The organism is Pseudomonas sp. 22189 (assembly GCF_052045635.1).
GTDB classification, from domain to species: domain Bacteria; phylum Pseudomonadota; class Gammaproteobacteria; order Pseudomonadales; family Pseudomonadaceae; genus Aquipseudomonas; species Aquipseudomonas parakoreensis.
In genome coordinates this window covers 7,955-237,694 of sequence record NZ_JBQEPG010000005.1, presented here as the reverse complement: position 1 = coordinate 237,694, position 229,740 = coordinate 7,955, and the positions used below count along the sequence as shown (strand labels likewise).

Below are 229,740 nucleotides of genomic sequence, written 5' to 3'. Positions count from 1 at the left end.
AGGGCTTCGACCCGTCGAACACTTCGGTCAAACAACTGGGCAATCTGAGCGTTTTCCTGCGCAGCCGCGGGCTGATCTCCGAGATCACCTCGTTCACCTTGCTCAATGCTGGCGACAAGTTCGACCGGTTCGGCGTGACCAAAGACGTCGATGCCAAATTCAACGCACTGGAATATTTCGCGACCCAGCTCGACGCGATCCAGAGCAATGGCCTCAATGGCAACGCTTACGGCAAGAACCTGATCCCCGAATTCAAAAAGGCGATCTACGTGCTGCAGAACCTGAAAACCTACGGTGAAGGCAACGCGCCGAAACCGGTGGATCAAGGCGTCAAAGCCAAGGCCTGAATCTTGAAAACGGCCCGCCCATTTTGTGGGCGGGCCGTTTTTTCAGCCTCGGTACATTTGCCCGACCTGTCGGGCTTGGTCGTGCAAGCGTTGCATGTGCGGACAGTGCAATATCAGCGTAGATGGCTGGTAGCCGCGATGAAACAGCGCCAGCCAGCCTTCGCTACGCTCATCGGGGACGATCCCGGTGAAAGCCAAACCTACATCGGCAAGTTGGCCCATTGCGGCGGGAAAACCCTGGGCGAGCCTGAGCCTGAGCGAAACCAGCCATTGCACCGGCAGTCGCTCAAGTTGCCTGAGCAGGTTGTCATCGAGTTCCTTTAGCGCGATGTCATAGCGCCCCGAGGCGTGTTCGACATGAACCTTCGGGCCTCTCCAGGGCGCGGCTTTGTCGGTGGTACCAAACGCCCCCTCCAGATGCGACACCAATCCGCCGCAATCCGTTGGCCAAGCCAGCGCGGGCAGTGGGCGTCGAAAACCCTCGATGTCGTAGTGGCCGACAACGATCGTCTCTCGGTCCTGTCCTTCGAAGGGCGAAGCGGCGTAATCCGGCAACAGACCGCAGCTGTGAAAGCCGAGACTGGCGGCCATACGCTGAGTGTACGGATGGTGCGTGACCTGCTTGATGGTGACGCCCCGGCAATCCAGGGCCTGGGCATGAATGAGCAATTGCCGGCCCAACCGTGTGGCGATGTTTTGCCCGCGGGTATCCGGGTGTACCACCGTCAGTGCCAGTTCTGCCAGTGAGGATCTGCCAGACCAGCGAAACAGGGTGGCATGCCCGCGAATCTGCCCGTTCACCTCCGCCACCAGCGAGTGCCAGCGTCCGTCACTGTGATTCTGATTGATCATGCACGGCAGATACACATGCGGTTGAGGATAACGAGTGCTGTAAATGGCTTCGAACAGGCCATTGACTGCCGGTGCGTCGGTGATGCGATAACGCCGCAGGATGGTCTTGGCCATCAAGCTTGCTGCTCGCACGGAGTCTGATAGTCGCGCCGGTCCACAACCCGCTGATGCTTGCCGGAACGTGGGTGACACGTCAGTTCATCGCTGGCGCAGGCGATCACATGCAGATCGAGCAATTGCTCGCCGTGCAGCTTCTCGATCAACGGATATTGCTCGATCAGCGTGCTGCGCAGGTTTGCGCTGGCCTGGGCGATATCAGTCATGTGCCTGTCGGGTACCCATCTGAGACTCAGCAGGTCTTTTTTTCCCTGCTGCTCGATGATCAATTGCCAGTCGGCGCTTTTCCCGAGGCTTTGCACCAGGTCGCCAGTGTCACGCATGTCCAGACTCAAAACGCCCACCCGCACTCGCTGGCTGCTCATACTGCGTCCCATCAGCGCGAATTTGCGCATGGGCGTGCCGGGCGGTTCACGCCAGCACGCCAGATCGCCGACGGGATAGCGGATGACGGGCATCAGGCGACGGGTCAGATTGGTCATGACCAGTTTGCCGTTACGGTCGCATTCTTCGATGACTGCGCCGCTCACCTCATCGATGATCTCCAGCACGCTGTGGTGCTCCAGCATCCGGTGTTCGCCCAGGGCGCAATCGCGGGTGCTGACGCCGATCAGTCCGGCATCGACGCTGGCGTAACCGATGGAGGCAATACGCGCGTTCGGAAGCACCCGACGCAGCATTTGCAGTTGTGCGCCGAACAGGCTCTCGCCACCGTAGAGAAGGGTTTCGACGCCCTCCAGAACCTGCGACCGGCGTTCGAGCCAGGCGGCAAATTTCAGCAACTGCGCCGGCACCCCGGCCAGCACGTTGATCCGGTTCGCCACGATCGACTTGGCCAGTACGGCGCTATCGACGGCCCCGGTGAACGGAAACTCGCTGACGGGCGTCTCGACATGTGCCAGGGCATCGTGGACAAAGATGAAGCTGGCATACAGGTCACCGACGAAAAACAGATTGGCGACTCGGTCGCCGGGGTTCAGGTGTGCCGTGAGCTGGCTGCCGAAGTCGCGCGTCAGGGTTTGCCATTCGCCGCGGGTGAACAGCGACAGTTTGCCTGAGCCGGTGGTCCCCCCGGTCTGGAATACCAGCGCATCCGCGGTCGGGCCGGTCAACGGCGACCACTGCTGCAGGGGCTGGCTGCCGTGCCAGTACTGCCCGGGATCGACCAAGGGCAAGTCGTTCAAGCTGCTGACGGGATCTGCAACGTCCTTGAAGTGTTCGCGGTAATAAGGCGAATGTTGGCGGGCAAAATCGAGCAAGGCATTCAAATCTGTGGTGGTGTTCATGGTGGTTTCATATGCAAAGGAGCGGTGGGGCGCCAGCAGGCGCCCGTCTTCAGCGGCGTGAATCAATCACTGAGGGTGTCTTGCCGCTGTGTCTGTTGCGGACGAATTGCGCAACGGCGCATTGCTCGACGTCCACGGTGAGCAGTCCGGTCTGCACCAGTGTGCTCAGCGTCTGATAGCCCTGCAGTTGAAGATGGGCCTGAGCCGGCTCCAGAGGGCTGCGCAGTCGCATGCGTTCCCGGCCGTCTGGGCCGTGGTCGAGGATCAGTTGAAACGGTGCTTGCAGGCGCTGCGCCAGCGTTGCCAGCGAGATGAAGTCAGTGGCGATGCGCAGCAATTTGCCGTGCCGTTGCAGCAGCTCGAAGCGCGGTGAGGTCAGACCGCAGGGACATGGGCCGGATAGCCAGCGTCCGCTGTCACCGATGTCATAGCGCTGCACGGACTGGCCCTGACGCGCCCGGGAGGTCACCAGCAGACGCCCCGACTCACCGTGATCGACCGGCGCGTCCTGATCGAAACGGACGATTTCCAGGTGCTGGATGTCGCTCATCAGGTGGAACACACCGTCTGCCGTGGCCTGGCAGGCATGGCCGAGCGGACCGGCATCGACACTGCCGTAAATCGCCGACCGGATCAGCCTGACTCCGCAGTTTTGCAACAACTCGCGGGTGGGCGCGCTTACGTGCTCGCCACCGAGAAAGACCTTGTCGATGGCGCCATAGCGCTGCAGCGTCTGCTGTTCATTGAGAAACAACCGGTGCACGGTGCTGGGCATGCCGATCAGCACCGTAATCCGTTGTTGCACGATCAGTTGCGCGATCTCTCGGTAATCGTCATCCGCTGGAGCGCCCATCGGCCAGTGTCGGGCCTCCAGTTGTTCCAGCGCCTTGGCAAAACTTGAAAACCCGCCGTACAGCCCGCCGCTGAAGAACAGGTTCATGACGTTGTCTTGCGCCGGATCGAGGCCGGCCGCGAACAGGCCGTCGGCGGTGGCACGCATCTGAAGCTGGAAATCGTGGTAACTGAAAGCGGAAAGTGTGGGCGTACCGCTGCTGCCGCCGGACCGAAAGTACAGTTGTGCCTTGGCATTCGGTGGCTGACTTGCAAATGTCGCCTTGTCCATGATCGAAACCCCCGATAGCGCTGGCTCAGGAGGCTGACGGTCAAGCGTGGCACACCCCGCCAGCGCGTCCGGCGGCAGGCTGACCGACACGCGACGGCTCAGGCGCTGCAGGGCGTAAACACCGTCATGGGGTTCGCCGTCGTAGCCGTCGTGGATGGCTTCAATCGGGGCGATGCGGGTCACACCGGCGGCGATCAGCGTCTGCGCCAGTTCAGCGATTTGTGCCTCAGGACACAGCAAGGCACAGCTCTGCAGTACGTTGCGCCACGGCAACAACGTAGCGCCGAGCAGTTCGCGGGGCAGGGGTTTGAGCAGCAGGCTGCGAAATAGCGCAGAAGGTTCGAGCTGACGGTCATGGCTCCAGATCACCCGCCAGTGCGGCGTACTCCAGACCCGGCCGGTCTGCCCGGCAAAACTCTGCGCCAGCCGCGCCATCGCCGTACTGGTGGTGATTTGTGAGGCTTCTTCGAGCGTCGGGGTGAGCGCCGGCCAGTGCCCGGTGCGACGCTCGAACGCGGCAGCCAGTTGCGCCCCGATATCGTTCAATACGCTCGCATCGTCGCTGTCCACCAGCAACCATTGCGGGCTGGAGCAGGCTTGCTGATCGAGGCGGCAGACTTCATCGGCAATGGCATCGAGGACGGCGGGCGATACCGCATCCGGGGTCAGGTAGGCGAAGCTGATGCGGTGACCCCAGTCGATCCAGCGACAGCCCGGTGGGATCTGCTGGCGGATGGCTTGCAGCGCGGTTTCGCCGCCCCAGGCGGAGACCCCGTTGGCGTGTCTGCACAGCTGACCGATTTGTCCGGTCGTTGTCGGCAACACCGCGACGTAACCAGCGAGTTGCCCGCTCGGGTCACATTCCAGCAATTTCTGGAGCAGGCGCGCAGTGAGTCCGCCGTCGCTGCTGCTGGGCCGCAGCCAGTTGACGTTGCCGCTCAACAGACCTTCCAGGACTGCACAGAACGCCAACAGCGGCGCGTTGGCCGGCGTGATGTGAACCACCAGTCCCAGAGGGCTCCAGCGCTCGAAACGCGACTGCCGATAGTCGACGCGGCGCAGGGAATCGGGTCGCAGGCCCAGCTCATGATCAAGCTTGGCCTGCAGCGTCGCAGGCTGGCAAAAGTCGATCAGGGCCTGGCGCTGGCTGGTGTCGAGTGACAGCTCCAGAGGTTGATGCTGCAGGCGTTCGGCGAACGCCCGCGCAGCGGTCAGTAAAGTGGAGGTCTCAAGGGGAGTCTGCAGCCGATTTGGCAGTTGCGGGTAAAGTTGTTGCAGCGCACTGTCGAGATCGCAGTCGCAGCGCAGTTTTCCGTTGATCAAGTACATATCAGTGTTTCCCCAGGAATTCGGAAGCGGCCATGGCGCAGCTCCTCGCGGCCGTCGTGCCGGCGCGGCCATGCAACTGGAACCAGTCGCTCGCCAGACCACAACCGCAACTTGCAGCGGGATACAGCGTGGCGAGGTCGCTCATGACCACCGCGTGGGCGGGACTTGACGAGATGTAAGGCGAGACCAGACTGAGCAGACCGCACTGCCCATAGGGCAGGACCGAAAAGTCCACGGGGCTGCGTACGTACACTTTCGAATAGACCGGCACATGAAAATGGTGGTGGGCACACTCGATGTAAGGCACCGCGTGCTCGACGGCGCCGTAGCCATCGCGACAGTCTTTGGCATCCATGCCCAATTGCTGCTGGATCCGTGCGTACAACTGTTGCTTGGGGACCTCTTCAGCGGCACGGGTTTTCCAGCCGCCGCCAAAGAACGCCAGCGACCCGGCCGGCATTTGCAGATCCGTCGTGCCGGTGGCGCGCATGCGTTGCAGGGTTTCCCATAGAAAAGCCGGGAAACCGAAGATGCGCACCGGCAAACCTTCTTCAGCAAACGCTTGCAGGGCCGTGATCACGCCGAACAGATCGAACCGATGACCGTCACCGTCGGCCCGTAGCGCATACACCACCCGATTGACGGGGGCGAAGCCACACAGAAACTGATCGGTGAACGATGTGCCCAAGGTAATTCGCGCCTGGGGTTCGTAGCTCAGCAACAGGTAATTGCAGGGCGTATGCGGTGTAATCCAGCCGTACTGCGCAAAGATCCGCTCGACCATGTACTGCGCCGCACCCAGGCTGCGCGCGTCATAACGCATGCGGCTCTTCTGCCCGCTGGTGCCGGAGGACGTCAGTTCCAGTGCGTCCGCGCCAGTGGGGCTGAGCAGCAAATGCTGTTTGAAGAAATTGGCAAAAATCGGTGGCAGGTGCGACCAGTCCTCCAGGGTCTCGAGGTCTTTGGCTGCAATGCCATTGGCGTTCAACCAGTGCTCATAACCTGGGGTCTGTTCGATGTGAAAACGGGTGATTTCGAGCATGGCCCGATCAAACAGACCGGGCGCCAACGAGTCCGCACAGTAGGCGGCCGTGGATGCACAGAGTGCGTCACTGTGAGGGAAAAGGTGCATTAGCGGGCCTCCTCAGGTGTAGCCGGTGCAAGGTTGAGTGGCTTCGACAGGTGCACAAAACGCTGGATCAGCGGCAGGCACAGCAAACCAGCGAGTGCCGCGCACAGGGCGAAACCCTCGAGACTGTCGGCACCGCCAACAGCGGCTATCAGCGAACCGCCCGTGCCCATTACGACAATCGAGAGCATGCCGATGGTCGCGGAAACCAGGCCCTTGCTGTCATCGCTGGCGAAAAGTGCCAACCGGTACAGCGCCGCATTGCTCATGCCCAGGCCAATGGCATACAACGACAGACTGGCAATCAACAGCGGTAGCGCAGCGCTGGACAGGGCTGTGCCGATCAATGCGGTCAGGCCCAGGCACAGTGGCCATAGCGCAATGCGAATGACCCGGGGCAACGAGTGGCTGGCGAGCAAACGATCAAGGATCAGATTGCCGACAATCACGGCGCCGAAGATCGGGATTTGCCACAGCCCGTATTCGCGCGAGGACAGGTCAAGCAACTGCATCAGCAGCAGCGGCGACAGCCCGATCCAGGCAATCATCGGCAGGCTCATCAAGCCTAGTGCGAGGCTGGCGTACAGGAAGTGGCGGTTGCCGAGCAACGTCAGATAGCGCTGCCCAATTTGCCGTGCATTGAACGCCACGGGTGCCTGTTGTTGGCCGTCGTTGCGCATGACGCCGATGGTCTCGGGCATGCAGACATACAGCCCCAGCCAGGCAACAGCCGCCGCCAGGCCCAGGCCGAGAAACAGCGTCCGCCAGCTCAGCCATTCGAGCAGCAGGCTGCCAAGCAATGGCCCGAGCAGCGGCGACAGCAATGCCACATTGCCCAACAGTGCCATCAGGCGCACGGCATCCGCTTCACGGAAAACTTCCTGCAGGGCCGGATAACTGACGGCCACGACGAAGCCCAGGCCCATCCCTTGTATCAGCCGCAGCAGGTTGAACGCCTCAATGCTGCTGGCGCCAAAGGTCGCGGCACAGGCCACGCCGAACAACAGGCACCCGCTCAACAGCAGCCGCCGCCGGCCAAAACGGTCGGAGAGTGGCCCCATCAGCCATTGCAGGCAGACGCCACCGATCAGGTACAGATTGAATGCGTAGGGAACATGCTGCGCGTCTGCTTCGAATTCCAGGGTAACGGCCAGCATTGCCGGCATGATCAGGTCGCTGGCCATGTAGGTCAGCAGTTCAAACAGGGAGACGGCCAGACAGAAGCCGAGGGCCTGTCCGGGGCTGATATCGATAAGTGTTCGTTGCATGCGCGGGTGTGCTCGTGGTTGGGCATCAGGAGCGCAGAGGGTAGGGTGGTGGGGAGGGGGATTTACACCCGGCAGGTGTGTCCAGAAATATCAAAAATGCGCAAATCGTTGCAGCTCGAAGAGTCCTACAAAAGCTTGATCAGCGTCTTACACGCGCAGGTCACATTAGAGACAGAAAACGCCTGCTATTCAGCAGGCGCGGTCGTTCCGGGAACACAGTTTTTAACGTTTATGCGGGGAGTCATCGCCTATCGATGTTGGTAATAACCGGGACCTTCCTGGTACCGATGGTGGTCGTCATGCCAGCCGCCGTGGGGGAAAATGATGCAGCCGCTCAAGGTCAGTACGGCAAGGACGGGAATCAGCCAGGTGATTCGACGGAACATTTCAAAAATCCTCATGGTTACGCCGTCATGAAGCCAAAACTCTTCATCGGCTGTAACATGAGACCGCGTTTATCAAAGCCCATCCCCGCAACACGGTATGTGCATGGCATGCAACCGGATACAAACCGGATACATTTGAAAGGTTCAGGAACCCGCAATGACCCAGAAGCAACGTTTGAAATATTCGATACTGATCGCGCTGTCGGTGCTGGCGATCATGCTCGGCCTGTCGTGGCTGCAAAATGCCGGGATGATCAGCGAGAAGACGTTCCAGTACATCGCCATCGGTGTGGCGGTGGTCGTGGTGGTGATCAACGGGGTGATGCGCCGCAAGGTCAAACCCTGACGGCGATCGCGGGACGCTTCAATCGTGATTGAGCACGGCAGCAGCCTGTGGATGCAGGCTGTAACTCTTGTCCGGGTTGAAGGTGACCACACCTTCGGCACACAGACGCTTCAACACTTCGCGCACGCTGAGAAAGGACAACGGAATATCCAGGTCCAGCAATTGGCTGTGCACACCGCGCACGCCCAGGCGTCGATCGTTTTGCGCGGCGACCAACAGCGCGTCGATGACCTTCAGGCGAATCAGGCTGGTACGCAGACCGAAGCTTTTGAGCAGCAGGCGAATGCGCTCATTGCCCTGGCGTTCCGGGCTGGGTGCGAAACTGCTCGCGCGGGGACTCATGGAAGCTCCTTGTGACGCCTGGCTACCGTCCGTTGGTAGTTGCGAGTTGTACATGGGTTACTCCTTTGCAGAGCCTGTTCAGGAAACGTTTTGGCTGCTCTCAGTAAACAAGACGTTTCAGCACGACAAATCATGAAAGGAAATATGTAGAAATTTTGTCGGTTATTCGTTGTTTTCCCGTCATCGGCGGTTTGTCCCTTGGGCAAACGGGCTAAATATTTTTTTGCTGCATTCGTTTTCTGAACAGCCACCTTGCGCCCAGGCGCAGGCGTCAACTTCAGACCGAGTTCGGACCTTGCGCAAAGCACGCGTCGAACCGCGTCCTATCGATCAGGAGCGAGTGTGATTATTTCCAGGCAGTTAACCGGGCTGGCCCTCGCCAGCGCGTTTCTCGGGCTCAGTCTGTCGGCCCATGCATTCAGTCCCGCCACGCCAGCCAGTGCCGATATCCGCCGCACCGCGTTTGGCGTACCGCACATCCGCGCCGAGACCGAGCGCGGGCTGGGTTTCGGCATCGGTTACGCCTACGCGCAGGACAACCTGTGCTTGCTGGCCAACGAAATTGTCACGGTCAACGGTCAGCGCTCGCGCTATTTCGGGCCGGAGCAGTTCACTGTCGAACAACGCGAGAATCGCGTCAGCGACCTGTTCTTCACTTGGCTCAACACCCCCGAAGCGGTGAAAGCCTTCTGGGACGCGCAACCGGCGCAGGTGCACGATCTGGTGGAAGGTTATGCCGCCGGCTACAACCGCTATTTGGCCGAACGCCGCGAGCAAGGTCTGCCGCAACAGTGCCAGGGCGAGTGGGTGCGCGATATCGCTGCCGAAGATCTGGTGAAGCTCACTCGGCGCTTGTTGGTCGAGGGCGGTGTCGGGCAGTTCGCCGAAGCCCTGGCGGGCGCGACCCCGCCGCAGGCCACGGCGCAGTTCGATAGCAAGGCGCAGGCCTATCAGTTGGCGGACGCGCGCTTGCAGCGCTTCGCACTGGATCGCGGCAGCAACGCCGTGGCGGTCGGCAGTGAACGCTCATTCAACGGACGCGGCATGTTGCTGGCCAACCCGCATTTCCCGTGGGTCGGCGGCATGCGCTTTTACCAGATGCACCTGACCATCCCCGGCAAACTCGACGTCATGGGCGCCGCCTTGCCGGGACTGCCGATGATCAACATCGGTTTCAACCAGCATCTGGCCTGGACCCACACGGTCGATTCATCCAAACACTTCACTTTGTATCGCCTGCAACTCGACCCGAAAGACCCGACCCGCTACCTGCTCGACGGCCAATCGTTGCCGCTGAACAAGCAGACCGTCACCGTGAAGGTCAAACAGGCGGATGGCCAAGTGGTGCCGGTTTCGCGCGATGTCTACAGCTCGCAGTTCGGCCCGATCGTACAGTGGCCGGGCAAACTCGACTGGGATCATCAGTACGCTTACAGCCTGCGCGACGCCAATCTGGACAATGATCGCGTGCTGACGCAGTGGTACGCGATGAACCAGGCATCAAGCCTCAAAGCCCTGCAGGATTCGGTGCACAAGATCCAGGGCATCCCGTGGGTCAACACGCTGGCCGTGGATGACAAGGGGCAAACGCTGTACATGAACCTGTCGGTGGTGCCGAACGTCAGTGCCGACAAACTGGCCAAGTGCAGCGACCCGCGCATCGGCTTGCAGATGATTGTGCTCGACGGTTCCAACAGCGCTTGCGCCTGGGATATCGATCCGCAAGCGGCGCAGAAGGGCATCTATGCCGCCAGCCAGCTGCCGCAACTGTTGCGCAAGGACTTCGTTCAGCACTCCAACGATTCCGCGTGGCTGGCCAACCCGGCACAACCGCTGACCGGGTTCTCGCCACTGATCAGTCAGGACGGCCAACCACTGGGGCTGCGATCACGATTTGCGTTGGAGCGTCTGAGTGCACTGGGCAAAAAGGGGCCGCTGGCGGTCAAGGATCTGCAGCAGATGGTGATGGACGACAACGTCTATCTGGCAACCCAGGTGCTGCCCGATCTGTTGAAGTTCTGCGCTGCGGATCTGGGGGCGGACGCGGCCGCGTTGAAGCCGGTTTGCGTCAGCCTCAAGGGCTGGGATGGCCGGGCGAATCTGGATTCGGGCATTGGTCTGGTGCACTTCCAGAACATCATGCAGGCGTTGCAAGCGTCGCCGGATGTCTGGCGGGTGCCGTTCGATCCAAAAGACCCGCAACATACGCCACGCGGGTTGGCGATCGAGCAACCGACCGTGAGCAAGGCCCTGCGTGAAGCGCTGCTGGCGTCGGCCGCCACCGCGCAGAAAATGGGGCTCAAACCTGAAACCCGCTGGGGCGATATTCAAGTGGTGAGCAGCGGCGCTCGACAAACTGCGATCCACGGCGGGCCCGGGACGCTGGGAATCTACAACGCGATCCAGAGCGTTCCGCGTGAAGACGGCAAACTCGAAGTGATCAGCGGTACCAGTTATCTGCAAGTGGTGAGCTTTGACGACAACGGTCCGCATGCTCAGGGGCTGCTGGCGTTCTCGCTGTCGAGTGACCCCGAGTCGAAATATTCCCGGGACCAGACCGAGGCGTTTTCGAAAAAGCAGTGGAGCGTGTTGCCGTTCACTGAGCAGCAGATTGCTGCCGATCCGCAGTATCAACTGCAGACTGTTCGCGAAGTGGCGGGCAAGAGCGCTGAGGTGGTTGCGCGGTAAGTCAGCCTGAACGAAAAAGCCGCTGCCCCCTGAATGGGGACAGCGGCTTTTTATTGCTCTGGGTTCACCCTGGCAGGTGGTGTCGGGTTTCAGGTTTTCGGCGGCTGCCGCGGCATCGAATTGATTACCGGATCACCCTCGGTATTACGGGTCAGGTAGACCGGCAACACTTTGGGCAGGGTGTTGACGAGGCCGCCGAGTTCTTTGACGTTGTAGACACCGCCGACACGGATGGCACCGGTATTGGCGTCAGCCAGTTTCAACGGTTTGCTCAGATAGCGATTGATCAGCGGCAAGGCCTCATTCAGTGCCAGGTTGTCGAGCACCAGTTTGCCACTGCGCCAGGCCAGAGCGTTGTCGTTGGCGTAGGTCTGACTGATCTGTGGCATGTAATCGCCATGCCGGTACTGCGCCTGCATGGCGGGCCCAAGGCGCAGACCGTCGCCGGGCAGTGCGGCGTTGCTGGTTACCAGCACCGAGCCTTCGATCAGATTGACCCGCACCTGATCTTCGTAGAGCCAGACATTGAAGCGGGTGCCAGTCACGCGGATCTTGCCTTCGCCGGCCCTGACCACGAACGGGTGGGAGAGGTCATAACTGACTTCGAAAAACGCCTCGCCTTTTTTCAGGGTGACTCGGCGTTCGTCCTTGTAATTGCTGAACGTCAGCTCGGTGTTGAGGTTGAGTTCGACTTGACTGCCATCGTTCAAGGTAACTTGACGGACATTGTCGGTGGCTTCGAAGTGCTGATAGCTGTTGGGCAACCAGCCCAGATTCCAGCCACCGTACGCCGCCAGTGGCAAGGCCAGTGCGCAGACGCTCGCCGCAATTGCATAGCGACGCCAGGCGGGAACCGCTTTATTCAGCGGTACATTTGGCAGCGCCTGCGGACGGGGCAAGTGCTCGGCAACGTCCCAGATTTCCAGCATGGCGTCATATTCGAACGCATGCAGCGGATGCGCATCGCGCCATTGCTCGAAAGCCAGACGCTCTTCGGCGGAGCAGTCTACGGCGTGCAGACGCATGCACCAGTGCGCGGCGGCATCGGTGATTGCATCGTATTCGGCTTCCGAGAGGGATTCTTGGGTCATTGACTCGTCCTGATTTGCTGCATTCTAACCTTGCGGGTCGGGTGCCGAGAACATCCGTCATGGCAATTGCCCATCAAAGTGGAACTTATTTTTCCGTGTGGCGCCCAAAAACAGGACGTTAGACGAACATCATCCACAAATGGAGTGAAAAAATGATCAAAAAAACCTTGGCCGCTGCAATCGCCACCGCCGCCTTGTTCAGTGCCGGTGCTGCCATGGCTGACCGTCCCGGTGCGGGCTGGGTCACCATCGAAAAGGCTATCGAGATCGTGAAAACCAAGGCCGGTTACGTCGAAGTCTATGAAATCGAGGCCGACAATGACGGCTACTGGAAAGGTGAGGGACGCAAGGCCGATGGTTCGGTGTATGAATTCCGTATCGATGGTGCCTCGGGCAATGTATTGCGCGACCAGAAAGACTGACCTTGCCTCGCGATAAACAATGCGCAGGCCAACCGCCTGCGCATTTTTTTTGCTTCAGTTGAGCCCTTCTTGAGCTTGGGGCACCGGATCGAGCTGGCGGCCCATTTCACAGATCAAAAAGGCGATCGAATCGGCATTGCGCAATATCGTGTCGATTCGTGGAGTCGGGTTGGAAGGGTTGAGAAAAGCCGTCCGCGCGTCATCCAGATTCGCGCTACGCGTGGTCTTGAGAATTTCCTTGCGTACATGATTCATGCCTTCAATCATGTCGATATCCAGCCACTCCTGAAGTTCATGGCTCCAGCGCGAGAACAGCTCTTCACGGGGGGTAGACAGTGACAGAGCTTCGCGTTGAAAACGTGTCTGCAACTGTTTGCGGGAAGCTCCGTAACCGGTCACCGTAGCAATCAGATCAGCAAACGGGCGCCGCGCTTCCAGCGAAGCAATGTCTACGGTCTTGCTGAACTGATGGGAAAACTCGTGGATGAGCGTCGCGGCCCGTGCATGCCCTTCGACATTGAAGGGCTCGGTCAGCCCGGTGTTGTACCACTCCAGTTCTTGATTGAAGAATTTTTCGGTGAAATGGACCTTCTTGAGTAAATCGCCATCCAGTACAAAGGCGATTACACCCGAGTCGGGCTGTCTGTTCGAGCCGACCACAAAGCGACGAGTATTCAACAGGTCTTCTGTTGGATCGACCAATGCATTACAGATCGGCACGATGGACAGCTTCAACTTGTGGAGCATGTCGGCATCAATCCGTTGCACGTCAAAAAACGACTTGAGAAAAGTATCGAGGCGCGTGCCCGGCACATCGTTTCTTAGCTGAACAAGATTGTGCAGGCTGTTGAACGCGTAATGCCGGGCCAGATCAATTGCCTCGATCAACATGAGTGCTTTTTCCGGATGGCGGGCGCGGATTTCTTCCATGCCTTGCGCTTCGATATTCAGCATGTACCGGGCCTGGCGATGGGTGGTGTAATGGTTGACCATCTTCGACAAGGCCTTGCCGTAATGCACGGTATGGCGATCCGGATCCAGCACCAGCTGCCGCGAAGCGGTGTGCTGCAACACCGAACCTGGCTGGCCGGCGCCCTTGATTTGCCAGACGACTCCCGGCCGCTCCACGGGATAGACTTTGCCGGCAATGGGGGCGTAGGTCGCTCTGGTGTTCAGGTCCTGATACGTGCCCTCGGCAGCATTATGGGTCAGATCCTTGAGGGCGATCTTCGAGGTTTCGAATGCCTGCAACGCGGTGCGCTGCGGATCGGTCGGCTTGGTCTGCGCAAGGACAGGGGCGCTCGGCGCGGTTGGCTGCGGCGGCACCGCCTCTTGAGATTCCAGACGTGACTCCAGAGCCAGCCGCCCGAGAGTGATCATTTCCGCTGCGCCGGCGGTAAAGGTTTCCAGTGCACGTTTCCAGTGGTGATCCTGCAACGCTTCGGCCGAGCCCTTGAAATCCTTGTAGCTTTGCCAGAGAAACTGCGCACAGGCGAGTTTGCCCGGCAGCACGCCCCGGACCAACTGGATGCCTGAACTGAACAGGTGCTTCGCGGCGTCCCAGTCCGTTTGCGCCGACGGCATTGAATGGCCGCTCAGCAAACGTGGCAACAAGGCCAGGTTGTCGTCGAACAACTGCAGCAACCAGTTACCCTTGACCGGAGTGGTGGCCAGGGTCATCTCGCTCGCCTGGCCGCTGCTTGCGTTGAACAACGCGCTGAAGATCGAACGTTGAGTTTCCGGCAAGCGGCGCAGCAACAAGTCCTGCAGTGAGCCCGGCGTATTCAGCGCGGCGATGACTGACGCCTCATCCTCGAATTCACTGAATGCGTATTCACCATGGTAGGGCGCATACAACACTTGGGGACCGGGTTTTCCTGCAGGTCCGATCAAGTACAGGCCCAACGCCTTGACCGCTGCAGCCCCGGCGGTCTTGATCAGCGCCAGCGGCCGGGCAATGGCATCGGCGCCTTGCACGGTCGCGCGGGCCACGGCGTCGGGCATGTCGAGCACCTGAGCAATCAAGCCGAAGGCCTTCGGCGACAAGCGTTGTTGCAGTTGTAACTGATGGGCATGCTGCAGCAACTGCCACGGCAGCTGGCGGAGGAAACGCTGCTTGCGTTGTTCAGCAGCGACGTTACTGGCGGACAACGCCGAGGTGATTTTATCGGCAAACGTCGTTGCAACGTTCAGGGACAGCAGCAGGCTCCTGACGGCTTGCGGGTCAAGCCCTGTCGGCAGCGCCCGGTCGGTACCCGAGCTGAGGGTGAATGCCGTGCTCTGTGCGAGATGCGCATGGTTCAAGGCGAAATCGGTCAGGCTCATCGCAGGCCCGATCAGCGTCTGTGCCGGGGTGATGGTGATCTGTTCGGGGTCGAGATCCTGCCTCTGCAAGCGGGTCCTCAACAGCGTTTGAAGGGTCTGCCTGATGTAGTCACGCACGGTTGGCAGCGCGTGGAGATAATCCTGATCGTCAATGACGTTGTGGCGCCACTGTTCCAGCAGCTCCAGATGCAACTGCTGCGCTTCAAGCGTGGCCATGCCCAGCCAGGCAGGCAACGAATGCTGTTTGCCGATCGCCCGCGCCAGAGCGGTGGCGCGCTGCAGGTTGGTCTCTACGACGTGCTCACGCAGCGTCCTGAGGATTTGAGTTTCCCGCGGCTTTGGCCATTGACGGCCCCGTACCTGTTCACAGCGCTGGAGAAAATGTTCGATCGCCGACTCGGTCCGATCCTGCAAGACACTGCGGCTGATCAGCTGCCACTGTCCCAGCGTGAAGTGTTGATGGAGCCCTTGGTGCCGGGGGGAAAGGTTTTCGAACAGCGTCAGGCGTTTTTGCGGATCCGCCAGTCGCTGGTCCAAAACCTGTCTGGCATGCTCGATTGAGCGGAAGACTTCCAGGCCCAGGGCTGGTGTCCACACCATCGCGCGTCCTGAGTGCTGCGTATCGCGGCCACCGCGTTCCGTGAGCAGGACGCAGTTGGCCAGCGGCAGCATTTCGCTTTGCCCGGCGACCTGCAATGTCAATGACCAGGCATCCGGCTGAAACCCGTTGAGTGCCCTGCGGCGGCTGCGATCCGGTTGATCCGGATTGAATACGGTGTCGACCAGCGCTTGCTCATGGCGACTCAGCGTCCCGTTCAGGACTCTCAACCGTGCTTCACCTGTGATGCCGACAGACAGGGCGTGCGCCAGCTTCGCGGCGATTCCTTGCAGGTAGGTGCGCTGCAGCGCCGTGACGGTCAGCGGTTGGGCGGCGAAGTCGGCGGCGAGGGTAGGCATGATGCTGCCGAACTTGCGCACTTCGCCCGCGGCGGTGTCCGCCAGCACCCTTGAAGGTAATTGGTTGCCAGTGAGCATCGGCCGGGTGCTCCAGCGCCCGTGGGCATCCAGGGTCTCAAGCCGCTCGTGGAGCATCGAACGGATGTCCAGGGCCTTGTCGAACAGTGCGCGAATATCCAAGGCGCCGTCGCTGTGCCGATACCACTGCAGGGCATAGTCGATGTTCTGTCGCTGCTTGGTGATGATCAACTCGAGCAGCACGCTGAAAACATCTCCGGCAATCGATTGGCCGGAAACCTGCGGCTTGTCGAAACCGAGGAAGCGTTGCCGCTCATCGAGATTCAACAGGCCGTAGAGTTCGTCTTCGTGCCCGGGGCTGGCAAATTTGCTGAGCAGCATGGCTTTGAGATCTTCGTAATCCCTGAGCACCTGCAAGCCGTGGGTCGGGGTATACAGGCAACTGTCGGAATGGCTGATCATCAGCGCGCCGGCCAGCTCCACGAAGTTTGCCTGATGCTCCCACAAGCGCACGGTTTCCAGCGTCGCGCGGCGTGCCGGACCGTCGCTGAAACCCAACGAGGTCAGCAGGCTGTCGAAGGTGTGCTGCTCGATAATGCCAGCCTCGCGTTTGAGCAAAAAGTCAGCCAGCGCCTGCTGTCGAATGCTTTGTGTAAATACGCTGCGCCGCGGGCCCCCGGCAGCGCTGGGCCCATTCCAATAGCGCTCCATTTGCTGATACAGCAATACCAGCAGTTTGCCCGAAGCCGTGGTGATGGCTGTTTCCCAGTGTTGCTGATCACTGGCCTGGACTGTCCGGTCCGGGTGCGAAAACTCATGGGTCTGGCCAATCGGCCATCCGGTGTGGCGATAGTGCAACAGCAGCGCATCGCCAAGTGACAGCGCTTCAAACCCGCTCCGTGATGGGCGGTCGGTCGATGCCGGACCGCTTGCTGCGGCGGCTGTGTAATGGTTCGCGCGTGTGCGGGTCTGGTCGACGCCACGCATGGTCGGCGTCAGGAGCGCGTCGAGTATGCTTTGGAGCAGGCTGTCTAGTTCGGGCAATTGCATCAATTCATCGAGCATTGCCTGAGCGTTGAGTCGCAGGCAGTGTTCGATGGCAGCGCGTTGATCTTCGAAGATATCGCCTTCGACAAGCTGGTAGGTCACGCTGACAGCGCGTCGCTCAACCAGCCGTTTGCGTTGTGACAGGGCGAGCAAGGCCAGCAGCCGATCATCTTCGGTGACACGCTTCAGGCGCTCTTCCAGGTGTGCGGTCAGGCTGGCGAGGCTGGCATGTTTTTTCAGCCCGTCGAAGGGGGTGTACAACATGACGCCGCGATCCTCGGGGGTGGCACTGAGTATGAAGCTGCCGGCCAGAGGCACTGCAGGCGTATCGTCGGTGTTGAGCAGGATTCGATGGGCAAGCATGGGCGGGGTTTGCTGACTGCGCAGTGCATGGGTGGCCAGTTGCACGTGGTTCAGCCACTGGAAGTCAGCGATGGACAAGTGATGGACATTGCCGAGTTCACGCCACAATCCGGGGGAATCGAGAAAGGACAGGAACAGCAGGGGAGGCAGGTGAGCAGGCATCATCGGGTCTCGTTCAGGGCACCGTCTGGTGCACCGGTAAATTGAGACTCGAGACTAATGACCGGCCAGATGACGCGGGTGGTACATAGTTACCGCACCAGCGGCAGCGCCGTGTGCTTGCTGCGACACGCCTTCACCGCAACGGTTGACAGCACCCGTGTCTGACGTGGTTAATCGGTGGGCTGGATATTCGTACGCTGTTGTTCCCTCCAATAATTAGTCTGGAGCTTCAGATGTCTGCGCCACACGAACCCCTGTCTTCCCTCGCTGCGTCCACACTTTCGCTCGAAGCGTTGACGCAATTGCTTGAAAAGGTTTTTCTGCGCCATGGTACGTCGGCGTCCGTCGCCCGCACCCTGGCTGCCAACTGCGCCGGTGCCGAGCGTGACGGGGCGCACAGTCATGGCGTGTTCCGTATTCCCGGTTATGTCTCGACCCTCAACAGTGGCTGGGTCAATGGTCAGGCGGTGCCGGTGGTCGAGGACGTGGCCTCCGGTTTTGTACGAGTCGATGCCGGCAATGGTTTTGCCCAGCCGGCGCTGGCCGCTGCCCGGTCGCTGCTGGTGGAAAAGGCGCGCAACGCCGGGATCGCCGTATTGGCGATTCGCAATTCCCATCACTTTGCGGCGCTCTGGCCGGACGTCGAACCGTTCGCCGAGGAAGGCCTGGTGGCGCTCAGCGTGGTCAACAGCATGACCTGCGTGGTGCCCCATGGCGCCGACAGACCGCTGTTCGGCACCAACCCGATTGCCTTTGCCGCGCCCCGGGCCGGCGGAGCACCGATCGTGTTTGATCTGGCGACCAGTGCCATTGCTCACGGCGACGTGCAGATTGCCGCACGCAAGGGCGAACGGCTGCCCGCCGGAATGGGTGTGGACGGTTTGGGTCAGGCGACGCAGGATCCGAAGGCCATTCTTGAGGGCGGCGCACTGTTGCCGTTTGGCGGCCACAAAGGTTCGGCGCTGTCGATGATGGTCGAGCTGCTGGCCGCGGCGTTGACAGGCGGGAACTTTTCTTTCGAATTCGACTGGTCGAACCATCCCGGGGCCAAAACGCCGTGGACCGGGCAGTTGCTGATCGTCATCGATCCAAGCAAAGCTGCCGGGCAACCGTTTGCCGAGCGCAGCGAAGAGCTGGTGCGGCAGATGCACGGTGTGGGGTTGAAACGTTTGCCGGGCGATCGTCGGCATTTGCAGCGCGCGCGATCAATGGCCGAAGGGATCGTGCTGGATGAGCAGACGCTGGCGCAGTTGCGAGCGCTGGCGGGGGAATAATGGTCAGATAAGCAATGTGGCGAGGGAGCTCGCTCCCGTTGGGTTGCGAAGCGGCCCCTTTGTCTGCTTGAGAATAGGGGACTGCCGCGCAGTCCAGCGGGAGCAAGCTCCCTCGCCACAGATTTATTGTCAGGCCTTGAACAATGCGCTCTGGCGAACGTCGCTTAGCGACGACCGAGCAACAAGCCCACCACCAGGCCAAAACCGGCGGAAATCGCCACGGTCTGCCACGGATGGCCGCCAATGTAGCTCTCGGTGGCCTCGACCGCCGGTTTGGTGCGCTCACGCACGCTGGAGACCGAGTCCAGCGCCTGTTGCAATTTCAGAGCGATTTGTCCGCGCAGGGTCTCGGCTTCTTCGCCTACCAGTGAGGCGCTGCTCTTGAGCAGTTTGTCGGACTCTTCGATCAAAGCCTGAAGTTCGCTAAACGCCTGATCCTTGATTTGGTCTTCGACGGCTTGCACGCGGGATTTGCGGGCCATTGGGTGACTCCTTGCAGATGGATGAACAGTGATCAATGGAGTGTGGCGCTGACGGAAAAGTTGCACTGATTTTAGGTGCGAAAGAAAAACCTGCGCGGGAGATTTCCGCCGAGCGTGTAAGATGTCGCCATTTTACGCAGCAGGTATTTCCCCATGAGTTTCAATCTGGCCGACAAATCCCTCGCCGAGCGCGCTGCGCTGGAAGACGAGAAATCCCGTCTGTTCGAACTCTGGCAGAACAATCTGGGCAAAGCCAAAGGCGAAGCCGCGCGGTTGTTCGGCGAACGCTCCAAGCGCAAGGGCAAATGGGCCGAGTGGGTGCGCGCCGAGCTGGATGGCATGTCCCCGCCGGAATTCGCCAACATGGTGCGCAGTGAAGTCAATCGCCTGATGGCAGCCAACAAGTAACATGCGCCTCAGTCCGCGTTGAAACACCCGACAATCGCCTCACGCACCTTGATCACCACCGGGTCGATCTGCGTGCTGGTGCGCCAGCCCAGTTCGATCGGGTAACGCGGCAGCGCCAGCGGGCAGGGCAGCAGCATCAGTCCGCTGAGCTGGGCAATGGCCCGGGCGGCATGGGTCGGGATGGTTGCCACGGCGTCGCTGCCCTTGAGCAGATGCGGCAGCGCGGCAAAGTGGGTGGTCGAGGCGCAGACCCGCCGGCTCAGCCCCAGCGCCGCCAGCCCCTCATCGGTGATGCCGATAAAACCGCCCGAGGACACCAGAATGTGCTCGCGAGCGACGAACTCCGGCAAATCGATGCCCTGTTGACCGGGCGCCAGACTGCCCGGATCGACCAGGCAGGCATAATCCCCTTCACCCAATACCAGACGACTGAGCAAGCGCTCGGCAAACCCGCCGGCGGTGATCGCCAGGTCGATGCTGCGCTCCATCAGGGCGCGAGCGACGATCTGGCTGTGGGTCTGGCGGAAGATCAGCCGCAGCTTGGGTGCACAGCGGGCGATTTCTTCGATCAGGCGCCGGCCATAGGCTATTTCGAAATCATCCGACAGGCCCACCGTCACCGAACGGCCGTCATAGTGATGGGCCGCCGGGTCGACCATCGCCAGGCTTTGCCGGCATTTGTTCAGCGCCTCGCTGACGACCGGCTTCAGTTGATTGGCCTTGAGCGTCGGTGCCAGACCGCGTCCGGTGCGCACGAACAATTGATCACCATACACGTCGCGCAACCGGCGCAATGCCGCGCTGACCGCCGATTGGGTCACGCCCAGACGCAGCGCCGCACGGCTGGCGCTGGACTCCTCATGCAGCGCTTCGAAGACTTTCAGCAGGTTGAGGTCGATGGTTGCGATATTCATTTGGCTCATATCATTCAGCAGTGAATCGGTCTTTATTCATGATCCCGCGCCGCCGCAGAATCGGCAACACTTGAACCTGATGGAGTGACTGCAATGCCCAAATCAATCGTCGCCGCCCTGCAGATTGGCGCCTTGCCCGGTGGCAAGGGTGAAACCCTGGAACAGATCCTCAGCTGGGAAGATGCGATCAGCGAGTCCGGCGCGGCGTTGGTGGTCATGCCGGAAGCGTTGCTCGGTGGCTATCCGAAAGGCGAGGGCTTTGGCACTCAGTTGGGCTATCGCCTGCCCGAGGGGCGCGAGGCCTTTGCACGCTATTTCGCGAACGCCATTGACGTGCCGGGGGCAGAAACTGAAGCACTGGCCGGTTTGTCGGCACGCACCGGGGCCAATCTGGTGATCGGCGTGATCGAGCGTGCCGGCAGCACGTTGTATTGCACGGCGCTGTATTTCGACCCGCAGGCAGGGCTGGTGGCCAAGCATCGCAAACTGATGCCGACTGGCACCGAGCGACTGATCTGGGGCAAGGGCGACGGCTCGACGCTGCCGGTACTCGACACGCAGGTCGGCAAACTCGGTGCGGTGGTGTGCTGGGAAAACATGATGCCGCTGCTGCGCACGGCGATGTACGCCAAAGGCATTGAGGTCTGGTGCGCGCCGACCGTGGACGAGCGCGAGATGTGGCAGGTCAGCATGCGCCACATCGCCCATGAGGGCCGTTGCTTTGTGGTCAGTGCCTGTCAAGTGCAGGCTTCGCCAAATGCGCTGGGCGTGGAGATTGCCAACTGGCCGGCGGATCGGCCGTTGATTGCCGGCGGCAGTGTGATTGTCGGGCCGATGGGCGATGTGCTGGCAGGTCCGCTACGTGGCGAGACGGGGTTGCTGACGGCTGAGATCGATACTGATGAGCTGGTTCGGGCGCGCTATGACTACGACGTGGTTGGCCACTATGCGCGGCCGGATGTGTTTGAGCTGTCGGTTGATGAACGCGCCAAACCCGGCGTGCGGTTCACCGCATAACGTCGGGCTGATTGAAAAAACTGTGGGAGCTGGCTTGCCAGCGATGGCGGACTGTCAGCAACGACGATGTTGGCTGACGCGACCCTATCGCTGGCAAGCCAGCTCTCACAGGTATTTATGAGCGGTTTCAAAATTGTGCATTTACCACGTCGCAGCAGTGGCCTTTGGCAAACTCAGCTTGCCACTGTCGACAAAACGCAGGGTGCCGAACACCCCGCCCGCGAGTTTGCCGCGCAGTACGTAGGGCAGGTTGTCGAGGGTTTGTGTCTGGCTCAGGCCGAGGGTCTGGCGCAGTACCGAGAACGCGGAAACGCTGACCGGCACGCTGACCGCGGTTTCCGAGAAGCGCGGGATCGAGCCGGTCTGATCACTGACGCCCGAGGCCAGGGGACGGCCATTGACCTCCAGATCCAGGGCGATACCGTTGTAATCGATGGCCGTTTCATTGGGGTTCTGCACCCGTAACTTGATCGCGAAGCGCACTTCCAGATCCTGGCTCGGCAACGGTTCGAGGCCGACCACGTTGATGTTCACCGGGTCTCGGTTGGGAAACAGCGCGCACGCGCTCAGGGACAACAGCAGCAGGGACAGGATGACGGCGTGGACGCGGCGCATAAACAGTCTCTCAACGAAAAGGGCTGAACCGTTGCCGGTTCAGCCCTTTTTTCATGGCGTCGCGTCAGCGGTTCAACTGTGCGACCGCCGCTGCGCTTGCAGGTTCAGCTTTGGCCGGCAGATCGGGGTTTTCCATGACCTGCAGAATCGACGCTTCCGGATCGAAATCGTCTTCTTCCAGCTCAATGAATTCTTCCGGCAGGAAGATATTCAGCACGATAGCGCACAACGCACCGACGGTGATCGGCGATTCGAAGATGTTACGCAGCGCTTGCGGCAACTCGCGCAGCACTTCCGGCACGGCGGCGATGCCCAGGCCCATGCCCACGGAGATCGCCACGATCAGCATGTTGCGCCGATGCAGGCCGGCCTCGGCGAGGATCTTGATCCCGGCCACGGCCACAGTGCCGAACATCACCAGTTCGGCGCCACCGAGCACCGGTTTGGGCATCAGTTGCAGCACCGCGCCGATCATCGGGAACAGCCCCAGCAGCACCAACAGGCCGGCGATGAAGAACGCCACGTAGCGGCTGGCGACGCCGGTCAACTGGATCACGCCGTTGTTCTGCGCGAAGGTCACCATCGGCATGCTGTTGAACACTGCAGCCATCGCCGAATTGAGGCCATCGGCGAGCAGGCCGGACTTGATCCGGCGAATGTACAGCGGGCCTTTGACCGGTTGCCGCGAAATCATCGAGTTGGCGGTCAGGTCGCCAGCGGCTTCCAGTGGCGAAACCAGGAAGATCACCGCCACCGGCACGAACGCCACCCAATCGAAATTGAAGCCGTACTTGAACGGCACCGGCACGCTGACCAGCGGCACTTCGGGCATTGAGGCGAAATCCACGGTGCCCATCAGCCACGCGACCACGTAGCCGAGGGTCAGGCCGATGACGATGGCGCCTAGGCGCAGAAACGGCACGTCGACGCGGTTCAGCACAACGATGGTGCCGATCACCAAAGCGGCCAGGAACACATGGCTGGCCGCGCCCAGATCAGGCGCGCCGAAACCGCCGGCGATGTCGGTCATCGCCACTTTGATCAGCGACAGGCCCATTAACGTGATGATGGTGCCGGTGACCACCGGAGTGATCAGCATCCTGAGCTTGCCGATGAACTGACTGAGCACCACTTCGATGAATGCCGCGAAGAAGCACACACCGAAAATGGTCGAGAGAATTTCATCGGTACCGCCGCCACGTGCCTTGACCATGAAACCGGCGCTGAGAATCACACTGATAAAGGAAAAACTGGTGCCTTGCAGGCACAGCAGACCGGAACCCACTGGGCCGAAACGCTTGGCTTGAACGAACGTGCCGAGGCCCGAGACGAACAGCGCCATGCTGATCAGGTAAGGAATTTCACTTTGCAGGCCCAGGGCGCCGCCCATGATCAGGGTCGGGGTAATGATGCCGACGAAGCTCGCGAGCACGTGTTGCAGTGCGGCGAACACCGTGGCGGTCAAGTGCGGTCGGTCGTTGAGGCCGTAGATCAGATCGTTGTTGCGCGGGACTTTTTCAGAGGCGGTCATGGTGTTTTGCGCGCCGTGAGGCGGGGCCGGGTCAGAAAATGGAGGCGCAGGATGCCGGAAGCGGGCGGCGAGGGCAACGAGCAAAAATTGCCTGAAAGGTCAGGTTTTATTGGGTTTGAGGAGGATTTTCCCTTAAATCAAAAGATCGCAGCCTTCGGCAGCTCCTACAGGAATGCAAAATGTAGGAGCTGCCGAAGGCTGCGATCTTTTGATCTTCAAACAAAGGCGGCGAGCAAATCCTCCTCAAACGCCTTCTGCGCATCCCCCGGTACCTGTGCGCGGTGCCGGGCCAGATGAAACGCCACTTCGAAACTCAGTTCCCCAGGCCGCAGCGCGCGCAGCAGTCCCTTGTCCTCCCAGACCCGCGCATAGTGATCGGGCAAATAATCGATGTGCTTGCCGGAAAGAATGAACGCGAGGGTACCTTCGACCTGCTCCGAACGCGCGGAACAGCGCTGGTCCGCAAACGGCTCGCCACGGCGCATGAACCGATACGGATGATCGACCCGGTCGCAGGCTTGCAACGCCTCGTCATCCGGCGCATCGATGCTGAACAGTGGATGCCCCTGCGCGCAATACAAATGCTGGGTTTCCTGGAACAGTTCGCGGTAATCGAAAGCGCTCTGCACCTGTGAGAAATAACCGATGGCCAGGTCCAGCCGCTGTTGCAGCAGCAGGCGCTCCATCTCCCCGGGCATCGCGCTGATCAACTCGATGCGCACCGACTCGTCGCGTTCGCGAAAGCGCCGGATTGCATCCGCCACCCGCAGCAGCACCGACTGATCGACGGCTTCGGAAAGGCCCAGCCGCACCTCACCGATCAACCGTCCAGCGACGCCGTTGGATTGATGGCGGAAGGTCTCGATGGATGCAAACAGCGTGCGAATCGCGATCAGCATTTGCTCGCCCTTGGGCGTCACGCTGAACCCACCCTTGCCCCGGCTGCACAGACGATAACCGAGGCGGGTTTCCAGCTTGGCCATTTGCTGGCTGATGCTCGACTGGCTCAGGCCCAGCTCACCTTGCGCCGCGCTGAAGCCGCCACATTCCACGACCCGCACAAACAGGCGCAGCAACTGCAGGTCGACGTCGTGAAGCTGACCGAGCATCACATTACTCCCGGATAAAGTCAGGTTAACAAACTTGGTATTTCTGCAATGTATCCGACGGCGCATCCTGCCACCACTTCCTCCGGTCAGGTGTTCGTCATGGCTCCCGTATTCAAGCTATGTTTTCCCGCGCTGTTGTTGTCCGTGGTCATCCAGGCACAGGCCGAGGACAAGGCCCTCAATCTCTACAGCTGGGCCGATTACGTGCCGGCGCAGACGCTGCAGCGTTTCGAGCAGGAGACCGGCATTCATGTGCGCTACGACACCTTCGATACGTCCGAGGTGTTGGAAACCAAACTGCTGACCGGTGGCAGCGGTTATGACGTGGTGGTGCCGTCGTCCAGCGTGCTGGCCCGTGGCTTGGCGGCGGGCGCGCTGAAGGAAATTCCCCATGAGGGCCTCAAGGGTTACGCCAACCTTGATCCCGATCTGCTGGAAAAACTTGCCGCCGTCGATCCCGGTAATCGCTACGCCGTGCCTTATACCTGGGGCACACTCGGGTTGGGGCTGAACGTCGAGGCGGTGAAAAAGCGCTTGCCGGACGTGCCGCTGAACAGCCTCGACCTGCTGTTCAAACCCGAGTACGCGAGCAAACTCAAGGACTGCGGAATTGCTGTGCTCGATTCGCCGCAGGAGGTCATTGGTCTGGCGCTGCATTACCTCGGGAAGGATCCCTACAGCACCGACAAAAATGATCTGGCCGCCGCCGAAGCCTTGTTGCAGAAACTCCAGCCGTCAGTGCTGTACGTCGCCACCGGCCGGCAGATCAACGATTTGGCCAATGGCAGCGTATGCCTGGCGCTGACCTACAACGGCGATGTGAGCATGGCAGCCGATCAGGCGCACAAGGCCAGCAAACCGTACGAGGTCGCTTACCGGATTCCGCGCGAAGGCACGTTGATCTGGCAGGACAACCTGGCGATTCCCAAGGACGCGCCGAACCCGCAGGCGGCGCGGGCGTTCATCGAATTCATGCTGCGCCCCGAATCGGTCGCCGAGCTGACCAACACGCTGTTTTTCGCCACCGCCAATCAGGCTGCAACGCCGCTGGTGGACGAGGCGGTGCGCAATGATCCGGACATCTATCCACCCGCCGAAATGCGCGAGCGCTTGTACGCCGACCGCAGCATGAGCCTCAAGGACATGCGTCAGCGCACGCGTCTGTGGACCACTTTCCGTAGCCATCAATAATCAAAGGAGCACACCGATGGACGTGCCGATGCTCAACGACCAAGCCATGACCCGTGACAGCCTGTACGGGACTGCCGCCGAAAGCACTTACGCCGGGATCACCAGTTTCATGCGTCGCCGCTACAGCCGTGATTTGCGCGGCGTCGACGTGGCGGTCAGCGGGGTGCCGTTCGACACCGCCACCAGCAATCGCCCGGGTGCACGCTTCGGGCCACGGGGGATTCGCGCCGCGTCCACCGGGATCGCCTGGGAACGCCACTGGCCGTGGGCGTTCGATCCGTTCGATCATCTGGCGGTGATCGACTACGGCGATTGCGACTTCGATTACGGCTCGCCGCACACCATTCCGGAAAGCATCGAGGCGCATGCCGAGCGCATTCTTGATTCCGGCAGTGCGATGCTGACCTTTGGTGGCGACCACTTCATTACCTATCCGCTGCTCAAGGCCCATGCCCGCAAACACGGCGCGCTGTCGCTGATCCACTTCGATGCGCACAGCGACACCTGGCCGGACGAGGGCGGCAAACGTGTCGATCACGGCACCATGTTCTGGCATGCGGCCAAGGAGGGCTTGGTCGATCCGGCGCGCTCGGTGCAGATCGGTTTGCGCACCACCAATGACGATCATCAGGGCTTTGCCGTGCTTGATGCACGTCAGGTACATCGGCGGGGCTGCGAGGCGATTGTCGAGGCAATTCGCGCACGGGTTGGCGACCACCCGGTGTATCTGACGTTCGATATCGACTGCCTCGATCCGGCCTTTGCCCCGGGCACCGGCACTCCGGTGTGTGGCGGGTTGAGCACGGTGCAGGCGCTGGAAATCCTCGGCGGCTTGCGCGGAATCAATCTGGTGGGCATGGACGTGGTGGAAGTGGCACCGGCCTATGATCATGCGGACGTGACGTCACTGGCAGCGGCAACCCTGGCCATGGAAATGCTCTGCCTCTACGCCGCCCGACATAAAGTCGACCGCTGACACCCACAACCCCTGTGTAGGAGCTGCCGAAGGCTGCGATCTTTTGATCTTTAAAACAAAATCAAAAGATCGCAGCCTCATTACACTCGACAGCTCCTGCAGGGATATATACTGCCGCGCATGACTTTCGACTCTCCTTTAAGCGCCTGGCAACACGCGATCGAGCACAAGGGTTTCATCCAGGATGAAGCCCAGGAGCATGCGGTCTGGGCGCTGCAAAAATGCCATGAAGCCTTGCATGCCGGTGCCCGTTCGGTCGCCGGCGTGTATTTGTGGGGCCCGGTCGGGCGTGGCAAGACCTGGTTGATGGATCAGTTCTATCAGAGCCTGCGGGTGCCGGCCCGACGGCAGCACTTTCATCATTTCATGGGCTGGGTGCACCAGCGCTCATTCCAGTTGACCGGGATCGCCGATCCGCTGCGAGCGCTGGCAAAAGAGCTGGCGGCGCAAGTGCGGGTGCTGTGTTTCGATGAGCTGTTCGTCAACGACATCGGCGACGCGATCATCCTCGGACGCCTGTTTCAGGTGATGTTCGACGAAGGCGTGGTGGTGGTCTGCACCTCCAACTTGCCGCCGGATGAGCTGTATGCCGACGGCTTCAACCGTGACCGGTTTGTCCCGGCGATTGCCGCGATCAAGGCGCACATGCAAGTGGTGGCGGTGAACGGTGCCGAGGATCATCGCCTGCATCCGGGTGCAGGTCTGCAGCGGTATTTTGTCGTTGCGCCGGGGCAGGACAGCGCGCTGCAGCAGGTCTTCCAGTCGCTCAACGCCGGGCAGCCCGCCAGCAACAAGCCAGTGCCCGTCGGCCATCGCCTGTTGAACGTGGTGCAGGCCAGCGAATCGGTGCTCTGGTGCCGCTATACCGATCTCTGCGAGCAACCGTTCGCCGCGATGGACTTCATCGCGCTGTGTGATCGCTATCGGGCTATTCTGTTGAGCGATGTGCCGAACCTCAGCGCACAGAAACGCGAAGGGCGCATCGCTCGCGGCACCGAGGACGGCTCGGCGCAGGTGGTGGCCGGTGACCGTGAGTTGCCGCAACTGTCGGTGCACGACGACGGCGTGCGTCGCTTCATTGCCTTGGTCGACGAGTGTTACGACCGTAAAGTCCCGCTGTACATCGAGGCGCAGGTGCCGATGGAGGCGCTGTACACCGAGGGTTATCTGGAATTCCCGTTCCGGCGCACCCTCAGCCGATTGCAGGAGATGCAGCTGCTGCGTTTTGCCGAATCCTGAGCGAAGAGGGCGCGAACATGAGCCAACCGCTGTCGCATCATTTACTGACCATGGCCTACCAGAACGCGTGGGCCAATCACCGCCTCGGCAAAGCCTGGAATCAGCTCGACGCCACTGAGCTGGCGGCGCCGCGAACGAGCTTCTTTCCGAGTATCCGCCTCACCCTCAATCACATCCTGACGTGCGACTGGTTCTACGTCGACGCGCTGGAACGCGAGTTGCGCGGTGACGAGCCGCATCCCGACTGCTATGTGTTTTTCAACCGTGACGAGCCGTTTACCGAGGCCTCTGCGCTGCGTGAAGAGCAGGCGCACGTGGACCGTCGGTTGATCGCTTATTGTGAGCAACTGCGCGATGCCGATCTGGGGCGGATCGTCACCATCGCCCGGGAAACGCCGCAGCATGACAGTCGCTTGCGTATGCTGTCGCACCTGTTCGAGCACCAGATTCATCATCGTGGGCAGGTGCACGCGATGCTCAGCGCGACCACGGTGAAACCGCCGCAGCTGGATGAGTTTTTCTGTGCTGGCGAGAGCGGCCTGCGTGCTCAGGATTTTGCCGAACTGGGTTGGACCGAGGAGCTGATCTGGGGGCGCTGACGCTGGAAAATCAAAAGATCGCAGCCTGCGGCAGCTCCTGCAGGCGTTTGCTATCAGCGTTTCTCCGGTTGTGACCCAGGCAGCCTCGCGTTAAGGTCGAGGTGCCTTTCAGGTGCGCACCTTGCACGCCGGGGCTTTGATCGGGGATGGAAATGGATTCCGCAGAAATACTTGTGCTGCAAGCCAGCTACACCAATCCACTGCACGCCGAAGCCATCGGCATTGTGCTCAATCACTACGCAGAAGATCCGATGGGCGGCGGTCAGCCGATTGCCCCCGAGCTGCTGCGTCGTCTACCTGAAGAGCTGGCCCGCCGGCCCCACGCGTTCAGCGTGCTGGCGTTCGTCGGTGGTGAGCCGGCAGGGCTGGTGAACTGCTTCGAAGGGTTCTCGACGTTTGCCTGCAAACCGCTGGTCAATGTTCACGATGTGTCAGTGCTGGCGAAATTTCGCGGCCTCGGGCTGAGCCAGAAAATGCTGCGCAAGGTCGAGGAGATTTCCCGCCAGCGCGGCTGCTGCAAGATCACCCTGGAAGTGCTCGAAGGCAATGCGGTGGCGCAGAACGCCTATCAAAAGTTCGGCTTCGCCCCCGGCATGTTCGACCCGGAACATGGCCGCATGCTGTTCTGGATCAAGGATCTGCAGGCATAAAAAAAGGCGCCCCGCACAGGGCGCCCAACTGTCGTCTCCGAGGCCAGAGCGGAGCCATCGGAGGTCCATCGGTTGCTCGGTGAATCAGTCGCGATAAGACTCGGTGACTTGCGCGGTCTGATCGTTCGGAACCTGCAGTTCCGCTGTTTTGCTATCGGTCGGCTGTTCGCTTGGCGCGTGGTGGACCGGGAAGTTGTCGTAGTAATGCCGCATGCGTTCGGCGCCGCCCTCGGCAAAGGCGCTGGCGGAACCGAGGGCGAGTAGCCCGGCAAGAATGGCGGTGGTGGTTTTCATGGTGTCTCCTACTGAAAAACGTGGGAGCCGTTCGTCCATGAAGCAGATCTCGGGGCACAGTGTCCCGGCACGGCATTAACTCGGGGTTAACGGCGGTGGTGAGGGGATTGGGTGACGCATTGTGCGTCACCTCGAGCGTGGGGCCGCTTCGCGACCCATCGGGGATGAATCCCCTCACCACAGGGTTTGGTTTGATTGGATTGGATTGGATTGGTCAGAGCTTCCAGTCCAGGCTCAGCGTTACCGTGCGCGGGTCGCCCCAGTACACGCCGTTGTAGAAGCCGACGTTGTCGTAATACTTCTTGTCGAACAGGTTATCGACGTTCAGCGATGCCGACAGGTGCTTGTCGAATTCATAACGCGACATCAGCTTGACCACGCTGTAGGCCTGCTGATTGATCCGCGCCGGTTCGGTGATGATTCGGCCGTTGGCGCCGCGCCCAATCGGGCGGTTGGCCGCGCCATAGACGTCGCTCTGCCAGTTCACCGCGCCACCGACAGTCAGTGCGTGCCAGTTGCCCGGCAAGCGATAGGCCGTGGACAGCCGCAGCATGTTCAGCGGTTGAGCAGTGTTGCTGCGCTGTTTTTCACCGTCGACGGAATGGGTGTAGGTGTACCCGGCGGTCATGTTCCAGCCGCTGAGAATTTCCCCGGACACTTCGGCCTCGAAGCCATTGACCTTGTTGCCCTTGCCGCCGGACTTGAAAAACTCCTCGCCGCTCACCGGGTCTGGGGGCACCGAGTTGTCGCGCTCGGCGACGTTGTCCTGTTTGCTCCAGAACACTGCCGTTGCCAGGTTCAGGCGTTCGTCGAGCAGGCTGCCCTTGAGCCCGACTTCGTAGTTGCTGCCAACCACGGGGTCGAGGTAATTGCGGTTGCTGTCGCGTTTACTCTGCGGTTTGAAAATGTCGGTGTAGCTCACGTAAGCCGTGTACTCCGGCGTCAGGTCATAAAGAAGGCCGGCGTAGGGCGTCCAGATATCGTTCTGACGCTGATGGGTGGCATCGGTGCTGCTCAGTTTTTGCTGCGCGTCATAGTAGTAATCGGTGCTGGATTCGTCCCAACTGCCATAGCGGCTGCCGATGACGGCATGCAGCTCATCGGTCAGGCTCAGGCGGGTCGCGAGGTAACCGGCCTTTTGCCGAGTGATGCCTCGCGCGCCCGGCAGGCCGGTAACGGTGTCGGCGAATTTGCCGATGTCACCCATGTATTTCCAGTCGCGGATCTTGCCGTAGTCGGCGGCTTGGGGGCTGTTGAAGGCGTAGGGCGAAGTCGAGCGGTTTTCCGCCTCGCCGTAGCCGAACATCATCTCGTGTTCGCGGCCGAACAGCTGGTACGGCCCTGACAGGTTGAAGTCGTACACGCTCATTTTCTGCGTGCCGAGCATGTGCCCCATGTAGGCCGTCATGCCGCTGCGGTCGGCCTCGGGAAAACCGGAGCCGCCGTAATAGACCTTGCCGTCGGTATCACTTTCGCGGTGGGTGTAGGCGGCCTTCAGCTTCCAGCCATTACCCAATTGCTGGTCCAGGGTAACGAACGCGGTCTTGTCCTTCAGCGGCCAGGAACTCCAGGAGGTCGCCATGTTCGTTGACCGGCCAAGACCCGCCTTGCTGCCGTCGGCGTTCCAGTACGGCACGGTGCCCCAGGAGGTGCCTTGTACCTGCTTGTCCTGATAGTCGTAACCGACGGCAAGCACCGTGGAGTCGGTCAGATCAGCCTCGAGAATGCCGTAGCCGACCTCGCGTTGCAGCGCGTATTTGTCACGGAACGACTGGCTGTCACGATAGGCCAGCACCGTGCGCCCGCGCAGCCGGCCGTCGAAAGCCAGCGGCCCACCAACATCGACATAGCTGTAATAGTTGTCATAGCTGCCACCGCTGACCCCGGCCAGTGCCTGCCACTGGGCAGTCGGGCGTTTGCGCACCATGTTGATGGTGGCGGAGGGATCACCGGCGCCGGTGGTAAGGCCGGTCGCGCCGCGGACCACTTCGATGCGGTCGTAGATGATGGTGTCCGAATCCGACTTCATGCGCCCGAAGGTGTTGAGCATGCCGTCGATCTGGAAATTGTTGATCGGGTAACCCCGCGCCGAATAGCTGACTCGGTCCGAGTCGTTGTGTTGCACGACGATGCCGGTGGTCTGGCGCATGGCTTCGGACAAGGTACCGAGCTTGAAATCATCCATCTGCTGGCGCGTGACCACGGACACCGATTGCGGGGTTTCCTTGATCGACAGGTTCAGCCGCGTCGCGGTGCTCATCGCGCCAGTGGTGTAGGAATCAGTGTTTTCAGTGTTAACGCCGAGGCCTTCGGCGCTGACGCTGGTGGCGTCCAGTTCCAGCGCCTGGGCGGCGGATTGTGGCGCTGTTTCAGGGTCGGTTTCAGCCAGCAGATCGGGACTCAACGCCATGCTGAACAAGCCGACAGTCAGGGTCATGGAACGGGTAATGGGCGCGAACATCGCAGCAGACTCCTTGTCTTCGAGGGAAAAAATCCGTTGGTTCAAAGACGAGGTGCAGCCCGACGATTTAGTATCAAACAAGAAATATTATTATTTGGAGATATTTCCCGACTTCGCCGAGACGGGCGAAAAGCTGCTCACGGCGCTTGCCCAATGGACGGCGGCGGGTATGCTGTTGGCCTGCCGAGGAGATAGCAATGGCCTACGATTTTGACCTTTATGTGATTGGTGCCGGTTCCGGCGGTGTACGTGCAGCGCGCTTCGCGGCCGGTTTCGGCGCGAAAGTGGCGGTGGCCGAGAGTCGTTATCTGGGCGGTACCTGCGTCAACGTCGGCTGCGTGCCGAAGAAACTGCTGGTGTACGGCGCGCATTTCGCCGAAGACTTCGAACAGTCGTCCGGTTTCGGCTGGAGTCTGGGTGAAGCCAATTTCGACTGGGCGACCCTGATCGCCAACAAAGACCGCGAGATCAATCGCCTCAACGGCATTTATCGCAACTTGCTGGTCAACAGCGGCGTGACCCTGCACGAAGCCCACGCGAAAATCGTCGGTCCGCATGAGGTCGAGGTCAACGGTGAGCGCTTTACCGCGAAGAACATCCTGATCGCTACGGGTGGCTGGCCGCAGATTCCGGAGATTCCGGGGCACGAACACGCGATCAGCTCCAATCAGGCGTTCTTCCTCAAAGAGCTGCCGAAGCGGGTACTGGTGGTCGGTGGTGGTTACATCGCGGTCGAGTTTGCCGGGATTTTCCATGGCCTGGGCGCCAACACCACGCTGCTGTATCGCGGTGATCTGTTCCTGCGTGGTTTCGATGGCTCGGTGCGCAAGCATTTGCAGGAGGAGCTGACCAAGCGCGGTATGGATCTGCAATTCAACGCCGACATCGCGCGTATCGACAAACAGCCTGACGGTAGCCTCAAGGCGACCCTCAAGGATGGCCGCGTACTGGAAGCCGACTGCGTGTTCTACGCCACGGGCCGCCGTCCGATGCTGGACAACCTGGGCCTGGAAAACACTGATGTGCAGCTCACCGACAAGGGCTTTATCAAGGTCGACGAGCAGTATCAGACCAGTGAGCCATCGATTCTGGCGTTGGGTGATGTCATCGGTCGCGTGCAGTTGACGCCTGTGGCACTGGCCGAAGGCATGGCGGTGGCGCGGCGCTTGTTCAAGCCGGAGCAATACCGCCCGGTGGATTACAAGATGATCCCGACGGCGGTGTTCAGTCTGCCGAACATCGGCACTGTCGGCCTGACCGAAGAGGAAGCGCGGGAAGCGGGCCACGAAGTGGTGATTTTCGAGAGCCGCTTCCGTCCGATGAAGCTGACGCTGACCGAATGTCAGGAGAAAACCCTGATGAAACTGGTGGTCGACGGCAAGACCGACAAAGTGCTCGGCTGCCACATGGTCGGCCCGGATGCGGGTGAAATCGTGCAAGGTCTGGCGATTGCTCTGAAGGCTGGCGCGACCAAGCGTGACTTCGACGACACAATCGGGGTGCACCCGACGGCCGCCGAAGAGTTCGTCACTATGCGTACGCCGGTCGGCGCTTAAGCGTCTTTCGCCTTGGCTGTGTCTGGCGCTGCCGCAACGGTAGCCGCCAGACGCAAGCTGTCTTCCAGACTCGCTTGAGTCTTGGTCAATTCCTTCTTCAGTGACTGATTGAGCTGCCGCTGTTCGTCGGCATCCTGTTTCAGCGTCTGACTCTCCAGCAGGGCCACGCGCAAGCGTTCCTGGAGGAGGGTGCGTTCGTTGTCGACGCGAGTGGCTTGCTCCAGCAACTGATCCTGACGCTGGTTGCTGTGCTTGAGCTGATCCTGCATCAGGCTCAGTTCGCGCTGGGTACCACGGTTTTCCGTGAGCAGACGTTCGTTGTCGCGGTGTAGCTGGGTGATCTCGTCCTGACGCACCAGCGCACTTTGTTGCGCCTGACGTAGCTCCATCTGCAATTGCTGAAGCTGGCCTTCGTGACGTGCCTGTTCCTGCTCGCGCTGTTCTTTTGTGGCATTGCGATAATGTTCGAGAGCATCGCGGGCGTGCAGATGTTTTTCTTCCAGCGAGCGGATCTGCTCGTCCTTGTCCTGCAGGCGCAATTCGAAGTCGGCCAGTGCCTGATTGAGTCCGGCGTTGCGGGTTTGCTCGGTCTGCAGCATCGAGCGGGTTTCTTTTAGCGCTTCGGATTCCTTGGCCAGCGCCGCGCCTTGAATGTCGTGCTGTTGTTCCAGTTGCTCAAGTGCCTGGCGCACCTGCTTGAGTTCCGCTTCCAGGGTTTCGCGCTGCTCTTCGAACTGCTCGCGCGCTAGTTCGATCGGCTCTTGCGCCTGTTCTTTCAGGCGCTGGGCGAGACGCGATACCAGTGCGGTCAGTTCGTCATTGATCGGTTCCGCGGACGCTTCGACCGGTTGGCTGCCGTCATCCAGCTCTTTCAGATAGCGATGGATCGTGGTTTTCGAACCGGTGTTGCCCAGTTCGATGCGTACTGCATCGATGCTGGGGTGTTCGCCTCGGGCCAGAATCGCTGTGCGCGCGATCTGAACCACTGCTTTATTTACGCCGCCACGGGCCATGTCAACTCCTACCGTTTCGTACTGTGGTACATGCCACCAAAGTACGCAGTGTACCACGCTGGAAATAAAGTTAAATGTTTGATTAATAACAGACGGGATATACTGGTATTACCCAATGTCAGGTGATTAAATTGCTTTTTTGCGCCCTGAATCAGTACGCCAGCGAGAACACTGTCCATGAGCGAGATTGATCGCTATCTGCAAGCCGCCACCCGTGACAACACCCGCCGCAGCTATCGTTCGGCGATTGAACACTTTGAAGTGAAGTGGGGCGGGTTCCTGCCGGCGACGGCCGATAGCGTTGCGCGGTATCTGGTCGAGCATGCCGGCGTGCTGTCGATCAATACGCTGAAGCTGCGTTTGTCAGCGCTGGCGCAGTGGCACAACAGTCAGGGTTTTGCCGACCCAACCAAGGCGCCAGTGGTGCGCAAGGTCTTCAAAGGCATTCGCGCACTGCATCCGGCGCAGGAAAAACAGGCCGAGCCGCTGCAGCTGCACGATCTGCAGCAAGTGGTCGACTGGCTTGAACAGGAAGTCCGCAGTGCGCGGCAGCAGCAAGATCGCCCGCAGTTGCTCAAGGCCTGTCGCGACCGGGCGCTGATCCTGCTGGGTTTCTGGCGCGGCTTTCGCAGCGATGAGCTGTGCCGTTTGCAGATTGAGCATGTGCAGGCGCACGCCGGTAGCGGCATCACCTTGTATCTGCCACGCAGCAAGGGCGACCGCGAGAACCTCGGGCAGACGTATCAGGCGCCGGCGTTGCTCAAGCTGTGTCCGGTGCAGGCTTATATCGACTGGATCACCGAGGCGGCGCTGGTGCGCGGTCCGGTGTTTCGCGGCATCGACCGCTGGGGACATCTGAGCGAGGAGGGCTTGCACGCCAACAGTGTCATTCCATTACTGCGTCAGGCGCTGGAGCGCGCCGGCATCCCGTCCGAGCGCTACACCAGCCATTCCCTGCGTCGCGGCTTTGCCACCTGGGCGCATCAAAGTGGCTGGGATTTGAAATCCTTGATGAGCTATGTCGGCTGGAAGGATATGAAGTCAGCTATGCGCTATGTTGAAGCGAGTCCCTTTCACGGGATGGCTCGGATTACGGACAAGCCGGCTTCGTCGTAGATATGGTTTTCTTCTATTAATACAGTCAGCTAATAGCGAAAACAAATCAGCAGCATCAGGTTTGCCAATGAGCCATCCGTCGAGTGAGTGGGTAGGATTCACCCATCGAATTCACAACCCTGACGGAGAGTCATCAATGCCTATCATCAACAGCCAAGTAAAACCGTTCAAAGCTACCGCATTCAAAAACGGCGACTTCGTACAAGTCTCGGACGCTGACCTGAAAGGCAAATGGTCCGTAGTGTTCTTCTACCCAGCCGACTTCACCTTCGTGTGCCCAACCGAGCTGGAAGACCTGGCCGACAACTACGCTGCGTTCCAGAAACTGGGCGTGGAAATCTACAGCGTTTCGACCGACACCCACTTTGCCCACGCTGCTTGGCACAACACTTCGCCAGCCATCGGCAAAATCGAATACACCATGATCGGCGACCCGACCCACGTCATCTCCCGCAACTTCGACGTGCTGATCGAAGAAGCTGGTCTGGCTGACCGTGGCACCTTCGTGATCAACCCTGAAGGCCAGATCAAAATCGTTGAGCTGAACGATGGCGGCGTTGGCCGTGACGCTTCCGAGCTGCTGCGCAAGATCAAGGCTGCTCAGTACGTTGCTGCTCACCCAGGCGAAGTTTGCCCGGCCAAGTGGAAAGAAGGCGAGGCCACTCTGGCTCCGTCCCTGGATCTGGTCGGCAAGATCTGAGTCTGTGAGACACGCAACACAGGGCGGGACTCCGCACCTACTTCAGTAAGCTGCACCGCCCATTGAAAAAGCCCGGGCGAGATTCGCTCGGGCTTTTTTTCGCCTTGAATAAAGACACAGGAGATCGCCCGTATGTTGGACGCCAATCTTAAAGCCCAGTTGAAATCGTACCTGGAACGGGTCACCCAGCCGATCGAGATCGTTGCTTCCCTCGACGACGGTGCGAAATCCCGGGAAATGCTTGACCTGCTCAAAGACGTTGCCAGTCTTTCGAGCCAAATTACTCTGATCGACAGCGGCACCGATGCCCGCAAGCCGTCGTTCTCGATCAACCGCCCAGGTGCCGACATCAGCCTGCGTTTCGCCGGCATCCCGATGGGCCATGAATTCACGTCGCTGGTGCTGGCCCTGTTGCAGGTCGGTGGCCACCCATCGAAAGCCAGTGCTGAAGTGATCGAACAGATCCGCTCGCTCAAGGGTGAGTTCAGTTTCGAAACCTACTTCTCGCTGTCGTGCCAGAACTGCCCGGACGTGGTCCAGGCGCTGAACCTGATGGCCGTGCTGAATCCGAACATCCGTCACGTCGCCATCGACGGCGCGTTGTTCCAGGACGAAGTCAACGATCGCAAGATCATGGCCGTGCCAAGCATTTACCTCAACGGTGAAAACTTCGGTCAGGGCCGCATGGGCCTGGAAGAAATCCTCGCCAAACTCGATAGCGGCGCCATCGAGCGTCAGGCCGAGAAAATCAGCGCCAAACAAGCCTTTGATGTCCTCGTAGTTGGCGGTGGCCCAGCCGGTGCTTCGGCTGCTATCTATGCCGCCCGTAAAGGCATCCGCACTGGTGTGGCGGCCGAGCGCTTCGGCGGTCAGGTGCTGGACACCATGGCCATCGAGAACTTCATTTCCGTGCAGGAAACCGAAGGCCCGAAACTGGCGACGGCGCTGGAAGAACACGTCAAGCAGTACGACGTCGATATCATGAACCTGCAGCGCGCCGACAAGCTGATTCCCGGCAAGAACGGCGAGTTGCACGAAGTCCATTTCGCCAGCGGTGCGACCCTGAAAGCCAAGAGTGTGATCCTGGCGACCGGCGCACGCTGGCGTGAAATGAACGTGCCGGGTGAGCAGGAATACCGCAACAAGGGCGTGGCGTACTGCCCGCACTGCGACGGTCCGCTGTTCAAAGGCAAGCGTGTGGCGGTGATCGGCGGCGGTAACTCCGGCGTCGAAGCGGCCATCGACCTGGCCGGTATCGTTTCCCACGTGACGCTACTGGAGTTCGACGTGCAACTGCGTGCCGACGCGGTGCTGCAACGCAAACTGCACAGCCTGCCAAATGTCACCGTGATCACCAGTGCGCAAACCACTGAAGTCACCGGCAATGGCGAGAAGGTCAACGGCCTGCGTTACAAGGATCGCAAGACTGACGAACTGCGCAACGTCGAGCTGGAAGGGATCTTCGTACAGATCGGTCTGCTGCCGAATACTGACTGGCTCAAAGGCATCATCGAGCTGTCACCACGTGGCGAGATCATCGTCGACAACCGCGGCGAGACGTCGATCCCGGGGATCTTCGCGGCGGGTGACGTGACCACCGTGCCGTACAAGCAGATCGTGATTGCAGTGGGCGAGGGCGCCAAGGCTTCCCTCAGCGCCTTCGATCACTTGATCCGCACTTCTGCGCCGGCGTAAGCATCAGTCGCTGAAACGCAAAAACCCATGAGCGATCATGGGTTTTTTTATGGGTGAAGCAAAAGATCGCAGGCTGCGGTAGCTCCTACAGAGGATGTGTAGGAGCTGGCGAGGCCTGCGATCTTTTTACAGCGGCGCAGGCTGAATGATTTCAACCCAGTAGCCATCCGGGTCCTTGATGAACGCCAGGCTTTTCATGCGGCCATCGGTCAGGCGCTTCTGGAAGTCACAGCCCAGCTCTTCAAAGCGCGCGCAAGCCGCAACGATGTCCGGCACCGAAATGCAAATGTGACCGAAACCGCGCGGGTCGGTGTTGCCATTGTGATAAGCGAAGTCGGCGTCGTTTTCGGTGCCGTGGTTGTGAGTCAGTTCGAGGATGCCGGGAATCGACTTCATCCACTCGGTGCGGGCCGCGGCGTCGGCCGGGATCTGCGCCTTGTCGACGAGGGCGAGGAAGTACAGGCTGAATTCGGCCTCCGGGAAGTCACGCTTTTCAACCAGCGAGAAGCCCAGTACGCGGGTGTAGAAGTCCAGGGACTTGGTGATGTCCTTCACACGCAGCATGGTGTGGTTGAAGACGAAGTTGCGGGTTGCGCTGTCTGGCGTGGCAGTGACGCCGGGGAAAGTGTTCAGTTCGTGCAGGCTCATAGGCCCTCCGTAACAATGGGGCGAGTGAATGGGCGCAATGATACGCATGCGGGGCGGCATCGCCAAACCGAATGCGCGGCTTGCTCTGGGGGCGACCGGGCCTCAGACTTTGCTGCTCAATCTGCGAGTGCCTCTGGTAATGATCCGACCGTTCAACGTGCTATTCGTTTGCCTTTTCTCGTCGCTGCTGGCCGCTCCGGCATGGGCCGATCAGCCGAGTATCACCTGGCCTGCGGGGTGGGAAATCCAGACATTGCCCGACACACCGCCGCAGGTGTCGCGCCAGCGTGCGGTGAAAAACGACGCCGATGGCAATCAGGTCATGGTGATGGAGTTGACCATGACTCAGGTTGAAGCTGGTCATCAGGTCAATGTGCCGGGCGTGCTGCTGGAGATGCGCAAGTCGATTCAGAAAGACTTTTTCCAGGGTGGTTATCAGAGTGTGTGCAATAAGGTGCACCCGGCGAAACTCGGCGCTCTGGACGCACTGGAAACCACCTGTACGATCACTGAAAATGGCCGACATGTGTTGTCGCAAACATTGGTTGCGGCGGTCGGGGCGGATAAGGCTTATGTACTTTCTTACGCGGGTCAGGCTGAGATTTATAAGGCCAGTGCTGACGAAATAGTCGCCGTGAGAAACAGCTTGAAACTTTAAGCCTCTGTATCACCTCGGCCAGGTTAGATACCTCGAAGGCATTAAGCACAAAGTTTAGCAGCGGTGACCGTCGCAACATCCCGGCATGAATTTTTAGCCTCACGTCTTGTGGGTGTTAAAGCGGATTGATAACTAGCGCGGGGGAAATCGTTGCTTTTGTTAGATATTGTCGAAAAAAAAGCCCTGCATACAGCAGGGCTTGTTTGTTGGCGCAAGATTAACCGCGCAACCAGGAATCAACGGTGGCTGCACCGTATTGTTCCTTCCAGGCTTTCAAGCCACGGTGGTTGCCGCCCTTGGTTTCGATCAGTTCACCGGTGTGCGGGTTCTGATACACCTTGACCACGCGAGCGCGGCGGGTTTTTGGTGCGGCGGACACTTGCAAGCCGGACTTGGACGGGTTCGGATCGAGAATGGCGATGATGTCTTTCAGGCCTTTGCCGTAGGTTTTCATCAGCCCCTGGAGCTTTTCTTCGAATTCGATTTCTTTCTTGAGCCCGGCATCGTTCTTCAGCGATTCCAGCTGCTTGAGCTGTTCCTGAAGGGCCTTTTCAGCTGCACGAAATTCAGCGAGTCTGGACAATATCTTTACTCCAATAGTGTGTTTGGCTGATACCAACCGCAAACAAAGCTATAAGCCAAGAGCCTTGAAGCGACTCGGTGATAATGGCTCACCTGTCAATCTTGCACAGGCTGAAAAAATTGTAGTAGTTAATGCGCCAAGAGTAAATCCTGATCTTGTCGTCATGTAACAACAGTGGTGTTTTGTATCAATTTGGTGCGTCGGGTCGAAGCGTCGGGCTTAATTTATTTTAGTTAACGATCACTTAATGCAGCGATGAAGTCGGCGCCGGGCATGGGTTTTCCGAACAGATAGCCTTGCAGGAAGTTGACGTGGTGTGCGGTCAGGTAGTCAGCCTGTGCCGGAGTTTCTACACCTTCGGCAACAATACCCAGATCAAGCTTGGCCGAGAGTTCGATAATCGTGTCCAGAATATGCCGCGACAGCGCATCAATGCCGATCATCGCGACAAAACTCTGGTCGATCTTGAGAAAGTCGACATTGAATTTTCGCAGGTAGCCCAGGCTTGAATGCCCGGTGCCGAAGTCGTCGATGGCGATCATCACGCCGAGCGTGTGCAACTGCTCGAACAACTGGTGCGTGACGTCGGTCGGCTCGATCAGTTGGCGCTCGGTCAGCTCCAGCACCAGGTTGATACTGCCGGGGGCAAACCCGGCGAGAAATTCGCGACAGTCCTCCACTAGCTCCAGGTCCTGGCAGTGACTGGCGGTGATGTTGATGCCGATATGGAACGGTTGGTCGAAGTCCACAGAAAGCGGGCCAAGCAGGGCGGCAGTCTGTTGCATCAGCGAACGGGTCATGGGCACGATCAGCCCCGAATGTTCAGCGAACGGGATGAACAGGTCCGGGCGCACCAGACCTTCCTTGGGGTGTTTCCAGCGCATCAGCACTTCAGTGCCGGACCATTGCCTGCTGTCACCATGCACCACTGGCTGAAAGTAAGGGATGAACTCGCCGGCCTCCAGAGCGCGGAGCATTTCATGGCTGGGCGAGGTGGCGCGTCGTTGCAGGACGTGAGCGATCGCGCCCGAGATCACCCCGAAAAAGATCAGCAGGCTGAACAGCGGTGGGTATTCGGCGGCCATGTAGCGCCACGTTTGCCCTTGCGCGAACCCTGCGCTGACACTGAAGGCATAACGTGAAGACACCAATGTACTTTGCGCTATCGGCAGCGGCGGGAGGGCGCCCTGATGCACTTTGCCATCAGCCGACAGCCAGTTGTCGCCGACCTGCAGCACCAACTGCGTCTGCCGACCGATCAAGCGCAGTATGTTGCTCAAGTGATAGCCATCGAGCGTAGTCAGCGCGCCACCACGACCTTCGCTGAGCCGATACACCAGCAGCGCGGTGTCGGGCGTGACGGGGTTGCCATTCATCAACCACAGTTTGCCTTGCGCATAGTCGCCCGGATTCACGGCTTCCTTGAAATCACCGAACAGCGAGCTGCAATAGAGGTTGTTGTCCCACACCAGGTTGGTCGAGCGCACGAAAGGCCGGCGGGTCACCTGTTCGCGCAAAGCCAGTTTTACGCTTTCGCAGGGCTGGCCAGCCAGGGGCAATAACTCGCTGGCAGCCTGGGCGGTGTTGTCGAGCATCAGCTCGAATTGGCGCAACGCCTCATCGGCGGTGTTTTGCGTGCTCTGCTGCAAGGCCCGTTCGGCTTGCATATACAGAATCCCGCCGCCCAGCAGGACGGGCAATACTCCGCAAAGCAGGGTCACCAAAATGCGTATGCTACGTTTGCGGCGGGGTCTGACGGTCAAGGGCATAGGCGCATCCTGTTGCGATGAGGTGGAACGCTCGAATGCAGGCCTGGCAACGGCGCACCGGTGAGGAACAGCGGAGTCAGAAGGGATGATAGATGGCCGCTGGCGCTTGTGCCGCTCACGGCTGATTGATCTGCTTGGCGAGTTCGATAAATGCCCGCGTGGCGGGCGAAGCCTGACGCTGATCGAGAACAGCGAGGCCGATCAGACGTTGCACCGCCGGCGACAGCGGCTTCTTCACGTAGCGCGGCGCTGGATCGTCTGGCAATGAGCCTTCGGCGACGACCGTGACTGCATCGCCCCGGCTGACGACGTCAAGGGTGCTGAGCAATTGCGAGCAGCGGTAGCGAATGTTCGGTTGCAGGCGCGCGGCTGTGAACAGGCGTGAAACCAGTTCCGCTGAACCGGCCTCGGTCAGCACAAAGGGGTCGGCACATAAATCCTGAAGGCTCAGCGCCGCGCTTGCGGCCAGTGGATGACCGAGCGGGAGCAGGGCAACCATCTGGTCTTCGACCAGCGCAAAAGTGTCGAAGCGCTCCTCGGGCAACACCACGAAACCGACGTCGATTCGCCGCTCTTCCAGCCACTGCAGTACCTGCCGGTCCGGCCCCTCATCGATGTGCACTTCTATGCCGGGATGGACTTGGCGATAGCGCTGCAGAATTCTCGGCAGCAACTTGATCGACGCCGTCGGGCCGAACGAGCCAATGCGCAGCGTACCGCTTTTCATACCCCGCGCATCGGCCGCCTCCTGGCGCAGAGTGTTGGCCAGGCCGAGCATGGCGCGTGCGCGCTGGAGCAACTGCTCGCCGATATCGGTGAGCTCCACCTGCGACGGGTGTCGGCGCAACAACTCGACGCCCAACTCCTGCTCCAGGGATTTCATGGCGTGGGATACCGCTGACTGCGAAATCTCCAGACGATGGGCGGCGAGGGTGAAGCCGCGCAGTTCGGCGACCAGTGAGAAGATCTCCAGTTGCGTGAGGGTCATGAGTGTTTGCTCATTTTACGATGAGAGGGAATGAAGTAAATGATACGCCATCCTTTGGCTTCTCTGGTTTGGAGCGTCATGCGCAACGTGGAGCAAACTCGCAATAACGTTTCTGATCGGTCGGTTTATCTGACGCTGGCAGCCGTGACCATGATTTGGGGCGGGACCTTTGTCGCCGGGCGTTTTCTGGCGGGCAGCCTCAGCCCGCTGTTCGCCGCCAGCCTGCGCTTCCTGCTCGCCAGCGTGGCGTTGCTTGGGTTTGTATGGGTTGCGCGCATCCCGCTGGCACGACCGACGCCTCGGCAATGGTTGCAATTGACGCTGCTGGGGTTCTTCGGGATCTTTTTCTACAACCTCTGTTTCTTTTATGGCCTGCAGTACATCAATGCCTCGCGCGCTTCGTTGATCGTCGCGTTGAATCCGGCCGTGATCGGCCTGGCTTCCTGGCTGTTGTTCAAGGAGCGCCTGGGCCGGGTGAAAGTCGCCGGCATCGCCCTGTGCATTGGCGGCGCGAGTCTGGTGATCGTCAGCCGCAACCCGCAATTGCTCGCCGTGACACCGAATGCCTGGATCGGCGATTTGTTGATTCTCGGTTGCGTAGCGGGCTGGGGTATTTACTCGCTGTTTTCCCGCGAGTTGAATCAGGCACTCGGCCCGCTGCAGACGGTGACGTTTTCGGTATTGATCGGCTGCGTGATGCTGTGGGCACTGGCAATGCTGCGTGGCGAGGTCAGCGCGGCAGCCTTGCTCAACCTCGACACGCCGCAATGGCTGAGCCTGATCTACCTCGGTGTGTTCGGCTCGGCATTGGCTTACATCGGCTACTACGACGGCATCCGCAAAATCGGTGCGACCCGTTCCGGCGTGTTCATTGCCCTCAATCCACTGACCGCAGTGCTGCTCGGCGCGCTGTTGCTTGGCGAGCAACTGACCTTGACTCTGTGCTTTGGCGGCGCGCTGGTGCTGGCGGGAATTTACCTGTGCAACAAACCCCTTGCACTGATGCGAAAAAGGCGGATTTTATAGAGAGGGCAGACAACCCTATTTACGCTGTGTAGAATCCGGTTACGCATACAATAATAAACGTCTTCTGGCAGCAGAAGCCTCGCCCGCAAGAGCCTTGGGTCGACAATGAAGATATTCGGGTTTCAACTGATCTACGGTGACTTCCTCGCCCGCAGTGTGCGAGGCATCTCCTGCGCACCACCCGCCGGTCTCAGCATTACTGACAACTAACTCTGGTTAATTGATAAGAATGATGAGGCGTCACCATGGCAGATTTATACGAAAACCCAATGGGCCTGATGGGCTTTGAGTTCATCGAGTTCGCATCGCCGACTCCTGGCACCCTGGAGCCGATCTTCGAGATCATGGGCTTCACCAAAGTCGCGACCCACCGTTCCAAGAATGTGCACCTGTATCGCCAGGGCGCGATCAACCTGATCCTCAACAATGAACCACACAGCGTAGCGTCGTACTTCGCTGCCGAGCATGGTCCGTCGGTGTGCGGCATGGCGTTCCGGGTCAAGGATTCGCAGAAAGCCTACAACCGCGCCCTGGAATTGGGTGCTCAGCCGATTCATATCGAAACCGGGCCGATGGAGCTGAACCTGCCGGCGATCAAAGGCATTGGCGGCGCGCCGCTGTACCTGATCGACCGTTTCGGCGAAGGCAGCTCGATCTATGACATCGATTTCGTGTTCATCGAAGGCGTTGACCGCAACCCGGTCGGTGCCGGCCTGAAGATCATCGATCACCTGACCCACAACGTGTACCGCGGCCGCATGGCCTACTGGGCCAACTTCTACGAGAAGCTGTTCAACTTCCGTGAGATCCGCTACTTCGACATCAAAGGCGAATACACCGGCCTGACTTCGAAAGCGATGACCGCACCGGACGGCATGATCCGCATCCCGCTGAACGAAGAGTCGTCCAAGGGCGCCGGGCAGATCGAAGAGTTCCTGATGCAGTTCAACGGCGAGGGCATCCAGCACGTGGCGTTCCTCACCGACGATCTGGTCAAGACCTGGGATCAGTTGAAGAAGATCGGCATGCGCTTCATGACCGCGCCGCCGGACACCTATTACGAAATGCTCGAAGGCCGTCTGCCGAACCACGGCGAGCCGGTGGATCAACTGCAATCGCGTGGCATCCTGCTCGACGGCTCGTCGAACCCGGACGACAAGCGTCTGCTGCTGCAGATCTTCTCGGAAACCCTGATGGGGCCGGTGTTCTTCGAATTCATCCAGCGCAAGGGCGACGATGGTTTCGGCGAGGGCAACTTCAAGGCGCTGTTCGAATCGATCGAGCGTGACCAGGTGCGCCGTGGTGTACTCGCGACCGAGTAAGCCATAAAAAAGCCTGGCTTATGCCAGGTTTTTTCAAGATCAAAAGATCGCAGCCTCCGGCAGCTCCTGCATTGGAATACATTCTCTGTAGGAGCTGCCGAAGGCTGCGATCTTTTGCTTTTAAGAGCGGCGTTGCCGCATCAAGTGCTTGAAGCCTTCAAACACCAGCACCACCACCGCCAGCCAGATCGGGATGTAAGTCAGCCATTCACCGGCCTTGATACTTTCACCGAGCAACAGCGCGACACCGAGCAGCAATACCGGCTCGACGTAACTGAGCAGACCAAACAGGCTGAATGGCAACAAGCGGCTGGCAATGATGTACACCACCAGCGCCGAGGCACTGATCAAACCGAGCAGCGGGATCAGCCAGAGCAAGCCCGGATACTGATCGAACACGGCAAAGCCTTGCTCGCCACCGCGTACAAACCAGTATGCCACTGGCAGCATCAGCGTCATGTCGACCCACAGACCGCCGAGGTTGTCGGTCTTCAGGCGTTTGCGCAGCACGAAGTACAGCGGGTAACCGACCACGACCACCAGGGTCGCCCAGGAAAACCCGCCGACCCGATACAGCTCGTTCGCCACACCCAGCGTGGCAAAGAACACCGCGATTTTCTGCAGGTACGACAGACTGTCGCCGTAGACGATGCGCCCGGTCAGCACCATCGCCAGCGGCAGCAGGAAATAGCCCAGCGACACGTCGAGGCTATAACCGTTGAGCGGCGCCCACATGAACAGCCACAACTGCACGCCGAGCAACGCTGCCGAAACGATCAGGCCACCTGTCAGCTTCGGAGAACCGGCCACGCGACGCAGCAATTCCAGCACCCGCCGCCATTCACCGGAGACCAGCATGAACACGGTCATGCACGGCACAGTCAGCAGCATCCGCCAGCCGAAGATTTCCACGCCGCTCAACGGAGTGAGCAGCGAGGTGTAGTAATACATGACGGCAAACAGCACCGAAGCTGAAACCGATAGAGCGATACCTTTAGACAAACTGTCCTCGCGGATGGGTGATCAAACAGGGCGCGCAGGATACGTGGTTTTTGTTCTGAATATTGGCCGAGTGCTCAATATTTCCCACATTCTGAACCGGCAGCTCCTACAGGGCAGCGGTGTCAGATAGGGCGCGGTTTACGGCCGGACACAAAATGGCTCACATCATTGAACCCCGGTGTCGACGCGTGCCCCGGGGTCACCAGCGAGTCGATAAACGCTTCGTCCTCCGCCGTGATCTGCACCGCCTGCGCCTTCGTGTAAGCATCCCACTGCTGCTCGGTGCGCGGCCCGACGATCGTCGAAGTTACCGCACTGTTGTTCAGCACCCAGGCAATTGCGAATTCGACCATGCCCACGCCACGGCCTTGGGTGTATTGCTGGATCTGCTGAGCAATGCGCAGCGATTCAACCCGCCATTCGGTTTCCAGAATGCGTTTGTCCTGACGTCCGGCGCGGCTGTTGGCATCCGGAGTGACATCGGGTGCGTATTTGCCGCTGAGCACGCCACGGGCCAGCGGGCTGTAAGGCACCACGCCGAGGCCATAGGTCTGCGCGGCGGTGATCTGTTCGGTCTCGGCCTGGCGGTTGACGATGTTGTACAGCGGCTGGCTGATCACCGGGCGGTCGATACCGAGCTTGTCAGCGATACGAATCACCTCGGCAATGCGCCAGCCGCGATAGTTCGACAGGCCCCAATAGCGAATTTTACCCTGACGAATCAGATCGCCAATCGCCGAGACTGTTACTTCCAGAGGGGTGTTGTGGTCCTCGCGGTGCAGGTAATAGATGTCGAGATAGTCGGTACCGAGGCGCGTGAGGCTGGCTTCCAGACCGTTGAAGATGTGCTTGCGGCTCAAACCGCTGCGGTTTGGCACGCCGTCCGCCGGGCCGAAACCGACCTTGGTTGCCAACACCCAGTCGTGCCGATGGCGGGCGATCGCCTCGCCGACAATTTCTTCCGAGCGGCCGTTGGTGTAGACGTCCGCGGTGTCGATGAAATTGATGCCCTGATCCCAGGCCTTGTCGATGATGCGCAGCGAATCCTCGGCGCTGGTCTGTTCGCCAAACATCATCGTGCCGAGGGTGAGGGTGGACACCTGCAACCCCGAGTGCCCCAGTGTGCGATAGCTCATGCCGAAATCCTTTTATCGGTGGGAAAGCTTCCATCAAATACCAGAAGCATCCGACGGGGCAAAGTGAATTATCGGCTCAGTGCTGCGCAACGCGTCTGTAAAAACGCCTGCAACACCCGAACGCGTTCGGACACTTGGACCCGATGCGGGCAGAGCAGATTGAACGGCACGCTCTCGCCATGCCAGTCATCGAACAGCGTCAGCAGGCGTCCGCCGCGCACATCCTCGGCGACGTCCAGCCAGGCCTTGTAGGCAATGCCATGCCCGGCCAGCGCCCAGCGCCGCGCGACTTCGCCGTCATCGCTGAGATAGTCACCGTGGACTTCAACTTCCAGCGTTTCGTCCTCGCGACTGAAGCGCCAGGTGTTGTAAGGCCGGCCGTTGCGCAAATAGAGCAGGGCGCTGTGCTCGTTCAGTTCGCCGGGATGTTGCGGGGTACCATGGCGAGCCAGATAGTCCGGGCTGGCGCAGGCTACTCGTCGATGCGCCGGCAGAATCGGCAGCGCCACCAGCGTCGAGTCGCTGGGCACGCCGAAGCGCAGCGCGACATCCACGGTTTCGCGAAACAGATCGGCGTGCCGATCGTTTAGCAGCAGTTGCAATTGAATATTCGGGTGTTCGCGTTTGAATTCATCCAGCCATGCCAACAATACGTTGCGCCCGAAATCCGACGGCGCCGCCAGTTGCAGCACCCCACTGAGGCCTTCGTCGTGTTGCTTGAGCGCTTGTTCGCCTTCGGCCAAGGCGGACAAGGCGATGCGTACACTGTCGAGATAGCGCCGACCTTCTTCGGTCAGGCGCATGCTGCGGGTGGAGCGCGCGAGCAGGCGAATGCCGAGACGGGTTTCCAGGCGCTTCAACGCAATGCTGGCGGCGGCCGGCGTCAGTTCCAGGGCGCGGGCGGCGGCGGAGATGCTGCCGGAGTCGGCCACGCGGACGAAGATCTCCAGATCGAGAATCGAGCTCATTGGTAAAAATCCTTTAAAGATCTGTGCGTTTTTGCGGGATTTTTCCGTGATTGGCAAGCATCGGCGCAGCAATCAATGAGCAAAAAAAGATCGCAGCCTGCGGCAGCTCCTACATGGAAATNAAATACGCGTTTTCCTGTAGGAGCTGCCGCAGGCTGCGATCTTTTGATCTTAAAGCGTGATGATTAAGCCCGCAGAGTCCGCGTCATGCGCAACGCCAGCAAACTCCCGCCAACAATCACACCCGCCAACAGATACAACGCCGCATCGGTCGACCCGGTGCTGTCCTTGACCCAACCTACCAGGTACGGGCTGAGGAAGCCGGCCATCTGCCCCATCGAGTTGATCAACGCCAGTCCGCCGGCCGCTGCGCCTGCGCTCAACAGCGCAGTCGGCACTGGCCAGAACATCGGCAGACCGGTCAGCGCGCCCATGGTCGCAAGGGTCAGGCCGAGGATCGCGATGGCCGGGTTGGCGGCGAAGTTCACCGCGATCAGCAGGCCGAGGGCGCCCATCAGCATGGGCACCACCAAGTGCCAGCGACGTTCTTTGCGCAAGTCCGCCGAACGCCCGACCAGCAGCATGAACACCGCCGCCAGCAGATACGGAATCGCGCTCAACCAGCCGATCACCAGGTTGTCGCTGAAGCCGAGGTTCTTGATGATCGACGGCAGCCAGAAGTTGATCGCGTACACGCCGCTCTGGATGCAGAAGTAGATCAGGCCAAACGCCCAGATCGCCGGGTTCTTGAACACCGCGAGCAACGAGTCCGAGGTGGTTTTCGGTTTGTTCGCCAGGTCTTCGGCCTGATCGGCTTCAAGCACCGCACGCTCGTGCGGGCTCAGCCACTTGGCGTTGGCAAAGCTGTCGCTCAGCAGGAAATAGGCGAGGGCGCCGAGGATCACCGTCGGAATGCCTTGCAGCAGGAACATCCACTGCCAGCCCGCCAGGCCGCCCTGGCCGGCGGCGAAGTGGTTGAGGATCCAACCGGAAAACGGGCTGCCGAGTAGGCCCGAGACCGGAATTGCCGACATGAACAGCGCCATGATCCGCCCACGGCGGAACGTCGGAAACCACTGCGAGAGATACAGCACCACACCGGGGAAGAACCCCGCTTCGGCCGCACCGGTAAACAGGCGCAGGGTGTAGAACTGGGTCGGGGTGGTGACGAACAACAGGCAGGTCGATAGCGTGCCCCACGTGATCATCATCAGCGCGATCCAGCGCCGTGGACCGAACTTGGTCAGCGCGAGGTTGCTCGGTACGCCGCACAGCACGTAGCCGATGAAGAAGATCCCGGCGCCGAGGCCGTACACGGTTTCACTGAATTTCAACGCGTCGAGCATCTGCAGCTTGGCAAAGCCGACGTTGACCCGGTCGAGGTAGTTGAACAGGTAGCAGATGAAAATGAAGGGAATCAAACGCAGGGTGATGCGTTTGTAGACGGCGTTTTTACCGTCGTCGATGGTCTGGGTAGCTGCGGCGCTCTGCGACATAGCGGCTCTCTCTTTATTATGATTTTTTGCGATGCACAGGTTAACGTTGATCGCCCTGAGAGTCTCGGCCACCTGTGGCCGGATTGTCTTTGTGCCTGAGCACAGGGTTTGCCGCCAGACCCTGTGCGGGTGAACAACCGTCCGCCGCCGTTGCTTAAGGATTTTGCCGATCATGTTCGAACTCGATCACGACCTCGCTCAGGATATCGTCGACCGGGCCATGGCCATTTTGCCCTATAACGTCAATGTCATGGACAGCCAGGGCCTGATCCTCGGCAGTGGCGAACCGGAGCGCATCAACACCCGTCACGAAGGCGCGCAACTGGTGCTGGCCAACGGCCGCGTGGTGGAAATCGATGCGCAAACGGCGATGCATCTCAAAGGTGTGCAGCCGGGGATCAACCTGCCGCTGTTACTCGATCAGCGCCTGATTGGCGTGCTCGGCATTACCGGCGAGCCGGAGCAACTGCGCACCTACGCCGAACTGGTGCGCATGACTGCCGAAATGCTCGTTGGTCAGCGCAATCAGCAGGCCGAGCAGCAATGGCGGCGCCAGCGTTGCGATGACCTGCTGGCGTTGCTGTTGAGCGATGCCGGCGACTCGCCGCGGCTGGTCGATGAGGCGCAGCAACTGGGGCTCAAGCCGCAGTTGACCCGGGTGCCGTACCTGTTCGAGCTGGGCCTGGAACAAGGGCCGGGACAAACCGTCGAGGCGCTGAGTGCGTGGTTGACCTCGCGCTACCCGGACAGTTGGTGCGTCAGTTCGGCCAAGTCATCGCTGCTGTGGTGCCGACCGGCAAGTCAAACGGTTGAGCATGATCGTTTACTGGAAAAACTCGATGGCCTGGGCTGGAACATTCTGCGCATCGCCGTGGGCGGGCAGGCGGATGGGCTGGCCGGTTTGCGTCGCTGTTATCGTCGGGTCGGCGATCTGCTGGCGTATGGGCGGGAGGTGCTGCCGCAGTCGCGACTGCTGACGCTCAATCGCTATCGTTTGCCGGTGATGCTCTGGCGCCATCGCAATGACGACGCGCTGGATGAACTGCTCAAACCGTTGCGCAAAGTGATTGCCAAGGACGGTAACGGCCAGTTGCTCGCGACCCTGCGCAGTTGGTGCGAACACGACGGCCAGAGCCAGGCCTGTGCCGATGCGCTGGGCATTCATCGCAACAGCTTGCGTTACCGAATGGAGCGGATTGCCGAGATCAGCGGAGTTGATCCGTTGCGGCTGGACGGGATGTTGGCGTTGTACCTTGGGGTGCAATTACTGCCGCAGACTGATCCGGCGGTATGAGTTGTTCTTAAGGCCGCCATCGCTGGCAAGCCAGCTCCCACAGGTTTACAAGGTGATTACAAGTTATGTAGCCACTGAAGATCCCTGTGGGAGCTGGCTTGCCAGCGATGAGGCCAGAGCATTCGGCATCAAGTCCAAGGCTTTTGTAGAAATGAACAATAAACGCCAACCGCCCTTGTGCAGCGGACAGGCGTCAATGCGCGTGCCGACTGGCAGCATGAAGCGCATTGGAACTGGAGAATTCGCATGAAGATCGTCATTGCCCCCGATTCGTTCAAGGACAGCCTGAGTGCCCAAGGCGTTGCCGAGGCCATTGAGCTGGGCCTGGCGCAAGTCTGGCCGCACGCCACGCTGGTCAAATGTCCGATGGCCGACGGCGGCGAGGGCACGGTGGAGTCGATTCTTGCTGCCTGCGAAGGCGAACTGCGCCGGACTCGGGTACGCGGGCCGCTGGGCACTCCGGTCGATGCGGCGTGGGGCTGGCTGCCGCACAACCACACCGCGATCATTGAAATGGCCGAGGCCAGTGGTTTGCAGTTGGTGCCTACGGGGCAGCGCGATGCCTGCATCACCAGCACCTTCGGCACCGGTGAACTGATTCGCGCCGCACTGGATGCCGGCGCGCAACGGGTGATTCTGGCCATTGGCGGCAGCGCCACCAACGATGGCGGCGCCGGCGCGATGCAGGCGCTGGGGGTGAAATTGCTCGATGCACAAGGTCAGGTGCTGGTACCGGGCGGCCTGGCCTTGGCGCAACTGGCGCGGCTGGACTTGAGCGAGCTTGATCCGCGTCTGGCCCAAGTGCGCTTCGACATCGCCGCCGACGTCAACAATCCACTGTGCGGGCCGCACGGTGCCTCGGCGATTTTCGGCCCGCAAAAGGGCGCGTCACCGGTACAGGTGCAACAACTGGATCAGGCCCTCGGTCACTTCGCCGACTTCTGCGCGCAAGCGTTGGGCAAAGATGTTCGCGATGAGCCGGGCAGCGGTGCGGCGGGGGGATTGGGCTTTGCGGCCAAGGCGTTTCTCGGTGCGCAATTTCAGGCTGGCGTTGAAGTGGTGGCCGAGTTGGTGGGGCTGGCCGAAGCGGTCAACGGCGCCGATCTGGTGATCACCGGAGAAGGGCGGTTCGACGCGCAAACCCTGCGCGGCAAAACGCCGTTTGGTGTGGCGCGGATCGCCAAAAAACACGATGTCCCGGTAATTGTCATCGCCGGCACGCTCGGCGAGGGTTATCAGGAGCTCTACGAGCACGGCATCGACGCCGCATTCGCAGTCACCAGCGGCCCGATGACCCTGGAGCAGGCCTGCGCCGAAGCCCCACGCTTGTTGCGAGAACGGGCGACGGACATTGCCCGCGTCTGGCGGATGGCAGCGAAATCCTGAGCAAACCCTGTAAGAGCTGCCGAAGCCTGCGATCTTTTGATTTTGTTTTTAAAGATCAAGATCCAAAGATCGCAGCCTTCGGCAGCGCCTGCAGGGGGGGCGTATGAGTGTTTCAGTGCTGAAACACCTTGAAAAATATTTTCGCTTTACACGAAATCTTCCTAAAGCCCAGCCGATACAGAGGTCAGGCGCACACAGATTCCCTCGAACAGTGCCGCCGGACTGACCCCGCTCAAGGGCCAGTGATGACGGCAAGGACGCTCGCAGTTACCTCTATCCGAGAGTCCAACCATGTCCTTGCGTAACCTGAATATCGCGCCCCGTGCTTTCCTCGGTTTTGCCTTTATCGCCTTGTTGGTGATTGTCCTTGGTGTGTTCGCCGTCAACCGCATGTCGACCATCCGCCAAGCCTCCATCGACATGGAGACCAATCAACTGCCCAGCGTCACGTACCTTGGCGTGGTAACGGAAAACGTTCTGCGCCTGCGGATTCTGTCGTTCCGGATTCTGGTCAACCGCGACCCGGCAGGCCTGCAAGAAGCGCAAACGCGCATCGGCGTGCTGGTGGACAAGGTGCGCAGTGCTCAGGCCAGTTACGCCGCGTTGCCGGCAGAGGGCGAAGAGCGTGCGTTATATCAGACGTTCGCGACCACACTCGACAACTACCTGCAAGCGCAAAACCAGATGATGGAGCTGTCGCGCCAGGACAAAGTCGACGAGATGCGCACCCTGATCAACACGCGGATCAAGGACGGCACCGACCAGATGGGCGAACAGCTCAACAAGCTGATCGCAATCAACGCTGCAGGCGCGAAAGTCGCCTCCACGCAGGCCGGTGAGCATTACGACAGCGCCATTACCGGCATCGTCATTGTGGCTGTTGTCGCGGCGCTTGCCACCGTCCTGCTGGCCCTGCTGCTGACCCGCAGCATCGTCACCCCATTGAACCGTGCCGTACAGGCGGCGCAAACCATCGCTGGCGGCAACCTGACCCAGTCGATTGAAGTGGATGGCAAAGACGAAGCCACACAATTGCTGCAAGCCTTGTCGACGATGCAGACCAATCTGCGCAAAACCATCGAACAGATCGCCGGCTCCGCCACCCAGTTGGGCGCCGCGGCCGAAGAGCTGAGCGCAGTCACCGAAGAAGCCTCCCGTGGCCTGCAACAGCAGAACAACGAGATCGAACAGGCCGCCACCGCGGTCAACGAAATGACCGCCGCGGTGGAAGAAGTCGCACGCAACGCGGTGTCGACCTCCGAAGCGTCGAACCAGTCGACCCAGGCCGCCCGCGAAGGGCGCGATCAGGTGGTGAAAACCGTCGACGCGATCCAGACCATGACCCATGACGTGCAGAGCACTGCACAAATGATCGAAGGCCTCGCCGCGCAAGGGCGTGACATCGGCAAGGTGCTGGACGTGATCCGCGCCATCGCCGAACAGACCAACCTGCTGGCCCTTAACGCGGCGATCGAAGCGGCGCGCGCCGGTGAGGCCGGGCGTGGTTTTGCGGTGGTGGCGGACGAAGTGCGTGCCTTGGCCCATCGCACCGCGCAGTCGACTCAAGAAATCGAAAAAATGGTCGCCGGTATTCAGAACGGCACCGGTGAAGCCGTGTCGTCGATGCAGCAAAGCAACCAGCGCACCCAGACCACCCTGGAAATGGCTCGTGCCGCTGGCGTGGCACTGGAGCAGATTACCCAGTCGATCCATCAGATCAACGAACGCAACCTGGTGATCGCCAGCGCCTCGGAAGAACAGGCGCAGGTCTCGCGTGAGGTCGACCGCAACCTCGTCAACATCCGTGATCTGGCCACGCAATCGGCCGCCGGGGCCAACCAGACCAGCGCCGCGACCCATGAACTGTCGCGTCTGGCGGTGGATTTGAATGCGATGGTGGCGCGGTTTGTGATTTGACCTAGGGTGAAGGCTGGAGACCGCGCCATCAGGAGACGTACATGCGCTATTCAGCCTTGACCCAACGCATCGCCGGGGAGGGCGCAGCGGCCTGGCAGATTCATGACCGCGCGCTGGCGTTGCGCGCCGAGGGAGTCGACATTCTGCTGCTGAGCGTGGGTGATCCGGATTTCGACACGCCGCTGCCGATCATCCACGGCGCCATCGACAGCCTGTTGGCTGGCGATACCCATTATTCCGAAGTACGTGGCCGACTGGCGCTGCGCAAGCTGATCGCCGCTCGCCACCAGCGACGCAGCGGTCAAGTGGTGGATGCCGAGCACGTGATCGTGCTGCCCGGCGCGCAATGCGCGGTGTATTCGGTCGCTCAATGCCTGCTGGATCCGGGTGACGAGGTGATCGTCGCCGAGCCGATGTACGTGACCTACGAGGGCGTGTTCGGCGCGTGCGGCGCGACGGTGGTGCCGGTGCCAGTGCGGCCGGAAAATGGCTTTCGCGTTGACCCCGCCGATGTCGCCGCGCGGATCACGCCGAAGACCCGCGCGATGTTGCTCAACAGTCCCAATAATCCTTCCGGCGCGAGCCTTTCCCTGCTGATCTGGCAAGAACTGGCGGCGCTCTGCGTGCGTCACGATTTGTGGTTGATCAGCGACGAGGTCTACAGCGATCTGCTTTATGAGGGCGAGCACATCAGCCCGGCGAGTCTGCCGGGCATGGCCGAACGTACGGCGACCATCAACAGTTTGTCGAAATCCCACGCCATGACCGGTTGGCGCATCGGCTGGTCGATCGGGCCGAAAGCGCTGGCCGAGCATCTGGTGAACCTGTCGTTGAGCATGCTTTTTGGCCTACCGGATTTTGTGCAGAAAGCGGCGGAGATTGCGCTGCACAGCGATCTGCCGGAGGTGACGCAGATGCGCGAGGAATATCGTTTGCGCCGCGATCTGGTCTGCGAGCATTTGCGCGGCTGCCCGGGGTTGCAACCGATTCGCCCGGATGGCGGGATGTTCGTGATGGTCGATGTGCGCCAGACCGGGTTTGGTGCGCAGGCATTTGCCGAGCGGCTGCTGGAAGGTTACGGGGTGTCGGTGCTGGCCGGTGAAGCGTTCGGGCCGAGTGCGGCGGGGCATATTCGCATCGGGCTGGTGCTGGACAGGGTGAAGTTGGCGGATGCCTGTGCGCGGATTGCGTTGTGTGCGGTGCAGTTGTTGCAGGCGCGTAGTGCCTGACAGTTTTGTGTTGCCTGTCCCGGCCTCATCGCTGGCAAGCCAGCTCCCACAGGTTCTTCAGTGTTCATTACAGTTCAGAACGACACAAAACCCTGTGGGAGCTGGCTTGCCAGCGATTTGGCCAAAACAGGCACTGAAGATCTCAGCCCTGCCAAGCCACCGGATTCACCAGATTCACCGGCTTCCCCCCAGCCAAAGCCGTCAGCAGATTGTCCACAGCACACCTGGCCATCGCCTCCCGCGTCTCATGCGTCGCCGAACCCATGTGCGGCGTTGCCACCACATTATTCAGCTGCAACAACGGCGAGTCATGATTCAGCGGTTCACGCTCGAACACATCCAGCCCCGCCGCGCGAATCCGCTGGTGGCGCAACGCGTCGATCAGCGCCGCTTCATCCACCACTTTGCCGCGCGAGATATTGATGAAGATGCTCTCGGGTCGCATCAGCGCAAATTGCTCGGCGCCGATCAAACCTTCGGTCTGCGCGGTCAGCGGCAAGGTAAGACAGATGAAATCCGCCTCTTGCAGCAGCGCTTCAAGGCTACGGTACTGCGCGTCAAAACGCGCCTCGACTGCCGGTTTGCGCGACTGGCTGTGATAAAGCACCGGCATGCCAAAACCGAAATGCCCGCGCTGCGCCAGCGCCTCGCCGATGCGACCCATGCCGATGATGCCCAGGGTCTTGCCGTGCACATCGGTGCCGAAATGCGCCGGGCCGATGTTGCGGTGCCACTGGCCGCTGCGCACCATGTTCGCCAGTTCCACCACGCGCCGGGCCGTGGCGAGGATCAGGGCGAAGCCAGTGTCGGCGGTGGTCTCGGTGAGCACATCCGGGGTGTTGCTGAGAAGGATCTTGCGTCGGCTCAGGTAGTCGATGTTGTAGTTGTCGACGCCCACCGAAACGCTGGCAATCGCCTGCAGTTGCGGCGCCAGATCGAGTAGCGCGGCGTCGAGTTTCAAGCTGGCACCGAGCAAACCGTGGGCGCTCGGCAAGGCGTCGCGCAGCTTCATCAGGCCGTCGGCGTCGAGGCTTTCGATCAGCGTCACGTCACAGTGTTGCTGCAGGCGCGTCATCAGCGCTGGCGACAGTTTTTTGTACAGCACGACTTGCTTTTTCATGGGCAAAAATCTCTTCAGGAATGCGCCGGCACGGGACGCGTGGCAACGGCTTTGGCCACGACACGATCACTGGCGCCGGGCTTGAGAAAAATCGTCAGCACCACCGACAGCAGCAACGCGCCGCTCATCAGCAGGTACGAAGCACCGGGAGAACCGGTGGAACTGTTCAGATAGCCGACCAGATACGAGCCGCCGAACGAACCCAGCGCGCCCATGCTGTTGATCAGCGCCATGGCACCGCCGGCGACGTTGGCCGGCAGGATCTCCGGAACGATGGCGAAGAACGGCCCGTAAGGTGCGTACATGCAGGCACCGGCGATCACCAGCAGTGTGTACGACCACCAGAAATGTTCCGCGCCCAAGGCGTAGGAACCGTAGAACGCAATGGAGGCGATCAGCAGCGGCGGCCAGACGAAGCGTTTGCGCTTCTGCAGTTTGTCCGAGCCCCACGACACCGCGAGCATGCCGATCACCGCCGCCAGATACGGCAACGCCGACAGCCAGCCGGCTTCGATCATGTCCATTTGCGCGCCGGCCTTGAGGATCGACGGCAGCCACAGCACGAAGCCGTAGACGCCGATGCTCCAGCAAAAAAACTGCAGCGCCAGAATGATCACCTTCGGCGAACGGAAGGCTTCGGCGTAGTTCTTCACCGCTTTGATCCCGACCTGTTCGGCGGCGAGAGCGCTTTCCAGATCGTGCTTTTCCTGATCGCTCAGCCACTTGGCCTGAGCCGGACGATCATCGGCCAGTTTCCACCAGATAAACGCCCAGAGCACCGCCGGCAAGCCTTCGATGATGAACATCCAGCGCCAGCTGAAGTGCTGCACCAGATAGCCCGAGACCACCGACATCCACAACATCGTGACCGGGTTGCCGAGGATCAGAAAAGTGTTGGCCCGCGAGCGCTCGGCACGGGTGAACCAGTGGCACAGGTAGACCAGCATCGCCGGCATCACCGCGGCTTCGACCACGCCGAGCATGAAGCGGATGACGATCAGCCAATAGGCGTTGGACACGACGCCGGTCAGCGTGGCGAGCCCGCCCCAGAAGATCAGGCTGAAGAAAATCAGTTTTTTCACGCTGTGCTTTTGCGCGTAGATCGCCCCTGGCACCTGGAAGAAAAAGTAGCCGAGGAAGAACAGCGCCCCGAGCAATGAAGACAGGCCCGGGGTGATCATCAGGTCGGCGGCCATGCCGGACGCGGCAGCGAAGCCGTAGTTGGCGCGATCGAGGTACGCCAGGCTGTAGGTGATGAACACGATCGGCATGATGTACCACCAGCGGCGGGCGGCGAGGGTTGCGGTTTTCATGGTGTTGCTCCTGAGCTTGTTGTTTTTGTCGCAGCAGGTTCAATTAATGGGTTGTCTGAGCGGGCCTCATCGCTGGCAAGCCAGCTCCCACAGGTATCTCGGGTAAGTCGACTATTGCATTCCCACCGCCGAACCCTGTGGGAGCTGGCTTGCCAGCGATGGCGGACTGGAATTCAGCGATGAGCTCGGACCGGGTCGGCAACCCCTCCATATCCCCGCGACTCTGCACCGCCCGACTGCCAACCCAGTTGGCGCGTTGCACCGCCTCGGCAAAACTCTGATGCTCAAGCAGGGCACTGATCATGCCGACGGCAAATCCGTCGCCCGCACCCACGGTGTCGACCACGTTGGCCACCGGCACTCCGGCGACAAACCCCTGATCCAGTTGCGTGCGGTAATAGGCGCCTTGCGGCCCAAGCTTGATCGCCACGGCTTCAGCGCCCTGATCGAGATAGAACGCGGCGATGTCCGCCGGGTCTTCGAAGCCGGTCAGCAAGCGACCTTCGCTCAAACCCGGCAGTACCCAGTGGGCGAGGGCGGCGAGGCGATTGATTTCGCGGATCATCTCCCGTTCGCTGGCCCACAGGCTCGGGCGCAGATTGGGGTCGAACGACACGCTGCGCCCGGCATGGCGCATGCGTGTCATCAGCTCGAACGACATTTCCCGAGCGCTGGCTGACAGTGCCGGTGGAATCCCGGTGGCGTGCAGGTGATGGGCGCTGAGCAAGGTATCGGTGATCGACTGGACGGACAGACGACTGGCCGCGGAGCCACGGCGGAAATACTCGACCTGTGGGTCGCTGCCATCGTCGTTACGGGATTTGAACTGGAAACCGGTCGGGTGCTGGTCATCGACCGCGACGTGACTGCAATCCAGACCCTCCTTGATCAAGGTATTAACCACAAACCGCCCAAGTGAATCGTTGCCGACCCGGCTCAGCCACGCCACATTGAAACCCAGGCGCGACAAGCCGATCGCCACATTGCTGTCGGCGCCGGCAATGCGTTTGTGAAAATGTTCGACCGCCGCCAGATCACCGGTCTGCTCGGCGACCAGCATCGCCATGGTTTCACCGAACGACAGAATATCGATCTCAGACATGGGCAGGCTCCAGACGCGATTGGCCAAGGCGGGCGAGGGCGGCGACATGTTCGGTGGTCAGTGCCACCAGGTCATCGCCCTGCAATGGGTATTCGGCGGCGCGCATAACGCCTTGGGCCATGTGCCGCAGCAGTTGTTCCCACAAATGCAGGTCGCTGACGGCGGGCGGCACGGCGATCAGTTTGCCGTCGGCGCGCCGGGCCACGGCTTTGCAGTGCACGTAGCCGACATGCCGTCCGAGCAGACGTGCGGCGTTGGCGGCGGACTGGTCCTGCCACTGCCAGTTGCCGATGTCGAAGGTCATCTTGATCGGCAAATCATGCTGCTCGACCGCCGCGAAAAAGCGCTGGAACGGCTCGATGCGGCCGCCCTGCAAGGTCTGGTCGTTTTCCACCAGCAGCTGCACCGGACTGTTGCCCAGCAGTTGCTGCAGCGCCTGCAGATCACAGTTGTCGGTGAAGTAGCCGAGTGAGACTTTCAGCCATTTCGAGCCAAACGCCTGGGCGTGTTGCAGGGCGTTGATCAATTCGGGATTGGGCCGCGCCTGACCGGCGAGCCACAGTTCGGTCGGCGACGAATAGATGCTTTGCAGACCCTGCGCCTGGGTGGCGGCCTGCAGTTGTGCAGGCACTTCGCGGGTCAGCAACTCTTCGCGCCATTCGATGCGATCGGCACCGGCGGCGGCCAGCACGTCGATGAAGAAATCTTGCCCGCGTTGGCGCACAAGCTCGGCGCCGTAGCTGGACAGGCTGATGGAAACGGCGGGTTTATTCATTGTTATCTGCCTCTGAAACCGGTTTCATTTTTGTTCAAAAAAATATCAGGTGGTTCTGTGATGGCCTTTCGGGCTTCGTCGCTGGCAAGCCAGCTCCCACAATGTTCTGGGGTATTGGATGGATTGCATTAACACCACAAAACCCTGTGGGAGCTGGCTTGCCAGCGAAGGCGTCAGCTCACACACCACCATTCCCTCGGGTAGAACCGCGCTCAATCAGCACGGGGGCAAAATCGAGCCTGCGTGGGATCTCGACATCCCCCCGCAAACGCTTCAACAGACACTCAAACGCCCGCGCGCCAATCTCGGCCGTTGGCTGGGCGAGGGCGGTAATCCCGCTGCCCACCAACGGGTACCAATCCAGGTCATCCAGGGCAATCAGGCCGACATCCGCGAATAGCCCGCAGCCGATTTCACGCAAGGCGAGGGTGCAGGCCAGCGCCGCCACGCCGTTGGCGCAGAACAGTGCTTTAGGCCCGGTAGCCGGTGTGTTCAAAAAGGTTTGAAGATCAGTGGCGAGTGTGTCGCCGGTTTCCAGCACGGCCCCGGTCAATTCGGTACGCTGGGCAATGTGCGCCTGAAAACTGCTGACCCGCTCGATCCGCGAACTGGTGCCGTCATAAGGTTCAGTCACCATCAACACATCGCGATAGCCGCGCTGCTCAAGGTGCGTCAGGGCCATCTCGACAGCCTGCGCGTTGTTCAGCCCGAGCATGTCGCTATTGAGGCCATCGACCTTGCGATCCACCAGCACCAGCGGCATTTCCCGGTGCAGTTCGTGGAGTTCGTCACGGTGATGACCGAGGGTGTTCACGATCAGCCCTTCGATGTTGTACGAGCGCAACAACGCCAGGTGTTGGCGTTCCTGCTCGTCATCGCGGTCGGTGTTGCACACCACCAGGCTGTAGCCATGCGCACGGCAGGCGGTTTCCACCCCGTGCATCACGGCAATCGAATAAGGGTTGCGGATATCGGCCACCAGCATGCCGATCAGGCGCGTGCGCCCGCGTTTCAGACCACGGGCCATCTGGTTCGGGCGGTAACCCAGTTCGCTGATCGCCTGCTCGATACGCAGGGCGATGGCGTCGGAGAGCAGGGCGCGGTCATCGCCGATGAAGCGCGAGACGCTGGCCTTGGACACGCCGGCGCGTTCGGCAACATCGAGCATGGTCACGCGGCTGCGCTGGGCGGCGGAAAAGTCGTTCACGGTGTGAAACCTTATTATTGGATTTATTCGTTTCGCGCGCCGCGATGGCGCTGAAACCGGTTTCAGGAAACACCAGAAGCCGACGCTCCGTCAAGTGAATGCGCGTGGTACTTCAACGTGGCGCCGACGGGCGGTGCTTAGCGTTATTGAGGTATCTGCGCAATGCTCAGCCAAACAGGCCGGCAGCAATGTTGATCGAAAAGCCCAGAATCGCGGTGTTGAACACAAACCCGATCAACGACTGCGCCAGGACGATCTTGCGAATGTCCCGGGTAGCCACGCCGACATCGGCCGTCTGCACCGCGACGCCGATGGTGAAGGAAAAATACAGGAAGTCCCAGTAATTGGGCGTGGTCAGGCCTTCGGCAAAACGCAGGGCCGGTTCCTTGCCGTCCCAGGTGTAAAACAGGCGTGCGTAGTGCACACAGAAGATCACCCCGATCACCAGCCATGAACCTACCACGGTGACGGCGGTGAAGGCGTAATGCAGAAGTTTGCGATGGGGATCCAGATCCTTGGTGCCGGCCAGTTCCAGGGTGATGGCGGCGAGACTCGCCAGGGCTGCGATACACACCACGAAGAGCACCAGCCCGGCGTTTTCGTCTTCGATGACGGCAATACGTTTGACGTCCGGCGCCTTCGCCCGGACGGTCAGCCAGAACATCAGGATCAGGTAGGTCCAGACGCCCGCATTCCAGCCGATGAGGATTTTGCTGACGATGGCGTCGGCAGGAACCAGCAGGCCGGTGGCAAGGCCAACCAGAGCGGCGGCGGACAGGCGAGGGTGGGTGCGGGCGAGAAAGCGCATGGGGATTCACAGTGATGATCGATCCCTGCACCTTAGCGCACGCTATCGTGCTTTTGTAGGCGCTGCTGGCTGCGATTCTTTTGATTCTGTTCTATCAAGATCAAAAGATCGCAGCCTGCAGCTCCTGCAGTGGGATCAAGGGTGTTTGCTGAAGCGTTGGACGAGCTTCATGACCACCACGAAAAACAACGGCACAAAAATCACCGCCAGGGTCGCCGTGATCATCCCGCCGATCACCCCGGTACCGATCGCCTGCTGACTCGCCGAACTGGCACCGGTGGCGATGGCCAAAGGCACCACGCCAAGGATGAACGCCAGCGAAGTCATGACAATCGGTCGCAGACGCAGGCGCGCTGCCTGCAACGTTGCATCGATCAGGTCGTGGCCTTCGTCATACAGGCTCTTGGCGAATTCGATGATCAGGATCGCGTTCTTCGCCGACAGACCAATGATCGTGATCAGCCCGACCTTGAAGAACACGTCGTTGGGCATGCCGCGCAAGGTCACCGCCAGCACCGCACCGAGTACGCCCAGCGGTACCACCAGCAGCACCGAGGTCGGAATCGACCAGCTCTCGTACAGCGCCGCCAGACACAGGAACACGATCAGCAGCGACAGGCCGAGCAGGATCGGTGCCTGACTGCCGGACAACCGTTCCTGCAGCGACAGCCCGGTCCATTCCTGACCCAGGCCTTTCGGCCCTTGGGCGACCAGTCGTTCAATCTCTGCCATCGCTTCACCGGTACTGTGCCCCGGCGACGGTTCGCCAGAAATCGCAATCGCCGGGTAACCGTTGTAACGGGTCAGTTGCGCCGGGCCTTGGGTCCATTTCGCCTGGACGAACGCCGACAGCGGCACCATGTGCCCGGCGTTATTGCGCACGTGCATTTTCAGCAGATCATCGACCTGACTGCGCTGATCGCCTTCGGCCTGGACCACCACCCGCTGCATGCGCCCCTGATTGGGGAAGTCATTGATGTAGGAAGACCCCACGGCGGTGGACAGCACGTTGCCGATGTCGGCGAACGACACACCCAGCGCGTTGGCCTGCTTGCGGTCCACTTCCAGTTGCACCTGCGGCGCTTCGGCCAGCGCGCTTTCGCGCACGTTCATCAGGATCGGGCTTTTCTCGGCGGCGGCGAGCAATTCGGTACGCGCCTGCATCAACGTCGCGTGACCGAGACCGCCGCGATCCTGCAGACGGAATTCGAAGCCGCTGGAAGTACCGAGACCGTCAACCGGTGGCGGCAATACCGCAAACGCGATGGCGTCCTTGATCTGGCTCAGGGCGATGTTGGCGCGGTCGGCAATCGAAGTGGCCGAATCGTCGCTGCCGCGTTCCGACCAGTCTTTCAGGGTGGTGAACGCCAGTGCCGCATTCTGCCCGCTACCGGAGAAACTGAAGCCGAGAATCACCGTGCTGTCGCCCACCCCCGGTTCACTGGCGTTGTGCGCCTCGATCTGCTCGACCACCTGCACCGTACGGTTCTTGCTCGCGCCCGGCGGCAGCTGGATATCGGTGATGGTGTAACCCTGATCCTCGACCGGCAGAAACGAGGAGGGCAGCCGCGCGAAGCACAACCCCATGCCGATCAGCAGCACGCCATAGATCAACAGATAACGTCCGCTGCGCTTCAGCGCGTAACCGACCCAGCCTTGATAGCGATCGGTCAGTTGCTCGAAGCGGCGATTGAACCAACCGAAGAAGCCGCTCTTTTCATGATGCTCGCCCTTGGCAATCGGCTTGAGCAGCGTGGCGCACAAGGCAGGCGTCAGCGTCAGGGCCAGGAACGCCGAGAACAGGATCGACGTCGCCATCGACAGCGAGAACTGCCGGTAAATCACGCCCACCGAACCCTGCATGAATGCCATCGGGATGAACACCGCCACCAGCACAAGGGTAATGCCGATGATCGCCCCGGTGATCTGCTTCATCGCTTTGCGTGTGGCGTCTTTTGGCGACAAGCCTTCGGTGGCCATGATCCGCTCGACGTTTTCCACCACAACGATGGCGTCGTCCACCAGAATGCCGATCGCCAGCACCATGCCGAACATGGTCAACACGTTGATCGAGAAACCCAGCGCGAGCATGGTGGCGAAGGTGCCCATCAGCGCCACCGGCACCACCAGTGTGGGAATCAGGGTGTAGCGAATGTTCTGCAGGAACAGGAACATCACCGCAAACACCAGCAGCATCGCTTCGCCGAGGGTGTAGACGACTTTGGTGATCGAGACTTTGACGAATGGCGAGGTGTCGTAGGGAATCTTGTATTCGACGCCGGCCGGGAAGTAGCGCGACAGCTCGTCCATCTTCGCCCGGATCAACGTGGCGGTCGCCAGCGCATTGGCCCCCGGGGCCAATTGCACGCCAACAGCGGTGGACGGCTTGCCGTTCAGACGCGTGCCGAACTGGTATTCCTGACTGCCGATCTCGACCCGCGCCACATCGCCGATGCGTACGGTAGAACCATCGGGGTTGGCCTTGAGCACGATGTCGGCGAATTCTTCCGGCGTCGACAACTGACCCTTGACCAGAATGGTCGCGGTGATTTCCTGCGTAGACGGATTGGGTAAATCGCCAATACTGCCTGCCGATACCTGGGCGTTCTGCGCGACGATGGCGGCGTTGACGTCGGCCGGGGTCAGGTTGAAACCGATCAGCTTCTGCGGATCGATCCAGATCCGCATCGCGCGTTCAGCGCCGTACAGTTGGGCCTTGCCGACGCCGTCGATGCGTTTGATTTCGTTCATCACATTGCGCGCCAGGTAATCGCTGAGCGCTACGTCATCGAGTTTGCCGTCGCTGGAGGTCAGGGTGATCAGCAGCAGGAAGCCGGCGGAGACTTTCTCCACCTGCAGGCCTTGCTGATTGACCGCTTGCGGCAGGCGCGACTCGACCACTTTGAGGCGGTTCTGCACATCAACCTGGGCCAGTTCCGGGTTGGTGCCCGGCTGGAAGGTGGCCTTGATCGTCGCGCTGCCGAGGCTGCTCTGCGATTCGAAGTACAGCAGGTGATCGGCGCCGTTGAGCTCTTCTTCGATCAGGCTGACCACGCTTTCATCGACGGTTTGCGCCGAGGCACCGGGGTACACCGCATAGATTTCGATTTGTGGCGGCGCGACGTCGGGGTACTGCGCCACCGGCAATTGCGGGATGGCCAGCGCACCGGCCAACAGGATGAACAGGGCGACAACCCAGGCGAACACCGGGCGGTCGATAAAGAACTGCGGCATAGAAGAGCGTCCTGCTTACTGACCAGAAGTCTGGGCAAGGGGAAGAGGGGTGTCGTCGATCTGCACTTTTTCGCCGGGACGGGCGTGTTGCAGGCCTTCGATGACAATACGGTCGCCGGGCTTGAGGCCGCCGTTGACGATCCAGCGGTCGTTTTGCACTGCGCCCAGTTGCACCGGTTGCTGCGCCACGCGCATCTGCTCGTCGACAGTCAGCACCTGAGCGATACCTGCGCTGTCACGCTGCACCGCACGTTGCGGCACGGTGATGCCGTTCTGCACGGTCGCTTGTTGCAGGCGTACGCGGATGAAACTGCCCGGCAACAGGTCGAGATCGGGATTGGGGAACTCGCTGCGCAGGATGATCTGGCCAGTGCCTGGATCGACCGTGATGTCGCTGAACAGCAACTTGCCCGGTAACGGGTAGAGACTGCCGTCATCCTGAATCAGCGTGGCCTTGACCTGATCCTGACCGACTGCCTGCAACTGCCCGGAACGGAACGCGCGACGCAGTTCGTTGAGTTCACGGGTCGACTGGGTAAGGTCGGCGTAGATCGGATTGAGTTGCTGGATCAGCGCCAGTGGCGTGGTTTCGTTCTGCCCGACCAGCGCGCCTTCGGTAACCAGGGCACGGCCGACACGGCCGGAAATCGGCGCGGTGACGGTGGCGTAGCCGAGGTTCAGCTTCGCGCGTTCCACTGCAGCTTTATTGGCGGCCACATCGGCGGCGGTTTGCCGGGCATTGGCGCGGGCGTTGTCGTAGTCCTGAGCGCTGATGGCCTTGTCGTCGATCAACTGCGCGTAGCGCTGCTCTTGCAACTTCGCCTGAAAGGCGTTGGCCTCGGCCTTGCGCAGCGCGGCTTCGGCGCTATCAAGATCAGCCTTGAACGGTGCCGGATCGATGCGAAACAGCACGTCGCCCTTTTTCACGTCGCTGCCTTCACGAAAGGTTCGTTGCAGCACCACACCGGCGACCCGGGCGCGTACTTCGGCGATGCGCGGTGCAGCGATGCGCCCGCTCAGTTCACTGCTGATCGACAGGGGGCGGGCCTCGATGGTTTCGATACGCACGGTGGCCGGCGGCGCTTCTTCTTCGGCCTTCGAAGACGAATCACAGGCGCTCAGCAACGACGCAACAGCGATCAGGCCGAGCCCGGCCAGAAGTTTTTTCGACATGTACCACCCCCAATATTGAAGCCCGCATCCTAAGGCCAGACGCCGAGGGTAGCGGTGAAGCTTTGTAGGCGCTGTGTGAAATTGTGTAAGGGTTTTACTCAGGGACGCGTGAGGGCGTATATCCTTTACGCCTTGAATTCTTTTGTGACGGTTGGACCGCTTTCGCCAGCAGGCTCGCGCCCACACAGGTTTTGTGAACGAGGCAAAATCGATGTGGGCGCGAGCCTGCTCGCGAAGAGGGTCTGACATCCACCACAGCAATATCTGGAACACCCTCATGCCCAACATCCTCCTGGTCGAAGACGACACCGCCCTCGCCGAACTGATTTCCAGCTACCTGGAGCGCAACGGCTATTCCGTCAGCGTGATCGGTCGTGGTGACCATGTGCGTGAACGGGCACGGATCAATCCGCCGGACCTGGTCATTCTCGACCTGATGCTGCCGGGGCTCGACGGCCTGCAAGTCTGCCGTCTGCTGCGGGCCGATTCGGCGACGCTGCCGATCCTGATGCTGACCGCCCGCGACGACAGTCACGATCAGGTGCTGGGCCTGGAAATGGGCGCCGACGATTACGTCACCAAGCCCTGCGAGCCACGGGTCCTGCTGGCCCGGGTGCGCACCTTGCTGCGACGCAGCAGCCTCGGTGAACCGATGACGGTCAATGACCGCATCGTCATGGGCAATCTGTGCATCGATTTGTCCGAGCGCACCGTGACCTGGCGCGGGCAGCCGGTAGAGCTGTCCAGTGGCGAATACAATTTGCTGGTGGTGCTGGCCCGGCATGCCGGTGAAGTGCTGAGCCGCGATCAGATTCTGCAGCGCCTGCGCGGCATCGAGTTCAACGGCACCGATCGTTCGGTGGACGTGGCGATTTCCAAGCTGCGGCGCAAATTCGACGACCACGCCGGCGAGGCGCGCAAGATCAAGACCGTGTGGGGCAAGGGTTACCTGTTCAGCCGTTCCGAATGGGAATGCTGAGCTGATGTTCAGAATCCTGTTTCGCCTGTATCTGGTGACGATCGTCTCCTACAGCGCGGCAATCTATCTGGTGCCGGATCTGGTGATCATGGCGTTCCGCGAGCGCTTCATCACCTACAACCTCGACTACTCGCGCGGCTTGCAATCGCTGATCACCCGTCAGTTTCACGCGGTGCCACAGGACCAGTGGCCAGCCTTGGCGCAGTCGATGGACAAAGACTTCCAGCCGCTGCACATCGTTCTGGCGCGCATCGACGACGCCGGTTTCACCGCCCCCGAGCAGGCACGTCTGCGCGCTGGGGAAAACGTGGTGCGCATTGGTGATTGGGGATGGCGCACCTTGGCGGTCACGCCGCTGAACGACGATGTCGCGGTGCAAATGGTGGTGCCGCCGGATCCGTTGGACGTCAATCTGTTGTACTGGAGCATCAACGTGCTGATCGGCGCGACCATGCTCGCCTGCCTGCTGTTGTGGATTCGCCCGCACTGGCGTGATCTGGAGCGCCTCAAGGGGGCCGCCGAACGCTTCGGTAAAGGCCACTTGAGCGAGCGTACGCAGATTCCCGCCAGCTCCAACATCGGCAGCCTGGCCAACGTGTTCGACACCATGGCCGGCGATATCGAAAATCTGCTCAACCAGCAGCGCGACCTGCTCAATGCGGTGTCCCACGAATTGCGCACGCCGCTGACCCGTCTGGATTTCGGTCTGGCCCTGGCACTGTCCGATGATTTGCCGGCGACCAGTCGCGAGCGCCTGCAAGGGCTGGTGGCGCACATTCGTGAACTGGATGAACTGGTGCTGGAATTGTTGTCTTACAGCCGCCTGCAGAATCCGGCGCAATTACCGGAACAGGTTGAGGTTTCGCTGGATGAGTTCATCGACAGCATTCTGGGCAGCGTCGATGAAGAGCTGGAATCACCGGATATCGTCATTGATGTGCTGCTGCACGGTCAGCTCGAACGCTTTTCGCTCGACCCGCGCCTGACCGCGCGGGCGATCCAGAACCTGCTGCGCAATGCCATGCGCTATTGCGAGAAGCGTATCCAGATTGGCGTGCAGGTCAGCCCTGATGGTTGCGGGATCTGGGTCGACGACGATGGTATTGGTATCCCGGATGATGAACGGGAGCGAATTTTCGAGCCGTTTTATCGCCTGGATCGCAGCCGCGACCGTGCTACCGGTGGTTTTGGTCTGGGCCTGGCCATCAGCCGCCGGGCGCTGGAGGCGCAGGGCGGGACACTGACGGTGGAAAGCTCGCCGTTGGGTGGGGCGCGGTTCAGGTTGTGGTTGCCCACTGCAAGCTGAGCATCAACCCACTGTAGGAGCTGTCGAGTGAAACGAGGCTGCGATCTTTTATCTTGTTCTTGAAATCAGAATCAAAAGATCGCAGCGTGCCGCAGCTCCTACAGGGTCAGATGAGTTGGTTCGACTGAATCAAGCCAACCCCGGCCGTCTGCATCCGCTCCATGGCCGTCGCCAGTGAGCCCTCCATATCAATCGCGCGACAGGCATCCAGCACCACAAACGTATTGAACCCCGCCGCCCGCGCGTCCAGCGCCGAGAACATCACACAGAAATCCAGCGCCAGACCAACCATGTACACCGTGTCGATACCGCGTTCTTTGAGGTATCCGGCCAGCCCGGTGGTGGTGCGCCGGTCCGCCTCGAGAAACGCCGAATAGCTGTCGATGTCCGGGTTGCAGCCCTTGCGGATGATCAGTTGCGCATGAGGCAGTTTCAGGTCGGGGTGAAACTCGGCACCGGCGCTGCCTTGCACGCAATGATCCGGCCAGAGGGTCTGCTCGCCGTAGGGCAACTGAATCACCTCATACGGTTGGCGCCCGGGGTGACTGGAGGCGAATGACGCGTGGCCGCTCGGGTGCCAGTCCTGGGCAATGATCACTTGTTTGAACAGGCCGCTGAGGCGATTGATCAGCGGGACGATCAGATCGCCCTCGGGTACGGCCAACTGGCCGCCCGGGGTGAAGTCGTTCTGCACGTCAATGACCAGCAGGGCGCTGCGGGGTGAAATCTGCATCGGGGGTTCCTCCTTGGATAATCACTCGCTCAGCATAGTGGCAGCGACTCTCATGCGCTCAACCGTTCGATCAAGCGCCTGGCCAGATCTTCCAGTTCCGGCGCCGGGTTGTGCCCGATCAACATCCACGCATGTTCGCCTTCGGCCCAGTACACCACGTTCATTTCATGGCGCCGTTCGTGCGCCAGTGGTCGGCTGCCGCTATTGGAGCGGGTCACGCACAAGGCCATCGGCCCATGTCTGGCGTCCAGATAGGTCAGTTGCGCAATCGGTACGCCGTCGTACTCGAGCATCTGTGCACGTTTGAGTTCCGCGCCCGGCAACTTCAGCAGCGCCGGTGACAGCTTTAGACCGAGCCGCGCGTCAACCGCACGCAATTGCGCGCGTTGGCTGGCTTCGTCGCCCGGCAAATGATCAAGCGTCTGCGGCACATACAGCGCCATATAGTCGCCCACCAAGGCGCGCCAGTTATGCGCCTGCTGTGACTGCCAGGCGAGAAACAGGCGATCGGCCAATACGCCGCCCGCCAACAGACTCGCGGCAGCCGCACCGATAAACCAGCGTCGACTCAAGCCCGGCCGCTGGGGGGCGGGGATGGCATCGAGGCGCGCCTGCAAACGCTCCAGCGGCGCCTGTTGCGCCAGTTCGTCATAGGCATCCTTGTACGGCAGGCTGCTGCGTTCAAACCATTGCACGCGCAGGCTGAGCAACGGGTCGTCGGCAATCGCGCTGTCGAGCTGATTGCGATACGCCGGATCCAGCTCATCATCAAGGTAGGCCACCAGTTGTTCGTCGGAGGGCTTGTTCATGGGCGGTCACCTCCGGTGGTTTTCGGCACGGCTTGCAGCGGCGGGTATTCGGCCAGTTTCAGCCGCGCGGTGGCCAGACGACTCATCACCGTACCGATCGGCACTTGCAGGATCTCGGCGACTTCGCGGTAGGACAGGCCTTCGACGTAAGCCAGGTATACGGTTACACGCTGGGTTTCAGGCAACGCATCGACCCGGCGAATCACCTGCGCTGCCATCACATGAGTCTGCGCGGCGTATTCGCCGTCGAAGGCCAGTTGCCCGTCGGCATCGACCTGGCCCGCACCCTGACGCACCCGGCGGGCGCGCACTTCATTGAGCCAGATCGAATGCAGGATGCTCAGCAACCAGCGATCCATGCGCGTGCCGGCGACATATTGCCCGGCACGTTCCAGCGCCCGCACGCATGTGGCCTGCACCAGATCCTCGGCCACGTGCCGATTGCGCGACAGCAGCAGGCCGTAGCGCCACAGTCGCGCCAGATGCTGTCCGAGTTCCGCTCTGAATGCCTGATCGCTGACGATGATGGCGTTCCTTTATCTGTTTCAGGTTTTCGATGAATCGTTGATGGCTTCAGCCAGGTCCTGGTATTCCTCGCAAGAGGTTCCGCAAATCGATTTGATCTGCTGCAACTGTTCCTGCGCCAGGTCGACGCGGCCTTTGATTACATAGGCTTCGCCGAGGTATTCACGCACTTGCGCGTACTGCGGATCGAGTTTCACCGATTGCAGGTAATAGCCGATGCCTTCATCGGTACGCCCCAGTTTTCGCGTGGCGTAACCGCGATAGTTGAGGGCTTTGGCGGTGTTCGGTTGTTTGAGGGTGTCGAGCAGGGCCAGGGCTTCTTCGTATCGACCGTCCTTGGCGAGCCTGTAGGCGTAATCGGTACGGTCGGCATCCGGCACGGCACGGCTGGTCTGCATCACGCATTTCTGCGATTTGCTGTCCCAGACCTGGCCTTTGGGGCAATTGGGTTTCTGCACCGGCGCACTTTCATCACCGTTGGCAAACGCCATCGATGCAGACAGCGCGGTCACCAGCAGCAACGGGGCGGCGAACATAACGGAACGGATAGTCATGGGCAAGGCTCCACAGAGGGTTATGTTTCACTTTGAACACCACAGCACGGCATTTTATTCATTGCTTTGTCAGGCTCTGTTCAAGGTAAGCGCAAATTGTGGCGTTATGCTCGGGAACGCCTGCCGTCCATCCAGCGCTTTGTCATGACCCGGCGCTGACACATGAGGAACTGCCATGAAAGATCAGGTCCATCACTCCGCTGCTGCCGGCTACAAGACTGCCGCCGACACCTACATAAGGGGCCGCCCGGACTATCCGCCGCAGGTCAGTCAGTGGCTGACGCAGACGTTGGGTCTGGACAGTCACAAGACTGTCATCGATCTGGGCGCCGGCACTGGCAAGTTCACCGGACGGCTGGCGGCCACTGACGCGCAGGTGATCGCCGTGGAGCCGGTGGCGCAGATGCTGGAAAAACTTTCCGCTGCCTGGCCGCAGGTGCTGGCGGTGAGCGGTACGGCGACCGATCTGCCACTGCCGGATGCGTCGGTGGATGCAGTGGTCTGCGCGCAGGCGTTTCACTGGTTCGCCACGCCCGAGGCCTTGAGCGAAATCGCTCGGGTGCTCAAGCCCGGCGGCAAGCTTGGCCTGATCTGGAACCTGCGCGACACGCAAGTCAGTTGGGTGCCGAAACTCGATGCCATCGTTAACGCGCTGGAAGGCGACACGCCGCGTTACTACACCGGCCAATGGCGTCAGGTGTTTCCGCATCCGGCGTTCGGGCCGCTGCAATTGCAGCAGTTCCACCATGGACATACCGGCTCGCCGGAGGACGTGATTTTCAATCGGGTGCGCTCCACCAGTTTCATTGCCGCGTTGCCGCAGGCGCAGCGGGACAAGGTCGATGAGCAGATCCGCGCGCTGATTGCCTCGGAGCCGGCGTTGCGTGGGCGGCATGTGTTGACGGTGCCTTATGAGACGGCGGCGTATGTGGCGGTGAAGGTCAGTTAGATTTTTTGCTGCACATACAAAACCCTGTAGGAGCTGCCGCAGGCTGCGATCTTTTGATCTTGAAAGTCAAAAGATCGCAGCCTTCGGCAGCTCCTACAGGGATGAAGGCGCGCCAGCATTTTTTGTGGAAGTCAGTCCCGCATTTGGCCGAACCGCCCTCGTGATGCCTTGTTATAGTTCGGGCCTCATTTTCTGCCCGGTAAAGGATCACTGCCATGACTCAATACACCGCCTTCAGCGTCGAACTGGCCGACAACATCGCGCACGTGCAGATCAATCGTCCGGAAAAGATCAACTCCATGAACGCCGCGTTCTGGAGCGAGATCGTCGAGATTTTCCAGTGGATCGATGACACCGACGAAGTGCGAGTGGTGGTGCTCAGCGGCAACGGCAAACACTTTTCCTCCGGCATCGACTTGATGATGCTCGCCGGCGTCGCCAATGAGCTGGGCAAGGACGTCGGTCGTAACGCGCGTCTGCTGCGGCGCAAGATCCTTACTCTGCAAGCCTCGTTCAACGCCGTCGATAATTGCCGCAAACCGGTGCTGGCGGCGATTCAAGGCTATTGCCTCGGTGGTGCCATCGACCTGATCGCCGCCTGCGACATGCGTTACGCTGCCGAGGACGCGCAATTCTCGATCAAGGAAATCGATATCGGCATGGCCGCCGATGTTGGCACTTTGCAACGGTTGCCACGGATCATCGGTGACGGCATGCTGCGTGAACTGGCTTACACCGGTCGTACGTTCGGTGCCGACGAAGCGCGCAGCCTCGGTCTGGTCAATCGCGTTTATGCTGACAAGGACCTGCTGCTCGAAGGCGTGATGGACATTGCTCGCGACATCGCCCGCAAATCGCCCATCGCGGTCACCGGTACCAAGGAAATGATCAGCTACATGCGTGACCACCGCATTGACGACGGCCTCGAATACGTTGCCACCTGGAACGCCGCCATGTTGCAATCCACCGACTTGCGCGTGGCCATGGCCGCCCATATGAGTAAACAGAAACCCGAATTTCTGGATTGAGAAACCATGACAGCTCGCTGGACCACTGCAGTACTGGACACCGATCAACCCGGCGGCTGGGCCGTGGCGCGCAGCCCCGAAGGCTTTCTGTTCGATGACAACGGCGCGCTGTTCCCCCGGGAATGGCTCAAGCGTCAGGACTTGTCGATCCTCGCCGAGCATGGCATTGGCCATCTCGATGGCGAGCCGGTGTATCTGCTGGAACTGCACAGCCACAGCGAAGTGCCGGGCTGCAACTGGAAGGGGCTGCGGGCGTTCATGCTCGATGGCGATCACACCGTCTACAAGGTGTTGGGTTATGCCGCGCAGATCGGCACCTGGGCGCGCGAACATCGCTTCTGCGGCAACTGTGGGCAGGCGATGATGCAGGTGCCGAGGGAGCGGGCGATGTATTGCCAGCCGTGTGAGCTGCGCAGTTATCCGCGGATCTCGCCGAGCATGATCGTGCTGGTCACCCGTGGTGACGAGATCCTGCTGGCGCGCTCACCGCGTTTCGTCACCGGGGTCTACAGCACGCTGGCCGGGTTTGCCGAGCCGGGCGAGTCGGCCGAGGATTGTCTGATTCGCGAGGTACGCGAGGAAGTCAGCATCGAGGTGAAGAACATCCAGTACATGGGCAGTCAGTGCTGGCCGTTCCCGCACTCGATGATGCTGGGCTTCCATGCCGAATATGCCGGTGGCGAGATCGTCTGCCAGGAAGACGAGATCGAAGACGCCCAGTGGTTCAACGTGCACGATCTGCCGCCGTTGCCGGCGTCAAAATCGATTGCCCGTTACCTGATCGACGTCTACGTGGCGCGCCGTTTAGGCCACGCTGAACCAGTGTTGCCAGGCTAGGCGCACGGTCAGGCCCAGCACCACGGTAATGAACACCGGACGAATGAACTTGGCGCCGCCGCTGATCGCGGTGCGCGCCCCGAAGAATGCGCCGACCATCACCGACAGGCCCATGCTCAGGCCGATGATCCAGTCCACTTGCCCGGAAAACATGAACACCGACAGCGCCGCAATGTTGCTGACGAAGTTCATGCTGCGCGCCACACCGCTGGCCTTGACCAGGTCGATGGGGTAGAGCAGCAGGCTGCTGACGGTCCAGAACGCACCCGTGCCGGGGCCGGCCACGCCATCGTAGAAACCGAGGCTGAAGCCTTGGCTCGATTGCCATTTCTTCTTGATTGGCGCGTCGCTGTCCAGCGGCGCTTTTGGCGTACCGCCGAACAACAGATAGAGGCCGCAGGCGAAGACGATCACCGGCAGCATCTTGTTCAGCCATTCCGCCGGCAGGTAGTGCGCGACGACAGCACCGGTCAACGCACCGACCAGAGTGCCGACGATCGCGTGCATCCATTGCCGAGGGTGGAACAGTTTGCGCCGGTAGAAGGTGAAGCTGGCGGTGGCCGAGCCGAACGTCGAACTGAGTTTGTTGGTGCCCAGCACCAGATGCGGCGGCAGCCCGGCAGTCAGCAGCGCGGGCGTGGTCAGCAGACCACCGCCGCCGGCGATGGCGTCGATGAAGCCGGCAATGAAAGCGACAAGGGCCAGAACGGCCAGGGTAGTGAGGTCAACGCTGAGTTCGAAAGGCATGGAATCGGCTTGTGTGGCAGGAAGGAACGGGGCGTCATCATAGCCCGTAACACAGGCCTCCTGCGACACGGATCAGTGCTCGTCATGGGCGTCGGGATTTCACTTTAGTCGAGGGTTAAAAACTGAAAATTGTCGAGAAAATAACAGCCCTTGTTGCCGAACGGATCACTGGGTATGGCGACCTGAATATCCACCCGGCCGTAACCCTCTGGCGTAATGCCTTCCACCGTAATTGTCTGTGATTGCCGATCGACGTATCGCCAGCTGGTCCAGATAGTTGATTCGCCCTGAGCATTGGTCATCCAGATGGTATAAACGACGAATGCATTAATCAGCGGGTTGTCTGCCGTCTCGCGGCCCTGGATGTGAAAGGTTCTATGCTGGGTGTCTTCAAGAGGCACGGCATCGGGTGCCTCGATGTCGAAATCGAACTTGAAAGCTCCGGGCTTGACGCTGAAAATTTCAGCAGCCAGATTTTGTCCTTGATTTCTGCCGCCGACCATTCGAGCGGCAAAGTTGCCTTCGCGAAGTTCTACGGTTATTGGCGTGTCATATCCCTTGGGACGCCAGTAGTCGAAGTTGCCGCTGCTGAAATCACCATTTTTGATGCGATTGGTCTGTTTCATAGAGAGTCCTCAACGATCATGAAGTTGGCGGTACGCTCCGATCATTCAGTCAATCAAGACTTGTGACTACTGTCATAAATGACAGTCAGTTAGACATTTTCGCGATAAATCGATGGCGATCATCTTGAAACGGGAAGAAGGCTGCGATCGATTGACCTTGTTGTTTTCGAACAGGCCAATATCTCGCAGCCTCCGCATACTGCGACAGGGATTGTCGTGAGCTTATAGACCCAGGTCCGACAGCCCAGGATGATCATCCGGACGCCGACCCAGTGGCCAATGGAACTTGCGTTCGCTTTCCTTGATCGGCATGTCGTTGATGCAGGCATAGCGCTGGAACATCAGGCCGTGCTCATCGAACTCCCAGTTTTCATTGCCGTAGGAACGGAACCAGTTGCCCGAATCGTCGCGCCATTCATAGGCGTAGCGCACGGCAATCCGCGTATCCGAATAGGCCCAAAGTTCCTTGATCAGGCGGTAATCGAGTTCCTTGGCCCATTTACGGGTCAGGAACGCCTTGGCTTCTTCGCGGTTGTTGGCGAACTCGGCGCGGTTGCGCCATTTCGTGTCGAGTGTGTAGGCCAGCGACACCTTCTCGGGGTCGCGGGAGTTCCAGCCATCTTCGGCCAGTCGAACTTTTTCGATAGCCGATTCACGATTGAACGGCGGTAGCGGTGGACGCACTTGGGCAGCAGTCGACATTGTCAGTCTCCCGATCTAATAAACGATTAAACAACGGTTCAGGCTTATTTAAGGCGTTACAGGTCCAATAACTTACGCGCCATGCATTGCGCATTATCAGCGGCACTGTGATCACCCATCACAAGCGCTACGGTAATGGCGCCGTCAATCAGGATCAGCAACTGCCTGGCCAGACGTTGCGGATCTTCGACGCCATGTTCGGTGCACAGCTCGCACAGGTAGTCGAGCAGCTTCTGTTTGTGGTCTTTGGCGACCTGGCGCACCGGGTCCTCGGGGTCACCGGTCTCGCCACTGGTATTGATGAAGGCGCAGCCGCGGAAGCCTTCCGAGGCGAACCAGCTCTTGAGTACGGTAAACAGGTTGAGCAGGCGGTCGGCCGGGGTTTCGGCCTGATCGACAGCGCTGCGGTACCAGTGCATCCAGCGCACGTCGCGGCGTTGCAGGGCAGCGACGGTCAGCTCCTCCTTGTTGGCGAAGTAGCGGTAAATGCTTTTTCTGGAGACGCCGGCGGTTTTCACCAGAAGATCCATGCCGGTGGCCGCAATGCCACTTTTGTAGATCAACTTTTCGGTGACATCCAGAATGATGTCGCGGGTCGAGGTGTCATTGATTTCGTTCATGTGGCGAACAGTAGAACGATCGTTCTCCTTTCGCAAGCTATTTTTAAGATCAAAAGATCGCAGCCTTCGGCAGCTCCTACAATGATCCCTGTTGGAGCTGCCGAAGGCTGCGATCTTTTGATCTCTTTACAGACACTCACAAGACCCGAACCGGTTGATGGTGTAAGCTCTCGGGTTCTTCGGATTCGACCCATTGCGAGCCCTATGCCGTTGCTTTTCAAACGCTCTTTGCTGCCCAAACTGCGCAGCTTTCCCCTGACTGCCGAGGCCGTGACCATTCTGTCCGGCGCCGCCGAGTTCCGTCGTTGCCTGCTGGAGAAAATCGCCGAGGCGACCCGGCGCATCTACATCGTTGCGCTGTATTTGCAGCACGACGAGGCCGGTCAGGAAATCCTCGATGCCTTGCACGCCGCCAAGCTCAAGCGCCCGGAGCTGGAGATCGTCGTGGTGGTCGACTGGCTGCGCGCCCAGCGCGGGTTGATCGGTGCCGGCAAGCAGCCGGGCAACTCGGCGTGGTATCAGGAAATGACCCGCACGCATCAGAGTGAAGTGCCGGTCTACGGTGTCCCGGTGCAGACCCGCGAACTGTTCGGCGTCCTGCATCTGAAAGGCTTCGTGATCGACGATTGCGTGGTTTACAGCGGTGCAAGCCTGAACAACGTCTACCTGCACAAGTTCGACAAGTACCGTTTCGACCGCTACCACGTGCTGCACAGCCGCGAACTGGCGGATTCAATGCATCACCTGGTCAAGCACGGCCTGATCGAATCCAAGGCTGTGCATCGCCTCGACCTGCCGAACCTGCCGACCACCCGCAGCCTGCGCAACGACATCGGCGACCTGCGCAGCCGTCTCAAATACGCGGCGTACGACACCAGCGCCGGCAGTACCGCGCATAGCGGCCTGTCGGTGAGTCCGCTGCTGGGCGTGGGCAAGAACAACCCGTTGAACCGGGTGATTGTCGAACTGATCGCCAGTGCGCAACAGCAGCTGACGATTTGCACCCCGTATTTCAATCTGCCGCTGCCGATCATCCGCGAGATCAACCGCGCGCTGGCCCGTGGGGTGACGATCGACATCGTGGTCGGCGACAAAACCGCCAACGATTTCTACATTCCGCCGAGCGAGCCGTTCAAGGTGATTGCGGCGCTGCCGTACCTGTACGAAATCAGCCTGCGCCGCTTCGCCAAGCGTCATCAGCGCAACATCGACAGCGGCCAGTTGAACCTGCACCTGTGGCGTGACGGCGACAACAGCTATCACCTCAAAGGCATGTGGGTGGATCAGCGCTATACGCTGCTGACCGGCAACAACCTCAACCCGCGGGCGTTTCGTCTCGACCTGGAAAACGCGCTGCTGATCGATGATCCGCAAGGCGAGTGGCTTGAGCCACGGGCGAAGGAGCAGGCAGAGATTTTCCGCAACACCACACGGATTGCCAGCTTCCAGAACCTTGAGACTCTGCCGGAGTATCCGGCGGGAGTGGCGAAGTTTCTCAAGCGGGTGAGCCGGGTGCGGATTGAGCGGTTGCTTTACCGGATTTTGTAACCGTTAAAAGCAAAAGATCGCAGCCTCCGGCAGCTCCTACATTGGGTACGTGAACACCCTGTAGGAGCTGCCGAAGGCTGCGATCTTTTTTACTGGCGACTCAAATCCGTCAGTTCAGCCCCAACTTGCCACGCAACGTGGACAGGTCTTCCGCCAACGTATTGACCGGGCCAACCAGCGCCTTGCGATCGTTGTCCTTCACCTTGTCATACGTCTCGAAACCACCGTCCTTGGTCTTGTACTTGGCGAGGATCTTGTCGACGGTGGCGAAGTTCTTGTCGACTTTGGCAACGAACGCCTTGTCCTGCTTTTCGATCTGCGGACGGAACAGGTCGACGATCTTCTTAGCGCCGTCGATATTGCCCTGGAAGTCATACAGGTCGGTGTGGCTGTAGCGATCTTCTTCACCGGAGATCTTGGTCGCGGCAACTTCTTCTAACAGCGCGGCCGCACCGCCGACGACTTTCTCCGGCGGGAAGGTCAGGCCGGCGACGCGGGTCTGCAGGTCTTTGACGTCGCTGTCCAGCTTGTCAGCCAGCGCCGTCAGGCCTTCGGTGCTCTTCTCCGAGAACAGCGAATATTCAAGGCGATGGAATCCGGTGAAATCTTCAGCCTTCACGCCTTTTTCGTGGTCGTCGACGCGCGAGTCGATGGATGCATCAAGGTCACTGAACAGCTCGGCAATCGGCTCGATCGACTCGTAGTAGACGCGAGTCGGCGCGTAGAGCTTTTGCGCGGTGGCCAGATCGCCTTTCTTCACCGCATCGGTGAACTGCTTGGTGTGGCTGCCCAGTTCATCCAGTTGCTCGGTGACGTAGATCTTGTAGTCCGACACCGGGCCGACCAGATCCAGCGGTGCTGTTGCGGCGAACGCCGACAGCGGGGTGTTGAGCAAACCGAGGGTCAGCAATAACGCGAGTGGCGACTTTTTCATGGAGCGGCTCCGAGGTTTTTTTGTGGTTAGGCAGCTGTTTTGGGTTGGGTGGCGTCAAGCAGCGAGCGACCGATGAAATCCTTGTCGCCGGTGACACCCGGGAGGGTGAAGAAGTAACCGCCGCCGACCGGTTTGAGGTATTCCTCAAGCGGCTCGCCGTTGAGGCGGGTCTGCACGGTGATGAAGCCTTTTTCCAGATCGGCCTGGTAGCAGATGAACAGCAGGCCCATGTCGAGCTGGCCGTTCTTATTCACGCCGTTGGAGTAGTTGAACGGCCGGCGCAGGATCAGGTTGGCCTGGCTCGCGGCGGTGCGCGGGTTGGCCAGGCGGATGTGCGCGTCGAGCTTGGTCAGCTTGCCTTGCGGGTCTTTGCTGTAATCCGGGACCTCGGTTTCATGGTGGGCGCCCATCGGCGCGCCCGTGGTCTTGACCCGACCGATGATGCTTTCCTGTTCCTGCAACGGCGTACGGTCCCAGCGCTCGACGAAATTGCGGATGATCCGCACCGCTTGATAGCTGCCGTGCGCCGCCCAGGCCGGCTCATCGCTGCCCGGTTGCACCCAGACAATCTTGTCCATGGCCTTGGCGTCGTTGGAGTCGGGGTTGGCCGAGCCGTCGCGGAAACCGAGGAAGTTACGCGCCGATTGCGCCGGCACACCCGGTTTGGCCGGGGCTTGCGGCGGCACGCTGCCTTCCTGTTTCCAGCGCACCAGCAGCAGGTCCGGCAGGTTCTTGACGATGTCGCGCAGGGCGTGAATGTTGGTGTCGGCGGTGTTCGAGCAGAACTGCAGGCTCAAGTCGCCGTGGCAGCAATCGGCTTCCAGCGCATCGTTGGGGAAGCCGACCATGCGTTGCAGGCGCTTCGGTTTGGCGGCGGCCAGACCGAAGCGTTCGTCGAACAGCGATTCGCCGACCGAGACGGTGATGGTCAGGTTGTCCGGGGTCACCACCGGGCCGAGGATGCCGGAATCCGGCGGTGGCAGTTTCGGGTCGATCTGCGCCACCGGGCCGCCCTTCATCAGGAACGCGATGCGCTCGTTGAGGGTACGGAACAGCCGCTCAAGGTCTTCGCGATCGCTGGCCAGTACGTCGAACGAAACCAGCATGCCGGACGCCGGGCGCGGGGTGACGATGCCGGTCTGGTGCACGCCGTGGAAGTCGTGGCGGTCTTCGGTCTTGTCGCTGCTCGGCGCTTCGGTGACTTGCGCCGGGGCTGCAGCCATGGCTGGACAGCTCAGGGCCGACCCGGCCAGGGCGACACCGGCGACACCCATGCCCATCAGCAGGCGGCGACGTTGCACATCGAGGTTTTGCAATTCTTTCATCGGTATTCGTCTTCTGCTTACAGGCCGGAGAGGCCGAGGGCGGGGTCGATGCCATCCAGAGCGTCGGCAAGTGCCTTGGCCTTGTCGGCGATCTGTTTGCGTTGTACGCCACTGACCGTGTCGTATGTGGCGTAGCCGTCCTTGACCTTGAAGCTGTTCAGTACGCTGTCGAAATCACTCAGCGCCGCGTCAATTTTCGACAGCAGCTCCGGCGCCGACTTGCTCAGCATCGGCCGCAGCAGCTCGACCACTTTGTGCGCGGTTTCCAGATTGCTGGCGAAGCCACTGAGGTCGGCGTGGCTGTAGCGTTCCTCTTCACCGCTGGCGGCGCGCACGTCGGCCAGGGTGTTGAGGTTGCGCACCACGATGCTCACCAGCTGTTCCGGCGGCAGCGATTGGGCCAGCAGTTGCTGTTTGAGCGTGGTGACGTCGACCAGCAGACGCTCGGCGACCGGGTTCAAGCCGTCGAGGCTGCGTTGCTGGAACAGTGCATATTCGACGCGGTGGAAGCCGACGAAGGCCGGATCCTGTTCGCGTTTTTCGAAGTAATCGGCGCGGGCATTGATGCTGTTGTCCAGTTCCGCCAGCCGTTGCGCGGCAGGTGCCAGACGCTGGTAAGCGGCACGGGCCGGCAGGTACAGCGCTTGCGCCTGCGCCAGGTCGCCGCTGGCAACTGCCTGATTCAGCGCGGTCACGGCTTTGATCAGCGCGCTGCCCTGAGTGGCCAGATACACGCGGAACTCCGATAAAGGCCCGACGAAAGCGACCATCGACGGCTTGGCCTTGGCGGCAGCATCGGAGGCCGCTGTCGGCGTCACGTGCAGCACGCCGCGAGGGTTGCTCAGCAGACCGCAAGTGATCGCGTAGTCGCCGGGTTGCAGGTTGGCGTTGATTACCTGACTGAGGCCCGGGGCAATGTTCTCGCGCTCTTCGATCACCAGCACGCCGTCGAGGATTTCCCATTCCACCGCGCGGTCGGAGCGGTTGACGATGCGGAAACTGGCGCGACCGGCGGGAACCGTCAACTCGTTCGGATCACAGCTGTGCGCATTGATGTTGACCACGACTTCATCATGGTTGTGCTGACGCTTGGCCGCGGCCATTTTCGAGGCGTAGTAGAACAAGCCGCCGGCGGCGATCATCACGACCACCGAACCGGCCACCGCCCAGCGCAAGGCGCGGGGAGGCGAGGCCTGAGGAGTATTAGGCGTTGACATGGGTGCCCTTATTGGCTGGAAACGGAAGACGATTTGCCGGCTGTGTCTGCGCTTGAGGCCGGCGCGGCGGGGTAGAAAAACATCACCAGCGCCAGCACCAGATAGATCAGGTACGCACCGAGGGTGCTGACGGTCGGCGCATCCTGATACCCGAACATGCCGGCCAGCACCGAACCCAGCGGGCCGTCCATCGGCAGCGTCGCGCTGAAATCGAACAGCACGCTTTGCAGGTGATTCCACACACCGGCTTCATGCAGGGCTTGCACCGAGTTGGCGAGGATTCCGGCGGCGACCACCAGAATGAACAACCCGGTCCACTTGAAGAACGCCGACAGGTTCAGGCGCATGCTGCCGCTGTAGATCAGGAAACCGACGACGATTGCCAGCACCAGGCCGAGCAGGGCACCGATCGGCGCGCCTGGGCCCTCGCTCTGCTGGAATACCGCGAGCAGAAAGAACACGGTTTCCAGTCCTTCGCGAGCCACGGCGAAAAACACCATGGCGATCAGTGCGATTACTTGATGCTTTGACGAGGTCAAGGCGTGATCCAGCGAGGCCTGTAATGAATGCTTGATCGAACGCGCGACCTTGCGCATCCAGAACACCATTGAACTGAGGATGCCCACCGCGACCAGTCCGACAATGCCTTCGAACAATTCCTGCTGTTTCTGCGGGAATTCGGCACTGACCAGTTCCAGGCCACCACCGACCAGCAGCGCCAGCGCAGCGGCGAGGAAGACACCGATCCACACCGCCGGCATCCATTGGCCACGACCGGTCTGTTGCAGGTAGCTGGCGATGATGCCAACGATCAGCGCGGCTTCAATGCCTTCGCGCAGCATGATCAGAAAGGGAACGAGCATTCAGGCAACCACGAGTAATTTAGATAGGTGGCTAAGTTGTAACATAATGACACTCATTCCCAAATGGGGATGGTTGACATTTACCTGAACATTCGCTGAACGGCATGTTTTTCGTCCCCCGCACAGCCCCCCCCTGTAGGAGCTGCCGAAGGCTGCGATCTTTTGATCTTTTTTTTAAAAATCAAAGTCAAAAGATCGCAGCCTGCGGCAGCTCCTACAGGGGATTCGTGCTGAATTCGCATCCTGCGTTAAGATGCCCGTCACTCGAAAACCACAAGGTCTGCCTCGCTCCATGTCGGAAAAAGACACCATCGCCGTGCAGCTGGTGCGTGAAGCGCTGCTGCAAAGTTGTGCCCCGGGCGTGGCCACGGATGAGGTCTTGAACAAGGTCGGGATTGCGCCGACCCTGCTGCACAGCGAACAGGGCAGGGTGCCCGCCTCGCAATACGCCAGACTCTGGCGTCTGCTGGCCCGGCGCGGCGATGACGAGTTCTTTGGCATGGATCCGCGCCGGCTCAGGTCCGGCAGCCTCGAATTCCTCTGCCGCAGCGCCATGGCGCAATCGACGCTGGCCGCCGGCCTGAACATGGGCCTGAGTTTTCTCTCGCTGATGCTTGAAAAAATGCCCGCGCAACTGGTGCATCAGCAGAGCCTGGCGGAAATCGTCCTGCTCGAAGACGACCCGGAGCCGCGCCGCGCGTTCACCTATTTCACCTATTGGATGATCGTCCACGGCGTGGCCTGCTGGCTGGCGGGGCGGCGAATTCCGATTCTGGCGATCGAATTGCGCTGCGCCGAGCCGGATTTCTGCGACGACTATCGGGTGATGTTCTCGGAAAACCTGCGCTTCGAGCGTCCGCGTACGCGGATGATTTTCGCCGCTGACTGCCTTGATCTGCCGATCAAGCGCACGGCCGAAGAATTGAAACGCTTTCTGGCCCATGCGCCAGCGAACATTCTGGTGAAGTACCGCGATCCTGAGAGCCTTGCCAGCCGGATCAAGCAGGATCTGCGGCAGTTGCCCGCCGAACATTGGCCGGAGACCGAGGCGCTGGCGCAGCAACTGTGCATGTCCGCTTCGACTCTGCGCCGGCGTTTGTCCGAGGAAGGGCAGACCTATCAGGGTCTCAAGGACAGCGTGCGCAAGGAATTGGCGATCAGTTGGCTGGCGGAACCGTCGATCAGCTTCGTCGAGATCGCCACGCGGCTGGGGTTTGCCGATGCGAGTTCGTTCTACAAGGCGTTTCGCAAGTGGTCGGGGTCCAATCCGGGGCATTACCGTACGTTGATCCTTAACGAAGCGGTCTGATCCGACGCACATTTGGAATGCGCTTCCCCTGTAGGAGCTGCCGCAGGCTGCGATCTTTTGCCTTTGATGTTCTAAAAAACAAGATCAANTCAAAAGATCGCAGCCTGCGGCAGCTCCTACAGGGGGTTGTTTGTCATTCTGCAAGCATGGCCAAACCAGTCAGCCACTTTGATGGCTTTGACCATTGCCGCCTCCGCGCCGCAGCGCGACTATCCCTGTGTTGTTTACGGTTCCCAGCCTAATAAAAACACCGAGGGATTCTGGCAATGCGCGATTACTTGTCTGCCACCAAACAGTTCAACTATCAGCACACCGTGGACGCTGCGCTCAGCGGCACGCTGGAGGCGCTCAACGCCTGCGTCGAATGTTGCGACCGCCATGCCTTGCCGGGGCGCATCGCGCTGTTCTGGGAAGGCCGCGACGGTGCCAGTGCCACGTACACCTTCAGCGAACTGCAAGACAAAGCCGCGCGCTTCGCCAATTTCCTTCTCGAACAAGGCGTGCAGAAGGGCGACAAGGTCGCCGGCCTGCTGCCACGCAACATCGAATTGCTCATCACCGTGTTCGCCACCTGGCGCATCGGCGCGGTGTATCAGCCGCTGTTCACCGCGTTCGGCCCCAAGGCCATCGAGCATCGCCTGAACAGTTCCGGCGCCAAAGTGGTGGTCACCGACGCGGTCAACCGGCCGAAACTCGCTGAAGTCAGCGAATGCCCGACCATCGTCAGCGTCGGCGGCGCCAAAGGTCAGGGCATCGTCCGTGGCGATTTCAGTTTCTGGGCCGAGCTGGCCAACTATTCCAATGTCTGCGAGCCGGTGCTGCTGAGCGGCGAAGATCCGTTCCTGCTGATGTTCACCTCGGGCACCACCGGCCCGTCGAAAGCGCTGTCGGTGCCGCTCAAGGCCATCGTCGCGTTCCAGAGCTACACCCGCGACGCGGTGGATCTGCGCCCTGAAGATTCGTTCTGGAACGTCGCCGATCCGGGCTGGGCCTACGGCATCTATTTCGGCGTCACCGGCCCGCTGTCGATGGGGCATCCGATCACCTTTTACGATGGCCCGTTCACCCTCGAAAGCACCTGCCGGGTAATCAACAAATACGCCATCACCAACCTTACCGGTTCGCCGACCGCGTACCGCTTGCTGATTGCCGGTGGCAACGAATTCGCCAAGTCGATCAAGGGCAAGCTGCGCATTGTCAGCAGCGCCGGCGAACCGCTCAATCCGGAAGTGATTCGCTGGTTCGCCGACAACCTCGGCGTAGTGATTCACGACCATTACGGCCAGACCGAACTGGGCATGGTCCTGTGCAACCACCACGGTCTGCAGCATCCGATCCACCTCGGCGCCGCCGGTTTCGCCTCACCGGGCCACCGCATCGTGGTGCTCGACGAGCACCACAACGAACTCGGCGTCGGCCAGCCGGGCATCCTCGCGATCGACCGCACCCAGTCGCCGATGTGCTGGTTCGGCGGCTACGAGGGCGTGCCGACCAAAGCCTTCGTCGGCGATTACTACCTCAGCGGCGACACCGTGGAATGGAACCCGGACGGCAGCATCAGCTTCGTCGGGCGCAGTGATGATGTGATCACCACCTCCGGCTACCGCGTCGGCCCGTTCGACGTCGAGAGCGCGCTGATCGAGCACCCGGCAGTGGTCGAAGCGGCCGTGGTCGGCAAGCCCGATCCGGAGCGCACCGAACTGGTCAAGGCGTTCGTCGTGCTCAACCCGCAATACCGCGCCGAACCGGCGCTGGCCGAAGAGTTGCGCCAACACGTGCGCAAGCGTCTGGCCGCGCATTCGTACCCCCGTGAAATCGAATTTGTCAGCGAATTGCCGAAAACCCCAAGCGGCAAATTGCAGCGCTTTATCTTGCGCAACCAGGAAATCGCCAAGGCTCAAGAGGCCGCGGCGCACAACGTTTCAGCTTGAATCAGGAAGTCCGTCATGCAGATCGAGAACAAGGTTTTTATCGTCACCGGCGGCGCGTCCGGCCTGGGTGCCGCCACCGCCGAATTGCTGGTCAACGCCGGCGCCAAAGTGATGTTGGTGGACATGAATGCCGAAGCCGTCGCCGCGCAGGCCCAGCGCCTTGGCGCGCAAATTGTGGTGGCCGATATCAGCAATGAAGCCGCTGCCGAAGCTGCGGTGCAGGCCACGGTGAAAGCCTTTGGCAGCCTCAACGGTCTGGTCAACTGCGCCGGTATCGTCCGTGGCGAAAAGATCCTCGGCAAGAACGGCCCGCATGCGCTGTCGAGTTTTGCCCAAGTGATCAACGTCAATCTGATCGGCAGCTTCAACATGCTGCGACTGGCCGCAGCGGCCATTGCCGAGAGCGAAGCCAATGCTGATGGCGAGCGTGGGGTGATCATCAATACCGCCTCGGTCGCAGCGTTCGACGGCCAGATCGGCCAGGCGGCGTATTCTGCTTCCAAAGGCGCGATTGCCAGCCTGACCCTGCCGGCCGCGCGTGAACTGGCGCGTTTCGGCATCCGCGTGATGACCATCGCTCCGGGCATTTTCGAAACGCCGATGATGGCCGGCATGACCCCGGAAGTGCGCGAGTCGCTGGCCGCTGGCGTACCTTTTCCGCCGCGCCTCGGGAAACCTGCCGAGTACGCCGCGCTGGTTCGGCATATCATCGAAAACAGCATGCTCAACGGTGAGGTGATCCGTCTCGACGGCGCCTTGCGCATGGCCGCCAAGTAAGGAGGATTTGTCATGACTCTTGCCAACGATCCGATTGTTATCGTCAGTGCCGTCCGTACCCCGATGGGCGGTTTTCAGGGCGAACTGAAAAGCCTCACCGCACCGCAACTCGGTGCCGCCGCGATCAAGGCCGCAGTGGAACGCGCCGGCGTCGCCAACGACGCGGTCGACGAAGTGTTGTTCGGTTGCGTATTGCCCGCCGGCCTCGGTCAGGCACCGGCCCGTCAGGCGGCTCTGGGTGCCGGGCTGGATAAATCCACCCGTTGCACCACGGTCAACAAGATGTGCGGTTCGGGCATGGAAACCACCATCCTCGCCCATGACATGCTGCTGGCCGGCAGCGCCGACGTGGTGATCGCCGGCGGCATGGAAAGCATGTCCAACTCGCCGTACCTGCTGGACCGCGCCCGTGCCGGTTACCGCATGGGCCATGGCCGCGTGCTCGATTCGATGTTCCTCGACGGCCTTGAAGACGCCTACGACAAGGGCCGTCTGATGGGCACCTTCGCCGAAGACTGCGCCGAAACCAACGAATTCAGCCGCGAAGCCCAGGATGCCTTTGCCATCGCCTCGACCACCCGCGCCCAGCAGGCGATCAAGGACGGCAGCTTCAAAGCCGAGATCGTTCCGCTCACAGTGACCGTCGGCAAAGAACAACTGCTGATCAGCAACGACGAGCAGCCGCCGAAAGCCAAACTGGACAAGGTCGCCTCACTGAAACCGGCGTTCCGCGAGGGCGGCACGGTGACGGCGGCCAACTCCAGCTCGATCTCCGACGGCGCAGCGGCCCTGGTGCTGATGCGTCAGTCGCAAGCGCAGAAACTCGGGTTGAAACCGCTGGCGGTGATTCACGGTCACGCGGCGTTTGCCGACACGCCGGGCCTGTTCCCGGTGGCACCGATTGGCGCGATCAAGAAGCTGGTGAAGAAGACCGGTTGGGCGTTGAACGAGGTCGATCTGTTCGAAATCAACGAAGCGTTCGCCGTGGTAGCGATGGCGGCGATGACTCACCTGGAAATCCCCCACGACAAGCTCAACGTGCACGGCGGCGCCTGCGCGCTGGGCCATCCGATCGGTGCCTCGGGCGCGCGGATTCTGGTGACCTTGCTCTCGGCCCTGCGCCAGAAAAACCTGAAACGCGGGATTGCGGCGATCTGCATCGGCGGCGGTGAAGCCACGGCGATGGCCGTGGAATGCGTCTACTGAGCACCCTCTCTCTGTAGGAGCTGTCGAGTGCAACGAGGCTGCGATCTTTTGATCTTGTTTTTAAAATCAAAATCAAAAAATCGCAGCCTGCGGCAGCTCCTACAGGGGGCGGTGTGTAACCCGGATTTAAGTTAAGGATTCACCATGATTCCCAACGAAGACCAAACCCAGATCCGCGACATGGCCCGGCAGTTCGCCGAGGAACGGCTGAAACCGTTCGCCGCCGAGTGGGATCGCGAACATCGTTTCCCCAAGGAAGCCATCGGCGAAATGGCCGAACTGGGCTTCTTTGGCATGCTCGTGCCGGAACAGTGGGGCGGTTGTGACACCGGTTACCTGGCTTACGCCATGGCCCTGGAAGAAATCGCCGCCGGCGACGGCGCCTGCTCGACCATCATGAGCGTGCACAACTCGGTCGGCTGCGTGCCGATCCTCAAGTTCGGCAACGACGACCAGCGCGAGCGCTTCCTCAAACCGCTGGCCAGCGGCGCCATGCTCGGAGCCTTCGCCTTGACTGAGCCGCAGGCCGGCTCCGATGCCAGCAGCCTGAAAACCCGCGCCCGTCTGGAGGGCGATCACTACGTGCTCAACGGCTGCAAACAATTCATCACTTCCGGGCAGAACGCCGGGATCGTGATCGTGTTTGCGGTGACCGATCCGAGTGCCGGCAAGCGCGGCATCACGGCGTTCATCGTGCCCACCGATTCGCCGGGTTACAAAGTCGCCCGGGTCGAAGACAAGCTCGGCCAGCACGCGTCAGACACCTGCCAGATTCTGTTTGAAGACGTGAAGGTGCCGGTGGCCAATCGCTTGGGTGAGGAGGGCGAAGGCTACAAAATCGCCCTGGCCAACCTTGAAGGCGGACGTGTCGGTATCGCTTCGCAAGCGGTGGGCATGGCCCGTGCCGCGTTCGAAGCGGCCCGCGACTACGCCCGCGAGCGCGACACCTTTGGCAAACCGATCATCGAACACCAGGCCGTCGCATTCCGCCTCGCCGATATGGCCACGCAGATCGCCGTCGCCCGGCAGATGGTGCATTACGCCGCGGCCCTGCGCGATAGCGGTCAGCCGGCGCTGGTCGAGGCTTCGATGGCGAAACTGTTCGCCTCGGAAATGGCCGAGAAAGTCTGCTCGATGGCGTTGCAGACGCTGGGCGGTTACGGTTACCTCAACGACTTCCCGCTGGAACGCATTTACCGCGACGTGCGCGTCTGCCAGATCTACGAAGGCACCAGCGACATTCAGCGCATGGTTATTTCGCGCAACCTTTAACCCCAACCCTTTGCAGGAGCTGCCGCAGGCTGCGATCTTTTGCTTTTGATTGTTAAAAACAAGATCANATCAAAAGATCGCAGCCTGCGGCAGCTCCTACAGGGTACAAATTCAGGAGTCATGTATGAGCTACGAAACGATTCTGCTGGAAAACCATGGCCGCGTCGGCCTGATCACCCTGAACCGTCCGCAGGCGCTGAATGCGTTGAATGCGCAACTGGTCAGCGAAGTGAACCACGCCCTTGATGCTCTGGAAGCGGATGCGAACATCGGTTGCATCGTCATCACCGGATCGAAGAAAGCCTTCGCCGCCGGCGCGGATATCAAGGAAATGGCCGAGCTGACCTACCCGCAAATCTACATGGACGACCTGTTCAGCGACAGCGACCGCGTGGCCAACCGCCGCAAGCCGATCATCGCTGCGGTCAACGGTTTCGCCCTTGGTGGCGGCTGTGAACTGGCGTTGATGTGCGACTTCATTCTGGCAGGCGACAACGCCAAATTCGGTCAACCGGAAATCAACCTCGGCGTGCTCCCGGGCATGGGCGGCACCCAGCGCCTGACCCGCGCCGTGGGCAAAGCCAAGGCCATGGAAATGTGCCTCAGCGGGCGGATGATCGATGCGGTGGAGGCCGAACGTTGCGGCATTGTTGCGCGGATCGTACCGAGCGATGAGTTGCTCGACGAGGCATTGAAAGTCGCCGCCGTGATCGCCAGCAAGTCGCTGCCGATTGCGATGATGGTCAAAGAAAGCGTCAACCGTGCGTTTGAGGTCAACCTGACTGAAGGCGTGCGCTTCGAGCGCCGGGTGTTCCACGCGGCGTTTGCGACGCAGGATCAGAAGGAAGGGATGGCGGCGTTTGTGGCGAAGCGTGCGCCGGAGTTTACCGGTAAGTAATGTTGCGTCCTCACTGACGCTATTGCGGGCAAGCCCGCTCCCACACTGGATTTGTGTACGACACAGATCCAGTGTGGGAGCCAGCCTGCTCGCGAAGCTTTTGAGGCAACATCAAAAGATCGCAGCCTTCGGCAGCTCCTACACCGGTTTCCTGTAGGAGCTGCCGAAGGCTGCGATCTTTTGGCTTTTACAGTGGATAGTTCTTCAGCTCACGCGCAATTACCATCCGCTGAATCTCGCTCGACCCCTCATAGATCTGGGTGATCCGCGCATCGCGGTAGTACTTCTCGACCGGATAATCCTCCAGATACCCGTACCCGCCATGAATCTGAATCGCCGACGAGCAGACCTTTTCGGCCATTTCCGAGGCGAACAGTTTGGCCTGCGACGCCTCTGACAGACACGGTTTGCCCGCCGAGCGCAGGCGCGCCGCGTGCAGGATCATCAAGCGCGCCGCGTTGATTTGCATGTGCATGTCGGCCAACAGGTTGGCGATGCTCTGGTGTTCGTTGATCGGCTTGCCGAACTGGATGCGATCACGGGAGTACACAAGCGCCGCTTCAAACGCCGCCCGGGCGATGCCCAAGGCTTGCGCAGCAATGCCGATGCGCCCGCCTTCGAGGTTGGACAGGGCAATCGCCAGGCCTTTGCCGCGCTCGCCGAGCAGATTGGCCTCGGGAATGCTGCAGTTGTTCAGGGTCACTGCGCAGGTGTCGGAGGCGCGGATGCCCATCTTGTGTTCGGTGCGATCAACGATGAAACCCGGCGTATCGGTGGGCACCAGGAACGCAGAAATGCCTTTCTTGCCCAGATCCGGGTCGGTCACCGCAAACACGATCGCCAGTTTCGCCCGTTTGCCGTTGCTGACGAATTGTTTGGCGCCGTTGATCACCCACTGGCCGTCGCGCAGTTCGGCGCGGGTGCGCAGGTTGTGCGCTTCGGAGCCGGCCTGCGGTTCAGTGAGGCAGAAGCAGCCAATCGTCTGACCACTGGCGAGATCCGCCAGCCAGGTCTTTTTCTGTTCTTCGCTGCCGTAATTCATGACCGGCCCACAACCCACCGAGTTGTGGATGCTCATGAACGCGCCAGTCGCGCCGTCACCGGCTGAAATTTCTTCGACGGCCAGCGCATAGGCGACGTAATCTACGTAAGTGCCACCCCATTCCTCGGGCACCACCATACCGAGCAAACCGAGTTCGCCCATCTTCGCCACCAGCGCGTCGTCGATCCAGCCAGCTTTTTCCCAGGCTTGTGCGTGAGGTGCGATTTCGCCACGGGCAAAATCCCGGGCCATGTCGCGGATCATTACTTGTTCTTCAGTCAGTTCGAGATCGTGCATGGCTCAGCTCCCGCTCTCATCAAAACCGTTAAAGAAACTCGCGACATGCCCGGCGTCCAGCGCAGTGAGGGTCGGCGGGTTCCAGCGTGGTGTCTTGTCTTTGTCGATCAGCAGGGCGCGCACGCCCTCGATCAGGTCGCCGCGTTCGAACCACTGACGATCCAGATGCAGTTCGAGGACGAAGCAGTGTTCCAGGCTCAGTTGCCGACCGCGACGGAGCATCTCCAGGGTCACGGCCATCGCCAGTGGCGAGCGGGTCTCCAGCAGGTCAGCGGTGGTCGTCGCCCACTCATGGCTGTCGGCGACGGTGACGGCGCGCAGTTGCTCGACAATGCTCGGCACGTCCGGCAGGGCGAAGAAATGGTCGATGGCCGGGCGCAACTTCTCCAGCGGTGCATCGCTCAGGGTTTGCACGCCGTTTTTCGCCAGCAGGCCCTGCAGATCCTTGAGCGGCGTGTCGCGCCATTCCAGATGATCGAGTTGTTCGTCGAGGCTCGGCAATTTGCTGCTGTCGACAAACCAGTCGGCCAGCCCGCAATACAGCGCATCCGCCGCACGAATCTGCACACCGCTGACGCCCAGATAGATCCCCAGTTCACCGGGAATGCGCGAGAGGAAATAGCTGCCGCCGACATCGGGGAAATAACCAATGGCCACTTCCGGCATCGCCAGACGGCTCTTCTCGGTGACCACCCGCAGGTCCGCACCTTGCACCAGGCCCATGCCGCCGCCGAGGACGAAGCCGTCCATCAACGCTAGTACCGGTTTGCGGTAGTGATGAATCGTCAGGTCGAGGGCGTATTCCTCGACGAAGAAATCTTCGTGCAGCGTGGCGCCGCTTTTGAAACTGTCGTACAGGGAACGAATATCGCCACCGGCGCAGAAAGCTTTTTCACCGGCACCGCGCAGCACCACCGCGTGCACATTGGCATCAGCGGCCCAGGCATCGAGTTGCTGCTGCAACTGCCGAACCATGTCGAGGGTGATGGCGTTGAGACCGGCGGGGCGGTTGAGGGTCAGGTGACCGATGTGGTTGCGAACCTCGGCCAGCACGTCGTTTTGCGTGGCATCCATGGACGGCGTCCGCGGGGATGAAGCCTGAGCAGTCATCACTAACTCCCTGCTTTTATTGTCTTTATTCGAGAAGCTCGCGCGCGAGCGTTGACGGATCGTAACAGTGCAAATTTGCCGTGTACAACGGGGATATGTGCAGGGGGAGTTTGCGTTTTTGCCTTAGGTAAAAATCGGATGTGCTTGTGCAGGAGCTGCCGAAGGCTGCGATCTTTTGATCTTGAAAAGATCGCAGCCTCGTTGCACTCGACAGCTCCTACAGGGAGAGTGAGGTGTCAGGTGAAGACTTCGCCGATGCTGCGGCGTTTGGCGTGCAGTTCGCTGGCGTGGATCAGTTGTTCGAGGTCTTCGGGAGTGACGTCGATAAAGGCTTCCATCTCAGCCAGTGCCCGTTTCAAATCCTCGGCGGTAATTGACTGACTGTCGACGGGAGTCTGCAGCGGCGCGGGTTCGGCCGGGCGTTTCGGGTAGCGGATGCGCGTCAGGTTGTTGTAGGCCAGCGCACTGAGCAGCATGCAGGCGGCGGCGAGCATCACCGGTTCCATGGCTTTCCAGTCCAGGGCGATGGTGGCGGGATCGGCCAGCACCAGTGTCAGCGCCAGTGCGCCGGCCGGTGGGTGCAGACAACGCAACCAGCACATCAGAATCAGCGCCATGCCTGCCGCCAGACAAGCACTGCCCAGGGTTCGCCCCAGGACATGAGCCACCAGCAACGCAATCACACTGGCGCACAGATAGCCGCCGATGATCGACCAAGGCTGCGCCAGCGCACCGGAGGACACGGCGAACAACAGCACCGCCGAAGCGCCCAATGGCCCGATCAGGTGATACGCCACTTCATGGCCGAATACCTGACTGCACGCCCAGACACTGAACAAGGTGCCCAGCGCCATACCGATGGCGGCGCGGCTCCATTCGGTGGGGCGGGTGTTGATGGCGGCGGGGAACCAGCGAGCGAGCATGTGAATCGGGTCCTTGGCAGTAAAATCGAGGCAAAAAAAAGGACTTGTCCGTTTCGGAAAGTCCTCTAAGCGTTCCAACTATTGGGGGAGGAACGCGCACAGTGTGCCGTGCAAATTCGATGCTGACAAATTCATATAAATGCTGCTTCAGTGCATTATTTTTGAATTGTGGCCACGCGACGTCCACTGACAAAACACCAATAACCCCCCAGCGCGGCCAAAGCGCTCAGGGCGTAGAACATGCTCGGCGCTGGCGTGTGCATCAGCAGGAACCCGCACATCACCGGACTCAGCGCACCGCCCAGTGCCGCGAGGTTTTGCGCGCCGTAATAACTGCCGCGCAGCTCCTCGGGAGCGAGGGTGTCGACGAAGAGGAAATCCGCCGGGTAAATGATCATCTCGCCGAGGGTGAAGATGAACATCGCCACGCACCAGCCGACGAGGCTGTCCGCCAGGCTGAAACCGATCAGACCGACGATGAACAACGCCGTGCCGCCGGCAATCCAGAACCGCAGGTGCTCGCGCTTGAGAAAGCGCCCGATCTGGTATTGCAGCAGGATCACCGTGATCGCGTTGCAGGCCAGCAGGGCGGCCATGGTGTCGAGTGTCTGTTCTTGGGTATGGGTCACCAGCAGGTATTGCGACAGGTACAGGGTAAAGCGCCCGTGAACCAGGGTGCTGAGCAGACAACCGAGGGTGAACAGGATCATCGTGCGGTCGTTTTTCAGGATGATCAGGGTGTTCAGGAAACTCTGTGGTGGGCTGGCCTGCGACAGCGTATTGGTCTCGCGGGACACGCCCAGCAGCAGGAAAACGCTGCCGGCGGCAATCAGCCCGGCGACGATAAACGGCGCTGAAGGCTGAACCCCGGCAATCACAACACCGATCATGGGGCCAACGGCGTAGCCAATATTGGTCAGCGTGTAGTTCAGTGAAAACGCCTTGACCCGCTGGCCGACCGGCAGGTTTTCACTGAGCATCGCTTTGGAGCAGATCAGGAACAGTGCCGACGCCGTTTCACTGATGATCAGCACCAGCGTGACCAGGTACAGATTCTGCGCGAACGTCAGCAGCATCAGGCCGACACCGCTGGAGAGCATGGTCAGGATCAACAGCTGACGCTTGTCGAGGCGATCGATGATGTAGCCGCCGTACAGCGACAACAGCGTGGCACTGAACACGGCGATGCCCAACAGCAGACCGACGTCCTGCGGGTTGAGGCCCAGTTTGTTACTGAGGAACAGGGTCAGTAGCGGACTTATCAGGGCACGGCTGATGACGATGCTCAGCGAGGTGATCATCAGTCGGCGTATCAGGCGGGAGTAGGTGGCCACGGCAGTGCAAATATCCTTATTTTTATGATGAAAACCCGCGTGGCAGCGAGCCTGCTCGCCAATACCGAGTGTCAGGCGCCAACGCAGTTGACTGACAGGACGCTATCGCGAGCAGGCTCGTTCCTACAAGGGATTTGTCCTGTCAGGGCAATCTCAGTTGCATGGCGCAGCGTCGCTCGGCGGTAAAACCCTGTTCGATTTCGTTCTGCAGGGCATCGCGCAAATGCGCTTCGTGCTCACCGGGTGCAACTACCACAAACCCCATCCGCTGATAAAACGGCGCATTCCACGGCACGTCGCGGAACGTGGTCAGGGTCACGGCGCGCATCTGTTCGCGGCGGGCATGTTCAATCGCGGCCAGCAGCAGTTGACGGCCCACGCCCTGACCCTGAAACACCAGGCCGACGGACAGTTCCTCAATGTGCAGTTGGTTGCCGACATCCAGCGCGCGGATAAACCCTGCGAGCTGCGCCGAGGTGTTTTCGGCGACCCAGACGTGGGCATGGTCGATGAATTGGCGATGTTGCGCGGCGCTGGCCACGTCGGTGTCGGCCAGCCAGGCGAGGGTCGGATCTGTGCGAAACAGCTCGGCGGCCGAGCGTTCGATGGCGGGGAGGGCGGCGGCATCATTCTGCCGCGCCCGGCGTACAACAAAACTCATGGTCAAGAAATCCCTGTAGGCGCTGTCGCTGGCTGCGATCTTTTTCCCGAAAGCGCAAAAGATCGCAGCCTCAATCAGTTCCTACAAGGGTTTCAGGTACAGCAGCACGTAATCGTTCTTGTCGAAACGGCCGGTCAGTACCGGTTGCAGACCCGCCAGCGAGGTGCCCTGCAGCGATTGCAGGTCCTTGCTGTCCATCATCAGCCAGGCCGGGCCTTTGAGGGCTTCGAGTTGCTGCACCGTTTCGGTGAACTGCGGTTGCAGGTCCTGCTCGACGTTGACCATGAACTTGATCGCCTTGGCGTCTTTGCCCATGCCGTGCAGCACCAGCAGTGCCGGGTTCTGCTGCACCTGCGCGAACGCGGCGCGACTGAACGCCTGCGTGTCGTACAAGCGTCGCTCCACCGGTTCGAACACCGCGGCATACACCATCCACAACGCGAGTACCGAGCACAGCGCCAGCACTTCGGCACGCCAACGCGGCATCAACAGGCGCGACAACGCGAGCAATTGCAGAGCACCAAGCACGATCAGCACCAGGGTCAGACCGTCGAGCTGCTCGGGGAAGCGGCGTTTGGCAACCAGCAGGGCCACCATCAACAGTCCCGGCGTCACCAGCCAAATGCCTTGGATCACCCCACGCAATACGCGGAACACCCGACCGTGCAGCACCTGAAACGGGTACGCCGCGATGATCGCCGCCATCGGCAACATCGGCAGCAGGTAACGCGCCTTCTTCGCTTGCGGAATCGACAGGCCAACCATGACGATCAGCCCGGCAGCCGCGCAGTATTGCACCAGACGCAAGGCCGGCCCGCGCTGATGCGGTTTGCTCAGCCAGGTCGCCGCCAACGCCAGGATCGCCAGCGGATACGCCAGTGCGTAGTTGCCCATGGAACTGGTGAAGTAATACAGCGAACCGCTGACGCCTTCACTGCCGTCCATGCGCCCCATGAACTGCATGCGGATCACGTCTTGCAGGAACGCTTCGCCGCCACTGAGTCTGGCCAGCCACAACAGCAGCCCCACGCACGCGGCGAGCAGGATCGACGCCAGCACACCGAACACCAACAGGCGTTTCCACTCACGATTGAGCAGGTAGTAACTGCAGAGCATGCCGGTCGGCACCACCAGGCCGATCGGCCCACGGATACCAAAACCCAGCAGCAACAGGACAAAGATCAGCGGCCAGCGTCGGCGCGAGCCGAAGTGGTCGTGCGCGTAACCCAGATAAAACACCGACAGCGCCACGGCTGCCAGCATCAGGTCTTGCGACACCGCGCGCACTTCGGTGACGAAGGTGCTGGTGAGCATCAGCAGCGCAATGCTGATCAACGCCCAGCGTTGCGAATGCACCGCCAGCAAGCGGTACATCAACGTCACGATCACGCCGCCGGCAATGGCGCTGGGCAGCCACGCCGTCAGGGTATTGATCGCGCCGAAGGGCAGCGACAACAGCCAGATGAACAGCGTCGAAAGCGCCGAATAATCGGCGTACGGCTGCCCGTAGGTCGTCGGGAATACCGTTGGCCCGTGCCTGAGCATCTCTTGGGCAAACAGCACAAAACGTGAATCGAAGCCAATGGGAGCCTGTCCGTAAACCCCGGCGATAAACAACAGCAGTGCCAGCAGCCCTGCGATCAGGGACTGCCGGCGGATGACAGGCGACAACGTGGTCAAGCGACGTCCGCTTTGTGAGGCCACTGCTGCAGTGGCATCGGCAGTTTGCGCGAATCGCCTCGGCCGATCGGGAAGTACTTGAAGCCATTGCGCGCCAGACGCTCGGCGTCGTACAGGTTGCGGCCGTCGAAGATCACCGGGGCTTTCAGGCGTTGCTCGATCAGGTCGAAATCCGGCGCCTTGAATTGCTGCCATTCGGTGCAGATGATCAGCGCGTCGGAACCCGCCAGCACCGATTCCGGGGTGCCCATCAGCATCAGTTTTTCTTCGTTCGGGTACAGGTGCTGGGTTTCCTGCATCGCTTCCGGGTCGAACGCGCGCACACTGGCGCCGGCGGCGAACAGCGAATCGAGCAGCACGCGGCTGGGCGCGTCACGCATGTCGTCGGTGTTCGGCTTGAACGCCAGGCCCCACAGGGCGAAGGTCTTGCCGCGCAGGTCACCTTTATAGAACGCGTTGATGCGGTCGAACAGCTTGTGCTTCTGCCGCTCGTTGATCGCTTCGACCGCTTGCAGCAGGTCGCTGGAGCAATGCGCCTGCTCGGCGCTGTGAATCAGCGCGCGCATGTCTTTGGGGAAGCACGAGCCGCCATAACCACAGCCCGGGTAGATGAAGTGGTAACCGATGCGCGTGTCGGCACCGATGCCCTGACGGACCGATTCGATGTCGGCGCCCAGGTGTTCGGCCAGTTCGGCGATCTGGTTGATGAAGCTGATCTTGGTCGCCAGCATGCAGTTGGCGGCGTATTTGGTCAGCTCGGCGCTGCGCAGGTCCATGAACATGATGCGGTCGTGGTTGCGGTTGAATGGCGAGTACAGGTCGCGCATCACATCGCGCACGTCGTCACCTTCGCAGCCAATGACGATGCGGTCCGGACGACGGCAGTCGGACACCGCCGAACCTTCCTTGAGGAATTCCGGGTTGGAGACGATATCGAACTGCAGCTCACGACCGGCCTTGTCCAGCGCGGCTTGAATGTGCGCACGCAGGGTGTCGCCGGTGCCAACCGGTACGGTGGATTTCTCCACCAGAATCAGCGGCTGCTCACGGTGGCGCGCCACCGCGTCACCCACCGACAGCACGTATTTCAGATCAGCCGAGCCGTCGTCGCTGGACGGTGTACCCACGGCGATGAATGCGACACGACCGTGCTGCACGGCGAGTTTTTCATCCGAGGTGAAATGCAGGCGGCTGGAGTCCAGACCTTCGCGCACCAGGCTCGACAGGCCCGGTTCGAAGATGCTGACGTGACCCTGGCGCAGCAGTTCGACTTTCTTCTGATCGATGTCCATGCACACGACGTCGTGACCGACTTCGGCCAACACGGCGGCCTGCACCAGACCGACATAACCGCTACCAAATACTGTGATTTTCATGGAGCACTCCTGAATTCGGGCGCACGAGACGGACGAGTGTTAATAGTGATGACCCCGAGCATGACCAGTGCCACGCCCAGCGATTTAGTGAAACTGAACGATTCGTTGAACAGCGGCAGACTGGCCGCCAGCAGGTACACCAGCGCATAGCTGATGCTCAACAGTGAATAGGCCCGCCCCAGCGGCAGATCGCGCAAGGCCGCGAGCCAGCAGAGCATCGACAGGGCGTAGGCGAAAATTGCCGCCACCACCACGGCCAGTGCCGACAGATCGACACTGCCAGTGCTCAACGCCGCCAGCCATTGTTCCGGTTGTGGCAGGCGCGTCATGCTCCAGCGCATCCCCAACTGGGCAGCACTGACCAGACCCACGCTGGCCAGCGCAAAACCGATACCTCGTGCCTGGTTCATGACTGTTGCCCCAGCAAAACCACGCCACCGATCACCAGCGCCACGCCCAGCCAATGCTGGCGGTCGATGGGCTCGCGAAAGACGAAGCGGGCGATCAGGGTGATCAGCACGAAGTTGAGGCTGAGCATCGGGTAAGCGATGCCTACTTCAAGACGTTGCAGCACCAGCAGCCAGACCAGCAGCCCGCTGCCGAGTGAAAACAGCGCCAGCCACAACCACGGCGAACGCAGTTTGTCAGCCCACGACGACTCAACGCCGCGCCAGCTCTCCACGGCGAATTTCTGTGCGACTTGCCCCAGACACGTCAGCAGACACGCCGTCAGTAACAGCAACCAACTCATGACGGATCCTTGGGCAGCACCATGATCACCAGATTGCCCGATTCGTAACGGGTACCGTCTTTAGGCAGCAGATCGAGTTCTTCAAGTTCGTCCTGACCCTTGACGCGCATCAGCACGCCGACCGAGCCGCTGCGGCGCGCTTCACGGACCCATTGCTGAACGTTGTCTTTGGTGAGTCGGCGTTCAGCACCTTCCGGGTAGGACAGACCGTATTTGAGTTCGCCGACCGTGTTGTACAGCGCGACCTGCGGTTGTTTCATGCGCCAGGCCAGTGCCGCTGCGGCGCCCAGATCGTTGCTCAGCAAGTGCGTGGCACCGGACAGTTCAGTGACGTGATGGCGGATGAACTGATCCGGGGTTTTGTTGGCCACCACCGATTTGGGCAACGCCGCCGGCAGGATCCCGGCCAGCAACAGGCTGCCCAGCGCCGGTGCCGCCCAGCATTGCAGCGGCAGGAACGCTTGCGCCAGGTTGGCGATGATCCAGCCGATCAAGGCAATGAACACCAGCACCATACTGTGCAGTTCGTGGTCGTACACCGGTTTGTTCAGTTGCAGGTAAACCAGTGCGATCAGGGTGACCACACCCAGCAGCAGGTTCAGCAGACCGTTGATCCCCAGCGCCTGACCTTGTTCCAGACGCAGACGATCAGCCAGCGCATTGCCCAGCAGCAGTGCCAATGGCAGCAGACATGGCAGGATGTAGGTCGGCAGCTTGCCGTTGCTCAGGCTGAAAAAGCCCAGCGGCAACCACAGCCACAGCAACAGAAAGACCATGTTCGGCTGGGCCCGGGTTTGCCAGGCTTGCTTGAACGCGGTCGGCAACAGGCCAACCCACGGCAGACTGAACGCCACCAGCAGCGGCAGGTAAAACCACCATGGCGCATCGTGCTGCGCATCGTCACCGGCGAAGCGGCGGATGTGTTCGTGCCAGAAGAAAAACCGCCAGTAATCCGGTTCCTGTGCGTGCACCGCCAGTGCCCACGGCAAGCTGACGACGATCGCGATGGCGATGGCCACCGGACCGAACACCAGCAGTTCACGCCAGCGTTTTTGCCAAAGCATCCACGGCAACGCGATCAGTACCGGCAGCAACCAGGCAAGAAAGCCCTTGGTCATGAAACCCATGCCGCAGGCAAGCCCCAGCACCGCCCAGGCACCCAGACGGTGCCCGGTGCTTTTGCTGTCGAGCGCAAACCACAGCGCCACCAGACTCAGGTTGACCCAGAAGGTGAATTGCGGATCGAGGTTGGCGTACCCTGCCTGACCGGCGACGACTGTGAAACTCATGTAGAGCAGGGCGCAGACGAAGCTCTTGCGCGGATCGTTCCATAGCCTGCGCGCGACCAGGTAGGCCAGCAACACACTCAAAGCCGTGCTGAGGGCCGACGCGAAGCGCACGCCGAACAGGTTCTGCCCGAACAGTTCCTGGCCGATGGCGATCATCCAGTAGCCGGCAATCGGCTTCTCGAAATAACGCAGGCCCATGAAATGCGGCGACACCCAGTTGCCACTGAGTAGCATGTCCTGGCTGATCTGTGCGTAACGGGTTTCGTCGGGGATCCACAGGCCATGGGTGCTCAACGGCAACAGATAGGCCAGCAGACAAAGGCCGACCAACAGCGGCAGTGCCCAGCGTCTGGTCATGCGCCTTGCACTCCCAGCCAGCCTTCGCGGCCTTCGAGCGCACCGCGTTGCACGCGGCCCACGGGCAAGGTGTTGAAATACTCGGGCAGCAAGTTGCCCAAGGGTTGGAAGTCAATGTGGCGCTGGCGTGCATCGGCCAGCAATTGACGAAAGTCCTGAGCCATCAGAATCCCTTCTACTTCGGCATGAATGGTGTAGACGTTGAGTGCTTGCGACTGGAACCGGTCGAGGATGAAGGCGTTGAAGTCCTTCGCCGCCACGTGCGGGCCGACGACTTCGTCGAAGGTCGGCAGGTCCACTGGAATCTGCGGCGTGCCCGGTGTGCCGTCCGCCAGCAGCGGACGGAACAGGCTCTGCCCACGGCAATCGCTGTTGTAGCGAAAGCCGAAAGTCTGCTTGGCCTCGATCACGCGCTCGTCCGCACGCCAACCGGCGGCGGCCGAACACTGGATCTTTTCGCCGAGGATGTCGCTCAAGGTGTCGACGCCGCGACGGATCTGTTCGATCAGTTGCGCGTCACTCCAGCGACCGGCATTGGCCTGCCAGCCATGGTGATCCCAGGCGTGCAGGCCAACCTCGTGACCGGCGTCCCGGGCCTGACGCATCAGGTGCCCGAGATCACGGCCAATCGGTTTGCCGGGCCAGGCGGTGCCGGCCAGCAGAATGTCCCAGCCGTACAGGCCGGCAGCGTTGGAACGCAGCATTTTCCAGAGGAACTGCGGGCGAATCAGGCGCCACAGATGCCGGCCCATGTTGTCCGGGCCGACACTGAAGAAAAACGTTGCCTTGACCTGTGCCTCGTCGAGCATCTCCAACAGACGCGGCACACCTTCTCGGGTGCCGCGGTAGGTGTCGACATCGATACGAAGACCTGCCTGCATTACTTCTTGTCCGCGATTTCGAGCATGGCTTCACGCAGGAAGAAGTCCAGGGTGTTGCCGATGGTCTCGCGCATTTCCACGGTCGGCTCCCAGTTCAGCAGGCGCTTGGCGTTGGCAATGCTTGGTTTGCGGTGTTCCACGTCCTGGTAACCGGCACCGTAGAACGCCTTGCTTTCCACGTCGCGGAAACCGGCGAACGGCGGGAAGTTGTGACGCAGCGGGTGTGCTTCGAACTGACGCAGCAGCTCCTCGCCCAGTTGACGGATGCTGGCTTCGTTGTCCGGGTTGCCGATGTTGATGATCTGACCGTTGCAGACATCGTTGTCGTTGTCGATGATGCGCGCCAGTGCTTCAACGCCGTCAGCGATGTCGGTGAAGCAACGCTTCTGCTCGCCACCGTCGAACAGGCGGATTGGCGTGCCTTCCACCAGGTTGAGGATCAACTGGGTGATGGCGCGGGAGCTGCCGATACGCGCCGAATCCAGTCGGTCCAGACGCGGACCCATCCAGTTGAACGGACGGAACAGGGTGAAGTTCAGGCCCTTGGCGCCGTAAGCCCAGATCACGCGGTCCAGCAGTTGCTTGGAGACCGAGTAGATCCAGCGCTGCTTGTTGATCGGGCCGACGATCAGGTTCGAGCTGTCTTCGTCGAAGTTCTTGTCCTGGCACATGCCATAGACTTCCGAAGTCGACGGGAAGATCACGCGCTTGTTGTACTTGACGCAGTAGCGAACCAGTTTCAGGTTTTCTTCGAAGTCCAGCTCGAATACGCGCAGTGGGTTGCGGGTGTATTCGATCGGGGTGGCGATGGCCACCAGCGGCAGGACCACGTCGCACTTCTTGATGTGGTACTCGATCCACTCGGAGTGAATGCTGATGTCGCCTTCGACGAAGTGGAAGTTCGGGTGGCTGCGCAGACGGTCGATGGCGTCGGAGCCGATGTCCAGACCGTAGACTTCGTAGCGGTCGTCACGCAGCAGGCGCTCGGACAGGTGGTTACCGATGAAGCCGTTGACGCCCAGAATCAGTACGCGGGTACGACGTGGCGCACGCCCGGATTCGGCGCCGCGCAGCAGCGAGCCATCCACCAGACCCAGTTCGTTGGCCAGTTGCGGGCCGCTGAGGTACAGACCGTTGTCGTTGCGCTGACCGGCGTTGATCACCAGCGAGTCCTGACCGCAGGCAATGCGCAGCGGATCGACGCTGATCACGCGGCCTGGCGCCTGGCCTTCGTTGCCTTTGACGACTTCGGCGCTCCAGACGATCAGTTTGTGCTCGCCCACGGCGCAGAACGCACCTGGGTAAGGACGGGTCACGGCGCGCACCAGGTTGAACAGTTCTTCGGCCGGTTTGGCCCAGACCAGTTTGCCGTCCGCCGGGGTACGACGACCGAACACGGTGGCTTTCGATTCGTCCTGTGGGGTTTCAGTGATCTTGCCTTGCAGCATGTTCGGCAGGGTGTCGCGCAGCAGGTCGCTGGCGGCGGTGCGCAGTTTGGCGTGCAGGGTCAGGCCGGTGTCGCTGCGTTCGATGGCAACACGCTGTTGAGCAACGATGGCGCCGGCATCGGCGCGCTTGACCATGCGGTGCAGGGTCACGCCGGTTTCGGTTTCGCCGTTGACCAGCACCCAGTTCGCCGGAGCGCGACCGCGGTAGCGCGGCAACAGCGAACCGTGCAGGTTGAATGCACCTTTTTTGGCCAGGGCCAGCAGTGGCTCGCTCAGCAGGTTGCGGTAGTAGAAGGAGAAGATGTATTCCGGGTCCAGCTTGGCGATGCGCTCGATCCACAGTGGGTGGTTGGCGTCTTCCGGCGCGTGCACCGGGATGCCTTTGTTGGCGCACAGCTGGGCCACCGACGCATAGAACGCGTTTTCTTTCGGATCATCGGCGTGAGTGAACACTGCTGCAATGTCAAAGCCGCTGTTGAGCAGGGCTTCAATGCCGGCGCAGCCAATATCGTGGTAGGCGAAGACAACAGTTTTTGCACTCATGAGAGAACCTGATCGGAAGTGGAAGAAGTAGCGGTAGAAGAAAGACCATCAACGGTGACGGCAGGGGCCGGATCGGCCGGCTGGCTGCGCAACACCTTTTCGATGAAGAAACGCGGACGGGCGCGGACATCGCTGTACATGCGGCCCAGGTATTCACCCAGCAGGCCCATGCCGATGAACTGGCCACCGGTGAACACGAACAGCACGGCGAACAGCACGAACGTACCGTCACCGGCCCAGCCGGCACCGAAGGCCAGACGCAGAACGATCAGCGCGACGGCGAACAGCACACCCAGACCGGCCATGGCGAAGCCGACGATGCTGAGCAGGCGCAGCGGCGTGGTGGTCATGCAGGTCACCAGATCGAACATCAGGTTGATCAGGCGCATCGGGCTGTATTTCGAGTCGCCGTGTTCACGCTCGGCGTGGGCCACGACGATTTCGGTGGTGTGACGGGCGAAGCTGTTGGCCAGGATCGGGATGAACGTGCTGCGTTCGCGGCAGGCGAGCATCGCGTCGATGATGGTGCGGCGGTAGGCGCGCAGCATGCAGCCGTAGTCGCTCATGGCAACGCCAGTGGAGCGCTGCACGGCAAGGTTGATCAGCTTCGACGGATAACGGCGCAGCGCCGAGTCCTGACGATTGCCGCGCACGGTGCCGACCACGTCGTAACCTTTTTCGGCCTCGGCCACTAGCCGCGGGATTTCTTCCGGCGGGTTCTGCAGGTCGGCGTCGAGGGTGATCACCACGTCGCCCTTGCACTGTTCAAAACCGGCCATGATCGCGGCGTGCTGACCATAGTTGCGGTTGAGAATGACCGCCACGAACGGGCTGTTTTCACGCCCGGCGGCTTCTTCAAGCATGTTTGCCGATTCGTCGCGGCTGCCGTCGTCGACCAGCACGATTTCGAAATCGTGATGCAACTGGCGGCAGGCCGCCTCGGTACGACGCAGCAGCTCGGGCAGGCTTTCCTGTTCGTTGTAGACCGGGATGACGATCGACACGCTACGGATTGGATAAGGTTTCACAGGCGTTTTTCCATGATGTGTGCGATGGCACCGACCACACGGTCAAGGTCTTGACCGGTCATGTCGGGGAACAGCGGAATCGAGCACAGCCGCGCCGAGTTCCATTCGGTGTTGGGCAGGTAGAGGTCGGGGTCACGCTGGCGATACCAGGTGTGCAAGTGGGTGGCGATGAAATGGATACCGGTGCCGATGCCCTGATCCTGCAACGCCTTCATGAAGGCTTCGCGGTCCATGCCGCAACGCTCGCTGTCGATGCGCAGGATGAACAGGTGCCAGGCGTGTTGCTGGGCATAGTCGGGCAGGGCCAGCGGTTGCACTGGCAGGCCTTCGAACTTTTGCAAATAGGTCGTGGCCAGTTCGGTGCGGCGGGCGTTGATTTCGTCCAGGCGCTGCAACTGCACCAGGGCAATCGCGGCGTTGATGTCGGCCAGGTTGTACTTGAAGCCCGGCTCCATCACTTGTGCCTGCGGCTTGCGGCCACCGGTCAGACGGTCATAGGCGTCGACGCCCAGGCCGTGGAATTTGAGCATGCGCACGCGGCTGGCGAGGGCTTCGTCGTCGGTGACGAACATTGCGCCTTCGGCACAGGTCATGTTCTTGATCGCGTGGAACGAGAAGATCGCCGTGCCTTGCGAACCGACGTGCCGGCCCTTGTAACGCGTGCCGGCAGCGTGGGCGGCGTCTTCGATGACCGGGATGCCGTGTTTGTCGGCCAGGGCATACAGCGGATCGAGATCGAATGCCGCGCCGGCATAGTGCACCGGGATGATCGCTTTGGTTCGCGGAGTGATGGCCGCTTCGATGCGCGCAGCGTCGGTCATCAGCGTGTCGCGGTCGACATCGACGAACACCGGTTTGACGCCCAGCAGGGAGATCATGTTGGCGGTCGAGACCCAGGTCTGCGACGGGGTGATGACTTCGTCGCCCGGGCCGATGCCCAGGGCCAGCAGCGTGATGTGCATCCCGCCGGTGGCCGAAGACAAGGCCACCGCGTGCTTGCAACCCACGTACTGCGCAAATTGCTCTTCGAGTGCCTGGTTTTTCGGCCCCGTGGTGATCCAGCCCGAGCGCAACACCTGCTCGACAGCGGCAATTTCCTCATCGCCGATACTGGGGCGAGAGAAGGGGAGAAACGCCTGACTCATGGGCACCTCATTGCAAAAAATAAAAGGATGGACTCACGCAACTGTTGGATCCAACCACAGCGTAGACGCAGAAAAGCGCTCCTGCATCAATAACTTGGCAAAAAAAGCATGACGTCGGGGATAGATTGACTTTTCACGATTTGCCCGGCAGGTTGGGGCATAGCCACTACCGAACCTATGGGAATTAAGGTTATGCCGGTTTTTGTGAAAGGAACATGAAAAACCGGTTGGCGAATCGTTTATCTGTCACTTATACAGCCGCTGTTCAGGCTTCTGCCGTCCATCGCGGTTTTTTGTCCGACAGTGCAGCTCAAGTACCTTCTTTACTTCAAGTACATTGCATTTGTTAGTTGTTGTAGTGCTGTACGTTTTTTACTCAAGGTTTAACGTTTGATTGATTTAGTTGCTGCAACCCCCGACGCTCCAAAAACCAACCCGATGAGCCTGTACCTCGCGCGTTTGGCGCCCTCCAGCCAATTGACCATGCGTTACGTGCTGCAAGATGCGGCCGATCGCCTGGGCTTTGAAGACATGAATGTCGAAGAGATTCCCTGGCATGCCTTGCAACCAGAAGGTGTTGTTGCACTGGTTGCTGCATTACGCGCAGACAACTACGCACCGAACACTTCTTCGTTGTATGTGAATGCGGTGCGCGGCGTCATGAACGAGGCCTGGCGCATGAGCCTGATCAGCCAGGAACATCTTTTGAAGATGCGCTCGGTCAAGGGCATTGCCGGCACACGGTTGTCCCAGGGACGCAATCTCAAGCGCACGTTGATTCACGAATTGATGGAAGTCTGCGCCGCCGACCCGCGTCCGCAGGGCCTGCGCGATGCGGCGATCATCGCGTTGCTGTACGGCACGGGTATGCGCAAGTCGGAATCGGTGGACCTGGACCTGAATCAGGTCGACTTCACAGAGCGCAGCCTGTGCGTCACCGCCAAGGGCAACAAGCAGTTGATCAAGTACGCGCCGGCGTGGGCATTCAGCAAGCTCGATGCGTGGCTCGAACTGCGCCGTTCGCAGCTCAAGGAAGGTGAGAGCGATGATGCCTTTCTGTTCAACCGCATTCGCCGTGGCAGCCACATCACCCGCGAGCGCATTACCAAGCATGCGATCTACTACATTGCCCGTCAGCGGGGTACGCAGGTCGGGGTGAAGATCATGCCCCACGACTTCCGTCGCTCGTTCATCACTCGGGTGATCGAGGAGCACGACCTGTCGATTGCGCAGAAACTGGCGCATCACAGCAACATCCAGACCACCGCCAACTACGATGTGCGCGATGACAACGAGCGGCGGCGGGCGGTGGATCGCTTCGATCTCTGATCAGTTCAGGCCAAACACATGCGCCGCACCGAGCACCGACAGCTGCACCGCGCTGCCGGCGGGCGGTGCGTGCATACCGGTGCTGCGCACCAGAATCGAACGGGCCGGATCCTGAGTCGCGGATGAACTCAGTTCAACCGTCAAAGTGCAGGTGTTGCCGGCAAAATCACGGTCGGTGACCAGTGCGTGGCAGCCGTAACTGTCAGAGGCCACCTCGGCGATCTGCAGTTGTTCTGGGCGCAGCATGATTTGCGCGGCGCCACTGAAACCGTTGCTGTTCACCGCCACCTGACCCAGATCGCAATGCGCCCAACCCGCCTCGATCTGCGCGGGCAGGACCACCGCTTCGCCGAGAAAGTGCGCGGTCTGTTCATCCTCCGGATAGCGGTAGAGATCCATCGGATGCCCGGACTGCACCAGCCGGCCACTGCGCATCACGGCCAATTGATCGGCAAACGACAACGCCTCGCTCTGATCGTGAGTCACCAGAATGGTGGTGACGCCGGCGTCTTCGAGCAGGCGCGCGACCATTTTGCGCATGGCACTGCGCAAACCGGTGTCGAGGGCGGAGAACGGCTCATCCAGCAGCATCAGTCGTGGTTGTTGCGCCAGAGCGCGGGCCAGCGAGACCCGCTGTTGCTGGCCGCCCGACAGCTCATGCGGCCAACGGTGGGCCATGTTGGCGTCGAGGGCCACGCTGTCCATCAACTCAAGGATGCGCTGGGTGCGGGCCGCCCCGGTCAGGGCCAGACCGAAGCCGATGTTCGCCGCCACCGTCATGTGCGGGAACAACGCACCGTCCTGCGGCACGTAGCCGATCTGCCGCTGATAGGCCGGCACCGCGTGGCTGCGATCGACCAGCGTCTGGCCGTTGAGCGTAAGGCTGCCGCTGTCGGGGAATTCGAACCCGGCGATCATCCGCAACAGCGTGGTTTTGCCGGAACCGGAGGGGCCGACGATCACCGTGCGGCTGCCGGTCGGCACGTTGAGGCTGACGTCGTCGAGCGCCTTCTGCGCGCCGAAGGTTTTACTGAGGTTGTGCAGTTCGAGAGCGTTCATCGGCCAGCGGTACGCCTGGATTGGTGATAGAGAATGGCCGTCAGCGGCAGTGAAAGCAGGATCATCAAAAACGCGTAAGGCGCTGCGGCGGCGTAATCGATTTCGCTGGTCATCGCCCAGAAACCGGTAGCGAGGGTGCGCGTGCCGTTGGGCGCGAGCAGCAGGGTTGCGGTCAGCTCATTGGTGATTGCCAGGAACACCAGCGCCGCACCTGCCGCCGCGCCGGGAGCCGCCAGGCGCACAGTGATCAGCCACAATGCGCGCAACGGCGAGCGGCCAAGGCTTTGTGCGATGTTTTCCAGCTCGACCGGGGCTTGCGCGAAACCGGCGCGCAGACTGACCAGCGCCCGCGGCAGGAACATCAGCAGATAGGCCAAGAGCACCGTGATGGTGGTCTGGTAGATCGGCCGGGCGAAATGAATGGTCACGGTGACCAGCGCCAAAGCAACGACAATGCCGGGCAGTGAACTGGTGATGTAGTTGCAGCCTTCCAGCAAGCGCTGGAGCTTGCCCGGAGAGCGGATCGACAGCCACGCAATGGGAATCGCCGCGACACTGGTCAACAATGCGCCGGCCACGCCATACGACAGGGTTTGCAGCAAGGCTGGCAACAGCTCGTCGCCTTGCCAGACCTGCGCACCACCGGCCACCAGCCAGCGGCCCAGCGTGAGCAACGGCACACCGAGTGCCAGCAGGCAGGTTAAGGTTTGCAGCAATAAAGCCAAGGTTGTCGCGCCGCGCCCCAGTTGAACGCTGCGCTGATCCCGGGCGCTGCCGGAACCGACCCGCGCATAACGCGCCTGGCCACGAGCAGCGGATTCCGCCGTGAGCATCGCCAGACAGCACAGCGCCAGAACCCCGGCGAGCATGTTGGCGGCCGGGCCGTTGAAGGTCGATTTGAACTGATCGAAGATCGCCGTGGTGAAAGTGTCGAAACGGATCATCGCGTACAAGCCGTATTCGGCCAGCAAATGCAGGCCGACCAACAACGCGCCACCGCAGATTGCCAGGCGCAGTTGCGGCAACACCACCCGGAAAAACACCGCCCACGGCTTCAGCCCGAGGGACTGAGCGACATCTTCAATCGCCGGATCGAGACGGCGCAAGGTCGCGGCAATCGGCAAATACAGAAACGGGAAATAGGCGATCACCGACACCAGCACGCCGGCCGGCAGACCGTGGATCGACGGAATCAAACTGACCCACGCATAACTGTGGACGAACGCCGGCACGGCCAGTGGCGCTACCGCCAGCAGCGACCACAGACGCCGGCCGGGCAGATTGCTGCGTTCGGTCAGCCAGGCCAGGGTTGTCCCGAGCACAATGCACAGCGGCAAGGTGATCAGCACCAGCAGCACGGTGTTGATCAGCAACTCGCCGACCCGCGGGCGAAACACCAGGGCTTCGAGGGTCGCCCAACCGGTGTACCACGCCACGCCGATCACGAAGGCAATCGGCAGCAGTGACAGCAACGACACCAGCACCGCCGAGCTCACCACCCACGAACTGCCGCGCCCGGCCAGCGTGCGGGGCGGGTGGAGGAGGTTGGCGGGGGCCGTCACCACGGCCGGTGCAGGCAAGGTTTTGGGCATCACTTAGAGCAACCCGGCCTGGGTCATCAGCTCGACGGCTTTTTTGCTGTCGAGGGTCGACGCATCGACTTTCGGCGCATCGAGGGTTTTCAGCGGGGTCAGCTTCGGATTGGACGGCGCGTCTTTACCCACGGCGTATTCGAAGGAGTTGCCGGTTTCGAGTACTTCCTGACCTTCCTTGCTGGTGATGTATTTGACGAACTTCTGCGCTTCATCCTGATGCTTGCTCGATGCCAGCACACCGGCGCCGGAGGTGCTGACGAACGCGCCCGGATCCTGATGTTTGAAGTAGTACAACTGGGTGTTTTTGCTGTTCTCGCCGGTCTTGGATTGATCGACGAAGCTGTAATAGTGGTAGATCACGCCGCTGTCGATCTGTCCGGCGTTCACCGCTTTTAGCACCGCGCTGTTGCCGCGATAGATCGTGGCGTTGGTCTTCATGCCCTTGAGCCATTCCAGCGTGGCAGCTTCGCCTTTCTGTTGCAGCACAGCGGCGACGATCGCCTGGAAGTCCGCGCCAGCCGGGGAGGCGGCCCATCGGCCTTTCCAGGCCGGGATGGCGAGGTCGAGCAGGGATTTCGGCAGGTCTTTTTCAGTCAGCTTGTCCGGGTTGTAGACGAACACGGTGGAACGGGCAGCGATGCCGACCCAATTGCCGTGGGCCGGACGGTAGGCAGCGTCGACTTGCTCAAGGGTCGCGGGCGCCAGCGGGGTAAACAGTTTGGCGTTGTCCACCAGCACCATCGCCGGGGAGTTCTCGGTGAGGAATACGTCTGCCGGCGAGGCGGCGCCTTCCTGCACGAGCTGGTTGCCCATTTCGGTGTCATCGCCGTTGCGAATGGTCACCGGGATCCCGGTTTCCTCGGTGAAACCGGCCACCCAGGCCTTGGTCAGCGTTTCATGCTGCGCGTTGTAAACCACCAGACCCACCGAGTCGGCGGCAACAGCATGCCCGGTGCCGAGCAACGCGGTGGCCAGCAATGCGCGCTTGAAGAAGGATGGAAAGCGTGGATTCATTCGGGCAGCTCCTATTTTCAGACGTTATGAGCAAACCCTCGCAGGAAACAATGCGAACGATTTGCAAGTGTCGAGTCGCGGCAATGTAGGGTGGCAAATGAGAAAAAAACGTCAAAGAAGCCGTTAATAGTTGTCATTGCCATTCAAATTTACCGCGACTCTCTGCTTTTGTCTTAACGTCATCGCTCAGGAGTGGGGGATGTAAGCCACGCTCTGGTCTTCCCGCCCGTGAAAGACCTGCTCGCCACGGGTGGGCGTGGTGGTAATGACTTGATGGTCAGCCTTCAATGCATCGAGCGGCACGGCATCACCGGAACGGTATTGCGCCACGAAAATCGTGCGTTGCGGGTCCCACCGTTCCCCGCTGGTGCGTTCCAGCCAGGCGATCAGCGTTGCTGTGTCGCCATTGTGCGGAAAGTCCTGGATCGTTTCCGGCACGTAGTAGAACGGTGCACCACCGGTTTGCAGGTACATCGGCACTTTGTTGTCGACCTCGACCATGACCATGCGCCATTGATTCAACGGTGCCTGCTGACTGGCCTGCTCGCGAACCTGTTCGCCGAAGCGGATGACACCGCCGCCGCTGTTGGTCCACGGGTAAAGCACACCCAGGATCGCGGCAAGCAACACGGTGGTGACAGCGAAACCGATCTTCAGCCCGCGGCCTTCGCTGTGGCGAGCGGCCATGCGCCGGGTCACCCACCAGGCACCCAGCAGTTGCGCGAAGGGCACCAGCGGCAAGACGTAATAGCTGCGGCGACTGCCACTGGCGGTGAAGAACAGCATCAGCAGCGCGAGCCCTTGAATCAGCCAGCGGGTATCCGGTTCGATGTGCTTCCAGTTGCGCGCGGCAACCCACAAGGCGATCAACCAGCACGGCGCCCAGGGCAGGGTGTAGACCGGCAGGTAGATCAAGTAGGTGTAAATCGGCCCGAACTGATCGAACGGCTGGAAAAACCGCACAACGTTTTCACGCAGTACCAGCCCCAGGCCACTTTGTTCATAGTTGGGCGCGCCGTAGAAGTGCGAGAGCACGAACGGCGTCATGTAAAACGCCCCGGCGATCAATATCGCCGCGAACAGTCGCAGGTTCAGGTGACGTTTCCAGCGGTGCTCACTGAGCAGGTGTGGCAGCAGCACCAGCCCCGGCAGGATGAAACCGATCAGGCCCTTGAACAGCGAGGTCAGCGACAGCAGGCCGAAGAACACTACGTAGCGCCAGAAGCGGGTGTCATCCGGGCCGCGCCAGTACCACCAGACGGCCGCCAGTACACCGCAAACGGTGAGGATGTCGGCAGTGGCGACTCGCGCCCAGAACACGAAGTAGAACGTGGTCGCCAGCATCCATCCGGCAATCAGCCCGGTGCCTTTGCGAAACAGTTGCTCGCCGATGAGGTACACCAGCCACACGCTGAACCACGCGGAAATCACCGATGACAGGCGCAACGACCAATGCCCCAGTCCACCCGTGAACCAGGCGGTGGCGGTGATCAGCCAGTACGACAGCAGCGGCTTGTCGTAATAGGGGCTGCCCTTGAGATAGGGGTCGAAATAGTCGCCGCTCTGCAACATCTGCAACGCGATGTTGGCCCAGCGGGTTTCCGCCCCCCACAGCTCACGACTGCCCAGACCGAGCAGTAACAGCAGGGCAGTCGCGGCCAGCAGAAGCAGCAACTGCCTGCGTTCAGTCCTGGTCTGGGTCATGGCTGGCTCTGGCTGAAAATGAGGATTTCGATTTGCCCACGGCGGTAGTGCTTGCCGTCTATTGGCAGCAGCTCGAGTTGTTGTTCGTCGGAGGTGCTGTTGACGCGCATCACCACACCCACCGAGCCTTTTTTGCGCGCTTCGGTCATCCATTCGCCTACACCGTCGAGGCTGACCTTGCGTGACGCCATGGCCGGGTCATCGAGGCCGTACTTGAGCTCGCCAACGGTGTTGAACAGGTCGACTTGCGGGCGGCGCAAACGCCATGACAATGCGGAAGCGGCTCCGAGGTCGTTACTCAGCAACGAGCTGGTTTCGCTCAGTTCCTGCTGATGTTCGGCAATGAACTGATCCGGCATCTTGCTGTTGACGATGGTCGCCGGCATCGCGGCCGGCAGCAATGCGACGAGGAGGCCGATGCCCAGCGCCGGCATCGCCCACAGCGTCAGTGGGCGCACGGTTTGCAGCGCGCCGGCAATGAGCCAGCCGAGCAACACGATATATCCCAGCGACAGGCTGAACATTTCGGTGTGTTCGTAAATTTCACGGGTCGCTTGCAGGTAGATCAGTGCAACCAGCGCAGCAATGGCCAGCACCACGTTGACCACACCGTTGATGCGCAAGACGCGCCCGTTCTGGTCAGCTATCCAGTTCATTACCGTGTAGCCCATCAACAGGGCCAACGGCAGCAGGCACGGCATGATGTAGGTCGGCAGTTTGCCGCTGCTCGCGCTGAAAAATGCCAGCGGCAGCAGGAACCACAAGGCGAGGAATGCGATTTTCGGATCGCGTTTTTCGCGCCAGGTGCGCAGCAGCGTCGAAGGCAACAGCAGGGCCCATGGCAAGGTAGAAGCAAACAGCAACGGCAGGTAGAACCACCATGGCCGTGCGTGCTGTGCATCTTCGCCGGCGGCAAAACGACGGATGTGTTCGTGCCAGAAGAAGAATCGCCAGAAATCCGGTTCACGGTAATGCACGGCCAGTGCCCATGGCACGCTGACCAGCGCGGCCACCGCAACGGCGACCAGGCCATAACGCACCAGCTCGCCAAAGCGTCGCTGCCAGATCATGTAGGGCAGGGCAATCAGCACCGGCAGCATCAGAGCGAGGAAACCTTTGGTCATCAGACCCATGCCACAAGCGAATCCCAACAATGCCCAGCCGCCCAGACGCGCGCGCGGGGTATTGCTGTCGATGGCAAACCAGATCGCCACCAGGCTGAGGTTGACCCACAAGGTGAATTGCGGATCGAGGTTGGCATAGCCAGCCTGCCCTGCGATCAGGCCGAAGCTCATATAAAGGAGGGCACAAGCGGCACTGATGCGCGGGTTGTTCCACAGGCGACGGGCCAGCAGATAGGCCAGCCAGACGCTCACGCCCGTGCTGAGCGCCGAGGCGATGCGTACGCCAAACAGGTTTTCACCGAAAATGGCTTGGCCGATGGCAATCATCCAGTAGCCGGCAATCGGTTTTTCGAAATAGCGAATGCCCATGAAGTGCGGCGCCACCCAGTTGCCGCTCTGCAGCATTTCCTGGCTGATCTGCCCATAGCGGGTTTCATCGGGAATCCACAGGCCGTGGGTCATCAGCGGCAGCAGATAAAACATCACGAATGCCAGCACCAGCCCGGGTATCGCAAAGCGTTCGATCAGAGTGCTCTGGTGGAGGCGCGGCAAATTCAACGCTGCATGGTGCAACGGTTTGTTCTCAGACGTCATGACTGGACCTTGGTGCAGTACAAAGTGTGCGTTTCAGTGTTGCGCCTGGCGATATCCGTTGCAGGCGCGGCACTGGGTTGAATGAATGCAGAGGCGAGCACGCCCGAAGGGCGTGTCCTGTATTCAGAGAACGGGTCTGCTTCCAGCGTTAAGTTCTCCTCGAAAAGACAAGCTTTAAAATGAAATATTTCCAGTTTTTCAAAGTGAAAAAAATTTCTTATTACAATTTCATAAGCACCAATAGCCTGTGCCAGAGCATTGCCCGAGTGTTTTTTACTTGATCAAGTCGGAAGATTACTTGGCTAATCGTTGCCAGCCTTCAGGGTTCATGATGCCGATTACTTCAAGTTTGCCTTGCGCATCTATTCGAGCTAAAACCGTGCTGCCATATTCGGCGGCGACCGCGCGTGGGTAACCGGTTTGCCGTTCGAAATCGGCGATGCAGCCGCTGTGGGTCACCAGGATCATGTTCTGTCCTGCGGTCTTGTGCGCCACCACCTCATTGCGCATCGTCGGGCCACAGGTTTCCAGCCATTCCGCGGCCACTGCGTCGCGACCGAACATGTAGTGAGCCGTTTGTGCGGTGCGCGTCAGCGGACTGGTGAACACCTGAGTCTGCTGCATTCCCAGTTGCGTAAAGGCCCGGCCCACGGAGGCTGCAGAGACACTGCCCAGCTGAGTGATACCGTCGGCCGGCCCCAGGCAAACATTGCTCGAACGGTCACAACGTTCGGCATGGCGGACCAGCGCGACGACCTCGCCAGCCTGCCAGGCTTTGATCCACTCCTGGGTGGCAGATGCGCTGACATAGCGCAGGTTGGCCGGTGAACGCTGCAGCCAGACAAAGCCACAAATCAGACTGATCACCAGCACGCCGACTGCGATGGCTGCCCAGGCACGCGGACGCGAGAGGTACGACCTCTTGGGTGCTGATTGTACTTGTGCTAATTCAACCACGACGTTGCCCCTTGTCATTCCCGAGTTCCATTCAGTTCACACGCAAAGTGCAACGTAAGCTCCAGGAGGTTAGTTACTTTACGGCGGTTTGCTTGAATGGCTGCTGAACACTACGTTCAGAGTCGTGGCGGAGCAGTGAAGAACATGTGAAAAATTTGCGAGGCAAGAGCAGGTATTAACGGAAAAGCCTATTTGATAACTAAACTCAAATAAGCGTTTTGTTTTTTTAACTACTTAACAAGAGCGCCGGGCAAGGCGAAGCTGCGAGCTTTGGGCAACGGCGTCGCGCGGGCCCTTGCCGCCTCACCTCAGCACTGGAGTCGTTGAACCGGATGGACCTCAAGCAAAGCCTCGCCAATCGGATTGTGATTGTGTTCGCCTTGATGAGCGCGGTGGTGGCCGGTGTCTTCGCAATGGGCATTGTGGCTACCGTGCATGTCGTGGAGCACAAGTTGACCATGACCGCCCTCAGCGGTGGCTTGCGCCGGTTGTTGGCGATGGACGACATCAACCAGTGGCGCCACGAGCCGGAAAAGAGCGAACTGTTTTTTTTCGAGAACGGCCCCGGGCCCATGGCGCTGACGCCGCAACTGGCGGAACTGCCCGTGGGGTTTCAAGAGATCACGTTCAACGGTGATGACTTCTACGCGATGGTCGAGGCGGTCGGCGGTCGCAAATATGTGCTGTTGCGCAATCAGGAAAGCTTCGAACAACGCGAGCACCTGCTGTTCGTGGTGGTGATAGTCGGGTTCATCCTCAGCGTCATGCTGGCGGTCGCGCTCGGCAGGCTGCTGGCGCGGCAAGTCATGGCGCCAGTGATTCGCCTGGCGGGGCAGGTGCGTCATCGTGACCAGTTGATCGCACTGGCACCGGCGCTGCATCCGGATTACGCCGATGACGAGGTTGGGGCGCTGGCGCTGTCTTTCGACCAGACACTCGGCCGGTTACGCGAAACCCTGAACCGGGAAAAGCTTTTCACCAGTGACGTGAGCCATGAACTGCGCACACCGCTGATGATTCTGGCCAGTTCCTGCGAGCTGTTGCTGGCCAACCCCTCGCTGGATTCGCGCTCCACCCAACAAGTCAAACGCATCGCCCGGGCCAGCGCAGAAATGCGCCAGCTGGTTGAGACCTTCTTGATGCTGGCGCGCAAGCCGGAGGAGCTCGGCACCGAATCCACTTGCACACTCAAATCTATCGCCGACGCCCAGGTAGAAATCTGGGGGCGATTGATTGGCGAAAAGGGTCTGGAGTTTATCTACGAGCCGCAACTGGCGGGCAGCGCGCGTTATGACCTGACGTTCTTGCAGTCGGTCATGGGCAATCTGCTGCGCAATGCCTGGCATTACACCGATCAGGGCTTTGTTCGGTTGACCCTGCTCAACGACAGCTTTGTGGTCGAGGACAGCGGCATCGGTATTCCGGAAGAAAAACGTCACGCGATGTTCCAGCCGTTCGTGCGCGGTGACGAACAGCGCGGTGAAGGCCTTGGGCTGGGGTTGTCGCTGGTGCAGCGGATCTGCAGCCATCAACGCTGGCAGGTTCAGTTGGTCACTCGCGAGCCTAATGGCTGCCGTTTCACGGTCACGCTGTCGGCGGCTCAGGAGGCTGACGGGCAGCGAGCGTTGCCCGCTGCCTGATTGATCAGGGCTGCCAGGCGTTTGACGTTGTTCTGTTGCGCGGCCACCAGTTCGTCGATGCTCGGGCCGGAGGGTGTTTGCAAGGTTGAATGGCAGCTCAGCAGAGCGTTGTCCGCCGCACCGCTCGGGCGCAGGCGCCATTTGACGTCGATCAGCCCATAGTGTCCGGGGATCGAGTCGAAACGCTGCACATCGATACGCACCGAAACATTGCCGCGACTGCCGGTATTGCTCAGTTGATCGCTCAAGGCACTGCGCAACTCATCCGCCAGACTCGCTCCCCACCACTGGGTTTCCAGAATCGCCAGGCCATTGTTGCCCTGACGGATGACGATCTGCGGGCGGTCGACTTGCGGCGGCACGCTGATCCCCTCAATGGGAATCTGCGCGCCGGCCCGGGACGCCGACAGCTCCACCGGCGTCAGGGTGTGAAAATTGATCGGCTCGCTGCGGCAGGCGCCAAGGAGCATGAACGCAGCGAGCACGGTGATCTTCAGCGGTACAGCCATGGGATAGCTCCTGGGCTCAATTGCGTGGCGGTCCTTTCAGATCCAGCGGCGCTGCGTTGTCGGGACGACCGCGAATCAGCGATTCCGGATGGCGACCGAGATAGTCCGACAGCTCACGCAGCGAACGCGACATGCGCCCGAGTTCGTCGAGGGTCTCGGTGAGTTTCTCGCGCTGCGGTGAATCCTCGGCCAGGGTCGAACTGGCGGACTGCAAGGTCTTGCTGACGTCGGCCAGTGTGGTCTGCACGCCCGGCAGGGTTTTCGCATTGAACTGTTGCAGGCCTTTGCGCAGCTCGACGAGGTTGCTGTCGAGGTTGCCGGCAATCCGCTCGACCGGCAGTTTGTTGAGCTTGTCGACCACCGCTTCGAGTTTTTCCTGCAATTGTTCGAGGCTGCCGGGCACGGTGGGCAAGGCGACCGGTCGGGCCGTTGCGTCGAATGCAACTTTCTCGGCTTTCGGGAAGAAATCCAGCGCGATATACAACTGCCCGGTCAGCAGGTTGCCGCTGCGGGCCTGAGCGCGCAGACCGTTGTCGACGAAGGTGCCGAGAAGACGAATACCGGCCGCTTCGTCGTTGGGATCGTGCTTGAATTCGGTCAGCATCTTTTTGTAAGCCTGGCCGAGGCGCTGCGGATAAATCACGATCCCGACGTTAAGCGGGAAGGTACGTTTTTTCGCGTCGAAGTCGAGGTTGATTCCGACGACCCGGCCAATCTCCATGCCGAGAAACTCAACGGGCGCATCGACCTTGAGCCCGCGCAACGACTGCTCGAAACGCAACACCATGTATTGCGCCTTGCCGTTGGGCGGGGCGAGGGCGGTCTGCTGATCGGCGAACAGTTCGAAATCCTTGTCTTCGCTGGCGGCCACATCGTTGGGGCTGTAATCCGGCGCGCGGAAGGCAATGCCGCCAACCAGCATGGTGGACAGCGATTCGGTCTTCACCGCGAAGCCATTGGCGCCGACATTGATGTCGATGCCGCTGGCATTCCAGAAGCGCGTGTTTTCGGTGACGAACGCGTCGTTCGGTGCGTGAATGAACACTTCGATGTCCACGCCTTTGCCCTCGGGATTGAGGGTGTAGGTCACGACCTGGCCCACCGGAATCTTGCGGTAGTAAACCGGGGAACCGATATCCAGCGAGCCGAGATCCGAGGCGTGCAGCATGAAGCGCTTGCCCGGTTCGCCGTAAGTGATCGGCGGCGGATTCTCCAGCCCCTTGAAATGCTTGGCGCGGTTGTTGGCCTGACCGATGTCGGCGCCGATATAGTCGCCGGAAAGCAAGGTATCGATGCCCGAAACGCCGCCGGCACCGATGCGTGGGCGCACAACCCAGAACTCCGAGTCTTCGCGGGTGAAGGTTTCGGCCTGTTTGGCCAGTTTGATTGTGGCGTCGACGCTCTTCTGATCGCCGCTCAATTCGACATCCGTCACCTGACCGATCACCACACTGCGGTATTTGACCTCGGTCTTGTTGGCAACCAGGCCGCTGCCAGTCTTGAAGTTGACGACGATGGTCGGGCCTTCCTGCAGCAGGTTGTGCACCACCAGCGATATGCCGACCAGCACCGCGACGACCGGGACGATCCACACCAGGGAGATGCTGAAACGCCGGGTCTTGATCGGCGCGTGGCCCGGTGCTCGTGGTTCATCGGCGGCTGACGACTTCATCCATGTCCTCCTCGGTTTTGTGGATGCTGAGCGTCAGGAACGCAAAAGCACTTCATCAATATAGAAGTGCTTGGCGATAGAGCAAATTCACGGGCTGATGCGGATTTGTGCAGGCGCTGCCGCAGGCTGCGATCTCTTGATTTTAAAGATCAAAAGATCGCAGCCCTCGGCAGCTTCTACAGGGGCGAGCGTTAGCCGAGGATTTCGCGCAGGCGATACCAGAACATGCCCAGTGCCAGCAGCGGTGAGCGCAAGGCCGGGCCGCCGGGGAAGGTCATGTGCGGTACCGCGCTGAACACGTCCATGCCCTGACTGTGGCCGGCGTGAATGGCCTCGCCCAGCAGCCTGGCGCACCAATGCGTGACATTCAGACCGTGACCGGAATAACCCTGAGCGTAGAACACGTTCGGCTGTTGCTTGAGCCGCCCGACCTGCGGAAAGCGGTTGGCGGTAATGCCAATCTTGCCGCCCCATTGATAGTCGATGCGCACGTCCGCCAGTTGCGGGAAGACCTTGAGCATTTTCGGGCGCATGTAGGCGGCAATGTCCGCCGGATCGCGACCGGAATAGTGACAGGCGCCGCCAAACAGCAGGCGTCGGTCCGCCGAGAGCCGGTAATAGTCGAGGCCGACTTTCTGGTCGCACAACGCGAGGTTGTGCGGGATCAATTGCGCGGCACGTTCCTCGGACAGCGGCTCGGTGGCGATGATGTAACTGCCGGCGGGCAGGACCTTGCCGCTGAGTTGCTGCTCGAGTTCATCCAGATGCGCGTTGCAACCCAGCACCAGACTGCCGGCGCGGACGCTGCCGGTGGCGCAGCGCACTTCAACCGTTTCGCCGTGGATGATCTGCTGCACCGGGCTCTGCTCGAAAATGCGTACACCTAGGGACGCCGCCAGACGCGCTTCGCCCTGCACCAGATCCAGCGGGTGCAGATGGCCGGAGCCCATGTCGATCAGACCGCCAGCATACACATTGGCGTTGACCACTTGCTGACGGATTTGCTCGGGGCCGACCAGTCGGGTCTGATGGCGGTAGCCGAGTTCGTCGAGGCTGACCTGTTCGTCCTTGAACGTCGCGAACTGCGCCGGAGTGTTGGCCAGTTCGCAGAAGCCCCAACGCAGGTCACACTCGATGGCATGCTCGGTGATGCGCTGGCGCACCAGTTCCACGGAGTCGATACCGGCGCGTTGCAGATAACGCACGCCGTCGTTGCCGACGTAACGGGCAAAGCCTTCGACCTCGTGACCGATGCCACGAATCAACTGGCCGCCGTTGCGTCCGCTGGCGCCCCAGCCGATGCGCCGGGCTTCGATCAACACCACCGACAGCCCGCGCTGCGCCAGTTCAATCGCGGTGTTGACCCCGGTGAAGCCGCCGCCGATCACGCAGACATCGGCGGTGAGGTCACCGTCGAGTGCCGGCCAGGGCGTACTGGCCCGGGCCGAAGCCGCGTAATAGGAGCGGGCGTGTTCTTGCGTGTACTGATTCATTTGTTCGACTTCACTTTGCTCCAGGACCGGGTCATCAGACGCATGATCGACTGGGGCGGGGTAGAGGAGATGTAGAGCTTGTCCAGCACTGCCTGGGACGGGTACACCTCGGGATTGTTCACCAGCGCCTGGTCCATGTACTGCTTGGCGGCCGGGTTCGGGTTGGCGTAACCGACCGAAGCGCTGACCTTGGCAATCACTTGCGGATCAAGCAGGTAATTGATGAAGGCGTGGGCCTCCTTGGTGTTGCTGGCGTCGGCCGGGATCGCAAGCAGATCGAACCACAGGTTGGCGCCTTCTTTTGGAATCGCATAGGCGATGTTCACCCCATTCTTGGCTTCCTTGGCGCGGTTGGCCGCCTGGAACACGTCGCCGGAGTAACCGAAGGCTACGCAGATGTCGCCATTGGCCAGATCGGAAACGTATTTCGAGGAATGGAAGTAAGTGATGTACGGGCGGATGCTCAGCAGTTTGGCTTCGGCTTTTTTGTAGTCTTCCGGGTTCTCGCTGCGTGGGTCCATGCCCATGTAGTTGAGGATCGCCGGGAACACTTCGTCCGCCGAGTCCATCATCGACACGCCACATTGGGTGAGCTTCTTCAGGTTCTCCGGCTCGAACAGCACGGCCCAGGAATCGATGTGATCGATGCCAAGCACTGCCTTGACCTTGTCGACGTTGTAGCCGATGCCGTTGGTGCCCCACAGGTACGGTACCGAGTGCTGGTTGCCCGGGTCGTTCTTTTCGAGCAATTCGAGCAATTTCGGGTCGAGATTTTTCCAGTTCGGTAACTGCTCGCGATCCAGTTTGAGGAACGCGCCGGCTTTTACCTGACGGGCGAGAAAGTGGTTGGATGGCACCACCACGTCGTACCCAGTACGGCCGGCGAGCAGCTTGCCTTCCAGGGTTTCGTTGGAGTCGAAAACGTCGTAGATCACCTTGATCCCGGTCTTGGCCTGGAAGTCGGCGAGGGTGGTTTCACCGATGTAGTCGGTCCAGTTGTAGACGCTGACCTGGGGCTGGGCCAGGGCTGCGGTGCTGCACAACAGCGCCAGTGCGGCGGGAACCATGGATTTCAATAGACGCATATCGACACCTCTTGGAGTTATTGGAGTTTTTCGGGTGAGCACGGCCCCTTGTGGGAGCTGGCTTGCCAGCGATAGCGGTGGGTCAGTCGATAATGATGTCGACTGTGCCGACNCTGGCAAGCCAGCTCCCACAGGGTTTGTGGGTGTTGCTCAGACGCTCAGTAGCAGGAACTCGCGCTCCCAGGAGCTGATTACGCGCTTGAAGTTTTCATGCTCGGCGCGTTTGACCGCGACGTAGCCGCGCACAAACTTGTTGCCAAGGTATTGGGCAACGGTGTCGCACTCTTCCATTTGCGTCAGCGCGTCTTCGATGGTGATCGGCAGGCGCAGGTTGCGGCGTTCGTAGGCGCGGCCTTCGACGGCGGCACTCGGTTCGATGCCTTCGACCATGCCGATGTAGCCACACAGCAGGCTCGCGGCAATCGCCAGATACGGGTTGGCGTCGGCGCCCGGCAAACGGTTTTCCACGCGCATGGCTTCCGGCCCGGAGGTTGGTACACGCAAACCGACAGTGCGGTTTTCTTCGCCCCACTCGACGTTGACCGGTGCCGAGGTGTCCGGCAGGAAGCGGCGGAACGAGTTCACGTTGGGCGCAAACATCGGCAGTACTTTAGGAATGTACTTTTGCAGGCCGCCGATGTGATGGCGGAACAGATCGCTCATCTTGCCGTCGGCATCAGCGAAAATCGGCTTGCCCGTGGCGATTTCCACCACGCTCTGGTGCAGGTGCATGGCACTGCCGGGTTCGTCGCCAATCGGTTTGGCCATGAACGTCGCGGTGACGTTGTGCTTGAGCGCCGCTTCGCGCAGGGTGCGTTTGAACACGGTGATCTGATCGGCCAGATCCAGGGCATCGCCGTGACGGAAGTTGATTTCCATCTGCGCCGGGCCGTCTTCGTGGATCAGCGTGTCCAGATCCAGACCTTGCAGCTCGCACCAGTCGTAGACGTCTTCGAACAATGGATCGAACTCGTTGGCGGCGTCGATGGAGAATGACTGCCGACCGCTTTCGGCACGGCCCGAACGCCCCAGTGGTGCCTTGAGTGGCAGGTCCGGATCTTCGCAGCGCTGGGTCAGGTAGAACTCCATTTCCGGTGCAACGATCGGCTTCCAGCCCTTGTCGGTGTACAGCTGCAGGACTTTTTTCAGCACGTTGCGCGGCGACAGTTCGATTGGATTGCCGAATTTGTCGAAGGTGTCGTGGATGACGATGGCGGTCGGCTCGATGGCCCATGGAATCACATACACGGCGTCGCTCACCGGTTTGCAGACCATGTCGATGTCGGCCGGGTCGAGCAGGTCGTAATAGATGTCGTCGTCGACAAAATCCCCGGTTACCGTTTGCAGCAGCACACTTTCCGGCAGGCGCATGCCTCGCTCATGCAGGAACTTGTTGGTCGGTGCGATCTTGCCGCGGGCAATGCCGGTCAGGTCGCTGACCACACATTCAACTTCGGTAATCTTGTGATCTTTCAGCCATGTGAACAGCTGATCGAAAGGGGCATTCATAAAGACCTCGTTATTGGTTTTATAGACGCCGGGGAGGGCGGGTTTCATCTTCCGCCCCTTCCCCTGTGGCGCGTTGACGACTATCTTGGGCGTGCCTTGCCGTTCCATCTATCCACTTTAAGCAGCACCAAAGCGCACCAAAAGAGTGCGCAAGGTCTCCCATGACAACGTGTAATCCGCTTCAGGTTCAGGCGTTCAATACCGCTGATGTCACCGAACAAATCCGCGCCACACCGGGTTGGGTCCAGCATTACCAGCAGATGTCGCCTGGGCATTTCGCCGGGCAGATCCGCTATCTGGATCTGGAAGGTGTGCAGGTCTACGAAGAACAGATGAACACCCGCGTCGAGCAGGCATTCAGTGCGCCATCGGGTGCCTTGGCGTTCTGTTTTGATCGCAGTGACAACGCGCTTTACCTGCTTAACGAAGACAGCCGCAACATCTGGATCACCCCGGAGAACTACCAGGAAATCGCCGTGGTGTTCGGCCCGCAATTCGTCCGGGAACACGGTCTGGATGTGGCGAAACTCGAGGGACTGTTCATGGCGCCGCTTAACTGCGGGCAGAACGCCTTGTTCAGTCGCTGGTTAAGCTCAACGCTCACGAAGTTGTCGCAAGCTGTTGATCCGTTTGATAAAAACTCATTGACTCAGCAGCTGCTCGAAGACTGTCTGTTCATTCTCGACAACGCTCACACCCGTCTTGATCGAGGCGGTTTGCAGCGTCGTACTGAAGAGCGGACGATCATGAAGCGAGTAGGGGAATGGGCAGCGGATTCGCCGGAAGAGACTGTCAATCTGCTTGAGCTTTCGAAGGTGGCAGGGGTGCCGTTGCGTCAATTACAGCAGGCGTTCAAGGCTTACACCGGTATGACCCCGAGCCACTGGCTGCGCCTGCGCCGGCTTAACAGTGCACACCGCGAATTGCTCAATCGCCGGCCCACGGAAACCACCGTGGCCGAAGTGGCGATGAACTGGTCGTTTTGGCATCTGGGGCGGTTTTCCAACAGTTATCGGGCGCTGTTCAAAGAGCTGCCGAGCGAGACGCTGAAGCGCTAGCGATTGTCCCTGACGTGGGCATGCGTTACATCGTTGAATTGGAGGCAATTGTCTTCGATATTCGTCGAAATACTGTTAACTCCACTAAATAGCCGTTTAGTAGAGCTATCAGCCTATCTGCCTTTCAATCAATGGAGCAGGCCATGAATCGAGGGAAAACAAAGAGCGTGGACGTGATTGCTGCACTGGATCTGCAGCCTCATGTTGAAGGCGGCTATTTTCGCAGGACTTTTCAAGCAGATCATCGCGCCATGCTGCAAACCACCCGTGGCCCACGTTATCTGGTGACTTCGATCTATTAATTGCTGACGGAAGATTCGCAGGTGGGCCAGTTTCATTTCAACCAATCGGACATCCTGCATTTCTACCATTTGGGCGATCCCATCGAGTACAGCATGATCGCAGGTGACGGTTCGCTTCAAACATTGGTAATGGGTAGCGATATTCTGGCGGGACAGCTTTTGCAAATGCACGTGCCTGGTGGCATCTGGAAAGCATCGCGACTGCTTGAGGGTGAACACGGGTTTGGTTTGATCAGTGAAACCGTGTCGCCGGGATTTGATTTCGCGGACATGGAGATGGGTGACAGACGCAGACTGACTGCGCAATTTCCACAGCATCGGATGTTGATAGAAAAGCTGACGCGGGATGCTGATTGATGCTCACAAACTTCAGGCCAGACCGAGGTTTTGGAAAACACGGTTCAGGTGAGCCTCTGGATTGAATGTGGCGTGCAACCGGGCTGATTCGGAAACATCTTGTTACGTGTAATGTATATTATGTTAAACAACGTATTACGTTACGTCCCTCCTGCACCAATGCCTGTAGATTGCAGGCATCAAGTCAAGTACAGCTAACCCGCGCAACGTTTGCGATAATACCCGCCACCGCGGCGCGATAGCACACTGAGTGCTTGTGCCCACATCTGTTAATCGGGTTTGGAGAACTTCATGCGTGACATCATTGACGGCTTTCTGCGCTTTCAGCGCGAGGTTTATCCTCAGCGTGTCGAGCTGTTCAAGCAGCTCGCGACGGCACAAAATCCCAAGGCGCTGTTTGTCACCTGCTCGGACAGTCGTGTTGTGCCGGAACTCCTTACGCAGCGTGAACCGGGCGAACTGTTCGTGATTCGTAACGCCGGCAATATTGTGCCGTCTTACGGCCCCGAGCCCGGCGGCGTTTCGGCCACCGTCGAATATGCGGTCGCGGTGCTGGGCGTCCAGGACATCGTGATCTGCGGCCATTCGGACTGCGGCGCGATGGGCGCGATTTCTCGCTGCACTTGTCTGGACCACCTGCCAGCGGTTGCTAACTGGCTCCGTCACGCGGACGCCGCGAAAGCGATTAACGCGGCGCATGAGTTCGATACGCCCGGCGCCAAGCTCGATGGCCTTGTGCGTGAAAACGTGATCGCGCAACTGGCGAATCTGCGTACGCATCCATCAGTGGCCCTCGCGCTCGAGCAAGGGCGGCTGAATCTGCACGGCTGGGTGTATGACATCGAAGCCGGATGCATCGATGCACTTGATGGCGCGACACGGCAATTCGTCCCACTTGCAGATTCGCCGACCACCGTCGCGATCGCTGCGCGCAACGCCCCTCAAATGTGATGGGAGAAGCCGCCGATGGCGGCTTCTTGCTTCAGATTGCCGGTCGCCTGGTTGGCCAGACCGCCGTCTCCATCAGTGGCCGGCGCTTTGGCCACCATCAACGTGCAGGATTTCGCCCGTGACGAAGTGGGCGCTGTCCAGATACAACACCGCTGCGACGATGTCTTGCACGTCGCCCATGTGGCCGACCGGATGCAGGCGGCCCAGTGCGGCGTGGCTTTCCTCGCCATGCATTGGGGTCTTGATGATGCCCGGCGACACCGCGTTAACGCGGATGCCGCGCTTGGCGTACTCAATCGCCAGGGATTTGGTCGCGGCGTTCATCCCACCTTTAGTCAGCGACGCCAGCACCGATGGCACGCCCTCGATAGCGTGATCGACCAGCGACGTGGTGATACTGACCACATGACCGCCCTCGCCTTGCTTCTCCATCTGGGCAATCGCCTGCTGCGACATATGGAAGAAGCTGCCCATGTTGGTGGCCACGGTATTTACATACTCTTCGCGGGTATAGGCCGTGAACGGCTTGGCGAGGAAGATCCCGGCGTTGTTCACCAATGTGTCGATGCGGCCAAAACGCGCTACGCCTTCGCGGATGATTTTCTCGGACGTCGCCGGATCGGCAATGTCACCGGCGACGGTCAGGATGTCCGGATCCGATGACGGCTGGATGGAGCGTGAAGTCGCCACCACTTGATAACCGAGTTTACGAAAACCTTCGACGATGCCCGCGCCCAGACCCTGGGATGCGCCAGTGACCACAACGACTTTTTTTGAATGGCTCATGATAATGCCTCGATAGTTTAAAAAAGCGGTTTCAGGTGCCTCAGCATTACCTGGGCTCCACCAGCGACTGGCGGTACTCGGTCGTGGTTATTCCTGCGTAGCCCCAGTTATCGGTATCGACTTCCTCGATCACGATGTGCGTCAGGTGCGGGTCTTTGTTGAGCACCGTCTGCATGGTCTGGGTGATCTCGGCGATCACCTGTGCTTTTTGGTCTTTGGTAACGCCGTCGCGGGTGATACGAACGTTGATGAAAGGCACGGGAAAGTCTCCAGTTCGCGTCTCATCGGCATGATGAGACGGCAAGTGGAATGAACTCTATAAGCTGGCCTTGAATGAATAAATGCGGGCTCGGTTACTTCATTTATGACGCTGTGTAATGAATAAAAGCCGCGGCACTCGCCACTGCGTCATCGACATCGGTATGCTTTGGGCACTTCGCGAATACTCGGTGTGATGAATATGAAGCGTCATTTTGATGACCTGCAGCTAGGAAGCATCGAGCTATTTTGCCTGGCCTCGGAAACGGGCAGTTTTACGGCAGCCGCGCAGGTAGCCGGTGTGACGCCTGCTGCAGTAAGCCGCTCGATTTTGCGTCTAGAGGAGCGTTTGGGATCACGTCTCTTCGTCAGAACCACACGCAGCATCCGGATGACTGAACCCGGCCGGGTGTTCTATGAACAATGCCGACAGGCCCTGACGCAACTGGTGGAAGCACAGCAAGAAGTCATGGGCGCTCAATCGACGCCTTCAGGGCGACTGCGCATCAGTCTTCCGACCACCTATGGGCATCACCGGATCCTGCCGCTTCTGCCGAAGTTTCGGGCGCTTTATCCAGACGTCAGCGTGGATATCCATTTGGGTAACCGAAATATCGACTTTGTGGCGGAAGGCTACGATCTGGCGATTCGGGTCCGGGCTCAACCGGACTCGACCCTGATCGCCCGCTTGCTGGAGGACGCACAACTGGTCGTGGTCGCGACACCTGAATACCTGACCAAGGCCGGCACGCCAACGACACTGGATGACCTTGTCACTCACGAGTGCATTCAATTTGAACTGCCCAGCAGCGGCCGTCGCATCTCATGGCTGTTCGAGGTCGATGGCAAACATCGGGAGATCTTCACAGAGGGCCGCTATTGCTGCTCGGACGATGTGCTGGGCGGCGTCACTCTGGCCAAACACAGCGCTGGCCTGTTCCAGACTTATCGATTCATTGTCGAGAACGAATTGGCCGATGGGCGCCTCGTCGAGGTACTCCAGCCCTACAATGGGCGCTCCCGGCCTTACACCCTGCTCTACCCTCATGGCCGCTACGTTCCTCAGCGGGTCCGGGCTTTTGTCGATTTCCTGCTGCAGCACCGAACCGATTGGGCGGCGATCTAGATACAGCCATTTGAGGATCATCAACAAACGCCCGATTCGGATGCGCTAATCTGGCCTGACTTGCGCTGCCTCAAGGACTCTCCCAATGCCTGCCAACTGTACCGAAGTGGATGTCGCGATTATTGGCGGCGGTCAGTCCGCACTCGCCGTGGCTTATTTCCTGCGTCGCACCGGGCGCTCGTTTGTGATCATTGATGCCGAAGCCGCACCAGGTGGTGCGTGGCGGCATGGCTGGGACTCCCTGCGATTGTTTTCACCTTCGACCTGGAGCTCCATCGCCGGCTGGATGATGCCGCCGGTCACCGACGGCTATCCCAGTCGTGACAACGTGATCGATTACCTGCGCCAGTATGAGCAACGCTATCAGTTTCCTGTAGAACGGCCTTATTGGGTCAATGCTGTTGAGCGCCAGGGCGATCGACTTCAGGTCAAAGCCCAGGGCCGTTGCTGGCTGGCCCGCGCAGTGGTCAGTGCGACCGGCACCTGGCGTCATCCTTACCTGCCACATTACCCCGGCAGTGAAACCTTTACCGGCCAGCATTTGCATTCGGCCCATTACGTCAATGCGAAGCCTTTTGCGGGGAAAAAAGTCCTGGTGGTGGGCGGTGGCAACTCCGGTGCACAGATCCTCGCTGAAGTCTCAAAAGTGGCCGACGCCACCTGGGTTACTCCGCAGCCGCCAGAATTTCTCGCCGATGAGGTCGATGGCCGCGTGCTGTTCGAGCGCGCCACCGAACGCTGGAAAGCCCAGCTCGCCGGGACCGTCATTGAACAACCGGTCGGAGGCCTGGGCGATATCGTGATGGTCCCGCCAGTCGTCGAGGCTCGGGAGCGTGGCGTGCTCCATGCGGTTCGGCCGTTCCTGCGTTTCACCGAAACCGGGGTGACGTGGGCCGATGGCTCGCAAACGCCGGTCGACGTAGTGATCTGGTGCACCGGCTTCCGCCCTGCCCTCGGTTATCTGGCATCACTGGGGGTGTGTACCGCCGATGGACGTGTGATCGTTGAAGGTACACGTTCGATCAAGGAGCCGCGCTTATGGCTGGTGGGGTATGGCGACTGGACAGGTGCCGCTTCCGCGACACTGATCGGCATCACCCGAACGGCGCGAAGTACCGTTGAGGAGATCGAGCGGTTTTTAATGACGCAAAACACGCCGGCTAGCGAATCAACAGCTCCACGGCACGCGCGGTGATGTATGGCTTTTAATCAGCACTTCTGTGCAGGAGCTACAAAATGAGCATTGATTGGCTGAACTTTACGCCTTGGACTGCCTTGGGCGGAGGGGCCTTGATAGGCCTGGCGGTCGGGGTATTCGTGCTCGCCAATGGTCGCATCGCCGGCATCAGTGGCTTGATTGGCAGCGTGATGCAATTTGGCAGTGAAGGCTGGAGCGAGAAGGCACTGTTTCTTCTTGGCTTGATGCTCGCGCCACTGTTGTGGGGAGTGTTTGCCGTACTGCCGCAGATCGAGATCAAGGCAGAATGGCCGACGCTGATCATTGCGGGATTGTTCGTCGGCGTGGGCACCCGTTACGGCTCTGGCTGCACAAGTGGTCATGGGGTTTGCGGGATCTCTCGACTGTCCGCCCGATCCGTCACGGCAACGATGTGCTTTATGCTCGCCGGTTTTGCAACGGTGTACGTCATTCGTCATGTCGTGGGGGCTTGAAAATGATCAAGCTGAGCGCTTTTTTCGCAGGACTGATCTTCGGCCTTGGGCTGCTCCTGGCAGGCATGGCGAACCCCGCCAAGGTACTGGCTTTCCTGGATGTGGCCGGGGCCTGGGATCCGTCACTTGCTCTAGTGATGGGAGGCGCCATCGCCGTGGCGGTTATCCCCCTGAATTGGGCGCGGAACAACAAGCAATCCTTGTTGGGAGCCCCTATGCAGTTACCGATGAAACGGGAGCTGGATGCCCGCCTGATTGGCGGCAGCCTGCTGTTCGGCATCGGTTGGGGGATGGCGGGAATCTGCCCTGGGCCAGCCGTTGCTATTCTGCTTACCGGGCACGGGCAGATCATCGTATTCGTGTTGGCCATGCTGGCCGGCATGTACCTGTTCTCTCTATTGGAACGTCGACGCAGGAGCTGAGACGCAGGAGCTGATCAGGTAGTCGATTGGGGAATCCTCACATCCATTGATTTTTATCAGAAGACGCTACGAGCAATGAATTAAACCTGCCTTATCCCTTCTATCTAAACCCGGACAGGCAGGTGACCGATGTATCAGAACCTGGCACTGCTTGCCGCCTTCCTTCTTGTCTATAGCCTGTTTGCCGGACGTTTCGAGTCGCGCCTGCTCAATGGGCCTCTGATGTTCATGCTCGCCGGGCTGATTCTTGGCCCGGCATTCCTGGGCCTGCTGCTGCCCCGGATCGACAAGGACGGCCTCCGGATCCTGGCCGAACTGACCTTGGCAATTGTGCTCTTCAGCGATGCCGCCAACGCTGATCTCAAGGTGCTGAAAGCCCACGAAGGATTACCGCTACGATTGTTGTTGATCGGGCTGCCGCTGACCATGCTCGGGGGTTGGCTGGTCGGCATCTGGCTGTTTCCGCAGATTCCCTCGATCGAACTGGCCATCTTGGCGACTCTTCTGGCGCCCACTGATGCCGCACTGGGCAAGGCTGTCGTGAGCAACCCGAAGGTGGCGGCATCCGTGCGTGAAGGATTGAACGTGGAGAGCGGGCTCAATGACGGCATCTGCGTGCCGGTGCTGTTGATGTTCCTGGCCCTGTTGATCGAAGAACAGACGCGGTCGCCCGTCTCGCTGGCGGTGGAGCTGGTTGCCGAGGAGCTTGGCATTGGCGCGCTCGTCGGCGTAGCCCTGACGTTGATCGCCTGGTTGTTGCAGCGTTACGCCGGGAAACGCCATTGGCAAACACCCATGTGGTCGCAGCTGACGCTACCCGGACTGGCGCTGGTTTGCTTTGCCACCGCGCAAGCATCAGGCGGTAGCGGGTTTATCGCGGCGTTCGTTGGCGGCCTGCTCGCCAGTTATCTGTTTGCTGAACAAAAGCATGATCTGCTCAAGGCCAGTGAAGAGTTCGCCAGCCTGCTTTCCGTCATTACCTGGGTGGTATTTGGCGCGCAGGTAATCCCTTGGGCCTGGAGCAGTTTCACGCTGAATATCTGGTTGTATGCAGTGCTCAGCCTCACCGTGGTTCGCGTACTGCCTGTGCTTATCAGTCTGGCAGGGACCGACTTCGACTTCGAAACCCGGCTATTCATCGGCTGGTTCGGCCCGCGCGGCCTTGCAAGTATTGTCTTCGCCGTGATGATTCTGGACTACCCTCTGCAAGTCGGTCGTACGTTGGTGGCTGTAGCGGCCTGCACCGTTTTACTGAGTGTGCTGCTCCATGGTTTGAGTGCCAACCCATGGGTCTCGCGGCTGGCAAATCGTGTTCTTTGATAATTGTCAGAAATGCCACTGAGTGCCGGTGCTAGCGTTGTGACCAACGAATGGCTAAGCGTCTGTCCGAGAAACCTTCACGGAGCAGAATATGGGCAGGAACATGAGTGTTGGCAGGCAACTCGGCCTGCCCGTCGCCATTATCGTCGGCAGCCTGAGCCTGCTCGCCGGCTGCGGCAAAGAACCCCCGACCCTCGCCCGTCAAGCGCCTGATGTCACGATCATGACGGTCACCGCACGCACTACACCGGTGACCTTCGAGTTCGTTGCGCAAACCCAAAGCTCCCGCGAAGTGGAGATCCGCGCCCGGGTTGCCGGGTTCCTGGAAAAGCGGCTGTACACCGAAGGCGACCTGGTAAAAACCGGGCAGACGCTGTTTCAGATGGACCGCAAGCCCTTTGAAGCTTCATTGCTTTCGGCCCAGGGGCAACTGGCTCAACAGCAGGCACGTTGGGAGGTGGCCAAAGCCACCCTCGCCCGCGTCCGGCCGCTGGCGGCGCAGAATGCTGTCAGCAAAATGGACCTGGACAATGCCGTCGGCGATGAGCGTCAGACCAGAGCCGCCGTGCTGGCCGCCGAAGGGTCGGTGCGAACCGAACAGCTGAACCTCAGTTACACCACCATCGCCTCCCCGCTTACCGGTCTTTCAAGCTTTGCCAAAAAGCAGGAAGGCAGTTACGTCACACCCGGCGAGTCCGGACTGCTGACCACCGTCTCGCAGATGGACCCGATCTACGTCAACTTCAGTCTTTCGGAAAACGAGACGCTCAAGTTCCGCGAAGAGATTGCTTCCGGACACCTCATATTCCCGCTGCGCAGTGAATTTGTCGTGGAAGTGGTATTGGCCGACGGCTCGGTGTTGCCTGAACAGGGGCGACTGAATTTTGCCGCGCCCTCCTACAGCCAGGACACCGGCACCTTTCTGGTCCGCGCCGTGGTCGCCAATCCCAACGGCCAATTGCGTCCCGGCCAGTTCGTGCGGGCGCGGGCCATCGGCGCTACCAGGCCGAACGCCATCGTCGTACCGCAAAAAGCCGTTCTGGAGGGGGCCAAGAGCCACTTCGTGTGGGTGATTAATGCTGCGGGCAAGCCCGAGCAACGGGTGGTCGAAGTGGGTGACTGGCACGACGATGACTGGTTCATTACCCAAGGGTTGCAGGCCGGTGAACGGATCGTGGTCGACGGTGCGATCAGAGTCACGCCCGGAGGTCCGCTGAACATCATTGCCCCTCCTGCCCCGCCAGCAAGCCAGACGCCGACAAAACCGATGGCTGCCAGCACGCAGCAAGACACCGGGCGCAGCCCATGAGTATTTCCCACTACTGCATTGATCGCCCCATTTTCGCTTCGGTGATCTCAATCATCATCACCCTGGCCGGCGCGGTGGCCATGGCCAAATTGCCGGTGGCCCAGTACCCGGATATTACCCCGCCGCAAATTACCGTTTCGGCAACCTACCCCGGCGCCGATGCCCAGGTGGTGGCCAATAATGTGGCAGCGCCGATCGAGCAACAGGTCAACGGCGCCGACAACATGATCTACATGAACTCGTCGAGCTCGGCGACGGGGAACATGACCCTCAACGTATTCTTCGAGATTGGCACCGACCCCTCCCTTGCCCAGGTCGATGTGCAAAACCGCGTTAATCTGGCCTTGCCGCAACTGCCCTCCGCCGTCCAGAGCCAAGGCATTCAGGTACAGAAAAAATCTTCCGCGTTCATGATGGTGCTTGCCGTGTATTCCGCCGGCGAGCGCTATGACAGCACCTACGTCGCCAACTACGCGAACCTCTACATTCTGGATGCAATCAAGCGCATTCCGGGGGCCAACCAGGCGAGCATTTTCGGCACGCCGGACTACGCCATGCGGATCTGGCTCAAACCCGATCGCATGGCGCAACTGGGCATCACCGCCGCTGACGTACAGACAGCGGTCGCCAACCAGAATCAGCAATTCGCCGTCGGCCGTGTCGGGCAATCGCCGACCGGCCAGGCCGTGGAGCAATCGTTCGCGGTGACCACCAAGGGCCGCCTGACGGAGCCTGCGGAATTCGAGAACATCATCTTGCGCGCCAGCAACGACGGCGCGGCCATCGTCCGCCTGAAGGATGTAGGGCGCGCCGAACTCGGGCAGAAGGACTATTCGCTGCGCAGCACCTATCAGGGACGTCCCGCCACGCTGATTGCGGTGTATCAGCAACCGGGGGCAAACGCCCTCGATGTCTCGGCAGCGGTGACGTCGACCCTGGCACAAATGAAAACGACATTTCCCGAAGGGATCGAATACAAGATCGTGATGGACACTACCGCGTTTACCCGCGCGTCGATTTCCGAGGTGATTCACACCTTTTTCGAAGCGTTGGTGCTGGTGGTCGTGGTGGTGTTCATTTTTCTGCAGAGTCTGCGCGCCACGCTGATCCCGGTACTCGCCGTACCGGTGTCGATTGTCGGCACCTTTATCGGCATGTCTGCCTTGGGATTTTCGGTGAACATGCTCACGCTGTTCGGCATGGTGCTGGCGATCGGCATCGTGGTCGACGACGCGATCGTGGTGATTGAAAACGTCGAACGCAATATGCACGTACACAAGATGAACCCCAAGGACGCGGCCAAACGCGCCATGGATGAAGTGGCCGGGCCGGTGGTCGCGATCGTGCTGGTGTTGTGTGCAGTGTTCGTCCCGGTGGCTTTCATGGGGGGCATCACCGGGCAGCTCTACAAACAGTTTGCGATCACCATTGCCATCTCCGTGGTGATCTCCGGCCTGGTGGCGTTGACGCTTTCACCGGCCTTGGCCGCCCTGCTGCTCAAACCTCACCAAGGCGAAAAAAACGCTTTTTTCCGCTGGTTCGAACGTAGCTTCGAACGCATGACCGAGGGCTATTCGCGTGCCGTGGCGTTCATGATCAAACGCTTTGTGCTGGCGTTGCTGCTGTTCGCCGGCATGATCGTTTTGATTGCGCTGATGGCGCAGCGCATTCCCAGTGCCTTTCTGCCCCCGGAGGATCAGGGGTATCTGCTGGGCGCGCTGATCATGCCCGATGCCGCCAGCCTGGATCGCACAGCTGAAGTGGGCAAGGTCGCCAGTGATTTCTTCATGCATGACGAGGCCGTCGAGGGTGTCGCAATCGTTAACGGCTACAGCCTGCTCGATGGCCAGAACAAGAACAATGCCGGTGCCTTTTTCGTCGGGTTCAAGGATTTCGAAGAGCGTTACAAGGACTCGCAAACCATCAAGGAACAGAGTGCTCCAGCGCTCATCCAGAAAGCGGCCCGGGCCTTTTCCACAGTGCAGGGCGGGATCATTTTGCCGGTGAACCCGCCATCCATACCGGGTCTGGGCACCACGGGCGGCATGGAGGTGTGGGTTCAAAGCAAGGGCGACGCCAGCGTCGGGCAACTGGCCGAGACGGTCGGCATGCTTGTCGCAAAGGCCAGGCAGCGTCCGGAACTCGGCGCCATTACCTCGACCTTCAATGTGTTTTCCCGGCAATTGCTGGTCGATGTCGACCGCGAAAAGGCCGAGACGCTGGGAGTGCCGGTGGAAGACGTGTACAGCACCATGCAAACCATGTTCGGTTCTCTGTATGTGTCTCAATTCAACAAGTTCAGCCGTCTGTGGCAGGTGATTCTGCAGGCTGAACCGAGCTACCGACTCAAGGCTGATGACTTGCAGCAGATTTATGTGCGCAGCAAGAACCTGGGGATGGTGCCGCTAAAAGCGCTGCTGACCACCCGCTACGTCACCGGCCCCGACCTGCTGACGCGCTTCAACAACTTCCCGGCCGTCAAGCTCACCGCCAACGCCGCGCCCGGCTACAGCTCCGGTCAGGCACTCAAGGCGCTGGAAGAGATCAGCGCTGAAATCATGACCAATGACTATGCCTTGGCCCTGAGTGGCGAGGCCTTCGAGGAGAAAAAAAGCGGGGGCGCTTCCTCTCAGGTGTTCATCTTCGGCCTGGTCATGGTGTTCCTGATCCTGGCCGCGCAGTACGAAAAATGGTCCCTGCCCGTCGGGGTATTGCTGGCGGTGCCCTTTGCGTTGTTCGGTGCCCTGCTCGCGGTACTGATTCGCGGGTTGAGTAACGATGTTTACTTCCAGATCGGCTTGACCATGCTGGTCGCCCTGGCCGCGAAGAATGCGATCCTGATTTTCGAATTTGCGGTACTGAACCGGGAAAGCGGCATGTCTGCCTACGATGCGGCAATGACCGCCGCCAGGGAGCGGCTGCGGCCTATCGTGATGACGTCCCTGGCGTTCATTCTGGGGTGTGTCCCATTGGCCATTGCCGTCGGCGCATCGGAAAACAGCCGACACTCGATCGGCACAGGTGTCATCGGCGGGATGTTGGCGGCAACAGTCATCGCCATTTTCTTCATCCCGCTGTTCTACTACCTGGTTGAACGCTTGACCGAGAAAAAAGGCGCGCCGCAACAGACCACCCCGCCGCCTTCGCTCACATCGCCCGGAGAGATCCCCGGTGGCGCTCCCCTGCACAGACATGAGGGGGAATGAATGCGCACATGCCATTTGTCGTGGTTGATTTGTCTGGGGCTCAGCGGCTGCATGCTCGGCCCGGATTACCAGCGCCCGGCCACCGACACCCCGCCGGCCTATCGCTACGCAGAGCAAGAGGCCAACGACCTGTCCAACGCGTTGTGGTGGGAACAGTTCAACGATCCGGTGCTCAATGACTTGATCCGCAGCGCGCTGGCGCAGAACAAAGACATCAAGATCGCCGCCGCCCGGGTCGAGGAGTTTCAGGGCCGTTACGGTGTGGCGCGTTCGCAGCTTTTTCCGCAAATCGGCGCCGCCGCGCAAGGCAGTCGCTCCCGGGCGCCACGCGACAATGGCCCGGTACCGCTGGATTCCAGCGTCGACCCGATTTATCAGAATTATCAGGCCACCCTGAGTGTGAGCTGGGAGCTTGACGTCTGGGGACGCTTGCGGCGACTCAATGAATCGGCACGGGCTGACTTGCTGGCCTCGGAAGAAGGTCGGCGGACGGTGATACTCAGCCTGGTCTCGTCGGTGGCATCGAGTTACATCGCGCTGCGCGATCTTGACCGCCAACTGGAAATCGCCCGCACCACGGCCAAGGCCCGTGGCGACTCCTACGAAATCTTCAAGCTGCGTTTCGGTGCCGGGACCATTTCTGAAATGGAATTGGCGCAAAACCTTTCGGAATTCCAGCGCACCCAGGCATCCGTTGCGCAATTCGAGTCACTGGTGGCGCAACAGGAAAACAATCTGGCGGTGCTGCTTGGGCGCAATCCAGGGCCGATCATCAGAGGCCGTGAGCTGACACAACTGTCGCTGCCATTGGTGCCCGCCGGGTTGCCTTCGGACTTGCTTGAGCGCCGCCCCGATCTGCGGCAAGCCGAGTTGAATCTGGTTTCCGCCAACGCCCGAATCGGTGCGGCCAAGGCACTGTATTTCCCGACGATATCCCTGACCGGATTGTTGGGCTCGGTCAGTAACCAACTGTCCAACCTGTTCACCGGGCCGGCCGCCACCTGGTCTTACGGAGTCGCCGCCAGCATGCCGCTCTTCACCGCTGGCGGGATCGCCGGCCAGGTGCAACAGGCCGAGGCCGTTCAAAAACAAACCTTGCTGGCTTACCAACAGTCGATCCAGTCAGCCTTCAGGGATGTTGAAAACGCCTTGGTTGCCGCGAGCAAATCCCGCGAGCAAATGACTTCTCAAGGCAATCAGGTCGAAGCGTTGCGCACCTACACCCGGTTTGCCCGGCTGCGCTACGACAACGGCTATACCAGCTACATAGAAGTGCTGGATGCCGAGCGCAGTCTGTTCGATGCCGAGCTGACCTACACCCGGACCCGGGGTTCGGTGTTCACCGCCATGATCGATGTTTACAAGGCAACGGGCGGAGGCTGGATAAGCAAGGCAGACACGTTGACCTCAACCGTCGGCGAACATTGACCATGACCACGCTGCAGTGCGTTCAAGGGCTGGGCGCTGATGTACTTCGCCGATCGAGGGGTTTTCGATGACCGACACCAACAAGAAAATGAGCCTGACGGGACTCACCACTTTGGTGACCGTCAACATGATGGGCTCGGGCATCATCATGTTGCCGACCAGCATGGCGCAACTCGGGGCGGTCTCGTTGTTGTCATGGATCGTCACCGCTGTCGGTTCCATGGCCATTGCATATTGTTTTTCCCAGTGCGGCATCTTCTGTCTGCGCTCGGGCGGGTTATCCGCCTACACCGAAGAGGCGCACGCAAAGTCGGGATTTTTCCTCTGCTCATATCTGTATTTCCTGTCACTGGCCATCGCCAACGTGGCGGTGGCCATCTCCGCAGTGGGATACATGACGTCGTTCATGCCTTGGCTGGGAAGCGGCGCCATTCCTTTGTTCATCGGAACGGTCGGCTTGCTCTGGATAACCACCGTGGCAAATTTCGGCGGCCCCGGCGTTACCGGCAAGATCGGTGCGATTACGGTCTGGGGCGTGATCATCCCGGTTGCCGGCTTGAGCCTTATCGGATGGTTCTGGTTCAAACCCGATCTGCTGATCGCCGCCTGGAACCCTTACCACCTGCCCATTTCCGAAGCGATCAGCAAAGCAATTCCGCTGACACTCTGGGCCTTTCTCGGCATGGAATCGGCCGCGCAGGCCTCTGACGCGGTGGAGAACCCCACGCGCACGGTGCCGCTGGCCTGCCTGTTCGGCACACTGGGAGCGGCGGTTGTCTACGTGCTCTCGACGACCGTCATTCAGGGGATCATTCCGAATGCCGAGCTGGCTAATTCGTCCGCGCCGTTCGCGCTGGTTTATGCCCACATGTTCAACCCGACGGTCGGTCACATCATCATGGCGTTGGCGGTGATGGCATGTGTCGGCTCGCTATTGGGCTGGCAGTTCACCCTGGCGCAAACCGCCAAGATGACGGCTGACCAGGGCATGTTTCCCAAACTGTTCTGCAAGGTCAGCGCCCGCAATGCCCCCATCGTCGGGATGCTGGTCTGCGGCGTGCTGCAGACCTTGATGGCGCTGTCGACCATTTCGCCGAACGCCAGTGCGCAGTTCGGCAAACTGGTCAGCCTCGCCGCAGTGACCAACCTGATTCCCTATGTAACAGCGGCCACCGGGCTGCTGGTCATGATGTACAAAGCCAAGGTCAGTGCCAGCGTGTACACCCGCAATACCTTGCTGTTGGTGGTGGCCGTGGCGTACTCCCTCTACGCGTTGTATGCCTGCGGCAAAGATGCGGTGTTCGGCGGCATTCTGGTTCTTGTGTTCGGCTACCTGCTCTACGGCTTCCTCGCCAAACGTTTTGTCGACGTGCCTGTGCCGGTTCCCCCCCGGGCCGACAATCCTTGACCGCCGTCTTCGTGACGGCTCAGACATCTGAATTCGAGGAACCCCCACATGAACGTAAAACTGAGCAAATCCCACCCGCTGCTACTCGTCTGCCTACTGACGCTATTGCCAGTCATGGCCCACAGCAGCACGCTTGAGCGCATTCGCACGAGCCATACGTTCACCCTCGGTTACTTGCCGGACTTCGCGCCGTTCAGCGAGCAGGTCGCCGATAAGGCCAGCGGATATGCCATCGACCTCTGTTTGAAAATCGCCGAAAAGGTCAAGAGCGAACTGGCGTTGCCCACGCTGAAGATTGCGTACCAGCCTGTGTCTCTCAACGATGAAATCAATGCCGTCAATTCGGGGAAAATCGACATTCTCTGTACACCGACCCCTCCGACACTGGCGCGGCGCTCGCAGGTCAGCTACTCGGTGCCGGTCTACACCGCCGGTCTCTCGGCCGTGGTGCGCGAGGACGCCTCCCAGCCGTTGCTTAATGTGCTCAATGGCAAGGTGGCGCATACCGGGCCAACGTGGCGTGCCACCGCGAACCTTGGGCTGTCCAATCAAACCTATGCTGCCATCGCCGGCGGTGTGACCGAGGCGTGGATACACCAGCAGATGCGTTTGCTCGGCGTGGTGGCCACGCTGGTCACGGTGGAGAATGCCGATGCAGGCCTCAAACAGGTTGCCGATGGCAAAGCCAGTGCGTTCTTTGCTGAGCGCATGGTGCTCAAGCATCTGTTGAGCAGGAATGACCCGGAAGGTCACCTGGTGCTGCTGGAGCGGATTTTCGAGTACGCGCCGACGGCCATGGCACTGGATCGAAACGACGAAGATTTCCGTCTGCTGGTCGACACTGCGCTGAGTGAAATGTACCGCGCCGGCGACATCGAGCAGGCGTACGACAAATACCTGGATGGCGCCGGCGAAGCGGCGAAGAAGCTGTTCAAGATCTACGCGCTACCTTGAGGGCGAGGCCACCAGAATCGGGGGCGCTCAACAGGCCTGGCGCTTCAGTTTGATGGCCGCTGCAAAAGCCGCTTCGTCATCACCATCGAGGTCTGCAATGACTGCCCGGTGCGCTGCAGCTTGTTCAGCAGACTGGCGCCCAACCAGAGCTGGTAAAGGGTTTCCGCCAGCTGACGAGCATCAGCATCCGGCACACTTTTATCCAGCTGCCCTGCTTCCAGGCACGTCGTGATCCGCGCAACGATGCGCTCGGCGCCGTCACGCAAGGTGAGGCGCATCGACTCGGACAGGTCGGCGACTTCCGCGCTCAACTTGACCACCAGGCATTCATCGCCGTGACCTTCCAGGGTGCAGCGGTTCTGCCAGCCCTGCCAGTAATCCATCAGCCGCTCATAGGCACTGAGCCCCGGCAGTGTCAGGCGTCGCTCCATATCTGCGAGGTAGCCGACGAAGTAATCCTCCAGCAACGCCTGGCCGTAGAGTTCCTTGGATTTGAAGTAGTGATAGAACGAGCCCTTGGGCACACCGGCGGTCTGCAGGATCTCGCTCAGGCCAACGCTGGTAAAGCCCTTTTCGGCCATCATGCGGTGGCCGGTGTCGAGCAGGTGTTGGCGGGTATCGTCGTAGGTCGGTTTCATGGGCGCAAAATACCAAACATTAGACCAGTCGTATATTTCTGATGAGCAGGAGTTTGCCACAGTGATCGCGCGGAAACACGGCCGTGAAAATTTACTAGACGACCGGTCTAATATGAATCTATGCTGTGCCCGTCATTCCTTCCAAGGTGTCGCAGACGAACCCGTCGAGGACACCCGACCACCACAGGGCGCTCTATGAAAATCTTGATGGTTCTGACTTCCCACGATCAGCTTGGCAACACCGGCAAGAAAACCGGCTTCTGGCTCGAAGAGTTCGCGGCCCCCTACTACGCCTTCAAGGATGCCGGTGCACAGATCACCCTGGTATCGCCGGCTGGCGGCCAGCCTCCGCTTGATCCGAAAAGCGATGAGCCCGATGCGCAAACCGCTGAAACCGAGCGCTTTCGCAAGGACCCTGCTGCCCAGCAGGCACTGGCCAACACCGGGCGTCTGGCGGATGTCAGCGCTGAGGATTTCGATGCTGTGTTTTATCCCGGTGGCCATGGCCCGCTGTGGGATCTGGCCGAGGACAAACACTCGATCGCACTGATCGAAGCCTTCGACCGCAGCAACAAACCCCACGGGTTCGTCTGCCATGCGCCGGGCGTGCTGCGCCACGTTACGGCTGCCGATGGCAAGCCGTTGATTCAGGGCCGGGACGTCACCGGTTTCACCAACGCTGAAGAAGCCGCTGTGGGCCTGACCGATGTCGTGCCGTTCCTGATCGAGGACGAATTCCAGCGTCTTGGCGGGCGCTACTCCAAAGTGGTTAACTGGCAGGTTCACGTGGTGACCGATGGCCAATTGGTGACCGGTCAAAACCCTGCCAGCTCGGCAGCCGTTGCTGAAACGTTGTTGAAGCTGTTGGCCTGAGCCACCTGGCCTCCCGAACACCGTGCGCATCACGCACGGTGTTTTTTTTGCCGCATTACTAGTCGACTGGTCTAATAAGGCCAAAACAGGAATCCCATGAAAAACAGCCCTTTCTTCACGCCTTTCACCCTGGGCCCGCACACCCTGAAAAACCGCATCGTCCTGCCGCCCCTCACCCGCCAGCGCAGCACGCAACCGGGCAATGTCGCCAACGCATTGATGGCCGAGTACTACCAGCAGCGCGCCGGCGCCGGTCTGCTGGTGACCGAAGGCACGCAGATCGAGCCTCGCGGTCAGGGCTACGCCTGGACCCCCGGCATTCACACACCTGAACAAATTGCCGGATGGCGCATTGTCACCGAAGCGGTTCATGCCCGGAACGGCGTGATATTCGCCCAGCTGTGGCACGTCGGACGTGTGTCCCACACCGCATTGCAACCCGACGGCGCGGCCCCGGTATCCGCTTCTGCCATCGCGACTGAACGGGTCAGCGTGTTCATTGAAACCACGCCGGGCGCTGGAGAGCTGGTCAAGCCATCCGCACCGCGAGCGCTGAGCACTGATGAAGTCCAGGCACTGGTTCAGCTTTATATTCAGGCTGCGCGCAATGCGATGGATGCCGGTTTTGACGGGATCGAACTGCACTGTGCCAACGGTTATCTGGTGAACCAGTTCATTTCTGCGCACAGCAATGTGCGCACCGATCATTACGGTGGCTCGCTGCACAATCGCCTGCGTTTTCTGCGCGAAGTGGTGTCGGGTGTCGCCGAGTGCATCGGCAAGGAAAAAGTCGGCGTGCGGTTCGCGCCGCTGTTCACCACCACCGATGAAGCACGCACTTATCTGGGCATGGTCGAGGAAGACCCGCACACCACTTACATTGAAGCGATCAAGGTGCTTGAGGACGTGGGGATTGCCTACCTGTCCATCGCCGAGGCGGACTGGGACGACGCGCCCGTGATGCCGCAAACATTCCGCCGCGCAGTGCGCGACACCTTCAGCGGCGCCATCATTTACGCCGGACGCTACAACGCTGAATCCGGCGCGCAATTGCTCGAATCGGGGCTGGCGGACCTGGTGGCGTTCGGTCGGCCGTTCATGGCCAACCCGGACCTGCCGGCGCGCATCGCCAATGACTGGCCGCTCAATCCGCTGAACCCCGCCACGGTCTACGGCGGCAATGCCGAAGGCTATGTGGATTACCCGACCTACAGCGAATAATTCCGCGAATTCGCCCAGCGCTCCCACTGCCCGGGAGCGCTTTCCCCTCTGCGCCAAACGCGCAACCTCGCACGCTGCGATGTGAGGTGTTCGCATCTGCATAAAAAAGATTGCCGATTGATTGTCAGGCGGATTTTTTCAGCCTATCTTGAGTAAAACCTATACAACGAACTTAATTGCGTACAACTCTTGCGCTACGGATTGGCCCTCACGCACAGCACTGCTGCGAGTCCTCTGAATGAACCCACTACTAGCCAGCCATTACCGTGAAATTCTCGTCGGCGTCGGAGAAAACCCCGAGCGTGAAGGTCTGCTCGACACGCCCAAACGTGCGGCCAAAGCGATGCAGTATCTGTGCAACGGCTACACGATGAGCCTGGAAGACGTCACCAACGGCGCACTGTTCGAATCGCAAAGCGATGAGATGGTCATCGTCAGTGACATCGAGCTCTATTCCTTGTGTGAGCACCACATGCTGCCTTTCATCGGCAAGGCGCACGTGGCGTACATCCCCACCGGCAGGGTGCTCGGGCTGTCGAAAGTGGCGCGCGTGGTGGACATGTTCGCCCGGCGACTGCAGATCCAGGAAAACCTCACCCGGCAAATTGCCGAGGCCATCCAGCAGATCACCGATGCCGCCGGCGTGGCCGTGGTCATCGAGGCCAGGCACATGTGCATGATGATGCGCGGCGTTGAAAAGCAGAATTCGGTCATGACCTCCTCGGTGATGCTCGGGGCGTTTCGTGACAGCACCACCACGCGTCAAGAGTTCCTGCAATTGATCGGGCGGCGAAGTTGATGTTCGACCCTCGATGGGTACGATAAACCTGTACAGCGAAAGTAGGCTGTACAAGCACGATCTTTCCAATTTCACCCTCCTGCCTGTGCCTTCAGGGAGAACGTCAATGACCCGAATTGTGCTCTTGCTGGCTCTGATACTCGGCGTTGCGAGCTGCGGCAGCGTGGATGTCAGTCACTACGCCGATCAGCAGCCAGCGTTGGATCTGCAGCGCTTTTTCAGCCAGCCGGTGAAAGCCTGGGGGATGTTCCAGAAGCGTTCCGGGGAAGTGGTCAAGCGCTTCGAGGTCAACATCGTCAGCCATCGTGAAGGTGACAACCTGATTCTTGATGAGCACTTCCTGTACAGCGACGGTACGCGCCAGCGCCGCGTCTGGGCCCTGACGCCCGAGGGCCAGGGACGCTGGAGCGGGCGGGCGGGTGATGTAGTGGGCGTCGCCACAGGTCAGGTGGCCGGCAATGCGCTGCACTGGCGGTATCGCCTGAACCTGCCGGTTGATGGCTCGACCTATGAAATGAGCATGGACGACTGGATGTACCAGATGGACGAGGACACGCTGATCAATCGCACCCGCATGTCCAAACTCGGTTTTGAAGTCGGTCAGGTGACCTTGTTCTTCCGTCGCCAAAGCGCGGGAGAAAATCAATGAACAGCCCGTTCAGCATGGCCTCCCTGGGCGATGGTTATCGCGCACTGGTGATTGGCGCCAGTGGCGCTATCGGTAGCGCATTTTGCCAGCAGCTCAGTCAGGACCCGCGCTGTGCCGGCGTTCGTGAGCTGGGGCGCCATACCGTTCCGGCGCTGGATCTGGAGCAGCCGCAATCGATCGCCAGCGCCGCCGCCGAACTGGCCGCGCAAGCGCCCTATCAGTTGATCGTGCACGCTGCCGGCCTGCTGCATCGTGAGCGGATCAAGCCGGAAAAGAGCTACAGCGCGATCGAAGCCGATGCGCTGCAAGCCGTGTTTCAAGTGAACACGCTGGGGCCGGCGATGGTGTTGCGGCATTTTCTGCCGCTGCTTGATCCCCAAGGGGCGATGGCGCTGCTCTCGGCCAAGGTCGGAAGCATCGGCGACAACCGATTGGGCGGCTGGTACGCCTATCGCGCCTCCAAGGCGGCGCTGAACATGCTGATCAAGACCGCAGCGATCGAACTGGCCCGCACCCGCCCGCAAAGCCGCTTGCTGAGTCTGCACCCGGGCACGGTCGTGTCGGGGTTGTCGCAACCTTTTCGCGGGGCATCCAGCGCCCGCCCCGCCGACGTTGCCGCTGAACAGCTACTGAACCTGATTGACCAGTTGACGCCGGCCGACAGTGGCCAGTTCTTTGCCTACGATGGACAACGCCTGCCCTGGTAGGCAAGGAGTGAAGCATGAATCTGCAAACCCTGACCGAGCGCGCGGCCAACAGCGAAATTCGTGAGCTGGAGTTGCTGTCGCTTGAAGGTGGTTTTTATCTGGCCCGGGTTCGCCTGGATCACGGTCAGTTCACCTTGCTCGACGACGCGGCCAAACCCATGCACCTGCGTTCAATCACCCATCTGCGTGACTTGCTGCAGACCGTGCCGGCATTCCCGTGCGTGCTGGTGCAGCAATGCGTGCACGACGAAATGTGTGGCCGCGATACCGGGCCGGTCGAAGAGCTGCGCATTCCGTTTTCGCTGGCCACGCCGTTATGAAACGAATCCTGCCGGACCGCACTGAATGAACCGGAATCGTCGGTTGTGCCTGGTGCTGGGCGATCAGTTGTCGTTCGATCTGGCCTCCTTGCAGACGCTCGACAGCGAGCGCGACACCGTGCTGCTGGTCGAGGTCATGGAAGAAGCCAGCCATGTACCGCACCATCCGCAAAAGATTGCTCTGATCTTCAGCGCCATGCGCCATTTCGCCCAGTCGTTGCGAGACCAAGGCATTCGTGTCGAATACGTGACGCTGGATGATCCGCACAACAGCGGTTCGGTACCGGGGGAATTACGCCGTTGGCAACAGCGCTTGCAGGTCGAGCAAGTACACGTCACCGAGTGTGGTGACTGGCGCCTGGAACAATCGATCAAGGATTGTGGCCTGCCCGTTTGTTGGCACGCCGATTCGCGTTTTTTGTGCAGTCGCGCCGAGTTCGCCGCCTGGGCTGCGGGGAAAAAACAGTTGCGCATGGAGTTCTTTTATCGCGAGATGCGCCGCAAGAGTCGCTTGCTGCTCAATGGCGATGGCACGCCGGTGGGCGGTGCTTGGAACTTCGATGCCGAGAATCGCAAGTCCCTGCCCAAAGGTGTGAAAGCCCCCTACCCGATCCGTTTCAGTAACGACGCCATCACCGGCGAGGTGCTGGATCTGGTGCAGGCGCGCTTCAGTCAGCACTACGGTGCACTCGATGATTTCAATTACCCGGTCACCCATGCCGACGCGCAGGCGCTGTGGGACTATTTTCTGGATTATGGCCTGGCGGGTTTCGGTGACTATCAGGACGCCATGGCCAGTGACGAGCCGTTCCTGTTTCATGCACGCATCAGCGCCGCGCTAAATATCGGCCTGCTGGATTTGCGGCGGTTGTGCAGCGACGTCGAGTCGGCCTATTGGGCCGGCAGGATTGCCCTGAATGCCGCCGAGGGCTTCATTCGGCAACTGATCGGCTGGCGGGAATACGTGCGCGGCGTGTACTGGCTGAAAATGCCGGACTACGCACTGGGCAACGCCTTCGGCAACAGCCGTGCACTGCCGGAGTTCTACTGGACCGGTGCCACGCAGATGAACTGCATGCGCCAGGCCATCGGCCAGAGTCTGCAGCATGCCTACGCGCACCACATTCAGCGGCTGATGGTCACCGGCAATTTCGCCCTGCTCGCTGGCATTGCGCCGAGCCAGATCTGTGAGTGGTACCTGGCGATTTACATGGACGCCTTCGACTGGGTCGAACTGCCCAACACGTTGGGCATGGTCATGCATGCCGACAGCGGTTACCTCGGTTCCAAACCCTATTGCGCCAGTGGCCAATACATCAATCGCATGTCTGACTACTGCCGCGGCTGCGCCTACAAGGTCAGCGAAAGTACGGCGGACAATGCCTGCCCGTTCAATGCGTTGTACTGGCATTTTCTGATGCGCCACGGTGAACAGCTGCGCGGCAATCAGCGCATGGCGATGATGTACAAGAACCTCGACCGCATGCCGTCAGCCAAGCTGGAGGCGCTGTGGCAACGCGGGCAGAACCTGTTGGCGCGTCTGGATAACGGCGAATCGATCTGAAATGAACGTTCGCTTGCGCCGGTGGTGAAACTTAAGCACAACCCGCCCGGTCAACGGATGATCGGCGCTCGAGTCCTCCGCGAGCGCAATGTCCACTGCTCGTGTTGTGCTTACGCGCTCTATGCAGCCAGCCCCTGAACATTCAACAAAGCAGGTCACATGGATACCCTTGAACACCTTAGTCGCGAAGCGCTCGAGTCAGAAGTCAGGCGATTGCGTGCGGCGCTTCAAAGCACTCAGGTCGACACACAGGACGTTGACCTCGAGCGCGACATGGCGGCGCAGCTGCAAGCCAGTCGGGACGCCCTCGCCCGCAGCGAGGCTCGCTTCATCACCATTCTGGAAACCATCGAATCGGCGTTTGCCATCGTCAAGGTCAAATTCGACGCTGACGACAAGCCGGTCGATTACTACTTTGTCGAAGCCAATCCGGCGTTCGAACATCAGTGCGGCGTCAACCTGCGCGGCAAATGGGTGACCGAGTTCGCGCCCAATCTGGAAAGCTTCTGGTTTGAAACCTACGGCCATGTGGCCAAGACCGGGGAACCGGCGAACTTCGAGAATTACGCCAACACCTTCGAGCGCTGGTTCGACGTGCGCGCGGTGCGTGTTGGCGATCCGGCCGACCGGCAGATCGCCATTCTGTTCAACGACGTCACCCAGCGGCGCGACGCCGAGGAGCGTTTGCGAGCCAGCGAGGCCATCGCGCGGGAGAACGTCGAGCGCGTGCAACTGGCGCTCGCCGCCGGGGCCATTATCGGCACCTGGCACTGGGACTTGCTCACCGACCGCTTTGCCGTGGACGAAGCTTTTGCTCGGGTGTTCGACCTTGACCCGGCGCTGGGCCGCGAAGGGCTCAGCCTCGAACAAGTGATGGTGACCGTGCATCCCGAAGACCGCGATGGACTGACCAGCGCGATCAACGAAGCCATCGGCCGCGGTGGCGCTTACTCCCATCAGTACCGCGTGCGTCGCACGGACGGCAAGTACCAGTGGATCGAGGCCAACGGCCGGGTTGAGTGTGCCGATGATGGAACGCCGCTGCGCTTTCCCGGTGTACTGATCGATGTCGAGGAACGGCGCAATGTCGAAGCGGAGCGCGACCGCGCCATTGCTGCATTGCGCGCGCTCAACGATACGTTGGAGCAGCGCGTTTCATCGCGCACCGCAGAATTGATGCAAGCCGAAGAGAAACTCCGTCAGTCACAGAAAATGGAAGCCGTCGGCCAACTGACCGGGGGCCTGGCGCATGACTTCAATAATCTGTTGGCCGGCATTTCCGGCGCACTGGAGTTGATGGGCGCACGCATCAGCCAGGGACGACTGAACGAAGTCGACAAGTACATGATGACCGCCCAGGGCGCGGTCAAGCGTGCGGCCGCCCTGACCCACCGGCTGCTGGCGTTCTCCCGACGCCAGACCCTCGATCCGCGTCCCACCGACGTCAACACGCTGATGACCGGCATGACCGAACTGATCCAGCGTACGGTAGGCCCCAGCATCGTCCTGGAAACCCGCGCCGCGCCGGGGCTTTGGCCAACGCTGGTGGATGCCAGTCAGTTGGAGAATGCTCTGCTCAACCTGTGCATCAACGCCCGCGATGCGATGCCAGACGGTGGGCGCATCACCATCGAAACCGCCAACCGCACGCTGGACGGCGAGACCGCGCGCACCCTGGACATGCCAGAGGGCGAATACCTGTGCCTGTGCGTGACCGATACCGGCACCGGCATGACCGCCGATGTCATCGCCAAGGCCTTCGACCCGTTTTTCACCACCAAACCGCTGGGCCAGGGCACGGGGCTAGGACTGTCGATGATCTATGGTTTCGCCAAGCAATCCGGCGGCCAGGTGCGCGTGCATTCGCAGGTCGGCCGGGGCACAGAAATGTGCATTTATCTGCCTCGCTATCATGGCGAACCGGTGCCGAATCAGGATCACAAGGACAACGCGCCGGCCGCCTTGCCCAAGGCTGGCGAGACCATTCTGGTGGTGGACGACGAGCCTACGGTGCGTGCGCTGCTGACTGACGTGCTCGGCGATCTCGGCTACACCTTGATAGAGGCTGCTGACAGCGTGGTCGGGCTGAAGATGTTGCGCTCGGACATTCACATCGACTTGCTGATCACCGACGTCGGCTTGCCGGGTGGCATGAACGGTCGGCAACTGGCCGATGCCGGCCGGGAAATCCGCCAGAACCTGAAGACCCTGTTCATTACCGGGTACGCGGAAAACGCGGTGATTGGTGCCGGTCAGCTTGGCCCGGACATGCAGGTGCTGACCAAGCCTTTCGCCGTCGACACGCTGGTGGCGCGGGTCAGCGACCTGCTGGCGATGAAATCCGAATGAGCGACCGTTGCGGCGCTGTAATCCCAGAGAGAGTGGCTGCGGCCAAGGAGTAATAAATGGTGACGTTTCTGATTTTCCTGATCGCGTGCGGTGCTGCAGCGAGTACCGGGGTGATTTTCAAACCCGGGTCATGGTACGAAGGACTGAATAAACCCGGATTTACCCCACCCAATTGGGCGTTTCCGGTGGCCTGGACGATTATCTATCTATTGCTGGCCTGGGCCGGTTATCGCTTGAGCCTGATTCCCGGCAGTCAGACCGTGTTGGCACTGTGGGCCGCGCAGATCGCCTTGAACACACTGTGGACGCCGGTGTTCTTCGGCGCGCATCAGGTGTTGGCCGCCATGGTGATTCTGTTGGTGTTGTGGCTGGTGGTTGCGGTGATGGTGTTTATGGCGTTGCGCCTGGATGTGATCACCGGGCTGATCCTGTTTCCTTATCTGGCCTGGTTGTGTGTGGCAGCGGCGTTGAATTTCTCGATTCTGCGCAATAACCGTGGGTGATCAAGCGCAACAGCCAATGTTCATTGGGGTGCTGAAGGGGCTGGATTTCATCTATGAAAATAGAGAGAGCCCCATTCTGCCAATCAGGAAAACCAGCAGAATCAGGAAAAAGATCCGAATAAAGCCACTGCCATACCGCAGTGCCAGAAAAACTCCAGTCAGGGAGCCGGCAATATTGCACAGTGCTACGACGCCACCTACCGCCCACAGAACATTTCCCGTTGGTACAAAAAACATGAGCGCGGCGCAGAACGTGCCCAGATTCACCAGCTTTGCGGAGGCGGAGGCATTTAAAAAATCAAAGCCAAAATATTTGACGAAAATGAATAGCAGAAGGCTGCCGCTACCCGGACCGAAGACGCCGTCATAAAAACCAATCAAGCCACCAAAAAAAATGCCCCACGCAATTTCCTTTGTTCCGCAATGAAATTCAGTGCTGATCAGGCCTAATCTTTTTTCCGCGAATGTATAGATCGCCATCGCTATCAAAACAAAAAAAACAACGAACTCCATGATTTTTTTGGGAACGATTGACACGGAAAACGCGCCAATGAACGCAAAAACGAATGCCGACAGCATGGTGGGCAACATCAGTTTCCAGACAATTTTTATTCTTTTGGTATAGCTGTATATCGAAGAAAGATTGCCCGCAAGAACTGCCAGCTTATTGGTTCCAAATACGGTTGCCAAACTATATTGAGGAAGCGCATGCAAAAGTGCTGGCAGCTGTACAAGCCCGCCACCACCTACCGCTGCATCTATCAAACCACCACAGAATGCAAAAAAGCCTAAAGCGAACAACGCTTGTTCAAAATCCATTCAGGAGATCCTTTCGGGACTGAAGTTCTCCGCAAAGTATCACAACATTCTCCAGGTTAATTTTCCGCAGTAAGATATCGATGCATGGCCTCGAAAGCTCTTCCTACGCGCTCATTATAGTTGAGCATGATGCCTTTCATGCGACCGAGCTTGAAAGGTATATCCATCGCTCGACCGTACGCTTGCGCGGCGGCCAACGCATGAAGACCATGTTTGTTTTCGACTTCGCCTGAGTGCCCCATCACGTAACCTTTAGCGTTACGTAGAGCTTGAACATCCATTTTTAGCAGAGGGTTGACTTCAAGCAACTTTGCTTCAATGTACTGAGCGATGAAATTATATTCACGACCATTCCAAAGTTCTGAAGCGATAGAAACCATCATGGCATCCATGATTGAACTCTTGTGCTCTATCGAATTCAGAGCTGATTTGTGCTCTGAGATTCCAGTACTGTAAAGAAAATCTGAGAATTCATTGCACTCTCGAACTTTGTGTTGATTTTCAATCCAGGCAGTCGCGTTAAAAGCTGAAGTCATGTATTCGAACATGCCATCATGCCCAGGGTGCCCCAGCCCGAAGTCGTCTTTCGCAACTTCATGCATGTGTGCCATGACATTCAGATATTCGATGTGTCTTTCAGCAGATACGGATAGTGCGTCTGCTGAGAGTCGCATTATTATTTTTGCAGAGACCAAGCTGGTGGTTTTATGTGTTTCATTCCATCCATTAAAGAATTTCAGAACAGCCGAATCGATTGCGGCCTTTTCAAGAAACGCTTCAAATGCGTTCTCGGCATGGCGCTGGGCATCTTGGGTAATGGGATGATTAAGCACTTCCAGCATGGCATCCTGAATGTCAGGGATATGCGTGACGTTTGCCAATACGGGCTGTCTGCGCTGATTCTGCAATATCACTCGACCAGGTATTTTCAAATTCCTGATGTGCTTTGGCAGAGCGTCTATAAAAGCTTCACCAAACTCTTGCATGGATCTGTAACTATTAAATGCGTCAACGCGACTCTGCAACATGGTTGAGTTCATGAGCTTATCCTTCTCCCTAAAGATATGCCGAGTTAATCCGCTGATTTAAACTTCCACAATCAGATCAGGCTTTAAACAATATGTGACTTGAAGGGTTTCGACAAGTGACTTATAATGATCAAACCCTTCATTATAAGTGAGCAATGGCATGGAGCTTTCTCAACTTACTATGTTCAAAACTGTAGCGGATCACGGAAGTATCATTCGCGCCTCTGAATTACTGCACTGTGTGCCGTCCAACATTACCAACAGAATCAAACTTCTGGAAAAAGAACTTGGGGTATCTTTGTTTATCAGGAAAGGTCGAGGGCTTGTTATCAGCCCTTCCGGTAGATTGTTTCTTGGGTATGCAAACAAAATCCTGTCTTTATGCCAGGAATCACAAAGAGCGCTCGATCCTGCGGCGGCGCCATCAGGACTCCTGAAAATCGGGGCAATAGAGTCATCGGCCACCGGCAGACTGCCCAAGTTGCTCTCAAAGTTTCATCAACTCTATCCGTCTGTGCAAATGCAGTTCAGCACAGGTGACTGGTCGCAGTTATTGAATGATGTGGTTGATCATAAACTCGACGGTGCCATCATTGCTGTCAATCAGGATCATCCTGATATTGAAAGTATCGAAATCTACAAGGAAGAACTGGTATTGATTGCCTCTTCAACTGCGGGGCACGTGCATAATCCGCAGGACTTGAGTGGCACAGATATATTCATGTGGCCTGAAGGCTGTCCTTATAGAAAGGCGCTGGAAAACTGGCTGCAAGCGCATGGTGTTGTTAGTCCTGTAACAAGCATCGCCAGTTACGGCACCATTCTTGGGTGTGTCAGCTCTAGAGCGGGTGTTTCGTTAGTGCCCAGAGGCGTTTTTGAACAGTTTCGCAGGATCGGTGACATAAGCGGCCATGTATTTGACGACCTGCACCCAATACAGAATTATTTTATATGGAATAAAAACAGTGGACCTCATCGAGCAAAAGAAAAATTTGCGGAGCTGCTCGTAGAGGAATTCAAGGACGTCTGACGTCATTTCTACAGTTTTGCACGCCCACTGATCGCAGTGTCTGCCCGACGTGTTGTCCTTTCTTTGCCTTCGTTCTCGTGAGTCGAAACGGCAGCAGCCGTACGTCGGTTGATGCCTGACACGTCGAATCGGCGTTTATCGATTCACTCTCCCTCCTGTTGATTGACACCTGTCAAAAATCCCATTTAACCAGGCGTAATTGCGACTTTGCCTCACGCTCCACCAGCCCTTGCCGGTCCCGTGAGCGCTCACGCCTGCCCGCAAACCCGCGTAGCGGCGTTGATCTATGCTTCATTCTGAATTAGTGATTTAACTAGGTAGTTACCTAACTATATAATGCACGCCTCATTTCAACGGGACATTCAACGTGAAGCAGAGTCAACGCCTCTCGGGCATATCAAAATTCATTCTGGTCGGGCTGGGGGTGATCATCGCCCTGCTCGGCCTGGCACTTGCGGCTGGCGGAGTGAAGCTGGTCAGCCTGGGAGGGTCGTGGTACTTCCTCGTGGGCGGTCTGGTGATGGCCGTTTCCGGTCTGCTGATCGCTCGCTTCAAGACGGCCGGCGCCTGGCTGTTCGCGGCATTTCTGGTCGGGACCGCGATCTGGGCGGTGAGCGATGCCGGGCTGGTGTTCTGGCCGGTGTTCTCGCGCCTGTTCATGTTCAGCGCCGTAGGCCTGGTGGTGGCGCTGGTTTACCCGCTGCTCAAGCGTGCCAACGGTGGCGTGCCGGGGCGTGGCGCTTACGGCGTTGCCGCTGTCCTGGCCGTGGGGCTGGCGGTGGCTGCCGGCAACATGTTCGTCGCGCATCCGACTGTCGCTGCCACCGGCACGGGCCCGGGCCTGACGCCGGTTGAGCCAGACAAGGCGCAAAAAGACTGGGCGCATTACGGTAATACCGAAGGCGGCAGCCGATTTGCTGCGCTGGACCAGATCAACCGCAACAACGTCGACAAACTGAAAGTGGCGTGGACCTACCACACCGGTGACGTCGCCGAGAGCGATGGCAACGGTGCCGAAGACCAGCTCACCCCGCTGCAGATCGGCAACAAGGTGTTCATCTGCACCCCGCACAACAACCTGATTGCGCTGGATGCCGACACCGGCAAAGAGCTGTGGAAGAACGCGATCAACGCCAAATCGAAAGTCTGGCAGCGTTGCCGTGGCACGGCCTATTTCGATGCCACCAAGGCCATCGCGCAGCCAAGCAATTCGAGCATCATCGAAGCCAAACCGGCGCCTGCCGCCAATTGCCAGCGCCGTCTGCTGACCAACACCATCGACGCTCGCCTGATCGCGGTCGATGCCGACACCGGCGAGTTCTGCCAGGGTTTCGGTAACAACGGTCAGGTTGATCTGAAGGCCGGTCTGGGCGATGTGCCGGACAGCTACTATCAGCTCTCCTCCGCTCCGCTGATGGCCGGTACCACCGTGGTGGTCGGCGGTCGTGTGGCCGACAACGTGCAAACCGACATGCCGGGCGGCGTAATCCGTGGTTTCGATGTGATCACCGGCGCCATGCGCTGGGCGTTCGACCCGGGCAATCCGCAGGATAAAAAGGCCCCGGCCGATGGCAGCACGTATGTGCGCAGCACGCCGAACAGCTGGGCGCCGATGTCCTACGACCCGGCGACCAACACCGTGTTCTTGCCGATGGGCAGCTCGTCCACCGACATCTATGGTGTCGAACGCAGCAAACTCGATCACACCTACGGCGCCTCGGTGCTCGCGTTGGACGCCACCACCGGTGATGAACGCTGGGTATTCCAGACCGTGCACAACGATCTCTGGGACTTCGACCTGCCGATGCAGCCGAGCCTGATCGACTTCACCAAGGACGGCAAAACCGTTCCGGCGCTGGTCATCGGCACCAAGGCCGGGCAGATCTATGTGCTCGACCGCGCCACCGGCAAGCCGTTGACCGACGTTAAAGAAGTCCCGGTCAAAGCCGCGAACATCCCGAACGAACCGTACTCGCCAACCCAGCCGAAATCGGTGGGCATGCCGCAGATCGGTGCCCAGCACCTGACTGAGTCGGACATGTGGGGCGCCACCCCGTACGACCAGTTGCTGTGCCGGATCGATTTCAAATCGATGCGTTACGACGGCCTGTACACCGCGCCGGGTACCGACAAATCGCTGAGTTTCCCGGGTTCGCTGGGCGGCATGAACTGGGGCAGCCTCTCCACTGACCCGGTCCACGGTTTCATCTTCGTCAACGACATGCGTCTGGGTCTGTGGATCCAGATGATTCCGTCGCAGAACAAGGCTCAAGCCTCGTCCGGTGGCGAAGCGTTGAACACCGGCATGGGCGCGGTACCGCTCAAAGGCACGCCGTATGCGGTGAACAAAAACCGCTTCCTGTCGGTGGCCGGCATTCCTTGCCAGGCTCCACCGTTCGGCACCCTGACCGCGATCGACATGAAGACCCAGAAAGTCGCCTGGCAGGTTCCGGTCGGCACCGTTGAAGACACCGGTCCCCTGGGTATCCGCATGCACCTGCCGATCAAGATCGGTCTGCCAACCCTCGGCGGCACCCTGTCGACCCAGGGTGGCCTGATCTTCATCGCCGGTACTCAGGACTTCTACCTGCGCGCCTTCAACAGCGGCAACGGTGAAGAGGTGTGGAAAGCGCGTCTGCCAGTCGGCAGTCAGGGCGGCCCGATGACCTACGTTTCGCCGAAGACCGGCAAGCAGTACATCGTCATCACCGCCGGTGGTGCACGTCAGTCGACTGACCGCGGCGACTACGTGATGGCTTACGCCTTGCCGTAAACCGCAGTGCCCGTGTTGAACACGGGCGCTTTCTTTTTGCGCGCGGCANGGGTGCCGCGCCGCTTTCCGATATCGCTACAGCTTTGAGCAGGAAGATCTCCATGTTTGGTTTTACTCGTAACGGCTGGGTCAACGGCGTGCTGTTGGGCCTGACCTGCAGCGCCACCCTGCCCGCCTTCGCCGATACCGATGCAAACCTGTTGACCCGCAACACCCTGACCGGTGACTGGGGTGGCTTGCGTCACCAGATGGACCAGGACGGGATCAAGTTCACCGGCGATTACACCGGTGAAATGGCTTACAACGCCGATGGCGGCCTGCACCGCTCCGGCCGTTACTCGCAGAACATCAAGCTCGGCGCCCAGTTTGATCTGAGCAAGTTGTATGGCGTGGAGAACGCCGGCAAGGTCCAGTTGACCATCAACGACCGACGCGGCAACAGCGCCTCCGAAGACCTGGTTGGCAACCGTCTGCCGATCCAGGAAAACTACGGTGGCCTGTACACCCGCCTGACCGAGCTGAGCTATGAGCGCAGCCTGTTCACCCCGGCGCTCAACGTAAAACTCGGCTACATGGCCATGGGCAACGACCTCGGTGGTCTGGACAGCGGCATTCTGTGCAACTTCATGAACGCCGGTTTCTGCGGCCATCCGCTGAACATGTCCGGCGGCAGTGGCTGGACCAACTACCCCAACGCGCACCTGGGCGTGCGGGTGAAATACGACTTGTCGCCGTCCTGGCAACTGCGCGTGGCCGCGTTCAACGTCGATCCGGAAAGCAACGGCAACTCCAGCCGCGCCTGGCATCTGGGCCCGAAACACACCACCGGCACCGTGGTGCCGATCGAGCTGGTGTACAAGCACGCGGGCCAATTGCCCGGCGAATACAAGCTGGGTTACTACTACGACAGCTCGGACGTGAAACGCATCGGCAGCGACAAAGAAGTCTCCGGGCGTGGCGGGCATTACCTTCTGATTGATCAGGCGGTATGGCGTTCGCAATCGTCCGAGGGCCGCAGCCTGCATGCGTTCGGCCAATACTCGGCAGCCAGCGAGGCGGCTTCGCCATTCAGCAAGTGGTACGGCACCGGTCTGGTGCTGTACAAGCCGTTCGAAGGTCGCCCGCGTGACACCGTCGCTCTGGGCTACGGCCGCGCCGTACCTAACCCGCGCAGCCGCGACGTACAACAGGACGCTGCCATGGCCAATGGCACGCAGTTCCCGAACCTGGACAGTGGCGAGCAGTTGATCGAACTCGGCTACGGCTACCAGGCCACGCCTTGGCTGACACTGCGCCCGAACCTGCAATACATCATCGAGCCGGGGGCCTTTTCCGGGCAGGACATCGACAATGCGTTGGTGTTTGGCTTGCAGGTGAAAGCTTCGCTCTGACTTCTGGCAGAACTGCAGGCAATAAAAAACCCGGCGTAATGACCGGGTTTTTTATTGCCTGACAATTGTCGTAACCAAGATGCTCAGTCAACACCGAACCTTTACCCCCAAACCTGCGTCGGAGCTAGGGCGTTAACGCTTACCGCTCGCCACGAGGTTTCCGTTTGAAAGCAGCCATCGTCAAAAAATACCGTTTGATCATCAAGACCATGGGCTACGTGGGCTGGTCGCTGTTCTGGCTGTTGCTCTGGGACATCGCCGTCACCGTCGACTTCATGTTGTTCCTCAACGCCAAGATCAACCTGCCGCTGATGCCTCTGACTTTGCTCGGTTCAGCGCTGGTGGTGCTGATCAGTTTCCGCAACAGCAGCGCGTACAACCGTTGGTGGGAAGCGCGCACGCTGTGGGGCATGATGATCAACAGCTCGCGCAGCTTCGCCCGGCAGGTGCTGACGCTGCTGGATGATCCCGATAACGAAGTGAACCCGGTGAAGGCGACGCTGTTGCGCCGCCATGTGGCGTACGTCAATTGCCTCGCCGCGCACCTGCAAGGTCAGCCTTGCCCGGAGGAGGTCCGCGCGTTTATCCCGGCAGATGAGTTCGCCCGCAGTGGCACCACCAACAACTTCGCCAACGACATCCTCACCGGTTCCGCGGCGTTGCTGGCCCGGGAATACAAGGGCGGGCGTCTGGACAGCATTCGTCTGGCGCGGCTGGAATCGACCATGGTCGAGCTGTCCAACAGTCAGGGCGGGATGGAGCGGATCGCCAATACCCCGCTGCCTTACCCTTACGTGTATTTCCCGCGCCTGTTTATCTCGCTGTTCTGCCTGATTGTGCCGGTGGGGCTGGTAGAGTCGCTGGGCTGGTTCACCCCGCTCGCCTCGACCGTGGTGGGCTTCATGCTGCTGGCCATCGAGCGCATCGGCACCGACCTGCAAAGCCCTTTTCGCCATAGTGAGCACCAGATTCAGATGGAGGCTCTGTGCGAAACCATCGAGAAAAACCTGCAGTCGATGCAGCGTGATTCGTTGGGGGATGCGCGCAGGGCTGAAGAGACTGTTTGAACAGATGCACGCCAGGGCGCAATGCCCTGGCGAGTCGCAGGTATTACTTCTTCTTTTTCGCCGGCTTGTCAGCCTTCTTTGCATCCTTGGCCTTTTCCGGCTTGCTATCGGCTTTTTTGGCAGACTTTTTCGGTTCGGCGTCTTTCTTCTTGTCTTTCTTGTCGGAAGACTTGGAAAGCGTCGAGGCTGCCGCCGATTTCTTTTCCGGCGAGGACTTTTTGTCTTTCAAGTCCTTGCTGGCTTTCGAAGCATCGTCTTTTTTGCTTTTCTTCTCGTCTTTAGCCACGTTGACCACCTCTCGGAATGTGCCGGTATTGGCACCGGGCCTGTGCGAATGAACACAAGCTGATCGTTAGGCGTGAGCGTTCGGGCGGGGTTCAGATTATTTGACTCGATCCAGCGCCCTTGACGAAGACTGGCCGTTCAACAAGTTGTCAATAGCACAGTTGTGCGACTGTTCTGGAGATAGCGCAGTGATAGGCTTTTCTGGCGTCACATTACGCGAATGCCCGATCTGTTCAGAAGGCAGGTCGGGGCCGCTGTATAAGCCCGCTGTCAGTTAACTGAAAGGATTCGAACATGAAAAAGCCCATGACAACTCTGGCCATCTGCGCGACGCTTGCTTTCGCCGCAACCGTCACAAACGCTGCCGTGCATCCAACGACCATCACTGCTCCACAGACGGCCAAGCAGGCGACCGCCTCGATTGACACACCTTTCTCAACCCAGCGAAAAGCCGGAGAAATCCAGACGGCCAGCCTCGCCAGAAGTTGCTCCGATGAGCGCTATTCCTGGTGGGAATTCAGTGGCTGGGAAATAATCGCCTGCCTCGGAAGCGGTCAGTGGTAATTATTCAAACGAGTCTGGTGCGTGACTTATGTGCTGAGCACGCACCAGCGCCTGCCTCAAAAACCCTCCGCTCTGATGCGCCTAAATGCACGCCCCGGCTTGGGGTAATCCTCAAAACATAAAGGTAGGTATGACCGGAATGAACGACAGCCGGAAATTCCAGCGGCTGCTGATCAGGTCATCCGGATGAATCGCCGAGTACTGAATTTCCCCGGAAATTCTCACCGGCAACTTGCCGAAATTGAAGATTCGCCCAGCACCGATACCGATCGGAAACGTGACTTTATTACCGCCCTCGGCCTTCCAGTTGACCGTTACGTTGGGGGTCATGCCGATGCGCCACTGTTCCGGCCCTGGAATCGCTCGCTGAATGAAATACTGCACATTGGTCAGACTGACATCCTTGCGCTTGCTATCACCGCCAACCGACCACCAGTGCTGCGGGAAAACGCCAAGGGTCCAGTCCGGACCAAGGTACGCGGCGACGAACGCCGGGCCCAGCGAGTATTTGCCCGTGCCGAGCACGTCTTCTTCGGCAGTCGGAAACATCGCGGTCGGGCCGACCCCCCAGACCATCTTGCCACCCCCAGCAAAGCGGATCGGTTCCTTGGGCGAGAACACGCCGACGTAGGCCAGGTCACCGAAGCCGCTGGTGCGCTCGAACGGATCCTGTACAACCGAGGTGAAGTCACCGCGATCGTGCAGAATCTCGTTAGGTCCCATGCCGATCAGATTACCGGCCTTGCGGTTGACCGGGGCGCTGACGTAGCTGATCGGCAGGCGGTTGATCAGGTTCCAGTCTTCGCCAAGAGAAATCGGAAAGGTCGGCATGAAACTGTATTTACCGAGCATCCGTGTGCCGTTGCTGTGCGGTCCTTTGAGGGCGGTGTAATCGTATTGGTTGAACAGCAGGACAAGGTTGCCTACCGGATTGTCCATCAGTCTGGATATCTGTTCGGTGGACGGCTCGCAGCCGGCCTTGACCACTTCTTTCAGGTCAATGTCGAAGTCCTGTTGTAGCTGGTGACACTTTTCCGGATCGACCTTGGCCCCTGCAACTGGCGGGGAAGCCAATTCCGGCAGAGGGCTGGCGGCACAGGCCATGCCACTGAGCACGGCCGCGCAGAGTGTCAAACCTGATCGAATCCTTATCGATTGCATCGATTTGCACTCCATTTCACCAGGCGTACTGAAGGCGCAGGGTCCAAGTGTTCACGTCCGGGGAGCTTCTATTGTTTGATCAGATCACTTGGCTTCCAGCTCTGGTCAAAAAACGCCTGTTTCGGCCCATACAGCCGCACGATCACCAGGAAGCCTTTCTCCGGTACGGTCTTGATCCAGTTCTTGCCTTCACCTGGCGATTTCGGCCCGAAGTAGATGTCGGTGGAGCCGTCGCTGTTCTGCGCCGGTTTATCCATCTGATTGAGGGACGGGAACGGTTGACCATTGTCCAGACCTGAGGCGGTCAAGTTGTCATAGGCGGTGACCGACCAGAACAACGCCGCCGGGACATTGGCCGGAAGGTTGAGCTTGTAGGTCTGGGCGCCGTCGAGAAACTTGCCCTCGGCGTCTCGGGTCGTCGCGGGATACTTGGCACCGGCGCCGACCATGTTCATGACCATACCCGGACTGTCCGAATAGGCCGAGGTGAAGAACGCCACGCGCTGCTCGAGATTGGTGAAGCTGCCGCTGGATTGAAACTCGGTGTTCTCCCCGGCGAAGGTGTTCACGTATTGGCGATCCTTGTAGTACAGACCGCCCGGCTCTTTGTACAGCAAGTGACTGGTCACCACTTTGCTCATTTTGAACGCGGTGCGCGCGGCGTCATCCAGCAACTTGCGTCGCTCGGCATCCGGGGCGAAGGGCTTGCCCTTCTCGATGCCAAGGGTGTGCAAGAAGCCGCGCATGTCCATGTCCGCCGGATCGACAGCTTCGGCGTCGATAAAGCGCGACAGCATGTCGAAGTAGCGGCCGTCTTCGGGGAACAGCATGTTGATCGGTGCGCCGGTAGCGTCGGGGAATTGCATCGGCCGGGCTGAGTCCTTCTTGCCCAACGGATAGATCTTCGTGCGCTCGACTTCGGCCACCGGCACGCTAAGGTCTTTCGGGTCCTTGAAGAAGGTGCGCCAGAACAGAAACACGTTGTTGGTGCGCGAACGGTAGACGAATCCCTCGGTCGGCTCCGGCCCCTTGTAATCAGGCGGGAGCAGCACGTAGGTGCCGCCCTTGCCCTTGTCGGGGCCGGCCAGGCCAACGTCACCGCGCCAGGTCCTGCCGTCGATGGTCGGCCCGACAATCGGGCGCTGGAAGAAATCATCGAACATGCCCTGCACGCCGGGCGGTGCTTCGACCACCAGCGGACCGTACTTTGCCAGATCCAGATAGCTCATTGCGTAGACCAGATCGGAGTTTGGCGTGGTCACCAAGGTCTTGGCGTTGATGCGCTTTTTCCAGGTCGGCAAGATGTTGTAGCCCGCGCCAAACTGCTTCTCCGACGCTTCCTTCATCGACCAGATGTTGATCGCCGGCAAGGCCCACAGATACGACTGCACGGCGCGCTGGAACACCAGCTCATCGATCATGCTGCGTGCGGTCGCTTCGGTCGGGAAGCCTTTTTCAAAAGGCTGATTGGCCAGTTCTTCATAGCGCGTCGCGGCATCGGCGAGGCCGCTTAGGGAGAGGCTTACGGCCAGGGCCGTCAGTGAGGTGCGCAAACGGTTCATGGGCTGTCCTTATGAACGCAGTTGGAAAATCGGTTCAGTTGACCTTGACCACCACCGGTGGCGTCCATTGGCCATTCATCGCGGCCGCTTCCGGCCAATAGGCGCGAACGTAGAGCGAAAAGTCCGCGCCCTTCGGCGCCGGGAGCCAATTGCTTTCCTTGTCGGCGCCCGGCGAATCGCTCTGCACATAGAGCGTCAGCGAGCCATCGGCGTTGGTCTTGAGCGACTTGTTCTTGGTGCCGAGGGAATAACGCCCCAACGGGTTTTCGGCGAAGAAATGCTGCTGGTTGTACAGCGTCAGCGACCAGAAACCCTTGACCGGTGGCAGCGCACCTTTGGGGAAGGTCACGCTGTAGCGCTGGGCACCATTGAGCCGCACGCCGGACTCGTCCAGATCCTGATAGAAGTACTTGGTCTCGATCTGTTTGTTGACGAAGATGTTCGACCGGGCAACCGCCGTGCGCAGGAAGTAGTCGGTGCCAAACGCTGCGCCGTTGCTGATGGTGCTCCAGTGGTGTGGCAACTGTTGGCCGTAATTGCGGAACTGCAGCAGCGGCTTGACCACTTCGCTGTCAGCCTTTTGCGCTTCGTCGATCATGGCTTTTTTCAGCTCAGGATCGCGCTGAGCGATTTGTGCCAGTACCGACAATTGCGCATAGCGCGCCTCTTCTCCCGGCAGCGGTTTGGCGTCCTTGAGAATCGCCGGCAGCTCATCGAAGAACTTTTCCGGGAGCACCCAGCGCGTTTCCTCGTCACCCGACGCCTCGGCGGGGAATTTCGGCGACTGGCTCCAGTCACGCTGCTTGAGTTTGCCGTCGTATTTGGACAGCGGGTACATGTCGATGCCCGACAAATAGTGTTGGATGGCCTTGCGATCTTCGGCCGTATCGTCCTGGAATACCCGAGGGATCACGAAACCGGTATTGGTCTTTGCACGAAAGACCTGGGTGATGCCCTCAGGCACCTTGCCGTTCCAGTCCGGCCCCACCAGCAGATAGAAGCCCGGTTTGGTGCCGTACATCTTGCCCAGTTCGGCGAAGCTGTCGGAGCGCAGGTCCACCAGTTGGTAGACCCAGAATCGGTCGCCGAAGTCCGGTACCTGAATCACCACCGGTTCGATATCCAACGCAATGCTGCCCGCCCCGTAGACCACGTCCTGGTTCGGACAAGCCACCAGCCTCTCGCCGGGGGAAATGTAATCGGTGAGCATCGACAGATGATTGATCGGCGCTACGGGCACGATTCCGCCCATCAGGCCCGGCTCCGGCAGATCCTTGAATTTCTGCCGCCGGTTGAAAATATTGGCCATCGGCCAACCCCAGAAATACGCCTCACGCGCCATCATCCGTACGTAAGTTTCGGTCACCTTCACATCGGCTTCGGGGCCGGATACCTGCACTACTGGCGAAGTCTGTGCCTGCACGGCAACTGCGCCAAGCAATACAGCAGTCGCGAGCAGGCCGCTGGCGAATAAAGATGTTTTGTTCATACAGAAGGCATCCTTGCTTGGGACGGTTTCTCAGTGAATCAATCTTCCAGCGGCAGATTGAACATTAGAAAAAACTAGCAGAGGAAATGAGATCGACCAGAAAAGGTATGAAAAATTACGATCCTATTTCCATTTCTGATAACTGCTCCTCAGCTCTTGGCCGACATTCCAAGCTGAAGGCAAGAACTCTGATAAGGATCGCGACGGAAGAAAGGCATCATTCAGCCGCCTTGCGTCGCTTGGTCGAAACCGGGCTGTGGACGCCGATCAGCATTTCTGTAATTGCCACGGATCGCCAAGGCGTTCGAAGTGATAAGTGAAGAACTGCATCACTATCTGCGCTTGAACGACCACTGAGGAAACTGATCCACTGGCAATGATGGAATGTCAGTGAATGAAGTCAAACGTCCGCTTCAGCCATTCGCTGACGTTCGACTTTCTCCATCAACCAAGAACGACGATAGAGGTTTCACTCATACCTGCGCCAATCCCTGCCCGCCACAGCGGAATAATCGCGACTTATTGGCCTCGTTCTGAATCATCCGGCGCGAACGCTTTGGCAGCGGCCACGGTATCGAGGGATTCGCGCAGCAGCTGAATTTTGCCGTCCTTGGCCACCAGGCGGCCGGCGTACATTTGCCGGTAGATGCGCCCAGTGGCAGGCACCAAGGCCTCTACGCTGTATTCGGCAAACGCCTGATCGGGTGTGTCGATCAAAAAGCGCACATTGTGAAATTTGAAATTCGGCACTTTACCGAGCAACGAGCCGATGAATCCCTCGATGGCGGCAGGGCCTTGAACGCGATGGGGTATGCCCAGCGACGCCAGGTACGGCAACTCGAGCACGCCATCCTCCGCGAAAAGTGCTGCCGCCAGGTACGGCGTCTGAATGGCATCCAGGTAATTTTGCAGTAACTCCACGGCATTTTTCATGACGACTTTCTCCGAAACGCATAAGGGACGGGCACACTGCGGTGCTGACCTGACTACGTTAAGGGACCCCTTCGATTTCAAAAACAGACGTTAATGAAAATCATCGTTTCATAATTGAAAGCCATGTGCGCAACGTCTCATGACGGCCATCGCCATTCAGGCTGGCTTAGATGTTCGGCGAAAAAGTCCGATAGCGCTTTGATTTTCACTGGCCGTGTACGCGCCGAGGGAGTGACGAAATACAAACCGCCACGGGCCATGCTCCATTGCGGTAACACCACCACCAAGCGCCCGTCTTTCAAGTATTCGCTGGCGATAAATTCCGGCAGTTCGGCGATAGCCAAGCCCTCAAGCAACACCGGCAATAACGCATCCGAGTTGGTCACTCTCAGCGGGCCGCTGGGCACCACGTCTTCTTCGCTGCCGTCTTTATGGGTGAACCGCCACACTTGGCTGCGGGCCCGGTAGGCATAACTCAGGCACGTGCGGGACGCCAGTTCGCGGGGGTGGCCAGGATGGCCATGAGCGTCCAGATAAGCCGGTGAAGCGACCAGGTATTGAGTGACGGCACACAGTCGCCGTGCAACCAGCGAGGAATCCGGCAATACGGCGATGCGCAAGGCGGCATCGAAGCCCTCGGCGATCAGGTCTACCGAGGCATCTGAAAGGTGCAAGTCAATCGACAGCTCGGGATACTGGCGCAGCAATTGCGGCATCAGCGGTGCCACCCAACGCAAGCCAAACGACATGGGTATCGCCAAGCGTACTTGGCCGCGGGGCTGGACCGATAAATCCTGAGCCTCGCTTTCCACCTCTTCAGCCTGCCGATAAATCTCACCCGCCTTGGCCGCCATGCTCGCGCCGAATTCAGTAAGTGCCAGTTGCCGCGACGTACGGTTGAACAAGCGCCCACCCAGGCGCGCCTCCAACCGCGCGACCGCCCGCGATACCGTTGGCACCGACACGCTCATGACGCGCGCCGCGCCGGCGAACGAGCCCTCTTCGGCCACCTTGGCAAACATTGCCAACCCTTCGAAATCCGGAAGTCTGCTCATTTCATTTCTGCAACGATAGGTTTCAGACAATTCTATTTTGAAAGTTTTTCCCCGTCGATAAGCTTCTCCCACACCGCAACTCACTCAATCGAAATACGGGAGAAACACCATGACTAACAAACTCGAAGGCAAAATTGCATTGGTCACCGGCGGCACTACGGGCATCGGTCTGGCCACCGCCAAACGCTTCGCTCAAGAAGGCGCTCACGTCTATATCACCGGCCGTCGCCAAGCCGAACTGGACGCCGCTGTTACCGCGGTTGGCAACGCCACCGGCGTGCAAGTGGATTCCACCAACCTTGATCAGCTGGACGCGTTGTATCGCCAGATTGGCGCGACCCACGGTCGAATCGATGTGCTGTTCGCCAATGCTGGCGGTGGATCCATGCTGCCGCTGGGTGACATCACGGAACAGCAGTACGACGACACCTTCAATCGCAACGTAAAAGGCGTGCTGTTCACTGTGCAAAAGGCGCTGCCGCTGCTGGCTCCAAAAGCCTCGGTGATTCTCACCGGCTCTACGGCAGGCAGTTCGGGCACGGCCGCCTTCAGTGTGTACGCCGCGTCCAAGGCCGCCGTGCGCTCGTTTGCCCGCAACTGGATTCTGGATTTGAAAGACCGCCAGGTGCGCATCAACACCATCAGCCCCGGCGCCACCCGCACGCCTGGCCTGGTTGATTTGGCCGGCCCTGATGCCGCTCAACAGCAGGGCTTGCTCGACTACCTGGCGTCGCTGATCCCCATGGGGCGTGTCGGTGAGGCTGATGAAATTGCCAGCGCCGCGTTGTTCCTGGCCTCGGATGACGCCAGTTTCGTCAACGGTATCGAGCTGTTTGTTGACGGCGGCCAGGCGCAAATCTGAGCAATCAGCGGGCGACTGTTGCGGTCGCCCGCCAACCCACGCCTGAGTGTGAGCATTACCAACCCGGACGGCGTTCGCTGGTGCTGTTGTCAGGCGCAGATTGAGCTGGAGTCACTGCCGAACAACCTTCTTACAGGGTTCTGCCAAGGGCTTGCTCGTAGCAGGAAAGGAAATGCCGCCACTGCGACTCATCCCAGAAAGAATGCCGTCTGAGTTGAGGAATGTCGTGACGCGCCGCGCCCATTGCCGTAGCACGACCGCGAGACTTCTCCAGGTCCAGCAGCGCCAGTTCAAAATCGAAGTCAGCGTCGGTAATCGACGCCTTGATAAAGATGTGTTTGGAACGCATGCAACCGTGCTGCCATTTGCCCGAGTGCAGCCGCGCCAGCATTTGCGCTAAACGTTCAAGCAGTCGCAGATGTTGCGCTGTGGTCAACAGGCTTGCAGCGCCCTGGCCATACCAGGTATCCAGATCGATGAAGCCACCCAGGTCTTCGGTAACCAGAACACCCTGCCATAGGCCGTCAACTTTTCTCGCGCCATAAAATACCGGTCTTGGCGCATTCACGCCCAGTTGCTCGAGTCTTGAAAGGGCAACGCCTTCACGCAATGCGGTGGGTCGGCCAGTGGGGTAACGCAGACTGCGGAACAAATGGCCGGTCTGACGCTTTACAAAAAATGTCTTGTCACCTTGAACAATCAGCTGGACACCGCTGGTGCCGCTGCGGCGCACATTCGGCGGTTCCACCCACGACCCGGACGTACCCCACCAAAAATCAAACTCATCGCGTGCCCTGCCCATTGTGTGCTCCATTTTTTGTAGAAATTGTTTCGTGCGACGTCGCAACAGCAGCTCAGTCTATTTGTGGACGTTAATAGTTCCCTATTTATCGCGGATGTTAGGGCCATCTTGAGGCTTTTACGCAACGATGTGACAGAAATTGGCTATTGACGGTATTTATCCCTTCGGGGAGACCTTTGCTCACATACAGATACCGGCAGAGCGCGGTCGACACATCGAGTGACTGATGAGTGAGCCTCATAAACCCTTGCCGATTTACCCGTCTAGTGCCCTTACTCACGCTCGCTTACTGTGCTCCCAACGTCTGACGGGAGATCGACATGCACAAGCGCACACTCGGAAACAGTTCACTGCAAGTGTCAGCTTTGGGCTTTGGCTGCATGGGCTTGAGCCATGGCTACGGTCCAGCGACAGAAACGCCGCAAGCGATCTCGCTGATTCGCAAGGCCGTTGATCTAGGCGTCACGTTCTTCGATACCGCCGAGTTTTACGGCCCTTATCTCAATGAGCAAGTCGTCGGCGAGGCGCTGTCCCCGGTTCGTGACCAGGTCGTGATCGCCACCAAATTCGGCTTCGCCGTCGGTGCCGACAACACAAAGCAGACTCTGGACAGCCGGCCCGAACGTATTCGGGTCGCCGTCGAAGGTTCGCTGCGCCGACTGAAAACCGATTACATCGATTTGCTTTACCAACACCGCGTCGATCCGGACGTGCCGATCGAAGACGTCGCCGGGACGGTGAAAGACCTGATTAGCGAAGGCAAGGTCAAGCATTTCGGCCTGTCGGAGGCCGGTGCACAGACCATTCGCCGTGCGCACGCGGTGCAGCCGCTCACGGCGCTGCAAAGCGAATACTCGCTGTGGTGGCGCGAGCCCGAACAGGAAATCCTGCCGACGCTTTGGGAGTTGGGCATCGGCTTCGTGCCATTCAGCCCTTTGGGCAAGGGCTTTCTCACGGGCACGGTGTCGGCGGAGGCCACTTACGGCAGCGACGATTTTCGCAGCATCGTGCCGCGATTCAGCCAGTCGGCGCTGCAAGCCAATCAGGGGCTGGTGGTATTGATTCGGCAGATCGCCGCGCAGAAACACGCAACACCGGCGCAGATCGCTTTGGCCTGGCTGCTGGCGCAGGCACCGTGGATCGTACCGATTCCGGGCACGACCAAGCTGCATCGCCTGGAAGAAAACCTCGGCGGCGCCGACATCACCCTCGATGCAGCCGAGCTGAAGGCGATTGATGTTGCGCTGGCGCAGATCCGCATCGAAGGCGAGCGCTATCCCGAGGCCCTTAAAGCGCGTGTCGGTCGATGAGCAACGATCACGATCCGCTGCGGCGCACGGTGATCGCCGCACTGGCCAGCGCTCCGCTGCTGTCGCTCGCCGACACGCAAGGCGCCAGTGCAACACCGCGCTCAGGCTCGCGGATTCTGGTCGCGTACTTTTCGCGCTCGGGCAATACCCGCGTGGTTGCCGGGCTGATCCAGCGTGGGCTGGGTGCCGATCTGTTCGAGATTCGCCCGGCCCACGCCTACCCCGAGGACTATCTGCAAACCGTCGAGCAGGCGCGTCAGGAACGTGACAGCGGCTTCGAACCCGAACTGCAAAACAAGGTTCACGCCCTCAGCGACTACGACACGATTTATCTCGGCTTTCCGATCTGGGGTGAAACCGCGCCGCCGATCGTGCGCACATTCCTCAGCGCCCACGACCTGACCGGCAAGACCCTCATCCCCTTCAACACCCACGGCGGTTATGGCTTGGGCAACAGTCGCAGCGTGCTCGTCAAGCACGCGCCGAAGACTAAGGTTCTGGAAGGTTTTTTGATGGAGGGTGAGCAAGAGCGCAAGACCATGGAGCGCGTGAATGGCTGGCTGAGCGATCACCCCCTCACGCGTTAATCGAATTCTGTACGGAGTGACATCATGAAAATCCGCACGTTGGGCAATGGCCTGAAAGTGTCCGCACTGGGCCTTGGTTGCATGAGCATGACGTCGGCCTACGGGCCGGCTGCCGATAAAACCAGCATGATCAAGCTGATTCGTTCGGCCCACGAGCAAGGCGTCACCTTGTTCGACACCGCTGAAGCGTATGGCCCGTTCGCCAATGAAGAACTGCTGGGCGAGGCCTTGCAGCCGATCCGCGAGCAAGTCGTGATCGCTACCAAATTCGGCTTCGATATCGACTTGGTCACCGGCGCACGCGGCGGCGGCACCAACAGCCGCCCGGCGCATATCCGCGCCGTGGCCGAAGCGGCGTTGAAGCGTCTGCGCACCGATTGCATCGACCTGTTTTATCAGCACCGCGTTGATCCGCAGGTGCCCATCGAAGACGTCGCCGGCACGGTCAAGGCGCTGATCGCCGAGGGCAAGGTCAAGCATTTTGGCCTGTCTGAGGCGGGTGTGGAGACCATACGCCGGGCTCACGCGGTGCAACCGGTCACGGCGGTACAGAGCGAATATTCGCTGTTCTGGCGCGGCCCGGAGCTGGAACTGCTGTCGGTGCTGGAAGAACTGGGGATCGGCTTCGTTCCGTTCAGCCCGCTGGGCGCCGGTTTCCTCACCGGTCAGATCGACGAGCACACGCAGTTCGACGCGAGCGATTTCCGCAATGTCGTCCCGCGCTTTTCCCCTGAAGCGCGCAGGGCCAATCTGGCGTTGGTCGATGTGGTGAAAGCCGTCGCGCAACGCAAACACGCCACGCCGGCGCAAGTGGCCCTGGCCTGGTTGCTCGCACAGAAACCGTGGATTGTGCCGATCCCGGGTACGACGAAACCGCATCGCCTGGAAGAAAACCTGGGCGCGGTCGAGTTGCCATTGAGCGCAGATGATCTGCGCGTGATCAACGAGCAGATGGCGCAAATTCAGGTGCACGGTGAACGCCTGCCGGAGTCGGCACTGAAAATGACCGGACTTTGAGTCTGCCCAACGCGGCGCTGCGTGCGGCGCCGCTTTCATTGCCTGACCGGAGTTGATCCGATGAACCGATTGATCGCGCCACTCGTGGCTTTCTCACTCATGACCGCAGAAGCCCAGACTGCCAGTGAAATCCGCGTTACCCCGAACGGTACCCAGCCCTCGATCAAGGGCGCGGCGCAAAACTTTACCGGCGCTGTGCGTGTCGATGGCTTGTTCAAAGGTGACGCGCCCGCGCGCATCGCCGGCGGCACGGTGACCTTCGAACCTGGCGCACGCACGGCGTGGCACACCCATCCGCTGGGGCAAACGCTGATCGTCACCGCTGGCGTTGGCTATGTGCAGCAAGAGGGCGGCCCGCGTCAGGAAATCCGTCCGGGCGACACTGTCTGGATTCCGCCGAACACCCGGCACTGGCACGGCGCCACGGCCAACAGTGGCATGACCCACATCGCCATTGCTGAAGCCGAGGACGGCCAGACCGTCACCTGGGCCGAGCAAGTCTCGGAGGCGCAATACGCCGGCCAATGAAGTTACAGAATGTGTCGAAGTTGTTCACTCGGTACTCTTCCGGCAAACCATCATCTGACCTATGGGCCCCGTGACAGCGGGGCCGAGTCAGGACTCCAGCGGTGATGGCAACGTTGACTCATGAGTTTTGCTCAGGAGTCCATGCGCCTTTTCGGGGTTAATCGCCACAACCATCCTCCGTACGATCCAGCAACACCGCAGTGACCTGCAATGGATGGAGCCTTTCATGATGACCACTGACGCACGCAAGTCCACCGCCCTCCCCGCACTCATGGCGCTTTGTCTGGGCGTTGCGGCGATCTTCAGCGTTACCACTCAAGCAGCCGAGGCAGCGCAAACCATGACCAACACACCCGCCAGCGCAACGACATTGTCGAGCCAACAACAAGCGATTCCACTGATCGCGGCTTTCATGGCGACCAGCGACATGCCTCACCTCAACGCGGCGCTCAACCAGGGACTCGATGCCGGCCTGACCATCAGCGAAACCCGCGAAGTTCTGGTGCAGCTCTACGCGTATGTGGGCTTCCCGCGCAGCCTCAACGCCTTGAACGAACTGATGACGGTGGTGCAGGCGCGCCAACAGCGCGGCATCGATGATGCGCCGGGACGCGAACCGGGACGCGCTATCCCGACCGGTGACGAACTGCTGGCAGCCGGCACCGCGAATCAAACCAGAATCTCCGGCGGCCCGGTCAAAGGCCCGGTGTTCGAGTTTGCTCCGGTGATCAACCGCTTCCTGCAAACGCACTTGTTCGGCGACATCTTCGAGCGCGACAACCTCGACTGGCAAAGCCGCGAACTGGCGACTGTCGGGGCGCTGGCAGCCACGCCAGGGGTGGAATCGCAGCTGCGCTCGCACATGGCGGCGAGCCTGCGCGTCGGTCTCAGCGCGGCACAGTTGCGCCAGGTTACCGAGCAGCTGAAAAAACACGGCGATGCGCAGACGGCTGAACGTGCCGACACCGCGCTGACCCAAGCCCTCGCAGCTTCGGGGGCATGACATGAAAGCTGCAAAACATTTGCTGTGCCTCTCACTGTTGAGCCTGTTGGCGGCCTGCGCAAACCATTCCGAAGGCCCGCTGCTGATCCAGAAGCAAGGCAGCTTCGCCGCTGGCGGAACGATGATCACGGCACCGGGCACTTTCAACCCGCGCCAACCGATGGCGCCCAACGGCCAGACTTACCACGGTGACCACGCCTACGCGTTCTATCAGATCCCGGTCGATGCGCGAAAACTGCCCATCGTCATGTGGCACGGCGCGGGACAATTTTCCAAGACCTGGGAAACCACTGCCGATGGCCGCGAGGGGTTTCAGAACATCTTTCTGCGCCGGCACTACGGCGTCTATCTGATCGATCAGCCTCGGCGTGGCGATGCCGGACGCAGCATGGTCGAGACCACACTCAAGCCTGTGCCTGACGAACAACTGTGGTTCAACCAGTTCCGCATCGGCCTGTGGCCCAACTACTTCAAAGGCGTGCAAGTGGCACAGGACGCACAAACCCGCGAGCAGTTTTTCCGGGCGATGACACCAAACACCGGGCCGTTCGATATGGGCGTGGTCTCCGATGGCGTGTCGGCGCTGTTCGACAAAATCGGCCCGGGGATTTTGTTCACCCATTCGCAAGGTGGCGGGCCGGGCTGGTTGACGGCGATCAAGAACGACAAGGTCAAAGCCATCGTGGCATTCGAACCGGGCAGCAGTTTCGTGTTTGCTGACGGTGAAGTGCCGGCGCCGATTCCCAGCGCGTTCGACACGGTGCAAGGCGCAGCGGTGCCGATGGAGCAATTCATGGCACTGACGCGCATTCCGATTCTGATCATCTACGGCGACAACATCCCGGAACAGGCCGTCGACCTGCCCGCTCAGGACAGTTGGCGCGCACGCTTGAAGATGGCCCGGCTCTGGCGTGACGCGGTCAATCGACATGGCGGTGATGTGCGACTGATCCACCTGCCGGAGATTGGCATTCACGGCAACACCCACTTCCCCATGTCGGATCTTAACAACGTGCAGATCGCTGACCTGGTCGCGCAATTCCTCAAAGAAAAACAGCTGGACTGACCCCAACACTTTTGCAACTGCCGCCCTAATTGATTGCTCAGGAGCTTCACGTGAAGAACACTCTCAAAGCCACGCTCATGTCGGCATTGGTCGGCCTCTCGGCGGGCGAGGCCTTGGCCGCCGACTACAAAAAGAACCCTTTCACCCTCGCCTACGACGGCGCAATCAGCAAGAACGAACCGGGCAAGGTCAATATCCACCCGGTCAAGTACACGCTCAATGGTCTGGACATCGCCGCCAACGTGTACACCCCGGCCAACTACGATGCGAAGAAGACTTACCCGACCGTGGTCGTTGCTCACCCCAATGGCGGCGTCAAAGAACAGGTTGCCGGTCTGTATGCCCAGCGTCTGGCGGAACAGGGTTACATCACCATCACGGCCGATGCAGCCTATCAGGGCGCCAGCGGTGGTCAGCCGCGCAGCATCGATAAACCGGCGTATCGCATCGAAGACATCCACGGCATGGCCGACTTCATCAGCCAGTTTGCCGGTGTCGATGACAAGCGTCTGGGCCTGCTCGGCATCTGCGGCGGTGGCGGCTATTCGTTGGCGGCGGCGCAAACCGATAAACGCTTCAAATCGCTGGCGACCGTAAGCATGTTCAACTCGGGCCGGGTACGCCGCAACGGCTACAACGATTCGCAAATCGACAGCATCCAGCAACGTTTGCAACAGGCATCAGCAGCCCGCGCGCAGGAAGCGGCCGGCGGTGCGGTACTGTATTCGGGCGATGCCAACCTCACCGATGAGCAGATAGCCAAACTGCCCTTCGAACTGTATCGCCAGGGCTACGAGTACTACTGGAAAACCCACGCGCACCCCAACTCGACCTTCAAATACACCACCAGCAGCTTGCTGGATTTGATGCGTTTCGACGCCACCGACCACATTGAACTGATCAATCAACCCTTGCTGATGATCGCCGGCAGCAAGGCCGACAGCCTGTACATGACTCAGGATGCCTTCCCCAAAGCCACCGGCACCACGGACAAGGAAGTGTTCATTGTCGATGGCGCGACACACATCGAAACCTACTGGGTGCCGCAATATGTTGATGCGGCGATTGGCAAACTGAGCGAATTTTACGCACGTACCCTGTGATGAGCGCCTTGAGGGTCGCGCATCCATGCGCAACCTGCTTTCATGGAATAATCCCGCGTCCCTCATGAGAGGCCCTCATCAATGTCCCGCGCCAACCTCAACGACCTGCAAGCCTTCGTGGTCATCGCCCGCGAAGGCAGTTTTACCCGCGCAGCCGCACAGCTGGGCGTCTCGCAGTCGGCGCTGAGCCACACCATGCGCGCCCTTGAAACTCGGCTGGGCGTGCGCCTGTTGACGCGAACCACACGCAGCGTTTCGCCGACCGAGGCCGGCCAGCGCTTGTATCAGTCGATGGCGCCGCGCTTCGATGAGATCGAACTGGAACTGGCTGCGGTCAGTGAATTTCGCGACACCCCGGCCGGTAATGTGCGGATCTCGGCGTCCGAACATGCCGCCAACAATATCCTCTGGCCGAAGCTGTTGAAGGTGTTGCCCGCTTACCCGGACATCAAGGTCGAAATCACCGTCGACTACGCCCTTTCCGACATCGTTGCACAGCGCTATGACGCCGGCGTGCGTCTGGGCGATCAGGTGGCGAAGGACATGATTGCCGTGCCGATCGGCCCGTCATTGCGCATCGCGGTAGTAGGCTCTCCCGAGTATTTCAAGCACCGACCGATCCCGCAGGCACCGAGCGATCTGGCTGCGCACAACTGCATCAATCTGCGCCTGCCCACCCACGGCAGCCTGATGCAATGGGATTTTGAGAAAGACGGTCACGAACTCAAGGCGCGCGTCGAGGGGCAATGGACGTTCAACAGCAGCATGCCGATCCTGCGTGCGGCGGAGGCAGGTTGCGGGCTGGCGTTTCTGCCAGAAGACATGGTCATCAGCCAGTTGGCCAACAGCACACTGGTGCGCGTACTTGAGGATTGGTGCCAACCGTTTGCCGGTTACCACCTTTACTACCCGAATCGTCGTGAACATTCGTCCGCGTTCGGGGTTGTGGTGGATGCGCTCGTTTATAAGGAATGACGCGTTAAATTGACTCAGATCATGATTCAATTCGATTGAGGAAAATAACCAACAACTTTCTTGATCCGCATTTTCTTTGTGCTAAAAGTATTGCCGCCAGTGGCTCCTTACAGGGATGAGTAAGGGTTTGCTCATCCGCAGCCATTGCTTACGGATGCATACTTTCAACAAGGAAGTCATATGAAAATAGTTGGGCTGTCCGGGATTCTCCCGTCACGCATTATCAGCAATCAAGACGTTATAAACCTGGTCGAGGAACACTCTAAAGATACCTTCCAGGAAGACTTGCCAAAAACCTTGAAGACCATCAGCAAGTTGCTTGAAAAAAGCGGCAGCGGCACGCGGCACTGGCTGGGCGCCGACGAAACGCCGATGGAACTGATGGAGACAGCATTCAACTCCGCGCTCGCCCAGGCCAATATCGACAAGGCCGATCTGGATCTGTTGATCTATCCGAACGTTACGCGAGGCTTCATCGAGCCGGCCAACAGTACCTTCATCGCCAAGGCGCTGGGCCTGAACTGCAGAAACTTCGATGTGGTGGACGCCTGTAACGGCTGGGTGACCGCCATGGATGTCATCAACAGTAAAATGCAGGCCGGCGAGATTCGCTACGCGGCGATCGTCAATATGGAATTTGGCATGTCTGCTGGCGGGCCGGTGATGCCCAAGAACTTCTCTTTACAGTCGTCGGCGGAACTGGCTTACAAGTTTCCGAGTTTTACCATTGGCGAAGCTGTCACGGTCACCATTCTCAGTCATGAAGCCCCCGGCAACTTCAAGTTCTCGTACATCAACAGGCCGGACTTGAGTGACTTGTCGACCATCTCCCTGCCGGACTGGAAACTGTTCTGCAATGAGGAAGATATTCCGCGTATTTCACCGACCGGCGGCCAGTATCAATTCAATTCCTACGCAGCAGCCTTGCATGAAGATGGTCGCAACGAAGCGATAAAAGTCTTCAATCTGCAAAACGTCTCTGCGGCGGATGTTCATAAAGTGTTTATTCATACCGGTTCACCCAAGATGTGGGAGCACATTGGGCAACTGATCGGTATTGATCACAAGCTGCACCATGTCGGGCATAAAACCGGCAACATCATTACCGCGTCCATCCCCTACGGCATCTTCGATGCGATGAGTCGCGGCGAAGCCGAGACCGGGCAGTTTTGCATGGGCTGGGCTGGCAGCGGCGGGATGGTTTTCTCCGCGCTGTCGTTTACCTTGTAGGTCCTGATGCAACTTGCCGTCGTGAGGCGGCAAGTTGCTCGTCCATGATCAAAACGGTTGATTGTTAAGACGCTCTCACTGCAGACGATTCGGGCAGGCGCGGTTTCACGAATAAATGACTAAAGCAACTGCGCCAGTCAGCAGGCAAACACACGCCACGGCCGTCAGGCGCAATCGCATTGGCAGGTACCAGGCTTGCAGGCTCACCACCCGAACCAACTGCCGGTCTTGCCAGACGTGCACGACAAATCCGATGATCAACAGCAAGCACCCCACTGGCACCGGCAGTAACGTGCTGAGCCAAGCGACAAGCGCCGGAATGACACTCCATATAAGCCGGTCGCGGCGCAGTTCGTCACTCATGTTTTGCACTGACATGGCGCCCCCCCAGTGCAAGGCGCCGATGAAGCTGAGGATGACAGCGCCATAGTTGACCAGCGCTACCGCCCAAAACATTCGATATTCCAAAGATGTGAGGATGAGTAGCACAAGGCCAATAAACGGTAGTAAACCGCCATAGCCCAGCAGGCAGACATACCTTGGCGGCGAGAGCGAAGACGACAGGTTCATTTCAATTGCTTCCAGTGCCCGATACACAAGACTGTAGACCCAAAAGCTCCGACCTGATGCGCCCGCCGTCGCGCATAAACGCCCTTCCTCTCCAGTAATTCGGTATGAGTGTCAGTCTGTTACGCCCAGCCCTTCCCTGACTGTATCTGTGCGCCTGGCCACTTTGCTGCGAGTATTCCTGCACTCACCTGGCGCAGTGAATTTGATGGACCTTATTGCTGACTTCCCCGAGTTTTTCCTGCCACGCTGCACGCTGCGGCGAATTCATCGTCGTGATGTCGATGCGATTTTCGCCGGGCTGTCTCACCCGCAGGTGATTGCCCACTATGGCGTGTCTTACAACAGCCTCGTAGCGACGGACGAACAGATGCGCTGGTACGACGCGTTGCTGGAAGAACGCCGGGGTATCTGGTGGGGCATCGCACTGCCGGGGCGCGATGAATTGGTGGGCGCCTGTGGCTTCAATGATTGGTCTCATGCCGATCGCAGCCTGGATATCGGCTACTGGCTGATGCCGGACTACTGGGGGCGAGGTCTGATGCAGGCTTGCCTGCCCACCCTTCTGCGCTTCGCCTTGAGCACCCTCGGCGTGCACCGCATTCACGCCGACGTCGAGCCGGAAAACCCCGCCAGCGCCCGCCTGCTGGAGCGGCTCGGTTTCGTGTTTGAGGGAACCCTGCGGGAGTTGGAGTACAAGGACGAGCGCTTCCTCAGCCTGCACCAGTACAGCCTGCTGGCCACTGACCCGGCGGCGCGAGCGTTATTGGCGGACGAGACGCCGATCCTGCGGCCATGCCATGGCGCGGATGCGCCGGCGCTGAGTGCCCTGGCCCGGCGCAGCAAAGCCCACTGGGGTTATCCCGAAGCCTGGATGGAGGCTTGGAAACCGGCGCTGACGTTAACCCCGGCACAACTGACCGGCCATTACGCGGTGCTGGTCGCAGCGGATGGCGCGCTACTGGGATTCTGTGGGTTGGAGCGCGACGAGGATGGCTGGCAACTGGAGCATTGCTGGGTCGACCCGTCGGCCATGAACGGAGGCCACGGACGACGCCTGGTGGAGCATGCACTGGCTGTGGCACGCGGCCTGGGCGTGTCCACCTTGTCGGTGGAGTCCGATCCGTCGGCCCAAGCCTTCTACGAGCGGCTCGGTGCCCGGCATGTGCGCAATGTATCGCGCCCGGTGTGTGGCGAACCAAGGCAACTGCCGGTACTTGAATGGTGGCTTGGTGAGTAACGCTTTGTGGCGAGTGAGGACGGCAGATTTATTGGCTGCTGGTGGGCGGCTTTTGGCCTATGACAGTTGTTTGTGGGTGGCAGCTATCGGCTGCGGATTCAACCGGTCGACTGATTACGGACCCAAGGCAGTCAGTCAATAATGGATAATGGCAGAAACCGGCCCCAAGAAAACTTTAGCTGCTTAGATATCAACACAGATTGGTCTCTGCACTGGACTGTAAATTTATGATTACTACGGTGGACCAATATGATTGCTCAAACTATTTCGTCGTCGTGCATGGCATTGACGCTCAGACCTATGAACGGATGGCTGTTCACTTTGAATGTCGTCGCGGCGGTGTGCGACCGACGGACCAAAGCAGGTTTATCTCTATCCCAGTAACAGTTGACACTCTAGGTAGCACTCTTGCTTGGGTCAAAACCGAGTTGAACGGGCGCCAATACGAGCTGCATTTGATTGTGTCCGTCGCGACAAACTTGTCTTGGGGCGAGGTTCTCATCCCCCCGCAAATAGCTTTGCTCGCTGGCCAGGCTGAAGCCGCGATTAAGATTGCGTTTCAACTCAAGCGAACTTGATCCGATGGCAGGCAGTGCCTGCTTTGTAGATCCGTCTTTCCCTAACGGCTGCTTTTGGCCGACCTATCCCAGTTGTTGCCTGTTAGCGAAGGGCTGCAATCGAATAAAAGCTGGCGTTGGCACTGCACAGCTCGCCGCCATTGCCAAGTCACTTAATCCAGGAATGGCCGCTATTTTTTCAGATAAACGCAGTCTCGATAAACGCTTCCAGCGCCTTTTCTTCGAGTATCTCGATAGAGAAATGCCCGAAGCGCTTTGGTAGCCAGATAATGCGTGCGCCGGCCGGGGATTGCAGATTCGCGCGAGGCAATGGCGCTCCATTTTCGTCTTGAGGCTGAACACCCGCGTCCATCAGCTCGTCATAGGCTTTTTCGATATCTTTCGTTGAGTAGCAGTGGCGGTAAATCATGCCTTCACCTGAAGAATCCAAAAGTTCTTTCAGATTGCCTGCCAACGGTTGGACCAGCATGAAACGTTCTTGACCTATCAGTGCAATCGCGTAGCGAACATGCAGACCGCCCCGCTCCCAGACAAGCGTTTTGGAAATCCTGGCGTTTAGTATGTGTGCGTAGTAAGCACAGGCTTCCTCGAGATTATTGACCAGTACATCTACATGACTGAACTTCAGATCCATTGCATAGCCCCTGTCCAAAAGCCCCCATCGTAATAGTCAGCCACTCGCCGGCGGACGCTATCTGAACTACCGCCCTGAATGTTGACATATTCGACTCGATCTTTTTCCCGGCTGATGCGCGGTTCGGTCGAATAGCTGAGAGATTCGTAGAAAATTCCAATACGACCTCATGGTATTCACATGTCGATATCAGACACGATCATGGCGCAATCAGGCTACTGAATCAGCGACAAGGCCGGCTAAGGTGCCGTGTCTTCGTATCAAACGACCCCGCTCGGATCATGGGGTTGATAAGAACTGCGGCGGTTGGACGGGCTTCTTTCGGGAGTTTCAGCAGGCAACGATGGTGCTCGATCGGGTGCCCGTTCAATTCGCTTAAATGTCGATCAGCAGAGAATAAAAATACCGATGATCAGCCCGAACTCCATGGATTCGAGTAGCCAATTGGCGCAGGGCTTCAAGCCTCGTCACGTCACAATGCTGTCCATCGCCGGGATTATCGGCGCCGGTTTGTTCGTCGGTTCAGGGCACGCCATTGCCGCAGCGGGGCCGGCGGTGCTGCTCGCCTATCTGTTTTCCGGTTTGCTCGTCGTGCTGGTCATGCGCATGCTCGGCGAGATGGCGGTGGCCAATCCGGACACCGGCTCGTTCTCCACCTATGCCGACCAGGCCATCGGCCGCTGGGCCGGTTTTACCATCGGCTGGTTGTACTGGTGGTTCTGGGTGCTGGTCATTCCTATCGAAGCGCTGGCAGCCGGGCATGTGTTGAACCAATGGTTTCCGCAGGTCGATGCGTGGCTGTTCGCGTTGGGATCGATCATTGCGCTGGTGGTGACCAACCTGTTCAGCGTGTCCAAATACGGTGAGTTCGAGTTCTGGTTCGCCATGGCCAAGGTCGTGGCGATCATCGGCTTCATCGGGGTCGGTTTTGCCGTGTTGATGGGTTGGGTTCCCGACCGTGAAGTCAGCGGATTGAGCAGTCTGATGGCCACGCACGGCGGTTTTGCGCCCAACGGTTTGTCGGCGGTGGTCGGCGCTTTCATCACGATCATGTTCAGCTTCATCGGCACTGAAGCGGTGACCATTGCCGCTGCCGAATCGAATAACCCGGCGCAGAACATCGCCAAGGCCACCCGCTCGGTGATCTGGCGCATTGGCGTGTTTTACCTGCTGTCGATCTTCGTGGTCATCTCCGTAGTGCCCTGGAATGATCCGTTGCTGGCCTCGGTGGGCTCGTATCAGCGCGCCCTGGAAATCATGAACATTCCAAATGCCAAGTTCATGGTCGACGTTGTCGTCCTGATCGCCGTGGCCAGTTGCATGAACTCCTCGATCTACATTGCCTCGCGCATGTTGTACTCGCTGGGTCGTAGAGGCGATGCACCAAAAGCGCTGAAGGCGACTTCCGCGGCTGGCGTGCCACGGGCCGCCGTGATCGCCAGCACCGTGCTGGGCGCATCGATCACCGTATGGAGCTACTTCATGCCCGCCGGGCTGTTCGAGTTTCTATTGGCCAGTTCCGGGGCGATTGCCTTGCTGGTGTATCTGGCGATTGCGGTGTCGCAGCTGCGCATGCGGCGGATATTGCAACAGCGCAAGGTCGAGCTGACCTTCCGCATGTGGCTGTTTCCCTGGCTGACGTGGCTGGTGATCGGCTTCATCTGTGCGGCGCTGGCGGTCATGATGATCACCCCGCAGCACCGCACCGAAGTCACCACCACTATTGGTCTGGCGCTGGCAATCTCCTTTATCGGCCTGATGACGTCGCGTCACCCTGCCCCGACGGCACGAGCAACGTCGGTGGGTCAGGCCTGATCCACCGCCTCGATCACGCCTTTGTCCTCACCCAGGAAGCCGCCGCTCTGATGCGCCCACAGCCGTGCATACACGCCGTTTTTCTCCAGCAATTCGGCGTGGGTGCCCTGCTCGATGATGCGTCCGTCATCCATGACAATCAGCCGGTCCATCGCTGCAATCGTCGACAGTCGATGCGCGATCGCGATCACGGTCTTGCCCTGCATCATGTCGTCGAGGCTTTCCTGAATCGCCACTTCGACTTCCGAATCCAGCGCACTGGTGGCTTCGTCCAATAGCAGAATCGGTGCGTTCTTCAGCATCACCCGGGCAATCGCCACCCGTTGGCGCTGGCCGCCGGACAGCTTGATCCCGCGCTCGCCCACCAGAGTGTCGTAACCGGTATGGCCCTGGCGGTCACTCAACTGGCTGATGAATTCGTCGGCCTGAGCGTTGGCCGCCGCGCGGCGGATCTGCGCGTCGGTGGCATCGGGCCGGCCGTAGGCAATGTTGTCGCGAATCGAGCGGTGCAGCAACGAAGTGTCCTGCGTGACCATGCCAATAGCACTGCGCAGGCTGTCTTGAGTCACGTGCGCAATGTTCTGGCCGTCGATCCGAATCTCGCCACTGTCGACATCATAGAAACGCAGCAGCAAGTTGATCAGCGTCGATTTGCCGGCACCGGAGCGGCCCACCAGGCCGATCTTTTCCCCGGGGCGGATGCTCAGGCTCAAGCCATCGAGCACCTGACGCTCGCCACCGTAATTGAATTTCACCTTGTCAAACGTCACTGCGCCGCCCGAGGTCACCAGCACGCCGGCATCCGGCGCGTCCTGCACCTTGGTACCCTGGGTCAGGGTCGCCATGCCGTCCTGAACGGTGCCGATGCTTTCGAACAGCGAGGTCATCTGCCACATGATCCAGTTCGACATGCCATTGATCCGCAACGCCATGGCGGTGATCGCCGCCACCGCGCCGGCGCCGACATCGCCCTGGTGCCACAGCCACAGGGCATAGCCGCCCGCTGACATGATCAATGCCACCACCAGGGCCTGATTGACGATCTCGAACAGGCTGACCAGACGCATCTGGCGAAAGCCGGTCTGTTTGAAATCCTCCATCGCCGCCCGTGCAAAGTGCGCTTCGCGGTTGGAGTGGGAGAACAGTTTCACCGTGGTGATGTTGGTGTACGCGTCGGCAATACGCCCGGTCATCATCGAGCGCGCATTGGCCTGCTCCTGGCCGACCTTGCCCAGGCGCGGCACGAAGTACCCCATCGCCAGCCCGAACAACACGACCCACGCGAGAAACGGTAGCATCAGCTTCAGCGCAAATCCGCCGGCCAAGGCGATGATCGCGATGAAGTACACGCCGATCCCGGGCAAGATCTCGATCATGGTGAACAGCACGTCGCGCACGGCAAGCGCTGTCTGCATCACCTTGGTCGTGACCCGTCCGGAAAACTCATCGGAGAAAAACGAAAGGCTTTGCCGCAGCATCAGCCGATGGAAATCCCAGCGCAGGCGCAGCGGCAGGTTAATTGCCAGAATCTGGTGCTGAACCATGGTGCGCAACGCCACCAATCCGACACTGAGCACCATGACGATGCCCATGCCCCACAACACGCGACGCTCCTGTGCAGCCGCTTCCCCGCCCGCCTGCCAGGTCGAGAGCAGATCGACGACCTGGCCGAGGAAGGAAAACAGCCACGCTTCATAAACCGACACGGCGGCGCTGAGCAACGCCAGCGCGAGGACGTAGCCACGAGCCCCCCGAGTGCAGGCCCAGAGAAACCTGGCCAGACCGTTGGGCGGCGGTGGCAGCTCGTCAGGCGGGAATGGATCGAGTCTTCGTTCAAACACACGAAGCATGGTGTTCTCCAAAACAGTCAAGTCAGGGAGATTCTGCCACCGATTGGATCCCGGGAGGTCTTTGTGAAAAAGTGTGTGCTCCTGACCTGACGAGTGCCTGCCGTCTCTACCAAACCGCGATATGCGAATCCGCCCTCGGCTCCGTCCCGCCACACAGCACGCCCGTCACCGGATCACGCAGGATGATCTGCCCGCGTCCGTAATCCGTCAGGTCACTGGCGATCTGCACCTCATGCCCGCGACGCGCCAACGCGTTGGCCAGATCCCTTGAAGCACCCTGCTCGATGCCGACCTTCATCCCGCCAAGCCACTGCCAGCGCGGCGCGTCCAGTGCCGACTGCGGGTTCAGGCCGAAATCCACCAGATTCATGACCATCTGCACGTGGCCTTGCGGCTGCATGTAGCCGCCCATCACACCGAACGGCCCCAGCGCCTGGCCGTCCTTGGTGAGGAAGCCGGGAATGATCGTGTGAAAGGTCTTTTTGCCCGGCGCCAACGCGTTGGCATGCTCGGGATCAAGGCTGAATTCCTGCCCTCGGTTTTGCAGGGCGATGCCGCTGTCGGGCAGCACCACGCCGGAGCCGAAGCCGTGGTAATTGCTCTGGATGAACGAGACCATGTTGCCCTGCCCGTCCGCCGTGGCCAGGTACACCGTACCACTGGCGTGTGGATCGCCCGGCTTCGGCGGCTGCGCTTGTTCGCCAATCTGCGCACGGCGGCGGGCGCTATAGCCGTCACTCAACAGATCGGCCACGGCCACGCGCATGTGCAGCGGATCGGTGATGTAGTGCAGGCCATCGCTGTAGGCCAGCTTCATCGCTTCCAGCTGGCGGTGCCAGGTCTGTTGGCTGTCACGGTGGTCGAAGTCGAAGCCTTCAAGAATTTTCAGCGCCATCAGCGCCACCAGCCCCTGCCCGCTCGGCGGGATTTCCCAGACATCCACGCCGCGATAATTGACGTGGATGGGCTCGACCCACTGCGCGCGGTAATGCTCAAGATCCGTGGCGCGCAGATAGCCGCCCGTTGCCCGCGAATGCCCATCCAGGCGATTTGCCAAATCGCCGCGATACAAACTCTCGCAACGCGTGAGGGCCAGTTCTTGGAGGGTTCGCGCCTGCGCCGGGTTACGGAAAATCTCTCCGGCCCTGGGCGCGCGACCGTCAATCAAGAACGTGTCGAACCAGGCCTGCAGCCCTTCATTGCGATGGGGACTGAACTCATCCAGCGCGATCTGCCATTGATGGGCAACCACCGGCGACAGCGGAAAACCGTCTCTGGCCAGACTGATCGCCGGTTGCAGCAGATCGGCGAACGGCAACACACCAAAACGTTGCGACAGCTCGGCCCAGGCCGATGGGCAACCGGGCACCGTCACGGGCGTCCAGCCATACAACGGCATTTGCTCATGGCCGGCCGCCTTCACCGCTTCGATGCTCAGACCGGCCGGGGCATGGCCGTTGGCATTGAGGCCATGCAACTGGTCTTTGAACCAGACCAGCGCAAACGCATCGCCGCCCAGGCCACAACCCGTAGGCTCGACCACGGTCAGCGCCGCCGCCGTGGCGATGGCCGCGTCAATCGCGTTACCGCCCTTCTGCAGCATCTCGATACCGGCCTGCGCGGCCAAAGGTTGGGACGCCGCAACCATGCCACGACGGGCGAAGACGCTTTGGCGTTGCGACGGATAAGGGTATTCGTGAGCAGAAAATTTCAACATGGCAAAGGCTCTTCAAATCAGCAATTCATTGGCCGGACTTGATCCGGTTCCATTCGCGGGTGATCAGACGCTGGATGTTTTCCGGCAGATCGGCGGAGACGAAGGCGTGGTTGATCACGTCGTCAGTCGGGTAGATCCCCGGATTGCCGCTGACCTTGGGGTCCATCAGCGCCGTGGCATCCTTGTTCGGGTTGGCGTAGCCGACGTAATCGCTGACCGGTGCAATCACCTCTGGGCGCAGCAGGTAATTGATAAACGCATGGGCGTTGGCGACGTTAGCGGCGTCTTTGGGGATCGCCAGCATGTCGAACCAGAGGTTCACGCCTTCCTTGGGAATCAGGTAACGAATGTCGATGTTTTTGCCCGCCTCGCGCGCCCGGGTCTGGGCCTGCATCACGTCACCGGAATAGCCGATCGCCACGCAGATATCGCCGTTGGCCAAGTCGGCGGTGTACTTCGATGAGTTGAAATAGGTCACCGAAGGCCGCAACGTCATCAGCAGTTTCGACGCCTGCTTGTAATCCTCAGGCTTGACGCTGTTGGGGTCCAGGCCCAGATAAAGCAGGGCCTGGGGAATGATCTTCACCGGCGCATCGAGGAACGCCACGCCGCAGCTTTTCAGCTTGGCGAGATTTCGCGGGTCAAACACCATTGACCAGGAATCGAGCGGCACATCCTTGCCCAGCACGGCGCGAACTTTCTCCTCGTTGTAGCCGATGCCTACCGTGCCCCACATGTACGGCACGGCATATTGGTTGCCGGGGTCGGCAGCCTGCAGACGTTGCATCAAACGCGGGTCGAGGTGCTTCCAGTTATCGAGCAATCCGCGTTGCAGCGGCTGATAGGCGCCGGCGCGAATCTGCTTGGACAAAAACTGGCTGGACGGCACCACCACGTCATAGCCCGAATGCCCGGAGAGCAACTTGGCTTCGAGCATTTCATTGGTGTCGAAAATGTCGTACTGAACCTTGATCGTGCTGGCCTTTTCAAAGTTCTTCAGCGTATCGGGGCCGATGTAATCGGACCAGTTGTAGACCTTCACCACCGAGTCGGCGGCCTGAAGCATGGGGACCACGGCGGCGCAGCACAGCGCCGCAAACACACTCGATAAACGCATCGTCGATGTCCTTGTGAAATTCACAGCACGCGGCTGAGGAAGGCTTGGGTTCGGGGATGAGTCGGACGGCTGAAAATCTGTTCCGGCGGGCCTTGTTCGATCAGTTCGCCCTGATCGAGCACCACCACCCGGTCGGCGACCTCGCGGGCAAAGCCCATTTCATGGGTGACCACGACCATGGTCATGCCCTCCTCGGCCAGCTCTTTCATCACTTGCAGAACCTCACCGACGGTTTCCGGGTCGAGGGCGCTGGTGGGTTCGTCGAACAGCATCGCCTGCGGTTTCATCGCCAACGCTCGGGCGATCGCCACTCGTTGCTGCTGGCCGCCGGAAAGCATCGACGGGTAATGCCCGGCCTTGTCTGCCAGCCCGACTCGCTTGAGCAAGGCCCGCGCCTGTTCCAGCGCAGCCTGGCGTGGCACACCCAACACCTGAATCGGTGCTTCGATGATGTTTTCCAGAGCGGTCATGTGCGGGAACAGGTTGAAGCGCTGAAACACCATGCCGATGTCGCGACGCTGGCGAGCGATGTTGCGCTCCGAATCACGCACCAGACTGCCGTCCGCCCGGGTGCGATAACCCATGGGCCGACCGCTGACCCGGATCTCCCCGCCCTGAATGTCTTCGAGCAGGTTGATGCAGCGGATAAACGTGGTTTTGCCCGAGCCCGAAGCGCCGATGAGCACCACCACTTCGCCACGGCGTACTTGCAGCGAGATGCCCTTGAGAATCTGTAGATCGCCGAAGGATTTGTGAATGTTCAGCGCTTCGATGATCAGTTCGTCATTTGGCTGCGCCATGATTAGCGTCCCCTCAGCAGTTTCAGAGTGCTGCGACCGAACATCCGACTGGAGGCCGGCGGTGGCGAAGAAGGTCGGTCGGACTGACCGAAGCGGTTCTCCAGCCAGCGCTGAAAGAAGCCCCACAGCGTGGTAAGCAACAGGAAATAAATCGCCACCACCAGGTACAACTCGAACACCCGAAAAGTCGCCGAGGTGACCATCTGCGTGCTGAGCAACAGCTCTTGCACGCCGATCACGCTGACCAGCGTGGTGTTTTTCAGCATCACGTTGAACTCGTTGCCCAGCGGCGGCACGATCACCCGGAACGCTTGTGGCAGCACGATTCGACGCATCAGTTTGGCGAAGGTCATGCCCAGCGAACGCCCGGCCTCGTACTGTCCCTTGTCCACGGCGCCGATCCCGGCGCGGATGATCTCGGCCATGTACGCGCCTTCGTTGAGCCCCAGAGCAATGATCGCCGCCTGGATGTTGCCGGGCACCACCAGCCCGAACAGCTCAATGTCTTCGAAGCGAAAAATCCCGCCCGCCGCCAGCGCGGTGTAGAGGAAAACGATCTGCACCAGCAACGGCGTGCCGCGCATCAGCCACACATAAAAACGCACGGGCAGATGCAGCAACGGGTTCTTCGACAAACGCAACAATGCAGCGGCCAACCCCAGCACACAGCCCAGCAGCATTGCCAGCACACTGATCAGGCAGGTCAGCCAGAGCCCGGTGAGATAAACCCCGCTCGGCTGCAACAGGTATTGCCAGAACACATCCCAATTGAAGTTCATCAACGCTTGCCTCAATCGAGTGTGTCGCTGGAAACGTGCCATTTGCTCAGAAGCTGGTTGTAGCTGCCGTCGCTGCGCATGTCGGTGATGATCTGCTGCACCGCAGCGCTCAGTTGCGCATCGTCCTTGCGGATGCCCAGGCCGGTGAGAATCCGGCTGAAGGCCGGGACGCCTTCTTCGAACAGATCCGGAGCCATCGCCGCGTAATAACCGGCGGTTTCCACCGTGGTGCCGTAAGCGTCGACCTGATTGATGCGCAAGGCCTGGAAGGCATCGGTGTCGGTGTTGTAGACCACCAGTTTCATCGGTGGCTTGCCGGCCTTGGTCAGGCTTTCATTTTCCGCATCGAGCAAGGTCTTGATGGTCGAACCATTAAGCACCGCGATCTTGTGCCCGCTCAGATCCGCCAGGGTTTTCAGCGCCTTCGGATTGCCCTTGGGCACCACCACCGCCTGGCTGGAATACATGTAATTGACGATGTCGATCACCTCGCGGCGCTCGGGCTTGTCGAACAGCTGGTCGACGATCATGTCGCACTGTTTGGCAAGCAAGGCCGGGAGCAGTCCGGAAAACGGAATCACCCGCCAATCGACCTTCTTGTCGCCCAGGCGCTTGGCGATTTCCAGGCCCAGGTCGACGGTCAGTCCTTTGGGCTTTTGCGCTTCATCGAAAGACACCAGCGGCGGCGAATCCATGCCCGAGCAATAGGTCAGTTTGTCGACCTTGACCAGACGCTCCGGCACCGTGGGTGCGGCGAGCGCCCATTGCGAACAGAGTCCGAGGGAAATTGCAGCCAATAACAGGCGAGACGTATGCATGACCAGACACTCCAGTTCGGTTAGTAACGGGGCAGTACTCAACGTCAAAACATCGGCGGACTCGTGTTCCGCTCTGTGGTTATTTTTCCGATTGCAAAAATTTGATCAGCTCGGGCACCGTGCCTTCGATGTGCTCGCGCACCACGGCTTCGGCTTTGCTGGCGTCGCCGGCGCGAATCGCATCAAGGATGATCTGGTGCTCCTGGCGCGCACTCAGGGGCTTTTCGATGTGCTGCAGCCACAGGCGCATGGGCGCTTCGATCAGCGCGTAGAGGGCGCTGATCTGCTTGAGCAACCGAGGGCGTTCGCTGAGGCTGCACAGGTATTCATGGAACTTGCGATGGCGGCTGACCCACGCCGCACTCTCGTCGCGGTAGTCATCCATTTCATCGAGAAGCCGTTCCAGCGCCGTCAACTGACGCTCGCTGATTTTGGGCACCGCGATGCGAATCGCCAGGCCCTCTAGCGCACTGCGCATCTCGAACACTTCATGCATCTGCTCGACATCCAGACCGCTGACCACCGCGCCGCGATTGGGCCTCAGCGTCACCAGACCCTGCGCATCGAGACGGCGAAACGCTTCGCGCACCGGCATGCGGCTCATGCCGATTTCACTGGCGATGTCCTCGGCGATCAACCGGTCGCCCTTGCGGTACCGACCACCGCAGATGCCCTCCAACAGAAAGTTGTAGGCCTCTTCTTCGGCGGTCATCGGTTGACGTTGATCGAAGGCAGGAGCGAATTGCATGGCAGCACCTTTTGTCTTTTTGTATCCAATTATCCACGGATACAAAAAAGCACGATGCATGCCAAACTTCGCATTAGCAGGACAAGCTTTTGATTTGCATGAATTAAGCGGCCAAACAGCATTCAGCCGCTGCCCCGGCAAGATGTGAAATGTGCTACCCGATCGCCCATGACGAGCTCCACAAAGGTGCAATTCGGTAGCCGGGTAACACGGCACGGCAACCTTGCGATCCGTTTCACTTCGTCACCACCATCTTTCTGCAGGCTCACTTACCTTCCATTAAAACCGCGATAACAACTACTAACATTATTACCAATGACTCTTATGCCCTGTCAGAACTGACAGTAGTGCTGGTTTTGAACACGCCTTACTCTCACGCCAACACCACGCTTTTCAATTGAACACTTTTGGCCTTTGTTTATTTGGAGTGGTTTCTTAATAACTGGAGAAACATTATGTCCATAAGTGCCCCTATCATCGATACACCCGAAAATGGCGCAAGTATGCAGACGACTTCGGTTGTTCGCGGTCGCGGCAAACCCAATTGCAAAGTGACCATCAATCAATCAGGTACAGGATATGAATGGGGGGTAGGCTGGGTTGACTCGCGTGGAATCTGGGAGATCCAACTTATTCTCGCCGCAGCCCCTAATGAGACCTACTGGATAACTGCTCGACAGTTTGACAGCGATGGTACCCCGTCGGGCTGGGCAAATAATGTCAGTTTTAAGGTCGTCGATGGCGACTTTGGGGTTAATCTCAGTAGCTCTATTGCAATTCAGCGCCCGCAATCAGGAGAAATCACCCCGCTTAGACCTTTAGTTGAAGGCACCGCTACGCCGCGCGCTGAGATACAGCTATATGAAGCTGGTAGCGGTAACCCAGTAGGACGGCCTGTTTATGCAGGTGAAGACGGGCGCTGGTCTGCCGTCTACGAAGCAGCCATTGTTCCCTGGCAGCAATATGGCGTGACCGCGAAACAAAGGGGGAATAATGGGTCAGAGAGCGATTGGGCAGATAATGTGTATTTCACCGTAGAACTCATCGTTCAAGGCCCTCCTGTAATTCAACGCCCGGACAGCGGATCATTTGTCGATCCTAATCCTGAAGTCAGTGGCATGGCTAAGCCCTATGCAAAAGTAGAGCTATACAAAAGCTATGTCGGGACCTTGTTGGGAACGACTTATGCCGATCAGGGCGGGAATTGGTCCATTCGCTGTAACGAGGCCAGTGTCCGGGGCCAGCAATATGAGGTGACGGCCACCCAATCTGGGACAAATGGGCAGAGCGGATGGGCGGAAAATGTGTCTTTCACGGTGAAATGGTCAGCTCCAGCCAACGTCACAACCCCTCCTGAAATTCGCCAAGCAAGACTTGAAGTTGGCCCACTTCGAAAAATTATTATTAAGTACACAGGTACCGCTATACCCGTTGCCACAGTGACTCTGTACGAAATAAAAGGTCCCAAGGTATTGGGGACGACCACAGCCGGGCAGGACGGGAGTTGGAATATCGGTCCTTATATAGAAAATATGGAGTCTGATCAGGGTCAATATAGAGTGTATGCCACGCAAGCAGGAACAGATGGAGTGCAGAGCAGTCGCTCGAATGAGTGGACTTTTCCAGAGTCTAAATAGTTCTGAGCTTACCCTCTCGACCAATAAATTATGAAGTAGAAACAAGCCATACCTGCTTAGAGCAATCGCGAGTTAGTGGCACTCAATGTCGAGACCTCACCAAACCCTGCAGTTCAACTGCAGGGTTCTTCTCTGTTCCCTTGTTTGGCCACACGCTGTCAAACACCGTCGGATTCAATCAATTACTGACGGGCTCATTGCAGGTCCGACGCTCAAAAACGTTCAGCATCAATTTTAAACCTCTGCAGGTGCGTATTGCTGCAGACCGCACCGCTCCCTTGCGGTCGGTTTCACTGCGTCACCACCACCTTGCCGATCATCTGCGGATGCAACACGCAAAAATATTCAAACTCCCCCGGCGTATCGAACACCCAGGAAAAGCTGTCGTTGGTGTCCAGCGCACCCGAGCGAAACACTTTGTGGGTTTCCGCCACCGTGTGCGGAATCTGATCATCATTGACCCACGTCACCTTGGTGCCGACGGCCACGGTCAGGTCCTTGGGGGCGAACATGAATTCCTTGATGTCGATCTTCACTTCCGCTGCCCACACCGGCATCGCCAGCAACAGGCCCACCAGTGCCAATAGTCGCGTTTTCATCGGTTTGCCCTCGGTTACACCAGTGTCGAATCAATCAGGGCCAGCGGGTGATCGCCCTGGGTCGCGCGCACGTCGGTGATCCCCAGGTAATTGCGCAGCTGATCCGCCGCCACCGTCATAGGCCCCGGTGACGGTGCTGCGCCCGGTGCCGGCTGCGGATAAGCGGTGCCACGGGCGGTGTGGAAGGTCATGTTGCCCTCGACTTTCTGGATCACCTGATGGATGTGCCCGTTGAGCACCGTCACCGAGCCGTACTTGCGCAGCATCGCGATCGCCTGATCGCCGTCCTCGGTGCCCCAGCCCCACGGCTGATAAACCGTCCACAACGGGATGTGGGTGAACACGACGATGGGCGTGCTGCTGCTGACTGCGCGCAAGTCATCGGCCAGCCAGGCGAGTTGCTCGGCGCCGAGGGTGGCTTCATGACCGGCCTGGAAATTGAAGACATTGATCAGCCCGATGAAATGCACGCCATGATCATCAAAGCTATACCAGCCGTTACCTTTGGTGCCCTTGCCGTAACGCTCCAGGTACAGCTTGCCGCCGCCCTCGTCGAGGGTGTCGTGTTCGCCGGGGACGTAATGCACGGTGGATGGCAGGCCCTTGAGCAACTGTGCGGCGGTGTCGAATTCCTCGGGCTTGGACAGGTGGGTGATGTCGCCAGTGTGCAAGATCAGCGATGGCCGTCTGGGCAGCGCGATGACCTTGTCGATGGCCACCTGCAAGGTCTTGACCGGTTCGGGATTGGCTTCCTTGTTGAAGCCGATGTGCGAATCGCTGATCTGCACGAAGTGAAAGGTGCTGTCCAGCGCCTTGGGATCGCTGACGTTGCCTGCGTCATCCAGCGCAAAGGCTTTGGGGATGCCGCCGCTCAGGGCCCAGAGAACCCCGGCCCCGGCCCACGCCGAGCATTTGAGCAGGGTTCGCCGGTCCGGGTTGAGCGGGCCGTCGGTGCGCAGCGGCTGTTTTGCTTGAATGTCCATCGATGTGTCCTCGCGGGCGAACTACAGTGAGGTAGCTGACACGAGGTAAACCTTGCGGCGTGAGGCTTTATTCCACGGCAAAAAATAAATGTTCTGGCGCGAATAAAACCCGCCGCAGCGCGGTTACAGGGGGGTGACGGTGCGGAACCGACCATGAAGCGATTTGAGGAATTGATTGCGCCCCATCTGGACGCGGCCTACAACCTTGCGCGCTGGCTTACTGGCAACGACAGCGCTGCGCGCGACGTCGTGCAGGAAAGCGCCCTGCGCGCCTTCCGGTTTTTGCAACGTTTCGCCGATGGCAACGCCAAGGCGTGGTTTCTGACCATCGTGCGCAACGAAAGCTACACCTGGCTCAAGGCTTCGGCCGGGCGCCATTGGGTCGCCATCGATGACGACCGGGTCGCTGACGAAGGCCCGCTGAGCCACAGCCAGACCCCGGAACTGCTGGCCATTCACATGGAAAATGCCGCCTTGCTCCAGCAGGCGCTGAGTGCCCTGCCGCCGGTGTTTCGCGAGGTGATTGTGCTCAAGGAACTCGAAGACATGCCTTACAAGGACATCGCCCTGGTGGTCGATATTCCGATTGGCACCGTCATGTCCAGACTGGCCCGGGCACGTGCCCTGCTCAAGCTCGAACTACTGAAGTTGCACGATCATGAATGAACTCGACTGCGCGGTTTGCCAGACACAGTTGCACGGCTATCTGGATCAGGAACTGGATTCGGCGACGGCGGCGCAGGTGACCGCGCACTTGAGCACCTGTGCCGAATGCGTGCAGCTGCACGAGCAAGCGAAGTTGCTCAAGGTCAGCGTGAAGCGCCATGTACCCTACTACCCCGCGCCCGCTGCATTGGCGGCGAGCGTGTTCGCCGCAGACAAACCTGAGCCGAGGTTCATCCAGCGCTGGCAAAAATGGCTGGCCCCGGCCTTTTCCGCCGCCGCGCTGGCTCTGGCGCTGGTGCTGTATGTCGCCACTCCCGGCAGCGAGCAACCCTTGATCGACGAAGCCGTGTCCAGCCACGTACGCTCGTTGATGGGCGAACACCTCAACGACGTGGTGTCGTCCGATCGCCACACCGTCAAACCGTGGTTCACCGGCAAACTCGATTTCTCGCCGCCGGTATTCGACTACACGGCGCAAGGCTTCCCCTTGCTTGGCGGGCGTCTGGATTACCTGCAACACCAGACCACCGCCGCCCTGAGCTACGGGCATGCCAAGCACATCATCAACCTGTTCATCCTGCCGACGAATGAGGCGGACCAAGCCGTGCAGAGTCACAGCGTGCGCGGATTCAACGTGGTCTCGTGGCAGGCCGCTCATATGCGTTTCGTGCTGGTGTCGGATGTGGAGAAAGGAGAATTGGAGGTCTTGGGGCAGTTGCTCAGAGCGCAATGACGTTGCGCCAGAGGCAAAATCCCCGCGTATTCACTACGCTTGAGAAATCCGCCGCAGCGCCATTGCCAACAACAGATTGAACAATGCGCTCGGGCCGCTGTTCCAGATGAGCAAACCCTAGCTACCAAGGACGAGCATATGGACAGTTTCGCTCCTGCCACGCCGGTTCCGCCTCAGCAAAGCGCCATTACCCGCCGCCTGGCATTTGCGGTCGCCACGCTGTTTATCGTCGGGGTGATTGCTGCGATTGGCACCCTGCTCAGCATTGCCGCTCGCCTGGATCGCGAGGATGTCGAGCAAACCCGCTTCTATACGGCCCGCGCCCTGGAAAATCGCATCGCGACCTCCAAAAGCTACATCACCAGCTATGCCGACTGGACCACGGCTTACGAACACTTGCACACCCACGTCGATACCGACTGGGCCTACACCCAGCAGAACATCGGCAAGACCCTGTTCACCAGCGACGGTTACGACGGCGTGTTTGTGCTGGATCGCAGCCGCACGAAGTACGCCGTCGTGCAAGGACAACTCGCCGACGTGGACGTCGGCAGTCTGCTCAAGGCTTCTGCCGCGTCATTGATTGATCAGGTGCAAAACCAGGCTGATCTGACTGTACCGATCAATACCTATTCGCTGTTCGACGGATGGCCGGCACTGGTTACGGCAGCGGCAATTCTGCCCAACGACGAACGTCCGGTGGGCGATCCGACACAGACCTCGGTGCTGGTGTTCGTCGACAAGCTGACGCCTGCCAAACTGCAGGCGATCGGCACTGCCTATGGCCTGCAAAACCTGAAACTTACGGCGGATGACACGCTTGCCGACGAACAGCCTCGGGTGTCGCTGAACAACACCGGTTACAGCCTCAGCGCAGACCTCGAACGTCCCGGCCGGCAACTGCTGTGGTCACTGCTGCCCACGCTTGGCGCCGTGCTGGCCGTGCTGATGCTGTTGACCGCCTATTTCTTGCGTCACGCCGTGCGATCTTCAACCTACGTCGACCACAGTTTCAGCACCTTGCAGGCTTCGAATCAGGCGCTGGAGGCGGCCAACCATGCGCTGGAAGCCAGTGAAGAACGGTTTCGCGCGGTCGCCGAAGCGGCGTCGGACTGGATCTGGGAAGTCGACAGACACTTGCGCCTGACCTATCTCTCGGCGCGCTTCAGCGAAGTGACTGGCTACCCGCAAAGCGAGTGGCTGGGCCAGGGCATTGGGCAATTGGTGTCGTGCGATACCACGCCGCTGGAGCTGTGGCTGAAGAAACTCACCGAGGACAGCAATGCCAGCGACTTGCGTTGCACCTACCGCGATCACGCCGGGCAGCAACGCCACTGTCGACTGTCGGCGAGGCCAATTATCGAGAAGCACACCGTGGTCGGCTATCGCGGCACCGCCAGCGACATCACCGACGAAGTCGCCGCCCATGCGCAGATCCAGCACCTGTCGATGCACGACGCCCTCACCGGCCTGCCCAATCGCAACCAGTTGGCGCGTTATCTGGATGAGGCGCTGTTGCTCAAGGAGCACGCGCCGCCGCTGTCGCTGCTGGTGATCGACCTGGACAACTTCAAGCCGATCAACGACTCCCTCGGCCATCCGGCAGGCGACGCGGTGTTGCAGGAAGTCGCCAGTCGTCTGCGCGAATGCACCCGCGAGCACGACATCGTCGCACGCCTGGGTGGCGACGAATTCGTTGTGGTGCTCAATGGCATGGACACTCGGCAGGAAGTCGACCGGTTCTGTATGCGGCTGGTCGAGAGCCTGCATCAACCGATGCTCTTCGAGCACCATCCGTTGCACGTCGGGGCCAGCATCGGTATCGCCCTGAGCCGCCGCCAGGGCTTCGTGCCCAGCGAGTTGATCCGTTGCGCCGACATCGCGCTCTATCAGGCCAAGTCCGAGGGCAAAAACACCTGGTGCTATTTCGAAGCGCACATGAACGACCAGATCCAGACCCGCCGGCAAATGGAAAGCGACCTGCGCGGCGCGCTGAAAAACGACGAATTCATTCTGCATTACCAGCCGCGCTACACCGTCGACGGCAAGCACATCGTCTCGGTTGAGGCGCTGGTGCGCTGGCAGCACCCGACCAAGGGCCTGCTGGGCCCGGACGTGTTCATCGGCCTGGCGGAACAGACCGATCTGATCGTGGCGCTGGGACGCTGGGTGTTGCGCGAAGCCTGTGAAACCGCACTCGAATGGCCGTCAGACATCCTCCTGTCAGTCAACCTGTCCCCGGCACAGTTCGCCCTCAGCGATGTCGTCGAAGACGTGCGCGAAGCGCTGATCCAGACCCGTTTCCCGGCCAGTCGCCTGGAACTGGAAATCACCGAAAACGTGATGCTCGTCGACACCGACGGCGCGCTGGCCACGATGAATGCGCTCAAGCAACTCGGCGTGCGCCTGAACATGGACGACTTTGGCACCGGCTATTCGTCTCTCGGCTACCTGCGCGCCTACCCGTTCGACGGGATCAAGATCGACAAGCGCTTCATCGCCTCGATCAGCAACGGCGCCAACGATCGCGCCGTGGTCCAGGCGATCATCGGCCTGGGTAAAGCCATGGGCCTGACCGTCACCGCCGAAGGCGTGGAAACCGAGGAGCAACTGGCGATTCTGGGCAAGGATCAGTGCAACGAGGTTCAGGGCTATTTCATGAGTCGGCCAATAGACAAAGCGGCGTTCGCCCGGTTGCTGCAAACCGCCAGAACCGGGCTGGCCGACCATTCGCCGCCGAAAAAGGGTCGGGTTATTTAGCCAAGCGGGAGGCAATGCACATCGGAGCTTTTCTACCCAGCGCCAAAATTGCCGACAACTAAATGTAGAAAGCCCTATAACACGCTCTTCGTTAATGACGTTTTCATCGACTTTAACCCGTCTTGTTCAGGGTGTGTTTAGGCACGTCATGCTTGAATAGTCCTCACCCTGGACTAGGCTCAAATCCAATTTTGCGAAACACATAACTTCACTTCCGGCGTTACCGGGCTTCCAGGATTGCGGGCAAAAAGAACAACTGCAGCAAAGGATTAACGATGGATCGATATGATGCCCCGCTTGTGGTCGAGCGCACTTGGCGGGCAGTGTTGCTGAAAGGATTGATTGCAAGAAATCCATGCCTGAGCATTTTTTTCATGACACTGGCCGTGTTCATGGCATTGCAGTACAAACCCGCGGTCCTCAACTACACAACACGCTTTGTCGACTTTGCCGACTACATGTTGCTGCACGGCATCACACTGTTCCCGATCGCCGAAGACCTCAAACCCTATCCCGACTACACGGTCCTCAATACCTTGTTGGTCTACCTGGTGTCCTTGCCATTCGGCCGGGTATCCGTTCTTTCCATGGGTTTTCCGTCCTGCGTGGCCGCGTCGCTGATGCTGGTATTCATTTATCGACTGGGCGCGCTGCACAGCAAGAAGTGGGGGGCGTACGGCGTTCTTTTCAGCCTGCTGACCTGGGCTTTTCTCGACGGCGTCAACTCGCTGGCACTGGATATCTATCCGGCGCTGTTAACGGTGATGTGCTTCTACTTTGCCTATACGGCCGAAATCAAAAAAGACCCGCGCCGCCTGGTGTTTCTGTACGTCGGGCTGGCACTGGGTTTCGCTTTTCGTGGGCCTATCGGCTTGATCGGACCTGCGAGTGTCATTGGCGCTTATTACTTACTGAGCCGGCAGTGGCGCATGTTGCTGCTGTTTTCACTGCTCTCGGGGGTGATTCTGACTGTTGGGGTGGTGTTACTGGCCTGGGCGGCCTACGTGCAAGGAGGGCCAGCGTTCCTCGACGAAGTGCTGAACATGCAGGGCATCGCACGCTTCGGTTCCGACCACGCGCCACGCTATTACTTCTACTTCTCGGCAGGTCTGCTGACCTACGGCATCACGGTGTTTTACGCCATCAACGTCATTCTCAAGAAGTACAAACTGTTCTTCCGTTCGAACCGCGATAGAAACATCGACCTGCTGCGCTATCTAACCGGCTGGCTGCTAGTGCTGCTGGTGCTGTTCACTCTTCCGAGTTCCAAGAAAGCACGCTACATCCTGGCAATCACCCCGGCAATTTCACTGCTGGCCGCTTACCTCTTCGTCAGCAAGGAAGCCGCCTTCGTCCGCGCCAAAAACGGCCTGCTCAACGTCTGCCTGAAGTTGCCCCTGCTTGGGTTGGGGATGCTGGTGGCGGTGCTGGTCTACAACAACTTCGCCGATGTTTCGTTACAACCCAACTACCTGGGCGTAGTCTTGGGATTGTCTGCGCTACTGAGCTTCTACCATGGCAAACACCAGTATTTCGCCGAGCATCCCTATCGCGAGTTCATGACGCTGTCGTTTGGCGTAGCGGCATTTCTGATACTGGATATGTTTTTCTTCAACCCGATCACCTATCACCTGGAACTCATGATCGAACCCACACCGAAGTTTTTGCCGTATTGGTTTTGGTGAAGGGCTGAAGAAGTCACTGAACCAGTGATCACAAATACCAGCGATACTCCCGCGCACTGATCTCCTGCATGAATGCCAGGTGATCCTGACGTTTGTTCTCGCAATACACGTCGACAAACTCGGCGCCCAGTCCCGCACGCAGTTGTGGCTGATGCTGCAAGGCGCGCACCGCGTCGAGGATCTCCGTCGGAAAGTCGATGCCGCTGTTGCGGTCGTCGTTGAGGGGCGGGATCGGTTCCTTGCCTGATTCCAGACCATGTTCCAGGCCTACCAGAATCGCCGCCAGCACCAGATACGGGTTGGCGTCAGCGCCGGCCAGTCGGTATTCGATGCGCAGGTTTTTCGTGTCCGACTCGGGGATGCGCAGGCAGGCGTCACGATCCTCGTAACCCCAGCTCGCTTTGGTCGCAGTGTTCACCGTGCCGCTCAAACGGCGCATGGCGTTCTGGTTCGGCGCGAAGATCGGCATGCTGTGCGGCAGCAGATCCAGGCACCCCGCCACCGCGTGGCGCAGCGGCTGTTGGTGATTGGCGGCCAGCAGATTGTTGCCGGCGGCGTCATACAGGCTGACATGCACATGCATGCCGCTACCCGGATGCTGCACGTACGGCTTGGCCATGAAACTGGCGCGATAGCCGTGCTTGAGCGCAACGCCGCGGGTGCTGCGACAGAACAGCGCCGCCCAGTCGGCGGCGCGCAAACCGTCATCCAGGTGGCCGAAATTGATTTCGAACTGGCCCGGCCCCAGCTCTGCGGTAATCACCGTGGCGTCGATGCCCTGCGCCCGCGTCGCTTCAACCATGTCGTCAAGCACCGGGGCGAAACGCGAGAGGCGTTCGATGTGCATGTTCGGCTGATCATCGGCGTCGTCGGTCAGCTCATCCCGCGGGAATTGCGGCAGCCCGTCGCGAAGTTTTTTGTCGAATAAGTAGAACTCCAGTTCGAAGGCCACCACCGGGTGAATACCCTTGGCTGCCAGTCGATCCAGCACTTTCGCCAATACCTCGCGGGGTTCGAATTCGATCGGTTTGGCGGTGCCGTCGGAGGTGATCAGCATTTGCCCCAGCGGTTGACTTTCCCAGGTCACGGGCTTGAGTGTGCCGGGCACCAAGCGGCGCACAGCGTCCGGATCACCGTCGTTGAAGCAGTAATCGCCGATCTTGAACAGACCGCCCTGCACGCCCAGCAACACGCAGTTCTGCGGCAGTTTCAAGGCGCTGCCCGCCGCGACTTTTTCGAGCATGTCCACCGGATAGCGCTTGCCGTAAAAATGCCCCGGAATGTCCAGGGAAATCAGGTCGACATAGCGTACCTCGGGGTAGCGTTGGCGAAACGCGCGCACTTCAGCGAGCAGATCAGAGCAGACAGCGTCCATCGTATTCATCCTTTGTTGTTATCAGGTGTAGACCCAGAGCACGCGAGTGAGCTGCCCGGTGAGGTTGCCGTAGCGGCAATGGGTGTGACTGTCGAATTGAAAGCTGTCGCCGGCGCTCAAGGTCACCGGTTCGTCGTCGTTGCCCAGCCACAAGGTCAGCTCGCCTTCGAGGACGTAACCGCCCTGCTCCGAGCTGTCGCTCATGTGCCGGTCACCGCTGCTCGCGCCCGGTTCCAGATGACTTTCGAGCATCGAGAACGAGGCGCGCATCTGCGGCGACACCAGAATGTCGGTAATGCCGCTGGCGTAATACAGCGTGCGGCGCTCGTCCGGACGGGTGACCCACGGCACTTGTCTGGGTTTGGGCAGGCTGTAGAAATAGGTGGTCGGCACGCCGAGGGTTTCGCTGATCGCGGTGAGGTCGGCCACGGTCGGGCGCGACAGGCCGCGTTCGACTTGCGAGAGAAACCCCACCGAACGGCCGATTTTGTCCGCCAGTTCCTTGAGGGTGCATTTCTTGTGCTTGCGCAGGTCGTGGATCAGGATCGCCAGCGCGGCGATTTCTTCTTGCTTGTTCATGGTCAAAATCTCATCAAATACTGTCGCGCAGCCGATACCAGGCCTTGCCGATGGCTTCCAGCGGTGCTGCGAAGTGCTTGCCGCCGGGGAAACGGCCATTGCTCACGCCCTGATACAACGCCAGTTCATCCGTCTCGCCGAGAATTGCATCGGACACCGCGCGGGCGGCGGCCAGTGTCGGCAGCACGCCATGCCCCGAATAACCCTGAAGCCAATAACGGTTGCCCTCGCCACCGACATCCGGCGTACGGTTCATGGTCAGGTCGATGTGCCCGCCCCAGGCGAATTGCAATTCAACGCCCTTGAGTTGCGGGAACACCCGTTCGAGAAACGGCCGGGTCGCCGCCGCAATGTCCTTGGGCATGCCACCCAGATAGGTGCAGCCGCCGCCGAACAACAAGCGGTTGTCCGGTGTGCGGCGGAAGTAGTCGAGGACGAACTGGTTGTCGGTCACGCAGACGTTGCTCGGCAGCAGCGCGATGGCTTGCTCCGGGGTCAGTGGCGCGGTGGCGACTTGATAAGTGCCGACCGGCAGGATGCAACGGGAGAGTTGCGGATCAAGTTCATCAAGATAGGCGTTGCAGGCCAGCACCAGCACGTCGGCCGTCACCGAACCGCGTTCGGTATTGACCCGGAAACCGTCGCCCTCCTGCTGATAACTCAGCGCTTTGCTTTGCTCATGAATACGCCCGCCGGCGCGCTCGATGGCGGCGGCCAGGCCAAGCGCCAGTTTCAGCGGATTGAGGTGCGCGCCTTCGGCGTCAAAGAGCCCCGCCTGATAACGATCGCTGGCGACCCATTGCGGCAGGTCTTCACGGGAAATGAATTGCAGACCGTCATGGCCCCATTTGTGACGGGCTTCGTGTTGCCATTCAGTCAGCAGGCTGACCCGACGCGGCATCACCGACGTCCACAAATGGCCGGGGCGATAGTCGCAATCGAAACCATGCCGCCCGGGCAATTCACGCAGTTCCTGCGCGGCCCAGCGCATGCCGTCCCATAGGCGACGGGCGCGCTCATAGCCGAGCGCAGCTTCCAGCGGCGGCATGTCGCACGACCAGCCCAGAATCGCCTGCCCGCCATTGCGTCCCGACGCGGCCCACGCCACGCGACTGGCTTCGAGCACAGTGACGCGCTTGCCGGCCAAAGCCAGACGCAGCGCGGTATGCAGCCCGCTGAATCCGGCGCCGATGATCACCACTTCGGTGTCGTGCGCGCCTTCCAGCGCCGGCCGTGTGCTGAGAATATCGGCGCAACTGTGGGCGTAATAACTGGCGACATGCTGCTGGGATTGCTGAAACATTCGGCGCCTCATGAAATTTATTTCTTATAATTTCATGAAAATCTACAGAACAAATTTCATAGCGACAAGCAGCAAAGCGTTTTTCACCCGTTATCAGGGTCGCCATAACAGCGGGATGTTTCGCACCTCAGGCCTGAGGTGCTACAGCGGCAACTCAACCCGAGCCTGCAAGCCGCCGCTGCTGCGATTACTCAACGTCAGTTCGCCACCCTGCTCTTGCACGATCGCCCGCGCCGCCGACAACCCGAGCCCGACGCCACCGGTTTCCCGGTTGCGCGAGGTTTCCAGGCGGAAGAACGGGTCGAACACCCGCTGCAACGACGCTTCGGGAATCCCCGGCCCCTCGTCGCTGACGTCAACGCAAACGCTGTAGCCATCGCTGCTCAAGGTAATGGCCGGCTGCTGCGCGTACTTTTCGGCGTTATCCAGCAGATTGACGATCACACGCTTGATTCCCAGCGGGCGGCCCTCGTAGACCAGATGCGCCGGGCCATGGAAATCGATGGCGATGTTCTGGTCGCGGTAGTCGTCGATGATGGTCTGCAGCAACTCCGACAGGTCGAACGCAGTGCTCTGTTCCGGCTGAGTGTCTTCCCGAAAGAACGCCAGCGCAGCGTTGATCATCGACTGCATTTCTTCAATGTCGCGGATCAGTTTGCCCTGATGATCAAAGTCCTCCATGAACTCGCTGCGCAGGCGCATGCGGGTCAGCGGCGCACGCAAGTCGTGGGAGATCGACGCGAGCATGTGCGTGCGCTCGCTGATGTAATGCTGGATCTGCGCCTGCATGGTGTTGAAAGCGATGATTGCCTGGCGGATCTCGTCCGGGCCTTCGACTTTTATCGGCGGCGCGCGCAGATCACCGCCAAAGCGGCGGGCGGCACTGGCAAAGCGTTGCAGCGGTTTGGCCAGTTGCTGCGTGGCCAGCCAGGCCACCAGCACGGTGGCGATCAGACCGAGGGCGATGATGATCGCGATGCGTGTGCCGATGTCCAGGCCCCAGGAGCGCTCGGGCGAAGAGAACAACAACCAGCTGGCATCCGGCAGTTGAATCAGCGCCGCGTAGCGCGCCAGCGTACTGCCGCTCGGCCAGTCGGCGGGATTGAACACCCGAATGTCTCGCTCATCACCCAGCAACTGATGCAACCCCGACGTCTTGTTGGCGATCAGCTGCGTACCCCCTGCTGGCAATCCGAGTTCGTCACGTTGCGCACTCCACGTCACCTCCTGCGTCGGGCCGGTTGCCGCGTGCGCGAGTTTCGGGCGTAAAGGCGCTGGTGCAGCCTCGATCACTTTGACGGTCGCCGCAATCTGCTCCAGCAACCCGGTGCGCTCAATCGGTGGTCGCGCCCAGGTCCCGGCCACCTCCACGAACAGAAAATTGAGCGCCAGCGAAGCGAGCATGGCCGCGACGATGGTCAGGGCGATCCGCCGACTCAGCGGATCACGGCGCAGGAAGCGACGGATCATGCGCGCGTGACCTTGGCGGTGAACAGGTAACCGCCGTTGCGCACGGTGCGGATCAGGTCCGGACGCTTGCTGTCCGGCTCGATCTTGCGGCGCAAGCGGCTGACCTGCACGTCGATGCTGCGATCAAAGGCGTCGTGGCCCTGGCCGCGAGACAGGTCGATCAGTTGCTCGCGGGTGAGAATGCGTTGCGGGTGTTCGAGAAACACCACCAGCAGATCAAACTCGCCACCGGACAGCGGAATCATCACGTTTTCCGGGGAGCGCAGTTCGCGACAAGTGATATCCAGATGCCAACCGGCGAAAGCAATCACCGGTCGCGAAGGTTCGCTGACAGGGCTGACCTGCTCACCGGCACGACGCTGCACGGCGCGCAGACGGGCCAGCAGTTCACGCGGGGCAAACGGTTTGGTGACGTAGTCGTCGGCGCCCAGTTCGAGGCCGACAATCCGGTCGCTCAATTCGCCCATGGCAGTCAGCATGATGATCGGAATGCCCATCTGCGCCCGCACTTTCTGGCACAGGCTCAGGCCGCCTTCACCGGGCAGCATCAGATCGAGAATGATCGTGTCCGGGCGCTGCTGGGCAATCGCCGCCCACATCGCTGCGCCATCAGCGGCGACATCGACCTCGTAGGCGTGCTGGACGAAGAACTTCTTCAGCAGGGCGAGAATTTCCACGTCATCGTCGACGATCAGCAGTCTGCTCACGGGCACAGGATCCTCAGGCCAAAAAAGAACGCATCTAAAACCATTCTGGCCGCCAGGTCATACATTTCAATCGAGCAACATTCCTTCGTCGCGGACATCAAGCGGACATGCTGCGGCAAAACCCCTCAGGCACTCTGCTCGCCATCGACAACCGGGGGGCATTCAATGAGCGCATTGCACGACAGGTACACCGCCGAGGGCCACGACGCCCGCTATCCGTTGATTCTCAGCCAGCGCACCAGCGCGCCTGATCAGAATACGCCGTTGCTGTTTCAGGAGTTCTGCCTGGGCCTGTCAGATGACCAAAGCCGTATCGTCCTGCGCCGCTATTTCGAACAGTACGACCCGGCAGACGCCCGATGGGTGGAGTACGTGCATTCGATTCCGACCGCCGACCTCATCCAGTGGATCATGAGCCACGGCCAGCTGCACATCGAATGCTCGGACAACACCCCGCCGCTCTCCTCCCCAATCACTGCCCGCGCTTGAACGACGCGGGTCAAAAAGCGCAAAACAAGGATTCGCATGATAAAAAGCCATTGCTTGATGACACTGATGTGCACAGCGTCTCTGAGCCTGTCGGCCTGCAGCAGCAAAACCGTTGAACCGCAGAAGTACACGGGATTTCTGCACGATTACAGCGTGCTGAGCGAGCACACATCGCCATCCGGGCAGACCGTGCTGGGCTGGGTCAGCCCGGCGCTGGCCCGAGGGCGTTACACCCAGGCCTATCTGGCGCCCAGTCAGTTCTACCCCAGCGTCGCGCCGACCGAGCGAGTTCCGCTGAGCACGCTGTCCGGCGTCACCGACTACTACGACGCCGCGCTCAGGCTGGAGCTGGGCAAGGTCATGCACCTGGTATCGCAACCCGGGCCGAATACCCTGACCGTCAGACCCGCGATTACCCGCGTCGCCGCCAGCACCCAGGACTTGCGCTTGTATGAATGGCTGCCGGTGACCCTGGTTGCCGCCGGCGTGAGCACCGCCACCGGCATCCGCGATCAGGACAGCGAAATCACCACCGAAGTCTCGTTCGAGGACGGCTCCACCGGCGAAGTGGTCGCCGAAGTGGTGCGCAAGGGTACCGGCGTGCCGCTGGAAAACGACAAACAAGTGCTGACTGCCGATGACGTCAAAGGCGTGCTGGATGGTTGGGCCAGCGATCTGGGCAAGTCGTATGCCGCGATCCGGCGCTGACGCCCCCCAAAGAACGGCACTGACTAAGGCAAATCCTGACCCTCCGGCTTTTGTGCGGGGGCCGTGAACCACTTGTCCTTCGGCACTCGCTTCTCTTGCTGCGGGTCATCCAGATAATGCGGCGACATGATCTGCACGCCATATTCGTTGAACACATCCTGAATATTGGCGTGAAGCATGCTCAGCAACACCGCACGCGGGCGCGGCTGGCTCGGAATGGCCTGCGCCACCAAGCGATATTCGGGATAGAAATCCGACAAGGCAGTCTGGAACACCTGAGCCGGCGGGTCTTCCAGAACACCCGGCGTGCGGCGAGCCGCCTCCAGCAACATCGCCTCGACCTGCCGCCAGGGGGTGTCGTAACCGATGGTGACCACGGTATCGACCACGTAACCGGGCCCCTTCACGGTCCGCGAGTAGTTTTTGGTGACGGTGCCGGTGATCATCGAATTGGGCAGCGTCAGCACTTCACCCAACCCGGTGCGGATGCGTGTAGTGAACATGCCCAGCTCGGTGACGGTGCCTTCATATTCGCCGATCCTGACGAACTCGCCGGGGCGCAAAGTGCGCGTGTAGGTCAGGATCAATCCGGCTGCCGCCTGCCCCACCACACTGGTAGCACCGAGGGAAATCATCAGGCCGATCAGCACCGACAAGCCCTTGAACGCATCGGTGCCGGCGCCCGGCAGATACGGATACGCCATCGCCAGGGCAAACAGCCAGATGGCCAGCGAGGTCAGGCGTTGGGTCGGTTGCAAGGTCTCATGGTTCAGCCAACTGAAGGTGCCCGGGGTCGCCATGCGCCGCAAAATGCGCCGGGCAAACGCCGTCACCCCACGGGCGATAAAGAAAATGGCCAGCGCCACGCCGAGCCCGGGAATCGCCCCGACAATCCCATCCAGCAGATAGCCGGCCAACTCGAACAGGTAGTTGTTGAGGCTTTCACCCCACGGCCGGGTGTAGGGAAATCGCGACAGGACAAACCCGAGCCATTCATAGGTCAGTAGCGCAATCACCAGCCAACGCAACACCAACAGTAGGCGACTGACCAACGGATAAAGGAAATTGGCGTCGATCAACTGCACCCGCCCGACTTTCAGCACCTGGGTATGGCGCTCCATCAACTCGGGCAATTTGCTCAGCAACTTGCGACGCAGGTAGGCCAGGCACCAGAGCAAGCCGACATAGATCACCGTGGACGCTGCCACCAGCGCCAAAGACCTGAGGATCAGATGCAGGCTGCGCGCCTCCCCGGTTTCAGTGACCACCTGGCGCAGTTTCTCGGCCGCGCCTTCGGCAGCCTGCTGTACTGAGGCGTATTCGAGGCCATCAACGTCCTTGGGCGCGACGATGAACGCACGCTTGTCGCCCAGTAAAACCATGTAGCTGTTCTGGATCGGGTCGATCGAGACCGTCAGATTCTCTGACTCGTCCAGCGCCTCGGTGATGACCGTCTTCGCTCGCTTGACCCGCGTCGCCGGCGATTCGCCCAGCAGCGTCGCGCGAAACAGCATGATGCTGCGGTTGGCGACCTTCAGCTCCACCGCTTCATTCGCAGGCTTTGCCGTCTCCTCAAGCGCCCAGCCACCTGCGGACCCGAGCAAGGCACAGACCATCATCGCTACCGCCAGCAGCCTGCTTCGCATGCGCGTGTTTCCTTACGCCCGGGTGTCAGAGGAATACGTAAGGCAGCGTAGTTGAGCGCTGAACGGTTGTCAGATCGGCTTGCAGGATGAGGGTGATGACAGTATTTCTTCATTGCTGTCATTCACTCTGCGGACAGCCTTCGCCTCTGACGGGTCGGACCTGTCAGTCCGTTCAACCTTCCAGCATGCCGTGACACAACAGCGTCAACACCCCGCGCATGTGCAAGGCATGCGCCGGTCGGTCCGGCACTTCCTGGGTCGCCAAACGGATGAACGCCATGTTCGCGTACTGGTTGAACAGCGTCGCCGCCACGTCCAGATCGACCGACGCACGCAGCTTGCCCTGCGTCTGGAAATGCCCGAGCAGCGCTTTGGTTTCTTCGATCACCGCCGCATTCCAAGGACTCAACACCTGAGCCAGCTCGCCGGTCAGCAGAAACGGCGCCAATTCACGCCACAGCGAGGCCGGCATTGCTTGCAGTTGGTAGTCGGTCATCAAGCCTTCGAACTCGCACAGCGCCTCCAGCGGATCACTGTCGTCGTCCAGATTGGCCCGCGCATCGCGCATCGCCTGCTCGTCCGGCTGTTTGAGCAAGGCCAGCAAAATTTCCTGTTTACCACCGAAATAATTGACCACCGTTGGCGCGGAAACCCCGGCCTGATTGGCGATTTGCTCCAGCGTGGTCGCGCCGAAGCCGTTACTGATGAACAGCTCCAGCGCCGCCTGCGCAATGACTTCCCTGCGCTGTTCCTTTTGCCGTTCTCTGAGCCCGCTCATGGTGCTGGTGTCCTGTCTTGCTGATGGGCGTCAGCCTACGGATTTCTTTTTTCACCGACAAATATTTTCTTTACAAAAATATTTTTAAGTGACAAATATTAGCCGTGCACCGCTGGAATGAACGCGCACTCACTTGCCCCGTTTCTCTGGAGAACCGCCATGTCCGCCGAATTCGATCCGACCCGCAGCACCCGCGATTACCAGGCCGCCGACGCCGCCCACCACATTCACGCCTTCGTCGACCAGAAGGCGCTCAACGAGGAAGGCCCGCGGGTGATGGTCAGCGGGGATCGCCTGGCGCTGTGGGACAACGACGGCAAACGTTACCTGGACGGCATGTCCGGCCTGTGGTGCACCAACCTTGGCTACGGACGCAAGGATCTGGCCGCCGCCGCGACCGCGCAGCTGCAACAACTGCCCTACTACAACATGTTCTTCCACACCACTCACCCGCAGGTGATCGAGCTCTCCGAACTGCTGTTCAGCCTGCTGCCCAGGCACTACAGCCACGCGATCTACACCAACTCCGGCTCCGAAGCCAACGAAGTGCTGATCCGCACCGTGCGCAAGTTCTGGCAGGTGATGGGCCAGCCCGAGAAGAAAATCATGATCGGCCGCTGGAACGGCTACCACGGCTCGACGCTGGCCGCGACGGCGCTGGGCGGCATGAAATTCATGCACGAAATGGGCGGCACCATCCCTGACGTCGCGCACATCGACGAACCATACTGGTTCGCCCACGAAGGCAACCTCAGCCCCGAAGAGTTCGGCCTGCAGGCAGCGCGGCAACTGGAAGACAAGATCCTCGAACTGGGCGCCGACAAGGTCGCCGCATTCGTCGCTGAACCGTTCCAGGGCGCTGGCGGCATGATCATCCCGCCCGCCACTTACTGGCCGGAAATCCAGCGCATCTGCCGCAAGTACGACGTGTTGCTGTGCGCCGACGAAGTGATTGGCGGGTTTGGTCGCACCGGCGAATGGTTTGCGCACCAGGCCTTCGGTTTTGAACCGGACACGCTATCGATCGCCAAAGGCCTGACCTCCGGCTACATCCCCATGGGCGGCCTGATCCTGTCGCGACGCATGGCCGAAGCGCTGGTGGAAAAAGGCGGCGTGTTCGCTCACGGCCTGACCTATTCCGGTCACCCGGTGGCGGCGGCGGTAGCCATCGCCAACCTCAAGGCCTTGCGCGATGAAGGCGTGGTCACACAGGTCAAAAACGACACCGGCCCGTACTTGCAGAACTGCCTGCGCGAAGTGTTCGGCAACCATCCGCTGGTGGGCGAGGTTCAGGGCGTCGGGCTGGTGGCGGCATTGCAATTCGCCGAAGACAAAGCCACCCGCAAGCGCTTTGCCAACGAGAACGACATCGCCTGGCGCTGCCGCACCATTGGTTTTGAGGAAGGCCTGATCATTCGATCGACGCTAGGCCGAATGATCATGGCCCCGGCACTGATCGCTACGCGGGCGGAGCTGGATGAATTGGTCGACAAGACGCGTATCGCGGTGGATCGCACCGCTCGCGAGTATGGCGTGCTGTAACGCATACCCCCTGTGGGAGCTAGCCTGCTAACGAAAGCGGAGTGTCATTCAACATCATTGTCGATTGGCAGACCGCCTTCGCTAGCAGGCTAGCTCCCACAAGGGCATTCGACTGAACCCAGCACATTCGCTCAATCCGGCCCGATTGATTGTGCCCATCATCAGCGACCTTCCCTGATTGTCGGTCTCCCTCGATGGCTCCCTCGACACCACGCTTTGCACTGTTGGCCCTGCTTTGCGCAGCGACCGACACTGTTTTCGCCAGCGACTTCTTCAACGACGCCAAAACCGATGTGCTCAGCCGCAACTTCTTCCTGAGCAACGACTACCGCTCGCCCTCGCCCTCCGGCAAAAACTATAAGCAGGAATGGGCCCAGGGTTTTATTGGCACGTTCACCTCTGGCTACACACCGGGCAGCATCGGTTTTGGCATCGATGCCCACGCCTTTCTCGGCCTGAAACTCGACGGCGGCAAAGGTCATTCCGGCACGGGGCTGTTGCCGGTCGACAGCAGCGGTCGCAGTGAACCGAACTACTCCAGCGCCGGCGGCGCGTTCAAACTCAAGGTTTCGCGAACGACCCTCGCGTTCGGCGAGATGACCGTGGAAACCCCGGTGTTCGACACCTCGGACAAACGCCTGCAACCGGAATACGCCACAGGTTTACTGTTGAACAGCCGTGAAATCGACAACGTAAACCTCACGGCCGGACACTTCACCGCGTTCAAGAATCAGGACAGTTCTTCAAGCCACGGCGACTTTTCCGGCTACGGCGCCACCACTGAGGCCGGCGGAATCAGTTTTCTCGGCGCCGACCTGTATGGCGACAGACCCGTCGGTGGTTCGCTGTACGCTTCGGAACTGACAGACACCTGGCATCAGTATTACGCCAATCTGCACGTCAAACAGTCCGGCCTGCTGCTCGACGCCAACCTCTACCGCACCCGCGATACCGGCCGCGCGCTGGCCGGCGCCATCGATAACACGGCGTTCAGCCTGTCCGGCAAGTACAACTTTGGCCCGCATGGAGTGATGCTCGGCTGGCAACGCATCAATGGCGATACACCGTTCGATTTCGTGGGCGGCGACTCGATCTACCTCGCCAACTCGATCAAATACACCGACTTCAACGGCGCCGGTGAACGTTCCTGGCAAGCACGCTACGACCTTGACCTCGGCGCCTTCGGCATCCCCGGCCTGACCTTCATGACCCGATATGTTCGCGGCAGCCACATCGACGGCACCCACGCGCCCAAGGGCAGCGCGTACAACCCGTTCGATGCCGACACCGGCGACTATCAGCCGCAGCAAGGCGCTGGCGGCAAACATTGGGAACGGGATATCGACCTGAAATACAGTGTGCAATCGGGAGCGGCAAAGGATTTGTCGGTGCAGCTGTCGCACGTCTCGCACCGAGCGAATGAGGCACAGGCAGGCGATGATATCGACCGGATTTATGTGGTGATTCAGTATCCGTTGGGGCTTTGATGGCGGGTGGTCAAACCCAGACTCAGAGCCGACGTCACCTACGAATCCATCGACTGGAAAGACTCCACGAAGCCGCCGACAACGCCCCCCCTGTGGGAGCGAGCTTGCTCGTGAAAGCGGTCAATCCGTCGACACAGATGTTGAATGACGTACCGCATTCGCGAGCAAGCTCGCTCCCACAGGGGATTCAGTGCGTCATGAATGCTGCGGTAATTGGCGGAAGGCAGCCGGAGTCGAACCTGCCCGGGAACGGATGCCGTCCCCAACCGGGTTTGAAGCCCGGCCGCGCCACCGGGCGCGATTGCCTTCCTTTGAACTCAGGGTGCGTCGACACTGGCCAGCGCATTATCGTGGCGAATCACGCGGGATTCGCCAATGCGTCGGGTCAGGCCGACGCGGTCGAAGTATTCCAGGTACTGAATACAGCGTTTGCGTCCCAAGCCTAGCGCATCACGAAAAGTTGTCACCTGGATCTGTGGATTTTCCTGCTCCAGTTGCAACAGGACGTCGGCCATGCGCCGCAGTTGCCCGACAGACAGAAACAGGTCGCGCACCACCTGATGCATCAGCCCCAGGCGCGCCAGTTTGCGCAGCAGCAGGCGCACCGCCGCGTCGTCTTCACCGAGCATTTTCGCAACATCGCGCACCCACGGCGGATCGTAGCCGGCCTCTTCGAACAGCGGCTGCATGCGTTGCCACAGGGTTTCGTCTTCGGCATTCAAACGCACCTGATGATCTGGCAGATGCAGCCACGGCCCGCTGGCGTTGATCGATCCGGCGCTGCGCAGTTCTTCCAGCAGGCTGGCAAAGGTCGAGCGCTCCAGCGCCAGACCACTGAAGCGTCGCAGGCGATCGCGATCCGGTCCCATCTGGTCCGGTTCCAGCTCATGCAGTTTGGCCAACTGCTCCAACAGGGTGAACTTCAATTGCCCCCAGCGCTGCACGTTGAACAGCACCGGGCCTTGGCGGGTATCGATCAGGCGCACGTTGGCCGGTAGTGACCAGTCTTCACGCGGGCGATTGAACTGACGCTCCAGCCGTTGCGGATCGAGGCCGCCCGCGCTGTGGTCGAGCAGCAGTGGTAGCGCTTGCTCAAGACTGGCGCTGTCGGCCAGCGCTTGCAGCTGTGCCAGCCGTTCCGGGCTGCGGCGCTGCCGGGCCGGGGCGAACGGGTCGAGCACCTGACCGCCGCCGAGGGTGCGTTGCGCGCTCTGGTCACGCAGGATCAGGCGGTCGCCCTTCACCGCGTGCACCGGCCCGTTGATCAGCAGTTGCGCGAACATGCACTCGCCGGCACGCAAACGCGGGCCTTCAAGCAACGCCACACGGGCGATGACGTCCTGAGTGCCGAGGTGCACGTGCACCGGGTGAAAGTGTTCGAACGTGCGCTCGCCAGGCAGCAATTGAAATTCAATGTCGACCCGTTGCGTCGGTGCGTGCAGCCACTCGGCCAGCAGCCATTGGCCGCGATGAATCTGCTCCAGGGTCAACCGGTCACCACTGATATTCAGCGCCACCCGTTGCCCGGCGAAGGCTTGTTCGGCGGCTTGATTCTGCGCGTGCAACCCGCGCACCCTCACCGCTTTACCGGACGGCCCGAGGGCCAGTTTATCGCCGACGCAAACCGCGCCCGACAACGCGGTGCCAGTCACCACGATCCCGGCGCCCGCCACGCTGAAGGCGCGATCAATGGCCAGGCGAAAACCACCTTCGCGGCTGCGCTCATGGACTTCACGTTGAACCTGCAGCAAGTTCTGGCGCAGTTCATCGACGCCCTGCCCGGTCACGCTCGACACCGTCAGCATCGGTGCTTCGGCAAACGGCCCGGTTTCCAGCAGGTCGAGTACCTGACGTTCAACTTCTTCCACCCTGCCCGGTTCGACCCGGTCGCATTTGGTGATCGCCACCAGTGCCCGGGGAATGCCCAGCAACTGCACAATCGCCAGATGCTCACGGGTTTGCGGCATCACCCCGTCGTCCGCCGCCACCACCAGCAACACCAGATCGATGCCCTGCGCGCCGGCGAGCATGTTGTGGGTGAATTTCTCGTGGCCCGGTACATCGATGAACCCGGTCAGCCCGGCACCGGGTTCCAGCTCCGCGTAGAGATAACCGAGGTCGATGGTCATCCCGCGCTCGCGCTCCTGCGGGCGGCGGTCGCCGGTTTGCCCGGTCAGGGCTTGCAGCAAGGAAGTCTTGCCGTGGTCGATGTGCCCGGCGGTGCCGACGATCACGACTCGACCTGCAACTGCGGCAACTGCGCCAGCCACGCCGGTTCATCGTCGAGTTGGCGTAGATCGAGCCACAGCGCATCATCGTCAATACGCCCGAGCACCGGGATCGGCAACCCGCGCAGCGCCGCTTCCAGAGTCAGCAGACAACGCCCGCGCATGCGTTTCGACACCTGCGGGCGCAGACACAGCGCGGCACTCGGCAGACGCGCCACCGGTTGGCTGCCGCTGCCGATCATGCCCAAGGCCTGCACGGCGCTGACCTGCCACGGTTCACCCAAGACGCCAGCCATCGCCGGTTGTAAACGACAAGCCTGGGCGAGGATCTCGGCTTGCGGACGAGTCAACAGCCGCAAACTCGGCAGACGTTCGGCGAGGCGATCCGGATCGCGATACAGGCCAAGCACCGCTTCCAGTGCGGCCAGGGTCAACTTGTCGACCCGCAAGGCGCGCTTCAACGGATTCTTTTTGATCTTTGCGATCAATTCTTTGCGCCCGACAATCAACCCGGCCTGCGGCCCGCCGAGCAATTTGTCGCCGCTGAAGGTGACGATGTCCGCGCCATCAAGCAGCGCCTGCCTTACCGTCGGTTCCGCTGGCAAGCCCCAGCGGGTCAAATCGAGCAGGCTGCCGCTACCCAGATCTTCCAGCAGCGGCAAGCCGTGCCGATGAGCCAGTTCGGCCAGTTCGGCGGTGGGCACCCGGGCGGTAAAACCTTCGATGCTGTAGTTGCTCGCATGCACGCGCATGATCAAGCCACTGCGTGGGCTGATCGCGGCTTCGTAGTCGCGAGCGTGGGTTCGGTTGGTGGTGCCGACTTCGTGCAGGCGCACGCCGGCGCGGGCCATGATGTCGGGGATGCGGAACGCGCCGCCGATCTCGATCAGTTCGCCGCGCGAGATGATGCCTTCCTTGCGCGCGCCGAGGCTGTTGAGCGTCAGCAACACCGCCGCGGCATTGTTGTTGACCACGGTGACGGCTTCGGCGCCGGTCAGTTCGCGGATCAGGCCTTCGATCAGGTCGTCGCGATCACCGCGCTTGCCGGTCGCCAGATCGAATTCCAGATTGAGCGGATAACGTGCGGCCATCTGCACCGCGTCGATGGCTTCTTCGGGCAACAACGCCCGGCCGAGGTTGGTGTGCAGTACCGTGCCGGTCAGGTTGAATACCCGCCGTACGTTGCTGCGCTGTTGCTGGGCCAGACGTTCGCCGACACGGCCGGCGAGCACGTCGGGGCTGATTTCAATCGCCGACAATTGCCCGTTCAATACGCTGGAACGCAACTCATCGAGTAACTGGCGCAAACTGGCCAGCAACGACTCACGGCCATAACGCTCGGCCAGCGGCAGACAGGCCGGGTGACGTAACAACCCATCAATGGAAGGTAAACGCGGGGCCACACTTGCGGACATCAGCCACTCCCGAAAAAACAAGACTGTCCGGCGAGTGTAGACGTTCTGGTCATTCGTCTCCCGGCGCCAGCAACAGATTCGGTGCCAGACGCTGATAACCGTCCTGCGCCAGACGCATGTCGAGCAGCAGGCTGGTGAGATCCGCCGACAGCGCTTCGCCTTCGGCATCGTTTTCCAGGTACACCAGCTTCAGGTAGCTGTTGCAGCCCGGGCACACCTCCGCCCGAATCGGCGCCTGATTGGCGGCGTGGCGATCGTCTTCGAGGCTCAGGTAATCCAGCCCCTTGCTCGACTCGCAATACACGCACTTGACCCGCACCACATGCCATTCACAGGCGCACAGCGAACACACCAGATAACGCAGACCGTTGTGCTTGCCGCGATGGCGGATCACCCCGGCCATCGCCGGTGAGCCGCAGCCCGGGCATTGGCTGAGGCTGTCGCCGGGTTTCAGTTGCAGGTTCGGTGCGCTGAGCAGCCAGTGGCTCCACGCCGCTTGCAGCCCGGCGCCGAGAAACGGCACCAACTGCGCCGGCACCATCGAGTATTGACCGCTGACCAACGCCACCGCCCACGCACGCAACTGGCCGGCACTGGCGCTGCGCAGTGTAGCGAGCGCGTCGACTACGGCGGGTTGCTCGGGCGCCACGTAACGTTGCAATAAAGCATCCAGATAAGCCTGCCAAGCGTCTTCGCGCACCAGTGTGTCGGCGGCGAACGGCGGTAAACCATGTTGCTGACAGGCTTCGATCCTTTGCTGATCAAACGGTGCTGTCAGCGGCGGATCATCGAAAACCTGCTGCTGAGCCCGGCACAATCCGGCGATCAGTCGCAGGTAATCAGCCAGCGGATGCCCATGAGCCAGTTGCTCCAGGCGTTGGGCGCGCAAAGTGAACAGGTTGTGCGGCGGCAGGTGCAGAAACGGCGGCGAACTGGCCGCCGCTTCGATTTCCCCAGGTTCAAGAATGGTTGGCAAAAGTCAGCCCTTTTTGGTGATCGGTCGCTCCGGCACGTCCGGATTGCGTTCATTACGGGTGATGTCGCGATACCAGAGTTCGTGGTGTTTCCTCGCCCAGGCGCGGCTGACCCAGCCATGCAGCATCGCGTCCACCGAGCCCTTGATCCACAGCCCGGCGTAGATGTGAATGATGATGCTGAGGATCAGCACAAACCCCGCCAGCGCATGCAGGAGCATGGCCCAGCGAATCACGGTGATGCCGAAGTACGCGCTGAAATACGCGCGCCAGATCACCAGCCCGGTGAATAGCAAGCCGAGCATGCACAGCAGTAAAGTCCAGAACAGCAGCTTCTGCCCGGCGTTGTATTTGCCCACCGGCGGCACGCTTTCTTCATCGTTGACCAGCACCCGGTCGATGCGGCGCAGCCACTTCCCGTCATTGTCGATAAAGAAGTTCGCGCGCCAGAAACGGAACACCAGGCCGAGGAACAACACGAACATCAGCACGCCCATGAACGGGTGCAGAATCCGCGTCCACGGCCCGCCGCCGAACAGGTGGGTGAGCCAGAACATCGATGGATGAAACAACGCCAGCCCGGACAGCCCGGCCATGAAGAACAGAATCGCCACCAGCCAGTGATTGGTGCGCTGGTTGGCGGTGTAACGCAGGATCGTCTTGTTGCTCATGGCCGGTCCTCCCCGCGTGGATCGAAGGTGTGCACCGCCGGGTCGACAACGTGCACCGAGGTATCAGGTGGCGTCGGATGTTCATCCTCCTCGACGCGATTCGGCCCGATACGCACGTAGTGGAAGAACCCGGCCAGCACCGCCGCCCCCATTGCCAGCAAGCCCAGCGGTTTGCTGATGCCTTTCCACAAGCCCACCAGCGGACTGATGGCTGGCGTATCCGGCAACCCGGCGTAGATTTTCGGCGTGTCGGCGTGGTGCAGCACGTACATCACGTGAGTGCCACCGACGCCTTCCGGGTCGTACAGCCCGGCGTTGTCGAAGCCACGGCTTTTCAGGTCGACGATGCGTTCGGCGGCGTGCTCCTTCATGTCCTCCTTGGTGCCGAAGACAATGGCGCCGGTCGGGCAGGTTTTCACGCAGGCCGGCTCCAGCCCTACCGCGACGCGGTCGGAACACAAGGTGCATTTGTAGGCCTTGTGATCCTTCTGCGAGATGCGCGGAATGTTGAACGGGCAACCGGTGATGCAATAACCGCAACCGATGCAATGATCCTGATCGAAATCAACGATGCCGTTGGCGTGCTTGATGATCGCCCCGGGACTTGGGCAGGCCGCCAGGCAACCCGGCTCGGCGCAATGCATGCAGCCGTCCTTGCGGATCAGCCACTCCAGGTTACCGGCGTCGGTTTCGTGTTCGGTAAAACGCATCAGGGTCCAGGTTTCTGCGCTCAGGTCCTGCGGGTTGTCATAGGTCCCGTGGTTGTGGCCGACCTCGTCGCGCAGCTCGTTCCATTCCGAGCAGGCGACCTGGCAGGCCTTGCAACCGATGCATTTGGTGGTGTCGATCAGCTTGGCGACTTCCTGCTGGTTCCTCACCGAGGGCGGCACCGTGGTGGTGGCCGAGCGGGCAATGATGTCTTGGCTGGCCATTTACAGTTTCTCCACGTTGACCAGGAATGACTTGGATTCCGGGGTCTGTGTGTTGCCATCGCCGAGGAACGGCACCAGGGTGTTGGTCAGGTAACCATGGCGCGTTTGACCGGTGAATCCCCAGTGCAGCGGGATGCCGATCTGATGCACCACCTGGCCGTTGACCTGCAGCGGCCGGATGCGTTTGGTCACCACCGCCACCGCCTCGATGAACCCGCGCTTGCAGCTGACCCGCACTCGATCTCCGGCGGCGATGCCCTTCTCCTTCGCCAGCACTTCGCCAATTTCGACGAACTGCTCGGGCTGGGCAATCGCATTCAACTTGCAATGCTTGCTCCAGAAGTGGAAGTGCTCGGTCAGCCGGTAACTGGTGCCGGCGTACGGGAAGTCCTTGGCTTCGCCGAGGCTTTCCCAGACCGAATCGAAGATCCGCGCCGCCGGGTTGCTGGTGGCTTTCTTGTTCTGCGGGTGCAGCGGGTTGATGCCGATGGGCGTTTCGAACGGCTCGTAGTGCTCGGGGAATGGCCCCTCGTTCATCTTGTCGACGGCGAAGAACCGCGCCACGCCTTCGGGGTTCATGATGAACGGGTTCATCCCGGCTTCCGGCGGCACATCGGCCTTGTAGTCCGGCACATCGGTGCCGCCCCAGGCCTTGCCGTTCCACCACACCAGACGTTTTTTCGGATCCCACGGTTTGCCCGCGACGTCTGCCGAAGCGCGGTTGTAGAGAATCCGCCGGTTGGCCGGCCACGCCCAGGCCCAGCCCAGATGCTGGTGCATGCCATACGGGTCGGCGTTGTCACGCCGGGCCATCTGGTTGCCGGCCTCGGTCCAGCTGCCGGCGAAGATCCAGCAACCGGACGCGGTGCTGCCGTCGTCCTTGAGCTGAGCGAATGCCGCCAGTTGCGAACCGGCCTTGACCGTCGCGCCACTGGCATCAGTGAAGTCGGCCGTGGCGCTGCCGTTGATTTCCTTCGCCAGTTCTTCCGGCGAAGGTTCGTCGGGGATCTTGTACGGCCACGACAGTTTCAGCAGCGGGTCGGGGAATTTGCCGCCCTCGGCCTGATAACGCTTGCGCAGGCGCAAGAACAGTTCGCTCATGATGCGGATATCGGTTTGCGCTTCGCCCGGGCCATCAGCGCCCTTCCAGTGCCATTGCAGCCAGCGGCTGCTGTTGACCAGCGAGCCGTCCTCCTCGGCGAAGCAGGTGGTGGGCAGGCGAATCACTTCGGTCTGGATCTCCGCGCTTTTCACGTCGTTGTACGGCCCGACGTTGTGCCAGAACTCCGAGGTCTCAGTGGCCAGCGGGTCCATCACCACCAGCCACTTGAGTTTGGCCAGTGCACCCATGACCCGGTTCTTGTCCGGCAGCGCGGCGATCGGGTTGAAGCCCTGACACATGTAGCCGTTGACCTTGCCCTGGCTCATCAGGTCGAACATTTTCAGCACGTCGTAGTTGGGAATGTCGAGTTTCGGCAAATGGTCATAGAGCCAATTGTTCTCGACGGTGGCGTTGGCGCCGTACCACGACTTCATCAGGCTGACGTGGAACTTGCTGTAGTTCTGCCAGTAGGACAGCTGCCCCGGACGCAGCGGCATTTGCGTGCGCTTTTTGATGAAGGCGTTGTAGTCCTGCTCGGCATCGCCCCCCAGGGTCAGATAGCCCGGCAGCGAGTTGGACAGCAGCCCAAGGTCGGTCAGGCCTTGAATGTTCGAGTGGCCGCGCAAGGCATTCACTCCGCCGCCGGGCATGCCGACGTTGCCCAGCAGCAATTGCACCATCGCCGCGCTGCGGATGATCTGCGCGCCAATCGAGTGCTGCGTCCAGCCGAGGGCGTAGAGAATGGTCATGGTCTTGCCCGGGATCGAGCAAGTGGCGATTTCTTCCCAGATCTTTTTCATCGCCTCGACCGGCATCCCACAGATCTGGCTCGCCAGATCAATGTTGTAGCGGCTGTAATGCTGCTTCATCAATTGATAGACGCAGCGCGGGTCCTGCAGGGTCGGGTCGACTTTGACGAAGCCGTCCTCGCCCAGCTCGTAGCCCCAGCCGGATTTATCGGTGTAGCTGCGCTTGGCCGCGTCATAGCCGCTGAAGAGACCGTCTTCGAAGCTGAACCCGGCTTTGACGATGAACGAAACGTCGGTGTAGTTGCGCACGTACTCGTGCTGGATCTTGTCCTCGGTCAGCAAGTAATTGATCAGCCCACCCATGAAGGCGATGTCGGTGCCGGTGCGAATCGGCGCGTAATAGTCGGCCACCGAAGCAGTCCGGGTAAAACGCGGGTCGACCACAATCAGCCGGGCAGCGTTGTGCGCCTTGGCCTCGGTCACCCATTTGAAGCCGCAGGGATGCGCTTCTGCTGCGTTGCCACCCATCACCAGGATCAGATTCGCGTTGGCGATATCGGTCCAGGTATTGGTCATGGCACCACGGCCGTACGTCGGGGCAAGACTTGCCACCGTCGGGCCGTGTCAGACACGCGCCTGGTTATCGAACCCCAGCATACCGAGACTGCGAATCACCTTCTGGGTGATGTAGCCCGCTTCGTTGGACGCTGCCGACGCGGCAAGAAACCCGGTGGTGAGCCAGCGGTTCACCGTTTGCCCGGTGGCATTTTTCTCGATGAAGTTGGCGTCGCGGTCGGCCTTCATCAGATCGGCGATACGATCCAGCGCTTCATCCCAACTGATCCGGGTCCATTCGCTGCTGCCGGGCTTGCGCACCTGCGGGTATTGCAAGCGGCCCGGGCTGTGAATGAAGTCCAGCAGGCCAGCGCCTTTCGGGCACAGCGTGCCGCGGTTGACCGGGTGGTCGGCGTCGCCCTCGATATGGATGATATTTTGCGCGACGTTCTTCGCGGCATCGCCCTGGCTGTACATGATCAACCCGCAACCGACCGAGCAATACGGGCAGGTGTTGCGGGTTTCATGAGTGTGGGCAAGCTTGAAGTGACGCACCTGCTCGGCGAAGGCCTGCGTCGGGGACATGCCCAACGCGCCCAGGCTAGAGCCTGCAAGGCCGATACCGGCGACCTTGAAGAATTGACGACGGCTGAGATCCATCGTGCACTCCTGATCAGGTGGAACCCGGTACTTGAGCCGGGCTTTTTCTGGACAAACACGGTTACGGCAGAATGGCTGCCGGCTTTTTCACTGTAGACAATGACCACACGTTCTGTGTGAAAACCGACCGTCGGCCGTTTGTCGGGTAAACCCATTCCCCTGTAGGAGCTGCCGAAGGCTGCGNTTGATTTTGGTTTTTTAAAACAAGATCAAAAGATCGCAGCCTTCGGCAGCTCCTACAGGGGTTCCGGGTTTATCATGGCGCCCATGAACAACCCGCCTTCACGAGACCGCGCATGACTTTCGATTTTGATCAGGTATTCGACCGCCACCACACCGGCAGCACCAAGTGGAGCCGCTACCCGGCCGATGTCTTGCCGATGTGGGTCGCGGATATGGATTTCGCCGCGCCGCCGGTGATCATCGAGGCATTGCAACAACGCCTGTTGCACCCGCTGGTGGGCTACAGCGTGGCGCAGGACAATCTGCGTGAAGCCATCGTCGCCGACCTGTGGAACAAGTTCGCCTGGCAGGTCAAACCGCAGGAGCTGATCTTCCTGCCGGGCGTTGAATCCGGTTTCAACATGGCTTTGAAAGCGCTCGTGCAGCCGCAGCAGAACGTCGTGGTGCAGGTGCCAAACTACCCGCCGCTGCGGCATGCGCCGGGGCATTGGGGGCTGAACAAGGTCGAGCTGGAATTCGTCGCCCAGGCCGATGGCACTTACGCCACCCCGCTGGAGGCGTTGAGTCAGTCCCTGGCCAATGGCGGTGCGCTGCTCCTGAGCAACCCGCACAACCCGCTTGGCAAGGTGTTCAGCGCCCAAGAGCTGACGGATATCGCCGACATCTGCCTGGCCCATGACGCCTGGATCATCTCCGACGAGATCCACGCCGAGCTGTGCTTCGACGGCCGCGTGCACGTTCCGACCGCCTCCCTGAGCCCGGAAATCGCCAAACGCACCATCACCCTGATGTCGGCGAGCAAGGCCTACAACATTGCCGGCCTCAAGACCTCGTTCATGATCATCCAGGACGCCGCCCTGCGCGAGCGCGTCAACCACGCCCGTTGCGGCATGGTCGACAGCGTCAACCCGCTGGGCATGGAAGCCACCCGCGTCGCCTACAGCGAAGGTGCGCCGTGGCTGGCCGAACTGAAAACCTACCTGCAGGCCAATCGTGACTGGCTGGTGGCTGCGGTGCGCAGCCGCTTGTCGGGCGTGACCCTCAATGTGCCGCAAGGCACCTATCTGGCGTGGCTCGATTGCTCGGCGCTGGACCTGGACAATCCGCAGCAGTTCTTCCTCGAACAGGCCAAAGTCGGCCTCAGCGCCGGACTGGATTTCGGGGATCAGCACCAACAGTTCGTGCGCCTGAACTTCGGCTGCCCGCGGTCGCTTCTCGAAGAAGGCATCCGCCGCATGGAGCAAGCCCTGATCCAGCGCAATACCTGAAAACACCACCTCCCCTGTAGGAGCTGNTTTTGATCTTGTTTTAAAAAACCAAAGTCAAAAGATCGCAGCCTGCGGCAGCTCCTACAGGGGGTTTGTGTTTGCTGTTGGTGTGCAGCGCAAATCCGATCGAACTCACGGCAAACCGTCCGGGTCAACCGCCCATACCCGCCCTGAGAACCTCGGAGATTTGTGATGACCGATTACCCGAAACCACCCTTCCCCAAACAAGCTCAAGCCGTGCCGGGCTCGCAAAGCAACATGCAGCCCTACCCCGATTGTGGCGAGCAGACCTACGTCGGTTCCGGACGGCTCGCCGGCAAGATTGCGCTGATCACCGGCGCCGACAGCGGCATCGGCCGTGCGGTGGCGATTGCCTTTGCCCGTGAAGGCGCCGATGTCGTCGTGGCCTATCTGAATGAACATGACGACGCCAAAGAGACCGCGCGCTGGGTCGAGCAGGCGGGCCGTCAGTGCCTGCTGCTGTCCGGCGACCTCGCGCACAAGGCCCATTGCCAGGCACTGGTGGACAAGACCGTTGAGCGCTTCGGGCGCATCGACATTCTGGTCAACAACGCGGCGTTCCAGATGACCCACGAAACCTTCGAAGAAATCCCCGATGACGAATGGGTGATGACCTTCGACGTCAACATCACCGCGATTTTCCGCCTGTGCCAGGCGGCGATCAAACACATGCGCCCCGGTGCCTCGATCATCAACACCAGCTCGATCAACTCGGACATGCCCAAACCCACCCTGCTCGCCTACGCCACCACCAAAGGCGCGATTGCCAACTTCACCGGCGGTCTGGCGCAGATACTCGGGCCGAAAGAAATCCGCGTGAACTGCGTGGCCCCGGGGCCGATCTGGACGCCGTTGATTGTCTCGACCATGCCCGATGAGGAAGTGCAGAACTTCGGCAGCGAAACCCCGCTCGGTCGCCCCGGACAACCGGTGGAAGTGGCGCCGATCTATGTGCTGCTAGCCTCGGATGAGGCCAGTTACATCACCGGGCAGCGATACGGCGTCACCGGCGGCAAGCCGATGTTGTAAGCCTCCATGAGCTTTGTCATCTGGGTCGCGGTGCTGGGCGCCGTGTTGTTGACCCTCGCGCTGACCTCGTCGTACCTGCGCTGGATGCCGGTCACCACCTCGGCCGTGTGCCTGTTGCTGGGGATCGGCATCGGCCCCAGCGGTCTGGACCTGCTGAAGCTGTCACTGGAAAACGCTTCCGTATGGATGGAGCACCTCACGGAAGTGGCGGTGCTGTTTTCGCTGTTTGTCTGCGGCCTCAAGCTGCGCCTGCCACTGCGCGATAAGCGTTGGCGGATTGCGTTTGGGTTGGCCGGCCCGGTGATGGTGCTGACCATCGCCGGGGTCAGTGTATTGCTGCATTGGGGTCTGCAACTGTCGTGGGGCCCGTCGCTGCTGATCGGGGCGATGCTGGCGCCGACCGATCCGGTGCTGGCAGCGTTGGTGCAGGTCAACGATGCGCGGGATGTCGACAGTGTGCGCTTTGGCCTGTCCGGTGAGGCCGGGCTCAATGACGGCATCGCGTTTCCGTTCGTGATGCTCGGTTTGCTGCTGTTGAAGGCCGACGCGCAACCCGGCGCACTGACCGATTGGCTGCTGCATGATTTGTTTTGGGCGGTGCCGGTCGGACTGCTGAGCGGTTACTGGATGGGTCGCGGTATCGGTCGGTTGACCCTGTCCCTGCGCATTCGTAACGACGACAGCACCCTGAGCCCGAATGATTATCTGGCGCTGTCGCTGATTGCCCTGGCTTACGTCGGCGCAGAGGCGATTGGCGGTTATGGTTTTCTGTCGGTATTCGCCGCCGGCCTCGGCTTGCGTCAGGAAGAAGTCAAATCCACCGGCGCCAGCCAGCCGCCCGCCGAGCATCTGGTGCAACCGGTGGTGGGCCATCAGAACATCGAACCGCAGAACGCAGTGCACGGCGATACCGAACGACTGGAAAGCAGTCAGGTCGCTGCCGGCATCATGATGGGCGACATGCTCTCGTTCGGCAGCCTGGTGGAACGGGCCATGGAAGTGTTTCTGGTAACGCTGCTCGGCGTGGTACTGGTGCCGCATTGGGACTGGCGGGCGTTAATCATTGGCGCGGTGCTGTTTTTCGTGGTGCGTCCGCTCTGCGTCGCGCTGATGCCATGGGGTAACTTGCTCGATGGTGGTCAGCGCCTGTTGATCGGCTGGTTCGGCATTCGCGGAATCGGCAGTCTGTTTTATCTGTTTTATGCCTTGAACCATGGTCTGAGTCCTTCAGTCGCGACGTTGTGCACCCACATCACCTTGTCGGTGGTGGCACTGAGCATTTTGCTGCATGGCATCAGCACTCAGCCGTTGCTGGCGCGCTATGAGCAACGGCAAAAACGAAAAAGCTGATTTTTCCGGTGGGATTATCTTGGGAAATCCATCGAAGTTTTTTCTGAAAATAAATGGATCCCTCTCCAGATTCCGACAGTCACAACCATAACCCCTCGCTGGATGCACTCGGCGGGGTCCGGCAGGTTCGGTTCCCCTGCGGCTTGCAGCCCATGAAGAGGAATCTTTGGATAACAAGGTCACGGTCATGAAAGAATGCTCGAATCCGGCACAAATCAAGGCTTGCAGGGCTTTGGCCCTGGAACGCAATCGTCAACTGTTCGAAGATGCCCACGCCCTCAACCGCGCCGCTTACGAGCTGCTGGAAGCGGACAATCTGGACCTTGAGCAGTTTGAGCACTATCGAGCACTGCGCCGCAAAGCCGATATGAAGTTCGAAGAAGCCATCGATCACTTGTGCGTGCTCAACGAGGACTTTCCGCCAATTCCGATGTCCCCGCATCACTCGCAGGCATTGCGTCGGCAGCTTGAAACCGTCGAATAAAGCGCACAAGAAAAAGCCCGGCTGCGAAGTCCGGGCTTTTTCTTTGGGCGGCGTTCAGCCCCCGGGGTTGGTCACCTGAATGAACACTGCATAGGCCCCGAGCAGGATCCAGAACGTGGCGAATATCCACGGCGTGCGCACCGAAAACAACAGCGATTTGCGATAGCCCTTATGGCTGGACTCCATCTCGCTGAACAGTGGCGACTCGTCGTAAGCCATGCCCATGATCGGTTCGCTGCGCAACAACTCGCTCTGTTTGTAATGCCAGTGGTCAATGATGTCGTACGCGGCTCGAATCCCCGGCCACGCATTGAGCGAGCTGAGCAGCCCGAGCAACGCCAGAAACGGCGGCACCACCAGCGTGAACAGTTTGCCCCACTCGGGGTTGAGGTTGGACATGCACGAAGCAAACGCAATCACCAGAAACGACTGCGCGGCCAGATAGGCATCGGTGCGGTTGGCCAGAATGCTGGTTTCGTACTGAATTTCCTTGCGATAGAAATCCAGCCGTTCCTTGGGTGAGCCGAACATCTTGGCATCGTGTTCGGTCAGGTGTTCTTCAGCGCTGGGCTGAGTCAGTATGCGAGGCAAGGGACGCACGCTCCGGGGCGGGGAAACCTGTTAGAAGGCCCCTGCCCCGGACAAGTTCAGGCGGATTCACTTCATCGACCGGGCGATGATTTCCATCAGGTTCAACTGGGTGAACGGCTTGGGCAGACGCGGCAATTGCGCGGCAAAACCCTCCAGACGTTCGGCGTAACCGGTCGCGAGGACGATCGGCAGATCCGGTTTGAGCAGACGCACTGCGTGCGCCAATTGCGCGCCGCTCATCTGCGGCATGGCCATGTCGGTGATCATCAGATCGATGACTTCGCCCTGCTCGAACAACGCCAGCGCCCTGGCACCGGAGGTCGCGCTGACCACACGATGGCCAAGGTCTTCGAGCAACAACGTGGTGCTGGTCAACACCAGCGAATCGTCGTCGACGACCAGCACGCTGAGGCGTGGCACGGTGATGGGGGCGCTGCCGGGCTGCACCCGTGGAGCCAGTGCGCCATCCACCGCGACCGGTAACCAGAGTTCGGCTGCCGTGCCTCGTCCCTTCTCGCTCTTGAGGATGAAACGGCCACCGAGCTGCTCAATGAATCCATGCACCATCGACAGCCCCAGCCCGGTGCCTTTGCCCAGGCCTTTGGTGGTAAAAAACGGATCCCGGGCCGAGGCCAGCGTGTGCTCGTCCATGCCTTCGCCGGTGTCGCGCAGACTCAGGCACACATAACGTCCCGCCGCCAGGGTCGAATCGCTCGGTTCAAGGACGACTTCCGCCCGGGCGCTGATCACCACGCTGCCGCCATCGGGCATGGCGTCGCGGGCATTGGTTGCCAGATTGAGCACCGCCAGTTCCAGTTGATTGGTATCGGCCAGTACCGGTTCCAGTCCCGCGGGCAGCGAGGTTTCGATACTGATCCCCGGCCCCAGCGAACTGCGCAACAGCCCGGTAATGCCTTGCACCAGTTGCACGATGTCGACCGGTTCGGTCTTGAGCTCCTGACGCCGGGCAAAGGCCAGCATGCGTTGGGTCAGTGAGACGCCACGCAGCGCACCTTGTGTGGCATTTTCCAGCAGGCGATTGATTTTCGGGTCGTCACCCACACGCTTGCGCACAATTTCCAGGTTGCCGAGGATCACGGTCAGCAGGTTGTTGAAGTCGTGGGCAATGCCGCCGCTGAGCTGACCGATGGCCTGCATCTTCTGCGCCTGGAGCAATGCCTCGCGGGTTTTCTCCAGCGCCTGCTGCGACTCATGGACCTCGGTCACGTCACGGGTAATTTTCGCGAAGCCGAGCAATGTCCCGGTCTCGCCACGAATGGCATCCACCACCACATGGGCGAAGAATCGGCTGCCGTCCTTGCGCACTCGCCAGCTTTTGTTTTCGAAACGCCCTTCCCGCGCCGCGATTTCCAGCGCCCGTTGCGGCTCGCCGCGCTCGCGGTCCTCAGCGGTGTAGAAGACCGAGAAATGCTCGCCGATGATTTCTTCCGGCCGATACCCCTTGATTCGCTGGGCGCCCTGATTCCAGTTGGATACCCGACCGTCGGGGCTGAGCATGTAAAGCGCGTAGTCCGTGACGCCCTGCACCAGCAGACGGAACTGCTGCTCGCTTTGCTTGAGGGTTTCTTCGGCCATTTTGCGGTCGGTCAGGTCGCGGGTGATCTTGGCGAAGCCCAGCAGCGTGCCGTCCGGATCGATGATCGGGTCGATCACCACATGGCACCAGAAATGCGTACCGTCCTTGCGAACGCGCCAGCCTTCGCCTTCGAATCGGCCCTCGCGGATTGCGGTGTCCAGCGCCCGTTGCGGCAAGCCCGCCGCGCGGTCCTGCTCGGTGTAGAAACGCGAGAAATGCTCGCCGATGATCTCTTGCTTCTCGTAGCCCTTGAAGCGTTTGGCCCCCGTGTTCCAGCTGGTGATGATGCCGTCCGGATCGATCATGTAAATCGCATAATCGACCACCGCATCGATCAGCAGACGGAAACGCATCTCCTCGATCGCGGCAGTTTTGCTCGGGTTGTCACTCATCAGGTTCACCGCTGGTTTTCATTAGCGCAAGTATGCGGCAATCCGGCGCCATGGGAAGGTGTAAACGCGCTTCAATTCACGGCGTGATCAGCGGATTGATCGAGGGCGCGTCTGTGCCGAGCGACCACCAGCGTGGCAACAGTTGCTGGATCCTGGGTTCGGCGAAGCGGTCATCGATCAGCATCACCACGCCGCGATCCTCACGCGTGCGGATCACCCGCCCGGCAGCCTGCACCACTTTCTGCACGCCCGGATACAGATAGGTGTAGTCGTAACCGGCACCGAAAATCGCCGCCATGCGCCGTTTCAACTGTTCGTTGACCGGGTTGAGCTGCGCCAGCCCCAGAGTCGCAATGAACGCGCCGATCAGCCGTGCCCCGGGCAGGTCGATGCCCTCGCCGAACGCACCGCCCAACACGGCGAAGCCGATACCCTGGCTGTCGGCGGTGAACTGATCGAGAAAGGCCTGCCGCTGCCCTTCGGCCATGCCCCGGGACTGCTGCCACAGATTGATCTGCGGATGGCGTTCGGCGAGCAGCGTCAGTACCTGTTGCAGGTAATCGAAGCTGCTGAAGAACGCCAGGTAATTGCCCGGGCGCTCGCTGAACTGGCGGGCGATCAGCTCGACGATCGGTTCCAGCGACGCCTGCCGATGATTGAAGCGCGTGGAAATGCGGCTGACGATCTGCACCTGCAGCTGTTCGGCGCTGAACGGCGATTCGACATCGATCCAGACCGTGTCGGCGGGCGTGCCGAGCAGATCGGCGTAATAGCGCCGCGGGCTAAGTGTCGCCGAGAACAGCACGCTGCTGCGCGCCGCTTTCAGGCGCGGGCCGAGGAACGCCGCCGGCACCACGTTGCGCAGGCACAGTTGCGACAGCGGTCGTTTACGCTCGAGGTCGCGCTTGCTGATGTCGAACAGGTAATGCTCGTCGAACAGCTCCGCGACCCGGCCAAACTGCAGCATGTCGAAATAGAAGGTTTGCAGCGCGCTGTCGAGCCCCTGCGGATGATCATTGAGGTAATCGCCAATGGCCGCGCTGCACAGGGACACGGCTTGCAGCAGTTTCTCCGGGGCTTTGTCATAGGCTTGATACGGCGCCAGCTGCGGCTGATGCAGCGCGTTCCACTCGCGGTTGACCCGTTGCAGGGATTTCTTCAAGGCTTCGGGGGCGGACTTGCGTACGCTGGCCAGCGCGGCCTGATCGAGACTGGCGCTGTACATCGAGCGCCCGCGTTCGACCAGGTTGTGCGCTTCATCGGCCAGCACCGCGACTTTCCACTGGTTGAGCTGAGCCAGACCGAACAGCAGCGCACTGAAATCGAAGTAATAGTTGTAGTCCGCTACCACCACGTCGGCCCAGCGCGCCATCTCCTGGCTCAGGTAATACGGGCAAACCGTGTGCTGACGGGCCACTTCGCGCATCGCCGCCTGATCGAGCAGATTGATCCGGCTGGCCGCTTGCCGGGCGGCGGGCAGGCGATCATAGAAGCCCTGGGCCAACGGGCAGGATTCGCCGTGACAGGCTTTGTCCGGGTGTTCGCAAGCCTTGTCCCGGGCGACCATCTCCAGCACCCGCAGCGGCAAATGTTGCGCTTGATCGAATAACACCTGACTGGCATCCAGCGCCAGTTTGCGCCCCGGGGTCTTCGCGGTCAGAAAAAACACCTTGTCCAGTTGCTGCGGCGCCAGCGCCTTGAGCAGAGGGAACAACGTGCCGAGGGTTTTGCCGATCCCGGTGGGTGCCTGGGCCATCAGACAACGGCCGGTGCTGACCGCCTTGAACACCGATTCGGCCAGATGCCGTTGGCCGGGGCGAAAGTCGGCATGGGGAAAGGCCAATTGCTGTGCGGCCAGATTGCGCGCCTCGCGATGGGCCATTTCCTGCTCGGCCCAGTTCAGGAACAACCGGCATTGTTGTTCGAAAAACGCCTGCAAGACCGGCGCACTGAAGGCCTCGACCAGACAGGTTTCCTTTTCGCTGACGATGTCGAAATACACCAGCGCCAGATTGATCTGCGCAAGCTCCAGCTTGCGGCACATCAGCCAGCCGTAGATTTTCGCCTGCGCCCAATGCAACTGGCGATGGTTGGCCGGTTGCTTGCTGAGGTCGCCGCGATAGGTTTTGACTTCTTCCAGGCAGTTCTGCGCCGGGTCGTAGCCGTCCGCCCTGCCCCTGACTTTCAATTGCAGAAACTCGCCTTCCAGCGCCACCTCGCTTTGGTATTTATCGCTGCGCCGTGAAGCCACGGTACGGTGCCCGAGCATGCCTTCGAGCGCTGTCGGCGAAGGGGTAAAACGCAGGTCGAGGTCGCCGGTCTTGGCGGTGAACTCGCACAGGGCGCGGACGGCAATGCTGTAGCTCAAGCGCTCTGCTCCGCCCATTGCACGTAGCACACGGCGACCGGCATCTGGTGTTGGTGGCAGAATTCCAGCCAGCGCAGCTGGTTGTCCTGCAGGCGGTCACCCGGGCCTTTGACTTCGATCATCCGGTAGGTCTTGTGCTGCGGCCAGAACTGGATCAGGTCGGGCATACCGGCGCGGTTGGCCTTGATGTCGAGCAGCAGGCGATTGAACCAGTGCTTGAGGTGCTGGGCAGGCAAGCACGCCAGCGCCTGCTCCAGCAGTTGCTCATTCAACGCGCCCCAGAACACGAACGGCGACTGCACGCCCCATTTGGCGACGAAGCGCTCACGAATGGTTGCGGCGTAACGGCCGTCGTCGAGCTGGTCGAGGCAGGCCTGGAACAGTTCGGCACGGCGTTGCTGAAAATCTTCATTGAGCAGATCCACCGGCCCGCGCTGGAACGGATGAAAGAACGCCCCCGGCAACGGTGCGAAAATCGCCGGCCAGCACAGCAGGCCGAACAGCGAGTTGATCAGGCTGTTCTCGACGTAATGCACCGGGCCGCTGTCTTCGTGCAGATGCGCTTGCACATGGAACTCCACTGACAATCCCGGATCAGTGCGCGGCAGTTGCAGATCGAGGCGCTCGACCGGGCGTGGCGCTGCCCGCTTGAGCGGCGGCCCGCCGAGTTTGCGCCGCAGCCGTGGCAACATCCGTTGCAGGCTCTGTTGTTCGGCGGCGCTTTCCGGCGTCTGTTCGGCAAGCGTCGCGAGCTCCAGCGCCCGTGCGTATTCGCCGCAGCGCTCCAGCACGCGGATCATTCGCTGACGGGCGCCGGGGTAGGCACAATCGCGGTAAATGCTCAGCGCCAGGGCGAACTCAGTGATGCGTTCGCAATACTGGCCGATCTGGAACAACACCTTGCCGCGTCGCCGTTGCAGCCACGGGTTGTCGAATTGCAGTGCGCTGACCTGCTCGACAATGGCTTCCAACGGCTCACCCGCTTCAAAGCGTTGCTGGCACTGATGCAGGAACAGGCAGGCGTCCACGTCTTCGCGGCTGCGCAGGCCACGGGAGTCGGCGCAGAATTCGACTTTTTCGTAGGTAAAGATGCCGAGGTCGGCGAGGACGAATTCCGACCAGTCCTGGTACAGGTTGCCGAAGAACATCAGACGCAGACGGTCGCACAGGTCCATGATGGTCAGGCTGAGCAAGCGGTCGCCGAGCGTCGGCGCCCATTCGCAAAGGCTGCGCAATTCGCTGAATTGCCCGGCCAGCACCGGCAGCCAGTCGTCCTTGCGCCCCTTGGGCTGTTCGATGAGTTGGCCGAATGCCTGCAGCAGTTCAGCCTTGAGCAACACGTCGAACACCTCGGCCACGCTCAACAGAGCCTGATCGTCGAGCCAGCCGTGACTCAACAATGGCTGCGCAGCGTCGCTAATGTCGCCGATCTCCGGGTAATTGAGTTTGCCGAGGCGAAAATGCACGCCCTTGCGCATGACCATGCGCACCAGCAGCCCCTGCGAAGCGCGCGGCAAGATCTTGAAGTCGCGGATGAAGCCATGCTCGGATTCGCTCATCAGATCGGCATAGCGAAGCTCAAGCCAATCAAGTACTTGCCGGAAGTTGTTGAGGTAATAGAACGGATCGTCGAGTGGGTTGGCAGTCACGGGAATTCAGGGCCATGGCGAGCGAGTACTGGTTATGCGTACAGATACCAGCTCTTCCCGGTCGCGTGCAAACGGAAAAAGATCAATGGCAGCGGCAATCGGGATTTTTTCAGGGTGCCATCGAACTTTTCCCGGTTCGATGGCACCAACCGCGTTAGAGACCGGATACGGTCAATTCATATGGAATGAGGTATTTGAGGTGGGTATGAATATCAAGACTCTGGGTCTTCCTCTGGCGGTAGCAGCCTTACTGGCATTGGGCGGTTGCTCGACACCGACCGTGGTGACCTTGCAGAACGGCACCCAGTATTTGACCAAGGACATGCCGAAAACCAAGAACAAGGACGGATTCTATGAGTTCGAGGACATTTCCGGGACCAAGGTGAAGGTCCGCTCCGATGAGGTAGCGACCGTACGCAAAGAAGACTGACATCCCGCTTTACCTGTAGGAGCTGCC

At 60.1% G+C, this 229,740-nt stretch carries 201 protein-coding genes, 1 tRNA gene and 2 pseudogenes (1 of these 204 running past the window's edge); 93 read left to right on the top strand and 111 right to left on the bottom strand.

Annotated features, from left to right (window positions below; genetic code table 11):
- Positions 1-347, top strand: the 3' portion of a protein-coding gene (locus ACTJKS_RS07430) for a hypothetical protein (RefSeq protein WP_041067079.1). The gene continues 181 nt to the left of window position 1, outside the view; the window shows 347 of its 528 coding nt (coding positions 182-528); its start codon lies off the left edge, out of view; it ends in the stop codon at positions 345-347.
- Between the two features lie 42 nt (positions 348-389).
- Here the strand turns inward: ACTJKS_RS07430 and ACTJKS_RS07425 are convergent, their stop codons facing one another.
- The 6 genes from ACTJKS_RS07425 to ACTJKS_RS07400 form a co-directional block, all read right to left on the bottom strand.
- Complete coding sequence (locus ACTJKS_RS07425; protein WP_262949334.1) at positions 390-1,313, bottom strand: GNAT family N-acetyltransferase; 924 nt, start codon at positions 1,311-1,313, stop codon at positions 390-392.
- Positions 1,313-2,602, bottom strand: a complete 1,290-nt coding sequence (locus ACTJKS_RS07420) for a phenylacetate--CoA ligase family protein (RefSeq protein WP_108184389.1) — start codon at positions 2,600-2,602, stop codon at positions 1,313-1,315. The genes ACTJKS_RS07425 and ACTJKS_RS07420 overlap by 1 nt, the downstream gene beginning before the upstream one ends.
- Positions 2,603-2,651: 49 nt before the next feature.
- Positions 2,652-5,054 carry an acyl-CoA reductase gene (locus tag ACTJKS_RS07415; protein WP_108182624.1) on the bottom strand — a complete coding sequence of 801 codons (2,403 nt, stop codon included), beginning with the start codon at positions 5,052-5,054 and terminating at the stop codon, positions 2,652-2,654.
- Between the two features lies 1 nt (position 5,055).
- On the bottom strand, positions 5,056-6,186 hold the full coding sequence (locus tag ACTJKS_RS07410; RefSeq protein WP_108182625.1) for a LuxE/PaaK family acyltransferase: 1,131 nt from the start codon (positions 6,184-6,186) through the stop codon (positions 5,056-5,058).
- The gene (locus ACTJKS_RS07405) at positions 6,186-7,451 is read right to left on the bottom strand and encodes an MFS transporter (RefSeq protein ID WP_440828809.1); all 1,266 of its coding nucleotides are present in this window, start codon (positions 7,449-7,451) and stop codon (positions 6,186-6,188) included. The genes ACTJKS_RS07410 and ACTJKS_RS07405 overlap by 1 nt, the downstream gene beginning before the upstream one ends.
- A gap of 248 nt (positions 7,452-7,699) precedes the next feature.
- Positions 7,700-7,837 (bottom strand): hypothetical protein, encoded by a 138-nt coding sequence (locus ACTJKS_RS07400; RefSeq protein ID WP_177327908.1) that lies wholly within the window; start codon positions 7,835-7,837, stop codon positions 7,700-7,702.
- Between the two features lie 157 nt (positions 7,838-7,994).
- On the opposite strand from ACTJKS_RS07400, the gene ACTJKS_RS07395 reads away from it, so the two are divergent.
- Positions 7,995-8,183, top strand: a complete 189-nt coding sequence (locus ACTJKS_RS07395) for a hypothetical protein (RefSeq protein WP_041067099.1) — start codon at positions 7,995-7,997, stop codon at positions 8,181-8,183.
- 18 nt (positions 8,184-8,201) lie between these two features.
- Here the strand turns inward: ACTJKS_RS07395 and ACTJKS_RS07390 are convergent, their stop codons facing one another.
- Positions 8,202-8,579, bottom strand: a complete 378-nt coding sequence (locus ACTJKS_RS07390; protein ID WP_047294218.1) for a fe2+ zn2+ uptake regulation protein — start codon at positions 8,577-8,579, stop codon at positions 8,202-8,204.
- A gap of 288 nt (positions 8,580-8,867) precedes the next feature.
- Between ACTJKS_RS07390 and pvdQ the strand changes: the two genes are divergently transcribed.
- On the top strand, positions 8,868-11,213 hold the full coding sequence (gene pvdQ / locus ACTJKS_RS07385; RefSeq protein ID WP_108182627.1) for a bifunctional acylase PvdQ: 2,346 nt from the start codon (positions 8,868-8,870) through the stop codon (positions 11,211-11,213).
- Between the two features lie 89 nt (positions 11,214-11,302).
- On the opposite strand, the gene ACTJKS_RS07380 is transcribed toward pvdQ, so the two are convergent.
- Positions 11,303-12,304 carry a FecR family protein gene (locus ACTJKS_RS07380; protein WP_108182628.1) on the bottom strand — a complete coding sequence of 334 codons (1,002 nt, stop codon included), beginning with the start codon at positions 12,302-12,304 and terminating at the stop codon, positions 11,303-11,305.
- Between the two features lie 152 nt (positions 12,305-12,456).
- Between ACTJKS_RS07380 and ACTJKS_RS07375 the strand changes: the two genes are divergently transcribed.
- Complete coding sequence (locus ACTJKS_RS07375; protein ID WP_007961867.1) at positions 12,457-12,726, top strand: PepSY domain-containing protein; 270 nt, start codon at positions 12,457-12,459, stop codon at positions 12,724-12,726.
- 54 nt (positions 12,727-12,780) lie between these two features.
- Here the strand turns inward: ACTJKS_RS07375 and ACTJKS_RS07370 are convergent, their stop codons facing one another.
- Entirely contained in the window at positions 12,781-17,598 is a 4,818-nt protein-coding gene (locus ACTJKS_RS07370; protein WP_411157870.1) for a hypothetical protein, read from the bottom strand.
- A gap of 233 nt (positions 17,599-17,831) precedes the next feature.
- Between ACTJKS_RS07370 and ACTJKS_RS07365 the strand changes: the two genes are divergently transcribed.
- Positions 17,832-18,872 (top strand): Ldh family oxidoreductase, encoded by a 1,041-nt coding sequence (locus ACTJKS_RS07365; protein WP_108182630.1) that lies wholly within the window; start codon positions 17,832-17,834, stop codon positions 18,870-18,872.
- Between the two features lie 164 nt (positions 18,873-19,036).
- On the opposite strand, the gene ACTJKS_RS07360 is transcribed toward ACTJKS_RS07365, so the two are convergent.
- Positions 19,037-19,354 (bottom strand): DUF883 family protein, encoded by a 318-nt coding sequence (locus ACTJKS_RS07360; protein ID WP_007961870.1) that lies wholly within the window; start codon positions 19,352-19,354, stop codon positions 19,037-19,039.
- Positions 19,355-19,507: 153 nt separating this feature from the next.
- Between ACTJKS_RS07360 and ACTJKS_RS07355 the strand changes: the two genes are divergently transcribed.
- Positions 19,508-19,762 carry a hypothetical protein gene (locus ACTJKS_RS07355; protein WP_003224595.1) on the top strand — a complete coding sequence of 85 codons (255 nt, stop codon included), beginning with the start codon at positions 19,508-19,510 and terminating at the stop codon, positions 19,760-19,762.
- Between the two features lie 8 nt (positions 19,763-19,770).
- Here ACTJKS_RS07355 and ACTJKS_RS07350 read toward each other — a convergent pair whose 3' ends face one another.
- Complete coding sequence (locus ACTJKS_RS07350) at positions 19,771-20,685, bottom strand: LysR family transcriptional regulator (protein WP_108182631.1); 915 nt, start codon at positions 20,683-20,685, stop codon at positions 19,771-19,773.
- Positions 20,686-20,769: 84 nt separating this feature from the next.
- Here ACTJKS_RS07350 and ACTJKS_RS07345 point away from each other — a divergent pair, with 84 nt between their 5' ends.
- Complete coding sequence (locus ACTJKS_RS07345; RefSeq protein WP_108182632.1) at positions 20,770-21,693, top strand: carbon-nitrogen hydrolase family protein; 924 nt, start codon at positions 20,770-20,772, stop codon at positions 21,691-21,693.
- A gap of 141 nt (positions 21,694-21,834) precedes the next feature.
- Here ACTJKS_RS07345 and ACTJKS_RS07340 read toward each other — a convergent pair whose 3' ends face one another.
- From ACTJKS_RS07340 to ACTJKS_RS07330, 3 genes are all read right to left on the bottom strand, one after another.
- Positions 21,835-22,308, bottom strand: coding sequence for an LEA type 2 family protein (locus ACTJKS_RS07340; RefSeq protein WP_108182633.1), 474 nt, complete (start codon positions 22,306-22,308; stop codon positions 21,835-21,837).
- A 64-nt stretch (positions 22,309-22,372) separates the two neighbouring features.
- Positions 22,373-23,839, bottom strand: a complete 1,467-nt coding sequence (locus ACTJKS_RS07335) for a nucleobase:cation symporter-2 family protein (protein WP_086791097.1) — start codon at positions 23,837-23,839, stop codon at positions 22,373-22,375.
- Positions 23,840-24,054: 215 nt separating this feature from the next.
- Positions 24,055-24,948 carry a LysR family transcriptional regulator gene (locus ACTJKS_RS07330; protein ID WP_108182634.1) on the bottom strand — a complete coding sequence of 298 codons (894 nt, stop codon included), beginning with the start codon at positions 24,946-24,948 and terminating at the stop codon, positions 24,055-24,057.
- Between the two features lie 99 nt (positions 24,949-25,047).
- Between ACTJKS_RS07330 and ACTJKS_RS07325 the strand changes: the two genes are divergently transcribed.
- The 5 genes from ACTJKS_RS07325 to ACTJKS_RS07305 all read left to right on the top strand — a co-directional run bounded on the left by ACTJKS_RS07325 (position 25,048) and on the right by ACTJKS_RS07305 (position 29,603).
- Positions 25,048-26,139, top strand: coding sequence for a polyamine ABC transporter substrate-binding protein (locus ACTJKS_RS07325; protein ID WP_108184390.1), 1,092 nt, complete (start codon positions 25,048-25,050; stop codon positions 26,137-26,139).
- A gap of 16 nt (positions 26,140-26,155) precedes the next feature.
- Complete coding sequence (gene speB, locus ACTJKS_RS07320; RefSeq protein ID WP_108182635.1) at positions 26,156-27,115, top strand: agmatinase; 960 nt, start codon at positions 26,156-26,158, stop codon at positions 27,113-27,115.
- A 120-nt stretch (positions 27,116-27,235) separates the two neighbouring features.
- Positions 27,236-28,354, top strand: coding sequence for a cell division protein ZapE (gene zapE, locus ACTJKS_RS07315; protein WP_108182636.1), 1,119 nt, complete (start codon positions 27,236-27,238; stop codon positions 28,352-28,354).
- Positions 28,355-28,371: 17 nt separating this feature from the next.
- A complete protein-coding gene (locus ACTJKS_RS07310; RefSeq protein ID WP_108182637.1) occupies positions 28,372-28,953 on the top strand; it encodes a DinB family protein in 582 nt (193 codons plus the stop codon).
- A gap of 152 nt (positions 28,954-29,105) precedes the next feature.
- The gene (locus tag ACTJKS_RS07305) at positions 29,106-29,603 is read left to right on the top strand and encodes a GNAT family N-acetyltransferase (RefSeq protein WP_041067176.1); all 498 of its coding nucleotides are present in this window, start codon (positions 29,106-29,108) and stop codon (positions 29,601-29,603) included.
- A gap of 84 nt (positions 29,604-29,687) precedes the next feature.
- Here the strand turns inward: ACTJKS_RS07305 and ACTJKS_RS07300 are convergent, their stop codons facing one another.
- The gene (locus ACTJKS_RS07300; protein WP_108182638.1) at positions 29,688-29,897 is read right to left on the bottom strand and encodes a hypothetical protein; all 210 of its coding nucleotides are present in this window, start codon (positions 29,895-29,897) and stop codon (positions 29,688-29,690) included.
- Positions 29,898-30,111: 214 nt separating this feature from the next.
- Positions 30,112-32,358: a TonB-dependent siderophore receptor gene (locus ACTJKS_RS07295; RefSeq protein ID WP_262949342.1), complete on the bottom strand. Its 2,247-nt coding sequence runs from the start codon at positions 32,356-32,358 to the stop codon at positions 30,112-30,114.
- On the opposite strand from ACTJKS_RS07295, the gene ACTJKS_RS07290 reads away from it, so the two are divergent.
- The gene (locus ACTJKS_RS07290; RefSeq protein WP_108182640.1) at positions 32,345-32,572 is read left to right on the top strand and encodes a hypothetical protein; all 228 of its coding nucleotides are present in this window, start codon (positions 32,345-32,347) and stop codon (positions 32,570-32,572) included. The two genes, ACTJKS_RS07295 and ACTJKS_RS07290, sit on opposite strands and share 14 nt — an antisense overlap.
- A complete protein-coding gene (gene gorA / locus ACTJKS_RS07285; protein WP_103521639.1) occupies positions 32,556-33,914 on the top strand; it encodes a glutathione-disulfide reductase in 1,359 nt (452 codons plus the stop codon). Before ACTJKS_RS07290 ends, gorA begins: the two co-directional genes overlap by 17 nt.
- Here the strand turns inward: gorA and ACTJKS_RS07280 are convergent.
- Positions 33,911-34,927, bottom strand: coding sequence for a DNA-binding protein (locus ACTJKS_RS07280; RefSeq protein ID WP_262949344.1), 1,017 nt, complete (start codon positions 34,925-34,927; stop codon positions 33,911-33,913). The two genes, gorA and ACTJKS_RS07280, sit on opposite strands and share 4 nt — an antisense overlap.
- 177 nt (positions 34,928-35,104) lie before the next feature.
- Here ACTJKS_RS07280 and ACTJKS_RS07275 point away from each other — a divergent pair, with 177 nt between their 5' ends.
- From ACTJKS_RS07275 to ahpF, 3 genes are all read left to right on the top strand, one after another.
- Positions 35,105-36,043 (top strand): site-specific integrase, encoded by a 939-nt coding sequence (locus ACTJKS_RS07275; RefSeq protein ID WP_086791105.1) that lies wholly within the window; start codon positions 35,105-35,107, stop codon positions 36,041-36,043.
- A 136-nt stretch (positions 36,044-36,179) separates the two neighbouring features.
- The gene (gene ahpC / locus ACTJKS_RS07270; protein WP_003224621.1) at positions 36,180-36,743 is read left to right on the top strand and encodes an alkyl hydroperoxide reductase subunit C; all 564 of its coding nucleotides are present in this window, start codon (positions 36,180-36,182) and stop codon (positions 36,741-36,743) included.
- 132 nt (positions 36,744-36,875) lie between these two features.
- Entirely contained in the window at positions 36,876-38,438 is a 1,563-nt protein-coding gene (ahpF, locus tag ACTJKS_RS07265; protein WP_262949347.1) for an alkyl hydroperoxide reductase subunit F, read from the top strand.
- Positions 38,439-38,564: 126 nt separating this feature from the next.
- Here ahpF and gloA read toward each other — a convergent pair whose 3' ends face one another.
- A complete protein-coding gene (gene gloA, locus ACTJKS_RS07260; protein ID WP_007963339.1) occupies positions 38,565-39,086 on the bottom strand; it encodes a lactoylglutathione lyase in 522 nt (173 codons plus the stop codon).
- 139 nt (positions 39,087-39,225) lie between these two features.
- On the opposite strand from gloA, the gene ACTJKS_RS07255 reads away from it, so the two are divergent.
- Positions 39,226-39,744 (top strand): DUF4946 domain-containing protein, encoded by a 519-nt coding sequence (locus ACTJKS_RS07255; RefSeq protein ID WP_198759381.1) that lies wholly within the window; start codon positions 39,226-39,228, stop codon positions 39,742-39,744.
- Between the two features lie 217 nt (positions 39,745-39,961).
- Here ACTJKS_RS07255 and ACTJKS_RS07250 read toward each other — a convergent pair whose 3' ends face one another.
- The 3 genes from ACTJKS_RS07250 to ACTJKS_RS07240 all read right to left on the bottom strand — a co-directional run bounded on the left by ACTJKS_RS07250 (position 39,962) and on the right by ACTJKS_RS07240 (position 43,084).
- Positions 39,962-40,327, bottom strand: a complete 366-nt coding sequence (locus ACTJKS_RS07250) for a histone-like nucleoid-structuring protein, MvaT/MvaU family (RefSeq protein ID WP_003224630.1) — start codon at positions 40,325-40,327, stop codon at positions 39,962-39,964.
- Between the two features lie 233 nt (positions 40,328-40,560).
- A complete protein-coding gene (locus tag ACTJKS_RS07245; protein WP_198759382.1) occupies positions 40,561-42,096 on the bottom strand; it encodes an EAL domain-containing protein in 1,536 nt (511 codons plus the stop codon).
- 115 nt (positions 42,097-42,211) lie between these two features.
- On the bottom strand, positions 42,212-43,084 hold the full coding sequence (locus ACTJKS_RS07240) for a LysR family transcriptional regulator (protein ID WP_262949348.1): 873 nt from the start codon (positions 43,082-43,084) through the stop codon (positions 42,212-42,214).
- Positions 43,085-43,162: 78 nt separating this feature from the next.
- Between ACTJKS_RS07240 and ACTJKS_RS07235 the strand changes: the two genes are divergently transcribed.
- Together ACTJKS_RS07235 and hppD are read left to right on the top strand one after the other, a co-directional pair.
- Positions 43,163-44,110, top strand: coding sequence for a DMT family transporter (locus ACTJKS_RS07235; protein WP_262949349.1), 948 nt, complete (start codon positions 43,163-43,165; stop codon positions 44,108-44,110).
- Between the two features lie 245 nt (positions 44,111-44,355).
- Entirely contained in the window at positions 44,356-45,432 is a 1,077-nt protein-coding gene (gene hppD / locus ACTJKS_RS07230; protein WP_041067161.1) for a 4-hydroxyphenylpyruvate dioxygenase, read from the top strand.
- A gap of 120 nt (positions 45,433-45,552) precedes the next feature.
- On the opposite strand, the gene rarD is transcribed toward hppD, so the two are convergent.
- The 4 genes from rarD to ACTJKS_RS07210 all read right to left on the bottom strand — a co-directional run bounded on the left by rarD (position 45,553) and on the right by ACTJKS_RS07210 (position 50,034).
- Entirely contained in the window at positions 45,553-46,434 is an 882-nt protein-coding gene (rarD, locus tag ACTJKS_RS07225) for an EamA family transporter RarD (RefSeq protein WP_041064620.1), read from the bottom strand.
- Positions 46,435-46,556: 122 nt separating this feature from the next.
- Complete coding sequence (locus ACTJKS_RS07220) at positions 46,557-47,570, bottom strand: aldo/keto reductase (protein ID WP_262947786.1); 1,014 nt, start codon at positions 47,568-47,570, stop codon at positions 46,557-46,559.
- A 68-nt stretch (positions 47,571-47,638) separates the two neighbouring features.
- Positions 47,639-48,538 carry a LysR family transcriptional regulator gene (locus ACTJKS_RS07215; protein ID WP_262947787.1) on the bottom strand — a complete coding sequence of 300 codons (900 nt, stop codon included), beginning with the start codon at positions 48,536-48,538 and terminating at the stop codon, positions 47,639-47,641.
- Between the two features lie 185 nt (positions 48,539-48,723).
- A complete protein-coding gene (locus tag ACTJKS_RS07210; RefSeq protein ID WP_041063709.1) occupies positions 48,724-50,034 on the bottom strand; it encodes an MFS transporter in 1,311 nt (436 codons plus the stop codon).
- Between the two features lie 172 nt (positions 50,035-50,206).
- Here ACTJKS_RS07210 and ACTJKS_RS07205 point away from each other — a divergent pair, with 172 nt between their 5' ends.
- From ACTJKS_RS07205 to ACTJKS_RS07190, 4 genes are all read left to right on the top strand, one after another.
- A complete protein-coding gene (locus tag ACTJKS_RS07205) occupies positions 50,207-51,328 on the top strand; it encodes a sugar diacid recognition domain-containing protein (RefSeq protein ID WP_086791111.1) in 1,122 nt (373 codons plus the stop codon).
- A gap of 246 nt (positions 51,329-51,574) precedes the next feature.
- Entirely contained in the window at positions 51,575-52,714 is a 1,140-nt protein-coding gene (locus tag ACTJKS_RS07200) for a glycerate kinase (protein ID WP_108182649.1), read from the top strand.
- A 291-nt stretch (positions 52,715-53,005) separates the two neighbouring features.
- A complete protein-coding gene (locus tag ACTJKS_RS07195; RefSeq protein ID WP_108182650.1) occupies positions 53,006-54,631 on the top strand; it encodes a methyl-accepting chemotaxis protein in 1,626 nt (541 codons plus the stop codon).
- A 41-nt stretch (positions 54,632-54,672) separates the two neighbouring features.
- Positions 54,673-55,860, top strand: a complete 1,188-nt coding sequence (locus ACTJKS_RS07190) for a pyridoxal phosphate-dependent aminotransferase (protein ID WP_108182651.1) — start codon at positions 54,673-54,675, stop codon at positions 55,858-55,860.
- 142 nt (positions 55,861-56,002) lie between these two features.
- Here ACTJKS_RS07190 and ACTJKS_RS07185 read toward each other — a convergent pair whose 3' ends face one another.
- The 8 genes from ACTJKS_RS07185 to ACTJKS_RS07150 form a co-directional block, all read right to left on the bottom strand.
- A complete protein-coding gene (locus tag ACTJKS_RS07185; RefSeq protein WP_108182652.1) occupies positions 56,003-56,980 on the bottom strand; it encodes an NAD(P)-dependent oxidoreductase in 978 nt (325 codons plus the stop codon).
- A gap of 14 nt (positions 56,981-56,994) precedes the next feature.
- A complete protein-coding gene (locus tag ACTJKS_RS07180; RefSeq protein ID WP_047294284.1) occupies positions 56,995-58,293 on the bottom strand; it encodes an MFS transporter in 1,299 nt (432 codons plus the stop codon).
- Between the two features lie 43 nt (positions 58,294-58,336).
- Positions 58,337-59,395 (bottom strand): sugar kinase, encoded by a 1,059-nt coding sequence (locus ACTJKS_RS07175; RefSeq protein ID WP_108182653.1) that lies wholly within the window; start codon positions 59,393-59,395, stop codon positions 58,337-58,339.
- Positions 59,388-60,170 (bottom strand): AP endonuclease, encoded by a 783-nt coding sequence (locus tag ACTJKS_RS07170; RefSeq protein WP_108182654.1) that lies wholly within the window; start codon positions 60,168-60,170, stop codon positions 59,388-59,390. The genes ACTJKS_RS07175 and ACTJKS_RS07170 overlap by 8 nt, the downstream gene beginning before the upstream one ends.
- Before the next feature lie 178 nt (positions 60,171-60,348).
- Entirely contained in the window at positions 60,349-61,377 is a 1,029-nt protein-coding gene (locus tag ACTJKS_RS07165; RefSeq protein ID WP_108182655.1) for a LacI family DNA-binding transcriptional regulator, read from the bottom strand.
- Positions 61,378-61,543: 166 nt separating this feature from the next.
- On the bottom strand, positions 61,544-62,185 hold the full coding sequence (locus ACTJKS_RS07160) for a DUF1345 domain-containing protein (protein ID WP_108182656.1): 642 nt from the start codon (positions 62,183-62,185) through the stop codon (positions 61,544-61,546).
- A 135-nt stretch (positions 62,186-62,320) separates the two neighbouring features.
- On the bottom strand, positions 62,321-65,419 hold the full coding sequence (locus tag ACTJKS_RS07155; RefSeq protein ID WP_108182657.1) for an efflux RND transporter permease subunit: 3,099 nt from the start codon (positions 65,417-65,419) through the stop codon (positions 62,321-62,323).
- A gap of 15 nt (positions 65,420-65,434) precedes the next feature.
- Positions 65,435-66,592 carry an efflux RND transporter periplasmic adaptor subunit gene (locus tag ACTJKS_RS07150; protein WP_108182658.1) on the bottom strand — a complete coding sequence of 386 codons (1,158 nt, stop codon included), beginning with the start codon at positions 66,590-66,592 and terminating at the stop codon, positions 65,435-65,437.
- 277 nt (positions 66,593-66,869) lie between these two features.
- Between ACTJKS_RS07150 and ACTJKS_RS07145 the strand changes: the two genes are divergently transcribed.
- Both ACTJKS_RS07145 and ACTJKS_RS07140 read left to right on the top strand, forming a co-directional pair.
- Entirely contained in the window at positions 66,870-67,571 is a 702-nt protein-coding gene (locus ACTJKS_RS07145) for a response regulator transcription factor (RefSeq protein ID WP_041063735.1), read from the top strand.
- A 4-nt stretch (positions 67,572-67,575) separates the two neighbouring features.
- Positions 67,576-68,877 carry an ATP-binding protein gene (locus ACTJKS_RS07140; protein ID WP_108182659.1) on the top strand — a complete coding sequence of 434 codons (1,302 nt, stop codon included), beginning with the start codon at positions 67,576-67,578 and terminating at the stop codon, positions 68,875-68,877.
- Between the two features lie 106 nt (positions 68,878-68,983).
- Here the strand turns inward: ACTJKS_RS07140 and pncA are convergent, their stop codons facing one another.
- The 4 genes from pncA to ACTJKS_RS07120 form a co-directional block, all read right to left on the bottom strand.
- Entirely contained in the window at positions 68,984-69,610 is a 627-nt protein-coding gene (gene pncA / locus ACTJKS_RS07135) for a bifunctional nicotinamidase/pyrazinamidase (RefSeq protein WP_108182660.1), read from the bottom strand.
- Between the two features lie 50 nt (positions 69,611-69,660).
- Positions 69,661-70,419, bottom strand: a complete 759-nt coding sequence (locus ACTJKS_RS07130) for an anti-sigma factor family protein (RefSeq protein WP_108182661.1) — start codon at positions 70,417-70,419, stop codon at positions 69,661-69,663.
- On the bottom strand, positions 70,416-70,874 hold the full coding sequence (locus tag ACTJKS_RS07125) for a sigma-70 family RNA polymerase sigma factor (protein ID WP_262947953.1): 459 nt from the start codon (positions 70,872-70,874) through the stop codon (positions 70,416-70,418). The genes ACTJKS_RS07130 and ACTJKS_RS07125 overlap by 4 nt, the downstream gene beginning before the upstream one ends.
- 90 nt (positions 70,875-70,964) lie before the next feature.
- Positions 70,965-71,498 carry a tetratricopeptide repeat protein gene (locus tag ACTJKS_RS07120; protein ID WP_108182663.1) on the bottom strand — a complete coding sequence of 178 codons (534 nt, stop codon included), beginning with the start codon at positions 71,496-71,498 and terminating at the stop codon, positions 70,965-70,967.
- Positions 71,499-71,673: 175 nt separating this feature from the next.
- On the opposite strand from ACTJKS_RS07120, the gene ACTJKS_RS07115 reads away from it, so the two are divergent.
- The 3 genes from ACTJKS_RS07115 to nudC all read left to right on the top strand — a co-directional run bounded on the left by ACTJKS_RS07115 (position 71,674) and on the right by nudC (position 74,312).
- Positions 71,674-72,447 carry a class I SAM-dependent methyltransferase gene (locus tag ACTJKS_RS07115; RefSeq protein ID WP_108182664.1) on the top strand — a complete coding sequence of 258 codons (774 nt, stop codon included), beginning with the start codon at positions 71,674-71,676 and terminating at the stop codon, positions 72,445-72,447.
- 215 nt (positions 72,448-72,662) lie between these two features.
- Positions 72,663-73,475 carry a crotonase/enoyl-CoA hydratase family protein gene (locus ACTJKS_RS07110; RefSeq protein ID WP_041063746.1) on the top strand — a complete coding sequence of 271 codons (813 nt, stop codon included), beginning with the start codon at positions 72,663-72,665 and terminating at the stop codon, positions 73,473-73,475.
- Positions 73,476-73,481: 6 nt separating this feature from the next.
- Positions 73,482-74,312 carry an NAD(+) diphosphatase gene (gene nudC, locus ACTJKS_RS07105; protein ID WP_041063748.1) on the top strand — a complete coding sequence of 277 codons (831 nt, stop codon included), beginning with the start codon at positions 73,482-73,484 and terminating at the stop codon, positions 74,310-74,312.
- On the opposite strand, the gene ACTJKS_RS07100 is transcribed toward nudC, so the two are convergent.
- From ACTJKS_RS07100 to ACTJKS_RS07085, 4 genes are all read right to left on the bottom strand, one after another.
- Entirely contained in the window at positions 74,280-75,059 is a 780-nt protein-coding gene (locus ACTJKS_RS07100) for a TSUP family transporter (RefSeq protein ID WP_041063750.1), read from the bottom strand. The genes nudC and ACTJKS_RS07100 overlap by 33 nt on opposite strands.
- Positions 75,060-75,163: 104 nt before the next feature.
- A complete protein-coding gene (locus ACTJKS_RS07095; RefSeq protein ID WP_108182665.1) occupies positions 75,164-75,685 on the bottom strand; it encodes a hypothetical protein in 522 nt (173 codons plus the stop codon).
- A 222-nt stretch (positions 75,686-75,907) separates the two neighbouring features.
- The gene (locus ACTJKS_RS07090) at positions 75,908-76,387 is read right to left on the bottom strand and encodes a nuclear transport factor 2 family protein (RefSeq protein WP_007963424.1); all 480 of its coding nucleotides are present in this window, start codon (positions 76,385-76,387) and stop codon (positions 75,908-75,910) included.
- A 56-nt stretch (positions 76,388-76,443) separates the two neighbouring features.
- A complete protein-coding gene (locus tag ACTJKS_RS07085) occupies positions 76,444-77,007 on the bottom strand; it encodes a TetR/AcrR family transcriptional regulator (RefSeq protein ID WP_041063753.1) in 564 nt (187 codons plus the stop codon).
- A gap of 204 nt (positions 77,008-77,211) precedes the next feature.
- On the opposite strand from ACTJKS_RS07085, the gene pssA reads away from it, so the two are divergent.
- Positions 77,212-78,555, top strand: a complete 1,344-nt coding sequence (gene pssA / locus ACTJKS_RS07080) for a CDP-diacylglycerol--serine O-phosphatidyltransferase (RefSeq protein ID WP_108182666.1) — start codon at positions 77,212-77,214, stop codon at positions 78,553-78,555.
- A gap of 109 nt (positions 78,556-78,664) precedes the next feature.
- Here pssA and efeO (ACTJKS_RS07075) read toward each other — a convergent pair whose 3' ends face one another.
- Genes efeO (ACTJKS_RS07075) through efeU form a run of 4 tightly spaced genes read right to left on the bottom strand, consistent with a single transcriptional unit; the run spans position 78,665 to position 82,894 of the window.
- The gene (efeO, locus tag ACTJKS_RS07075; RefSeq protein ID WP_041063755.1) at positions 78,665-79,489 is read right to left on the bottom strand and encodes an iron uptake system protein EfeO; all 825 of its coding nucleotides are present in this window, start codon (positions 79,487-79,489) and stop codon (positions 78,665-78,667) included.
- Between the two features lie 26 nt (positions 79,490-79,515).
- Positions 79,516-80,814: an iron uptake transporter deferrochelatase/peroxidase subunit gene (efeB, locus tag ACTJKS_RS07070; protein WP_108182667.1), complete on the bottom strand. Its 1,299-nt coding sequence runs from the start codon at positions 80,812-80,814 to the stop codon at positions 79,516-79,518.
- Positions 80,815-80,831: 17 nt separating this feature from the next.
- On the bottom strand, positions 80,832-82,031 hold the full coding sequence (gene efeO, locus ACTJKS_RS07065) for an iron uptake system protein EfeO (RefSeq protein WP_108182668.1): 1,200 nt from the start codon (positions 82,029-82,031) through the stop codon (positions 80,832-80,834).
- An 8-nt stretch (positions 82,032-82,039) separates the two neighbouring features.
- Positions 82,040-82,894 (bottom strand): iron uptake transporter permease EfeU, encoded by an 855-nt coding sequence (efeU, locus tag ACTJKS_RS07060; RefSeq protein ID WP_108182669.1) that lies wholly within the window; start codon positions 82,892-82,894, stop codon positions 82,040-82,042.
- A 292-nt stretch (positions 82,895-83,186) separates the two neighbouring features.
- Here efeU and ACTJKS_RS07055 point away from each other — a divergent pair, with 292 nt between their 5' ends.
- The 6 genes from ACTJKS_RS07055 (at position 83,187) to ACTJKS_RS07030 (ending at position 90,287) form a co-directional block, all read left to right on the top strand.
- Positions 83,187-84,203, top strand: a complete 1,017-nt coding sequence (locus ACTJKS_RS07055; RefSeq protein WP_108182670.1) for an AraC family transcriptional regulator — start codon at positions 83,187-83,189, stop codon at positions 84,201-84,203.
- 266 nt (positions 84,204-84,469) lie between these two features.
- On the top strand, positions 84,470-86,134 hold the full coding sequence (locus ACTJKS_RS07050; RefSeq protein ID WP_108182671.1) for an AMP-binding protein: 1,665 nt from the start codon (positions 84,470-84,472) through the stop codon (positions 86,132-86,134).
- Between the two features lie 15 nt (positions 86,135-86,149).
- A complete protein-coding gene (locus ACTJKS_RS07045; RefSeq protein WP_108182672.1) occupies positions 86,150-86,911 on the top strand; it encodes an SDR family NAD(P)-dependent oxidoreductase in 762 nt (253 codons plus the stop codon).
- 12 nt (positions 86,912-86,923) lie between these two features.
- A complete protein-coding gene (locus tag ACTJKS_RS07040) occupies positions 86,924-88,117 on the top strand; it encodes an acetyl-CoA C-acyltransferase (RefSeq protein WP_108182673.1) in 1,194 nt (397 codons plus the stop codon).
- Positions 88,118-88,261: 144 nt separating this feature from the next.
- Entirely contained in the window at positions 88,262-89,389 is a 1,128-nt protein-coding gene (locus ACTJKS_RS07035; RefSeq protein WP_027611962.1) for an acyl-CoA dehydrogenase, read from the top strand.
- Between the two features lie 124 nt (positions 89,390-89,513).
- Positions 89,514-90,287: an enoyl-CoA hydratase gene (locus tag ACTJKS_RS07030; RefSeq protein WP_108182674.1), complete on the top strand. Its 774-nt coding sequence runs from the start codon at positions 89,514-89,516 to the stop codon at positions 90,285-90,287.
- A 187-nt stretch (positions 90,288-90,474) separates the two neighbouring features.
- Here ACTJKS_RS07030 and ACTJKS_RS07025 read toward each other — a convergent pair whose 3' ends face one another.
- The 14 genes and pseudogenes from ACTJKS_RS07025 to arnB form a co-directional block, all read right to left on the bottom strand.
- Entirely contained in the window at positions 90,475-91,626 is a 1,152-nt protein-coding gene (locus ACTJKS_RS07025; protein WP_108182675.1) for an acyl-CoA dehydrogenase family protein, read from the bottom strand.
- 3 nt (positions 91,627-91,629) lie between these two features.
- Positions 91,630-92,736 (bottom strand): enoyl-CoA hydratase/isomerase family protein, encoded by a 1,107-nt coding sequence (locus tag ACTJKS_RS07020; RefSeq protein ID WP_108182676.1) that lies wholly within the window; start codon positions 92,734-92,736, stop codon positions 91,630-91,632.
- A 236-nt stretch (positions 92,737-92,972) separates the two neighbouring features.
- Entirely contained in the window at positions 92,973-93,659 is a 687-nt protein-coding gene (locus ACTJKS_RS07015) for an HPP family protein (RefSeq protein WP_108182677.1), read from the bottom strand.
- 155 nt (positions 93,660-93,814) lie between these two features.
- The gene (locus ACTJKS_RS07010) at positions 93,815-94,993 is read right to left on the bottom strand and encodes an MFS transporter (protein ID WP_108182678.1); all 1,179 of its coding nucleotides are present in this window, start codon (positions 94,991-94,993) and stop codon (positions 93,815-93,817) included.
- A 142-nt stretch (positions 94,994-95,135) separates the two neighbouring features.
- A complete protein-coding gene (locus ACTJKS_RS07005; protein ID WP_041063779.1) occupies positions 95,136-95,654 on the bottom strand; it encodes a GNAT family N-acetyltransferase in 519 nt (172 codons plus the stop codon).
- 81 nt (positions 95,655-95,735) lie between these two features.
- Positions 95,736-97,334 (bottom strand): ArnT family glycosyltransferase, encoded by a 1,599-nt coding sequence (locus ACTJKS_RS07000; protein WP_108182679.1) that lies wholly within the window; start codon positions 97,332-97,334, stop codon positions 95,736-95,738.
- Positions 97,332-98,710 (bottom strand): annotated as a pseudogene (locus ACTJKS_RS06995) (UDP-glucose dehydrogenase family protein); the annotation flags it as partial. The gene ACTJKS_RS07000 and the pseudogene ACTJKS_RS06995, both read right to left, overlap by 3 nt.
- A complete protein-coding gene (gene arnF, locus ACTJKS_RS06990; RefSeq protein WP_086791179.1) occupies positions 98,707-99,120 on the bottom strand; it encodes a 4-amino-4-deoxy-L-arabinose-phosphoundecaprenol flippase subunit ArnF in 414 nt (137 codons plus the stop codon). The gene arnF and the pseudogene ACTJKS_RS06995, both read right to left, overlap by 4 nt.
- Entirely contained in the window at positions 99,117-99,461 is a 345-nt protein-coding gene (gene arnE / locus ACTJKS_RS06985; RefSeq protein WP_041063803.1) for a 4-amino-4-deoxy-L-arabinose-phosphoundecaprenol flippase subunit ArnE, read from the bottom strand. The genes arnF and arnE overlap by 4 nt, the downstream gene beginning before the upstream one ends.
- Positions 99,458-101,107 (bottom strand): lipid IV(A) 4-amino-4-deoxy-L-arabinosyltransferase, encoded by a 1,650-nt coding sequence (gene arnT / locus ACTJKS_RS06980; RefSeq protein WP_108182681.1) that lies wholly within the window; start codon positions 101,105-101,107, stop codon positions 99,458-99,460. Before arnT (ACTJKS_RS06980) ends, arnE begins: the two co-directional genes overlap by 4 nt.
- Complete coding sequence (arnD, locus tag ACTJKS_RS06975) at positions 101,104-101,988, bottom strand: 4-deoxy-4-formamido-L-arabinose-phosphoundecaprenol deformylase (RefSeq protein ID WP_041063807.1); 885 nt, start codon at positions 101,986-101,988, stop codon at positions 101,104-101,106. Before arnD ends, arnT (ACTJKS_RS06980) begins: the two co-directional genes overlap by 4 nt.
- Entirely contained in the window at positions 101,988-103,979 is a 1,992-nt protein-coding gene (gene arnA, locus ACTJKS_RS06970; RefSeq protein WP_041063809.1) for a bifunctional UDP-4-amino-4-deoxy-L-arabinose formyltransferase/UDP-glucuronic acid oxidase ArnA, read from the bottom strand. The genes arnD and arnA overlap by 1 nt, the downstream gene beginning before the upstream one ends.
- Positions 103,976-105,007, bottom strand: a complete 1,032-nt coding sequence (gene arnC, locus ACTJKS_RS06965; protein ID WP_041063810.1) for an undecaprenyl-phosphate 4-deoxy-4-formamido-L-arabinose transferase — start codon at positions 105,005-105,007, stop codon at positions 103,976-103,978. Before arnC ends, arnA begins: the two co-directional genes overlap by 4 nt.
- Positions 105,004-106,152 carry a UDP-4-amino-4-deoxy-L-arabinose aminotransferase gene (arnB, locus tag ACTJKS_RS06960; protein ID WP_440828808.1) on the bottom strand — a complete coding sequence of 383 codons (1,149 nt, stop codon included), beginning with the start codon at positions 106,150-106,152 and terminating at the stop codon, positions 105,004-105,006. The genes arnC and arnB overlap by 4 nt, the downstream gene beginning before the upstream one ends.
- 438 nt (positions 106,153-106,590) lie before the next feature.
- Here arnB and ACTJKS_RS06955 point away from each other — a divergent pair, with 438 nt between their 5' ends.
- Positions 106,591-107,481 (top strand): site-specific integrase, encoded by an 891-nt coding sequence (locus ACTJKS_RS06955; protein WP_440828812.1) that lies wholly within the window; start codon positions 106,591-106,593, stop codon positions 107,479-107,481.
- On the opposite strand, the gene ACTJKS_RS06950 is transcribed toward ACTJKS_RS06955, so the two are convergent.
- From ACTJKS_RS06950 to ACTJKS_RS06925, 6 genes are all read right to left on the bottom strand, one after another.
- On the bottom strand, positions 107,482-108,540 hold the full coding sequence (locus ACTJKS_RS06950; RefSeq protein WP_108182684.1) for an ABC transporter ATP-binding protein: 1,059 nt from the start codon (positions 108,538-108,540) through the stop codon (positions 107,482-107,484).
- Entirely contained in the window at positions 108,537-110,132 is a 1,596-nt protein-coding gene (locus ACTJKS_RS06945) for an ABC transporter permease (protein WP_041063817.1), read from the bottom strand. The genes ACTJKS_RS06950 and ACTJKS_RS06945 overlap by 4 nt, the downstream gene beginning before the upstream one ends.
- Positions 110,133-110,135: 3 nt before the next feature.
- Positions 110,136-111,149: an iron ABC transporter substrate-binding protein gene (locus ACTJKS_RS06940; RefSeq protein WP_440828807.1), complete on the bottom strand. Its 1,014-nt coding sequence runs from the start codon at positions 111,147-111,149 to the stop codon at positions 110,136-110,138.
- 186 nt (positions 111,150-111,335) lie between these two features.
- Positions 111,336-112,853: an ArnT family glycosyltransferase gene (locus tag ACTJKS_RS06935; protein WP_108182687.1), complete on the bottom strand. Its 1,518-nt coding sequence runs from the start codon at positions 112,851-112,853 to the stop codon at positions 111,336-111,338.
- A complete protein-coding gene (gene arnT / locus ACTJKS_RS06930) occupies positions 112,850-114,571 on the bottom strand; it encodes a lipid IV(A) 4-amino-4-deoxy-L-arabinosyltransferase (protein ID WP_108182688.1) in 1,722 nt (573 codons plus the stop codon). Before arnT (ACTJKS_RS06930) ends, ACTJKS_RS06935 begins: the two co-directional genes overlap by 4 nt.
- Positions 114,572-114,865: 294 nt before the next feature.
- Positions 114,866-115,546: a histidine phosphatase family protein gene (locus tag ACTJKS_RS06925; RefSeq protein ID WP_108182689.1), complete on the bottom strand. Its 681-nt coding sequence runs from the start codon at positions 115,544-115,546 to the stop codon at positions 114,866-114,868.
- A 314-nt stretch (positions 115,547-115,860) separates the two neighbouring features.
- Between ACTJKS_RS06925 and ACTJKS_RS06920 the strand changes: the two genes are divergently transcribed.
- Positions 115,861-117,168, top strand: coding sequence for a sensor histidine kinase (locus tag ACTJKS_RS06920; RefSeq protein WP_041063827.1), 1,308 nt, complete (start codon positions 115,861-115,863; stop codon positions 117,166-117,168).
- Here the strand turns inward: ACTJKS_RS06920 and ACTJKS_RS06915 are convergent.
- The 5 genes from ACTJKS_RS06915 to ACTJKS_RS06895 form a co-directional block, all read right to left on the bottom strand.
- Positions 117,129-117,677 (bottom strand): PqiC family protein, encoded by a 549-nt coding sequence (locus ACTJKS_RS06915; protein WP_108182690.1) that lies wholly within the window; start codon positions 117,675-117,677, stop codon positions 117,129-117,131. The two genes, ACTJKS_RS06920 and ACTJKS_RS06915, sit on opposite strands and share 40 nt — an antisense overlap.
- A 16-nt stretch (positions 117,678-117,693) precedes the next feature.
- A complete protein-coding gene (locus ACTJKS_RS06910) occupies positions 117,694-119,349 on the bottom strand; it encodes a PqiB family protein (protein WP_086791206.1) in 1,656 nt (551 codons plus the stop codon).
- 191 nt (positions 119,350-119,540) lie between these two features.
- Positions 119,541-120,842: an NAD(P)/FAD-dependent oxidoreductase gene (locus tag ACTJKS_RS06905; RefSeq protein ID WP_108182691.1), complete on the bottom strand. Its 1,302-nt coding sequence runs from the start codon at positions 120,840-120,842 to the stop codon at positions 119,541-119,543.
- Positions 120,839-121,927 carry a polyamine ABC transporter substrate-binding protein gene (locus tag ACTJKS_RS06900; protein ID WP_041063835.1) on the bottom strand — a complete coding sequence of 363 codons (1,089 nt, stop codon included), beginning with the start codon at positions 121,925-121,927 and terminating at the stop codon, positions 120,839-120,841. Before ACTJKS_RS06900 ends, ACTJKS_RS06905 begins: the two co-directional genes overlap by 4 nt.
- Positions 121,928-122,077: 150 nt before the next feature.
- Positions 122,078-123,436 (bottom strand): glutamine synthetase family protein, encoded by a 1,359-nt coding sequence (locus ACTJKS_RS06895; RefSeq protein WP_108182693.1) that lies wholly within the window; start codon positions 123,434-123,436, stop codon positions 122,078-122,080.
- Between the two features lie 161 nt (positions 123,437-123,597).
- On the opposite strand from ACTJKS_RS06895, the gene ACTJKS_RS06890 reads away from it, so the two are divergent.
- The 3 genes and pseudogenes from ACTJKS_RS06890 (at position 123,598) to ACTJKS_RS06880 (ending at position 126,104) form a co-directional block, all read left to right on the top strand.
- A complete protein-coding gene (locus tag ACTJKS_RS06890) occupies positions 123,598-124,494 on the top strand; it encodes a helix-turn-helix domain-containing protein (RefSeq protein WP_041063839.1) in 897 nt (298 codons plus the stop codon).
- A 143-nt stretch (positions 124,495-124,637) separates the two neighbouring features.
- Positions 124,638-125,153: pseudogene (locus ACTJKS_RS06885) on the top strand (cupin domain-containing protein).
- Positions 125,154-125,444: 291 nt separating this feature from the next.
- Positions 125,445-126,104: a carbonic anhydrase gene (locus ACTJKS_RS06880; RefSeq protein ID WP_041063919.1), complete on the top strand. Its 660-nt coding sequence runs from the start codon at positions 125,445-125,447 to the stop codon at positions 126,102-126,104.
- Positions 126,105-126,176: 72 nt separating this feature from the next.
- Here ACTJKS_RS06880 and ACTJKS_RS06875 read toward each other — a convergent pair whose 3' ends face one another.
- Both ACTJKS_RS06875 and ACTJKS_RS06870 read right to left on the bottom strand, forming a co-directional pair.
- Positions 126,177-126,890, bottom strand: a complete 714-nt coding sequence (locus ACTJKS_RS06875) for an SDR family NAD(P)-dependent oxidoreductase (protein WP_095669183.1) — start codon at positions 126,888-126,890, stop codon at positions 126,177-126,179.
- A 46-nt stretch (positions 126,891-126,936) separates the two neighbouring features.
- Positions 126,937-127,149: a tautomerase family protein gene (locus tag ACTJKS_RS06870; protein WP_108182706.1), complete on the bottom strand. Its 213-nt coding sequence runs from the start codon at positions 127,147-127,149 to the stop codon at positions 126,937-126,939.
- A 201-nt stretch (positions 127,150-127,350) separates the two neighbouring features.
- On the opposite strand from ACTJKS_RS06870, the gene ACTJKS_RS06865 reads away from it, so the two are divergent.
- From ACTJKS_RS06865 to ACTJKS_RS06820, 10 genes are all read left to right on the top strand, one after another.
- The gene (locus ACTJKS_RS06865) at positions 127,351-128,274 is read left to right on the top strand and encodes a LysR family transcriptional regulator (protein WP_047294685.1); all 924 of its coding nucleotides are present in this window, start codon (positions 127,351-127,353) and stop codon (positions 128,272-128,274) included.
- Between the two features lie 85 nt (positions 128,275-128,359).
- Positions 128,360-129,469 (top strand): ArsO family NAD(P)H-dependent flavin-containing monooxygenase, encoded by a 1,110-nt coding sequence (locus ACTJKS_RS06860; RefSeq protein ID WP_262947790.1) that lies wholly within the window; start codon positions 128,360-128,362, stop codon positions 129,467-129,469.
- A 41-nt stretch (positions 129,470-129,510) separates the two neighbouring features.
- Positions 129,511-129,945: a YeeE/YedE family protein gene (locus ACTJKS_RS06855; protein ID WP_108182708.1), complete on the top strand. Its 435-nt coding sequence runs from the start codon at positions 129,511-129,513 to the stop codon at positions 129,943-129,945.
- Between the two features lie 2 nt (positions 129,946-129,947).
- A complete protein-coding gene (locus tag ACTJKS_RS06850; protein ID WP_086791216.1) occupies positions 129,948-130,367 on the top strand; it encodes a DUF6691 family protein in 420 nt (139 codons plus the stop codon).
- Between the two features lie 129 nt (positions 130,368-130,496).
- A complete protein-coding gene (locus ACTJKS_RS06845) occupies positions 130,497-131,687 on the top strand; it encodes a cation:proton antiporter (protein ID WP_198758081.1) in 1,191 nt (396 codons plus the stop codon).
- Positions 131,688-131,910: 223 nt separating this feature from the next.
- Positions 131,911-132,996, top strand: coding sequence for an efflux RND transporter periplasmic adaptor subunit (locus ACTJKS_RS06840; RefSeq protein WP_317453240.1), 1,086 nt, complete (start codon positions 131,911-131,913; stop codon positions 132,994-132,996).
- On the top strand, positions 132,993-136,202 hold the full coding sequence (locus ACTJKS_RS06835) for an efflux RND transporter permease subunit (protein ID WP_262947792.1): 3,210 nt from the start codon (positions 132,993-132,995) through the stop codon (positions 136,200-136,202). The genes ACTJKS_RS06840 and ACTJKS_RS06835 overlap by 4 nt, the downstream gene beginning before the upstream one ends.
- Positions 136,203-137,630, top strand: a complete 1,428-nt coding sequence (locus ACTJKS_RS06830; RefSeq protein ID WP_222019324.1) for an efflux transporter outer membrane subunit — start codon at positions 136,203-136,205, stop codon at positions 137,628-137,630.
- Positions 137,631-137,697: 67 nt separating this feature from the next.
- A complete protein-coding gene (gene potE / locus ACTJKS_RS06825) occupies positions 137,698-139,038 on the top strand; it encodes a putrescine-ornithine antiporter (protein WP_182401125.1) in 1,341 nt (446 codons plus the stop codon).
- Positions 139,039-139,086: 48 nt separating this feature from the next.
- A complete protein-coding gene (locus ACTJKS_RS06820) occupies positions 139,087-139,992 on the top strand; it encodes an amino acid ABC transporter substrate-binding protein (protein ID WP_198758077.1) in 906 nt (301 codons plus the stop codon).
- A gap of 44 nt (positions 139,993-140,036) precedes the next feature.
- On the opposite strand, the gene ACTJKS_RS06815 is transcribed toward ACTJKS_RS06820, so the two are convergent.
- On the bottom strand, positions 140,037-140,630 hold the full coding sequence (locus ACTJKS_RS06815) for a TetR/AcrR family transcriptional regulator (protein WP_086791529.1): 594 nt from the start codon (positions 140,628-140,630) through the stop codon (positions 140,037-140,039).
- Between the two features lie 195 nt (positions 140,631-140,825).
- On the opposite strand from ACTJKS_RS06815, the gene ACTJKS_RS06810 reads away from it, so the two are divergent.
- The 9 genes from ACTJKS_RS06810 (at position 140,826) to tspO (ending at position 149,615) form a co-directional block, all read left to right on the top strand.
- Positions 140,826-141,503, top strand: coding sequence for a type 1 glutamine amidotransferase domain-containing protein (locus ACTJKS_RS06810; protein ID WP_262947794.1), 678 nt, complete (start codon positions 140,826-140,828; stop codon positions 141,501-141,503).
- Positions 141,504-141,599: 96 nt separating this feature from the next.
- Positions 141,600-142,724 (top strand): alkene reductase, encoded by a 1,125-nt coding sequence (locus ACTJKS_RS06805; protein ID WP_262947795.1) that lies wholly within the window; start codon positions 141,600-141,602, stop codon positions 142,722-142,724.
- Between the two features lie 238 nt (positions 142,725-142,962).
- Complete coding sequence (folE, locus tag ACTJKS_RS06800; RefSeq protein ID WP_041063950.1) at positions 142,963-143,523, top strand: GTP cyclohydrolase I FolE; 561 nt, start codon at positions 142,963-142,965, stop codon at positions 143,521-143,523.
- 106 nt (positions 143,524-143,629) lie between these two features.
- Positions 143,630-144,172 carry a DUF3833 domain-containing protein gene (locus ACTJKS_RS06795; protein ID WP_262947796.1) on the top strand — a complete coding sequence of 181 codons (543 nt, stop codon included), beginning with the start codon at positions 143,630-143,632 and terminating at the stop codon, positions 144,170-144,172.
- Positions 144,169-144,879 (top strand): SDR family NAD(P)-dependent oxidoreductase, encoded by a 711-nt coding sequence (locus ACTJKS_RS06790; RefSeq protein WP_108182718.1) that lies wholly within the window; start codon positions 144,169-144,171, stop codon positions 144,877-144,879. The genes ACTJKS_RS06795 and ACTJKS_RS06790 overlap by 4 nt, the downstream gene beginning before the upstream one ends.
- A 14-nt stretch (positions 144,880-144,893) precedes the next feature.
- Entirely contained in the window at positions 144,894-145,199 is a 306-nt protein-coding gene (locus tag ACTJKS_RS06785) for a DUF6482 family protein (RefSeq protein ID WP_047294422.1), read from the top strand.
- 25 nt (positions 145,200-145,224) lie between these two features.
- Complete coding sequence (locus ACTJKS_RS06780) at positions 145,225-146,763, top strand: cryptochrome/photolyase family protein (RefSeq protein ID WP_108182719.1); 1,539 nt, start codon at positions 145,225-145,227, stop codon at positions 146,761-146,763.
- Between the two features lie 159 nt (positions 146,764-146,922).
- Complete coding sequence (locus tag ACTJKS_RS06775; protein ID WP_095669169.1) at positions 146,923-149,112, top strand: ATP-binding protein; 2,190 nt, start codon at positions 146,923-146,925, stop codon at positions 149,110-149,112.
- Between the two features lie 59 nt (positions 149,113-149,171).
- Complete coding sequence (gene tspO / locus ACTJKS_RS06770; RefSeq protein WP_041064643.1) at positions 149,172-149,615, top strand: tryptophan-rich sensory protein TspO; 444 nt, start codon at positions 149,172-149,174, stop codon at positions 149,613-149,615.
- 51 nt (positions 149,616-149,666) lie between these two features.
- Here the strand turns inward: tspO and ACTJKS_RS06765 are convergent, their stop codons facing one another.
- Together ACTJKS_RS06765 and ACTJKS_RS06760 are read right to left on the bottom strand one after the other, a co-directional pair.
- Positions 149,667-150,434: a sulfite exporter TauE/SafE family protein gene (locus ACTJKS_RS06765; RefSeq protein WP_041063962.1), complete on the bottom strand. Its 768-nt coding sequence runs from the start codon at positions 150,432-150,434 to the stop codon at positions 149,667-149,669.
- 56 nt (positions 150,435-150,490) lie between these two features.
- Positions 150,491-151,474, bottom strand: coding sequence for a hypothetical protein (locus ACTJKS_RS06760; RefSeq protein WP_108182720.1), 984 nt, complete (start codon positions 151,472-151,474; stop codon positions 150,491-150,493).
- A gap of 148 nt (positions 151,475-151,622) precedes the next feature.
- Between ACTJKS_RS06760 and ACTJKS_RS06755 the strand changes: the two genes are divergently transcribed.
- The 4 genes from ACTJKS_RS06755 to ACTJKS_RS06740 all read left to right on the top strand — a co-directional run bounded on the left by ACTJKS_RS06755 (position 151,623) and on the right by ACTJKS_RS06740 (position 157,723).
- Positions 151,623-152,492 carry a LysR family transcriptional regulator gene (locus tag ACTJKS_RS06755; protein WP_108182721.1) on the top strand — a complete coding sequence of 290 codons (870 nt, stop codon included), beginning with the start codon at positions 151,623-151,625 and terminating at the stop codon, positions 152,490-152,492.
- 367 nt (positions 152,493-152,859) lie between these two features.
- A complete protein-coding gene (locus tag ACTJKS_RS06750; protein ID WP_108182722.1) occupies positions 152,860-155,265 on the top strand; it encodes a glucose/quinate/shikimate family membrane-bound PQQ-dependent dehydrogenase in 2,406 nt (801 codons plus the stop codon).
- A gap of 101 nt (positions 155,266-155,366) precedes the next feature.
- Entirely contained in the window at positions 155,367-156,656 is a 1,290-nt protein-coding gene (locus ACTJKS_RS06745; protein WP_262947798.1) for a carbohydrate porin, read from the top strand.
- Positions 156,657-156,820: 164 nt separating this feature from the next.
- The gene (locus tag ACTJKS_RS06740) at positions 156,821-157,723 is read left to right on the top strand and encodes a bestrophin family protein (RefSeq protein ID WP_108182724.1); all 903 of its coding nucleotides are present in this window, start codon (positions 156,821-156,823) and stop codon (positions 157,721-157,723) included.
- A 43-nt stretch (positions 157,724-157,766) separates the two neighbouring features.
- Here ACTJKS_RS06740 and ACTJKS_RS06735 read toward each other — a convergent pair whose 3' ends face one another.
- A complete protein-coding gene (locus tag ACTJKS_RS06735; protein WP_174376762.1) occupies positions 157,767-158,018 on the bottom strand; it encodes a hypothetical protein in 252 nt (83 codons plus the stop codon).
- A gap of 284 nt (positions 158,019-158,302) precedes the next feature.
- Between ACTJKS_RS06735 and ACTJKS_RS06730 the strand changes: the two genes are divergently transcribed.
- On the top strand, positions 158,303-158,572 hold the full coding sequence (locus ACTJKS_RS06730) for a hypothetical protein (RefSeq protein WP_262947800.1): 270 nt from the start codon (positions 158,303-158,305) through the stop codon (positions 158,570-158,572).
- 111 nt (positions 158,573-158,683) lie between these two features.
- Here the strand turns inward: ACTJKS_RS06730 and ACTJKS_RS06725 are convergent, their stop codons facing one another.
- The 3 genes from ACTJKS_RS06725 to ACTJKS_RS06715 form a co-directional block, all read right to left on the bottom strand.
- Positions 158,684-159,733, bottom strand: coding sequence for a hypothetical protein (locus tag ACTJKS_RS06725; RefSeq protein WP_262947802.1), 1,050 nt, complete (start codon positions 159,731-159,733; stop codon positions 158,684-158,686).
- A gap of 68 nt (positions 159,734-159,801) precedes the next feature.
- Entirely contained in the window at positions 159,802-161,295 is a 1,494-nt protein-coding gene (locus tag ACTJKS_RS06720) for a DUF1254 domain-containing protein (RefSeq protein WP_108182726.1), read from the bottom strand.
- A 34-nt stretch (positions 161,296-161,329) separates the two neighbouring features.
- The gene (locus ACTJKS_RS06715) at positions 161,330-162,784 is read right to left on the bottom strand and encodes a DUF1254 domain-containing protein (protein ID WP_262947803.1); all 1,455 of its coding nucleotides are present in this window, start codon (positions 162,782-162,784) and stop codon (positions 161,330-161,332) included.
- A gap of 107 nt (positions 162,785-162,891) precedes the next feature.
- On the opposite strand from ACTJKS_RS06715, the gene ACTJKS_RS06710 reads away from it, so the two are divergent.
- A complete protein-coding gene (locus ACTJKS_RS06710; RefSeq protein ID WP_142579769.1) occupies positions 162,892-163,104 on the top strand; it encodes a hypothetical protein in 213 nt (70 codons plus the stop codon).
- A gap of 199 nt (positions 163,105-163,303) precedes the next feature.
- Here the strand turns inward: ACTJKS_RS06710 and ACTJKS_RS06705 are convergent, their stop codons facing one another.
- Both ACTJKS_RS06705 and ACTJKS_RS06700 read right to left on the bottom strand, forming a co-directional pair.
- On the bottom strand, positions 163,304-163,717 hold the full coding sequence (locus ACTJKS_RS06705) for a nuclear transport factor 2 family protein (RefSeq protein ID WP_262947804.1): 414 nt from the start codon (positions 163,715-163,717) through the stop codon (positions 163,304-163,306).
- A gap of 137 nt (positions 163,718-163,854) precedes the next feature.
- Positions 163,855-164,772 carry a LysR family transcriptional regulator gene (locus ACTJKS_RS06700; protein ID WP_086791248.1) on the bottom strand — a complete coding sequence of 306 codons (918 nt, stop codon included), beginning with the start codon at positions 164,770-164,772 and terminating at the stop codon, positions 163,855-163,857.
- Positions 164,773-164,881: 109 nt separating this feature from the next.
- Here ACTJKS_RS06700 and ACTJKS_RS06695 point away from each other — a divergent pair, with 109 nt between their 5' ends.
- Entirely contained in the window at positions 164,882-165,634 is a 753-nt protein-coding gene (locus ACTJKS_RS06695; protein ID WP_047294458.1) for an SDR family NAD(P)-dependent oxidoreductase, read from the top strand.
- A gap of 130 nt (positions 165,635-165,764) precedes the next feature.
- Here the strand turns inward: ACTJKS_RS06695 and ACTJKS_RS06690 are convergent, their stop codons facing one another.
- On the bottom strand, positions 165,765-166,436 hold the full coding sequence (locus tag ACTJKS_RS06690) for a lipopolysaccharide kinase InaA family protein (protein ID WP_086791250.1): 672 nt from the start codon (positions 166,434-166,436) through the stop codon (positions 165,765-165,767).
- A gap of 320 nt (positions 166,437-166,756) precedes the next feature.
- On the opposite strand from ACTJKS_RS06690, the gene ACTJKS_RS06685 reads away from it, so the two are divergent.
- The 9 genes from ACTJKS_RS06685 to ACTJKS_RS06645 all read left to right on the top strand — a co-directional run bounded on the left by ACTJKS_RS06685 (position 166,757) and on the right by ACTJKS_RS06645 (position 175,255).
- Positions 166,757-167,746, top strand: a complete 990-nt coding sequence (locus tag ACTJKS_RS06685) for an aldo/keto reductase (RefSeq protein ID WP_041063987.1) — start codon at positions 166,757-166,759, stop codon at positions 167,744-167,746.
- The gene (locus ACTJKS_RS06680; RefSeq protein ID WP_108182729.1) at positions 167,743-168,333 is read left to right on the top strand and encodes a flavodoxin; all 591 of its coding nucleotides are present in this window, start codon (positions 167,743-167,745) and stop codon (positions 168,331-168,333) included. The genes ACTJKS_RS06685 and ACTJKS_RS06680 overlap by 4 nt, the downstream gene beginning before the upstream one ends.
- Positions 168,334-168,357: 24 nt before the next feature.
- A complete protein-coding gene (locus ACTJKS_RS06675; RefSeq protein WP_108182730.1) occupies positions 168,358-169,350 on the top strand; it encodes an aldo/keto reductase in 993 nt (330 codons plus the stop codon).
- A gap of 60 nt (positions 169,351-169,410) precedes the next feature.
- Positions 169,411-169,878, top strand: coding sequence for a (R)-mandelonitrile lyase (locus ACTJKS_RS06670; RefSeq protein ID WP_108182731.1), 468 nt, complete (start codon positions 169,411-169,413; stop codon positions 169,876-169,878).
- Positions 169,879-170,104: 226 nt separating this feature from the next.
- Positions 170,105-170,881: a carboxymuconolactone decarboxylase family protein gene (locus tag ACTJKS_RS06665; protein WP_262947805.1), complete on the top strand. Its 777-nt coding sequence runs from the start codon at positions 170,105-170,107 to the stop codon at positions 170,879-170,881.
- Positions 170,882-171,002: 121 nt separating this feature from the next.
- Positions 171,003-171,947, top strand: a complete 945-nt coding sequence (locus ACTJKS_RS06660; RefSeq protein WP_198758118.1) for an alpha/beta hydrolase — start codon at positions 171,003-171,005, stop codon at positions 171,945-171,947.
- Positions 171,948-171,997: 50 nt separating this feature from the next.
- Positions 171,998-173,050, top strand: a complete 1,053-nt coding sequence (locus tag ACTJKS_RS06655) for an alpha/beta hydrolase (protein WP_047294467.1) — start codon at positions 171,998-172,000, stop codon at positions 173,048-173,050.
- An 81-nt stretch (positions 173,051-173,131) separates the two neighbouring features.
- Positions 173,132-174,025 (top strand): LysR family transcriptional regulator, encoded by an 894-nt coding sequence (locus tag ACTJKS_RS06650; protein WP_047294470.1) that lies wholly within the window; start codon positions 173,132-173,134, stop codon positions 174,023-174,025.
- Positions 174,026-174,205: 180 nt separating this feature from the next.
- Positions 174,206-175,255 (top strand): 3-oxoacyl-[acyl-carrier-protein] synthase III C-terminal domain-containing protein, encoded by a 1,050-nt coding sequence (locus tag ACTJKS_RS06645; RefSeq protein ID WP_047294472.1) that lies wholly within the window; start codon positions 174,206-174,208, stop codon positions 175,253-175,255.
- Positions 175,256-175,360: 105 nt separating this feature from the next.
- Here ACTJKS_RS06645 and ACTJKS_RS06640 read toward each other — a convergent pair whose 3' ends face one another.
- Positions 175,361-175,825 (bottom strand): DUF3429 domain-containing protein, encoded by a 465-nt coding sequence (locus ACTJKS_RS06640; RefSeq protein WP_108182733.1) that lies wholly within the window; start codon positions 175,823-175,825, stop codon positions 175,361-175,363.
- A gap of 205 nt (positions 175,826-176,030) precedes the next feature.
- Here ACTJKS_RS06640 and ACTJKS_RS06635 point away from each other — a divergent pair, with 205 nt between their 5' ends.
- Positions 176,031-177,062, top strand: a complete 1,032-nt coding sequence (locus tag ACTJKS_RS06635) for a GNAT family N-acetyltransferase (RefSeq protein ID WP_108182734.1) — start codon at positions 176,031-176,033, stop codon at positions 177,060-177,062.
- A 756-nt stretch (positions 177,063-177,818) separates the two neighbouring features.
- Here the strand turns inward: ACTJKS_RS06635 and ACTJKS_RS06630 are convergent.
- Entirely contained in the window at positions 177,819-178,274 is a 456-nt protein-coding gene (locus ACTJKS_RS06630; RefSeq protein ID WP_108182736.1) for a VOC family protein, read from the bottom strand.
- Between the two features lie 408 nt (positions 178,275-178,682).
- Here ACTJKS_RS06630 and gabP point away from each other — a divergent pair, with 408 nt between their 5' ends.
- Positions 178,683-180,089: a GABA permease gene (gene gabP, locus ACTJKS_RS06625; protein WP_041064012.1), complete on the top strand. Its 1,407-nt coding sequence runs from the start codon at positions 178,683-178,685 to the stop codon at positions 180,087-180,089.
- On the opposite strand, the gene ACTJKS_RS06620 is transcribed toward gabP, so the two are convergent.
- From ACTJKS_RS06620 to ACTJKS_RS06590, 7 genes are all read right to left on the bottom strand, one after another.
- Positions 180,080-181,939, bottom strand: coding sequence for an ABC transporter ATP-binding protein (locus ACTJKS_RS06620; protein WP_047294478.1), 1,860 nt, complete (start codon positions 181,937-181,939; stop codon positions 180,080-180,082). The two genes, gabP and ACTJKS_RS06620, sit on opposite strands and share 10 nt — an antisense overlap.
- A 106-nt stretch (positions 181,940-182,045) precedes the next feature.
- Positions 182,046-183,656, bottom strand: coding sequence for a gamma-glutamyltransferase family protein (locus tag ACTJKS_RS06615; protein ID WP_108182737.1), 1,611 nt, complete (start codon positions 183,654-183,656; stop codon positions 182,046-182,048).
- A gap of 25 nt (positions 183,657-183,681) precedes the next feature.
- A complete protein-coding gene (locus tag ACTJKS_RS06610; protein ID WP_108182738.1) occupies positions 183,682-184,773 on the bottom strand; it encodes a polyamine ABC transporter substrate-binding protein in 1,092 nt (363 codons plus the stop codon).
- Positions 184,774-184,793: 20 nt separating this feature from the next.
- The gene (locus ACTJKS_RS06605; protein WP_047294482.1) at positions 184,794-185,573 is read right to left on the bottom strand and encodes an amino acid ABC transporter ATP-binding protein; all 780 of its coding nucleotides are present in this window, start codon (positions 185,571-185,573) and stop codon (positions 184,794-184,796) included.
- 2 nt (positions 185,574-185,575) lie between these two features.
- Positions 185,576-186,352, bottom strand: coding sequence for an amino acid ABC transporter permease (locus ACTJKS_RS06600; RefSeq protein ID WP_027611757.1), 777 nt, complete (start codon positions 186,350-186,352; stop codon positions 185,576-185,578).
- A gap of 11 nt (positions 186,353-186,363) precedes the next feature.
- Positions 186,364-187,170 (bottom strand): ABC transporter substrate-binding protein, encoded by an 807-nt coding sequence (locus ACTJKS_RS06595; RefSeq protein WP_041064034.1) that lies wholly within the window; start codon positions 187,168-187,170, stop codon positions 186,364-186,366.
- A 79-nt stretch (positions 187,171-187,249) separates the two neighbouring features.
- Entirely contained in the window at positions 187,250-187,918 is a 669-nt protein-coding gene (locus ACTJKS_RS06590; RefSeq protein ID WP_041064037.1) for a GntR family transcriptional regulator, read from the bottom strand.
- On the opposite strand from ACTJKS_RS06590, the gene ACTJKS_RS06585 reads away from it, so the two are divergent.
- The gene (locus tag ACTJKS_RS06585; protein WP_262947807.1) at positions 187,917-188,066 is read left to right on the top strand and encodes a hypothetical protein; all 150 of its coding nucleotides are present in this window, start codon (positions 187,917-187,919) and stop codon (positions 188,064-188,066) included. The two genes, ACTJKS_RS06590 and ACTJKS_RS06585, sit on opposite strands and share 2 nt — an antisense overlap.
- Positions 188,067-188,325: 259 nt before the next feature.
- Positions 188,326-189,555: a hypothetical protein gene (locus tag ACTJKS_RS06580; protein WP_440828806.1), complete on the top strand. Its 1,230-nt coding sequence runs from the start codon at positions 188,326-188,328 to the stop codon at positions 189,553-189,555.
- A gap of 290 nt (positions 189,556-189,845) precedes the next feature.
- On the opposite strand, the gene ACTJKS_RS06575 is transcribed toward ACTJKS_RS06580, so the two are convergent.
- Entirely contained in the window at positions 189,846-190,154 is a 309-nt protein-coding gene (locus ACTJKS_RS06575) for a plastocyanin/azurin family copper-binding protein (RefSeq protein ID WP_041064040.1), read from the bottom strand.
- A 14-nt stretch (positions 190,155-190,168) separates the two neighbouring features.
- Positions 190,169-191,137: a metallophosphoesterase family protein gene (locus ACTJKS_RS06570; RefSeq protein WP_108182740.1), complete on the bottom strand. Its 969-nt coding sequence runs from the start codon at positions 191,135-191,137 to the stop codon at positions 190,169-190,171.
- A 153-nt stretch (positions 191,138-191,290) separates the two neighbouring features.
- On the opposite strand from ACTJKS_RS06570, the gene ACTJKS_RS06565 reads away from it, so the two are divergent.
- The 4 genes from ACTJKS_RS06565 (at position 191,291) to ACTJKS_RS06550 (ending at position 196,981) form a co-directional block, all read left to right on the top strand.
- Positions 191,291-191,803, top strand: a complete 513-nt coding sequence (locus ACTJKS_RS06565) for a sigma-70 family RNA polymerase sigma factor (protein WP_041064046.1) — start codon at positions 191,291-191,293, stop codon at positions 191,801-191,803.
- Positions 191,796-192,536, top strand: a complete 741-nt coding sequence (locus ACTJKS_RS06560) for an anti-sigma factor family protein (RefSeq protein ID WP_108182741.1) — start codon at positions 191,796-191,798, stop codon at positions 192,534-192,536. The genes ACTJKS_RS06565 and ACTJKS_RS06560 overlap by 8 nt, the downstream gene beginning before the upstream one ends.
- Before the next feature lie 138 nt (positions 192,537-192,674).
- Positions 192,675-195,296 (top strand): bifunctional diguanylate cyclase/phosphodiesterase, encoded by a 2,622-nt coding sequence (locus tag ACTJKS_RS06555; protein ID WP_108182742.1) that lies wholly within the window; start codon positions 192,675-192,677, stop codon positions 195,294-195,296.
- A gap of 374 nt (positions 195,297-195,670) precedes the next feature.
- Positions 195,671-196,981 (top strand): ArnT family glycosyltransferase, encoded by a 1,311-nt coding sequence (locus ACTJKS_RS06550; RefSeq protein WP_108184395.1) that lies wholly within the window; start codon positions 195,671-195,673, stop codon positions 196,979-196,981.
- Between the two features lie 28 nt (positions 196,982-197,009).
- Here the strand turns inward: ACTJKS_RS06550 and ACTJKS_RS06545 are convergent, their stop codons facing one another.
- From ACTJKS_RS06545 to ACTJKS_RS06525, 5 genes are all read right to left on the bottom strand, one after another.
- Entirely contained in the window at positions 197,010-198,356 is a 1,347-nt protein-coding gene (locus ACTJKS_RS06545; RefSeq protein WP_108182743.1) for a glutamine synthetase family protein, read from the bottom strand.
- Positions 198,357-198,377: 21 nt separating this feature from the next.
- Positions 198,378-198,935 (bottom strand): helix-turn-helix domain-containing protein, encoded by a 558-nt coding sequence (locus ACTJKS_RS06540; RefSeq protein ID WP_198758051.1) that lies wholly within the window; start codon positions 198,933-198,935, stop codon positions 198,378-198,380.
- A gap of 13 nt (positions 198,936-198,948) precedes the next feature.
- Complete coding sequence (locus ACTJKS_RS06535) at positions 198,949-200,238, bottom strand: NAD(P)/FAD-dependent oxidoreductase (RefSeq protein WP_440828805.1); 1,290 nt, start codon at positions 200,236-200,238, stop codon at positions 198,949-198,951.
- Between the two features lie 141 nt (positions 200,239-200,379).
- Positions 200,380-201,708 (bottom strand): ATP-binding protein, encoded by a 1,329-nt coding sequence (locus ACTJKS_RS06530; protein WP_262947810.1) that lies wholly within the window; start codon positions 201,706-201,708, stop codon positions 200,380-200,382.
- Positions 201,705-202,415 carry a response regulator gene (locus ACTJKS_RS06525; RefSeq protein WP_041064082.1) on the bottom strand — a complete coding sequence of 237 codons (711 nt, stop codon included), beginning with the start codon at positions 202,413-202,415 and terminating at the stop codon, positions 201,705-201,707. Before ACTJKS_RS06525 ends, ACTJKS_RS06530 begins: the two co-directional genes overlap by 4 nt.
- Before the next feature lie 165 nt (positions 202,416-202,580).
- Between ACTJKS_RS06525 and ACTJKS_RS06520 the strand changes: the two genes are divergently transcribed.
- A complete protein-coding gene (locus ACTJKS_RS06520) occupies positions 202,581-202,904 on the top strand; it encodes a hypothetical protein (protein WP_041064083.1) in 324 nt (107 codons plus the stop codon).
- Positions 202,905-202,970: 66 nt separating this feature from the next.
- On the top strand, positions 202,971-203,612 hold the full coding sequence (locus ACTJKS_RS06515; protein ID WP_411157849.1) for a DUF3313 domain-containing protein: 642 nt from the start codon (positions 202,971-202,973) through the stop codon (positions 203,610-203,612).
- A gap of 23 nt (positions 203,613-203,635) precedes the next feature.
- Here ACTJKS_RS06515 and ACTJKS_RS06510 read toward each other — a convergent pair whose 3' ends face one another.
- Positions 203,636-205,258: a mechanosensitive ion channel family protein gene (locus ACTJKS_RS06510; RefSeq protein ID WP_108182748.1), complete on the bottom strand. Its 1,623-nt coding sequence runs from the start codon at positions 205,256-205,258 to the stop codon at positions 203,636-203,638.
- A gap of 172 nt (positions 205,259-205,430) precedes the next feature.
- Positions 205,431-206,036: a TetR/AcrR family transcriptional regulator gene (locus ACTJKS_RS06505; protein ID WP_108182749.1), complete on the bottom strand. Its 606-nt coding sequence runs from the start codon at positions 206,034-206,036 to the stop codon at positions 205,431-205,433.
- Between the two features lie 159 nt (positions 206,037-206,195).
- Here ACTJKS_RS06505 and ACTJKS_RS06500 point away from each other — a divergent pair, with 159 nt between their 5' ends.
- The gene (locus tag ACTJKS_RS06500; RefSeq protein WP_108182750.1) at positions 206,196-207,578 is read left to right on the top strand and encodes an aspartate aminotransferase family protein; all 1,383 of its coding nucleotides are present in this window, start codon (positions 206,196-206,198) and stop codon (positions 207,576-207,578) included.
- 194 nt (positions 207,579-207,772) lie between these two features.
- The gene (locus tag ACTJKS_RS06495) at positions 207,773-209,065 is read left to right on the top strand and encodes an OprD family porin (protein WP_108182751.1); all 1,293 of its coding nucleotides are present in this window, start codon (positions 207,773-207,775) and stop codon (positions 209,063-209,065) included.
- A gap of 214 nt (positions 209,066-209,279) precedes the next feature.
- Here ACTJKS_RS06495 and ACTJKS_RS06490 read toward each other — a convergent pair.
- From ACTJKS_RS06490 to fdnG, 7 genes are all read right to left on the bottom strand, one after another.
- Positions 209,280-209,375 (bottom strand) — tRNA-Sec (locus tag ACTJKS_RS06490).
- Positions 209,376-209,382: 7 nt separating this feature from the next.
- A complete protein-coding gene (gene selB, locus ACTJKS_RS06485; protein ID WP_262947954.1) occupies positions 209,383-211,299 on the bottom strand; it encodes a selenocysteine-specific translation elongation factor in 1,917 nt (638 codons plus the stop codon).
- Entirely contained in the window at positions 211,296-212,708 is a 1,413-nt protein-coding gene (gene selA / locus ACTJKS_RS06480; protein ID WP_108182753.1) for an L-seryl-tRNA(Sec) selenium transferase, read from the bottom strand. Before selA ends, selB begins: the two co-directional genes overlap by 4 nt.
- A 49-nt stretch (positions 212,709-212,757) precedes the next feature.
- Positions 212,758-213,684, bottom strand: a complete 927-nt coding sequence (gene fdhE / locus ACTJKS_RS06475; protein ID WP_108182754.1) for a formate dehydrogenase accessory protein FdhE — start codon at positions 213,682-213,684, stop codon at positions 212,758-212,760.
- Positions 213,685-213,687: 3 nt separating this feature from the next.
- A complete protein-coding gene (locus ACTJKS_RS06470; RefSeq protein ID WP_041064117.1) occupies positions 213,688-214,353 on the bottom strand; it encodes a formate dehydrogenase subunit gamma in 666 nt (221 codons plus the stop codon).
- Entirely contained in the window at positions 214,350-215,285 is a 936-nt protein-coding gene (fdxH, locus tag ACTJKS_RS06465; protein ID WP_108182755.1) for a formate dehydrogenase subunit beta, read from the bottom strand. The genes ACTJKS_RS06470 and fdxH overlap by 4 nt, the downstream gene beginning before the upstream one ends.
- On the bottom strand, positions 215,286-218,351 hold the full coding sequence (gene fdnG, locus ACTJKS_RS06460; RefSeq protein ID WP_142579764.1) for a formate dehydrogenase-N subunit alpha: 3,066 nt from the start codon (positions 218,349-218,351) through the stop codon (positions 215,286-215,288).
- 296 nt (positions 218,352-218,647) lie between these two features.
- On the opposite strand from fdnG, the gene ACTJKS_RS06455 reads away from it, so the two are divergent.
- The 4 genes from ACTJKS_RS06455 to ACTJKS_RS06440 all read left to right on the top strand — a co-directional run bounded on the left by ACTJKS_RS06455 (position 218,648) and on the right by ACTJKS_RS06440 (position 222,686).
- A complete protein-coding gene (locus ACTJKS_RS06455) occupies positions 218,648-219,802 on the top strand; it encodes a MalY/PatB family protein (RefSeq protein ID WP_108182758.1) in 1,155 nt (384 codons plus the stop codon).
- 192 nt (positions 219,803-219,994) lie between these two features.
- Positions 219,995-220,852, top strand: coding sequence for a glucose 1-dehydrogenase (locus tag ACTJKS_RS06450; RefSeq protein ID WP_041064133.1), 858 nt, complete (start codon positions 219,995-219,997; stop codon positions 220,850-220,852).
- 6 nt (positions 220,853-220,858) lie between these two features.
- Positions 220,859-222,202 (top strand): cation:proton antiporter, encoded by a 1,344-nt coding sequence (locus tag ACTJKS_RS06445; protein WP_108182759.1) that lies wholly within the window; start codon positions 220,859-220,861, stop codon positions 222,200-222,202.
- Positions 222,203-222,389: 187 nt separating this feature from the next.
- On the top strand, positions 222,390-222,686 hold the full coding sequence (locus ACTJKS_RS06440; RefSeq protein WP_041064652.1) for a hypothetical protein: 297 nt from the start codon (positions 222,390-222,392) through the stop codon (positions 222,684-222,686).
- Positions 222,687-222,740: 54 nt separating this feature from the next.
- Here the strand turns inward: ACTJKS_RS06440 and ACTJKS_RS06435 are convergent, their stop codons facing one another.
- The 4 genes from ACTJKS_RS06435 to ACTJKS_RS06420 all read right to left on the bottom strand — a co-directional run bounded on the left by ACTJKS_RS06435 (position 222,741) and on the right by ACTJKS_RS06420 (position 229,283).
- Positions 222,741-223,277, bottom strand: coding sequence for a hypothetical protein (locus ACTJKS_RS06435; protein WP_041064140.1), 537 nt, complete (start codon positions 223,275-223,277; stop codon positions 222,741-222,743).
- 66 nt (positions 223,278-223,343) lie between these two features.
- A complete protein-coding gene (locus tag ACTJKS_RS06430) occupies positions 223,344-225,266 on the bottom strand; it encodes a hybrid sensor histidine kinase/response regulator (RefSeq protein ID WP_108184396.1) in 1,923 nt (640 codons plus the stop codon).
- Between the two features lie 76 nt (positions 225,267-225,342).
- Positions 225,343-227,634: an ATP-dependent DNA helicase gene (locus ACTJKS_RS06425; RefSeq protein ID WP_108182760.1), complete on the bottom strand. Its 2,292-nt coding sequence runs from the start codon at positions 227,632-227,634 to the stop codon at positions 225,343-225,345.
- The gene (locus ACTJKS_RS06420) at positions 227,631-229,283 is read right to left on the bottom strand and encodes a VRR-NUC domain-containing protein (protein WP_262947814.1); all 1,653 of its coding nucleotides are present in this window, start codon (positions 229,281-229,283) and stop codon (positions 227,631-227,633) included. The genes ACTJKS_RS06425 and ACTJKS_RS06420 overlap by 4 nt, the downstream gene beginning before the upstream one ends.
- Positions 229,284-229,488: 205 nt before the next feature.
- On the opposite strand from ACTJKS_RS06420, the gene ACTJKS_RS06415 reads away from it, so the two are divergent.
- A complete protein-coding gene (locus ACTJKS_RS06415; RefSeq protein ID WP_262947815.1) occupies positions 229,489-229,713 on the top strand; it encodes a YgdI/YgdR family lipoprotein in 225 nt (74 codons plus the stop codon).
- Positions 229,714-229,740: the final 27 nt, after the last annotated feature.

Excerpts from the sequence above, each read along its gene's own strand:
- ACTJKS_RS07425 (WP_262949334.1), bottom strand. The coding sequence starts at position 1,313 with ATGGCCAAGACCATCCTGCGGCGTTATCGCATCACCGACGCACCGGCA.
- ACTJKS_RS07420 (WP_108184389.1), bottom strand. The coding sequence starts at position 2,602 with ATGAACACCACCACAGATTTGAATGCCTTGCTCGATTTTGCCCGCCAA.
- ACTJKS_RS07415 (WP_108182624.1), bottom strand. The coding sequence starts at position 5,054 with ATGTACTTGATCAACGGAAAACTGCGCTGCGACTGCGATCTCGACAGT.
- ACTJKS_RS07410 (WP_108182625.1), bottom strand. The coding sequence starts at position 6,186 with ATGCACCTTTTCCCTCACAGTGACGCACTCTGTGCATCCACGGCCGCC.
- ACTJKS_RS07405 (WP_440828809.1), bottom strand. The coding sequence starts at position 7,451 with ATGCAACGAACACTTATCGATATCAGCCCCGGACAGGCCCTCGGCTTC.
- ACTJKS_RS07400 (WP_177327908.1), bottom strand. The coding sequence starts at position 7,837 with ATGTTCCGTCGAATCACCTGGCTGATTCCCGTCCTTGCCGTACTGACC.
- ACTJKS_RS07395 (WP_041067099.1), top strand. The coding sequence starts at position 7,995 with ATGACCCAGAAGCAACGTTTGAAATATTCGATACTGATCGCGCTGTCG.
- ACTJKS_RS07390 (WP_047294218.1), bottom strand. The coding sequence starts at position 8,579 with ATGTACAACTCGCAACTACCAACGGACGGTAGCCAGGCGTCACAAGGA.
- ACTJKS_RS07380 (WP_108182628.1), bottom strand. The coding sequence starts at position 12,304 with ATGACCCAAGAATCCCTCTCGGAAGCCGAATACGATGCAATCACCGAT.
- ACTJKS_RS07375 (WP_007961867.1), top strand. The coding sequence starts at position 12,457 with ATGATCAAAAAAACCTTGGCCGCTGCAATCGCCACCGCCGCCTTGTTC.
- ACTJKS_RS07370 (WP_411157870.1), bottom strand. The coding sequence starts at position 17,598 with ATGCCTGCTCACCTGCCTCCCCTGCTGTTCCTGTCCTTTCTCGATTCC.
- ACTJKS_RS07365 (WP_108182630.1), top strand. The coding sequence starts at position 17,832 with ATGTCTGCGCCACACGAACCCCTGTCTTCCCTCGCTGCGTCCACACTT.
- ACTJKS_RS07360 (WP_007961870.1), bottom strand. The coding sequence starts at position 19,354 with ATGGCCCGCAAATCCCGCGTGCAAGCCGTCGAAGACCAAATCAAGGAT.
- ACTJKS_RS07355 (WP_003224595.1), top strand. The coding sequence starts at position 19,508 with ATGAGTTTCAATCTGGCCGACAAATCCCTCGCCGAGCGCGCTGCGCTG.
- ACTJKS_RS07350 (WP_108182631.1), bottom strand. The coding sequence starts at position 20,685 with ATGAGCCAAATGAATATCGCAACCATCGACCTCAACCTGCTGAAAGTC.
- ACTJKS_RS07345 (WP_108182632.1), top strand. The coding sequence starts at position 20,770 with ATGCCCAAATCAATCGTCGCCGCCCTGCAGATTGGCGCCTTGCCCGGT.
- ACTJKS_RS07340 (WP_108182633.1), bottom strand. The coding sequence starts at position 22,308 with ATGCGCCGCGTCCACGCCGTCATCCTGTCCCTGCTGCTGTTGTCCCTG.
- ACTJKS_RS07335 (WP_086791097.1), bottom strand. The coding sequence starts at position 23,839 with ATGACCGCCTCTGAAAAAGTCCCGCGCAACAACGATCTGATCTACGGC.
- ACTJKS_RS07330 (WP_108182634.1), bottom strand. The coding sequence starts at position 24,948 with ATGCTCGGTCAGCTTCACGACGTCGACCTGCAGTTGCTGCGCCTGTTT.
- ACTJKS_RS07325 (WP_108184390.1), top strand. The coding sequence starts at position 25,048 with ATGGCTCCCGTATTCAAGCTATGTTTTCCCGCGCTGTTGTTGTCCGTG.
- speB (WP_108182635.1), top strand. The coding sequence starts at position 26,156 with ATGGACGTGCCGATGCTCAACGACCAAGCCATGACCCGTGACAGCCTG.
- zapE (WP_108182636.1), top strand. The coding sequence starts at position 27,236 with ATGACTTTCGACTCTCCTTTAAGCGCCTGGCAACACGCGATCGAGCAC.
- ACTJKS_RS07310 (WP_108182637.1), top strand. The coding sequence starts at position 28,372 with ATGAGCCAACCGCTGTCGCATCATTTACTGACCATGGCCTACCAGAAC.
- ACTJKS_RS07305 (WP_041067176.1), top strand. The coding sequence starts at position 29,106 with ATGGATTCCGCAGAAATACTTGTGCTGCAAGCCAGCTACACCAATCCA.
- ACTJKS_RS07300 (WP_108182638.1), bottom strand. The coding sequence starts at position 29,897 with ATGAAAACCACCACCGCCATTCTTGCCGGGCTACTCGCCCTCGGTTCC.
- ACTJKS_RS07290 (WP_108182640.1), top strand. The coding sequence starts at position 32,345 with ATGGGCGCGAACATCGCAGCAGACTCCTTGTCTTCGAGGGAAAAAATC.
- ACTJKS_RS07295 (WP_262949342.1), bottom strand. The coding sequence starts at position 32,358 with ATGTTCGCGCCCATTACCCGTTCCATGACCCTGACTGTCGGCTTGTTC.
- gorA (WP_103521639.1), top strand. The coding sequence starts at position 32,556 with ATGGCCTACGATTTTGACCTTTATGTGATTGGTGCCGGTTCCGGCGGT.
- ACTJKS_RS07280 (WP_262949344.1), bottom strand. The coding sequence starts at position 34,927 with ATGGCCCGTGGCGGCGTAAATAAAGCAGTGGTTCAGATCGCGCGCACA.
- ACTJKS_RS07275 (WP_086791105.1), top strand. The coding sequence starts at position 35,105 with ATGAGCGAGATTGATCGCTATCTGCAAGCCGCCACCCGTGACAACACC.
- ahpC (WP_003224621.1), top strand. The coding sequence starts at position 36,180 with ATGCCTATCATCAACAGCCAAGTAAAACCGTTCAAAGCTACCGCATTC.
- ahpF (WP_262949347.1), top strand. The coding sequence starts at position 36,876 with ATGTTGGACGCCAATCTTAAAGCCCAGTTGAAATCGTACCTGGAACGG.
- gloA (WP_007963339.1), bottom strand. The coding sequence starts at position 39,086 with ATGAGCCTGCACGAACTGAACACTTTCCCCGGCGTCACTGCCACGCCA.
- ACTJKS_RS07255 (WP_198759381.1), top strand. The coding sequence starts at position 39,226 with ATGATCCGACCGTTCAACGTGCTATTCGTTTGCCTTTTCTCGTCGCTG.
- ACTJKS_RS07245 (WP_198759382.1), bottom strand. The coding sequence starts at position 42,096 with ATGCCCTTGACCGTCAGACCCCGCCGCAAACGTAGCATACGCATTTTG.
- ACTJKS_RS07240 (WP_262949348.1), bottom strand. The coding sequence starts at position 43,084 with ATGACCCTCACGCAACTGGAGATCTTCTCACTGGTCGCCGAACTGCGC.
- ACTJKS_RS07235 (WP_262949349.1), top strand. The coding sequence starts at position 43,163 with ATGCGCAACGTGGAGCAAACTCGCAATAACGTTTCTGATCGGTCGGTT.
- hppD (WP_041067161.1), top strand. The coding sequence starts at position 44,356 with ATGGCAGATTTATACGAAAACCCAATGGGCCTGATGGGCTTTGAGTTC.
- ACTJKS_RS07220 (WP_262947786.1), bottom strand. The coding sequence starts at position 47,570 with ATGAGCTATCGCACACTGGGGCACTCGGGGTTGCAGGTGTCCACCCTC.
- ACTJKS_RS07215 (WP_262947787.1), bottom strand. The coding sequence starts at position 48,538 with ATGAGCTCGATTCTCGATCTGGAGATCTTCGTCCGCGTGGCCGACTCC.
- ACTJKS_RS07210 (WP_041063709.1), bottom strand. The coding sequence starts at position 50,034 with ATGTCGCAGAGCGCCGCAGCTACCCAGACCATCGACGACGGTAAAAAC.
- ACTJKS_RS07205 (WP_086791111.1), top strand. The coding sequence starts at position 50,207 with ATGTTCGAACTCGATCACGACCTCGCTCAGGATATCGTCGACCGGGCC.
- ACTJKS_RS07200 (WP_108182649.1), top strand. The coding sequence starts at position 51,575 with ATGAAGATCGTCATTGCCCCCGATTCGTTCAAGGACAGCCTGAGTGCC.
- ACTJKS_RS07195 (WP_108182650.1), top strand. The coding sequence starts at position 53,006 with ATGTCCTTGCGTAACCTGAATATCGCGCCCCGTGCTTTCCTCGGTTTT.
- ACTJKS_RS07190 (WP_108182651.1), top strand. The coding sequence starts at position 54,673 with ATGCGCTATTCAGCCTTGACCCAACGCATCGCCGGGGAGGGCGCAGCG.
- ACTJKS_RS07185 (WP_108182652.1), bottom strand. The coding sequence starts at position 56,980 with ATGAAAAAGCAAGTCGTGCTGTACAAAAAACTGTCGCCAGCGCTGATG.
- ACTJKS_RS07180 (WP_047294284.1), bottom strand. The coding sequence starts at position 58,293 with ATGAAAACCGCAACCCTCGCCGCCCGCCGCTGGTGGTACATCATGCCG.
- ACTJKS_RS07175 (WP_108182653.1), bottom strand. The coding sequence starts at position 59,395 with ATGTCTGAGATCGATATTCTGTCGTTCGGTGAAACCATGGCGATGCTG.
- ACTJKS_RS07170 (WP_108182654.1), bottom strand. The coding sequence starts at position 60,170 with ATGAATAAACCCGCCGTTTCCATCAGCCTGTCCAGCTACGGCGCCGAG.
- ACTJKS_RS07160 (WP_108182656.1), bottom strand. The coding sequence starts at position 62,185 with ATGCGCTTTCTCGCCCGCACCCACCCTCGCCTGTCCGCCGCCGCTCTG.
- ACTJKS_RS07155 (WP_108182657.1), bottom strand. The coding sequence starts at position 65,419 with ATGCCGCAGTTCTTTATCGACCGCCCGGTGTTCGCCTGGGTTGTCGCC.
- ACTJKS_RS07150 (WP_108182658.1), bottom strand. The coding sequence starts at position 66,592 with ATGTCGAAAAAACTTCTGGCCGGGCTCGGCCTGATCGCTGTTGCGTCG.
- ACTJKS_RS07145 (WP_041063735.1), top strand. The coding sequence starts at position 66,870 with ATGCCCAACATCCTCCTGGTCGAAGACGACACCGCCCTCGCCGAACTG.
- ACTJKS_RS07140 (WP_108182659.1), top strand. The coding sequence starts at position 67,576 with ATGTTCAGAATCCTGTTTCGCCTGTATCTGGTGACGATCGTCTCCTAC.
- pncA (WP_108182660.1), bottom strand. The coding sequence starts at position 69,610 with ATGCAGATTTCACCCCGCAGCGCCCTGCTGGTCATTGACGTGCAGAAC.
- ACTJKS_RS07130 (WP_108182661.1), bottom strand. The coding sequence starts at position 70,419 with ATGAACAAGCCCTCCGACGAACAACTGGTGGCCTACCTTGATGATGAG.
- ACTJKS_RS07120 (WP_108182663.1), bottom strand. The coding sequence starts at position 71,498 with ATGACTATCCGTTCCGTTATGTTCGCCGCCCCGTTGCTGCTGGTGACC.
- ACTJKS_RS07115 (WP_108182664.1), top strand. The coding sequence starts at position 71,674 with ATGAAAGATCAGGTCCATCACTCCGCTGCTGCCGGCTACAAGACTGCC.
- ACTJKS_RS07110 (WP_041063746.1), top strand. The coding sequence starts at position 72,663 with ATGACTCAATACACCGCCTTCAGCGTCGAACTGGCCGACAACATCGCG.
- nudC (WP_041063748.1), top strand. The coding sequence starts at position 73,482 with ATGACAGCTCGCTGGACCACTGCAGTACTGGACACCGATCAACCCGGC.
- ACTJKS_RS07100 (WP_041063750.1), bottom strand. The coding sequence starts at position 75,059 with ATGCCTTTCGAACTCAGCGTTGACCTCACTACCCTGGCCGTTCTGGCC.
- ACTJKS_RS07095 (WP_108182665.1), bottom strand. The coding sequence starts at position 75,685 with ATGAAACAGACCAATCGCATCAAAAATGGTGATTTCAGCAGCGGCAAC.
- ACTJKS_RS07090 (WP_007963424.1), bottom strand. The coding sequence starts at position 76,387 with ATGTCGACTGCTGCCCAAGTGCGTCCACCGCTACCGCCGTTCAATCGT.
- ACTJKS_RS07085 (WP_041063753.1), bottom strand. The coding sequence starts at position 77,007 with ATGAACGAAATCAATGACACCTCGACCCGCGACATCATTCTGGATGTC.
- pssA (WP_108182666.1), top strand. The coding sequence starts at position 77,212 with ATGCCGTTGCTTTTCAAACGCTCTTTGCTGCCCAAACTGCGCAGCTTT.
- efeO (WP_041063755.1), bottom strand. The coding sequence starts at position 79,489 with ATGAAAAAGTCGCCACTCGCGTTATTGCTGACCCTCGGTTTGCTCAAC.
- efeB (WP_108182667.1), bottom strand. The coding sequence starts at position 80,814 with ATGAAAGAATTGCAAAACCTCGATGTGCAACGTCGCCGCCTGCTGATG.
- efeO (WP_108182668.1), bottom strand. The coding sequence starts at position 82,031 with ATGTCAACGCCTAATACTCCTCAGGCCTCGCCTCCCCGCGCCTTGCGC.
- efeU (WP_108182669.1), bottom strand. The coding sequence starts at position 82,894 with ATGCTCGTTCCCTTTCTGATCATGCTGCGCGAAGGCATTGAAGCCGCG.
- ACTJKS_RS07055 (WP_108182670.1), top strand. The coding sequence starts at position 83,187 with ATGTCGGAAAAAGACACCATCGCCGTGCAGCTGGTGCGTGAAGCGCTG.
- ACTJKS_RS07050 (WP_108182671.1), top strand. The coding sequence starts at position 84,470 with ATGCGCGATTACTTGTCTGCCACCAAACAGTTCAACTATCAGCACACC.
- ACTJKS_RS07045 (WP_108182672.1), top strand. The coding sequence starts at position 86,150 with ATGCAGATCGAGAACAAGGTTTTTATCGTCACCGGCGGCGCGTCCGGC.
- ACTJKS_RS07040 (WP_108182673.1), top strand. The coding sequence starts at position 86,924 with ATGACTCTTGCCAACGATCCGATTGTTATCGTCAGTGCCGTCCGTACC.
- ACTJKS_RS07035 (WP_027611962.1), top strand. The coding sequence starts at position 88,262 with ATGATTCCCAACGAAGACCAAACCCAGATCCGCGACATGGCCCGGCAG.
- ACTJKS_RS07030 (WP_108182674.1), top strand. The coding sequence starts at position 89,514 with ATGAGCTACGAAACGATTCTGCTGGAAAACCATGGCCGCGTCGGCCTG.
- ACTJKS_RS07025 (WP_108182675.1), bottom strand. The coding sequence starts at position 91,626 with ATGCACGATCTCGAACTGACTGAAGAACAAGTAATGATCCGCGACATG.
- ACTJKS_RS07020 (WP_108182676.1), bottom strand. The coding sequence starts at position 92,736 with ATGACTGCTCAGGCTTCATCCCCGCGGACGCCGTCCATGGATGCCACG.
- ACTJKS_RS07015 (WP_108182677.1), bottom strand. The coding sequence starts at position 93,659 with ATGCTCGCTCGCTGGTTCCCCGCCGCCATCAACACCCGCCCCACCGAA.
- ACTJKS_RS07005 (WP_041063779.1), bottom strand. The coding sequence starts at position 95,654 with ATGAGTTTTGTTGTACGCCGGGCGCGGCAGAATGATGCCGCCGCCCTC.
- arnF (WP_086791179.1), bottom strand. The coding sequence starts at position 99,120 with ATGAACCAGGCACGAGGTATCGGTTTTGCGCTGGCCAGCGTGGGTCTG.
- arnE (WP_041063803.1), bottom strand. The coding sequence starts at position 99,461 with ATGAGTTGGTTGCTGTTACTGACGGCGTGTCTGCTGACGTGTCTGGGG.
- arnT (WP_108182681.1), bottom strand. The coding sequence starts at position 101,107 with ATGACCAGACGCTGGGCACTGCCGCTGTTGGTCGGCCTTTGTCTGCTG.
- arnD (WP_041063807.1), bottom strand. The coding sequence starts at position 101,988 with ATGCAGGCAGGTCTTCGTATCGATGTCGACACCTACCGCGGCACCCGA.
- arnA (WP_041063809.1), bottom strand. The coding sequence starts at position 103,979 with ATGAGTGCAAAAACTGTTGTCTTCGCCTACCACGATATTGGCTGCGCC.
- arnB (WP_440828808.1), bottom strand. The coding sequence starts at position 106,152 with ATGAGTCAGGCGTTTCTCCCCTTCTCTCGCCCCAGTATCGGCGATGAG.
- ACTJKS_RS06955 (WP_440828812.1), top strand. The coding sequence starts at position 106,591 with ATGAGCCTGTACCTCGCGCGTTTGGCGCCCTCCAGCCAATTGACCATG.
- ACTJKS_RS06950 (WP_108182684.1), bottom strand. The coding sequence starts at position 108,540 with ATGAACGCTCTCGAACTGCACAACCTCAGTAAAACCTTCGGCGCGCAG.
- ACTJKS_RS06945 (WP_041063817.1), bottom strand. The coding sequence starts at position 110,132 with ATGCCCAAAACCTTGCCTGCACCGGCCGTGGTGACGGCCCCCGCCAAC.
- ACTJKS_RS06940 (WP_440828807.1), bottom strand. The coding sequence starts at position 111,149 with ATGAATCCACGCTTTCCATCCTTCTTCAAGCGCGCATTGCTGGCCACC.
- ACTJKS_RS06935 (WP_108182687.1), bottom strand. The coding sequence starts at position 112,853 with ATGACCCAGACCAGGACTGAACGCAGGCAGTTGCTGCTTCTGCTGGCC.
- arnT (WP_108182688.1), bottom strand. The coding sequence starts at position 114,571 with ATGACGTCTGAGAACAAACCGTTGCACCATGCAGCGTTGAATTTGCCG.
- ACTJKS_RS06925 (WP_108182689.1), bottom strand. The coding sequence starts at position 115,546 with ATGACAAGGGGCAACGTCGTGGTTGAATTAGCACAAGTACAATCAGCA.
- ACTJKS_RS06920 (WP_041063827.1), top strand. The coding sequence starts at position 115,861 with ATGGACCTCAAGCAAAGCCTCGCCAATCGGATTGTGATTGTGTTCGCC.
- ACTJKS_RS06915 (WP_108182690.1), bottom strand. The coding sequence starts at position 117,677 with ATGGCTGTACCGCTGAAGATCACCGTGCTCGCTGCGTTCATGCTCCTT.
- ACTJKS_RS06910 (WP_086791206.1), bottom strand. The coding sequence starts at position 119,349 with ATGAAGTCGTCAGCCGCCGATGAACCACGAGCACCGGGCCACGCGCCG.
- ACTJKS_RS06905 (WP_108182691.1), bottom strand. The coding sequence starts at position 120,842 with ATGAATCAGTACACGCAAGAACACGCCCGCTCCTATTACGCGGCTTCG.
- ACTJKS_RS06900 (WP_041063835.1), bottom strand. The coding sequence starts at position 121,927 with ATGCGTCTATTGAAATCCATGGTTCCCGCCGCACTGGCGCTGTTGTGC.
- ACTJKS_RS06895 (WP_108182693.1), bottom strand. The coding sequence starts at position 123,436 with ATGAATGCCCCTTTCGATCAGCTGTTCACATGGCTGAAAGATCACAAG.
- ACTJKS_RS06890 (WP_041063839.1), top strand. The coding sequence starts at position 123,598 with ATGACAACGTGTAATCCGCTTCAGGTTCAGGCGTTCAATACCGCTGAT.
- ACTJKS_RS06880 (WP_041063919.1), top strand. The coding sequence starts at position 125,445 with ATGCGTGACATCATTGACGGCTTTCTGCGCTTTCAGCGCGAGGTTTAT.
- ACTJKS_RS06875 (WP_095669183.1), bottom strand. The coding sequence starts at position 126,890 with ATGAGCCATTCAAAAAAAGTCGTTGTGGTCACTGGCGCATCCCAGGGT.
- ACTJKS_RS06865 (WP_047294685.1), top strand. The coding sequence starts at position 127,351 with ATGAAGCGTCATTTTGATGACCTGCAGCTAGGAAGCATCGAGCTATTT.
- ACTJKS_RS06860 (WP_262947790.1), top strand. The coding sequence starts at position 128,360 with ATGCCTGCCAACTGTACCGAAGTGGATGTCGCGATTATTGGCGGCGGT.
- ACTJKS_RS06855 (WP_108182708.1), top strand. The coding sequence starts at position 129,511 with ATGAGCATTGATTGGCTGAACTTTACGCCTTGGACTGCCTTGGGCGGA.
- ACTJKS_RS06850 (WP_086791216.1), top strand. The coding sequence starts at position 129,948 with ATGATCAAGCTGAGCGCTTTTTTCGCAGGACTGATCTTCGGCCTTGGG.
- ACTJKS_RS06845 (WP_198758081.1), top strand. The coding sequence starts at position 130,497 with ATGTATCAGAACCTGGCACTGCTTGCCGCCTTCCTTCTTGTCTATAGC.
- ACTJKS_RS06840 (WP_317453240.1), top strand. The coding sequence starts at position 131,911 with ATGACGGTCACCGCACGCACTACACCGGTGACCTTCGAGTTCGTTGCG.
- ACTJKS_RS06835 (WP_262947792.1), top strand. The coding sequence starts at position 132,993 with ATGAGTATTTCCCACTACTGCATTGATCGCCCCATTTTCGCTTCGGTG.
- ACTJKS_RS06830 (WP_222019324.1), top strand. The coding sequence starts at position 136,203 with ATGCGCACATGCCATTTGTCGTGGTTGATTTGTCTGGGGCTCAGCGGC.
- potE (WP_182401125.1), top strand. The coding sequence starts at position 137,698 with ATGACCGACACCAACAAGAAAATGAGCCTGACGGGACTCACCACTTTG.
- ACTJKS_RS06820 (WP_198758077.1), top strand. The coding sequence starts at position 139,087 with ATGAACGTAAAACTGAGCAAATCCCACCCGCTGCTACTCGTCTGCCTA.
- ACTJKS_RS06815 (WP_086791529.1), bottom strand. The coding sequence starts at position 140,630 with ATGAAACCGACCTACGACGATACCCGCCAACACCTGCTCGACACCGGC.
- ACTJKS_RS06810 (WP_262947794.1), top strand. The coding sequence starts at position 140,826 with ATGAAAATCTTGATGGTTCTGACTTCCCACGATCAGCTTGGCAACACC.
- ACTJKS_RS06805 (WP_262947795.1), top strand. The coding sequence starts at position 141,600 with ATGAAAAACAGCCCTTTCTTCACGCCTTTCACCCTGGGCCCGCACACC.
- folE (WP_041063950.1), top strand. The coding sequence starts at position 142,963 with ATGAACCCACTACTAGCCAGCCATTACCGTGAAATTCTCGTCGGCGTC.
- ACTJKS_RS06795 (WP_262947796.1), top strand. The coding sequence starts at position 143,630 with ATGACCCGAATTGTGCTCTTGCTGGCTCTGATACTCGGCGTTGCGAGC.
- ACTJKS_RS06790 (WP_108182718.1), top strand. The coding sequence starts at position 144,169 with ATGAACAGCCCGTTCAGCATGGCCTCCCTGGGCGATGGTTATCGCGCA.
- ACTJKS_RS06785 (WP_047294422.1), top strand. The coding sequence starts at position 144,894 with ATGAATCTGCAAACCCTGACCGAGCGCGCGGCCAACAGCGAAATTCGT.
- ACTJKS_RS06780 (WP_108182719.1), top strand. The coding sequence starts at position 145,225 with ATGAACCGGAATCGTCGGTTGTGCCTGGTGCTGGGCGATCAGTTGTCG.
- ACTJKS_RS06775 (WP_095669169.1), top strand. The coding sequence starts at position 146,923 with ATGGATACCCTTGAACACCTTAGTCGCGAAGCGCTCGAGTCAGAAGTC.
- ACTJKS_RS06765 (WP_041063962.1), bottom strand. The coding sequence starts at position 150,434 with ATGGATTTTGAACAAGCGTTGTTCGCTTTAGGCTTTTTTGCATTCTGT.
- ACTJKS_RS06760 (WP_108182720.1), bottom strand. The coding sequence starts at position 151,474 with ATGAACTCAACCATGTTGCAGAGTCGCGTTGACGCATTTAATAGTTAC.
- ACTJKS_RS06755 (WP_108182721.1), top strand. The coding sequence starts at position 151,623 with ATGGAGCTTTCTCAACTTACTATGTTCAAAACTGTAGCGGATCACGGA.
- ACTJKS_RS06745 (WP_262947798.1), top strand. The coding sequence starts at position 155,367 with ATGTTTGGTTTTACTCGTAACGGCTGGGTCAACGGCGTGCTGTTGGGC.
- ACTJKS_RS06730 (WP_262947800.1), top strand. The coding sequence starts at position 158,303 with ATGAAAAAGCCCATGACAACTCTGGCCATCTGCGCGACGCTTGCTTTC.
- ACTJKS_RS06725 (WP_262947802.1), bottom strand. The coding sequence starts at position 159,733 with ATGCAATCGATAAGGATTCGATCAGGTTTGACACTCTGCGCGGCCGTG.
- ACTJKS_RS06720 (WP_108182726.1), bottom strand. The coding sequence starts at position 161,295 with ATGAACCGTTTGCGCACCTCACTGACGGCCCTGGCCGTAAGCCTCTCC.
- ACTJKS_RS06715 (WP_262947803.1), bottom strand. The coding sequence starts at position 162,784 with ATGAACAAAACATCTTTATTCGCCAGCGGCCTGCTCGCGACTGCTGTA.
- ACTJKS_RS06710 (WP_142579769.1), top strand. The coding sequence starts at position 162,892 with ATGAAAAATTACGATCCTATTTCCATTTCTGATAACTGCTCCTCAGCT.
- ACTJKS_RS06705 (WP_262947804.1), bottom strand. The coding sequence starts at position 163,717 with ATGAAAAATGCCGTGGAGTTACTGCAAAATTACCTGGATGCCATTCAG.
- ACTJKS_RS06700 (WP_086791248.1), bottom strand. The coding sequence starts at position 164,772 with ATGAGCAGACTTCCGGATTTCGAAGGGTTGGCAATGTTTGCCAAGGTG.
- ACTJKS_RS06695 (WP_047294458.1), top strand. The coding sequence starts at position 164,882 with ATGACTAACAAACTCGAAGGCAAAATTGCATTGGTCACCGGCGGCACT.
- ACTJKS_RS06690 (WP_086791250.1), bottom strand. The coding sequence starts at position 166,436 with ATGGGCAGGGCACGCGATGAGTTTGATTTTTGGTGGGGTACGTCCGGG.
- ACTJKS_RS06685 (WP_041063987.1), top strand. The coding sequence starts at position 166,757 with ATGCACAAGCGCACACTCGGAAACAGTTCACTGCAAGTGTCAGCTTTG.
- ACTJKS_RS06680 (WP_108182729.1), top strand. The coding sequence starts at position 167,743 with ATGAGCAACGATCACGATCCGCTGCGGCGCACGGTGATCGCCGCACTG.
- ACTJKS_RS06675 (WP_108182730.1), top strand. The coding sequence starts at position 168,358 with ATGAAAATCCGCACGTTGGGCAATGGCCTGAAAGTGTCCGCACTGGGC.
- ACTJKS_RS06670 (WP_108182731.1), top strand. The coding sequence starts at position 169,411 with ATGAACCGATTGATCGCGCCACTCGTGGCTTTCTCACTCATGACCGCA.
- ACTJKS_RS06665 (WP_262947805.1), top strand. The coding sequence starts at position 170,105 with ATGATGACCACTGACGCACGCAAGTCCACCGCCCTCCCCGCACTCATG.
- ACTJKS_RS06660 (WP_198758118.1), top strand. The coding sequence starts at position 171,003 with ATGATCACGGCACCGGGCACTTTCAACCCGCGCCAACCGATGGCGCCC.
- ACTJKS_RS06650 (WP_047294470.1), top strand. The coding sequence starts at position 173,132 with ATGTCCCGCGCCAACCTCAACGACCTGCAAGCCTTCGTGGTCATCGCC.
- ACTJKS_RS06645 (WP_047294472.1), top strand. The coding sequence starts at position 174,206 with ATGAAAATAGTTGGGCTGTCCGGGATTCTCCCGTCACGCATTATCAGC.
- ACTJKS_RS06640 (WP_108182733.1), bottom strand. The coding sequence starts at position 175,825 with ATGAACCTGTCGTCTTCGCTCTCGCCGCCAAGGTATGTCTGCCTGCTG.
- ACTJKS_RS06635 (WP_108182734.1), top strand. The coding sequence starts at position 176,031 with ATGGACCTTATTGCTGACTTCCCCGAGTTTTTCCTGCCACGCTGCACG.
- ACTJKS_RS06630 (WP_108182736.1), bottom strand. The coding sequence starts at position 178,274 with ATGGATCTGAAGTTCAGTCATGTAGATGTACTGGTCAATAATCTCGAG.
- gabP (WP_041064012.1), top strand. The coding sequence starts at position 178,683 with ATGATCAGCCCGAACTCCATGGATTCGAGTAGCCAATTGGCGCAGGGC.
- ACTJKS_RS06620 (WP_047294478.1), bottom strand. The coding sequence starts at position 181,939 with ATGCTTCGTGTGTTTGAACGAAGACTCGATCCATTCCCGCCTGACGAG.
- ACTJKS_RS06615 (WP_108182737.1), bottom strand. The coding sequence starts at position 183,656 with ATGTTGAAATTTTCTGCTCACGAATACCCTTATCCGTCGCAACGCCAA.
- ACTJKS_RS06610 (WP_108182738.1), bottom strand. The coding sequence starts at position 184,773 with ATGCGTTTATCGAGTGTGTTTGCGGCGCTGTGCTGCGCCGCCGTGGTC.
- ACTJKS_RS06605 (WP_047294482.1), bottom strand. The coding sequence starts at position 185,573 with ATGGCGCAGCCAAATGACGAACTGATCATCGAAGCGCTGAACATTCAC.
- ACTJKS_RS06600 (WP_027611757.1), bottom strand. The coding sequence starts at position 186,352 with ATGAACTTCAATTGGGATGTGTTCTGGCAATACCTGTTGCAGCCGAGC.
- ACTJKS_RS06595 (WP_041064034.1), bottom strand. The coding sequence starts at position 187,170 with ATGCATACGTCTCGCCTGTTATTGGCTGCAATTTCCCTCGGACTCTGT.
- ACTJKS_RS06585 (WP_262947807.1), top strand. The coding sequence starts at position 187,917 with ATGGCAGCACCTTTTGTCTTTTTGTATCCAATTATCCACGGATACAAA.
- ACTJKS_RS06590 (WP_041064037.1), bottom strand. The coding sequence starts at position 187,918 with ATGCAATTCGCTCCTGCCTTCGATCAACGTCAACCGATGACCGCCGAA.
- ACTJKS_RS06575 (WP_041064040.1), bottom strand. The coding sequence starts at position 190,154 with ATGAAAACGCGACTATTGGCACTGGTGGGCCTGTTGCTGGCGATGCCG.
- ACTJKS_RS06570 (WP_108182740.1), bottom strand. The coding sequence starts at position 191,137 with ATGGACATTCAAGCAAAACAGCCGCTGCGCACCGACGGCCCGCTCAAC.
- ACTJKS_RS06565 (WP_041064046.1), top strand. The coding sequence starts at position 191,291 with ATGAAGCGATTTGAGGAATTGATTGCGCCCCATCTGGACGCGGCCTAC.
- ACTJKS_RS06560 (WP_108182741.1), top strand. The coding sequence starts at position 191,796 with ATGAATGAACTCGACTGCGCGGTTTGCCAGACACAGTTGCACGGCTAT.
- ACTJKS_RS06555 (WP_108182742.1), top strand. The coding sequence starts at position 192,675 with ATGGACAGTTTCGCTCCTGCCACGCCGGTTCCGCCTCAGCAAAGCGCC.
- ACTJKS_RS06550 (WP_108184395.1), top strand. The coding sequence starts at position 195,671 with ATGACACTGGCCGTGTTCATGGCATTGCAGTACAAACCCGCGGTCCTC.
- ACTJKS_RS06545 (WP_108182743.1), bottom strand. The coding sequence starts at position 198,356 with ATGGACGCTGTCTGCTCTGATCTGCTCGCTGAAGTGCGCGCGTTTCGC.
- ACTJKS_RS06540 (WP_198758051.1), bottom strand. The coding sequence starts at position 198,935 with ATGAACAAGCAAGAAGAAATCGCCGCGCTGGCGATCCTGATCCACGAC.
- ACTJKS_RS06535 (WP_440828805.1), bottom strand. The coding sequence starts at position 200,238 with ATGTTTCAGCAATCCCAGCAGCATGTCGCCAGTTATTACGCCCACAGT.
- ACTJKS_RS06530 (WP_262947810.1), bottom strand. The coding sequence starts at position 201,708 with ATGATCCGTCGCTTCCTGCGCCGTGATCCGCTGAGTCGGCGGATCGCC.
- ACTJKS_RS06520 (WP_041064083.1), top strand. The coding sequence starts at position 202,581 with ATGAGCGCATTGCACGACAGGTACACCGCCGAGGGCCACGACGCCCGC.
- ACTJKS_RS06515 (WP_411157849.1), top strand. The coding sequence starts at position 202,971 with ATGTGCACAGCGTCTCTGAGCCTGTCGGCCTGCAGCAGCAAAACCGTT.
- ACTJKS_RS06510 (WP_108182748.1), bottom strand. The coding sequence starts at position 205,258 with ATGCGAAGCAGGCTGCTGGCGGTAGCGATGATGGTCTGTGCCTTGCTC.
- ACTJKS_RS06505 (WP_108182749.1), bottom strand. The coding sequence starts at position 206,036 with ATGAGCGGGCTCAGAGAACGGCAAAAGGAACAGCGCAGGGAAGTCATT.
- ACTJKS_RS06500 (WP_108182750.1), top strand. The coding sequence starts at position 206,196 with ATGTCCGCCGAATTCGATCCGACCCGCAGCACCCGCGATTACCAGGCC.
- ACTJKS_RS06495 (WP_108182751.1), top strand. The coding sequence starts at position 207,773 with ATGGCTCCCTCGACACCACGCTTTGCACTGTTGGCCCTGCTTTGCGCA.
- selA (WP_108182753.1), bottom strand. The coding sequence starts at position 212,708 with ATGTCCGCAAGTGTGGCCCCGCGTTTACCTTCCATTGATGGGTTGTTA.
- ACTJKS_RS06470 (WP_041064117.1), bottom strand. The coding sequence starts at position 214,353 with ATGAGCAACAAGACGATCCTGCGTTACACCGCCAACCAGCGCACCAAT.
- fdxH (WP_108182755.1), bottom strand. The coding sequence starts at position 215,285 with ATGGCCAGCCAAGACATCATTGCCCGCTCGGCCACCACCACGGTGCCG.
- ACTJKS_RS06455 (WP_108182758.1), top strand. The coding sequence starts at position 218,648 with ATGACTTTCGATTTTGATCAGGTATTCGACCGCCACCACACCGGCAGC.
- ACTJKS_RS06450 (WP_041064133.1), top strand. The coding sequence starts at position 219,995 with ATGACCGATTACCCGAAACCACCCTTCCCCAAACAAGCTCAAGCCGTG.
- ACTJKS_RS06445 (WP_108182759.1), top strand. The coding sequence starts at position 220,859 with ATGAGCTTTGTCATCTGGGTCGCGGTGCTGGGCGCCGTGTTGTTGACC.
- ACTJKS_RS06440 (WP_041064652.1), top strand. The coding sequence starts at position 222,390 with ATGAAAGAATGCTCGAATCCGGCACAAATCAAGGCTTGCAGGGCTTTG.
- ACTJKS_RS06430 (WP_108184396.1), bottom strand. The coding sequence starts at position 225,266 with ATGAGTGACAACCCGAGCAAAACTGCCGCGATCGAGGAGATGCGTTTC.
- ACTJKS_RS06415 (WP_262947815.1), top strand. The coding sequence starts at position 229,489 with ATGAATATCAAGACTCTGGGTCTTCCTCTGGCGGTAGCAGCCTTACTG.